The sequence below is a fragment of the Pseudomonas sp. P135 genome (assembly GCF_020312125.1).
GTDB classification, from domain to species: Bacteria; Pseudomonadota; Gammaproteobacteria; order Pseudomonadales; family Pseudomonadaceae; genus Aquipseudomonas; species Aquipseudomonas fragariae.
Map to the genome: position 1 here is coordinate 1 of NZ_JAGPYR010000001.1, position 230,686 is coordinate 230,686.

The 230,686-nt window shown below is 59.8% G+C and carries 178 protein-coding genes, 3 tRNA genes and 2 pseudogenes (1 of these 183 cut by a window edge); 78 read left to right on the forward strand and 105 right to left on the reverse strand.

The genetic code is table 11. The features are described 5' to 3' along the window. Positions 1–154 precede the first annotated feature (154 nt). Both KBY08_RS00005 and uraH read right to left on the reverse strand, forming a co-directional pair. Positions 155–904, reverse strand: a complete 750-nt coding sequence (locus KBY08_RS00005; protein ID WP_103378869.1) for a GntR family transcriptional regulator — start codon at positions 902–904, stop codon at positions 155–157. A gap of 111 nt (positions 905–1,015) precedes the next feature. Further along, a complete protein-coding gene (uraH, locus tag KBY08_RS00010; RefSeq protein WP_003415819.1) occupies positions 1,016–1,369 on the reverse strand; it encodes a hydroxyisourate hydrolase in 354 nt (117 codons plus the stop codon). A gap of 398 nt (positions 1,370–1,767) precedes the next feature. Here uraH and puuE point away from each other — a divergent pair, with 398 nt between their 5' ends. From puuE to KBY08_RS00040, 6 genes are all read left to right on the forward strand, one after another. Then, entirely contained in the window at positions 1,768–2,697 is a 930-nt protein-coding gene (gene puuE / locus KBY08_RS00015; protein ID WP_003404359.1) for an allantoinase PuuE, read from the forward strand. Further along, the gene (gene uraD, locus KBY08_RS00020; protein WP_003404361.1) at positions 2,694–3,209 is read left to right on the forward strand and encodes a 2-oxo-4-hydroxy-4-carboxy-5-ureidoimidazoline decarboxylase; all 516 of its coding nucleotides are present in this window, start codon (positions 2,694–2,696) and stop codon (positions 3,207–3,209) included. Before puuE ends, uraD begins: the two co-directional genes overlap by 4 nt. 41 nt (positions 3,210–3,250) lie before the next feature. Further along, positions 3,251–4,246 (forward strand): allantoicase, encoded by a 996-nt coding sequence (alc, locus tag KBY08_RS00025; RefSeq protein ID WP_024660120.1) that lies wholly within the window; start codon positions 3,251–3,253, stop codon positions 4,244–4,246. 87 nt (positions 4,247–4,333) lie between these two features. Next, on the forward strand, positions 4,334–4,846 hold the full coding sequence (locus KBY08_RS00030; RefSeq protein WP_003371439.1) for an ureidoglycolate lyase: 513 nt from the start codon (positions 4,334–4,336) through the stop codon (positions 4,844–4,846). A 5-nt stretch (positions 4,847–4,851) separates the two neighbouring features. Beyond that, the gene (locus KBY08_RS00035) at positions 4,852–6,144 is read left to right on the forward strand and encodes a urate hydroxylase PuuD (protein WP_024660121.1); all 1,293 of its coding nucleotides are present in this window, start codon (positions 4,852–4,854) and stop codon (positions 6,142–6,144) included. A gap of 365 nt (positions 6,145–6,509) precedes the next feature. Further along, entirely contained in the window at positions 6,510–7,295 is a 786-nt protein-coding gene (locus KBY08_RS00040; RefSeq protein WP_003423373.1) for an outer membrane protein OmpK, read from the forward strand. Between the two features lie 174 nt (positions 7,296–7,469). Here KBY08_RS00040 and KBY08_RS00045 read toward each other — a convergent pair whose 3' ends face one another. Both KBY08_RS00045 and KBY08_RS00050 read right to left on the reverse strand, forming a co-directional pair. After that, positions 7,470–8,378, reverse strand: a complete 909-nt coding sequence (locus KBY08_RS00045; protein WP_024660992.1) for a DUF808 domain-containing protein — start codon at positions 8,376–8,378, stop codon at positions 7,470–7,472. Between the two features lie 147 nt (positions 8,379–8,525). After that, positions 8,526–9,032 (reverse strand): Lrp/AsnC family transcriptional regulator, encoded by a 507-nt coding sequence (locus KBY08_RS00050; RefSeq protein ID WP_024660991.1) that lies wholly within the window; start codon positions 9,030–9,032, stop codon positions 8,526–8,528. 186 nt (positions 9,033–9,218) lie between these two features. Here KBY08_RS00050 and KBY08_RS00055 point away from each other — a divergent pair, with 186 nt between their 5' ends. Continuing rightward, positions 9,219–10,235: a 1-aminocyclopropane-1-carboxylate deaminase gene (locus tag KBY08_RS00055; RefSeq protein WP_003415810.1), complete on the forward strand. Its 1,017-nt coding sequence runs from the start codon at positions 9,219–9,221 to the stop codon at positions 10,233–10,235. A 51-nt stretch (positions 10,236–10,286) separates the two neighbouring features. Here KBY08_RS00055 and KBY08_RS00060 read toward each other — a convergent pair whose 3' ends face one another. Continuing rightward, complete coding sequence (locus KBY08_RS00060) at positions 10,287–11,141, reverse strand: LysR family transcriptional regulator (RefSeq protein ID WP_111522423.1); 855 nt, start codon at positions 11,139–11,141, stop codon at positions 10,287–10,289. A 74-nt stretch (positions 11,142–11,215) separates the two neighbouring features. Here KBY08_RS00060 and KBY08_RS00065 point away from each other — a divergent pair, with 74 nt between their 5' ends. Beyond that, positions 11,216–12,148, forward strand: a complete 933-nt coding sequence (locus tag KBY08_RS00065; protein WP_024660989.1) for a DMT family transporter — start codon at positions 11,216–11,218, stop codon at positions 12,146–12,148. A gap of 33 nt (positions 12,149–12,181) precedes the next feature. Here the strand turns inward: KBY08_RS00065 and KBY08_RS26615 are convergent, their stop codons facing one another. The 3 genes and pseudogenes from KBY08_RS26615 to KBY08_RS00075 form a co-directional block, all read right to left on the reverse strand. After that, a complete protein-coding gene (locus KBY08_RS26615; RefSeq protein ID WP_370661170.1) occupies positions 12,182–13,054 on the reverse strand; it encodes a methyl-accepting chemotaxis protein in 873 nt (290 codons plus the stop codon). 33 nt (positions 13,055–13,087) lie between these two features. Beyond that, positions 13,088–14,227, reverse strand: a pseudogene (locus KBY08_RS26620) (methyl-accepting chemotaxis protein); the annotation flags it as partial. Between the two features lie 151 nt (positions 14,228–14,378). Next, a complete protein-coding gene (locus KBY08_RS00075) occupies positions 14,379–15,506 on the reverse strand; it encodes a saccharopine dehydrogenase NADP-binding domain-containing protein (RefSeq protein ID WP_111522426.1) in 1,128 nt (375 codons plus the stop codon). A gap of 154 nt (positions 15,507–15,660) precedes the next feature. Here KBY08_RS00075 and KBY08_RS00080 point away from each other — a divergent pair, with 154 nt between their 5' ends. Beyond that, on the forward strand, positions 15,661–16,176 hold the full coding sequence (locus tag KBY08_RS00080; RefSeq protein ID WP_003404381.1) for a GNAT family N-acetyltransferase: 516 nt from the start codon (positions 15,661–15,663) through the stop codon (positions 16,174–16,176). 43 nt (positions 16,177–16,219) lie between these two features. On the opposite strand, the gene KBY08_RS00085 is transcribed toward KBY08_RS00080, so the two are convergent. From KBY08_RS00085 to KBY08_RS00105, 5 genes are all read right to left on the reverse strand, one after another. Beyond that, complete coding sequence (locus KBY08_RS00085; RefSeq protein WP_003404383.1) at positions 16,220–17,089, reverse strand: TauD/TfdA dioxygenase family protein; 870 nt, start codon at positions 17,087–17,089, stop codon at positions 16,220–16,222. A gap of 95 nt (positions 17,090–17,184) precedes the next feature. Continuing rightward, positions 17,185–26,379: a hybrid non-ribosomal peptide synthetase/type I polyketide synthase gene (locus KBY08_RS00090; RefSeq protein ID WP_111522421.1), complete on the reverse strand. Its 9,195-nt coding sequence runs from the start codon at positions 26,377–26,379 to the stop codon at positions 17,185–17,187. Beyond that, positions 26,376–30,488 (reverse strand): non-ribosomal peptide synthetase, encoded by a 4,113-nt coding sequence (locus KBY08_RS00095; protein WP_111522420.1) that lies wholly within the window; start codon positions 30,486–30,488, stop codon positions 26,376–26,378. Before KBY08_RS00095 ends, KBY08_RS00090 begins: the two co-directional genes overlap by 4 nt. Continuing rightward, positions 30,485–39,550, reverse strand: a complete 9,066-nt coding sequence (locus KBY08_RS00100) for a non-ribosomal peptide synthetase (protein ID WP_225651016.1) — start codon at positions 39,548–39,550, stop codon at positions 30,485–30,487. The genes KBY08_RS00095 and KBY08_RS00100 overlap by 4 nt, the downstream gene beginning before the upstream one ends. A 614-nt stretch (positions 39,551–40,164) precedes the next feature. Continuing rightward, a complete protein-coding gene (locus KBY08_RS00105; RefSeq protein ID WP_024660277.1) occupies positions 40,165–40,887 on the reverse strand; it encodes a haloacid dehalogenase type II in 723 nt (240 codons plus the stop codon). Positions 40,888–41,042: 155 nt separating this feature from the next. Here KBY08_RS00105 and KBY08_RS00110 point away from each other — a divergent pair, with 155 nt between their 5' ends. Both KBY08_RS00110 and KBY08_RS00115 read left to right on the forward strand, forming a co-directional pair. Next, complete coding sequence (locus KBY08_RS00110; RefSeq protein ID WP_024641998.1) at positions 41,043–42,038, forward strand: aldo/keto reductase; 996 nt, start codon at positions 41,043–41,045, stop codon at positions 42,036–42,038. 266 nt (positions 42,039–42,304) lie between these two features. Then, complete coding sequence (locus KBY08_RS00115) at positions 42,305–43,945, forward strand: methyl-accepting chemotaxis protein (protein ID WP_111522418.1); 1,641 nt, start codon at positions 42,305–42,307, stop codon at positions 43,943–43,945. Between the two features lie 73 nt (positions 43,946–44,018). On the opposite strand, the gene KBY08_RS00120 is transcribed toward KBY08_RS00115, so the two are convergent. The 5 genes from KBY08_RS00120 to KBY08_RS00140 all read right to left on the reverse strand — a co-directional run bounded on the left by KBY08_RS00120 (position 44,019) and on the right by KBY08_RS00140 (position 49,111). Next, a complete protein-coding gene (locus KBY08_RS00120) occupies positions 44,019–45,218 on the reverse strand; it encodes an MFS transporter (protein WP_024660452.1) in 1,200 nt (399 codons plus the stop codon). Positions 45,219–45,547: 329 nt separating this feature from the next. Further along, positions 45,548–46,840 carry a PQQ-dependent sugar dehydrogenase gene (locus tag KBY08_RS00125; RefSeq protein ID WP_024639214.1) on the reverse strand — a complete coding sequence of 431 codons (1,293 nt, stop codon included), beginning with the start codon at positions 46,838–46,840 and terminating at the stop codon, positions 45,548–45,550. After that, positions 46,837–47,265 carry a DUF2231 domain-containing protein gene (locus KBY08_RS00130; RefSeq protein WP_024659604.1) on the reverse strand — a complete coding sequence of 143 codons (429 nt, stop codon included), beginning with the start codon at positions 47,263–47,265 and terminating at the stop codon, positions 46,837–46,839. The genes KBY08_RS00125 and KBY08_RS00130 overlap by 4 nt, the downstream gene beginning before the upstream one ends. 146 nt (positions 47,266–47,411) lie before the next feature. Continuing rightward, entirely contained in the window at positions 47,412–47,555 is a 144-nt protein-coding gene (locus KBY08_RS00135; protein ID WP_080267559.1) for a DUF2256 domain-containing protein, read from the reverse strand. Further along, on the reverse strand, positions 47,552–49,111 hold the full coding sequence (locus KBY08_RS00140) for a cryptochrome/photolyase family protein (protein WP_011267236.1): 1,560 nt from the start codon (positions 49,109–49,111) through the stop codon (positions 47,552–47,554). Before KBY08_RS00140 ends, KBY08_RS00135 begins: the two co-directional genes overlap by 4 nt. A gap of 233 nt (positions 49,112–49,344) precedes the next feature. On the opposite strand from KBY08_RS00140, the gene KBY08_RS00145 reads away from it, so the two are divergent. After that, positions 49,345–51,498, forward strand: a complete 2,154-nt coding sequence (locus tag KBY08_RS00145; RefSeq protein WP_024659602.1) for a TonB-dependent siderophore receptor — start codon at positions 49,345–49,347, stop codon at positions 51,496–51,498. A gap of 55 nt (positions 51,499–51,553) precedes the next feature. Here KBY08_RS00145 and KBY08_RS00150 read toward each other — a convergent pair. Next, a pseudogene (locus KBY08_RS00150) lies at positions 51,554–51,724 on the reverse strand (ArsR family transcriptional regulator); the annotation flags it as partial. 426 nt (positions 51,725–52,150) lie between these two features. On the opposite strand from KBY08_RS00150, the gene KBY08_RS00155 reads away from it, so the two are divergent. Both KBY08_RS00155 and KBY08_RS00160 read left to right on the forward strand, forming a co-directional pair. Continuing rightward, positions 52,151–52,399 carry a hypothetical protein gene (locus KBY08_RS00155; protein WP_024639210.1) on the forward strand — a complete coding sequence of 83 codons (249 nt, stop codon included), beginning with the start codon at positions 52,151–52,153 and terminating at the stop codon, positions 52,397–52,399. A 59-nt stretch (positions 52,400–52,458) separates the two neighbouring features. Beyond that, positions 52,459–55,149 (forward strand): beta-glucosidase, encoded by a 2,691-nt coding sequence (locus KBY08_RS00160; protein WP_164990174.1) that lies wholly within the window; start codon positions 52,459–52,461, stop codon positions 55,147–55,149. Between the two features lie 58 nt (positions 55,150–55,207). Here the strand turns inward: KBY08_RS00160 and KBY08_RS00165 are convergent, their stop codons facing one another. After that, positions 55,208–55,846 (reverse strand): TetR/AcrR family transcriptional regulator, encoded by a 639-nt coding sequence (locus tag KBY08_RS00165; protein ID WP_103359765.1) that lies wholly within the window; start codon positions 55,844–55,846, stop codon positions 55,208–55,210. A 512-nt stretch (positions 55,847–56,358) separates the two neighbouring features. On the opposite strand from KBY08_RS00165, the gene KBY08_RS00170 reads away from it, so the two are divergent. From KBY08_RS00170 to KBY08_RS00195, 6 genes are all read left to right on the forward strand, one after another. Continuing rightward, the gene (locus KBY08_RS00170; RefSeq protein ID WP_111522416.1) at positions 56,359–59,229 is read left to right on the forward strand and encodes a PAS domain-containing protein; all 2,871 of its coding nucleotides are present in this window, start codon (positions 56,359–56,361) and stop codon (positions 59,227–59,229) included. Between the two features lie 105 nt (positions 59,230–59,334). Next, positions 59,335–59,943: a TetR/AcrR family transcriptional regulator gene (locus tag KBY08_RS00175; protein ID WP_010429686.1), complete on the forward strand. Its 609-nt coding sequence runs from the start codon at positions 59,335–59,337 to the stop codon at positions 59,941–59,943. A gap of 354 nt (positions 59,944–60,297) precedes the next feature. Then, positions 60,298–61,929 (forward strand): methyl-accepting chemotaxis protein, encoded by a 1,632-nt coding sequence (locus KBY08_RS00180; RefSeq protein ID WP_024651275.1) that lies wholly within the window; start codon positions 60,298–60,300, stop codon positions 61,927–61,929. A 105-nt stretch (positions 61,930–62,034) separates the two neighbouring features. Beyond that, positions 62,035–62,856 (forward strand): aldo/keto reductase, encoded by an 822-nt coding sequence (locus KBY08_RS00185; protein WP_003315245.1) that lies wholly within the window; start codon positions 62,035–62,037, stop codon positions 62,854–62,856. A gap of 172 nt (positions 62,857–63,028) precedes the next feature. Continuing rightward, positions 63,029–64,048: a transporter gene (locus tag KBY08_RS00190; RefSeq protein ID WP_024659363.1), complete on the forward strand. Its 1,020-nt coding sequence runs from the start codon at positions 63,029–63,031 to the stop codon at positions 64,046–64,048. A 125-nt stretch (positions 64,049–64,173) separates the two neighbouring features. Next, positions 64,174–65,790 (forward strand): inorganic phosphate transporter, encoded by a 1,617-nt coding sequence (locus KBY08_RS00195; protein WP_003415783.1) that lies wholly within the window; start codon positions 64,174–64,176, stop codon positions 65,788–65,790. 765 nt (positions 65,791–66,555) lie between these two features. Here the strand turns inward: KBY08_RS00195 and KBY08_RS00200 are convergent. Beyond that, positions 66,556–67,713 carry an HlyD family secretion protein gene (locus KBY08_RS00200; RefSeq protein WP_032657490.1) on the reverse strand — a complete coding sequence of 386 codons (1,158 nt, stop codon included), beginning with the start codon at positions 67,711–67,713 and terminating at the stop codon, positions 66,556–66,558. After that, positions 67,710–69,389, reverse strand: a complete 1,680-nt coding sequence (locus KBY08_RS00205; protein ID WP_111522415.1) for an MFS transporter — start codon at positions 69,387–69,389, stop codon at positions 67,710–67,712. Before KBY08_RS00205 ends, KBY08_RS00200 begins: the two co-directional genes overlap by 4 nt. Positions 69,390–69,665: 276 nt before the next feature. Between KBY08_RS00205 and KBY08_RS00210 the strand changes: the two genes are divergently transcribed. Then, a complete protein-coding gene (locus KBY08_RS00210; RefSeq protein WP_003404441.1) occupies positions 69,666–70,763 on the forward strand; it encodes an enoyl-CoA hydratase/isomerase family protein in 1,098 nt (365 codons plus the stop codon). Positions 70,764–70,766: 3 nt separating this feature from the next. After that, a complete protein-coding gene (locus tag KBY08_RS00215) occupies positions 70,767–71,918 on the forward strand; it encodes an acyl-CoA dehydrogenase family protein (protein WP_011267227.1) in 1,152 nt (383 codons plus the stop codon). A 43-nt stretch (positions 71,919–71,961) separates the two neighbouring features. On the opposite strand, the gene KBY08_RS00220 is transcribed toward KBY08_RS00215, so the two are convergent. Together KBY08_RS00220 and KBY08_RS00225 are read right to left on the reverse strand one after the other, a co-directional pair. Then, the gene (locus KBY08_RS00220) at positions 71,962–77,190 is read right to left on the reverse strand and encodes a dermonecrotic toxin domain-containing protein (protein ID WP_111522414.1); all 5,229 of its coding nucleotides are present in this window, start codon (positions 77,188–77,190) and stop codon (positions 71,962–71,964) included. A gap of 146 nt (positions 77,191–77,336) precedes the next feature. After that, entirely contained in the window at positions 77,337–77,906 is a 570-nt protein-coding gene (locus KBY08_RS00225; RefSeq protein ID WP_024650809.1) for an NADPH-dependent FMN reductase, read from the reverse strand. A gap of 210 nt (positions 77,907–78,116) precedes the next feature. Between KBY08_RS00225 and KBY08_RS00230 the strand changes: the two genes are divergently transcribed. Next, positions 78,117–78,332, forward strand: coding sequence for a hypothetical protein (locus KBY08_RS00230; RefSeq protein ID WP_003404447.1), 216 nt, complete (start codon positions 78,117–78,119; stop codon positions 78,330–78,332). Positions 78,333–78,377: 45 nt separating this feature from the next. Here KBY08_RS00230 and KBY08_RS00235 read toward each other — a convergent pair whose 3' ends face one another. The 4 genes from KBY08_RS00235 to KBY08_RS00250 all read right to left on the reverse strand — a co-directional run bounded on the left by KBY08_RS00235 (position 78,378) and on the right by KBY08_RS00250 (position 81,058). Then, positions 78,378–78,932 (reverse strand): GNAT family N-acetyltransferase, encoded by a 555-nt coding sequence (locus KBY08_RS00235; protein WP_058399096.1) that lies wholly within the window; start codon positions 78,930–78,932, stop codon positions 78,378–78,380. A gap of 20 nt (positions 78,933–78,952) precedes the next feature. Beyond that, positions 78,953–79,732 (reverse strand): DNA polymerase III subunit epsilon, encoded by a 780-nt coding sequence (dnaQ, locus tag KBY08_RS00240; RefSeq protein WP_003368580.1) that lies wholly within the window; start codon positions 79,730–79,732, stop codon positions 78,953–78,955. A gap of 65 nt (positions 79,733–79,797) precedes the next feature. Next, the gene (rnhA, locus tag KBY08_RS00245; protein ID WP_003368579.1) at positions 79,798–80,250 is read right to left on the reverse strand and encodes a ribonuclease HI; all 453 of its coding nucleotides are present in this window, start codon (positions 80,248–80,250) and stop codon (positions 79,798–79,800) included. Between the two features lie 46 nt (positions 80,251–80,296). Beyond that, a complete protein-coding gene (locus tag KBY08_RS00250) occupies positions 80,297–81,058 on the reverse strand; it encodes a methyltransferase domain-containing protein (RefSeq protein ID WP_003404449.1) in 762 nt (253 codons plus the stop codon). An 81-nt stretch (positions 81,059–81,139) separates the two neighbouring features. Between KBY08_RS00250 and gloB the strand changes: the two genes are divergently transcribed. From gloB to fabI, 8 genes are all read left to right on the forward strand, one after another. Beyond that, the gene (gene gloB, locus KBY08_RS00255) at positions 81,140–81,919 is read left to right on the forward strand and encodes a hydroxyacylglutathione hydrolase (protein ID WP_060409191.1); all 780 of its coding nucleotides are present in this window, start codon (positions 81,140–81,142) and stop codon (positions 81,917–81,919) included. A gap of 99 nt (positions 81,920–82,018) precedes the next feature. After that, a complete protein-coding gene (locus tag KBY08_RS00260) occupies positions 82,019–83,623 on the forward strand; it encodes a lytic transglycosylase domain-containing protein (RefSeq protein ID WP_011267223.1) in 1,605 nt (534 codons plus the stop codon). A gap of 137 nt (positions 83,624–83,760) precedes the next feature. Then, the gene (locus KBY08_RS00265; protein ID WP_003404454.1) at positions 83,761–85,590 is read left to right on the forward strand and encodes an extracellular solute-binding protein; all 1,830 of its coding nucleotides are present in this window, start codon (positions 83,761–83,763) and stop codon (positions 85,588–85,590) included. Continuing rightward, complete coding sequence (locus KBY08_RS00270) at positions 85,587–87,443, forward strand: extracellular solute-binding protein (protein ID WP_111522413.1); 1,857 nt, start codon at positions 85,587–85,589, stop codon at positions 87,441–87,443. Before KBY08_RS00265 ends, KBY08_RS00270 begins: the two co-directional genes overlap by 4 nt. A 2-nt stretch (positions 87,444–87,445) precedes the next feature. After that, positions 87,446–88,519 carry a microcin C ABC transporter permease YejB gene (locus KBY08_RS00275; RefSeq protein ID WP_002552742.1) on the forward strand — a complete coding sequence of 358 codons (1,074 nt, stop codon included), beginning with the start codon at positions 87,446–87,448 and terminating at the stop codon, positions 88,517–88,519. Between the two features lies 1 nt (position 88,520). Then, a complete protein-coding gene (locus KBY08_RS00280) occupies positions 88,521–89,540 on the forward strand; it encodes an ABC transporter permease (protein WP_003315267.1) in 1,020 nt (339 codons plus the stop codon). A 1-nt stretch (position 89,541) separates the two neighbouring features. Next, the gene (locus tag KBY08_RS00285; RefSeq protein WP_103753939.1) at positions 89,542–91,152 is read left to right on the forward strand and encodes an ABC transporter ATP-binding protein; all 1,611 of its coding nucleotides are present in this window, start codon (positions 89,542–89,544) and stop codon (positions 91,150–91,152) included. 18 nt (positions 91,153–91,170) lie between these two features. Continuing rightward, the gene (gene fabI / locus KBY08_RS00290; RefSeq protein WP_003368564.1) at positions 91,171–91,965 is read left to right on the forward strand and encodes an enoyl-ACP reductase FabI; all 795 of its coding nucleotides are present in this window, start codon (positions 91,171–91,173) and stop codon (positions 91,963–91,965) included. A 205-nt stretch (positions 91,966–92,170) separates the two neighbouring features. On the opposite strand, the gene KBY08_RS00295 is transcribed toward fabI, so the two are convergent. Further along, positions 92,171–92,497 carry a nuclear transport factor 2 family protein gene (locus tag KBY08_RS00295; RefSeq protein ID WP_011267219.1) on the reverse strand — a complete coding sequence of 109 codons (327 nt, stop codon included), beginning with the start codon at positions 92,495–92,497 and terminating at the stop codon, positions 92,171–92,173. A gap of 89 nt (positions 92,498–92,586) precedes the next feature. Between KBY08_RS00295 and KBY08_RS00300 the strand changes: the two genes are divergently transcribed. Next, entirely contained in the window at positions 92,587–92,916 is a 330-nt protein-coding gene (locus KBY08_RS00300; RefSeq protein ID WP_024639684.1) for a winged helix-turn-helix transcriptional regulator, read from the forward strand. Positions 92,917–93,019: 103 nt separating this feature from the next. Here KBY08_RS00300 and KBY08_RS00305 read toward each other — a convergent pair whose 3' ends face one another. Continuing rightward, positions 93,020–94,903, reverse strand: coding sequence for a SurA N-terminal domain-containing protein (locus KBY08_RS00305; RefSeq protein WP_024639685.1), 1,884 nt, complete (start codon positions 94,901–94,903; stop codon positions 93,020–93,022). A gap of 81 nt (positions 94,904–94,984) precedes the next feature. Between KBY08_RS00305 and KBY08_RS26365 the strand changes: the two genes are divergently transcribed. Continuing rightward, positions 94,985–95,116 carry a hypothetical protein gene (locus KBY08_RS26365; protein ID WP_257207138.1) on the forward strand — a complete coding sequence of 44 codons (132 nt, stop codon included), beginning with the start codon at positions 94,985–94,987 and terminating at the stop codon, positions 95,114–95,116. Here the strand turns inward: KBY08_RS26365 and KBY08_RS00310 are convergent. The 5 genes from KBY08_RS00310 to tig all read right to left on the reverse strand — a co-directional run bounded on the left by KBY08_RS00310 (position 95,109) and on the right by tig (position 101,565). Further along, entirely contained in the window at positions 95,109–95,381 is a 273-nt protein-coding gene (locus tag KBY08_RS00310) for an HU family DNA-binding protein (protein ID WP_002552737.1), read from the reverse strand. The genes KBY08_RS26365 and KBY08_RS00310 overlap by 8 nt on opposite strands. A gap of 146 nt (positions 95,382–95,527) precedes the next feature. Then, positions 95,528–97,924, reverse strand: a complete 2,397-nt coding sequence (gene lon, locus KBY08_RS00315) for an endopeptidase La (protein ID WP_011267216.1) — start codon at positions 97,922–97,924, stop codon at positions 95,528–95,530. A gap of 207 nt (positions 97,925–98,131) precedes the next feature. Further along, on the reverse strand, positions 98,132–99,415 hold the full coding sequence (gene clpX, locus KBY08_RS00320) for an ATP-dependent Clp protease ATP-binding subunit ClpX (RefSeq protein ID WP_002552735.1): 1,284 nt from the start codon (positions 99,413–99,415) through the stop codon (positions 98,132–98,134). A gap of 106 nt (positions 99,416–99,521) precedes the next feature. After that, entirely contained in the window at positions 99,522–100,163 is a 642-nt protein-coding gene (clpP, locus tag KBY08_RS00325; RefSeq protein WP_002552734.1) for an ATP-dependent Clp endopeptidase proteolytic subunit ClpP, read from the reverse strand. Positions 100,164–100,254: 91 nt separating this feature from the next. Beyond that, positions 100,255–101,565, reverse strand: coding sequence for a trigger factor (tig, locus tag KBY08_RS00330; RefSeq protein ID WP_011267215.1), 1,311 nt, complete (start codon positions 101,563–101,565; stop codon positions 100,255–100,257). A gap of 755 nt (positions 101,566–102,320) precedes the next feature. On the opposite strand from tig, the gene KBY08_RS00335 reads away from it, so the two are divergent. Then, positions 102,321–102,959: a hypothetical protein gene (locus KBY08_RS00335; protein WP_412548555.1), complete on the forward strand. Its 639-nt coding sequence runs from the start codon at positions 102,321–102,323 to the stop codon at positions 102,957–102,959. A gap of 21 nt (positions 102,960–102,980) precedes the next feature. On the opposite strand, the gene KBY08_RS00340 is transcribed toward KBY08_RS00335, so the two are convergent. From KBY08_RS00340 to KBY08_RS00475, 28 genes are all read right to left on the reverse strand, one after another. Beyond that, entirely contained in the window at positions 102,981–104,225 is a 1,245-nt protein-coding gene (locus KBY08_RS00340; RefSeq protein WP_225651019.1) for an SGNH/GDSL hydrolase family protein, read from the reverse strand. Further along, the gene (locus KBY08_RS00345; RefSeq protein WP_225651020.1) at positions 104,222–104,434 is read right to left on the reverse strand and encodes a hypothetical protein; all 213 of its coding nucleotides are present in this window, start codon (positions 104,432–104,434) and stop codon (positions 104,222–104,224) included. Before KBY08_RS00345 ends, KBY08_RS00340 begins: the two co-directional genes overlap by 4 nt. A 12-nt stretch (positions 104,435–104,446) precedes the next feature. After that, a complete protein-coding gene (locus KBY08_RS00350) occupies positions 104,447–104,962 on the reverse strand; it encodes a DUF2514 domain-containing protein (RefSeq protein ID WP_225651022.1) in 516 nt (171 codons plus the stop codon). After that, positions 104,959–105,492 carry a glycoside hydrolase family 19 protein gene (locus tag KBY08_RS00355; protein ID WP_225651024.1) on the reverse strand — a complete coding sequence of 178 codons (534 nt, stop codon included), beginning with the start codon at positions 105,490–105,492 and terminating at the stop codon, positions 104,959–104,961. Before KBY08_RS00355 ends, KBY08_RS00350 begins: the two co-directional genes overlap by 4 nt. Positions 105,493–105,551: 59 nt before the next feature. Then, positions 105,552–105,782, reverse strand: a complete 231-nt coding sequence (locus tag KBY08_RS00360) for a hypothetical protein (protein WP_046235158.1) — start codon at positions 105,780–105,782, stop codon at positions 105,552–105,554. 35 nt (positions 105,783–105,817) lie between these two features. After that, positions 105,818–106,498: a hypothetical protein gene (locus KBY08_RS00365; protein WP_225651025.1), complete on the reverse strand. Its 681-nt coding sequence runs from the start codon at positions 106,496–106,498 to the stop codon at positions 105,818–105,820. After that, positions 106,495–106,839, reverse strand: coding sequence for a hypothetical protein (locus KBY08_RS00370; protein ID WP_074953431.1), 345 nt, complete (start codon positions 106,837–106,839; stop codon positions 106,495–106,497). The genes KBY08_RS00365 and KBY08_RS00370 overlap by 4 nt, the downstream gene beginning before the upstream one ends. Then, positions 106,839–111,647, reverse strand: a complete 4,809-nt coding sequence (locus KBY08_RS00375; RefSeq protein WP_225651026.1) for a DUF1983 domain-containing protein — start codon at positions 111,645–111,647, stop codon at positions 106,839–106,841. The genes KBY08_RS00370 and KBY08_RS00375 overlap by 1 nt, the downstream gene beginning before the upstream one ends. Continuing rightward, positions 111,647–112,045 (reverse strand): DUF6950 family protein, encoded by a 399-nt coding sequence (locus tag KBY08_RS00380; protein ID WP_060402459.1) that lies wholly within the window; start codon positions 112,043–112,045, stop codon positions 111,647–111,649. The genes KBY08_RS00375 and KBY08_RS00380 overlap by 1 nt, the downstream gene beginning before the upstream one ends. A 2-nt stretch (positions 112,046–112,047) precedes the next feature. Then, positions 112,048–112,650: a hypothetical protein gene (locus KBY08_RS00385; RefSeq protein ID WP_225651027.1), complete on the reverse strand. Its 603-nt coding sequence runs from the start codon at positions 112,648–112,650 to the stop codon at positions 112,048–112,050. Next, positions 112,650–113,234 carry a hypothetical protein gene (locus KBY08_RS00390; RefSeq protein ID WP_225651028.1) on the reverse strand — a complete coding sequence of 195 codons (585 nt, stop codon included), beginning with the start codon at positions 113,232–113,234 and terminating at the stop codon, positions 112,650–112,652. Before KBY08_RS00390 ends, KBY08_RS00385 begins: the two co-directional genes overlap by 1 nt. A 17-nt stretch (positions 113,235–113,251) precedes the next feature. After that, complete coding sequence (locus tag KBY08_RS00395; RefSeq protein ID WP_225651029.1) at positions 113,252–117,277, reverse strand: phage tail tape measure protein; 4,026 nt, start codon at positions 117,275–117,277, stop codon at positions 113,252–113,254. A gap of 57 nt (positions 117,278–117,334) precedes the next feature. Next, on the reverse strand, positions 117,335–117,715 hold the full coding sequence (locus tag KBY08_RS00400) for a hypothetical protein (protein ID WP_225651030.1): 381 nt from the start codon (positions 117,713–117,715) through the stop codon (positions 117,335–117,337). Positions 117,716–117,775: 60 nt separating this feature from the next. Then, positions 117,776–118,027: a hypothetical protein gene (locus KBY08_RS00405; protein WP_225651031.1), complete on the reverse strand. Its 252-nt coding sequence runs from the start codon at positions 118,025–118,027 to the stop codon at positions 117,776–117,778. A 17-nt stretch (positions 118,028–118,044) separates the two neighbouring features. Next, positions 118,045–118,518 (reverse strand): hypothetical protein, encoded by a 474-nt coding sequence (locus tag KBY08_RS00410; RefSeq protein WP_225651032.1) that lies wholly within the window; start codon positions 118,516–118,518, stop codon positions 118,045–118,047. Between the two features lie 71 nt (positions 118,519–118,589). Continuing rightward, a complete protein-coding gene (locus KBY08_RS00415) occupies positions 118,590–119,510 on the reverse strand; it encodes a phage tail tube protein (protein WP_225651033.1) in 921 nt (306 codons plus the stop codon). A gap of 65 nt (positions 119,511–119,575) precedes the next feature. Next, a complete protein-coding gene (locus tag KBY08_RS00420; protein WP_225651034.1) occupies positions 119,576–120,373 on the reverse strand; it encodes a hypothetical protein in 798 nt (265 codons plus the stop codon). Positions 120,374–120,381: 8 nt separating this feature from the next. Further along, the gene (locus tag KBY08_RS00425) at positions 120,382–120,804 is read right to left on the reverse strand and encodes a phage tail terminator-like protein (RefSeq protein WP_225651035.1); all 423 of its coding nucleotides are present in this window, start codon (positions 120,802–120,804) and stop codon (positions 120,382–120,384) included. Beyond that, positions 120,801–121,181, reverse strand: a complete 381-nt coding sequence (locus tag KBY08_RS00430; protein ID WP_225651036.1) for an HK97 gp10 family phage protein — start codon at positions 121,179–121,181, stop codon at positions 120,801–120,803. The genes KBY08_RS00425 and KBY08_RS00430 overlap by 4 nt, the downstream gene beginning before the upstream one ends. Further along, positions 121,181–121,540 (reverse strand): hypothetical protein, encoded by a 360-nt coding sequence (locus KBY08_RS00435; RefSeq protein WP_225651037.1) that lies wholly within the window; start codon positions 121,538–121,540, stop codon positions 121,181–121,183. Before KBY08_RS00435 ends, KBY08_RS00430 begins: the two co-directional genes overlap by 1 nt. 3 nt (positions 121,541–121,543) lie before the next feature. Beyond that, entirely contained in the window at positions 121,544–121,933 is a 390-nt protein-coding gene (locus KBY08_RS00440) for a protein singed (protein ID WP_225651038.1), read from the reverse strand. A 50-nt stretch (positions 121,934–121,983) separates the two neighbouring features. After that, positions 121,984–122,523 (reverse strand): hypothetical protein, encoded by a 540-nt coding sequence (locus KBY08_RS00445; RefSeq protein WP_225651039.1) that lies wholly within the window; start codon positions 122,521–122,523, stop codon positions 121,984–121,986. Positions 122,524–122,570: 47 nt separating this feature from the next. Beyond that, entirely contained in the window at positions 122,571–123,602 is a 1,032-nt protein-coding gene (locus KBY08_RS00450) for a coat protein (protein WP_225651040.1), read from the reverse strand. Positions 123,603–123,617: 15 nt separating this feature from the next. Then, entirely contained in the window at positions 123,618–124,313 is a 696-nt protein-coding gene (locus KBY08_RS00455) for a hypothetical protein (RefSeq protein WP_225651041.1), read from the reverse strand. Positions 124,314–124,382: 69 nt separating this feature from the next. Further along, complete coding sequence (locus tag KBY08_RS00460; protein WP_225651042.1) at positions 124,383–125,429, reverse strand: minor capsid protein; 1,047 nt, start codon at positions 125,427–125,429, stop codon at positions 124,383–124,385. Continuing rightward, positions 125,419–126,876: a DUF4055 domain-containing protein gene (locus tag KBY08_RS00465; RefSeq protein ID WP_225651043.1), complete on the reverse strand. Its 1,458-nt coding sequence runs from the start codon at positions 126,874–126,876 to the stop codon at positions 125,419–125,421. Before KBY08_RS00465 ends, KBY08_RS00460 begins: the two co-directional genes overlap by 11 nt. An 11-nt stretch (positions 126,877–126,887) precedes the next feature. Next, positions 126,888–128,375, reverse strand: coding sequence for a terminase (locus KBY08_RS00470; RefSeq protein WP_225651044.1), 1,488 nt, complete (start codon positions 128,373–128,375; stop codon positions 126,888–126,890). A gap of 1 nt (position 128,376) precedes the next feature. After that, complete coding sequence (locus KBY08_RS00475; protein WP_225651045.1) at positions 128,377–128,985, reverse strand: hypothetical protein; 609 nt, start codon at positions 128,983–128,985, stop codon at positions 128,377–128,379. Between the two features lie 102 nt (positions 128,986–129,087). Between KBY08_RS00475 and KBY08_RS00480 the strand changes: the two genes are divergently transcribed. Further along, a complete protein-coding gene (locus KBY08_RS00480) occupies positions 129,088–129,429 on the forward strand; it encodes a hypothetical protein (RefSeq protein ID WP_225651046.1) in 342 nt (113 codons plus the stop codon). 147 nt (positions 129,430–129,576) lie between these two features. Continuing rightward, positions 129,577–129,798 carry a hypothetical protein gene (locus KBY08_RS00485; RefSeq protein WP_225651047.1) on the forward strand — a complete coding sequence of 74 codons (222 nt, stop codon included), beginning with the start codon at positions 129,577–129,579 and terminating at the stop codon, positions 129,796–129,798. Positions 129,799–129,846: 48 nt separating this feature from the next. Here the strand turns inward: KBY08_RS00485 and KBY08_RS00490 are convergent, their stop codons facing one another. The 9 genes from KBY08_RS00490 to KBY08_RS00525 form a co-directional block, all read right to left on the reverse strand. After that, positions 129,847–130,185, reverse strand: coding sequence for a hypothetical protein (locus KBY08_RS00490; protein ID WP_057458379.1), 339 nt, complete (start codon positions 130,183–130,185; stop codon positions 129,847–129,849). Beyond that, positions 130,185–130,556, reverse strand: coding sequence for a chemotaxis protein (locus KBY08_RS00495; protein ID WP_122408972.1), 372 nt, complete (start codon positions 130,554–130,556; stop codon positions 130,185–130,187). The genes KBY08_RS00490 and KBY08_RS00495 overlap by 1 nt, the downstream gene beginning before the upstream one ends. A 216-nt stretch (positions 130,557–130,772) precedes the next feature. Then, entirely contained in the window at positions 130,773–131,318 is a 546-nt protein-coding gene (locus tag KBY08_RS00500; protein WP_225651048.1) for a hypothetical protein, read from the reverse strand. Further along, positions 131,315–131,446: a hypothetical protein gene (locus KBY08_RS26370; protein ID WP_263870032.1), complete on the reverse strand. Its 132-nt coding sequence runs from the start codon at positions 131,444–131,446 to the stop codon at positions 131,315–131,317. Before KBY08_RS26370 ends, KBY08_RS00500 begins: the two co-directional genes overlap by 4 nt. Positions 131,447–131,749: 303 nt before the next feature. Next, positions 131,750–132,193: a RusA family crossover junction endodeoxyribonuclease gene (locus KBY08_RS00505; protein WP_225651049.1), complete on the reverse strand. Its 444-nt coding sequence runs from the start codon at positions 132,191–132,193 to the stop codon at positions 131,750–131,752. Then, positions 132,186–132,761 carry a hypothetical protein gene (locus KBY08_RS00510; RefSeq protein ID WP_225651050.1) on the reverse strand — a complete coding sequence of 192 codons (576 nt, stop codon included), beginning with the start codon at positions 132,759–132,761 and terminating at the stop codon, positions 132,186–132,188. The genes KBY08_RS00505 and KBY08_RS00510 overlap by 8 nt, the downstream gene beginning before the upstream one ends. Continuing rightward, positions 132,754–133,650, reverse strand: coding sequence for a DUF1376 domain-containing protein (locus tag KBY08_RS00515; protein WP_225651051.1), 897 nt, complete (start codon positions 133,648–133,650; stop codon positions 132,754–132,756). The genes KBY08_RS00510 and KBY08_RS00515 overlap by 8 nt, the downstream gene beginning before the upstream one ends. Positions 133,651–133,652: 2 nt before the next feature. After that, positions 133,653–133,964, reverse strand: coding sequence for a CII family transcriptional regulator (locus tag KBY08_RS00520; protein ID WP_057458385.1), 312 nt, complete (start codon positions 133,962–133,964; stop codon positions 133,653–133,655). Between the two features lie 2 nt (positions 133,965–133,966). Beyond that, a complete protein-coding gene (locus KBY08_RS00525; protein ID WP_057458386.1) occupies positions 133,967–134,155 on the reverse strand; it encodes a Cro/CI family transcriptional regulator in 189 nt (62 codons plus the stop codon). An 89-nt stretch (positions 134,156–134,244) separates the two neighbouring features. Here KBY08_RS00525 and KBY08_RS00530 point away from each other — a divergent pair, with 89 nt between their 5' ends. The 19 genes from KBY08_RS00530 to KBY08_RS00620 all read left to right on the forward strand — a co-directional run bounded on the left by KBY08_RS00530 (position 134,245) and on the right by KBY08_RS00620 (position 147,980). Continuing rightward, entirely contained in the window at positions 134,245–134,961 is a 717-nt protein-coding gene (locus KBY08_RS00530) for an XRE family transcriptional regulator (protein ID WP_225651052.1), read from the forward strand. Further along, positions 134,961–135,434: a hypothetical protein gene (locus KBY08_RS00535; protein ID WP_225651053.1), complete on the forward strand. Its 474-nt coding sequence runs from the start codon at positions 134,961–134,963 to the stop codon at positions 135,432–135,434. Before KBY08_RS00530 ends, KBY08_RS00535 begins: the two co-directional genes overlap by 1 nt. Positions 135,435–135,767: 333 nt before the next feature. Further along, a complete protein-coding gene (locus KBY08_RS00540) occupies positions 135,768–136,067 on the forward strand; it encodes a hypothetical protein (protein ID WP_225651054.1) in 300 nt (99 codons plus the stop codon). Continuing rightward, complete coding sequence (locus tag KBY08_RS00545) at positions 136,064–136,321, forward strand: hypothetical protein (protein ID WP_225651055.1); 258 nt, start codon at positions 136,064–136,066, stop codon at positions 136,319–136,321. The genes KBY08_RS00540 and KBY08_RS00545 overlap by 4 nt, the downstream gene beginning before the upstream one ends. Positions 136,322–136,451: 130 nt before the next feature. Then, the gene (locus tag KBY08_RS00550; protein ID WP_225651056.1) at positions 136,452–136,868 is read left to right on the forward strand and encodes a hypothetical protein; all 417 of its coding nucleotides are present in this window, start codon (positions 136,452–136,454) and stop codon (positions 136,866–136,868) included. Positions 136,869–136,992: 124 nt separating this feature from the next. Then, positions 136,993–137,514: a zinc-finger-containing protein gene (locus KBY08_RS00555; protein ID WP_225651057.1), complete on the forward strand. Its 522-nt coding sequence runs from the start codon at positions 136,993–136,995 to the stop codon at positions 137,512–137,514. Continuing rightward, entirely contained in the window at positions 137,511–138,317 is an 807-nt protein-coding gene (locus KBY08_RS00560) for a PD-(D/E)XK nuclease family protein (protein WP_225651058.1), read from the forward strand. The genes KBY08_RS00555 and KBY08_RS00560 overlap by 4 nt, the downstream gene beginning before the upstream one ends. A gap of 8 nt (positions 138,318–138,325) precedes the next feature. Beyond that, positions 138,326–139,273, forward strand: coding sequence for a hypothetical protein (locus KBY08_RS00565; RefSeq protein WP_225651059.1), 948 nt, complete (start codon positions 138,326–138,328; stop codon positions 139,271–139,273). Between the two features lie 6 nt (positions 139,274–139,279). After that, positions 139,280–139,480, forward strand: coding sequence for a hypothetical protein (locus KBY08_RS00570; protein WP_057458394.1), 201 nt, complete (start codon positions 139,280–139,282; stop codon positions 139,478–139,480). Positions 139,481–139,489: 9 nt separating this feature from the next. Next, positions 139,490–140,542 (forward strand): DNA translocase FtsK, encoded by a 1,053-nt coding sequence (locus KBY08_RS00575; protein ID WP_225651060.1) that lies wholly within the window; start codon positions 139,490–139,492, stop codon positions 140,540–140,542. Between the two features lie 7 nt (positions 140,543–140,549). Then, on the forward strand, positions 140,550–142,304 hold the full coding sequence (locus KBY08_RS00580) for an ATP-binding protein (RefSeq protein WP_225651061.1): 1,755 nt from the start codon (positions 140,550–140,552) through the stop codon (positions 142,302–142,304). Positions 142,305–142,366: 62 nt separating this feature from the next. Then, positions 142,367–142,978 (forward strand): 3'-5' exonuclease, encoded by a 612-nt coding sequence (locus tag KBY08_RS00585; protein ID WP_225651062.1) that lies wholly within the window; start codon positions 142,367–142,369, stop codon positions 142,976–142,978. 50 nt (positions 142,979–143,028) lie between these two features. Next, complete coding sequence (locus KBY08_RS00590; protein ID WP_225651063.1) at positions 143,029–143,880, forward strand: DNA adenine methylase; 852 nt, start codon at positions 143,029–143,031, stop codon at positions 143,878–143,880. A gap of 46 nt (positions 143,881–143,926) precedes the next feature. After that, positions 143,927–144,241, forward strand: coding sequence for a hypothetical protein (locus tag KBY08_RS00595; RefSeq protein ID WP_225651064.1), 315 nt, complete (start codon positions 143,927–143,929; stop codon positions 144,239–144,241). After that, positions 144,238–144,879: a hypothetical protein gene (locus tag KBY08_RS00600; protein WP_225651065.1), complete on the forward strand. Its 642-nt coding sequence runs from the start codon at positions 144,238–144,240 to the stop codon at positions 144,877–144,879. Before KBY08_RS00595 ends, KBY08_RS00600 begins: the two co-directional genes overlap by 4 nt. Positions 144,880–144,924: 45 nt before the next feature. Further along, positions 144,925–147,252 carry a DNA cytosine methyltransferase gene (locus tag KBY08_RS00605; protein ID WP_225651066.1) on the forward strand — a complete coding sequence of 776 codons (2,328 nt, stop codon included), beginning with the start codon at positions 144,925–144,927 and terminating at the stop codon, positions 147,250–147,252. After that, on the forward strand, positions 147,249–147,416 hold the full coding sequence (locus KBY08_RS00610; RefSeq protein ID WP_225651067.1) for a hypothetical protein: 168 nt from the start codon (positions 147,249–147,251) through the stop codon (positions 147,414–147,416). The genes KBY08_RS00605 and KBY08_RS00610 overlap by 4 nt, the downstream gene beginning before the upstream one ends. Positions 147,417–147,471: 55 nt before the next feature. Further along, positions 147,472–147,747, forward strand: coding sequence for a hypothetical protein (locus tag KBY08_RS00615; protein WP_225651068.1), 276 nt, complete (start codon positions 147,472–147,474; stop codon positions 147,745–147,747). After that, a complete protein-coding gene (locus tag KBY08_RS00620; RefSeq protein WP_225651069.1) occupies positions 147,744–147,980 on the forward strand; it encodes a helix-turn-helix transcriptional regulator in 237 nt (78 codons plus the stop codon). Before KBY08_RS00615 ends, KBY08_RS00620 begins: the two co-directional genes overlap by 4 nt. Here the strand turns inward: KBY08_RS00620 and KBY08_RS00625 are convergent. The 4 genes from KBY08_RS00625 to KBY08_RS00640 form a co-directional block, all read right to left on the reverse strand. Beyond that, positions 147,953–149,176 carry a tyrosine-type recombinase/integrase gene (locus tag KBY08_RS00625; protein WP_225651070.1) on the reverse strand — a complete coding sequence of 408 codons (1,224 nt, stop codon included), beginning with the start codon at positions 149,174–149,176 and terminating at the stop codon, positions 147,953–147,955. The genes KBY08_RS00620 and KBY08_RS00625 overlap by 28 nt on opposite strands. Before the next feature lie 163 nt (positions 149,177–149,339). Then, a tRNA-Leu gene (locus tag KBY08_RS00630) sits at positions 149,340–149,424 on the reverse strand. A gap of 56 nt (positions 149,425–149,480) precedes the next feature. Continuing rightward, positions 149,481–149,556: transfer RNA gene (locus KBY08_RS00635), tRNA-His, on the reverse strand. A gap of 51 nt (positions 149,557–149,607) precedes the next feature. After that, positions 149,608–149,684, reverse strand: a tRNA-Arg gene (locus KBY08_RS00640). A gap of 295 nt (positions 149,685–149,979) precedes the next feature. Between KBY08_RS00640 and folD the strand changes: the two genes are divergently transcribed. Further along, the gene (gene folD / locus KBY08_RS00645; RefSeq protein ID WP_003404473.1) at positions 149,980–150,834 is read left to right on the forward strand and encodes a bifunctional methylenetetrahydrofolate dehydrogenase/methenyltetrahydrofolate cyclohydrolase FolD; all 855 of its coding nucleotides are present in this window, start codon (positions 149,980–149,982) and stop codon (positions 150,832–150,834) included. Positions 150,835–150,898: 64 nt separating this feature from the next. On the opposite strand, the gene KBY08_RS00650 is transcribed toward folD, so the two are convergent. From KBY08_RS00650 to KBY08_RS00675, 6 genes are all read right to left on the reverse strand, one after another. Beyond that, positions 150,899–152,704 (reverse strand): ABC transporter substrate-binding protein, encoded by a 1,806-nt coding sequence (locus KBY08_RS00650; protein WP_024639687.1) that lies wholly within the window; start codon positions 152,702–152,704, stop codon positions 150,899–150,901. An 84-nt stretch (positions 152,705–152,788) separates the two neighbouring features. Next, the gene (locus KBY08_RS00655) at positions 152,789–153,061 is read right to left on the reverse strand and encodes a DUF2160 domain-containing protein (protein ID WP_003404479.1); all 273 of its coding nucleotides are present in this window, start codon (positions 153,059–153,061) and stop codon (positions 152,789–152,791) included. A 12-nt stretch (positions 153,062–153,073) separates the two neighbouring features. After that, entirely contained in the window at positions 153,074–153,874 is an 801-nt protein-coding gene (locus KBY08_RS00660) for a carbohydrate ABC transporter permease (RefSeq protein WP_003315280.1), read from the reverse strand. 10 nt (positions 153,875–153,884) lie between these two features. Continuing rightward, positions 153,885–154,751 carry a carbohydrate ABC transporter permease gene (locus KBY08_RS00665; RefSeq protein WP_002552729.1) on the reverse strand — a complete coding sequence of 289 codons (867 nt, stop codon included), beginning with the start codon at positions 154,749–154,751 and terminating at the stop codon, positions 153,885–153,887. Further along, on the reverse strand, positions 154,744–155,859 hold the full coding sequence (locus KBY08_RS00670) for an ABC transporter ATP-binding protein (protein WP_024659846.1): 1,116 nt from the start codon (positions 155,857–155,859) through the stop codon (positions 154,744–154,746). Before KBY08_RS00670 ends, KBY08_RS00665 begins: the two co-directional genes overlap by 8 nt. Beyond that, positions 155,859–156,953: an ABC transporter ATP-binding protein gene (locus KBY08_RS00675; protein ID WP_003409725.1), complete on the reverse strand. Its 1,095-nt coding sequence runs from the start codon at positions 156,951–156,953 to the stop codon at positions 155,859–155,861. Before KBY08_RS00675 ends, KBY08_RS00670 begins: the two co-directional genes overlap by 1 nt. A 299-nt stretch (positions 156,954–157,252) precedes the next feature. Between KBY08_RS00675 and KBY08_RS00680 the strand changes: the two genes are divergently transcribed. Continuing rightward, entirely contained in the window at positions 157,253–159,109 is a 1,857-nt protein-coding gene (locus KBY08_RS00680; protein WP_032657463.1) for a sigma-54-dependent Fis family transcriptional regulator, read from the forward strand. A gap of 109 nt (positions 159,110–159,218) precedes the next feature. Here KBY08_RS00680 and cysS read toward each other — a convergent pair whose 3' ends face one another. Together cysS and KBY08_RS00690 are read right to left on the reverse strand one after the other, a co-directional pair. Beyond that, complete coding sequence (gene cysS, locus KBY08_RS00685) at positions 159,219–160,601, reverse strand: cysteine--tRNA ligase (protein ID WP_032657460.1); 1,383 nt, start codon at positions 160,599–160,601, stop codon at positions 159,219–159,221. Positions 160,602–160,625: 24 nt separating this feature from the next. Further along, positions 160,626–162,320: a glutamine--tRNA ligase/YqeY domain fusion protein gene (locus tag KBY08_RS00690; RefSeq protein WP_111522412.1), complete on the reverse strand. Its 1,695-nt coding sequence runs from the start codon at positions 162,318–162,320 to the stop codon at positions 160,626–160,628. Positions 162,321–162,527: 207 nt separating this feature from the next. Between KBY08_RS00690 and KBY08_RS00695 the strand changes: the two genes are divergently transcribed. After that, positions 162,528–163,031, forward strand: a complete 504-nt coding sequence (locus tag KBY08_RS00695; protein WP_003404493.1) for a peptidylprolyl isomerase — start codon at positions 162,528–162,530, stop codon at positions 163,029–163,031. Further along, positions 163,028–163,774, forward strand: a complete 747-nt coding sequence (gene lpxH, locus KBY08_RS00700; protein WP_011267205.1) for a UDP-2,3-diacylglucosamine diphosphatase — start codon at positions 163,028–163,030, stop codon at positions 163,772–163,774. The genes KBY08_RS00695 and lpxH overlap by 4 nt, the downstream gene beginning before the upstream one ends. Before the next feature lie 698 nt (positions 163,775–164,472). Here the strand turns inward: lpxH and KBY08_RS00705 are convergent. The 5 genes from KBY08_RS00705 to KBY08_RS00725 all read right to left on the reverse strand — a co-directional run bounded on the left by KBY08_RS00705 (position 164,473) and on the right by KBY08_RS00725 (position 169,161). Then, positions 164,473–166,032: a DHA2 family efflux MFS transporter permease subunit gene (locus KBY08_RS00705; RefSeq protein ID WP_225651077.1), complete on the reverse strand. Its 1,560-nt coding sequence runs from the start codon at positions 166,030–166,032 to the stop codon at positions 164,473–164,475. Between the two features lie 42 nt (positions 166,033–166,074). After that, a complete protein-coding gene (locus KBY08_RS00710) occupies positions 166,075–167,283 on the reverse strand; it encodes an HlyD family efflux transporter periplasmic adaptor subunit (protein WP_032657457.1) in 1,209 nt (402 codons plus the stop codon). Positions 167,284–167,355: 72 nt separating this feature from the next. Next, complete coding sequence (locus tag KBY08_RS00715; RefSeq protein ID WP_003404499.1) at positions 167,356–167,844, reverse strand: MarR family winged helix-turn-helix transcriptional regulator; 489 nt, start codon at positions 167,842–167,844, stop codon at positions 167,356–167,358. 150 nt (positions 167,845–167,994) lie between these two features. Further along, positions 167,995–168,606: a tRNA-(ms[2]io[6]A)-hydroxylase gene (locus tag KBY08_RS00720; protein WP_225651071.1), complete on the reverse strand. Its 612-nt coding sequence runs from the start codon at positions 168,604–168,606 to the stop codon at positions 167,995–167,997. Positions 168,607–168,690: 84 nt separating this feature from the next. Next, entirely contained in the window at positions 168,691–169,161 is a 471-nt protein-coding gene (locus KBY08_RS00725) for a DUF1289 domain-containing protein (RefSeq protein ID WP_024639103.1), read from the reverse strand. A 403-nt stretch (positions 169,162–169,564) separates the two neighbouring features. On the opposite strand from KBY08_RS00725, the gene acnB reads away from it, so the two are divergent. From acnB to KBY08_RS00755, 6 genes are all read left to right on the forward strand, one after another. Then, on the forward strand, positions 169,565–172,165 hold the full coding sequence (gene acnB / locus KBY08_RS00730; protein WP_003409708.1) for a bifunctional aconitate hydratase 2/2-methylisocitrate dehydratase: 2,601 nt from the start codon (positions 169,565–169,567) through the stop codon (positions 172,163–172,165). A gap of 278 nt (positions 172,166–172,443) precedes the next feature. Next, on the forward strand, positions 172,444–173,016 hold the full coding sequence (gene mntP / locus KBY08_RS00735) for a manganese efflux pump MntP (RefSeq protein WP_003409706.1): 573 nt from the start codon (positions 172,444–172,446) through the stop codon (positions 173,014–173,016). Between the two features lie 303 nt (positions 173,017–173,319). Beyond that, complete coding sequence (locus KBY08_RS00740; protein WP_024640806.1) at positions 173,320–174,483, forward strand: polymorphic toxin type 44 domain-containing protein; 1,164 nt, start codon at positions 173,320–173,322, stop codon at positions 174,481–174,483. Beyond that, positions 174,464–174,874: a hypothetical protein gene (locus KBY08_RS00745; protein ID WP_024640807.1), complete on the forward strand. Its 411-nt coding sequence runs from the start codon at positions 174,464–174,466 to the stop codon at positions 174,872–174,874. The genes KBY08_RS00740 and KBY08_RS00745 overlap by 20 nt, the downstream gene beginning before the upstream one ends. Positions 174,875–174,908: 34 nt before the next feature. Next, complete coding sequence (locus tag KBY08_RS00750) at positions 174,909–175,331, forward strand: hypothetical protein (protein WP_024640808.1); 423 nt, start codon at positions 174,909–174,911, stop codon at positions 175,329–175,331. Between the two features lie 185 nt (positions 175,332–175,516). Further along, positions 175,517–175,900, forward strand: coding sequence for a hypothetical protein (locus KBY08_RS00755; RefSeq protein ID WP_024640809.1), 384 nt, complete (start codon positions 175,517–175,519; stop codon positions 175,898–175,900). A gap of 777 nt (positions 175,901–176,677) precedes the next feature. Here KBY08_RS00755 and KBY08_RS00760 read toward each other — a convergent pair. Beyond that, positions 176,678–181,534, reverse strand: coding sequence for an NAD-glutamate dehydrogenase (locus KBY08_RS00760; protein ID WP_032657454.1), 4,857 nt, complete (start codon positions 181,532–181,534; stop codon positions 176,678–176,680). A 367-nt stretch (positions 181,535–181,901) separates the two neighbouring features. On the opposite strand from KBY08_RS00760, the gene KBY08_RS00765 reads away from it, so the two are divergent. The 10 genes from KBY08_RS00765 to KBY08_RS00810 all read left to right on the forward strand — a co-directional run bounded on the left by KBY08_RS00765 (position 181,902) and on the right by KBY08_RS00810 (position 195,014). After that, positions 181,902–182,261 carry a hypothetical protein gene (locus KBY08_RS00765; protein ID WP_003406543.1) on the forward strand — a complete coding sequence of 120 codons (360 nt, stop codon included), beginning with the start codon at positions 181,902–181,904 and terminating at the stop codon, positions 182,259–182,261. Positions 182,262–182,308: 47 nt separating this feature from the next. Beyond that, complete coding sequence (locus KBY08_RS00770; RefSeq protein ID WP_024661032.1) at positions 182,309–183,055, forward strand: amidohydrolase family protein; 747 nt, start codon at positions 182,309–182,311, stop codon at positions 183,053–183,055. A gap of 209 nt (positions 183,056–183,264) precedes the next feature. After that, complete coding sequence (locus tag KBY08_RS00775; RefSeq protein ID WP_003342804.1) at positions 183,265–184,224, forward strand: AAA family ATPase; 960 nt, start codon at positions 183,265–183,267, stop codon at positions 184,222–184,224. A 4-nt stretch (positions 184,225–184,228) separates the two neighbouring features. Further along, the gene (locus KBY08_RS00780; RefSeq protein WP_003318876.1) at positions 184,229–185,173 is read left to right on the forward strand and encodes a DUF58 domain-containing protein; all 945 of its coding nucleotides are present in this window, start codon (positions 184,229–184,231) and stop codon (positions 185,171–185,173) included. Beyond that, a complete protein-coding gene (locus tag KBY08_RS00785) occupies positions 185,170–185,664 on the forward strand; it encodes a DUF4381 domain-containing protein (protein ID WP_003406538.1) in 495 nt (164 codons plus the stop codon). The genes KBY08_RS00780 and KBY08_RS00785 overlap by 4 nt, the downstream gene beginning before the upstream one ends. After that, positions 185,657–186,715, forward strand: coding sequence for a vWA domain-containing protein (locus KBY08_RS00790; protein WP_011267199.1), 1,059 nt, complete (start codon positions 185,657–185,659; stop codon positions 186,713–186,715). Before KBY08_RS00785 ends, KBY08_RS00790 begins: the two co-directional genes overlap by 8 nt. Then, positions 186,712–188,430, forward strand: coding sequence for a VWA domain-containing protein (locus tag KBY08_RS00795; protein ID WP_011267198.1), 1,719 nt, complete (start codon positions 186,712–186,714; stop codon positions 188,428–188,430). Before KBY08_RS00790 ends, KBY08_RS00795 begins: the two co-directional genes overlap by 4 nt. Then, positions 188,427–190,085: a BatD family protein gene (locus KBY08_RS00800; protein ID WP_024650794.1), complete on the forward strand. Its 1,659-nt coding sequence runs from the start codon at positions 188,427–188,429 to the stop codon at positions 190,083–190,085. The genes KBY08_RS00795 and KBY08_RS00800 overlap by 4 nt, the downstream gene beginning before the upstream one ends. A 43-nt stretch (positions 190,086–190,128) precedes the next feature. Continuing rightward, complete coding sequence (locus KBY08_RS00805) at positions 190,129–191,373, forward strand: exonuclease SbcCD subunit D C-terminal domain-containing protein (protein WP_111522411.1); 1,245 nt, start codon at positions 190,129–190,131, stop codon at positions 191,371–191,373. After that, positions 191,370–195,014: an AAA family ATPase gene (locus KBY08_RS00810; protein WP_111522410.1), complete on the forward strand. Its 3,645-nt coding sequence runs from the start codon at positions 191,370–191,372 to the stop codon at positions 195,012–195,014. Before KBY08_RS00805 ends, KBY08_RS00810 begins: the two co-directional genes overlap by 4 nt. A gap of 439 nt (positions 195,015–195,453) precedes the next feature. Here KBY08_RS00810 and KBY08_RS00815 read toward each other — a convergent pair whose 3' ends face one another. From KBY08_RS00815 to KBY08_RS00835, 5 genes are all read right to left on the reverse strand, one after another. Continuing rightward, positions 195,454–195,636, reverse strand: a complete 183-nt coding sequence (locus tag KBY08_RS00815; RefSeq protein WP_003406532.1) for a hypothetical protein — start codon at positions 195,634–195,636, stop codon at positions 195,454–195,456. A 175-nt stretch (positions 195,637–195,811) separates the two neighbouring features. Beyond that, a complete protein-coding gene (locus KBY08_RS00820; RefSeq protein ID WP_024641947.1) occupies positions 195,812–196,984 on the reverse strand; it encodes a lactonase family protein in 1,173 nt (390 codons plus the stop codon). A 78-nt stretch (positions 196,985–197,062) separates the two neighbouring features. After that, positions 197,063–197,350: a DUF5629 family protein gene (locus KBY08_RS00825; protein WP_024641948.1), complete on the reverse strand. Its 288-nt coding sequence runs from the start codon at positions 197,348–197,350 to the stop codon at positions 197,063–197,065. 144 nt (positions 197,351–197,494) lie between these two features. Further along, the gene (gene araD1, locus KBY08_RS00830) at positions 197,495–198,487 is read right to left on the reverse strand and encodes an AraD1 family protein (RefSeq protein WP_024641949.1); all 993 of its coding nucleotides are present in this window, start codon (positions 198,485–198,487) and stop codon (positions 197,495–197,497) included. Positions 198,488–198,522: 35 nt separating this feature from the next. Next, positions 198,523–199,836, reverse strand: coding sequence for an MFS transporter (locus KBY08_RS00835; protein ID WP_225651072.1), 1,314 nt, complete (start codon positions 199,834–199,836; stop codon positions 198,523–198,525). 214 nt (positions 199,837–200,050) lie between these two features. Between KBY08_RS00835 and KBY08_RS00840 the strand changes: the two genes are divergently transcribed. Both KBY08_RS00840 and KBY08_RS00845 read left to right on the forward strand, forming a co-directional pair. After that, on the forward strand, positions 200,051–201,793 hold the full coding sequence (locus KBY08_RS00840; protein WP_003318618.1) for an IlvD/Edd family dehydratase: 1,743 nt from the start codon (positions 200,051–200,053) through the stop codon (positions 201,791–201,793). A gap of 95 nt (positions 201,794–201,888) precedes the next feature. Continuing rightward, the gene (locus tag KBY08_RS00845; protein WP_003368499.1) at positions 201,889–202,602 is read left to right on the forward strand and encodes a FadR/GntR family transcriptional regulator; all 714 of its coding nucleotides are present in this window, start codon (positions 201,889–201,891) and stop codon (positions 202,600–202,602) included. Between the two features lie 19 nt (positions 202,603–202,621). Here KBY08_RS00845 and KBY08_RS00850 read toward each other — a convergent pair whose 3' ends face one another. From KBY08_RS00850 to KBY08_RS00860, 3 genes are all read right to left on the reverse strand, one after another. Beyond that, on the reverse strand, positions 202,622–203,818 hold the full coding sequence (locus KBY08_RS00850; protein WP_177410943.1) for an MFS transporter: 1,197 nt from the start codon (positions 203,816–203,818) through the stop codon (positions 202,622–202,624). 111 nt (positions 203,819–203,929) lie between these two features. Continuing rightward, complete coding sequence (locus tag KBY08_RS00855; RefSeq protein ID WP_225651073.1) at positions 203,930–216,490, reverse strand: non-ribosomal peptide synthetase/type I polyketide synthase; 12,561 nt, start codon at positions 216,488–216,490, stop codon at positions 203,930–203,932. 116 nt (positions 216,491–216,606) lie between these two features. Next, on the reverse strand, positions 216,607–220,473 hold the full coding sequence (locus tag KBY08_RS00860; RefSeq protein ID WP_231992722.1) for a non-ribosomal peptide synthetase: 3,867 nt from the start codon (positions 220,471–220,473) through the stop codon (positions 216,607–216,609). Between the two features lie 323 nt (positions 220,474–220,796). Between KBY08_RS00860 and gntB the strand changes: the two genes are divergently transcribed. After that, positions 220,797–221,849, forward strand: coding sequence for a guanitoxin biosynthesis L-arginine gamma (S) hydroxylase (gene gntB / locus KBY08_RS00865; protein WP_024660149.1), 1,053 nt, complete (start codon positions 220,797–220,799; stop codon positions 221,847–221,849). Between the two features lie 151 nt (positions 221,850–222,000). On the opposite strand, the gene KBY08_RS00870 is transcribed toward gntB, so the two are convergent. The 7 genes from KBY08_RS00870 to KBY08_RS00900 all read right to left on the reverse strand — a co-directional run. After that, positions 222,001–222,714, reverse strand: coding sequence for a LuxR C-terminal-related transcriptional regulator (locus KBY08_RS00870; protein ID WP_032657434.1), 714 nt, complete (start codon positions 222,712–222,714; stop codon positions 222,001–222,003). 435 nt (positions 222,715–223,149) lie between these two features. Beyond that, positions 223,150–225,540 (reverse strand): efflux RND transporter permease subunit, encoded by a 2,391-nt coding sequence (locus KBY08_RS00875; RefSeq protein WP_032657431.1) that lies wholly within the window; start codon positions 225,538–225,540, stop codon positions 223,150–223,152. Between the two features lie 26 nt (positions 225,541–225,566). Further along, on the reverse strand, positions 225,567–226,613 hold the full coding sequence (locus KBY08_RS00880) for a YCF48-related protein (protein WP_162496828.1): 1,047 nt from the start codon (positions 226,611–226,613) through the stop codon (positions 225,567–225,569). 233 nt (positions 226,614–226,846) lie between these two features. Beyond that, positions 226,847–228,202 carry a DUF1329 domain-containing protein gene (locus KBY08_RS00885; protein WP_011267182.1) on the reverse strand — a complete coding sequence of 452 codons (1,356 nt, stop codon included), beginning with the start codon at positions 228,200–228,202 and terminating at the stop codon, positions 226,847–226,849. Positions 228,203–228,718: 516 nt separating this feature from the next. Continuing rightward, entirely contained in the window at positions 228,719–229,876 is a 1,158-nt protein-coding gene (locus KBY08_RS00890) for a glutathionylspermidine synthase family protein (RefSeq protein WP_003406507.1), read from the reverse strand. A gap of 11 nt (positions 229,877–229,887) precedes the next feature. Continuing rightward, a complete protein-coding gene (locus KBY08_RS00895) occupies positions 229,888–230,634 on the reverse strand; it encodes a DUF1190 domain-containing protein (protein ID WP_011267181.1) in 747 nt (248 codons plus the stop codon). 27 nt (positions 230,635–230,661) lie between these two features. Further along, positions 230,662–230,686: the 3' end of a DUF350 domain-containing protein gene (locus KBY08_RS00900; RefSeq protein WP_024660145.1), read on the reverse strand. Its footprint extends 401 nt past the window's final position; only the last 25 of its 426 coding nucleotides appear in the window; its start codon lies off the right edge, out of view — the gene reads right to left on this strand; the stop codon is at positions 230,662–230,664.

Here is a 230,686-nt window from a genome sequence, read left to right on the forward strand (position 1 = left end):
AGCTTAACGGCCTGAGTCCTGTGGAATACAGAATGCAGGCCGCCAAGGCAGCGTAGGTGGATAATTGTCCAACCTTCGGGGGTCACACCATCCAGCGTGGGAATGCAGTTCACGACGCTCTGCGTCGTCAAGAGATTGAATTATCCAGACACCCTCAACGCACCGGCTTTTTCCGGCCCATGACGTGCGAGAACACCGCATGCAAATCATCCGAGGCGCTGTCTTCGTCAAGGTTGAGCTTGCTGTCGATGTGGTCCATGTGATGCTTCATCAGTTCGACGGCCAGCGCTGCATTGCGGGCTTCGATGGCGTCGATCAGCTGGTTGTGCTCATCGTAGGAACAATGCGTGCGATTGCCGGTTTCGTACTGGGCAATGATCAGTGAGGTCTGCGACACCAGGCTGCGCTGGAAGCTGATCAGCGGCGCGTTCCTCGCGGCCACGGCCAACTGGAGGTGAAACTCGCCGGACAGACGAATACCGGCGCCCCGATCACCGCGAGCAAAGCTGTCGCGCTCGTCGCTGACCATCTGGCGCAGCTCGGCCAGTTGTTCGGCAGTGGCGTGCTCGACCGCCAGTTCAGTGATTGCTTTCTCGACCATGCGCCGCGCGAAAAACACCTGACGCGCCTCTTCGACGCTGGGGCTGGCGACCACCGCGCCACGATTGGGGCGCAACAGCACGACGCCCTCATGGCCCAACCGCGACAGGGCGCGACGAATGATGGTGCGGCTGACACCGAAAATCTCGCCCAGCGCCTCTTCACTCAGTTTGGTGCCCGGCGCCAGCCGCTGTTCCAGAATGGCATCGAAAACATGTTCGTAAACGACATCGTCCTGCGTGACGTTACGGCTTGAGCCAAGGCTGCGCGGCTGTTTCTTGAGAGGCAGGGACTGGTCGTTCATGGGCACTCGTGCGCAGGTGGATGGCGGCGTCGGGACTGGCGCATTGTACACAGGGCAAAAGCGCAGATACGCGCAAAAAAAAGCCCGCAGTGTGGGGCGGGCAAGAGGTATTCAGCTGCCCCTGTACGTCGAGTAGCTGTAGGGCGAGATTAACAGCGGCACATGAAAGTGTTCCTGACCTGCATCAATGCCGAAGCGCAGCACCACCTCATCGAGAAAGGCGGGCTCATTCAGGACCACGCCCCGCGCGCGGTAATAATCGCCAGCCTTGAAGTGCAATTGATAGACGCCGGATTGATAAGCCTCACCCTGCAACAGCGGCGCATCGCAGCGCCCATCGCTGTTGGTGAGCGCACTGACAATGTGCAGCAACTGCTGGTCTTCGACCCGGTACAACTCGATGCGGATGGCGCTGCCCGGGCAGCCGTGAGCGGCGTCCAGTACGTGTGTGGTCAATTTTCCCAAAACTTCACTCCTCACATCCGGCCATGGTGACGCAGTGCACCAATGAAGTGCTCTACATCGTGCGATTGCGACCGATTAAGACACTTTCGGGAAAACCTGTACACAATAAATTCCTGATCGACCGACAGCCCGTATTCAAGAGGGTGGCTGGGCACGGGATGGGCCGAACCTTGAGGAAGCAGAGGAAAAATATCAGGTTTTTTATGATTAGCTGACCAGTCAGGCAGGTTTCTTGCTTGTTTTACTCTTGCCGAGACGCTTCGGTGCAGAAACGTACAGGGTTACAAGCTGAAAATAAAATTGTATACAATCCTGATCCAGCAGTGCCTTGACCGCTCCTGGCATTGCACCTGGCTTAACGCATCCAACGCACCCCATGGACAAGAAGGAAGCTTGCAGTGAGCGCTGACTACCCACGCGACCTGATCGGTTACGGCAACAACCCGCCTCACCCACGCTGGCCGGGTAATGCGCGCATTGCCTTGTCTTTCGTGCTGAATTACGAGGAAGGTGGCGAGCGCAATATTCTGCATGGCGACAAGGAATCAGAAGCCTTTCTGTCCGAGATGGTTGCCGCGCAGCCACTCCAGGGCCAGCGCAACATGAGCATGGAGTCGCTGTACGAGTACGGCAGCCGCGCCGGTGTGTGGCGCATTCTCAAGCTGTTCAGGCAGTTCGATATCCCCCTGACCATTTTCGCCGTCGCCATGGCCGCGCAGCGTCACCCGGAGGTGATCCGCGCCATGGTCGCCGAAGGTCATGAAATCTGCAGCCACGGCTATCGCTGGATCGACTACCAGAACATGGACGAAGCCCAAGAGCGTGAGCACATGCGCCAGGCGATCCAGATCCTCACCGAAATCAGCGGCGAACGGCCGCTGGGCTGGTACACCGGGCGCACCGGCCCCAACACCCGGCGCCTGGTCATGGAGGAAGGCGGTTTTCTTTATGATTGCGACACCTACGACGACGACCTGCCGTACTGGGAGCCGAACAACCCGACCGGCAAGCCGCATCTGGTGATTCCGTACACCCTGGACACCAACGACATGCGTTTCACCCAGGTGCAGGGCTTCAACAACGGCGAGCAGTTCTTTCAGTACCTCAAGGATGCGTTCGACATGCTGTATGCCGAAGGCGAAGACGCGCCGAAGATGCTTTCCATCGGCCTGCATTGCCGCCTGATCGGCCGCCCCGCCCGCCTCGCCGCACTCAAGCGCTTCATCGAGTACGCCAAAGGCCATGAGCAGGTGTGGTTTGCACGTCGTGTCGATATCGCCCGGCACTGGCACACTGAGCATCCATTTACCGGCAAGGCCGAGCAATGAGCACGTTCAAGACACTGACACCTTCAAGCCTGGGCCGGGATGCGTTCATCGCGACCTTCGCCGATATCTACGAACACTCACCGTGGGTCGCGCAGCAAGCGTTCGACCAAAGCACAGGCGCGCAACTCGATCAGGTCGAGACCCTGCACGCTCGCATGAGCGAGATCCTGCTGGGTGCCACACACGAGCAACAACTGGCACTGATCAATGCCCACCCGGACCTGGCGGGCAAGGCTGCCGTTCGGGGCGAGCTGACTCAGGCCAGTACCGATGAACAGGCCGGCGCCGGTATCCACCACTGCACGCCTGAAGAGTTTCAGCGCTTTACCGAGTTGAACGAGGCTTACAAGGCCCGCTTCGGCTTTCCGTTCATCATGGCGGTCAAGGGCAGCGACAGGCATAAGATTCTGGCGGCGTTCGAGCAACGCATTCACCACTCGCCCGAGGCCGAGTTCGCTTGCGCCCTGGCCGAGATCAACAAGATCGCACTGTTTCGTCTACAGGCGCTTTGAGCGTCGCAGTCATAACCGTATTCAGAAGGCAGACAAAGAGCATGAAAGTTTACGCCGCACCGTTCGAGAAGTTCGTGAACCTGGCCGACGCGCGTCTGGGCACCAAGATCCTTTCGGTCACCGATGACTGGTTCGCCGACGCCAACCGGCTGTTCCAGCCGACCCCGGCCGTCTGGAAAGAAGGCGTGTTCGACGACAACGGCAAGTGGATGGACGGCTGGGAGTCACGCCGCAAGCGTTTCGAAGGGTACGACAGCGCGGTGATTCGCCTCGGTGTGGCGGGAACCATCAAGGGTGTGGACATCGACACCTCGTTTTTCACCGGTAACTTCCCGCCTTCCGCATCGCTGGAAGCGTGCTTCCTGGCGTCGGGCGAGCCCGATGAAAACACCGCCTGGACCGAAGTGCTGCCGTCTGTGGAGCTGCAAGGCAACAGCCATCATTACCACGAGATCAACAACGATCAGGCGTTCAGCCACCTGCGCTTCAACATCTACCCGGACGGCGGTGTCGCGCGTCTGCGCGTGTACGGCGTGCCGCATCGCGACTGGTCGAAAGTCAGCGCGGACGAGCAGATCGATCTGGTTGCAGCACTCAATGGCGGCCGATCGATTGCCTGCTCCGATGAACACTACGGCAGCATGAGCAACATCCTCAACCCTGGTCGCGGCGTGAACATGGGCGACGGCTGGGAAACCGCGCGGCGCCGCACGCCCGGCAACGACTGGGTGATCGTGGCGCTCGGGCACAAGGGCGAAGTCGAAAAAGTCATCGTCGATACCCTGCACTTCAAAGGTAACTACCCGGACAGTTGCTCGATCCAGGGCGCCCTGGTCAAGGGTGGCACCGACAGCCAGATCGAAACCCAGAGCCTGTTCTGGCGCGAGTTGCTGCCCAGCCAGAAGCTGACCATGCACGCCGAACACGAGTTCGCCGAGCAGATCAAGGCGATCGGCCCGATCACCCACATCCGCCTGAACGTATTCCCGGACGGTGGCGTGAGCCGCCTGCGAGTGCTGGGCAAGGTGGCCAGGTAACAACGCATAAACTCTCGTTCCTACGTTCGGCGCTCATCATATACATAAGTCCTGGAGCGCCCTGAAAACCATTGAAGAAGAACCCGCATGCGCAAACTGATAATCGAGCCACTGACCAAGGAAGCCTTTGCGCCTTTCGGTGATGTGATCGAAACCGACGGCAGCGATCACTTCATGATCAACAACGGCTCGACCATGCGCTTTCATCGTCTGGCTGACGTGCAGACCGCGCAGCCGGAAGACAAGGCGATCATCAGCATTTTCCGCGCCGAAGCGCTGCCGATGCCGTTGACCATCGGCATGCTGGAGCGTCATCCGCTGGGCAGTCAGGCGTTCGTGCCGCTGCTCGGCAACCCCTTTCTGATCGTGGTTGCGCCGGTTGGCGATGTGCCTGAATCAGAGCTGACCCGCGCCTTCGTGTCGAACGGCAGGCAGGGTGTCAATTACCATCGCGGCGTCTGGCACCATCCGGTGCTGACGATCGAAAAGCGGGATGACTTCCTGGTGGTTGATCGCAGTGGCGAAGGCAACAACTGCGACGAGCATTACTTTGCCGAGAGCCAGTTGCTGGTTCTCGATCCCCACCCACTGGAAGGGTAAACATCGTGCTGGCACATATGATGGAATGGCTGAATCTGGGCGTGCGCTGGATTCACATGATTGTCGGCGTCGCCTGGATCGGCGCATCGTTCTACTTCGTCTGGCTGGAGAACAACCTCAACCGCAGCAACCCGCGTGAAGGCCTGTCGGGTGATCTGTGGGCAATCCACGGTGGCGGCATCTACCATCTGGAGAAGTACAAGCTCGCACCACCGACCATGCCGGAGAATCTGCACTGGTTCAAATGGGAAGCCTATTCGACCTGGCTATCAGGGGTCGCGCTGTTGTGCGTGGTGTTCTACGCCAACCCGACGCTGTACCTGCTGGCCCCGGGCAGCAGCCTGAGTGGCGCCGAGGGTGTGCACATCGGCCTGGGTTCGTTGTTCGTCGGCTGGTTCATCTACAGCTTTCTGTGTGACTCGCCACTGGGCAAGCGCCCTGCCCTGTTGGGCGTGGTCCTGTTCGTGCTGCTGGTGGCGGCTGCGTACGGGTTCAGCAAAGTGTTCAGCGGTCGCGGTGCCTACCTGCATGTGGGCGCGATCATGGGCACCATCATGGTCGGCAACGTGTTCCGCATCATCATGCCGGCCCAGCGCGCGCTGGTGGCCGCCATTGCCGAGAACCGTACGCCGGACCCAAGCCTGCCGGCAAAAGGCCTGTTGCGTTCACGACACAACAACTACTTCACCCTGCCCGTGCTGTTCATCATGATCAGCAATCACTTTCCAAGCACCTACGGCAGTGAGTACAACTGGCTGATTCTCGCCGGCATCGCGCTGCTGGCCGTGCTGGTGCGCCATTACTTCAATACACGACACGACAGCCATCGATTCGCCTGGACCCTGCCGGTCGCGGCGCTGGGCATGCTGTGCCTGGCGTATGTCACCGGCCCTGCGCAACCGCCAGCCAAGATCGTCTATCAGCCACTGCCCGGTACGGCGGTCGGCGGTCATCGGGCTGATGAGCAACCTGCGCAACCCGCCGCTGCGCCTGCCCAGGCAGCGCCTGCTCCGCCCGAGCCTGCCAAGGTGGCAGGTGCAGACTTCAACAAGGTGCACGACGTCATCCGGCAACGTTGTTCGGTCTGTCACTCGGCCACGCCTACCAGCCAGTTGTTCAGCGTCGCTCCGGCCGGTGTGATGTTCGATACGCCTGAACAGATCCAGCAACAGGCGCCGCGCATCAAGGCGCAGGCAATCACCGCGCCGATCATGCCGCTGGGCAATATCACCCAGATGACCCAGCAGGAACGTGATCTGGTAGGCGCCTGGATCGATCAGGGCGCACACATCAACTGAGGCAACGGGCATTGCCCTGTTTTCGCTCCGGACGCCCTGCTCTGGAGCACTTGAGCACGGCGACGCGAGTCAGTATCCTCCGCCGCCGCTGCCAACCCGGCCCTCTCTCTGCCGATAGCTGAACCTGACCAGGCGGCCCGCTGGCTGAACGGCACTCAGAACGCTGCCCATCCGAAAAAATGACCTGAAATCGACACTTGGATATCGATTTGAAGGGTTACTTAAACTTTTTTTAACTGATTGGCGCAGCTCTTGCTAACAACACAAAGCTGACCAGACAGACAAATTATTGCAACCACCGACAAGGCGTCATGCATAGAACGCCAGTCCGAAAAAATCACGATCTACATCAAGGGGCTCATCGCATGAACCGTACGATTTCCAGTGCATTACTGGCCAGCAGTCTGCTGGCTGCTGCACCCGCCATGGCAGGGGATATTTTCCAGTGGCAGAGTAATAGCCTGACCTATCTCAATGGACGAGACTTTGCTGTCAACCCGGAAAATCAGCAGACCTTTACCTTTGAGCACGCGGACAGCTGGAAGTACGGCGACAACTTCTTCTTCGTCGACAAGATCTTCTACAACGGCAAGAAAGACGCCACCGCTGGCGATAACACCTATTACGGCGAGTTCTCGCCACGCCTGTCGCTGGGCAAGATCTTCGGCCAGAAGTTCGAGTTCGGGCCGATCAGCGATGTGTTGATTGCCGCAACTTACGAGTTCGGTGAGGGCGATAACGAGTCGTACCTGATCGGTCCGGCGTTCGACTTGAAGATTCCGGGTTTCGACTACTTCCAGCTCAACTTCTACCAGCGCCAGACCGAAGGCAATCGCCCGGGCGACGGCGTGTGGCAGATCACTCCGGTGTGGTCCTACACCATTCCGGTGGGCAAATCGGATGTGCTGATCGACGGTTTCATGGACTGGGTGGTCGACAACGACAAGACCTCGCGTGGCACTTACCACTCCAACCTGCACTTCAACCCGCAGATCAAGTATGACCTGGGCAAGGCATTGAATTACCCGGAGCGGCAGCTGTACGTGGGTATCGAATACGACTACTGGACCAACAAATACGGCATCAAGGACACCAGCTCCTTCGACACCGATCAGAACACCGCGAGTTTGCTGGTCAAGGTGTTCTTCTAAGCACGTTGTTTGACGGTGATGACGCTCACTCCGGAATTCTGTGGGAGCGAGCTTGCTCGCGAAGGCGGTGTTTCAGCCACCCTTGGTTGGCTGTACCAACCCCTTCGCGAGCAAGCGAAGCGTCGCCCGGCTCGCCTTCACGGCCTTGGATCAGAAGTGTGGATGACCGCCTCATCACTCCTTCGCAGCTTTCCAGACCTTGCCAATCAGCGTCACGACCAACACTAGCACGGCACCGGCAATGATCCCGGCGAGCGCATCGATCAGGGTCGGGACGATCATCGACAGACCGCCTACCGCCCCCGCTGCCGCTTCGGTCACGCCTTCGACCCAATGATGAGCGAACGGCAGGCCGTGGACCAGAATCCCGCCGCCGACCATGAACATCGCAGCCGTACCGACGATCGACAGCACTTTCATCAACACCGGTGCCAGCCACAACAGGCCGGCACCGATCTTTTGTGACGCCGAAGCTGCGCTTTTCTTCAGGTACAGGCCCAGGTCATCGAGTTTGACGATACCGGCCACCAGCCCGTAGACACCGACGGTGATCAGCACTGCAACGATGACCAGCACACCGACCTGATCCATGAAGGGTCTGGCCGAGACCACACCCAGTGCGAGCACGATGATTTCCGCAGAAAGAATGAAGTCCGTACGAATCGCGCCTTTTACGCGCTCCTTTTCGAACGCCACCATGTCCACGGACGCATCCGTCGACGCCTGCTTGCGCTGCTCATGCTCTTCGCCGGTTTCGGGATGCAGCCATTTATGGGCGATTTTCTCGAAGCCCTCGAAGCACAGAAACGCACCGCCGATCATCAGCAACGGCAGAATCGCCCAGGGTGCGAAAGCACTGATCAGCAACGCTGCCGGAACCAGAATGGCCTTGTTGAGCAGCGACCCCTTGGCCACGGCCCAGACAACCGGCAACTCGCGATCCGCCGAAACACCGGTGACCTGCTGGGCATTGAGCGCCAGATCATCACCCAGCACACCCGCTGTCTTCTTCGTGGCCAGCGCCACGTCATCGAGCAGCGTCGCAATATCGTCAAGCAGGGTAAGCAAGCTTCCAGCAGCCAAAATGAAAATCCTTGAGCAAGTAAAAAAAGGAAACGGCACTGATTGAATCATGCGCCAGAGTCAATCGTGTGGCAGTCAGTAACTCCGACCTTGGTCAGACGTGAACGTTTGACGCTGCATGCAGCAAACAGGCCACGCCGAAACCCGTCAGAGAGGTAACTGTGTCGTGGAAACGACCTGACGCAGCCCCATGAACGAACGAATCTGCCTGACACCGGGCAAGTACAGTAACTGTTCGGCGTGCAGGCGGTTGAAGCTCTGACTGTCCCGGGTGCGCAGCAACATGAAGTAGTCGAACTCGCCGGTGACGACATGAAACTCCATGCAGCCGGAAACCTTCTGCGCGGCGGCTTCAAACTGGGCAAATGAATCCGGTGTCGAGCGGTCCAGCACAACACCGATCAGCACCACCATGCCCGCGTCCAGAACATCGCCATTGAGCAGCGCCACCACGCCCTTGATCACGCCCGCCTCTTTCAGCCGCTCGACGCGCCGCAGGCACGCAGGCGGACTCAGTTTGACCTTCTCGGCAAGTGCCACATTGGAAATGGACGCGTCACGTTGCAGGGTCTTGAGGATGGCGCGGTCAATCCTGTCCAGCAGCGGCGTCATGTCAGCACCGGACTTTTTAGTGCGTTCATTTATTGCTTTCATAATGAAATTCACACAATAAAAGTCTGTTTAGTTGCATTCAGGCTAACGCTTATTTTGTAGATAGACAATTCTTTGCAACCACGATTATTCGCAGTTTTCCTATGATGGGAGCCATGCCGGGCCGCTCGATAAACACATCGAGCCCTACCTTCAATGCCCGGATCAACTTATCAACGGAGACCCGATATGAACCTGAGCAAGTTCAAGCGCTACCCTCTGACCTTCGGCCCCTCGCCCATTACCCCACTGAAACGCCTGAGTGAGCACCTGGGCGGCAAGGTCGAGTTGTATGCCAAGCGCGAGGATTGCAACAGCGGTCTGGCTTTCGGCGGCAACAAGACCCGCAAACTGGAATACCTGGTGCCGGAAGCCATCGACGGCGGCTACGACACACTGGTATCGATCGGTGGCATCCAGTCCAACCAGACCCGTCAGGTGGCAGCCGTAGCGGCGCATCTGGGCATGAAGTGCGTGCTGGTTCAGGAGAATTGGGTCAACTATTCCGACGCGTTGTACGACCGGGTCGGCAATATCGAGATGTCGCGCATCATGGGCGCCGATGTGCGCCTGGATTCGGCAGGCTTCGATATCGGCATTCGCCCGAGCTGGGAAAAGGCCATGGCCGACGTCGAGGAAGGCGGCGGCAAACCGTTCCCGATTCCAGCGGGCTGCTCGGAACACCCTTATGGCGGCCTGGGGTTCGTGCGTTTTGCCGATGAAGTGCGCCAGCAGGAAGAAGAGCTGGGCTTCAAATTCGACTACATCGTGGTCTGCTCGGTGACCGGCAGCACTCACGCAGGCATGCTGGTGGGCTTCGCTGCCGATGGCCGGGCACAGCGTGTGATCGGTATCGACGCGTCGGCCAAACCGGAAAAGACCCGCGCGCAGGTCCTGCGTATCGCTCAGAACACTGCAAAACTGGTGGAGCTGGGCCGCGAAATCACCGCCGAAGACGTGGTGCTCGACACCCGCTACGCCTACCCGGAATACGGCCTGCCGAACGATGGCACCCTCGAAGCCATCCGCCTCTGCGCCCGCCTGGAAGGCGTGTTGACCGACCCGGTCTACGAAGGCAAATCCATGCACGGCATGATCGACATGGTGCGCAATGGCGAATTCCCCGAAGGCTCGAAAGTGCTCTACGCCCACCTGGGCGGCGTGCCGGCGCTGAATGCCTACAGCTTTCTGTTCAAGGACGGTTGAGCCGAAAGCGTTCCTGCAGTCGATAACACACTTCGGCTGCAGTGTTCCCGGCTAAACCCGAAAATACTTCTGCAGGGCCTGCGCCAGCAGGCTCACCGCCTCGTCGTCCTGTGACGACGGCGAGCGCAGGAAGACGATTTCGTGCTCGGGTATTTCAGGCAGGTCATCGAGAATCTGCATGGCTTGCGTGACCCCGCTCCGATCGATGAGGCTGATCGCCAGGCCCGCTTCCACACAGGCCTTGATCGCCTGATTGGACGGGCTTTCGAGGACTACACGGATTTTGCGGCCATTGTCTTTGAGTGAGGCCAGCATGGCTTCACGATAGGGACATTGCGCTGCGTGAACGGCCAGCGGCACCGGGTCAGCGGATGCCAGTGCAACGCTGGCCGGCCCGACCCAGACCGGCTTGGTCGATACCAGAAACTGCGCATCAGCACTCAGCTGCCCTTTGGGTTGCGCGATCACTGCTGTCTGCAACTTGCCACGCGCAACCTGCTCGCGCAGGGCGTAGCTGGGTGCGGATTTCATTTCCAGCACGACATTGGGCCACGCGGCCGCGAACACTGGCAGGATGTCGCGAATGACATGCACGGCGTACTCATCCGGAACCCCCAGCGTGATGCGTCCGGCCAGATGAGTGCCTTGCAGATCCGCCAGCACCCGGTCGTGCGTGGACAGCAGCTCTGTCGTCGACAACAGCAGGCGCTTGCCCAGCGCCGTCAGCGACACTGCCTGGTTGTCCCGATTGAGCAAGCGCCCGCCTGCCACGGCCTCAAGGCGCTGGATATGCACACTCACCGCTGCCGGGCTTTTATGAAGTTGCTCGGCGGCTGCGGAAAACTTTCCTATCCGCGCCACCGCATGAAAGGTGCGCACCAGTTCGATGTCGAGAATGGCCGTCATGATTCAGAATTCCTGAATAACTCATGCAGTTAATTTTGATTTATTAGACTACGCCGGTTTCGTAACCTGTGTCCATGAACCCATACCTGTCGATTGCTCCGAGCGTCTCGCGGCCTGCCTGGCACCAGGCCATTCCTCTGCCCCTGCTGGAAGCTGCGCTGGTTCTGACCTGGAGTTCGGGCTTCGTCGGCGCACGCTTTTCCCTTGACCACGCGCCGCCGCTGCTGGTGGTGTTCTGGCGTTGTGTGGTGGTCACCCTGATCCTGCTGCCTTTTGTCGCCAGGCAACTGAGGTCGATCCCGGCTGCCACGCTGCTGAAAAACGCAGGTATCGGCCTGCTGGCCATGACCGGCTACGTCGCCGGGGTCACGCAGGGCATTGCGCTGGGTGTGCCTGCCGGCCTCGCTGCGCTGTTTGCCGATTTGTTGCCGATGGGCATGGCACTCCTGGCGGCAGTAGTGCTCGGACAACGGCTGGCCTGGCCAATCTGGGCGGGACTCTTTGTCGGGCTGATCGGTGTAGTGCTGGTGACCTACAGCGCGCTGGCGGTGGGTGAAGCACCGTTGTGGGCCTACGGCCTGCCGCTGCTGGGTATGTTTTCGCTGGCCATCGCGACGCTGTGGCAGAAACAATCCGGTACCGCGCAACCCATGGCACTGCTGCCCAACCTGTGGCTGCAGTGCGCTGTCTCCAGCGTCGCCTTCGCGATCATTCAAGGCACACAGGGCAGCCTGGCGCCTGTAGCCAGCACCGGCTTTGCGCTGAGCGTGCTATGGACCGTGGGGCTGGCAACCCTGGGCGGGTACGGACTGTATTGGGTGTGTCTGCGCCGCGCGTCAGCCACCCGCGTCGCCAGCGTGCTGTACCTCAGCCCACCGGTGACGATGCTCTGGGCCTGGGCGATGTTCGACGAACCGCTGTCCTGGCAGATGGCGTCAGGCATGGCGGTGTCAGGTATCGGCGTGTGGATGGTGGTGCGGGCGGAACAACGGCAGTCGGCCTCCTGATGGGGTCAGGAGGCCGACTAGGCCTGGCGCAGATTAAATCTTGAAACGCGCGACCATGCTCTGCAAATCGCTGCCCAGACGGGCCAGCTCGACGGTCGATGCTGCGCTTTGCTCGGTGGCCGAAGCGGACTGATCGGCAATGTCGCGAACACTGAGTACGCTGCGGTTGATTTCTTCGGTCACCGCGCTCTGTTGCTCGGCCGCGGCGGAAATCTGCTGACTCATCTGTTCAATGGTGCCAATGGACTGGTTGATTTCCACCAGCGCCTGTTCAGCCTGACGAGCGAGCACCACGGTGCCTTCAGTGCGCTGCAGGCTGGCGTCCATCAGGCCCGAGGCGGCGCCCGTACCTTTTTGCAACGCCTGGATCAGCGCTTCGATTTCGGTTGTGGAGTTCTGCGTACGCTGAGCCAGCGAGCGGACTTCGTCAGCCACCACGGCAAAACCGCGACCCTGCTCGCCTGCCCGTGCAGCCTCGATGGCTGCGTTGAGCGCCAGCAGGTTGGTCTGCTCGGCCACCGCCTTGATCACGTCAATCACGCTGCCGATCTTGCCGCTGTCTTCGGTCAGGCGCTGCATGGCTTCACCCAGTTGCTGCACTTCACCGGCCAATTGACCGATTTCGCGCGTGGCATGCTGCACCACACTGCTACCGTGCGCGGCGCGCTCGCTGGCCTGCTTGGCGGCTTGCGAAGCGTCTTCGGTGTTGCGCGCCACTTCCTGTACGGTGGAGGCCATTTCGTTCATGGCGGTGGCGACCTGATCGACTTCGTTTTTCTGCAGGGTGACACCCGCGCTGGTCTGCTCGCTGACCGCAGACAACTGCTCGGCCGCCGTGGCGATCTGCGTCACACCGTTGCCGATGCCACCGATCAGACCGCGCAGCGAAACGGTCATGTGTTGCATGGTGTTCTGCAGCAGGCCCAGTTCGTCCTGGCGGGTGGTGCTGCTGTCATGGGTTAGATCACCGTCGGCAATACGGCGCGCCGCAATCACGGTGCTGTTTAACGGCACGGTAATCTGACGCGTGATCAGGAACGCAGCAAAGATGCCGACCAGCAGCACGACCAGCGCTACGCTGAGCAATTGCACCACAGCGGTTTGTTGTTCTTTCTTGGCACTGATGACCTGCAGCGCCGCCAGATCATCGGCACGGGCTGCGGTCGCTACGGATTGCTGTTGCAGGTCGTTACGGATCTGCTCGGTCTGCTGAAGCATGTCCGAAATCGACGTCATCAGCACCTTGTACTGTTTCAAGGCGACCAGCGCAGCATCCACTGCGGCATTTGCCTCGACAGGCAACTGGCTGCGGGCGGCATCCACTTGCGCAATCAGGGCGTCGGCGGCCTTATAGGTGGCCTGACGGTTGTCGGCATTCGGCACGCTCAGGTAGCGGCGAAACACCAGACGGAAATTGGTCATGCCGTTACGCAGGTCGCCAGCGATCTTGACCTGCCTGATGCCGGTTTCATTCGGCGCGCGCAAGGTGTCGTCAATGGTCTTGTTCAGCAGATTCTCGAAGGTCGCGCTGACGTCATCGGACACCTTGATGATCGGTTTCAACGCTTCATCGACTTTCTGATTGATGCCGACCAGCTGGTCGAACGTCTGCTTCAGACCGCCCACCTGCTCCTTGATCTCGCGCAGCTTGGCCAGGTTGCTCGAGATCACGAACACCTGCAGGCCCTGATCGACACTGCGGCTCAAGGTATCCAGGGCGCTGGCGTAATTCTGCACACCTGCGGCGGTAGGGCCGGTCGCATAGGCTTGCGCAGCGATCCGGGCATTCAGAACGTCAGCCTTGATCTCGGCGACCTTGCTGCTTTTGCCCATGCGCTCGATCAGCAGGTTGGTGCTGGAGTAACCGATCACGGTAACGGTCAGTACCCCGAGCAAAATAGCGGCAAAGCCCAGCCCGAGCTTCTTGCTGACTTTCAGATTGTCCAACCATTTTGCGCTCATTACGTGTGTGCCTTTAATTTTTCCGGAATACCCGTGAGTCGGCGCTGAAAGAATTAACTTGATAGTTAATGTGTCTGGAATAACGGACCGGTCGAGAGAGAGGACCTCGCACCCCATGAATTACGGGCTCAGGGATCGATGATTAAGATTTATTTAAGTTGCATGAGCAGAATTTTCCGATGATTGGTGCTGTAGAAAACAGCAAGAAAGTGCCACTAAAAAGCCACATCAGCAGCCTGTACAGAGCCATCGGACATCTACAGCAGTGTCAGACGTTATGGTTCGTGAAATGAACATCCAGCCGGATGTTTTCCGGCTCATCGATCGCCGCCAGGTACTCGTCCACGGTGATTTCTCCGACGCAGGCCCGAGCGCCCGGCAGTGGACGATAGCCACCGGCCATTTTGCTGCTCAGCGCGACGGCGGCACTGCCGGGAATCTCCGGCCCCTTGTCGTTCAGTGCAGTCAATTGCGCACGCATGTGCAACGGCTGGCCGCCGAGGTCGAGGCCATCGACATCGATGTACATCGCGCTCTTTCGATCACCCCAGTGTTCAAAGCGCGCGCCCCAACGGTACAGGCGCTCGGCCCACGGCGCAGGATCGCGCAGCAGCCCGCAGCGAATCGCCAGCGCCAGCAGCCAGGTCGCGATGCCGCCGGCCTTGAGCGCGGAACCGGCCTTGAAGCTCAGGTTCTGCGCGGCGTAGCGTGTCGCGAATACATCCAGGTCCGGGACGTCGACATTGGCCACCAGCCGCGTGCCCATGCCGTGCATCCGGCGCAGGGTCAGGCCCATCCAGCCGTAAACGTCGTGGACCTTGCCGTTGCGCAGTTGCCTGATCGGTCGTCCGGCATTGGCCAGTACGCCGCGCACGGTCGACAGACCGGGCATTTTTGCTGCCGAGGAGATGCCATGCTCTATGGAATCGATGCGTAGAAAACGCTGCCGATGCTGATCGATGATGGCCGCCGAAAGCGTCGGCACCGAACTGCACCCGCTCAACACGCTGACACCTGCTTCGCGCGTCTGGGCATCTAGGGTGGCGATACCGGCGACAAACGCCCGGCAATCGGCCAGGTCGCAATAATTCACGCCCGCCTCGATGCAATGCCGGGCCACGGCATACGACTGCCCCTGAAAAGGCCCCGCGGTGTGAATAAGCAGATCAATGCCCAATTCACCCAGCTCAGTGCCCGCGCCGTCCTGCATGATGTCCACGCACCAGCTCTCGCAGAACCTGCCCCCCAGCGTTTGCAGTGCGGCGACCTTTTCCGCCAGCTTGCGCGGGTCACGACCGGAAATGACCAGATCGATGTGCGGCATCATCACCAGATGATTACAGATGAGGCTGCCGAAGTTACCGTAGCCACCGATGACCAATACGCGAAATGCCATTGACTCGTCCCTGACCTGCCGAAGGATATGACCCTGCCTGGTTGCGTCACGATTACCGTGAGCAATGGCGATGAAATGCGCGTGCATTATTGATCATTGACCGCGGGCCGAGTACAAAACCCTGTGCCTTTTTTGATTGTCCCGGGAGCAACGGATGCTGGAACTACACACCGAACGACTTTATCTGCGAACCCTGCTCGCCAGCGACTGGCCACTGTTTTTGAGGCTGCATTCCGAGCCCGAGACCATGCGCTACGTATTCGGAGAAATCGAAGAGGCGCAGATCCGTAAAGGCTTCGATCATCGCCTCCCCGAGTGGACGCCGGCGTCCGATCACTGGCTGTGCCTGGTGGTCACAGACACACAAAACGATGCAGAGCTGGGGGTCAGTGGCTTTCGCATCCTGTCGCCGGGTCATGCCGAAGTGGGCTGTCTGTTACTGCCGGAACATCAAGGCAAGGGCTTCGGCACCGAGTCACGCCGGGCAATCATCGACTACGCCGCTGCCATCGGCCTGGATTCACTGGAATCGACCGTGACCGACGGCAACATCGCCTCCTGCAAGGTCCTGGAGAAATGCGGCTTCACCTTCGAGCGCCGCGTCCCGCAGGCCTATCAGATCGGCGATCAGTGGTTCGACGACCTGATATACCACCTGCCACTGCGCTGATGAAGCAGCTGAACGGTGTTCGCCGGTCAATCCGCAAGTGCCTTCAGGCCTGAGGCCGCCCTCCGAGAATCGTCACCCGCTCGCCATAGCGCGAGTGCGGGAAGTAATCCCACACCGCGTGATGCTGGGTGCAACGGTTATCCCAGAACACCAGCGTGTTCGGTTCCCAGCGCACGCGACAACTGAGGCAAGGTTCGCGGGCGATCAGATCGAACAGCATACTCAGCACGGTGCGGCTCTCGCCGGGCGAGAGTTGCACGATATGCGAGGTGAACCCGGAATTGACGAACAGGCTGCGGCGTCCGGTTTCAGGGTGGCGAACCACCAGCGGATGCTCGCTTTTCGGGAGGCCGGGAGGTGGCTGATAGCCCTTCCACGGAATCTCGCCATCGTGAATGGCTGTCAGCCCGCCGAGAAACTGCTGCATCGCTGGCGAGAGCATTTCAATGGCCAGGTGCATGTTGGCAAACAGCGTGTCGCCGCCGGTGCCGATGGCGGGGGTTTCCTTGACGTACAGCATCGAGCCCATCGACGGCTCCAGATCAGCGGTGCCGTCGGTATGCCATAGCTCGCCCGCAGCGAAACGCGATTGGGCGTTGGCGCGCACCACGACCAGTTCCGGGTCATCGCCATCGATGCTGTCCACCGGCAAGGCGCGCAACGGACCAAACAGTCGGCCGAACGCCTTGTGCTGTTCGACCGTCAGGAGCTGATCGCGAAACACCAGCACGTGATTTTCCAGAAAGGCCCGGCGGATTTCCGTCAACTGCTCCGCGCTGAGTGGCTGCGACAGATCGACACCGCCGACCTCGGCACCGATGATCGGTGTCAGGCGGTTGACCGTGATGCTCTGATACGGCGCACGCACGGCGCCTGCGATGCCTTCTATGGCCTTGAGTGCCATTTGATCCATGATCCCTCACCTTCAGGTTGTTGGCATGGCCGATCACCATGCCCGTGGTTCGTCTGCGGGGACTTCAGCCCCGCCTGAAAAGCCTGCCGTTACGTTCAGCCCTGCGCCGCCGACAGGTCCGCATTGATCATCTCGGCAATCACCTGCGCCCAGGGCGCTGCGACAATGCCGTAGTGGTCGGTGTCCAGTGCTTGCCAGCTCGACATGTGCGGCAACAGCCTTTGCCAGGCGCGCTGCAGATCGGCGATCCGCCAGGCGCTGCCCATGCCGTAAGGATTGGGCTGCGTGGCAATGAACAGCCGCACTGGAGTGCGCGCCAGCGTCACGGGCTGGTGGCCCGCCATGCTCGCCATATTGTTCTGGCAGCAGACAATCAGGCTTTGCAGGTAACGCGGCGTGTCTTCGCTGGCCGCGCTGGTGGTCGTGTTGAGGCCGCGCCGTGCAGAAAACTCGCGCTGGAAGACCTGCTGAATCTGCGCTTCGCCGATCTGCGCCAGCTCGGTGCCCGCATCCGGCGCGGGGGGATCGATCAGGTACAACAATGGCTGCTCGCAATCCTCCTTTAACAGGCTGCACATCGCCTGCGTCACCCACGCGCCGAACGACCAGCCGGCCAGCCGCCATGCCGTGCCGTCGGGGTGATGGGCCTGCAACGCCTTGAGATACAGTTGCGCGCGCTCATCCACGCTGATGTTCGGCAGGTCGGGCAGGCGCAAGGCCGGATCGGCGATCACCCACACGCCCAGATCAGGGTGCAGCGCCGAGGCCAGCTCGCGGTACGCCTGCACGTCGCCACCCACCGGGTGAATCAGATACAGGCGCTCGCGGCCCGCGCCCGCCTGCCACTGATCGATCCTCACCGCATCGGCCCATTGGTCTTCGTCCGCAGCCGTTCCGGCCGCTGACGCCTGCACCAGCGCCAAGACCTCGGTCAGGCTGACCTTGTGGCTGAACTGCGACAACTGGAAGACCACGCCGGTCGCGGCCTGCAGTTCATCGATCAGGTCCAGCAGGGTCAGAGAATCGGCTCCCAGCTCATAGAGCGAGGCATCCGGCTGCAGAACATTCACACCAAGCCATTTGCACAGGCAGTCATTCAGATGCCCGGGCAGACGGTCCGGCGCTTCAGTGTCTGCCGCCAAGGCTGGCGCAGTATCAGCCAGCGTCGCCACTGCACTGTGGCGAACCGGGTAAAACTGTCGCGCCGTGTCTGGATCGGTGGTCGATATCAGCAGCTGCGGCAGTTGAGCCGTCATCGCCGCATCGAATATCCGGCAGCCCTCCTGCGCCGACATGCCGACCGCCAGATGCCGCTGGTGCGCGTCATCCCCGACGCCACTGGCAGCGGCCATGCCGACATCGCGCCAGATGTCCCAGTTGATGCCCAGACGCACACAGCCATTTTCGGCATGCGGCCGGTAGTGGGTAAAACCGTCAAGCATGGCACTGGCGGCGGCGTAGTCCAGGTGCCCGGCGCCACCGAACAGTGCCGACATCGAAGAGCAATACAGCACGAACCCCGGGTTCATCTGCTCGATCAACGCTTCGACCGCCAGCATGCCGCGGGTCTTGCTGGCCATCGCCTCAGACAGCACCTGAGCATCGCGCTGACGGATCAGGCTGCCCGCTCCGGTCCCGGCCGCGTGGATCACGCCGTCAAAGTGCCCATAACGCTCACGCAACTGTTCAAGCACCGTGGGCCAGCGCGCCAGGTCGGCGATATCCGCAGCGATGCTATCGATGCGCGAAGCGTAGGCGTCCAGTTGTTTCGGACACTCGCCACCTCGCGACAGCAGCACTATCCGCCGCTGGCTGGATTGCAGCAGGTGTTCACACAAGGTGCGCCCGATGCCGCCTGTACCGCCGAGCACCAGCAACGTGCCGTTCGCCGGCAGCAGATTCGAACCAGCCGTCGGAGTCGCCAGCGGACTGGGCAGCGGACTGGGCAGCAGCTGTGGCTGCCACAGATAACCGTCACGAATGGCCATGCGCCGCGGCAGCGACGCCGGTTCGGCCAGCAGCGCCGCGAGGTGCAGAGCCTGAACGCTCAACTGCGCCGTGGGCAGGTCCAGCCAGTGACAGCGTATCGGGTATTCCTGCGGCGCCACTTCGGTGATACCGGCCAGCGCCGCCAGTTCCGGACGCATGACCTGGCCGTTCACCGGGCACGCTTGCCAGGACAGCAGCCAGAGCCGCAGGGCGGTCTTCTGTACGTTCTGTCCCCAGGCCTGCAATAACGCGCTGAGCGTATCCAGACAGGCCCATTGCGCGGCCGCAAGGCTTTGCTCGTCAACCGACCCGCCCACCGACAGCGGCAAGGCATGCAGCCAGTCCAGTTCGCTCGCCGTCTGCCCATTCTGATCGAGCGTGGCGATCAATCGACCAAACGCCACAGGGTCCAGCGGGTCGAGCTCATAACGATTCGGGCCAAGCTGCTGGTAGCCATTGCCGGCCTGCACCTCGATGACATGCCGATAGACACCCTGCAGACTGCCAAGCGTGGTGGCATCCAGACGCTCATGGCTACACACCACCAGCACGTCACGACCCTCACCAGTCGGTTGTGTACGCAGACGGTTTACCCGCTGCCACTGACGCTGATAAAACCAGTCTGCCAGCGGCTGGCGCTCGACGGCTGACGACTTCTGCAGTTCGGTACGAACGGCCGGTTTGAAGCGGAAGGTCTGCAGATCGAATGCCGAGGGAGGCAAGTCCCAGGGTGGCGGCGTCGAACCGGTCGCCCCTTCGATGCTGGCCCCCGCATACCAGGCGTCCAGCAGGGCCTGGGGCGAATGCTCGCTGGCGTTCACTCGCACGTCCGAAAGCGTCACCTGCTTGATCGACGAGGCTTGCAGGCGCGGTGTCTGACCGGGCTGGCAGATCATCGCGAAGCGCCAGGGCAACGCGCGTCGACCGTTTTGCAGGTAACGCAGCAGCGCAGCCTGCTGCTCGGGAAAGGCGTTGAGCCAGGCTTCAATCGCCAGCATGTCCCGCTCCAGGGCAGTACGGCTGTGCGCCGACAGCAGCAGGCACGCCGGGCAATCCTCGACGCGGTCTGTCTGCTGCGGCGCGGCGCCGACAATCACATGCGCGTTGGTGCCACCGATGCCGAAACTGCTGACCCCGGCCAGACGCCGACGCCCCTCGGGCCAGGGCCGTGAGGTGGTGGGAATGTAGAACGGCGAGTGCTCTAGGTCGATTTGCGGATTGATCCGGGCAAAGCCCAGGTTGGGCGGGATCACCCCGTGAAACACGGCAAGCGTCGCGCGAATCAGCCCGACCACGCCGGCAGCCGCGCCCAGATGACCCACCTGGCTTTTCACTGAGGCCAGCGCGCAACGGGCGGCCGGCGCCGCGCCGAACGCCTTGGTCAAAGCAGCCACTTCGATCGGGTCGCCCAACAGCGTGCCGGTACCATGGGCCTCGATGTAGCCCATGTCGGCGCCATTGACCCCGGCCTTGCGCAGCGCCTCGCTGATCACCGCGCTCTGCCCCGCCACCGACGGCGCGGTGTAACTCATCTTGGCGCGGCCATCGTTGTTCAGCGCAGAGGCTTCGACCAGTGCGTAGATCCGGTCGCCGTCGGCCTGGGCGCGCTCCAGCGGCTTGAGTACCACCACCCCGTAACCGCTGGCACCGATGGTGCCGCTGGCGTCGTCACTGAACGGACGGCACAGCCCGTCGCGGGAAAAAATGTGCTGCGGGCGATAACGATAGCCATCGGTCAGAGTCGGGTCGATCAACACCCCGGCGGCCAGCATCACGTCACTGTCGCCCTGACGCAGCATCGCCGCCGCCAGGTGCACGGCAATCAGCGAGCTGCCACAAGCCGCCTGAACGCTGAGTGCCGGACCGCCGAGGTCGAGGTGGTAAGCCGCCTTGGTGGCCAGAAAGTCCTTGTCGTGGTGCAGCGCCATCTGAAAGCCGTCCGGCAGATCGCCCTCGGCGGTTTCGCGCAGCATTTGCTGGAAATACGTGGTTTCGCCGCAACTGGCGATCAGGCCGATGCGCGGCCCGTCGGCTTTAGGCCTGAGCCCAGCATGTTGCAGTGCCTGCACGCAGCCCATCAGCAGGTGCCGCTGCTGCGGGTCCATCAGCCGTGCTTCCTGCAGACTGATGCCGAAATAGTCGGGATCGAAATCCAGCAGGCCGCTCAGTTGACTGCGCGCACCGACCAGCCCATCGGCAGCGTCAAACCGCTCGATGCCCAAGCCGTTTCCTTGAACCATCGCCCAGAACTCGGCGAGGTTGCTCGCGCCGGCCACATTCACCGACATGCCGATGATCGCCATGGGTTGTTCGCCAGTCTTGGCGCCTCGCTCATTGCCCTTCCCTGCACCGGGCATTTGCCCTGTCGGTCCGGAGAGATGCTGCGCAAGACGGCGCACGCTGACATGCTCGAACAACGCGGCCATTGCCACTGGCTGCGCCAGTGCCTCGTTGTAGCGGGCATGCAGGCGCATCAGGCCGAGGCTGGTGGCGCCGGCTTCGAAGAAGGTCTGATCAGGCTCGATGTCGCGACCGATGACCGCCACGAACAATTCGCTCAGTTGCTGCTCAAGTGCGCTCAACGGTGCCGCAGGCAGCCCGGAGCGTTGCCGTTGCAGCACCTCGCCCAGATCTCCCAGCGCCCTGCGATCGATCTTGCCGCTCGGCGTGCGCGGCCAGGCGTCAACCCGCCGGTACTCGTCGATCCGCACATGCGCCGGCAGGTGCAGGCTGATCTGTCGGTCAAGCTGCTGTGCATCGGGCAGCGTACCCTCGCTGTGCAACCAGGCCACCAGCCGGGGCGGCTCGGCCTGCATGGCCACCACCGCGTTGCTCACCTGAGCGACCTGCATCAGCGCGGCCTCGATCTGCCCCAACTCAAGACGCTGGCCACTGATCTTGATCTGCTGATCGTCCCGGCCCAGGTAGTGCAGGCAGGCGTTTGCATCAGCCCGCGCCAGGTCGCCGGTGCGATAGAACAGGGTCAGGCCCTCAGGCTGCGGCAACTCGACAAAGCGCGCGGCATTCAGCGCCGGATCAGCGAGGTAGCAGCGCGAAATCATCGGCCCTGCCACCAGCAGATAGCCCTGGCTGCCACTCGGCACCGGTCGGTCGTGTTCGTCCACCAGCAGCAGGCGTGCATTGCTCACTGCGCGCCCGATCGGCGCGCGCAGTGGCCAGTCCTGAACCGCCGCAGGCAAACGCCAGGCGCTGACCACGTGAGTTTCGGTCGGGCCGTAATGATTGAACAGCCGTGCCTGCGGCATGCCGCCAAACCAGTTGCGCAATGCCTCGGTGCACAGCAGTTGCTCGCCCGCCGTGATCACCTCGCGCAACGCCTGCGGATACACACTCTGGCTGACAGCGGTCTGCGCCAGATGCTGCAAGGCCACGCACGGCAGGAACAGCCGTTCGATGCGCGTCTGTACCAGATAGCTCAGTAATGCCTGAGCATCCTGCCGCCAGCGCGGGTTGATCAGGTGGTAACAGCCTCCGCCGCAGAGGGTGCTGAAAATCTCCTGAAACGACACATCGAACGACAGCATGGAGAATTGCAGGGTCACTGACTTCGCGGGCAACTGCCCCTCGTTGCGCTGCCAGTGCAACAGATTGCAAAGGGTCCGGTCCGGCACCTGAACCCCTTTCGGCGTTCCCGTCGAGCCGGACGTGAACAGCGTGTACAACGGTCGTTCGCCCGCATGACGGCGACGTTCGAACGGCCGTGCGGCAGCGCTCAGGTCGACGCGATGACAGACTCGTGGGTCTGCGCTTAACTGCGCCAGTGCTGCCTCGGTGGCCGCGCTGTACAGCACACAGCCGGGCTGCGCCTGCTGCATGACCTGGCGCTGCACCGCCAGCGGATAGCCAGGGTCCAGAGGCACCGCCGTCAAATTCAGCCTGGCCAGCGCCAGCAAGGCCACGATGTGCTCGACCGACGCCTCGAGGTACAGGACCACTTGCAGCGGCGCACTATTTTCCTCCGGCAGCGGACACTGCTCGACCAGGGTGGCCGCCAGCGTATCGGCCAGTGCATCCAGTTCGGCGTAGCTGATGCACTGCTGATCATCGATCAGTGCCGGAGCATCCGGCGTGCAACTCACCTGATAGGCGAACCAGTCGGCCACGGTGTTGAACGGCGGCTCAGCGCTGTCGCCCTGACTGGCGGGCGGCAGGCTGAAGCGGTAAGGCGTGAGCAGCGCATCGAGGGTCGCCGACGGCTTCTCCAGCAGCAGATCAAGCCCCTGCTGCAAGAGCTGATTGACGGCGACCATTTGGCCCGCATCGAAATAACTGCACTGGTACTCCCACCAGCATTCCAGCTGTGACCCGGCATCGACCACCAGCAAGGTCAGCGGGCATTTGGCCTGCACGGTCTCGTTGAATTCCAGCGTGGCGCGCAGGCCGGTTTGGGCCAGCCTGGCGTAGTCGGTGTTTTCCAGCACAAACATGAAATCGAACAGCGCACTGCTCGACGACAGCCGCAGGTCTTCCACCAGGTCCGCTAGCGCGACGTCCTGCAAGGCCAGCACCTCACGCACCGTGGCGGTCTGCTGATGCAGCTGCTGGTCGAGCGCCTTGTCGCGGTCGAACGCCGTGGGGATCAGCACGGTGTTGGCGAACATCCCGATGGCGTCTTCGAATTCGCTCAGCGGACGGTTGGATACCGGGCTGGCGATGCGTGGCCGTTCACAGCCGGTCAGGGCGTAAATGCTCCAGGCATAGACGCTGAACAGCACCTCATAACGCGTGACGCGCTGGCGGCTGCAAAACCGATCCAATGCAGCACTGCGCGTGGCTCCCAGCGGCTGACGATAGAGCCGTGCCTGCGGTCCAGGCTCGCGAACCGGCAGCAGCGCGGGCGAAGACGCCGGGTGCTGACGGTGCAACCCGGCCAGCGCGCGACGCTGATCGCGGTAACGCGGGTCGACCCGCCATTGCCGTTGCCAGAGCGCAAACTCCAGCGTGCCCAGACCTGGCGAAGGCTCGGCACTCGGCCGCCCCTGCAGCGCATCGTCGTACAGTTGCACCAGGTCATCGAACAACAGGTTCATCGACCAGCCATCGATGGCCACGTGGTGCAGGTTCAGCAGCAAGCGACAGCTGCCATCGGCAAACGGCAACAGCCAGGCCTTGCACAGGGCCGATGTCGCCAGATCGAAAGGTGTGTCAAAGACCAGGGCTGCAAAGCTGCGCCAGGTCTGCTCACTGAAAGCCCCGGCGGCAAAGGTCTGGCACATCGCTTCCCGTTGGTGAACCTGCTGATGCAGCCCGTCGGCAGCGGACACGAACGCCGTGCGCAGCCCGCTGTGCCGAGTCAACAGACGCTGCACGGCGTCGACCAGTGCGGAAAGTTGAACACCCGCCGCCAGGTGCAGGATGAGCGGCACGTTGTAGGCGGTCGCCTGCGGCGTGCGCTGCTGCATCAGCCACAGGCGACTTTGCTCAGCCGTCGCTGGCGCACGCCCTGAACGGTTGACGGGCGGCGCAGGCGGATAGGCCGACGCCTCACCCTGCTCATCACCGAGTCGCTCGGCCAGTGCCGAAAACGATTCGCTCAGCACCGCACCCAGCGTGATTTCCCGCCGCCAGTGGGTGCGGATTGCAGAGCGCAAACGCATGGCCTTGAGCGAGTCGCCGCCGCTGCCCAGCCAGTCATCCTCGCCGTTCAGCTCAGGTTGCGCCAACAGCCTGCGGGCATGGCTCAGCAGCCAGTCCAACGCGGGCGAGTGTTGCTCGCCTGCGCGCGAACCCGCCTGCGGGCGCCACGGTTTCAAGGGCTGCTCCAGCAGCGCACGCTGATCGATCTTGCCATTGGCGGTCAACGGCAGGCGCTGCAGCACAAACAGCTGATGCGGGCGCATCCATACCGCCAGGTTGTCGCGCAGGTGCTGATCGAAATCGCGATAGTCCAGCGCCTCGCGCGGCACGATGAAGGCCAGCAACTGGTGGTCTTCAGCCGCCTGGCGACGGGTACAGACATGCACCTGCGCCACCTGCGGGTGCTCCAGAATACGCTGCTCGACCTCGCCAGGCTCGATGCGAAAACCGCGGACCTTCACCTGACGATCAATCCGCCCCAGGTACTCGATCAGCCCGTCGGCATTGACCCGCACCTGATCGCCGGTTCGGTAATGCAGCACGTCCCCGGCATCGGTTGTCGGCAGGCGCAGGAAACGCTGTGCGGTCTCTGCACAACGGTTACGGTAACCGCGTGCGACCCCGCTGCCGCTCAGGTAAAGCTCACCCGCCTCGCCGCTCGCAACCGGCCGCTGTTGCGGGTCAAGCACCTGCACGCCAGTGTCAGGCAATGGCCGACCAATCGGCACCGCGTCGCCGGCAAAATCGCGGGGGATCGGGTAGCACACGGCGAAGGTGGTGCATTCAGTAGGTCCGTAGGCGTTGAAAATCCGGCAGCGGCTGTCGGGATTGGCCTGATACCAGGCACGCACCGCTGCGGCGCTGACCTGCTCACCGCCGATCAGCACCTGGCGCAGGCTGGCGAAACAGGCGGGGTTATCTGCGCTCAAGGTGTTGAACAACGAAACGGTCATGAACAGGCTATCGACCTGCTGCGTTTCCAGAACCCTGGCCAGTTGCTGTGCGTCCTGCAGGTCTGCGTCGGCAATGATGACGCAACAACCGCCGTTGAGCAGCGGTGCCCACAGTTCGAAGTTACAGGCGTCGAACGCCGGGTTGGACAAACAGGCCACGCGCTCGCCTGCGCGAATATCCAGGCAGCCGTCGGTCCGGGCCAGACGCAACAGGCCACGCTCGCCCACGTCCACGGCTTTCGGGGTGCCGGTGGTACCCGAGGTGTAGAACAGGAAGCTCGACACGGCAAAATCCTCGGGCAGCCGCAGTGCAGGCTGATCGGGGAATTCCAGCAGGGCTTCGACGCTGACGTACCAGCCGTGTTGTGGCGCTGCCAAACTGTCCGCGTCTTCGCCGAGGGTCACCAGCCCGACGCAGCCTGCGTCGTCGAGCATCAATTGTCGACGCCGGGCCGGGCTGGCCCGATCCAGCGGCACCACCACAGCCCCGACTTTCAGCACGGCCAGTATCGTGGCGACCCATTGCCAGCAGCGCGGCATGCACAGGGCAATCGGCTCCGCAGGGCTTGCGCCTTGTGCCAGCAGCCCTTTGGCGATGCGTTCACTGGCGCTGGCCAGTTGCGCGTAGGTCAGCCGTACCTGTCGATCGACCACGGCCAGCGCCTGGGGATCACGGCGTACCTGCTCGGCAAAACGCGACAGCAGGGTCTGGGGGTTGCGGGCGATATTCTCCTCGTGCCGGTTCATCATTGCGCCTCCTGCGTGTCGAAACGTTGCAGCTCTTGCCTGAGCGTCTGCGAGACCCGATGCACCTCGGCGCTTTCCAGCATGTCCCAGTGCCCGCCATTTACCAGCCGGGCCTTGTAACCGTTACCCGCGCGACGACGCCAGAAGCTGCGCAGCTCATGCAACTGCGTGCGGGTAAAGCCTTCGCGAGCCTGAATCAGCACGATGCGCCCGGCTTGCGGCGCGCACTCGTACGCGGCCATGGCCAGACGGTTGTGGTTGTAAAGATGGAAATACCGCTCGACCTGCGCGTCTTCGATGCCGGGGTACATGCCGTTGAAACGCACCAGCTTGTCGCGAAACTCCGCCATGTCCACGGTCCCGATCTGTTGCCGAAACCCCGGGTCATCCGAGCCCTGGGTATCGAGCAGCACCACCGTCACCTGACGATGGCCGGCAGCCGTCAGGCGGCGGGCCATTTCGTACGCCACCAGGCCACCGAACGACAGCCCGGTGAGCACCAGCGGTTGTGAGGTCAACGCCGCGATCCGCCGCAAATAGGCGTCGGCCATCGCTTCGACGCTCGGCTCGGTGCTTTCTCCGGGGTTCAACCCTGGCGATTGCACACCGTACACACCGATGCTTTCCGGCAGTTCCTTGGCCAGTGACAGGTAGCAGAACGCCGTGCCCCCCGCCGGGTGAATGCACACCACGTTGCGCTGCCCGGCACCGCGCCGGAATTCGATCAGGTTGTCCTGTGCCGCGGCCAGGCTGGCCCCGCTACGCAGCCAGCCGCCCAGCGCCTCGATGGTCGGATGGCCGAGGATCACGCGCACAGGCACCTCGACGCTGAACGCCCGGCCAATTTCGTAGGCCATCTTGATCGCCGCAATCGATGTCCCGCCGACGTTGAAGAAGTTGTCGCGAATGCCGATCTGCGGCACCAGCAGCAGGTCTTTCCAGATCTGATACAGGGTCAGCTCGATATGGTCCCGGGGACTGCCGAGATTGACCTGCCGGTCGGCCAGATCCTGATCGGCCTGTGCCGCGAGCGCTGCACGGTCGACCTTGCCGTTGACCGTCAACGGCAAGGCGTCCAGCCACAGATAAGCGCTGGGCATGACGGCGCTGGACAGGGTCGTTGCCAGATGCGCACGCAGTGCGGATTCATCCACTGGGCTATCGGTGACGCAGCACGCCACCAGGCGCTGGTTCTGCGCAGTATCACCGACGATCAATGCCACACTGGTGCGAATACCGGGGAACAGGTCCAGCCGCGCTTCGATTTCACTCAGTTCCAGGCGAATGCCACGCAACTTGACCTGAAAGTCGTTGCGACCGATAAACTCCAACTGACCGTCCGGACGATAACGCGCCAGGTCGCCGCTGCGGTACAGCCGGTCACCGGCAACGAACGGGTTGTCGATAAACCGTTCGGCAGTCAGCTCGTCGAGCCCCAGATAACCCCGTGCAACGCCGGCACCACCAATGTGCAACTGACCGGTGACCCCGGCCGGCACCGGCGCATCACGCTCGTCGAGCACGTAAAAACGGGTGTTGGCGATGGGCCGTCCGATGGGCAATTGGCGCGGCGGGACGTCGGCACCGGGCTGCAGCGTCCAGACACTGCTGATCACTGTGGTTTCGGTCGGACCATAGACGTTGTGCAGGCGGGCATGCGGCAGACGCTGCTGAAACAGCCTGGCCACTGCGGGCGACAGCTCCCCGCCGCCACTGAACACATCCTTGAGGGTGTGACAGGCGCTGACCTCTTCGACCTCCAGAAACAGTTGCAACATGGCTGGCACGAACACCATCGCGGTAACGCTTTGTTCGCGCACCACCTGCGCCAGGTAACCGGGTTCGAAATGCCCGCCGGGACGGGCGATGACCAGCCTGCCACCGGTAAGCAACGGCCAGAAGATCTCCCAGGCCGAGGCGTCGAAACCGAATGGGATCTTGTGCAACATGCTTCCACATTCGCCGCAGAACTGCTGACACCACAACAGCAGGTTGCTCAGGCCGCGATGCGTGACCATCGCCCCCTTGGGCAGCCCCGTGGTGCCGGAGGTGTAAAGCACATACGCCAGGTGGTCGGCGTTCACACCGACACGCTGCGTCTGCGGATTGTCCGACGGGCACTCGGCCCAGAGCACGGCATCGGCCTGCACGTCGAGGATCGGCACTTCGCAGTCCGCTCCTTGTAAAGCTTCGCGCAGGATCTTGCGCGTCGGCCCTTGGGCAAGCAGCACCACGGGGGACGTGTCATCGAGAATATGCCGCAGGCGTCCCGATGGATAATCCGGGTCCAGCGGCACATAGGCGCCCCCGGCCTTGAGCACCGCCAGCAAGGCCACGGGCAGTTCCAGCGAGCGCTCGATACAGACCGCCACGCGCACATCCGGGCCGACGCCGAGGGTGAGCAAGTGATGCGCCAGGCGGTTGGCCTGAGTGTTGAGCTGGCTGTAGCTCAGCGATCGACCCTCGAAGATGACCGCACACTCGGCCTGCCGACGCGTGACCTGAGCTTCGATCAGGCGATGCACGCAGTCGACGGGCTGAGCCAGCGGTGCCGGGCTATTCCACTCATGCAGTATCTGTGCGCGTTCGGCATCGCTGATCAGCGTCAGTGCACCCACAGGCTGCTTGGGGTTCAGCGCCACCTGCTCCAGCAACTGACGATAGTGCCCGCTCAGGCGCTCGATGCTGGTCTGGTCAAACAGATCAGTGTTGTATTCCACCAGCAGGCTCAGCACACCGTCGCGCTCGACCCATTCGAACGCCAGGTCGAACTTGGCCGTGGCGCTCCCGGTGCCGTATGGGGTCATGCTCAGGCCCGGCATCTGTGCGGCGTTGCCCGGGGTGTTCTGCAACACCATCATCACCTGAAACAGAGGCGAATACGCGGTATCGCGCGGCGGGTTGACGGCCTCCACCACGCGGTCGAAAGGCACATCCTGATGCGCGTGAACATCCAGCAGAGTGGCGCGCACTTCGCGCAACAGCTCGGCAAAGGTCTGCTGCGGATCGAGACGCTGGCGAATCACCTGAGTGTTGACGAAATGGCCGATCAGCGGCTCGATTTCGGGACGGCTGCGGTTGGCGAACGGTGTACCTATGCACAGATCCCGCTGACCGCTGTGGCGCCAGAGCAGGACCGACAGCGCGCCGATCAGCACGTTGAACAGCGTGCCCTGGGTCTGTCTGGCCAGCGCGTTGAGCGCACGCAGGGTGGTGCCGTCGACCGTCGAGCTGAAGGTCGCCCCGACGTAGCGCTGCACGGTCGGACGTGGCCGGTCGGCAGGCATGTCGAGCAGCGGCGGCGCGTCGGCCAGCGTGCGCTTCCAGAAGTCCAGCTGCCCGGCCAGCGCCTCATCACCCAGACGCTGTTGCTGCCAGCAGGCGTAATCGGCGTACTGCACCGCCAGCGGCGCCAGACTGGACCCCCGACCGCACAGAAAATCGCCATACAAGGCGGTCACTTCCTGAAGGATCACGCCCATCGACCAGCCATCGGCAATGATGTGGTGCACGCTGTACAGCCAGAGATATTCCTCATCCGCCAAACGCAGCAGCGAGGCCCGCAGCAACGGGCCGCTGGCCAGGTCAAACGGCGCCTTGGCCTGCTGCTCCACCGCCATGCTGACGTGCGCTTGGCGCGCCGTCGGCGACAGGTCACGCAGGTCGACACCTGGCATCACCAGCGGCATCGCCGGGTGCACGATCTGCCGTGGCTCGCCATCCACGCTGGCAAAGGTGGTGCGCAATATTTCATGGCGCATGATCAATTCGTTCAGCGCCCGCTCCAGCGCCGACACATCCAGCACGCCTTTCAGCAGCACCGCAGTGGGCACGTTATAGAACGCATTGCCCGGTTCCATCTGATCGAGAAACCACAGCTGGCGTTGTGAAAACGACAGCGCAACAGCCGTTTGCCCGGCAGCACGCCGAGGGATCGCGGCCGGGTCGGTGCCGCTCAGCAAGGCAATCAGTTCTGCCTTGTGTTGCTTGAGCGCCTGCAGCATCTCGTCATTCAGAAACCCGCGCGGCGCCTTGCAGCGCAGTTTCTCGCCGTCCACTTCAAGCACCACAGCGTGACGACCGAACAACTCCAGCAATTGATAGGCATTCATATCTCTATCTCCTCCATGTCGCTGGCGTCGTCCGTTTGATCCGCAGCAGAAGCGAACGCCTCGACCTGCGCGCGGCGTTGTTCGTCGGCAGTGCGCAGGCCGCCCACCATCGAGTAGATCAACTGATGATTCGGTCCCAGGTCGAACAGGGCCGACAATTGCTGCTCTTCGAGCGAGCCCATGCCACACAGGCCAAGGCCCTGCTCCACCGCCGTCATGCTCAGCAATTGCGCCATGCCCCCGGCTTCGATATGACAGAAGTCGCGACTGCGCTCGCCATACAGCGGCCGGATCGCGGCCATGTCGGCGATGAAGAACAGCGAGAAGGCGGCGTCTTCATACACCGGGCGGTTGACGAAATAATCGTAGGTGTCGGGGTCGAGCGGATCGCTGTCGAGCATCAGCAGGCGGTGCTCAACCGGGTCGTAGTAATAGGCACCGGCAGCAACGCCGGTCACCCGCTGCGGTTTGACGTACAGGTAGCACTGGATCGGGTACAGGCCACCTGCGGACGGGAACTGATATTTGACCTCGCCGTGCAGTTGCCCCTGCGCCAGGCTGGCCAGTAACCCGGCAAACGCCTCGGTGGGAACGGGTCGGTCGGCGAATTGGCGTACCGAGCGATAGTCGCTGAAGCGCCGCGCGAACGCGGGGTCATCCGGACGCGCAAGGTCCAGCGCCACAACCTGCGGGGCGAAGGTCCGCCGCCCGCGCTGATCGGCCTTGAAGCGCGCCCGCTGCTGTGGATCTTCAATCACCTGCTCGGGCGAACCCGCGTGCTGACGAACGCTGTCGACCATGCTGCCATTGGCCAGATTCCGGCGGTACATGCCGAGCAGGTTGAGCAGCGTCGGTTGCGCCAGCAGTTGCGCAACGTTGGGACGAAATTGCAGTTCGCCGGACAGCGCATTGCTGATCCTGACAATGTCGATCGAGGTGGCGCCCAGGTTGAGCAAATTGGCGTCGGCAGCGATCGAAGCACGCTTGAGCACGTTCTGCACGATCATCACCAGTTGTTGCTCCTGTGGCCCCTGCACTTCCAGCGCGGGGCCGGCATCCTGAACCTGCGACGGCTCCGGCAGGCGCTTCTTGTCGACCTTGCCGTTGGCCGACAGTGGCCATTCCTGCACGAAGGTAAACGACGTCGGCACCATGTAGGCTGGCAGTTTGTCTGCCAGGTACTGGGCAAAATCACTGGCCTGCAACGAGGGATCGGCCTTGAGTACGTAGCCCGCAAGCCGCTTCTCGCCCAGCGCTTCGCCGAGCACCCGCACCACGACGCTCTGTACGCCGGGATGGCGATTGAGCGCCGCTTCGATCTCGCCCAGCTCGATACGGTGCCCCTGGACCTTGACCTGGGTGTCTTCCCGCCCGAGAAACTCGATATTGCCGTCGGGCAGCCAGCGCCCCAGGTCGCCGGTCCGATACAGACGTTCGCCGGTCAGCGGGTGAGCGAAGAAACTGCCGGCACTCAGGGCTTCATCACGCCAATAGCCCTTGGCCAGGCCGATACCGCCGATATACAACTGGCCAGCCACCCAGGTCGGGCGAACCTGCAAGGCGTCATCCAGCACATAGAAGCGCTGGTGATCCAGCGCCTTGCCGTAGGGAATACTGCGCCACGCGGGGTCGACCTGTTGCAGCGGATACTGGATCGACCAGATGGACGCTTCGGTCGCCCCGCCAAGGCTGATCAGTTGCAGCGCCGGCTGCAGCGCCCAGGCACTCTCGGGCAGCGTCAGGGGAATCCAGTCGCCTGACAGCATCGCCACGCGCAGGCACGACGGCAACACGCTGCGCTCGCTTTGCACATACTCCAGCAGCATGCCGAACAAGGCCGGCACCGAATTCCACAGGCTGACCTGATGCCGCTCGATCAGCGTCAGCCAGTGCGCCGGGTCGAGGGCCTGCTGCGGTTCGAGCAGCACCACTGCAGCGCCAGCGGCCAGCGTGCCGAAGAAGTCATAGACCGACAGGTCGAAACTCAGCGATGAAACCGCCAGCACCCGGTCCGCAGCGCCGACGGCAAAGCGCCGGTTGATGTCGAGCAGCGTATTCACCGCACCGCGATGATCGATGACCACGCCCTTGGGCATGCCGGTCGAGCCCGAGGTGTAGATCACATAGGCCAGATCGTCCGGGGTGAGATGCACGGCGTTTAATTCGGCCTGATCGGAACGGCCAGCATCGGCAATGATCGAGTCGCTCACGCTGATGACCTGGACCTGCGCGGGCCACTCGACACGTTGCAGCAGTGCCGGCTGGGTCAGCGCCAGGCTGGCTTCGGCACGTTGCAGAATATGCTCCAGGCGTTCGACCGGCAGTGCCGGGTCGAGCGGCAGGTAGGCCCCGCCGGCGTACTGGATCGCCAGCGTCGCGACGACCTGTTCCCAGCCACGTTCCATGACCACCGCGACCAGTTGATTGGGCACCACGCCGCGACGCTGAAGCAGCGCCGCCAGTTGCCGCGCTTCGGCTCGCAGCTGGCGATAACTCAACTGCCGCTGGGTGCCGATGACCGCCAGCGCATCCGGGGCAGCGAGTGCCTGGCGATCAAACAGTTCGTGCATCAGCGCCGAGTCAGCGGGGCTGGCCTCGGGCACCGGCAAGCGTGCCAGCGGTATCAGGTCCACCGTGCCGGCGTTCCAGGCATCGGCCTGCAGCAGGCGATCCAGCAGCGCGTTGTAGGCGACGAACATCTGCTCGATCAGGCCTTGCGGAAACAATTCGTCGATGCTGTCCCAGTTGAACAGCAGGCGCCCTTCCAGCTCCAGCAGCGTGTGGTCAAGCCAGACCTGCGGGGTCTGGGTGATGCTGTGCATGTGCTCGGCATTCAACGCGTCGGCAAGGTTGAATTCAGCCAGTTCCGGCGCAGCTTCCGACAGGGTGCTGTTGAACACGATCGGCATGGCGGTCTGCTGCACGCCTCGGGCCTGGGACAGTTCACGCAGCACTCGCACGCCGCTGACCACCGAATGGTCGATGTCTTGCCACAACCGTGCCTGCACGGCACGCGCCTTGTCGATGAAGCTCGCGGCCCCGTCCAGATTGACTTCAAGCAAGACCAGCGAAGTGAAGTCACCGATGATCTCATCGACATCCGGGTGCAGCGGCATGCGGTTGAACAGCGGCAGACTCAGCGTGAAGCGCGGCTGTCGACTCCACAGCGCCAGCACCTCGCTGAACGCGGTCAGCAGCATCACCGATGGCGTCACGGCAAATTGCCTGGCGAGTTCCTTGAGCCGTGACCACTGCAACGCTGAAAGCTCGCGGTCGCGGCGGGTAAAGTGCGGCTGGCTGATGCTTTCGGGCTGGCACACCAGCGGCAGGTCCGGCGCAGGTGCCAGCGTGGCAACCTTCTCGCGCCAGTAGTCCAGCGCCTGTGCGTAGCGGCTGTCATTGCGCAAGCGCTGCTCGGCCAGCACGTAATCGCGAAAGGTCAGCCCCGGTTCGGGCAGTTGCAACTGCGGGTCGGCATAAAAGGCCATCAGTTCGCGCGCCAGAATCTGCGTACTCGCGGCGTCGACGATCAGTGCGTCAAGGCTGATGTGCAGATGGCTGATGCCCTCATCGAGCAACGACAGACTGAACTCGAACAACGGCCAGCGACTGGCGTCCAGCACCTGATGGGATTGACGTTCGCGGGTGACTTGCAGGGCCTGCTGCGCAGCATCGGCAGACAGGCCGCGCAGATCGTTGCGGGGCATGTGGTAGGTCGGCACGCTGTCGAGGACCTGCTGCGTGCCATCGCCAAGGAACACCACGCGCAGCATGTCGTGCCGCAGGATCATGCGGTTCAGCGCCTGCTCGAAACGTGGCACGTCGAGGCCGGGGATGCGCAGTTCTTCATAGCCATGGGCACTGACCCCGCCGAGGCTGACCGACGCTTCGCGGCCAAACCAGTACGCCTGCTGGATATCGGTCAGCGGAAACGGCGCGTAACGTGCGCTGCGATCGGCTTCAATCGGGGCAAAGGGTGTGTCGAGCGAAGGCCCGTCACCCCGCCCGAGCCGCACCTGCTCGGCCAGGTCCATCAGCACCGGCGTCTTGAACAGGCTGCTAAGGGACAGCTGCGCGCCCATGCGCTGGTTGATCATGTAGATCATCCGCGTGGCCAGCAGCGAATGCCCGCCCAGTTCGAAAAAGTTGTCGTGGATGCCGACCTGCGGGCACTTGAGCACCTCGGCCCAGATGCGCACCATCTGCCGCTCGGTCTCGTCGCGCGGTGCCACGTAGGCACTGGCGGCCTGCCGCTCTGGTACCGGCAGCGCCTGACGGTCGAGCTTGCCGTTACGGGTCAGCGGCAACTGCGCCAGCGCCACCCAGGCCGTCGGCACCATGTGTTCCGGCAGGTGGCGGTGCAGCTCGGCACGCAATGTTTCGGCAGTTGCAGGCCCCACCACATAGGCCACCAGACGCTTGTCGCCCGGTACATCTTCGCGCAGCAGCACCACCGCTTCCCGCACACCGGGTTGCTGGTGCAGAAGGCTGTCGATCTCGCCCAGCTCGACGCGAAAACCGCGCAATTTGACCTGCTGGTCGATGCGACCCAGGTAGTGCACATTGCCGTCGGCCGCAAATCGCGCCAGATCACCGCTGCGGTACATGCGCGCACCGGACTGCGGGTTGAACGGGTCCGGCAGGAAGCGTTCGGCGCTCAGGTCCGGACGATTCAGATAACCCCGGGCCAGGCAGGCACCGGCGATATACAGCTCGCCTGCCACGCCGACCGGTACCGGGTTCAGGTCGCCGTCCAGCACATACAAACGCGCATTGGCGATAGGCCGGCCAATCGGCGGTGCGTCCGGCCACTGCCCGGCGTCGTCACAGTTCAGGCTGAACTGGCTGACCACGTGGGTTTCGGTCGGGCCGTACTGGTTGTGCAGTTGCGCACCGCCAAGGCCGCAGACAAAGGCACGCAGTTCATCATTGACGAGCAACGCCTCGCCAGCGGTGATGACTTCGCAGCCGCCCTTTGGCAAGGGCATCGGCACCGACGCGTCGGTTTCAGTGAAACTGGCCAGTTGCTGAAGCACGGCGAACGGCAGAAACGCCCGTTGTACGCCCTCGGCCACCAGCGTCGGACGCAGCGCGGCGAGGTCTTTGCGACCGGCTTCGCTCATCAGCACCAGGCTGCCGCCTTGGCACAACGTGCTGCAGATTTCCTGAAACGACACGTCGAAATTCAACGATGCGAATTGCAGCACGCGTTGTGAAACAGGCGTTTGCTCCAGTTGCCAGGCGATCAGGTTATCCAGCGCCGCACGACTGTGCGCCACGCCCTTGGGCCGCCCGGTCGAACCGGAGGTGTAGAGCACGTAAGCCAGGTTACCGGGGCTGACGGGTACTTGCGGGTTGGCCTCGGAATACCCAGACCAGCGCTGCGCCTGCACGTCGAGGCAGCAGATCGGCAGCGTGTCGGGCAACGGCGGCAGACCGGCACGCAGTGCAGTCTGGGTCAGCAGCAGGCTCGGTGCGGCATCCGCGAACATGAACGCCAGACGCTCTGCCGGGTATGCCGGATCGAACGGCACGTAAGCGGCGCCGGTCTTGAGGATGGCCAGCAGGCCGATGACCATCTGCGGCGAGCGCTCCAGGCACAGCCCCACGCACTGCTCAGGCCTCACGCCCTGCTCGATCAGGTAGTTCGCCAGGCGGTTGGCAGACTGATTGAGTTCGGCGTAAGTCAGCGCTCGCTCATCGGCCAGCAACGCCACAGCGTCAGGTGTGCGCTGCGCCACGGCCTCGAAGCGCTTGACGCAATCGGGCTGCGCCGAGGTATCGCGTTCGGTGCGGTTCCAGTCGTAGACGATCCGTCGGTGCTGCTCGGCGTTGAGCAGGTCGAGCGTCGCCAGCGGCTGTTCGCTGTCCTCGACCATCTGCGTGAGGATGCGGCGCAGGTATTCGCCCATCTGCACCACGGTCTCCGGCTCGAACAGCCCCGACGCGTATTCCAAGCCGCCGACGATTTGTCCGTCACGTTCGCTGAGTGCCAGTTGCAGGTCGAATTTAGCCACTGGCTGTACGCTTTGCAGCACGCTGACGTCGAGCCCGGACAATTCCAGATCCGAATCCTGATGCTGCTCCCAGGCGAACAGCACCTGAAACACCGGGCTGTAAGCCAGACTGCGCGGCGGATTGAGCAACTCCACCACTTGATCGAACGGCAAGTCCTGATGTTCCTGAGCGGCAAGCGCAACGCTGCGCGCCTGTTGCAGCCAACTGGCCACCGTCGGGCTGCCGGAGCGGGTCATGCGCAGCGCCAGGGTATTGACGAAGAACCCGATCAACCCTTCCAGCTCCTGCTGGCTGCGGTTCGCCGAGGGCACACCGATGACCACGTCATCCTGCCCCGACAGGCGCATCAACAGCAGCGACCAGGCCGCCAGAAGGTTCATGAACAACGTGGTGCCCTGCTGCGTAGCCAACACTCGGAGCCGTGCCGTCAGCGCACGGTCAAAGACCAGCGGCACGAAGCCGCCGCGGTAATCCTGGGCCGCCGGTCGTTTGTGATCGGTGGGCAACTCCAGCAGTAGCGGCGCACCGCTCAGGGTTTCACGCCAGTAGCGCCGCTGCGCATCCAGCACCTCGCCGCACAGCCACTGGCGTTGCCAGGCCGCGTAGTCCACATACTGAACGGCCAGCGGCGGCAGTGACAGGGACTGCCCGTGCGCGGCCGGTTGCTGAATAGCCGCCTCGTAGAGCAGCCCCAGCTCACGGGTCAGCACGCCCATCGACCAGCCATCCGAGACGATGTGGTGCTGGGTCAGCAGCAACACGTGATCGTCGTCGGCCAGCTTGACCAGGCTGACGCGCATCAACGGCCCCACCGCCAGATCGAACGGCTTGCTGCCCTCTGCGTCGATCAGCGCCAGCAGACGCGCCTGGGCATCGTGCTCGTCGCGCAGGTCAATGACTGGCAACGGCATGATCGCGCCCGCCGCCGCAACACGCTGCCGCCCCTCGCCCTCGACCGTGAAAAACGTGGTGCGCAGCGCCTCGTGGCGGGTCACCAGTTGATTGAAACTGCGCTCCAGCGCGGCCACCTGCAACGGCCCGCGCAGGCGCAGGTTCAAGGGCATGTGGTAAGCCGCATTGCCGCCTTCCATCTGCGCCAGAAACCACAGGCGTTGCTGGGCCGACGACAACGTGTGTGCCTCGCTACGCGCTACAGCCGTGATTGGTGGGCGGGGGCTGCCCTGCCGAGCGGTGCTCAGTCGTTCGGCGAACTGCTGCAGCACAGGGGCGGTAAACAGGGCTGAGGGTGACACCTCCAGATGCAGCGTCTGCCGAACCTTGGCCAGCACGCGCATCACCAGCAGCGAGTGGCCGCCGAGTGCAAAAAAGTGATCCTGGCGACCGACTCGCTCGACACCCAGCACCTCGGCCCAGATGGCCGCAAGTGAGACTTCCAGCGCGCCTTGCGCGGCTTCGAAGACATGCCGATCGAACGCGTCATCCCCCGGCTCGGGCAGCGCGATGCGGTCCAGCTTGCCATTGGCGGTCAGCGGCAGCGCGTCCATGCGCACGAACGCAGCAGGAATCATGTAGTCCGGCAGGCTGAGCTGCAGATGCTGGCGCAGGCCTTTGGGCGTCAGCGCTGCGCCGGTCTGTTCGCGAAAGTAGGCAATCAGCCTGGGCACGCCCGCGCCGTCCTCGCGCAGTACCACCACGTTGTCCCGCACACCGGCAACCTCGGCCAGGCGCGCCTCGATTTCCCCCAGTTCCAGGCGCAGGCCGCGCAGCTTGGCCTGCGAGTCGTTGCGCCCGAGAAACTCCAGATGGCCGTCAGCCCGATAGCGGGCCAGGTCGCCAGTACGGTACAACCGCTCACCGGCCACAAACGGGCTGTCAATGAAGCGCTCGCGGGTCAATTCCGGCAAATTCAGGTAGCCACGCGCAACCCCCGCGCCGCCGATGTACAGTTCGCCGGTCACGCCCTGGGGAACCCTATCGCCAGCAGCATCGAGCAGGTAAATCCGCGTATTGGCCAATGCCCGCCCGATGGGCAGCACCGCGTCGACATGGCTGTCGGGTTCGAACTCGAAACAGGTGCTGTCGATGCTCGCTTCGGTAACACCGTAGGCCTGGACGATCTGCGTCTGCTCGCCACACAACCCACGCAGTTGGCGCGCGCTGTGCGCCGTCCAGATGTCCGAGCCGCAAACCACCGTGCTCATGAACGACAGGTCGCGCCCCGCCTCCTGCGCCCAGACCAGCAACGGGTTGAGCACCGCAGGCACGAAGTCCGCAAAATCGATGCGCGCCTCGCTCAACAGGCGATACAGCGCAGGCGGGTCCATCAGCGTGTCACGCGGGCAGAGCACGAGCGTGCCGCCAAAACCCAGTGCGCGGATCAGGTCGGCGCTGAACACATCGAAGGAAAACCCGGCCATTTGCAGGTGATTGAGGGGGTTGTGCAGCGCGTACAACGGCTCCCAGGCAGCGCTCACCGCGATCAGCCCACGGTGCTCGACCATGACCCCCTTGGGCATACCGGTGGAGCCCGAGGTGTAGATCACGTAAGCCAGATGGCGGGACGTCAGACCGACCGCGTGCGGGTCAGGGTTGTGCGTCGGCTGCGCTGCCCACAGCCGGGTATCGGCCAGATCGAGCACCTGCGCTGCGACCTCACCTTGCTCCAGCGCCGCCAGCAACGCCGCGCGCGCCGGAGCGTGGCTCAGCAGCACACGTGGCGCGCTGTCTGCCAGCATGTGGGCCAGGCGGGCTTTCGGGTACGCGGGGTCCAGTGGCACGTAGGCACCGCCTGCCTTGAGTACCGCGAGCACACCGACCAGCATGTCCAGCGAGCGCTCCAGGCAAATCCCGACCCGCACATCCGGCCCGACACCAAGGCTGCGCAGGTAGTGGGCCAGGCGGTTGGCCTGGGTATTGAGCGTCGCATAGTCAAGCGTGTCCAGTTCGAAGCGTGCCGCTATGGCGTCAGGATTGCGCTGCGCCTGGGCTTCGAAAAGACCATGAACACATTGGTTTTGGTCAAAGGGTTGCTCTGTATCAGGATGAGCGAAGCCCGTCCCGCGCGAGGAAGATTTGTCGACCATCAGGAATCACCGTCCGTGAGCAGATTATTTTTTCATGAGCAGACGGGAGCGCAGAGCGGCAAGCCCGTCAGGCACGGCATAAGCAATGCCGGATGAACATCGAGACTCAGGGAGAAGGTGCGGCGCGGGCTCTCGGGCTCATGTCATGACCTGACATGCAAGCACTCGGGGGGATCGCAGAGGGATGACAGACGAACGCGGCACGGCGCGACTCGCCTACAGAAAGGGGGGTGGCTGGCTCGTTGACGAGACTGATCGCTCTGCCCTTGGAACTGACGTTTGCATACCGCGTGACCAATTGAAACCTCATCTTCCGTTCGAGGGTCAACGACGGGGAACGGCCTGCGCCGGGGTGTCAGCGCCAGGGTGGACCCGATCGGCTGTGACTGCGGAGTCTGTGAACCCGTGACAGTCATTGGCGCTGGGTTTTTGGCCCTGAGCGCCGGGGATAATAACCACGATTTTTGGCGGTGAGGCAAACAAAAAGTTACAAACCGCGAAAGTGTCCGTCAAACGGCACTGCTGTCGCGGCGGGAGAGCCGTTTGAAATTTCAGCGTCGGGCGGCGACTTTTCCCGGCACGCAAAGCGTTGGCGCAACGGCCTAACGGGCGCTTCAGCAATCGAGCGCGTCAGCCGCTTCGGTCAGGGAATCGACCATCACGTCCCAGTCCTGTTCGGCGCTTAGGTCAGACGTCTGGCCTGGCCCGTGCTCGGCGGGACGTCGGACTAAAACGGTCTTGAAGCCATTCGCACGAGCGGCAGTCAGGTCGGCGTTATGCGCAGCCACCATGGCGACGCAATGCGGCGCCAGGCCTACTGCTTTTGCAGACTTCAGGTAGGTCTGGGGCATCGGTTTATAGGTCCCGGCGATCTCCGCACCGACGATAACATCCCAGGGCAATCCGCCGAATTTCGCCAGGTTGAGCATTCCGGCGATGTGTCCGTTCGATAGCGTACCGATCGAGAACCTGCGCTTTAATCGGCTCAGGCCTGCGACCGAGTCAGGCCATGGATCGAGCCGCTCCCAGGCCTTGTTGAGCTCGACGAGCTCGGCGTCGGGGATGCTGCCGAAATCCACCTCATGGCGCGCCAGCACTGTTTCGAGACTCTCCCGGTTGAGCACGTCGAGTGTCACGTACGGGCGCTCACCCGCACGCACGCGCTGCATGGAAGGCTGATAAAGACCCCGCCACTGATCGGCAAAATCAAGGGGATCGACGTCCACGCCATGCCGCTGCAGAAATGGCGCAGCGGCCCGCGCCACGCCGTTTCGCCAGTCGACAACGGTGCCGAATACATCGAAACCGAGAAACCCTATCTGTTCCAGCCTGGCCATATTGCTCTCCCGAATCGTGCACAGTCGCTTATAGTTCTACAGATCTAGAACTATAGAACCAATCGCGTCAAAGCGAGTTGTTCCGGGCAGACGTTGCCCAACTGTAGACGCGAAACGGCTCGGCGGCTGCTCAATCAACGATAGACGGAGGATTCATGGACTACGTAAAGCTTGGCAACACAGGACTGGATATTTCCAGACTGTGCCTGGGATGCATGACATTCGGCGAGCCCGATGCCGGAACGCATCCCTGGACACTGGGCGAAGAAGCAAGCAGACCGATCATCAAACACGCCGTCGAGCAAGGCATCAATTTTTTTGACACGGCCAACAGCTACTCGGCAGGTACTTCGGAAACCATCGTCGGTAAATTGCTCAAAGAGTTCACACGTCGCGACGAGACCGTGATCGCAACGAAGGTGTTCTTTCCGGCAAACATGTGGGAAGGCTCGACCCGCCCCAACGAAAAGGGGCTCTCGCGCAAGGCCATCATGTCCAGTATCGACGCGAGCCTGACCCGGCTCGGCACTGACTATGTCGACCTGTACCAGATCCATCGCTGGGACTATGACACGCCCATCGAAGAAACCATGGAAGCCCTGCACGATGTGGTCAGGGCCGGCAAGGCCAGGTACATCGGCGCGTCTTCCATGTACGCATGGCAGTTCGCCAAGGCCCAGCAGGTCGCGACCGCGCATGGCTGGAGCAGATTCGTCTCGATGCAGAACTACCTGAACCTGGTCTATCGCGAAGAAGAGCGAGAGATGATCCCGCTGTGTATCGATCAGGGGGTCGGCCTGATGCCGTGGAGCCCGATGGCACGCGGCAGGCTGACCAGGCCCCATGGTCAACAGACCGAGCGGACCAGAACCGACGTATCCGGCCAGTCGTTTTACGAGGCGACGGAAAAGGAAGACGGTCGCGTGATCGATGCCGTGGAACAGCTGGCCGCAGAGCGCGGGGTGCCGATGGCGCAAATCGCACTGGCCTGGGTATTGGCCAAGCGCGGTGTATCCGCGCCCATCGTCGGCGCCTCCAAGGCGACGCAACTGGACGATGCCATCGCGGCACTGCAACTGGTGCTCAGTGATGAGGACATCAAACGCCTCGAGGCACCGTACGTGCCCCATGCAGTAACCGGATTCGTCTGACCGACGCAGCAACCCCCCCGTAACCGGCGAACGACATGAGCGTCGCCGGTTACCCGCGGCACAGAGCGACGACGAGGATCCTAAAGATCGCACCCCACGCTTTCGTAACTGTCATACAGTTCTGAAATAACACCTGTCTATGTCACCGTGCGCAAATATCTATTGGGCAGCGAGTCGACTGGACGGTATTGTCAGGCCATTCTGAATAAAGGCTCTTCGCCATTATTTCATCCGACTTCTTCTCTTGCCTCGCTCGGGTTCATTTCATGAAAAATCAGGTTTCTCTGGCTACGCGCATCGGCTTGGGATTCGCCGCTGTCGTCTCGCTGCTCATCTTGATCACAGCCGTTGGCATTCAGCGGGTCGGCTTCATCGACAGTACCCTGGAAGACGTAGGCGAAAATGCCGCCAAGGTGCAACGCTATGCGATCAACTTCCGGGGCAGCGTGCATAACCGTGCGATCGCTCTGCGCGACGCCGTGCTGGTCAACAACGACCAGGACATGGCGCTGCATCTGGCAGAGATGACCCGTCTTGAAAAGGACTATGTCGACTCGGCCGTACCGATGGAGCAGTTGTTCACCAAGCCCAACGTCAGTGCCGAAGAACGCCAGTTGCTGCGTGGCATCAAGGAAATCGAACAGCAAACGCTCAGCTCTACCAAGAGCGTGATTGCCTTGCGCCGTGCCGGAGACATCGCCGGTGCGCAGGCCCTGTTGCTGAGCCAGACCTCCGGTAACTACAGTGAATGGCTGAAGCGCATCAACGCGCTCATCGACCATGAGGAAGCCTCGATCAGGGTCCAGCTGGATAATGTGCAGGCGACCGCCAGCCAGTTCCGCGGCCTGATGCTGCTGGCCACGGCGTTCGCTGTGCTGCTGAGCATCGTACTGTCGGCGTTCATCATCCGCTTCGTGAAAAAGACTCTTGGCGCGGAGCCGGTCGACGTTGCCGAGGCCATTCGCCGACTGGCGGCGGGCGATCTGCAGCAAACCATCACCACGGCGTATCCCGACAGCGTCATGGGCGTGCTGAGAACAGCGCTGAACCGTCTTTCGGAAACCATCACCGACGTACGAATGGCCGCTCAGGAGGTCAGCCAGTCCTCCACCGTGCTGTCGGCGGCCTCCTCCGCCAACAATGCCCAGATCATGGTGCAGACCCGTGAAGCCGAACAGGTGGCCACCGCCATCAGCGAGATGGCCGCGACGGTCAGTGAAGTCTCGGGCTATGCCGCACAGGCCGCGGATGCCGCGCGCCTGGCTGACAGTGAGGTGGCGAGCGGCAACAGCCTCGTTGAAGGTACCACCACTGCCATCGAACAACTGGCGGCCACGCTGACTGAAACGACCAGCACCGTGGAGCAGGTCTCACGGCATGGCGAGGAGATCGAAAAGGTGATCGAGGTGATCAACTCGATTGCCTCACAAACCAACCTGCTGGCCCTCAACGCGGCCATTGAAGCCGCCCGCGCGGGCGAGCATGGCAGAGGTTTTGCGGTGGTCGCCGATGAGGTTCGTTCGCTGGCCAATCGCACCCAGCTGTCGACCCAGGAGATTCAGAACATGATCAGCACGCTGCAGGGTGGTACGGAAACTGCGGCACAGAACATGCGCGACAGCTGTGAACTGGTCAATCGTGCCGTGGAACAGACACGCAATGCCCAAAGCGCCTTGTCGAGAATCAATCAGGAAGTGAGTGCGATCAATCACATGAACGCGCAGATCGCCAGCGCGTCGGTTCAACAGAGTGCGGTGGCAGAAGACGTTGCGATGAACATCACCAGCATTCACGACTCGACACTCAAATCTGCCAATGGATCGCAGCAAGTGGCGACCGCCAGTGAGGAACTGGCGCAGCTCGCGGATCGCCTGACCCGCAAGGTCGCGTTTTTCAAGGCAGGCTGAGGGTGTGAAGAAGGTGTGATGAGGTATCGCGGCGATGGATTCAGCGTCGCCGCGGTCTCTCATTATTGGCAGATCAGTCGGTGCAACTGACCGGCTTTGAGTTGCGCATCGCCAGCATCACGGTGAGCATGGACAGCGCAGCACATACCGCACCGATCACGATGGCAGCGGTAAAGCCGGCCCGACCGGACACCACACCGCCAATGAACGCCCCGCCGCCAATCGACAGATTCACCACACAGACCAGCAACGCCTGAACGCCTTCGACCCGATCATTGGAGGCCTCGAAGCACCAGATCTGCGTGGTGATGGGGATCATCCCGAACGCGAACCCCCAGACCAGAATCACCGGCCAGAGCAGCCACGGGTTACCGACGAACATCAGCAGCGCGGTCAGCGAACCCAGCATCAGCAGGGTCATGATCAGCACCGAGGACGGTGCGCTCCTGGCCGCCAGAGCTCCACCGGCCAGATTACCTGCAACCGCCGCCAGGCCGAAGGCGAAGAGCAATGCGCCCAGGGCCTGACCCTGAATATGCGCGAATTCCTGCACGAAGGGCGCGAGGTAAGTGTAAGCCGCGAAGTGCCCCACATAGATCAACAGTGCGGCAGCGAACATGCGACGAATGCGCTGCTCGCCAGCCAGCGACAACATCTGGCTGATGCCGGCAGAGCGCTCGCCCGGCAACGCAGGCAGGAAGGTTGCAATCAACACCCCCACGGCAACCGTGACCACTGCCGCTGTTTCAAACGCAGCACGCCAGCCAAAGGCTTCACCGATCAACGTGCCGGCCGGAATCCCCGCGACAGTGCCGATCGAGACGCCCGCCAGCACATACGCGGTGGCCTTGACGCCCTCCTTGCCGGGCCTCAAACGCGGCCCGAGTGACCCGGCAATCGTCCAGAATCCCCCCAGCGCGAAGCCGAGCAGGACCCTGCCCGCCAAAGTCAGCCAGAAGTGCGTGGACAACGCGACGATCAGGTTGGAGGCCAGCAATATCGACAGCAGCCCGAGCAGCAGGCGCTTGCGGTCGACATGACTGAACAGGGCAATACAGGACGGCGCCGAGATGGCCGCAAGGATGCCGGGGACGGCCATCATCAAGCCTGTCTGGCTGATGCTGGTTCCCAGGTCGCGAGCGATATCGGGCAGCAGCCCGACCGGCAGAAATTCAGTGGTGACGGTGGCGAACGACCCAAGCGATACGCTGCCAACGGCCCACCATGAAGCGGGTTTTGTTCGTACGTTTCCAGCGGTTTCAAAGCGACTCACAGCGGTTCCAGAATTCAGGGATGTCAGCGACCGGCCGCTCAGGCCAGCGCGTGGAAGCGGCCAACCCTAACGTGTAAGCGCGCATCGAAGCCACCTTGCGAAAGAATTTTGTGTGGATAACGCGAGGTAGGTCCCGCGAAGACGGGCCATCAGGGTGATGCTCCGGGTCGAGGTGGCATCGGTGACGCGGAGCGTCACGAACGGCATTCCCACGCGGCGCATGGGAACGATCAATCACCGGCTATCGTGCCGACGCTCTGGGTCAAGAACGGCGTTCCCAAGCAGAGCTTGGGAACGATTACTCAACAACGACCTCAGGCCATCGTGACCTACTTGTTGCGGGTCACTCTCCAGACGGTGTTTGCCAGGTCGTCAGCGATGATGAGTGCGCCTTTCGGATCAACCGTCACGCCCACTGGCCGGCCGCGCGTCTTGCCGTCAGCTCCGCGGAAACCGGTTGCGAAGTCCACAGGCTCGCCCGCAGGACGCCCATTGCTGAACGGCACGAAGATCACCTTGTAGCCCACCGGGTTATCGCGGTTCCAACTGCCGTGCTCGCCAACGAACACGCCGTCGGCAAACTTGTCGCCCATGGCCGGGATCGAGAACGACACGCCCAGTGCGGCGACGTGCGAACCAAGGCTGTAATCAGGCTTGATCGCCGCAGCGACTTTGGCCGGATTCTGCGGCTGGGCACGCGTGTCGACATTCTGGCCCCAATAGCTGTAAGGCCAGCCGTAAAACGCCCCCTCCTTCACCGAGGTCAGGTAGTCCGGAACCAGATCAGGCCCGAGTTCGTCACGCTCGTTGACCACTGTCCACAGTTGCCCGGTGCCCGGCTGAATCGCCAGTGCCGTCGGGTTGCGCAGACCGGTCGCATAAGGCTTGTGGGCACCGGTGGCGGCGTCGATCTGCCAGACCATTGCCCGATCGATCTCGACCTCCATGCCGCGCTCGGTCACGTTACTGTTCGAGCCGATGCCCACGTACAGGAAACGGCCATCAGGGCTGACGGTCAGCGACTTGGTCCAGTGGTGGTTGATCGCTGCAGGCAAGTCGGTGACCTTGGTCGGTTCACCACTGGCCTTGGTCTGGCCTTCCTGATAATCGAAGCTGACCAGCGCATCCTGATTGGCCACGTACAGCTTGCCGTTCGCGAAGGCCAGGCCATAAGGCGCATTGAGGTTCTCGGCAAACACCGTCTTCAGCTCGTACTTGCCGTCGCCATCGGCGTCTCGCAACAGTGTCAGACGATTACCGCTTTTGACCTTGGTGTTGCCCTCGGCCTTGATGACGCTGGCAATCACGTCCTTGGGCTTGAGCTTGGCGGCGCTGCCGCCGCGCCCTTCGGCAACGATGATGTCGCCGTTGGGCAAAACGATGGACTGACGTGGAATATTCAGATCGCTGGCAATCGCCGTGATGCTGAAACCCTCAGGCACGGCAGGCTTTTGATCGCCCCATGCGGTGGGTTCTGCAATCTTCATGCTCGGCAACAGGCCGCGTTGCGGATCCGGCAGCTTCGGGTCCGGTCCGCGCGCCTGAGTGCTGTCGGCTTCACCACCGCAGGCGCTCAGCAGCAGCGCCATGCTCAATGCAGTCAATGCGTGGATATTTCTCATTCTGCACCTCCGGGACGCAGGCTGGTAAGCCCGGTCCACGTCGCAACGCAGGCCAGAACGGTGACGATGACCGACAGGATCAAGCCCGACGGCATGACCGCCCAAGCGTCTTTCGCATGCTCGAAGGCATTGACCAGACCCAGCACCCAGGTGACCAGCAACAACAGGAAGTACACCACGGGACGACCAGCCTTGTGATCGGCGCGAACCAGATTGACCAACGCGAACAGCAACGCCAGCCCGCAGAACAACAGGCCTCCGGCAATCAGCCAGGCGGCAAAGTTGCTCCACTGAACCTGAAAGGTCTGGTAATAGGCAATATCACTCAGCAAGCCGCCGAGAAACAAAGGCACGGTTCCGGCAAGCAAGGTCGCATGTAGCGGGCCTGGCGTGTAGCGGTAGACGGGATGGGTGGTTACGGTCATGACGGCTCCTTTTCGTTCGGCGACCCTGGATCAACACTCAGTGCGGATGCGCTGGCAGGTCGGGGTCGCGCTGAATGCGCATAAGGAAGGATCATGCTGAGCAAGCGATAGTTCAGCGCTTTTCATTTCGAAATATTTTGAAAACGCTACTGGCTTGCCGTGCGCTTGTTTCGCCGGCAACGCTCAGAGCAATAAAGCACCTCATCCCAGCAGCGCGCCCACTTCTTGCGCCAGGTGAACGGCAGCCCGCAGACCACACAGGTTCTGACTGGCAGCTCGGCCTTTTTCAAAGCGCCTCTCCGGCATCGAGCCTGGCCAGCAGATGCTCGCCACGCGCCCACAGCGCCTGCTGTTTGGGCTCAGCCATGCGATCAAGGTTTTTATAGATAATCGCCATGCGCTGATTGCGACGCAACAGGTCGCCATGGCGCATCAGGAAATGCCAGTACAGCGCATTGAACGGACAGGCATCCTCAGTGGTGCTTTCAGTGACCTTGTACGCACAGCCGCGGCAATAGTCAGACATGCGCTTGATGTACTGGCCGCTGGCGCAATAGGGTTTGGAGCCCAGATAGCCGCCATCGGCATGCATGACCATGCCCAGCGTATTGGGCAGCTCGACCCAGTCGAAGGCATCCATGTAGATCGCCAGGTACCACTCGCAGATCTGCTCCGGCACGATCCCGGCAAGCAGGGCAAAGTTGCCGGTGACCATCAGGCGCTGAATGTGGTGGGCGTAGGCATGCTTCAGGCTCTGGCCGATGGCCTGACTCATGCAGTTCATCTGCGTTTCGCCGGTCCAGTAAAACTCGGGCAGCGGCCGGCTGTTACCGAACAGATTGCCGCTCGCGTAATCAGGCATTTTCAGCCAATAGACGCCACGCACATACTCCCGCCAGCCGATCAGTTGGCGAATGAAACCTTCGGCGGCATTCAGCCCCACCCTGCCCGCCCAGTACGCGGACTCAACGTCACTGCACACCTGGCGTAAATCCAGCAGGCCGATGTTCAACGCAGCACTGATGCGCGCATGAAACAGAAAAGGCTCATCAGTGGCCATCGCGTCCTGATAATCGCCGAAACCGGCCAGGCCGTAATCCAGAAAGTACTCCCACAGCGCCTGGGCATCGGCATGCGTAACCGGATAGTCGAAATTATCCAGCGAGCCGTAATGGCTGGCAAAGCGCTCGCCTACCAGTTTCAGTACCTGGCGGGTAATGGTGTCGGCGGAAAAGCGCAGCGGATAAGGCGCTGCTACGCCCTTGGGCAGCGCCTTGCGGTTCTCGGCATCAAAGTTCCAGGCACCACCGACCGGCGTACCGTCGCCGTTCAACAGCAGCCTGCTTTTGCGGCGCATCTCCCGGTAAAAGAACTCCATGCGCAACTGCTTCTTGCCGTGCGCCCACGACGAGAACTCGTCACGGGAACAAAGAAAGCGTGTATCGGCGTGCCACTGGATGGGCAACCCGCAGTCCTTGATCGACTGTTCCAGACGCCAGTCGCCGCACTCGGTGATGTGCAACTCTTCTGCTCGCAACAGGGCCTGCCAGCGCTGTAACTCACCCGGCACCGACCCGGTGTTCTGCGGATCATCGAGCATGACGTACTGCACCCGAACACCACGCTCACGCAGCGCCTCGGCAAAATGACGCATGGCACTGAAGATCAGCACGATCTTCTGCGGATGATGCGGCACATGACTCGCCTCTTCCATGACCTCGACCATCAGGACCGTGTCGCGCTCGGGGATCAGACCCGCCAAGGATGCGAGATCGAAGGAAAGCTGATCGCCGAGGATCAGGTGGAGACGAGGGGCTTGGGTCAATGGAAGAGGCTCCGCAGCCATAAAAACTTGTACCAATGTAATTTCATGTACAAGATTTTCATAGCGCTTTTCGATGGGGTACCTATCAGACACCCAAAACGACGGCCCCCCGGCCTCAGCGTTGAATGTGAAAATTTTGTTAACTATTTGTTCGCAGTGTCTTTTTCTGTGCGAAACAACCTGTCACACTAATGCGAACCATTATCAACATTATTATCATCCTGCCATGGAGGGCATCAGGGAGTGTCGGGTTCATGTCGGGGCAACAATCGCAAAGCCGTAATCGTTTCACACCGGGTCTGCTGGCCATGGGCATCTGGGCTGCCACTACACAGGCAGCCCTTGGCGCTGAAGAACAGCCCGCCACGACCATGGAGCTGGGCGCCACGCAGATCAGCAGTGATCAACTTGGCTCCACAACCGAGGGCAGTCAGTCCTACACCACCGGCCCGATGCAGACCGCGACCAAGTTGCCGCTGACCATTCGTGAAACGCCGCAGGCCGTGACGGTCGTCACCCGCCAACGCATGGACGATCAGGCCATGACCAGCATCAATGACGTGGTCAGGTATACGCCGGGACTGTTTTTGGACCAGTCCAGCGGGCCGGGCCGGCAAACCTACACGTCGCGCGGTTTCGACATCGACAACATCATGTACGACGGCCTGCCCGCCTCCTACTCGGGCTACACGGCAGGCGTTCAACCCAATCTGGCCATGTTCGATCATGTCGAGGTGATCAGGGGCGCGACTGGCCTGGCGACAGGGTCTGGCAATCCTTCGGCAGCGATCAATATGGTGCGCAAACGCCCTACCGCCGTGCCACAGGTCACCCTCACCGGCACGGTCGGGAGCTGGGACGATTACCGTGGCGTCTTCGATGCGTCCGGCCCACTGAACGACAGCCGCACGGTTCGCGGCCGCATAGTCGGCTCCTACCAGGATGCCAACAGCTTCCGCGACAAGGAAAAGAGCGATCACGGCGTGTTCTACGGGGTGGTCGAAGCCGATCTGAGCGACGCGACGACCGCCACCCTGGGCCTCTCTCGTCAGGAAGACCAGACCAACTACTTCTGGGGCGGCCTGCCTCTGGGTGTCGATGGTCACCACCTGAACCTGCCGCGCTCCACCTATTCCGGCTCGGATTGGGAAAACAAGAAAATCCGGATAGACACCGTGTTCGGTGAGCTGGAGCACCGTTTCGACAACGAATGGAAACTGCGCGTAGCAGGCTCGAGCTCGTCGCTGGACGGCCTGTTTTCGGGGACCTACCTGTCTCGCTACAACGGCCCGCTGGAAACCACGGCCTACCAGTCGAGGCCGGAAGAGCAGCAGAGCGCCTTCGATGTCTACGCCAGTGGGCCGGTCGAAGCCTTCGGCCGCACTCATGAAGTGGTGGTCGGCACCAGCCGGCGCGTGTACGACCAGACCAGCAAGGAGTACAGCCCCTACGACACCGGTCTGCCCATTGCCGCGCCAAAGCCGGACTTCGTTCGCAATGGCAAGACGCACAGCATCGCCACCCAGGACGCGGTCTATCTCACCACACGCCTGAGCCTGGCCGATCCATTGACCCTGATCCTCGGCGGCCGTCTGGACTGGTACGACTACGATGACCGCGTCGGCGATGAAGACTACAAAGTCACCCGTAACCTGACGCGCTACGCAGGGCTGATCTATAAGCTGGATGAACACCACTCGCTGTACACCAGCTACACCGACGTCTTTCAGCCGCAGAGCGCACAGGACCTGTCCGGCAAGGTGCTCAAGCCGGTGGTCGGCGAAAACTATGAAGTCGGTATCAAGGGTGAATACTTCAACGGCGCCCTCAACACCTCCCTGGCGGTGTTCCAGATCGACCAGAAAAACCTCAAGACCCAGTCACCGACCCAGGCAGGCTGCGCGGTTCTGACCTGTTACGACGCTGCCGGTCTGGTACGCAGTCAGGGCATCGAGATGGAGCTGCAAGGCGCGTTGACCGAGAACTGGCAAGTCGGCGCCGGCTACACCTACGCCCGCACCCACTACCTCAAGGATGCCGATCCGGCGAACAAGAACCAGCAATTCAACACCGACACGCCCGAGCATCTGTTCAAGGTATCGACGGTCTATCGCCTGCAGGGTGCACTGGAGAAAATGCGCGTCGGCGGCAACGTCTACTGGCAAAGCCGCATGTACAACGACATCGCGCTCACCGATGGCAGCTATCGCCTGGAACAGGGCAGCTACGCCGTCGCCGACCTGATGGCGGGGTATCAGGTGAGCAAGAACCTCGACCTGCAACTGAACGCCAACAACATATTCGACCGCACCTACTACACGGCGATTGGCGCCAGCTCGGTCTGGGGCTCCACCGACGTCTACGGCAACCCGCGCAGTTATGCGTTGACGGCCAAGTACAGCTTCTGAACCTGAGCCACGCTGCTACCGGGCATACCCGATAGCGGCGTGGTTATCTGAGCGTTTACGCACCGCCTTCCAGACCAAACGCCTTCGCCATCCCGCCTGCCCCTTTGGGCGTCAGCTTCAACGCTCTGGAATCAAGATGTCGACTTACCCACCCACGCTTGAGCATCAGTTCCAGCAGCGCCGCCGATGTGAGGAGACACTCACTCCAGTCCAGACAGGCGTAGGCATTCTTCGGTGGCGTCCGGACTTTATTCGACGGGCCGGACAGCGACGTGATGATACTGACACTCACTGCCAGTATTCAGGCGTCAGCAATACTTGCGCTCATCAGCACGCGACCCCATGAAAACCATCTAAACCGCCAAAAACAGAGTGATCACTCTGCTTTTTAAAAAGAAGATTAATTTCTGTAAAAACACAAAAACCATAAAAATATTGCGTATTAAATTTATATTTTGAAATTAAAGTAATACTAAAACCAAATAGCTGCCATTGAATTTTACCCAACCTCAACTATATAAAATTACATTCGTGTATTTTACCTTTCAGCAATTTTCTGTTTGTCACGCACGCCTTGAATGAACTGTCAGCGGCCCTGAGCTGCTGACTTGCCTGTCTGCCTGTTTCATATTTCTGTTTGGAGATTCTCCCGATGGCCAGCCCCCTGCTGCCTGTTGTTGCCACTTTACTGATGTCCCTTGCCGCCCTCCCGGTGTCTGCCGCTGACGGGCAGAACCCGCTGCCATCCACGTCGAGCGAGCGCCGCGCAGAGGTCGACGCCCAGCGTGAGCAGATCACGGGTGCCGACGCTGCCGTACAGAAAACGCCCAACGGCGCGCAAACGGTGGTGGATGCACCGATCGACACTGCTGACGCCCCTGCCGGCAATGAAGACCACTGAGTGACCCACTGACTGCAACCGATCAATCAATGAATGACGTAAGGAATAACTCCGTGTCCATGATCAAACAAGGCCTGGGCCTGAGCCTGTTGGCGCTCGGTATCGCCCAGGCAGGCAGCGTATTCGCTGTCACGCCGATGACCGGCAATGAAGTGGAAGCGCGCGTAGGCGCGATGCTGGACAACATGACGCAATCGGAAAAAATCAATTTTTCGCGCGTTGACGACGGCCGCATGATTCCCAAGCTGGACAAGTTCAACCTGCAGGGTACGGTCGCCTATGACTCGGCGATGGGCGTACTGGTCGGCGGCAAGACGTTCGGTGCGCAGTACCCTTCCCCGTCAGCACTCGCGGCCACCTGGAGCATTAACCGGGCCAAGGAATTCGGTCTGGCCATTGGCTACGAAACCCGCATCGCAGGCGGTCAGCAGATGCTGTCGCCAGCCATCAACCTGTACCGCACGCCTTTCAACGGTCGGGCGGCTGAGTACATGAGCGGCGAAGATCCGTTTCTCGGCGCAGTACTGGCACCAGCCGTCACCAACGGTATCCAGGTTCAAGGCGTCCAGGCGGCCGCCAAGCATTACCTGATGAACGAGCAGGAAGCGAACCGTCATTATCTGGATGTGAAGATAGACGAACGAGCGATGCAGGAGCTGTACCTGCCGGGCTTCGAATCGCTGGTCAAGAACTCGAATATCGCCTCGATCATGTGCGGCTACAACAAGATCAACGGCGAATACGCGTGTGAAAACCATCACCTCATCACCGATATCCTCAAAGGCCAGTGGGGCTTTCAGGGTAACGTCATGAGCGATTTCAACTCGGTTCAGGACGCCTTCAAAGGCGCCTGGGCCGGCACCGATATCGACATGCCCAGCGGCCTTCAGTTTACCGAAGCCAAACTGCTGCCTTATGTCTGGAACGGTCAGCTGCACCAGAACGTAATCGACGACAAGGTGCGCAGGAACCTGAGAGCGCTGGTCAGCTACGGTTTTGACAAGGGGATCAACAAGGCGCAGCCACTGGAGCATCGTGAATACGGTCAACTGGCGGCCTTGAACGTGGCCAGAGAATCGATCGTCCTGCTGCGCAACGAGCCAGTGGACGGGCAGAAACCTCTACTGCCGTTGCCGAGAAACGCGAAGATCGCCGTCATTGGCGACATGGCCATGCAGCCGCCGACCGCGCCGTTCGGTACTGCCTATTCGGCGCCGGCCAGTTATGTCACCGAAGTGAGCGGACTCAAGCAACTGGCGTCTGACCCGTCCAACGTGGACTACCTGCCACAGATGAGCCTCAACCCTAAATCGTCGGTCTGGTATCAGCCAGGCAGTGACCAGCAGGCGATCAGCAATACCGGCGTAAAAGCCGAGTACTACGCCAACACCTCGCTGTCCGGCGACCCGGTGGCAACTCGCATCGAGCCGGGCGTCAACCTGGACTGGATTACCAACACCAACGTCACTGATTACGGCAGCAGCGCGGTCAACGGCTACAGCCCTTCAGCCGGTTCGTTCTCGGCCCGTTTCACTGGCAAGATCAAACCGACGATCACCGGGCCGCAGGTGTTCAAGGTCCGCGCGGACGGCGCCTATAAACTCTGGATCAACGATGAGCTGGTGCTTGAGGACGAGGGTTCGCAAGTCTCGTTCGACCTGATTCCAGTGGTTCCGCGGACGGTTAAAACCCTGAATCTCAAGGCTGGCAGCGAATACAACGTGCGCCTCGAATACCGCCGGCTCAAGGGCAACTTCACTCCGGTACTGGGCGGCATGAACGGCGTACAGATGAGCTGGGCAGCGTTGCGACCACCGAAGAATCTGGGGGATTACGACGCTGTCGTGGTAGCCGCCGGCAATAACTTCGAATACGAGGGTGAGTCACTCGATCGTCCGTTCGAACTGCCGCAATTCCAGTCCGAGCTGATCGGTTTCATTCAGAAAGCCAACCCGAAAACCATCGTGGTACTGCACGGTGGCGGTGGCATGGACATGCAGCCGTGGGCTGACAAGGTAGCCGCGTCTCTGCACGCCTGGTATCCAGGGCAACAGGGCGGTCAGGCACTGGCTGAAATACTGTTCGGCAAGGTCAATCCATCGGGCAAGCTGCCGATCACGCTGGACAAGAAGGCACAGGACAATCCGAGCTATGCGTCGTACTCGAACCCGGTGCCGTACTATTTCAGCAGCCCTAATCCGCCTGTCGAGATGAGCTACAGCGAAGGCCTGTACCTGGGCTATCGCGGTTACGACAAGAAGCACACCAAACCGCTCTACCCATTCGGTTTCGGGCTTTCGTATACCACCTATGCGTACAGCGATCTGAAGCTGTCGAGCAACGTGCTGGCACCGGGCGCGACCATTCAGGCGTCGTTCACGGTGACCAACACGGGTGACAAGGCCGGTTTTGAAGTGGCTCAGGTGTACGTGCAGCCTTCAAAGCCGCTGGTTGATCGTCCAGAGAAAGAGCTGAAGGGCTTTTCCAAGGTTTACCTGAAGCCTGGCGAAAGCAAGACCGTGACCATTGCGCTGGACTCGCGCTCGTTCGCGTACTACTCAACCAACTCGGTGAGCTGGAACGTTGACCCTGGCAAGTTCAAGGTGCTGGTGGGCAAGGACTCGGAAAACCTGGCGCTCGACCGCACGGTTGTAGCGCTGTACCCGGAGCAATTGACCACTCGCGACTCCAACCCGCTGCCGATCCCGCTGCGCAAGGCCGTACAGGTCAAGGCAGAACAGGCTTACTAAGCCAACGGCATCGGTGGTCGACAGGACCACCGATGCCTGTCTGGTAAATGCTCGCAGCTCAGCGTGCCGCCAGATCCCGCGCCAGTCGCTCGAGAAACCTGGCAAACCCCTCCTCTATCTGCACATCCCCTGGCGATCGAAGCCATTGAATCTGCATGCCATCCATCATGGCGGCTATCTCCAGGCTGATCTGCCTTGCGTCGATATCCGCCCGAATTTCGCCTGCCTCGACCAGCAACTTCAGATGCGCCTGAAGATGGCCGTGCACAATCGCAAAACGCTCGCTGAACCAGCGGTGTGCAGGATGCGTGACCGACAGACTTTCAGTGTTGATGATCATCAGCGCCTGGCTGACCGCGGCGTCTTCGATACTGAAACTCATGACCTGCTTCAGAAACGACAGGAACCCCTGCAGAGAAGCGACCTGATCGGCATCCTGCAGCCGGCCGGCAATGTACTGGTCGCGATGTTCGAGAACAGCTTGCAGCAGCACCAGTTTGGTCGGGAAATGGTGCAGCAGGCCGACCTGAGAGAGACCCGCTACCTTGGCAATGTTGGTCAGCGAGGCGCCGGCATAACCATCCCGAGCGAAAAGGGTCATGGCCGCCTTGATGATCTCGGCCTTGCGCACCTCGCCCTTGGGCAGGCGACGCTTGGTGGGTGCAGGAGTAGCGGGACTGTTTACATCGATGGACATACGAAGGGCACGTTTCGCATAACGAAAGGGTAAATCCTAGCACGCGTTCCGAAAAACCCCGAAAAAAGGCTGACTCGAAAGCCCCACCCGCATCAGGTAATGAGCAATGTGTGCAGCCTGCAAACAAAGTTGTTACCCAGGCCTGACATTCTCTAAAGAAAGCCGCCCCCAGGCCGATGAATACCCGGGAAAATCGCTGCGCCTTTGAACATGTCCCCGGAACCAGCGCAGGACACAATGGCTGTTTTAAATTCTGATCCTTCGAAACCCGATTCGTCGGCAGGTGTCCACTGACGCAGCCACTGCGCTGCAGTCACGGCAGGACGTGAGCTCAGGCGCGGCAATGACTGTATGGTGGTCGCCATAGAAAGACGCCCATCAGGCACTGCCTGCCGAGGGAAAGCAGACCGTGCAAAGCAGGCCATCGGCAAGTTTCCGCCCATGCCAAACATAACGTGTGAGCGGGAGGCGCTCTGAAAGACCTGACAAGAGAAGAGCTGGAGGCGCAGATCGTGGACCTGCGCAGAACGCTTGAAGAAGCCGGCATCGACGCCGCAACAAATACCTGTCGGCCCTCAGCCGTCGCCCGGGCGGCACGCCAGCGCGCAGTCTTTGACAGCGCGATGGATTTCGCCATGATCCTGACCGATGGCAACGGCATCATCACCGACTGGAACCCTGGCGCAGAGCAGGTTCTGGGCTGGACCCAGGAAGAGATGGTCGGTCAGAGCGCCAAGCGTTTCTTTACGCCCGAAGACCTGGCCAGCAACCGGGTCGAACATGAAATGCAGCTTGCGCTGAGCGTAGGCCGGGCGTCGGACGAGCGCTGGCACCTGCGCAAGGACGGTGAGCTGTTCTGGGCATCAGGCGAGATGATGCCGCTCTACGATGAGAACAATACCCACCTCGGTTTCGTGAAAATCCTGCGCGACCGTACCCGCGAGCATCTGGCCGGCCGCGCGACCGAAGAAGCCCAGGAACGTTACCGGCTGGCCGCCAAGGCGACCAATGACTCGATCTGGGACTGGGACTTTGCAACCAATCTGGTGCTCTGGAACGACGCGCTGGAAGAGGCTTACGGCCACCCGCTGGCAACCCTGGACAAGTCCGGTGACTGGTGGATGGGCCAGATCCATCCCGACGACCGCACCCGCGTATACAACTCCATTCATGCCGTGATCGACGGCAATGGCACTGCCTGGACAGACGAATACCGCTTTCGTCGTCTGGACGGGTCCTATGCCGACGTACTGGACCGCGGTCATGTGATACGCGATATCGACGGCCAGGCGGTGCGCATGATCGGCGCAATGCTCGACATGTCGCAGATGCGCAAGGCCGAGACCGCGCTGCGCCAGAGCGAAGAGCGCTCGAGGGCCATGCTGGAGACCATCGAAGCCGCATTCGCCATCATTCAGGTCAGGTTCGATGCCGATGACAGCCCGGTGGACTACCGCTTCATCGAGGCCAACCCTGCCTTTGAACGTCAGGCCGGTGTCGATTTGCGCGGCAAGTGGGTGACCGAGTTCGCGCCGGACCTGGAGCGGTTCTGGTTCGAAGCCTATGGCAACGTCGCCAAAACCGGCGAGCCTGCCAGCTTCGAGAACTATGCCAAGGCGTTCGAGCGCTGGTTCGAAGTCAAGGCGGTGCGTGTCGGTGAACCGGCTGATCGGCAGATTGCGGTGATCTTCAGCGATGTGACGGCGCGACGCGATGCCGAGGAGCGCTTGCGCACCAGCGAGGCCGTCGCACGCGAAAACATCGACCGCGTTCAGCTCGCCCTGGCCGCCGGTGCAATCATCGGCACCTGGCACTGGGACTTGCCGACCGATCGCTTTACCGTCGACGAAGCCTTCGCCAAGGCCTTCGGTCTGGACCCCGCGCTGGGCCGTGAAGGCCTGAGTCTGGAGCAAGTCATTGCCACTGTTCACCCGGAAGACAAGCAAGGCCTGATCACTGCGATCAATGCGGTCATCACCAACGGGCGTGTTTACGCCCACCAGTACCGCGTTCGTCGTACTGATGGCATCTACTACTGGATCGAAGCCAACGGCCGGGTCGATCGGGCCGAGGATGGCACACCATTGAGCTTTCCCGGCGTGCTCATCAACGTTGACGAACGACGCGCCGTGGCGGCAGAACGCGACCGTGCCACTGCCGCGCTGCGTGCCCTCAACGACACGCTTGAGCAACGCGTGGCAGCGCGCACCACCGAGCTCATGCAGGCCGAAGAGAAGCTGCGCCAGTCGCAGAAAATGGAAGCGGTCGGGCAACTGACCGGTGGCCTCGCCCACGACTTCAACAACCTGCTGGCAGGCATTTCCGGGGCTCTGGAACTGATGGGCACCCGGATCGAGCAAGGGCGCTGGGGCGAGGTCGACAAGTACATCGTGACGGCCCAGGGCGCGGCCAAACGTGCCGCGGCTCTGACGCACCGGCTGCTGGCCTTCTCTCGACGCCAGACCCTGGACCCGCAGCCGACTGACGTGAACAGGCTGATGAAAGGCATGACCGACCTGATCCAGCGCACCGTCGGCCCCAGCATCGTGGTCGAGACCCTGGGTGCCACGGGGCTGTGGCCGACACTGGTCGACGCCAGCCAGCTGGAAAACGCGCTGCTGAACCTGTGCATCAACGCCCGCGATGCCATGCCGGACGGCGGACGCATCACCATCGAGGCGAGCAACCGCTGGATAGACGGCGATGTGGCACGCGCACACGATATGCCTGAGGGCCATTATCTGTCGCTGTGCGTCACCGATACCGGTACCGGCATGACGCCTGATGTCATCGCCAAGGCATTCGACCCGTTCTTCACCACCAAACCCATTGGCCAGGGCACCGGGCTGGGTCTGTCGATGATTTACGGGTTCGCCAATCAGTCTGGCGGACGGGTGCGTATTCAGTCAGAGGTCGGCAAGGGAACCGCGATATCCCTGTACCTGCCCCGCTACGACGGCACTGCGGCCAGAGACGAAGGCGATGTGCACAAGACACCGTTCGAGTTCACCCAGTCCGGGGAAACCATCCTGATCGTGGACGACGAACCCACGGTGCGCATGCTGCTCACCGACGCCCTCGGCGACCTGGGCTATACGCTGATCGAAGCCGCCGACAGCCTGGCTGGCCTGAAGCTGCTGCGTTCGGATGTGCATATCGACCTGCTTATCACTGACGTGGGCTTGCCGGGCGGCATGAACGGACGACAAATGGCCGATGCCGGACGCGAGGTCCGCCCGCATCTGAAGACCCTGTTCATCACCGGCTACGCGGAAAACGCTGCCATCGGTGACGAACAGCTCGGTCCAGGAATGCGCGTACTGACCAAGCCGTTTGCGATTGAAGCGTTGGCAGCCAGAGTCCAGGAACTGATGGGTGCCTGAGTAAACGGCCCGGTGCAACCCTGCCCCGGGCCGTCAACATTGAGCGCTGCGCAAACCCGGTGCTAACATGCGCGACCGCCATGCAGGCAAGGGAACAACCGGGTCATGAGCAGTATCCGCGAGCGCAACAAAGAACTCATCCTGCGCGCTGCCAGCGAGGAATTCGCCGACAAGGGCTTCGCCGCCAGCAAGACCAGCGATATCGCGGCCAAAGCCGGTGTCCCCAAGCCCAACGTCTATTACTACTTCAAATCCAAGGAAAACCTCTATCGCGAGGTGCTGGAAAGCATCATCGAGCCCATTCTGCGTGCGTCGACGCCCTTCAACCCCGAAGGCGTGCCTGCCGAAGTCCTCAGCCGCTATATCCGTTCGAAAATCCAGATTTCCCGTGATCTGCCCTTCGCCTCGAAAGTGTTCGCCAGCGAGATCATGCATGGCGCCCCGCACCTGACAGCGCAGCAGATCGAACAGCTCAATGGCCAGGCACGGCACAACATCGAATGCATCCAGGCCTGGATCGACAGCGGACAGATCGCCCCGCTCGATCCTCATCACCTGATGTTCACCATCTGGGCCGCGACCCAGACCTACGCCGATTTCGACTGGCAGATCGCAACGGTCACCGGCAAGGCAAAACTGCAGGATGCCGATTACGAGGCGGCCACCCGGACCATCCTCAGGCTGGTGCTCAAAGGCTGCGAGCCGGACCGCTGAACCCACCCTGCTTTCCTGCAGACGCAAAAAACCCGCCGAAGCGGGTGGTTTTGCAACATGACCATTCCGACATCCTGTCAGTAGCCTCCTGGCAATGGTCGATCCTCCCTGATCACTGCGGCGTTCCTTCGCTGCAGCTGTTGAATTGGATCCTACATTCACTGAGGGTCAGTCGATAGAGCCAATCGCGTCTGTTGCTGTAAGCCTTTCGCCATACCCGTGTACGCCGCTAAAAAGTGTGACCGACCGCTCATGTTTGGTCATTACGCGCCGAGATGCTTGAAAGGCCCTGAATCGCGCGCTGCGCGGATCAGAGTCATCAGAAGAAAAAAAATAATGCATGGGATGCCGATCATGAGTATGCGCAGTTTGTCCATCAGCCGCCGTCTGTGGCTGATTCTTGTCGTTTCAGTACTGATGCTCTTCGTCCTTTCGGCGACGCTGCTCAGGCAACTGCATAATGACCTGTATCAGGCCAAGGCCGAGAAAACCATGCATGTGGTGCAGACGGCCAGCGGCATCCTCTCCTTCTATCAAGGGCTTGAAGCGGCGGGCGGCATGACCCGCGAGGCTGCGCAACAGCAAGCCTTGAAAGAGATAAAGAGCCTGCGTTACAGCCAGAGCGACTACTTCTGGATCAACGACCTGCGCCCGGTGATGATCATGCACCCCACCAACGCCAAGCTCGAAGGCCAGGATCTATCGACCATCAAGGACCCGGACGGCTTTGCGGTGTTCAATGAAATGGTCACGCTGGTCAAAGCCCAGGGTGCCGGGATGGTCAATTATCGCTGGCCCAAGCCCGGTGCCAGCGAGCCGGTGAAAAAGACCTCCTACGTGCAGCTGTTTCAGCCATGGGGCTGGATTCTGGGGTCCGGCGTTTACGTGGATGACGTAGCGGCAGAGTTCAAGACCCAACTGTGGAACGCCGGGATGTTCATCGCCGGCATCGTGCTGATCATGGTGTTGCTGCTGGTCACGATCGTGCGCAGCATTGTGCGCCCTCTCAGAGCGGCGGTCGGTGCGATGGCCAGCATTGCCAGTGGCGAGAGCGATCTGACCCGCACGCTGGAAACCCACGGCAAGGATGAAATAACCGAGCTGGGTACGCACTTCAATGCCTTTGTCGCCAAGCTGCGCAATGTCGTCGGTCAGTTGCAGCACTCGGCTGTGGCGCTGGGCCAGGCCTCGACCGATCTGGGCAGCGACGCCGAACAGGCGCAGAGCCGCAGCGAGCAACAATCGCAACAGATGGACCTGGTTGCCACTGCGGTCAACGAAGTGACCTACGGCGTGCAGGACGTGGCCAAGAACGCTGAACATGCCGCCAGCGAAATGCGCGATGCCGAGTCACAGGCACAGCAGGGTCAAATCAATATCGATAACAGCCTGCGCCAGATCGAACACCTCTCCAGCACCATCGGTCAGGCCGTGCAAGTGATGCAGAGCCTGGCCAGCGAGAGCACGCAGATCGGCAGCGTACTGGAAGTGATCAGTTCGATTGCCGAGCAGACCAACCTGCTGGCGCTGAACGCCGCCATCGAGGCAGCGCGTGCCGGCGAACAGGGCCGCGGCTTTGCCGTAGTGGCCGACGAAGTGCGTCTGCTGGCCCAGCGCACGCAGAAATCGACCGCAGAAATCCAGTCAATGATCGAACGCCTGCAAAAGCATTCCGATGCAGCGGTCAAGGTGATCGGTGACAGCAGCCGCTCTTCGCAGTTGACCATCGAGCAGGCCAATCAGGCCGGCCAGAGCCTGACCTCCATCAGTCAGGCGCTGCGCAACCTCAACAGCCTGAATGCATCGATCGCCAGCGCCACCCTGCAGCAGACGCACGTGGTGGATGACATCAACCAGAACGTCACCCAGGCCGCGCAACTGTCCCAGAGCACCGCACTGGCCGCCGAACAATCGACTTCGGCCAGTCTGCACCTGCGCGGGTTGAGCGAAGAGTTGAACACCTTGCTGAAGCAGTTCCGGGTTTAAATCTGCATTGTCATTGGGGTGTCACGGAACCTCGTGCGCCTCTTGTTGCCTGAGACCTGCTTATTCAACCGCTCATTAGCTGCTTATTTAATTGCAGGGGGTCACATGCGCACACTGGAACTGGCAGGCAGAACCGTACCAGTGCTGGGTCAGGGCACCTGGCACATGGGTGAAAAAGGGCATCAGCGCTCGGCAGAAATCGCCGGCCTGTGCCTTGGTATCGAACAGGGCCTGACCCTGATCGACACCGCCGAGATGTACGCCGATGGCGCTGCCGAGGAAATCGTCGGGCAAGCCATTGCCGGACAGCGGGACAAGGTATTCGTGGTCAGCAAGGTCTACCCGCACAACGCCAGCCGCGCCGGTATTCCAACCGCGTGCGAGGCCAGCCTGCGGCGCATGAACACCGACTACATCGATCTGTACTTGCTGCACTGGCCAGGCCAGTACCCGCTGACCGAGACGGTCGAGGCATTCGAGCGTCTGCGTGAAGCGGGCAAAATCGGTGCCTGGGGGGTGTCCAACTTTGATGTGCCGGACATGATCGAGCTCAACAACCCGCGTTGTGCCACCAATCAGGTGCTCTACAACCCGGAGCAGCGCGGCATCGAGTTCGACCTGATGCTGTGGAGCGCAGACCGTCATCTGCCCTTGATGGCTTACTGCCCGATCGGCCAGGCTGGCGATCTGCTCTACCACCCTGCCCTGCACGAAATCGCCAAACGCCACGATGCAACACCGGCGCAGATTTCCCTGGCGTGGGTGCTTCGCCAGGACAACATGATCGCCATTCCCAAGGCGACCAACCCGGAACACATTCGTCTGAACATCGCTGCCGAGCAGATTCGTCTGACCGAGCGCGATCTGGCCGATATCGATCTGGCATGGCCTGCGCCGACTCGCAAGGTGCCGTTGGCGATGGTCTGACCGCTGTCGAGGCGGTAGCGAGCTGTCGATTGACTGAACGGCTGCCCATGCAGTCGTTTCTCGATCTGGCGGATGTCACACCCGGCAACAAGCTGTCACAAATATGAAATAACGCCTTGTCATCATGCGGCCTTCGCCTCCCCTGCCCGGGCCAGGCCGCGCGTGGACAGCCATGAACCACAGTATCGCTCACCACCATCAGGACTCCGACCTTTTCGGTCTGCTCTACGGCTTCCGTTTTCGCCATGGTGAAAGTGGCCAGGAAATCGGTTCGGCCGCCGCGCTGGATTACCTGCAAAACCCTCCCGAAGAAAACGGCTTCATCTGGCTGCACCTGAACCTCTCGCACGCGGCCTGCGAACGCTGGATGAAAGCGCAGCTGGACCTTCCGGAAGAGTTTTTCGAAGCATTGCACGAGGGCTCGAGTTCGACGCGGATCGAGCACGTGGATACCACGCTGCTGGCGGTCGTCAACGATGTGGTGTTCGACTTCAACAGGCTCTCGACGGATATTTCCACCCTGTGGGTCTGTGCCCGCCAGCGTTTGCTGATCACCGCCCGGCTGCAGCCGCTGCGTTCGGTGGACAAGCTGCGCTCGGCGGTCAAGCGCGGCGAACAATTCGACTCACCGCTGGAGCTCCTCGCCCACCTGCTGAGCGATCAGGGCGAAGTACTGACGCAGTTCCTGCGCAAGACCAGCGTCAACGTCGACCGCATCGAAGACCAGTTGCTTTCGCAGCGACTGAGCAACAATCGCTCCGAACTCGGCGCCATGCGCCGGGTGCTGGTCCGTCTGCAACGCCTGCTGGCGCTGGAGCCCGGCTCGTTGATGCGCCTGTTGCACAAACCTCCGCAATGGCTGCGCGAACAGGATGTTCAGGCGTTGCGTCAGTCCATCGAAGAGTCCTCACTGGTGATCAACGACCTTACGGCGCTGGGCGAGCGCATCAAACTGTTGCAGGAAGAAATTGCCGCCAACCTCAACGAACAGAGCAGCAGAACCCTGTTTACCCTGACCGTGGTGACTGTTCTGGCCTTGCCGATCAACATCGTCGCCGGCTTTTTCGGCATGAACGTGGGCGGCGTACCGCTGGCCTCTGACCCTGAGGGCTTCTGGATTCTGGTAGCGCTGGTCGCGACCTTCACGCTGGTCGCCGGGCGCTGGGCATTCCGCAAACGCGGCGATTACTGAATAAGCACCCGCACCCGCCGGTTGTCAGAAAACCGGCGCAAAAGCGCAATCAATTGTTACATGTCTCACCGCTGTCACATTTTGCAATGACCATGTCAATATTCTTTCAATCCAGGATTGCGAACATGGCTACAAACGCACTGTCTCCAGACGCTCTCGGCAAGGCGAGCCTGTCAGCGAGTCAATTCGGTCGCAAGCCCAGCCGAATGACCATGATACTTTTCTTCACGATACTCATCGCAGGCTTGCTGTTCACCGGCTACAGCCTCAAACAGGACGTTGACGACATGGGCACGGTGGTCACCACCTGGACCCCGTTCGTGCTGTTGGGTGTAGCGTTGTTGATCGCCTTGGGCTTCGAATTCGTCAACGGCTTTCATGACACGGCCAACGCCGTCGCCACCGTGATCTACACCCACTCCCTGCCGCCCGGCTTTGCAGTGGTCTGGTCAGGCTTCTTCAATTTTCTCGGCGTGATGTTTTCCAGCGGCGCGGTGGCATTCGGCATCATTGCCCTGCTGCCGGTGGAACTGATCCTGCAAACCGGCTCATCGGCGGGCTTCGCGATGATCTTCGCGCTGTTGATCGCGGCGATCATCTGGAACCTCGGCACCTGGTGGCTGGGTCTGCCGGCGTCCTCGTCACACACGCTGATCGGTTCGATCATCGGGGTCGGCATCGCCAACGCCCTGATGCACGGGCGAGACGGCACCAGCGGCGTGGACTGGTCGCAGGCCACCAAGATCGGTTACTCACTGTTGCTCTCGCCCCTGGTGGGTTTCGGCTGTGCGGCGTTGCTGTTGCTGGCCATGCGCATGTTCATCAAGAACCGCGCGCTGTACAAGGCTCCGGAAGGCAACGCGCCGCCACCGTTGTGGATTCGCGCCATGCTGATCGTGACCTGCACGGGCGTGTCGTTCGCGCATGGCTCCAACGATGGGCAGAAAGGCATGGGCCTGATCATGCTGATTCTGGTCGGCACACTGCCGATGGCTTATGCGCTGAACCGCACCATGCCCGCCGAACAGGCTACCCAGTTCGCTGCTGTGGCTGAAGTAACCCAGCAGGCGTTGATCCGCAGCGTCCCTCAACCGGCCCCGGGAGATGCGCGCAAGACGCTGTCGGATTACCTGGTCAGCAAGGAAGCGAGCCCTGAACTGATCCCTGCGCTGGCGGTGATGGCTGGCAAGATCGGCGATCAGGTCGCCAGTTATGGCTCGCTGTCGAAGGTGCCTGCCGAAGCCGTGACCAACGTCCGTAACGACATGTACCTGACCTCGGAAACCATCCGCCTGATGGAGAAAAACAAGGTCGGCGATTTCGACGCGAACACCAAGACCAAGCTTGAGGCGTTCAAGGGGCAGATCGACAGTGCCACGCGGTTCATTCCGACCTGGGTCAAGATTGTCGTGGCCATCGCCCTGGGGCTGGGCACGATGGTCGGCTGGAAGCGTATCGTGGTGACGGTGGGCGAGCGCATCGGCAAGACGCACATGACTTACGCCCAGGGCGCGTCGGCAGAGGTTGTGGCGATGTTCACGATCGGCGCGGCGGACATGTATGGGCTGCCGGTATCCACTACGCATGTGCTGTCGTCCGGCGTGGCCGGTTCAATGGTCGCCAATGGCTCGGGGCTGCAAATGCGTACCCTGCGTAATCTGGCCACTGCCTGGGTGCTGACCCTGCCGGCGGCGATCCTCTTGTCAGGTTCGTTGTATTGGGTGTTCAGCAAGCTGTTCTGATGCCTGCTGCGTCCGCCCCCGCTTTGACTATCGTGCCGACGCTCTGCGTCGGCATGCAGTTCGTGACGCTCTGCGTCACACAGCGGATCTGTGACATCAGGTGGATTAGAGTTCGACTCAAGTCACCTTTTCGCCCCTCGGCGACTCACTTTGAGGGACCAAAGTGAGCAAAGTCCTTCGCTCCTGTTTCCGGCCCGACTTCGTCGGGTTCCTTCGCGGTTGAAAAGCACTTTAGAGTAGTCGGGCTAGAGGCACGGCCCGGAACCTGATGACTATCGTTCCTCACGCTCCGCGTGGGAATGCAGTTCGTGACGCTCCGCGTCACACAGCGGTTCTGCGACATCAGCTGGATTGACGTTCGGCTCAGGTCACCTTTTCGCCCCTCGGCGACCTACTTTGATGGGGCCAAAGTAGGCAAACCCCCTCGCTCCGGTTTCCGGCCCGACTTCGTCGGGTTCCTTCGCCCTGTCACTGATCCGGGGGTCGCCGCAACGGACCATCCATGGTCCGGTGCGGCTAGCCTGGCGTCCTGCCAGGCTACCCCCGGATCAGCGCCAGGACTCAGCCGTCACTAACGTCGCACTCTGCGTCGTCTGTGCCATCGCGGTTGAAAAGCACTGCGTTGGCAGCGTCTGCGAGTAAGGCATGACGTTGTTTCGCATCAGAGGTGGATGACGCAGAGCGTCATGAACTGCATGCCGACGCGGAGCGTCGGCACGATATTCAAAGTGAACAACGTTACAGCTGTCAGGCTCATCCAGAGGCTCAGCGCACCGCCGGATCAGGCGGCACATCGCCGTCCGCGCTGGTGTCGATGCTCACGACCACCGACATCCCTGGCCGCAAGTGCTCAAGCATGGGCTGATCGTAATCAACCACGATGCGTACCGGGATACGCTGGGAAATCTTCACGAAGTTGCCGGTGGCGTTGTCGGCGGGCAGCAGGCTGAATTCAGAGCCGGCAGCGGGCGAAATTCTTTGTACGTGGCCGTGCATCTCGTGGCCATCGAGCGCATCGACGGTAAAGCTCACCGGCTGGCCCAGGCGCACGTTGGCCATCTGGGTTTCTTTCATGTTCGCCACGATCCAGCGCTGCTCGGGCACCAACGCCATCAATTGCGCGCCCGAATTGACATAGGCCCCCAGACGCACGCCAATCTGCCCCAACTGCCCGTCCCGCGGGGCAACGATACGGGTGTTGTCCAGGTCTATGCGCGCCAGCTCGATCGCCGCCTGCGCATTGGCGACCGAGGCTTCCAGTGAGCCACGGTTGACGATGACGGTCTGCAGGTCCTCACGGGCGATCTGCAAGACTGCCCTGGCTTCGGCAACGGCGGCGTTTGCCTGTGCATCGGCGGCACGCGTGACATCCAGCTCGCTTTTCGAAACCGAACCGTCGGTCACCAGCGCCTGATTGCGCCGCAGATCGGCGGCGCTCTTGCGGCTCTGGGCGATGCTGTTCTGCAGTTCGGCCTGACGCTGGCCGATGGTGGCTTCGGCACTGCGCCGTTGTTGCAGATTATTGGCCAGCGAAGCCTTCTGCACAGCCAGTTGTGCAATGGCCTGATCCAGGCGCTGACGATAGATACGGTCATCCAGACGCACCAGCAAATCACCGGCCTTGACGAACTGGAAGTCCTGCACCGGCACCTCGTAGACATAGCCGCTCAGTTGCGGCCCGATCAGCGTGGTCTGGCCCTTGACCTGCGCGTTCTCGGTGCTCTCGATCGGGCTGGCAAACGGGGGCAGTTGCCAGGCGTACAGCACCACCAGCACCCCGGCCAGGGCGACGGCGCCGAAAATCACGGAAGACACGACACGCTTGCGGGTCGAGCGCGGCTTGCTGGTCACCGGGGACGTCAACGGTGCCGGTGGCGGCGAGTTGCGCGGAGCTTCGGTATCTGGGGTCTTGGATTCGGTCATGAAGATTTAACGCCGGAGTTGGATACGGAGGGCGAAGCAGCAGGTGCAACGGGTGCCAGCGCCAGAGGTTGAGTGGTCATTTTCAGCCACAGGACCCGGGCTGAAATCCAGATCATGGTCAGCACCGCAATCAGCGCGATCAGCATGAACACATCGTTGTAGGCCAGCACATTGGCCTCCCGGGTCGCGGCCGTGGCCATCGCGCGGATGCCCTGACTGTTGCGCAATGACGGGTCGGCGAGCACCGAGCTGTAACTGGCGCTGTAGCTCTGCAGTCGCGCCTGAACCAGCGGATCGATGAGGGTCAGGTGTTCAACGATGTAACTGGAATGAAATTTCTCGCGCACCACCTGAAAGGTGCCCAATGCAGCAGACCCGATCAGCCCGCCAATGTTCTGGGTGATCCCGAACAACACCGAAAAGCTGACCATGTTGCGCGGGTTCGCCAACACCCCGCTGATCCCCAGCACCAAGGTGGGCCCGAGGAAAAACGTGCCGCCGAACGCCAACAGAAACTGGCTGAGGTACATGTTCGATTGGCGGGTCAGGTTGGTGGAATGACTGTCCATCCAGGCCCCCACTGCCATCATCGCCAGAGAGATCAGCAAGGGTTTGATCAGATGCGCCGGGTTGATGGTCAGCGCACTGACCGCCAGACCCGAAACACTGCCGAGCAACATCACCAGATACAAGGTGTGCAGCTGCTGACTGCCCATGTTCAGCGCTTGAAGAAAACCGACAGCACCGACCGACTGTTCGGACAGCACCACGCGAAACAGGATAACCGCCAGGCCCAGACGCAGGATCGCCCCACTGCCCAGCCAGCGCGTGATCAGCAACGGATTGCTGCGGTTATGCTCGATAGCCAGTCCGGTGCAGATCAGCGCAATCGATGCCGCTGAGCCGATACCCAGCCACTGCGCTTCCAGCCACCACTCTATACGCCCCAGCGACAGCACCGCACAGAACAGCGCAAAGCCGCTGGCCAGCAGGCCGAAGGTCAGGAAATCGAGCTTCTCGAACGCCTTGAAGCGATCACCCGGCGGCAGTTTGAGCAGCAGCACGCAGCCCAGCGAGAGCAGCGCCATGCCCAGTTCGAACAGATACAGGCCACGCCATTGGGCAATCTGCAGCAAGTCTTCCGACACCAGCCGGGCCAGTGGCGTTGCCAACTGAGCGGTGCCAATCCCCAACACCAGCGCCTTGAGCCGCCACTTCTGCGGGAAAGCCTGAATCATGTAATACAGCCCGAGAGTGCTCAGCGCAGCGCCGACCATACCGTGTGCCGCACGTACAGCGATGGCCGAATCGATGTCGTTGACGAACAGATGCGCCAGCGTCACCAGCGCATACAGCACCAGAAACAGCTCGGTGAACGCGCGCAGGCCGAATTGCTGGCGGAACTTCACCAGCAGCAGATTCATCGACACGTTAGTCATGATGTAGGCCGCCGGCAGCCAGGCGATGTCCTGCGATGTCGCCCCCAGCGCGCCCTGCAAATACGGCAGGTTGGCGACTACCAGCGCATTACCGAGGCCGCCGGTCAGCGCGACGATAACCCCCACGACGGCAAACGCCCAACGCCGCGCAGTCGAATGCAGTGGCGTCGACGGCGAGCCGGGCATGGTCGGACGCTCGTGGGCGGCCCACTCGCGCGGGGCATACTTATCGCTCATAAACGACTGGCACGGGGACTTTCATGGGGTACACCTGAGGAATTCCCTTTTGTGACATTAATGACACTCATAATACTCATCCGCCAGGCAATGATTCGTATCGGTCAGTCCAATACCGCAACGCTCAGGCACTTGCGAAGGCGTTAAACAGTGGCTATCTGAAACTTCAGACTATGCTTAAACGCAGTTTTGCTTTGCACATTTGCGCTGCTACGATCTTCTGCGACGCTCGAATGCTCGAATAAGAAAAAAGCGCAACCGAACAAGGAGTTCAGAATGAGTTCACAGGTTTCATCCGCCCGCCCGGTTCGACCTTCCGCCAGCCGGGATTCGATCGTTATCGACGTGCGTAACCACATCGGACACTTGACCCTCAATCGTCCGGAAGGCCTGAACGCAATCGATCTGGACATGGTCCGCACACTTCGCCAGCAACTTGAGCGCTGGGCCGACGACCCCTCGGTTCATGCCGTGGTCCTGCGCGGCGCAGGCGGCAAGGCGTTCTGCGCCGGTGGCGATATCCGTTCGCTGTATGAAAGCCACCAGAGCGGTCAGGATCTGCACCACACGTTTTTTGCCGAAGAGTACGAGCTGGACCTGGCCATTCACCGCTACCGCAAGCCGGTACTGGCCCTGATGGATGGCCTGGTGCTGGGCGGCGGCATGGGGCTGGTCCAGGGAGCCGACCTGCGCGTGGTCACCGAACGCAGCCGCCTCGGCATGCCGGAGGTCGCCATCGGTTATTTCCCTGATGTCGGCGGCAGTTATTTTCTCTCGCGGCTGCCCGGCGAACTCGGGACCTGGCTGGGCGTGACCGGGTCGCAGATCGGTGCTGCCGACGCGTTGTACTGCGGCCTTGCCAACTGGTCCATGAACAGCGAACTGCTGCCGCGCCTCGACCACATGCTCGATCATCTGAAATGGAAGTCGACCCCGCTCAAGGACCTGCAGGGTGCGCTGGCCAAGCTGGCGACCCAGCGTCTGCCCTCCCCTCCGCTGGAATCCCTGCGCCACGCCATCGACCACTTTTTCGGGCTGCCGGATGTTCCCAGCATGCTTGAGCAACTGCAACAGGTGGTCATCGGCGACACCCGCGAGTGGGCGCTGGATACCGTAGCCCGAATGAAAGCTCACTCACCGCTGGGCATGGCGGTGACCCTGGAAATGCTGCGCCGTGGCCGTCATCTGTCGCTGCCGGCCTGCTTCGCCATGGAGTTGCACCTGGACCGCCAATGGTTCGAACGCGGTGACCTGATCGAGGGCATACGTGCGCTGATCATCGATAAAGACAAGAAGCCGCAATGGAAACACGCCAGCGCGCAGGACGTCAGTGCCGCGCAGGTGCAGAGTTTCTTCAGCGGTCTGGAGAATTGAGCCGTGCACGACCTTGAATTGAGTGAAGAGCAGGTAATGATTCGCGACATGGCGCGCGACTTTGCGCGTAATGAAATCGCGCCGTATGCCCAGGCCTGGGAAAAGGCCGGCTGGATCGATGACGCACTGGTTGCCAAGCTCGGCGAACTGGGCCTGCTGGGCATGGTGGTGCCGGAGCAATGGGGTGGCACCTACATCGATTACGTCGCCTACGCCCTGGCGGTTGAGGAAATCTCCGCTGCCGACGCGGCCACCGGCACATTGATGAGCGTTCACAGCTCGGTGGGCTGCGGGCCGGTTCTCAACTACGGCACCGACGAGCAGAAACATGCCTGGCTGGAAAAACTGGCCACGGGCCGGGCCATCGGCTGTTTCTGCCTGACCGAACCACATGCAGGCTCTGAAGCCCACAACCTGCGGACTCGTGCCGAGTTACAGGGCGATGAGTGGGTGATCAACGGCGCCAAGCAGTTCGTCAGCAACGGCAAGCGGGCACAACTGGCTATCGTGTTTGCGGTGACCGATCCGGCGCTTGGCAAAAAGGGCCTGTCAGCCTTTCTGGTGCCGACCGAAAACCCCGGTTTCGTGGTGGATCGCAGCGAACACAAGATGGGCATCCGCGCATCGGACACCTGCGCGGTCACCTTGAACAACTGCCGCATCCCGGCTGCCAACCTGCTGGGTGAGCGCGGCAAGGGCTTGTCGATCGCCCTCTCCAACCTGGAAGGCGGCCGCATCGGCATCGCCGCGCAGGCGCTGGGTATCGCCCGCGCCGCCTTCGAAGCTGCGCTGGCGTATGCGCGGGAACGTGTGCAGTTCGACAAACCGATCATCGAACATCAAAGCATTGCCAATCTGCTGGCCGACATGCACACCCGCATCAATGCCGCCCGCCTGCTGACCCTGCACGCCGCGCGGCTGCGCAGCGCCGGGCAAGCGTGCCTGTCGGAAGCCTCTCAGGCCAAGCTGTTCGCGTCGGAAATGGCCGAGTGGGTGTGCTCCAAGGCGATCCAGATTCATGGTGGCTATGGCTATCTGGAGGACTACCCGGTCGAGCGTTACTACCGGGACGCGCGCATCACCCAGATATACGAAGGCTCCAGCGAGATCCAGCGCCTGTTGATCGCCCGTGAATTGCGCCATTATCTGGTCTGACAGGCACGAATGCCCCGGTGACGTCGGTCGCCGGAGCATGCCCTCAGCGCCTCACAAAGCGCTCGCGCCCCAGCAATGTCACCAGCAACGCCACGGAATCCGCATTTTTGAGCATGACGTCGGTACGTTTGTGGACGTCCTGGTAAAACACATCACGCGCTTCTTCGAGGGTCTTCTTGCCGCAGATACGCAGAATCGTCTGCTTGCCGTTACCGTCCATTCGCCGCAAATCGCGCCACGTTTCTTCATCCAGTTGTTTGAACAGCTTGTCGCGGTCAGTCTGGTAGGACAGGGTTTTCTGCTGCTGGGTAATCAGTTCATTCCTGATGCGCAATCGATACGTCGGGGTATCCTCGATCAGGTCAACGAACGGGGCCTGAGAGTCGACATAGGCAATGTCGTCGGTCTTGAGCACCATATGCGATAACTCGTGAATCAGAATGGCAGCGCGATAATGCGGAGCATGCTTGAATTCACCTGAGCGAATGGCGCTGAGCTTGAAACGGTAAGTAGGTACACGAAAGAACTGTTCAGTCAGGAACACCCGCCTCAACGGATCCGCCTCGAAGATGAATGCGCTGGAGGCCTCATTGCCCATCCGGTTGATACCCACCACATAACGCTGAGAGTCGATGGGCGACATCGAAGGGTTCATCAATTCCTGATAAATATCGGTAATTGTCTTTTTAGTGACGTCGTACAATCGGTCGTCCGGATTCTTCTGACCAAAGAAATCGGCGATGATTTTTTCCGTGCGTGGTTCGACTGCTTTGGCGGATACGGGTATCGCCAGGTTGGCCAGGCTGTTTTCCAGATAGTACTGCGCCTGCTTGTGCGCGTCCTCGATGGCCAGGGCCATTTCCCGGTATGAGTGGCGGATCTCGGACATCCCCCGGGCGTTTACAACCATTATGTCGTCAACCAGGTCGTCGACAAGGCTGCCCTCCATACGCGTCAGCGCGCCCCCTCCGCCCCTCAGCCCGCCCTGGATATCAAGCTTCCATTGCTGGTCCGCATCAAGACTGACCGGGGGCCCTACCATGGTTCCCGAGACGATGAACCAGCCGTTAGCATCAGACTTCAATTCGTAGATCTTGCCACCAATGGCTGCATACTCTCTATTTGGGAGCGGATCGTGGTAGGTACTCAACAACTCATCTCTTTGCAGCGTGTTCAAGGCAACATCATGCACTTCGAATTGGCGCAGCCGCTCTCGTATCTGCTGGGTCAGTGAGCTGTTGCTCCAGGAAAACTCGGGCACATCGGCGTCGTCATCCAGCTGTACAAGCGGGTCAGACAGGACAGCTTCCTCCGCTGTCATGTTGACCTCGTCAACCGCCCGTGACGGGAATGCCGAGGGCGCCTGTCCAGAAGAAATCATCACACTCAGAGCAGCCATGAACTCCGAAAAAGCCTTGCCCCAGCTCTGATCCCCGGCCGAGATGACCGACATATTCAGCAGCGTCTGCCCCTGGATAATGCCGATCAACGCACCCACCCTCCCCGGCATGAGCGCCATGACTTGCTCGGCGCCCAGCGTGAACAGGTAGCGGGACGTAGCACGGTGCTGTTCGGCATTGGTAACGCTGTGCTGTTGCACCTGTAATTTCAGGATATCGAGGGCGCCCCTGAACATCAGCAGCAGACAGTTTCCCTCATACGGGTCGATTTGCAGGGTGACCGGTGCAGGTGTTTCAAAAGGAAAATCAAACGAAGACTCTGCACTGAAAGGCAGGTGCGGCTCCATAAAGCCACCGTTGTCGTAGAGCTTGCGCACATCGGGATCAACACGATCCAGAATGTATTGTTGAAGAAACGCAGAGGTGTGTATGTCATGCAACAGCGCGGCCCGATCCGGGTATTCCTTGAAAACGAAATCTTCATGCAGCGGCGCGTAAAGCACCCACGGTCCCGGCTGGTTGTCCATCGGCCCCATCAGATACGTATTCAGTACGACAGTCGGCTCCCAGCCCTCTTTGGCAGGGAGCAATTGCAAGGGGCTCAGCACCACTTTGCAGCCGTTGACAGGAAGTCGCGCGAGGGCATCAGGCATGCTCAGCACATTTTCAATCACTTGGTAGGCTTGCTCGCTGAGCTCATTTTTAAGCCGGAGCGCAAACGCTTGCAGAATATCGAGAGAGGGGACCTGTTCGACGAACAGCCTGCGTCGCTCCGGATAATCCGCAGCCGTCACGGCCAGCCGCGAGTCCAGCAGGCTCCGGTAACCTGCGGCAATGTCCAGCGACTTCACCAGCTCACGCACATAAGCCGGCGTCAGCGACGCGTTCAGCGGCTGATCATCTCGTGAGGAGAGAAGAATGACGCCGTCCTGCCTGGACAGGAAACGGTTGATGGCAAACTCCGCCAGGTTTTCACTGACTGCGTCCGTGGCCGCCGGTATCGATTGAGGCGTCTGCCCCGGCGCGACTGGAGCGGGAACAAAATGCTCCAGGGTAACCCGGATGTTTTCAGGATCCGGACGAGGCTCGGTGAAATCGGTCTGGAACCTGAGCCTCAGTTGTTCACAGGAGTATTCGTAGAGGCTGGGAATATCAAATAGAAAGTCCTTCTTTCCAGCACAGGTCACATAGAAACGCCGTAGGGCATCAATCAGCATAACCTGATCGGCCCTGGACGCTTCGCGGACCCATGAGGGCACGATGGCTTTGTAGATGATGAACTGAATGGCGACCCCCAGATGGCTGAGATTCTGGCGATTTCGGTCATCCCGCTCCCCTGCCCCCAACAGGTTGACAAACAGTTCTGACGGCACCCGCCAGGTCACGGCCTGCTGATAAAGTTCTGCCATCGTGCGCCGCTGACGCTCTATCTCGTCGTGTTGCAAGGCCTCGATGAAATGCCCTTCGATGCGCTGCAATACGACCTTGAGGGTGAGAGCACCCTTCCGGGCACGATAGTCGAGCAACGTCTGCCGGTCAGGCTCGGCAAGAACGCCGGGCAAGTGCGATCCCAGTTCTTTGCCGGTAAACCGCTCAGCAACATACTGTTCCAGTACCTGCAGGGTTTCGAAACATATGAGCCCCTTGTTCACTATCCACAGAGCGGGCTTGTTGCCGGGCAACCTGTTATTGATCACGAATGCATTGGGCACTTTGATCGCGGCTGATTGCGGGTCGTACTCGACCGAGACGGTAAAAGCATCGACACGCGCCTCGCCCAGCGCAGCCCTGAGCGCTGGTAACGGTCTGTCCAGTACTTGCTGGACGTTCGCGATGACCGAATCAGGAAGCGTAGCGATGCGTTTTTCAACCAGCAGTTCCAGACGCAGCGAGTACTCCCGAATCAGACCGCACATCACGTCGGGCCGTAATCGGGTATCCAGATGACGTATCGAGCGTGAATAGAATTCGCTTATCTGCTCGTTGAAGCGGCGAGGGAAATCCACCTGGACGCAGGACAGAATCTGCTCGATCAATGCCAAGGGCAAACGCTGCACCGGTTGATCCATAACCGGCTTCAGCAGCCCGGCTAGAACCACGCCGCCTGACAGCGGTGCCGGTGCATAACCGCAAACGCGGTCAAGCGCCAACGAAAGCAGGCGCACGGGCGGCGCATCGATGGCATCCGGTAACACCCAGAGCATCCATGCATCAAGATGCGGGCCGCCAATCACTGCCAGATAGCGGTTCAGCGCAAGACGCATGCAGCTGTCCACGCCCGTATGCAGGGCATCAACGCGCTCAAGCATCCAGTCGAGCTTTTTCAGTTTGCTGACCCAGTTATAGGACGGCTCGGGAATGAGGCTCGGCTGCACACTGGTGGTCTGCACAGAGGCACCCCAGGCCTGATCAAAGGTCAGACGTTCCGAGCGCCAGCGTCCTGAGTCGTGCAGATTCAGCAATCGGCCGTCCAGCAGCCCCCGAATATCCAGCGCATCATCAACCCGGACGGGAATTTTTGCCGCATCGATCGCCGGCAACGCCAGCGCGTAACGCAGATTGCGCTTTTGCAGGGCGATGAGCGACCCGACGAAATCACTGAAAAACTCTGTGGCGAGCGTATCCTGACGCACCTCCACGGGTCCTTGCATCCGAATGGAAACATGATCGTCCAGCGAAGAATAAAACAGCATTCCGTTACGTGAAGGGTCGCTCAGGACGTGCTCGATGGCGTTGGCCGAATCGCTGAAGCGCAGCAAACCCGATAACGAGGAATAAAGGTATACACCCGCCAGTTCGTCCGCCGGGAACTCGATCAGGGCCACACCGACCAGCTTGACCGGCTCCTGCCCCGCCACAGACACCGACAACCGTCGGACCCTGATCGATTGTGCATCGATCGCTTCAGGGGATGAAGGCAACAGGGTGAGCAAATGGCGATACTCCGCGTCCGTCATCGCGCCATGTGCCCGGCTCGACAGCAGGTGCTGACGAAAGCACTCTGCCAAGGCGCGAGTGGCGAAGTCCTTCACGGTCCGGCCGTCGGGCCTTAGGGACGTCCAGTAGTCAACCAGCAATTGCTCGTAGGCAGCGCTGACTGCGGAAACCGAGTCAGACAATGCTTGCTCGAAGAGCGTTGACTGGGCCTGGGACAGGATATCCCCCCTGGCATCCAGAAACTGCCGCGTCAGACCTGTCGGAATCAACTCGCCGATGAAGACCTGCACAGCGGCATCGATCAGGTATTGGGTGCCCACGACCGATGGCAGTCCCGGATCGGCAGCAGGGGACATTTCCAGGATCTGCACGATCTGAGTGAAGACGTCGATGCCGTCTCCCAACCCACGCGCCAACAGAACCGCCTGCAAAGCCTTGCCACAGGCTGAATACAGATCAGGCAAGTCCTGTAACAGTGTCCACAGGTCTTCCAGGTACCGGGCTTGCTGGCGTATCACCGCGAGACTGCGCGCTTCGAACAACGCATCTTCGACACGATCGGCTTCGACAATCGACATGTCGCTGACCTCGGCCAACCGCTGCTGCAATCCGGCGAGTAGCAAACTACGGCTCGCAAATCGCTCGATCCCGAACGCCAATGTACTCAGAAAAACAGGAGCGTCAGCGTTATCGGGATCACTGATGAACAATGCTCCGGCCAGCTCGGCATTGCCTGCGGAGCCGTCTTCAATTGTCAGCCTGTCGACTCTCGGGAAGGTCGTGCCGGAATCTGCTGAAGTGTCTGTAGCGACCAGTGACCTTAGCCACCGTCCTTCGTCGCTGGTAATTCGAGCCTCATCCGTTGCGTACTGGATGTCCTGTGTAAATCTGCTCCGCAGAGCCTCACTGAAGAAATACGGCAGTGCTGCTGGCATGTACTGTTTCCCTTGGATAACTCCTCGTAGCGCATTGCGCGTGAGCGCATGGCAGAGGAAAAAAGGAAACAGCTTATTGAGGTAGCGCGAAGCGCCTGCGTTAGATAAAGCAATTTATCCGCAGACGCGCTTCGTCAGCGTCAGCGTCAGTTGGCGGAGACTTTGCCGTTCTTTTCGACCCAGGCGGCAAAGGCATCGATGAACTTCTGCAGGAAAGGCCTGGTTTTATCGGACAATGCGCCGGACTCGTCGAAAAAGCTCCCGGCACCGCCCAGGTAGGCTTCGGGCTGCTGGAGACACAGCACGTCCAGAAATACCAGCGACTGGCGCAGGTGATGGTTGGCACCAAAGCCACCGACAGCACCCGGCGAGGCACTGATCACTGCGCCCGGCTTGCCGCTGAAGGCACTTTTGCCATAGGGACGCGAGCCCACATCAATGGCGTTCTTCAGGGCACCGGGCACCGAGCGGTTGTATTCCGGGGTGACAAACAGCACGCCGTCGGCAGCACCCAGCTGCTCGCGAAAGGTGGTGTATGCAGGCGGCGGTGAATCGCCGTCGATGTCCTCGTTGTACAACGGCAAGTCACCGATCTCGACGAGATTCAGTTTCAGACTGGCAGGTGCCAGTTCTGCCAGAGCAAGAGCGATCTTGCGGTTGATGGAGTCTTTTCGCAGACTGCCGACCAATACGGCAATGGTATGAACCTGGCTCATGAAAATATCCGTCATCTGATTCAAGGGAAGGTTAGGTATAGAACAGAAGCCCGGTTTAGACGACCTTTGCGCCGGTCAATTCCCTACGCGCTGGAACAGCAGGGATTATTTTTTCCCCCAAAGGCAAACTCACCTATAGATCAGTGGTCTACTAGCCTCGATGGATTCGTAAACCAGCAGTTATATTCAGTTTCAGAGGTTACAGAGCAAATGGCTTCAGTTCTCGTCGGACAATTTCATGCCAGGGACGCCGAAGGTCGCGTTTATCCGGTTCATGAGTTCCAGGAATCGCAGCCGGATGAGGCGCAGAGCGGGCAACCGGTGATCACCTACAGGCTGGCAATCGGCGACCGGGTCAAGCATCTGGGTGGTGAGGACTTCGAGCTGGTGCAATCGGGCATAAAAATTACCCGCACCCCCACGTAATACCGGCAGCATTCCCGCTTTGGCTGCACGGCCAGCGGGAAGCTGTTAATCCGAAAAGATCAGATACCAGAAAATCGCCGTTTCACGAGTGCTCGGATCGATGCCGCGATAGCGCATGTGATCCACCCCGCCGACCACGTACCCGCAACTCTCGTACAGCCTGCAGGCTCCCAGATTATTGTTCTGGGTTTCCAGAACGATGCCCGGCAGATCGCGCTTGCGAGTCCAGAATTGTGCGGCGTCGAGCAATGAACGTGCGACGCCATGACGGCGCGCCGACTCGTCTACCGCCAGTTCATCGATGTAGGCGAAGCCGCTCCAGTGAGTGCTCATCACGATATGGCCGACGGGGTGGTCATCCAGCCAGGCAACCATCACCGAACTGGTGGCGGCGTCACGATGATCGGCGAACTCCTGAGAGTCGATGCCGTAATTCTTGCTGTGCGGCTCGACCAACTCGACCGGCCATGAATCCACGGGCTCGCCGATGCGCGGTTGGGCGTAGCCAAGCACTGTAAACGTGAATTCGCTATTGAGGATGTAGTCCTCGAAGCATTCGTCTGCAACCCGAATGCTCAAAGCAGGATGTGCCACGTTCAGTCCACCTTTGCCGCTTGCTGTCAGGAAGATGCCTGCGCTCCGGCTTCCAGCATCTGTACCCAGAGCGGAGGAGCACCGCAAGCCTTGGCGATGGTGCTCATACGCACTTCGTGCTCGGCCAGTTCACTTTCAGAAGCGCGAATGATGCGGCAAGGCTTGCGATCGGCCGGCAGGCGGCGAATTTCGCTGCCACGGTTGCCGGAGCCTTCGCCCGAACCATTGCCATCGGAAGCATTGCCGGCCAGCGACAGGCTGGTCTGCCCGCCGGTCATCGCCAGGTAGACGTCAGCCAGAATCTCGGAGTCGAGCAATGCGCCGTGCAACTCACGGCCCGAGTTGTCGACGCCATAGCGCTTGCACAGTGCATCCAGGCTGTTGCGCTGACCCGGGTGGCGCTCTCGCGCCATCATCAGGGTATCGAGAATCGAACAGTGCTGGGTGATATCAGCCCTGTCCTGCGAACCCATCAAGGCAAATTCGTTGTTGATGAAGCCAACGTCGAACGCTGCGTTGTGAATGATCAGCTGCGCGCCCTTGATGAACTCGAAGAATTCATCGGCGACTTCGGCAAACCGCGGCTTGCCGACCAGAAATTCGTTGGTGATACCGTGAACACCGATCGCGCCTTCGTCACTTTCGCGATCGGGTTGCAGGTAAACGTGAAAATGCCGCCCGGTCAGGCGGCGACCGATCAACTCGACACAACCGATCTCGATGATGCGGTGACCATCCGTCACCGGCATACCGGTGGTTTCGGTATCGAGGACGATCGATCTGTTATCCAGGTTTTGCAATGCCATTGACTGTTGCCTCATGTACAGGCCGCGATTCTAGCACGCAGCGGCCGTTGCGAGCCCGTGCGCGTCTAGCCGTGCCGGATGCCGCGCACTTCGTCGACGCCACGGTTGGCGAGCTGGTCGGCACGCTCGTTGCCAGGGTGGCCGATGTGCCCACGCACCCACTGCCATTTCACCGTGTGGCGACTGACCTGTTCATCCAGAAGCTGCCACAGGTCGGCATTTTTGACCGGCTCCTTGGCAGCGGTTTTCCAGCCGCGCTTCTTCCAGTTGACCATCCACTCGGTAATGCCTTTCATCACGTACTGAGAGTCGGTCACCAGCGTCACTTCGCAGGGGCGCTTGAGTTCTTCAAGCCCGCGAATCGCACCGGTCAGTTCCATCCGGTTGTTGGTGGTATTGGCTTCGCCACCCCACAACTCTTTTTCGACGCCCTTGCACACCAGCAGGGCTCCCCACCCGCCCGGGCCAGGATTACCCTTGCAGGCACCGTCGGTGAAGAGTTCAACGCTATCGCTCATTACGACCTTTCCAGAATGATGGGCTTCATTTGCGGCATGGCATTGCTCAAGCCTGATCCTGAGTATTGCGGCTGACCTTGGCCATCGGCATGGGAATCAGCTTGCCGATCGGGTCACGGCGCACTTGGCGCAAAGGCCTGAGGCCTACCACCAGTTTGCGCGCCACCAGTACATAGAAGCCGCCACCGGGGCTCTGACGTCCCTCGCCAAGGCGTTCAAGCCCTGCAAGACGCGACTGCCATGCTGCTGAAGCAAGGGGCGGACGATAGCATCCGAAGCGTCGTTTCTCCAGCGCGAAGCCCAGCAGATTCAGCCAGTCAGCGACCCGCGAGGATGAAATGCAGCGTGCCTTGCGCAGCGCATCCCGGGCGAATACATGGCGTATGCCCCAGGTGCTCCAGGGGTTGATACCGATAATCAGCAAGTGCCCGCCCGGTCGCACGCTGCTGGCCGCTTCGCGCAGCAGGCCGTGGGGCGACAGGCAGAAATCCAGGCCGTGTTGCAGTACCACGACATCGGCCGCGTGCTCACTCAATGGCCACGCCTGTTCTTCACAGACGATCTCGACACCCGGCAATGGCGCACCAAGGCGTACATTGCGCTGCACCTGGGGAGCCACCGGAGGGCTTTGCGCCGACGGGCCGTAATGCACCAGATAGCCACCGAAATACCGCCCCAGTTCCTCGTCGAGAATGCGCCGCTCCTCTTCGAGCAGAAGCTGCCCGAGCGGCCCGGAAAGCCATTCGCGGGCAGCGCGGATCAATGCAAGCCACTCAGGATCAGCCTGAGCGAACGCTTCATCGGTCATGAGTTCTCCTCCAGAGGTGCTCGCATACAGCGGCAACAGACTCTAAGATGCACCATTGTCCGCCGCTATGCGAACTGCGCCATGATACAGATCCACGCCCTTCCTGCTTTCAATGACAACTACATATGGTTGTTACAAGACCTTTCGAGCCAGCAGTGCGCTGTCGTCGATCCGGGCGACGCAAAGCCGGTGCTGGGCTGGCTGGCGCAGAATCCCGACTACCGGCTGACCGATATCCTGATCACGCACCACCACAATGATCATGTGGGCGGTGTTGCGGAACTCAAGCAGTCGACCGCGGCGCGGGTGCTGGGCCCAGCGGCCGAGACCATACCGGCGCGCGATATCGCGCTGGTCGACAATGACCGGCTGACCGTGCTGGGCCTGGAATTTGTGGTGCATGCGGTTCCAGGCCACACGCTGGGGCATATCGCGTTTTATCATGAGGACGCCACGACGCCCCTGCTGTTCAGCGGCGACACGCTGTTTGCCGCCGGCTGTGGACGGCTGTTCGAGGGCACGCCACAACAGATGCACGATTCTCTCGGCCGCCTGGCCGAACTGCCGGACAGCACACTGATCTACTGCGCTCACGAATACACGCTGAGCAACCTGCGCTTTGCCCAGGCCGTCGAGCCCGCCAATGTCGATATTGCCGAACGCCTGGCCGAAGTGACGCGCTGGCGCAGCGAAAATCGCATCAGTCTTCCGTCGAATATGGCACTGGAAAAACGCACCAACCCCTTCCTGCGTACCGGGGAAACATCCGTTAAAGAAAAAGCGGACGAACGGAGCGGCGCGCAAAACACCTCGCAGAGTGCGGTCTTTGCAAGCCTGAGGGCATGGAAAGATAAGTTCTGACCCGACCCTAAAACCGCAATAAAATTCTGAAAGGTTGACCGACGGCAGGCCGCTTCCTAGAATCGCCCGACATTTTCGTCTGGATGTACCCCCCGAACAATGTCGTCATCTACCAGCAAGCCTTCACATTCGGACGCATTGACTCGGTTGGCTCAGGCCATGGCCGTCACCGCGAGTGCCCTTCTGGCCGGTTGCCAGAGCACCGCCAGCGTCGACCCGGCCAGTAATCATCGCGCGCCTAACCTGGCCGCCGGAATCAAGCAAAAACCGATTTTTCTGTCACACAAGCCTGCCACCCCTCTCGCACCTCCACAGGATGTCTGGGAGCGCATGCGTCAGGGCTTTCAACTGCAACAAGGCAACGATCAGAACCCCCGCATCGATCAACAGCGCCTGTGGTTCGCCAACAACCCTTCCTTTCTGGAAAACGCTGGCGAGCGCGGCAGCCTGTACATGCACTACATCGTCGAGCGCCTTGAAGAACGCAACATGCCGCTGGAACTGGCCCTGCTTCCGGTTATCGAAAGCGCCTACAACCCGATGGCCGTTTCACGCAGCCAGGCGGTCGGCCTCTGGCAGTTCATCCCGTCGACCGGGCGTTACTTCAACCTGCGCCAGACCAGCTTTTATGACGGACGTCGCGACATCCAGGCCTCGACTGTTGCGGCACTGGATTACCTGACCCGCCTGCACGACATGTTCAACGGTGACTGGCTGCTGGCCCTGGCTGCCTACAATGCCGGCGAAGGCACGGTGAGCCGCGCCATCGAGCGCAATGACAAGCTCAACCTGCCGACCGACTACTGGAACCTGCCGCTGCCGCAGGAAACCCGCGATTACGTGCCCAAGCTGCTGGCCCTGTCCCAGGTTGTATTGTCGCCGGAAGCTTATGGCGTCAATCTGAACCCGATCGCCAACCAGCCCTATTTCGAAGTCGTCGAGCTGAACAAGCGTGTCGACCTGTCCAAAGTGGCCAGCGCCGCCGACATCGACGAAGACGAACTTATCCAGCTCAACCCCGCCTACAAGAAGCGCCTGACCGTCGATGGCCCCCAGCACCTGCTGGTGCCCACCTCCAAGGCGCAACTGCTGACGGCCAGCCTGCTGACCATGAAACAGGAAGAACTCGTCGCCTGGCAGCCTTACCGGGTGCGCAAGGGCGACACTCTGGAAAGCCTGGCCAGTCGTTATCAGGTCACGGTCAGCTCGCTCAAGGGCAATAACAAGCTGTCCGGCAATCGCCTGAAGGTCGGTCAGTCGCTGAGCATACCGGTCAAGCCGGGCATGCAGAATTCACAGCCTGTGTTCGAAGCGCTGGCCAGCAACGACAAGCCGTCACGTACCCGCAGCTACAAAGTGCGCAGCGGTGACAACCTGACCAACATCGCGCAAGCCAACAAGGTTGACGTCGAAGACCTGCAACGCTGGAACAAGCTGACCGGCAAGAAGCTCAAGGTCGGCCAGACGCTGGTTATGCAGGACACCAGCAAACCTGCCGGTAAAGCCGCCAGCAAGGCGGTCGCCAGCACCAGCGCCAAGGATGGCGAAAAGAAATCCATGCAGTACAAGATCCAGAAAGGCGACTCGATGTACCTGGTCGCCAAGCGCTTCAACGTCGAGATGCAACATCTCAAGCGCTGGAATCCACGTAGCGGGCAGGCCCTCAAACCCGGCCAGACCCTGACCGTTTACCTGCCACATTGATGAGCTCGGCCACTTGCCCTTCGATAACCTTGGGGCGGGTGGCCGATGCAGCACCGGCGACGCCATCACCTGCAGTCTTTTTCCAGCTGGAACAAGCTGTTACTGTTAGCGACCCGAAAGCCCAAGCCGCCTGGATCGTGATACGTCCCTTCCTGCTAACCCTCAGCCTGGCCTTGAGCTTCTGCGCCAACGCAGCCATCACTGAAAGTCATGGTTACGCGCAGTTTGGTGTTCTCAAGTACCCGGCCAGCTTCACTCATTTCGACTGGGTCAATCCCGAGGCGCCGAAAGGTGGCACCCTGAGAATGATGGCCTTCGGCACGTTCGACACGCTCAACCCCTACACATTCAAGGGCATCAGCCCGGTCTCGACCGGCAACTTCCTGCAATATGGCGTCAACGAGCTGAATGAACCGCTGATGGTCGGCACGGGCCAGTACGACCCGTCCGGCGATGAACCGACCTCCAGTTACGGGCTGATCGCCCAGTCCGTGGAATACAGCGAGGACCGCAGCTGGGTGGTGTTCAACCTGCGCCCACAGGCGCGCTTCCATGACGGCAAGCCCATCACCGCCTACGACGTGGCGTTTTCCTACCGGACACTGCTCAAGGACGGTCACCCTCAATACCGCACCGCCCTGCAGGAAGTGCAGCGCGTCGACATCCTCAATCGTCATCGCATCCGCTTTGTCTTCAAGCGCTCCGGCAACCCGTTGCTGATCCTGCGCCTGGGCGAACTGCCGGTGTTGCCGCAGCATTACTGGAAAGACAGGGATTTCAAGGCGACCACCTTCGAGCCGCCGCTTGGCAGTGGTCCCTACCGCATCACCCGCGTGCAGCCGGGTCGGCAACTGGTGTTCGAGCGGGTCAAGGATTACTGGGGCAAGGACTTGCCGGTCAACCGCGGCAAATACAATTTCGACCGGGTCGAGGTCGAGTTCTACCGCGACAGCGACGTGGCGTTCGAAGCGTTCAAGGCGGGTGAATTCGACATCTACATCGAGCATCAGGCCAAGAACTGGGCCAATGGCTATGACTTCCCTGCAGTCGCCAACGGTCAGGTGATCAAGGCGCAGATTCCGCACCGCATACCGACCCAGACCCAGGGCCTGTTCATGAACACGCGGCGCGCCGCCTTCGCCGACATCCGCGTGCGCGAAGCCCTGGGGCTGCTGTTCAATTTCGAATGGACCAACCGCACGCTGTTCAGCGACGCCTATGACCGCTCGACCAGTTACTACCCCAACAGCGAATTTTCCGCGACGGGCCTGCCGACCGGGGCTGAATGGCTGCTCCTGGCGCCCTACCGTGATCAGTTGCCTGCCAGCCTGTTCACCCAGCCGTTCGCCCCGTCGAAAACCGATGGCGGCGGGATCCCGCGCGAGACCTTGCGCAAGGCCCTGAAGCTGCTTGCCGAGGCAGGCTGGACGCTCTCGGACAAGGGTTTGCTCAATGCCGACAAGCAACCGTTGCGCTTCGAGATTCTGCTGGTCAACCCCAACCTTGAACGCATTCTGCAACCCTACATCGAAGACCTGCGCCGCCTGGGAATCAATGCAGGACTGCGTACCGTCGACCGCGCCCAATACAAGCAACGCCTGGACCGTTTCGATTTCGACATGATTCTGATGACCCTGCAACAGACCCTGAGCCCCGGTCTGGAGCAGTGGCAATACTTCCATTCCAGTCAGGCCGCGATCAACGGCAGCAAGAACTACGCGGGTATCGCCAACCCCGTGGTCGATGCCCTGCTGAACAAACTGCTGGCCGCGCAGACCCGCGACGATCAGGTCGCCGCGGCGCGGGCGCTGGACCGCGTACTGCTGTCTCAGCACTACAGCATTCCCAACTGGTATCTGAACAATCATCGGCTTGCCTATCGCAACCGATTCGCCATGGTCACTACCCCGCCCTATACCCTGGGGCTGCGTGCGTGGTGGCTCAAGACTCTGGAGAAGCCCCGATGAACCCTCTGCACTCCCTGCGCTCGCAGGCAGCCGGCCTGCTGCTGGCCAGCCTCGCCTGCACGGTACAGGCTGCGCCTCAGCATGGCGTGACGCTGTACGACGAAGCGCCGAAATACCCGGCTGATTTCAAGCATTTCGACTACGTGAACCCGGATGCCCCCAAGGGCGGCACGCTGCGCCAGGCAGGCTTCGGCGGTTTCGACAGTCTCAACCCGTTCATCAACAAGGGCGTACCGGCAGACGACATTGGTCTGATCTACGACACCCTGGCCCGCGCTAGCCTGGACGAACCCTTCAGTGAATACGGGCTGGTTGCCGGCAAAATCGAGAAAGCGCCGGACAACAGCTGGGTGCGCTTCTACCTGCGGCCTGAAGCACGCTTCCATGACGGCCACCCGATCCGCGCCGAAGATGTGGAATTCAGCTTCAAGACCCTGATGGAACACGGCTCGCCCATGTACAAGGGCTACTACGCCGACGTCGATCAGGTCGTCGTCGAAGACCCGCTGCGGGTGCTGTTCAAATTCAAGCACAAGGGCAGCCGCGAAATGCCGCTGATTCTTGGCCAGTTGCCCGTGCTGCCCAAGCACTTCTGGGCCGACCGCGACTTCAGCAAAAGCAACCTGGACTTCCCGCTGGGCAGCGGGCCGTACAAGGTGGTCGATGTAAAAGCCGGGCGCTCGGTGAGTTATGAGCGGGTCAAGGATTACTGGGCAAAGGATTTGCCGATCAACAAGGGTTTCTACAACTTCGATGTACTGACCACCGACTACTACCGCGACAACACAGTAGCGCTGGAGGCCGGCAAGGCCGGGCAGTTCGACTACTGGATAGAGACCAGCGCCAAGAACTGGGCGACCGCCTACAACACCCCGGCAGTTCGCGATGGCAGGCTGGTCAAGGAAGAGCTGCCCAACGGTAACCCGACCGGTATGCAGGGGTTCGTTTTCAACTTGCGCAAACCGGTATTCCAGGACGCGCGGGTGCGCGAAGCGCTGACCTTGCTGCTGGATTTCGAGTGGACCAACAAACAGCTTTTCAACGGTGCCTACAGCCGTACCAAAAGTTATTTCGACAACTCGGAAATGGCCTCAAGCGGCCTGCCCTCTGCCGAGGAACTGAAAATCCTCGAACCGCTGCGCGGCAAGATTCCGGATCGGGTATTCACCGAGGCTTTTCAGTTACCGGTTAACGACGGCAGCGGCATGATTCGCCCACAACAACGTCGGGCATTCCAGCTGTTGCAGGAAGCGGGCTGGAAGATCGTCGACGACAAGATGGTCGACGCGCAGGGCAACCCGGTAAAACTGGAGTTTCTGATCGCCCAGACCGAGTTCGAGCGCATTCTGCTGCCTTACAAGCGCAACCTGAGTGACCTGGGTATTGAACTGGTGATCCGCCGGGCCGACGTGTCGCAATACATCAACCGCCTGCGCTCGCGGGACTACGACATGATCGTCACGGGCTATCCGCAGTCCAGCTCGCCCGGTAACGAACAGCGCGTGTACTTCGACTCCTCCAGCGCCGACAACCCGGGCAGCCGCAACTTCATGGGCCTCAAGGACCCTGCGGTGGACTCTCTCGTCAACGGCCTGATCAACGCCGACTCACGGCAAAGCCTGATCACCCATACCAAGGCGCTGGACCGCGTGCTGCTGTGGGGCTTTTACGTCGTCCCGAACTGGCACATCAAGACCTGGCGGGTGGCTTACTGGAATCACCTCGACCATCCCAAGGCCGAAGCGCTTTCCGATATCGGCCTGATGACCTGGTGGGCCAAGCCGGATGTCAAACCGGTGACCGCGACCCCGTCAGCCCCTGATCAGGCCAAGCCTGCGAACGCGGAGCAATAAACATGCTGGCTTATATTCTGCGACGGCTGCTGCTGATCATCCCTACCCTGCTGGGCATCCTGATCATCAACTTCGTCATCATTCAGGCCGCCCCCGGTGGCCCGGTCGAACAGATGATCGCCAAGATCGAAGGCTTCGATGGCGCCACCAGCCGGATTGCCGGAGGCGGCGCCGAAGTATCGGTGGCAGGCTCCAACTACCGCGGCGCGCAAGGCCTGGACCCGGCACTGATCAAGGAAATCGAACGCATGTACGGTTTCGACAAGTCGGCGCCGGAACGTCTGTGGATCATGATCAAGAACTACGCCACGCTGGATTTCGGCGACAGCTTCTTTCGTGATGCCAAGGTCATCGACCTGATTGTCGAGAAGATGCCGGTGTCCATTTCCCTCGGGTTGTGGAGCACCCTGATCATGTACCTGGTGTCGATCCCGCTGGGGATTGCCAAGGCCACCCGCCACGGCAGCCAGTTCGACGTATGGACCAGTTCGGCGATCATTGTCGGCTATGCCATCCCGGCGTTCCTGTTCGCCATTCTGCTGATCGTGGTGTTTGCCGGGGGCAGTTACTTCAACTGGTTCCCGCTGCGTGGGCTGACCTCCAACAACTACGACGAACTGAGCACGCTGGGCAAGGTATTCGATTACTTCTGGCATCTGGTATTGCCGGTCACCGCGCTGGTGATCGGCAACTTTGCCACCATGACGCTGCTGACCAAGAACAGCTTTCTCGACGAAATCAGCAAGCAATACGTGACCACGGCCAAAGCCAAGGGTCTGAGCAACCACAAGGTGCTCTACGGCCATGTGTTTCGCAACGCCATGCTGCTGGTCATCGCTGGCTTCCCGTCGGCGTTCATCGGCATCTTCTTCACCGGCTCGCTGCTGGTGGAAGTGATCTTTTCGCTGGACGGCCTGGGCCTGATGAGCTTTGAAGCCGCGATCAACCGCGACTATCCGGTGGTGTTCGGCACGCTGTTCATCTTCACCCTGCTGGGGCTGGTGGTGAAGCTGATCGGCGATATCACCTACACCCTCGTAGACCCGCGCATCGACTTCGAAAGCAGGAAGCATTGATATGAAGCTGTCTCCTCTCAATCGCCGTCGCTTCGAACGCTTCAAGGCCAACAGGCGTGGCTGGTGGTCATTGTGGCTGTTCCTGATTCTGTTCGGTCTGAGCCTGGGCGCCGAACTGATCGCCAACGACAAACCACTGGCCGTGCGTTATGACGGCAGCTGGTACTTCCCGGTATTCGAGCGTTACCCGGAAACCACCTTCGGTGGCGAATTCCCGCTGGAGGCCAACTACAAGAGCCCGTACATCAAGGAACTGCTCGCCGCGAAGGATGGCTGGACCCTGTGGGCGCCCATCCCGTTCAGCTACCAGAGCATCAACTACGACCTGAAAGTCCCTGCACCGGCGCCACCCTCCCGGGAAAACCTGCTGGGTACCGATGACCAGGGCCGTGACGTGCTGGCACGGGTGATCTACGGTTTCAGGATTTCGGTACTGTTCGCCCTGACCCTGACCATCCTCAGCTCGATCATCGGCGTCATCGCCGGTGCCTTGCAGGGCTTCTATGGCGGCTGGGTCGACCTGCTGGGCCAGCGCTTCCTCGAGGTCTGGTCGGGCCTGCCGGTACTGTATCTGCTGATCATCCTCGCCAGCTTCGTACAACCCAACTTCTGGTGGTTGCTGGGCATCATGCTGCTGTTTTCCTGGATGAGCCTGGTGGACGTGGTACGCGCCGAGTTCCTGCGTGGCCGCAATCTGGAATACGTAAGGGCCGCGCGGGCGCTGGGCATGGAGAACGGCGCGATCATGTTCCGCCATATCCTGCCCAACGCCATGGTGTCGACCATGACCTTCCTGCCGTTCATTCTCACCGGGGCCATCGGCACCCTGACGGCGCTGGACTTTCTGGGCTTCGGCCTGCCCGCCGGCTCACCGTCACTGGGCGAGCTGGTAGCGCAGGGCAAATCCAACCTGCAGGCACCCTGGCTGGGCATCAGCGCCTTCGCTGTGCTGGCCATCATGCTGAGCCTGCTGGTGTTCATCGGCGAATCCGCCCGCGATGCTTTCGACCCAAGGAAATAAGATGAACAATGACAATCTGATCGAAATCCGCGATCTGGCGGTCGAGTTCGTGACGGGCGACTCGCGGCAACGCGTGGTCGAGAACATCAGCTTCGATATTCGCCGCGGTGAAACGCTTGCGCTGGTCGGCGAAAGCGGTTCGGGCAAATCAGTCACCGCGCACTCGATCCTGCGCCTGCTGCCCTACCCTATCGCCGGCCACCCGAGCGGCACCATCCGCTATGCCGGTGAAGACCTGCTGAAGGTCGAAGAGAAAAAACTGCGTTCGATCCGTGGCAACCGCATCGCCATGATCTTCCAGGAACCGATGACCTCGCTCAATCCGCTGCATTCGGTGGAAAAACAGATCAACGAGGTACTGGGCCTGCACAAGGGCCTGACCGGCAAGGCGGCCACCGAGCGCACGCTGGAGCTGCTTGAACTGGTTGGCATCCCTGAGCCACACAAGCGCCTCAAAGCGCTGCCACACGAGCTGTCAGGTGGCCAGCGTCAGCGCGTGATGATCGCCATGGCCCTGGCCAACGAACCCGAGCTGCTGATTGCCGATGAACCGACCACCGCGCTGGATGTGACGGTACAGTTGAAGATCCTCGAATTGCTCAAGCAGTTGCAGGCTCGCCTGGGTATGGCACTGCTGCTTATCAGCCACGATCTGAACGTCGTAAGGCAAATAGCCAATCGAGTATGTGTCATGCAGCGCGGTTGCATCGTCGAACAGGCATCGTGCGAAGAATTGTTCCGTTCGCCGCAACACCCTTACACCAAAGTGTTGCTCAGCGCCGAGCCCAGCGGCGGTCCTTCGACCAACCCCGCAGGTGCTCCGCTGCTTGAAATCGAGGACCTGAAAGTCTGGTTCCCGATCAAAAAAGGCCTGCTCAAGCGCACGGTCGACCACGTCAAGGCGGTGGACGGCATACGTTTCAGCCTGCCGGAAGGGCAAACACTGGGTATTGTGGGTGAAAGCGGGTCGGGCAAATCGACGCTGGGCCTGGCGATTCTTCGACTGATCGGCAGTCAGGGCACCATACGGTTCAAGGGCAACGCGCTAGAATCCCTGTCGCAACAGCAGATCCGTCCGCTGCGCAGGCAGATGCAAGTGGTTTTCCAGGACCCGTTTGGCAGTTTGAGCCCGCGCATGTCAGTGGCTGAAATCGTTGGCGAAGGCTTGCGAATCCACGGCATGGGTACGCCCGCCGAACAGCAGACGGCGATCATCGAAGCACTCAGGGAGGTTGGTCTGGACCCGGATACCCGGCACCGCTACCCTCACGAGTTCTCCGGTGGCCAACGCCAGCGGATCGCCATTGCACGTGCGCTGGTCTTGAAGCCGGCGCTGATTTTGCTGGACGAGCCGACCTCGGCCCTCGACCGGACCGTACAGCGTCAGGTCGTCGAGCTGCTTCGCTCACTGCAAACCAAGTACAACCTGACGTATTTGTTCATCAGCCATGACCTGGCTGTCGTCAAAGCGCTGAGCCACCAGTTGATGGTGGTCAAGCAAGGCCAAGTGGTCGAACAGGGTGCAGCGCAGGATATCTTCGCCGCACCGCAACATCCTTATACACAGCAGCTGCTGGAGGCCGCCTTCTTGGCGCCGGTAGCTGTCGATTAACCTGAAGAGGAACAACACATGGGTTTTCTCGCCGGTAAGCGCGTCCTGATCGTCGGTGTCGCCAGTAAACTGTCCATCGCATCCGGTATTGCCGCCGCCATGCATCGTGAAGGCGCAGAGCTTGCCTTCACCTACCAGAACGACAAACTCAAGGGTCGTGTCGAAGAGTTCGCCGCAGGCTGGGGCTCGGGCCCTGAGCTGTGCTTCCCTTGCGACGTGGCCAGCGACGAAGAGATCAACAAGGTCTTCGAAGAGCTGAGCAAGAAGTGGGACGGCCTGGACGTGATCGTTCACTCGGTGGGCTTCGCGCCTGGCGACCAGCTCGATGGCGACTTCACCGAAGCCACCACGCGCGAAGGTTTCCGCATCGCTCATGACATCAGCGCCTACAGCTTCGTGGCCCTGGCCAAGGCCGGTCGCGAGATGATGAAAGGCCGTAACGGCAGCCTGCTGACCCTGTCGTACCTGGGCGCAGAGCGCACCATGCCCAACTACAACGTCATGGGCATGGCCAAGGCCAGCCTGGAAGCCGGCGTTCGTTACCTGGCCGGCAGCCTCGGCCCGGAAGGTACTCGCGTCAATGCTGTATCGGCCGGCCCGATCCGCACTCTGGCCGCGTCAGGCATCAAGAACTTCCGCAAGATGCTGGCTGCCAACGAAGCGCAGACCCCTCTGCGCCGCAACGTCACCATCGACGAAGTCGGCAACGCCGGCGCGTTCCTGTGCTCCGACCTGGCGTCGGGCATCAGCGGTGAAATCATGTACGTCGACGGCGGCTTCAACACCACCGCGATGGGCAGCATGGACGAGTAATACGGTAAACGCCGCTCCTCGCGAGCGGCACTTTCCCGGACTTAAAAAGAAGGCCGCTCAATGAGCGGCCTTTTTGTTGTCCTGAATTATCCGACTGCTTCGCCTTGCCCTTTCACGCTTTGGCAAAAATGGATGAAACTCCACATCAGCTATGAAAATGCCCTTTCGCTGATCCGCGATATCGCTGGAACCTCTGCTGTGATCATTAACCGATTTCCAGTGCACTGATCAGTCCGTCAGTCACTGCGAAGCTGAACCTCACCACGGCAGGGCTTCCAGGAAATGTTCCGCTAAGCCTTACCTTCACGATAACCAGTCCATCGCTTTCCAGGCTCTCGACAGGCTCGACGGTATATTGATATTTGTGTTTCGCCGCTCGCTTCCACGCCTTGATCGCTTCAATCCCGCAGACCGTCACTCCCTCATCAGTGACGCGGGCGTCATGGGTGAACAGGTCCTCCAGCACGTCCACGGCTGTGCCTGCTTCGCTGGCAAAATATGCTTCAATGACCGGGTACCGAGTGATATTCATCGAGATGCCTCATTATCAAATGACGAGACACTCATGATCATCGCCAAGGGGTAACCCCACAAGAACGCACGAAAAAGTAAGTGACAGCAATGAGCCATCGAACGTTGTATACACCGGACTCTGCTGCCGAAGACGTCAACAGCGTACTCGCGCTGTTGCGCGGCAGGTGGAAACTGGTGATTTTGTTCCACCTGTTCGACGGGAAGATTCAGCGCTTTTCAGATCTCGAACGCCGAGTGACAGGCATATCGCAAAAAATGCTCGCTCAACAATTACGTAGCCTGGAAAGCGATGGGTTGGTCATTCGAACCCTCCACGACTTCAAACCCCCTCAGGTTGATTATCGCCTTACGCCATGGGGACAACGGCTTTGTCCAGTGCTGGACAGCATGCTTGGATGGTCAGAGTCTCGTGAGTGAATACGAGTCATGACTTACCCTGACGCAGGTACGTAACTGGCCCACCGCCATCCAAAAAAAAGGCCGCTCAATGAGCGGCCTTCTTTGTTTGCGCGTTTCGAGATTAGAACTTCTCGATCTTCGCCTTGCTTTCCAACTGTGCACGGTACGCCGCGAAATCCTGTTGCCCCTCGCGGGAGGAGAGGAAGCGACGGTATTGCGCCTTCTCGGCGTCAGTCGGTGCAGCCGCCTGATTGACGCCATTGAGACGGACGATCACGAAGCTGCCATCCGAAGCAGTGATGCTGGCGAATTCCGGCTTGTCCTTACCTGTCGGCTTGGGCATGCGGAACAGCGTCTGCAGCACTTGAGGGTCAACCCCTTCCTGACTGCGCGTGACCGCTTCCATCACCTTCCAGTCACGACCTTCCTGCTTGGCAGCCAACGGGATCTTGCCGTCACGCAGACCGGCCAGCAGCGCCTCGCCCTTGGCCTTGGCAGCGGCCGAAGCATGTTCCTTGACCAGTTGAGCGCGAATCGAGCTGGCAACGCTCTCAAGTGGCAACTGCTGCGGCTGCAGGTGCTCTTTGGAGCGCACCACCACAACGGTTTCCGGATCCAGCTCCAGCGTATTGCTGTTGGCGCCCTCTTCCAACACTTCAGGGCTGAATGCCGCCTGGATGACCGCACGGTTGGCCGTCAGGCCTTCGCCGCCTTCACGACCGAACGGTGCAGTGGTCTGAACCTTCAGGCCCAGGTCCTGTGCCGGCTGGGACAGGTCGGACGATTCGAACGCCGAGTCTTCCAGTTGCTTGGTCACTTCGACAAACTTCTGCTCGACCAGCTGCGATTTCAAATCGTTGGTCAGCTTGCCTTTCAGACTGGCAAAGCTCGGCACCGAAGGTGCTTCAACGCCCAGCAGCTTGATCAGGTGCCAGCCGAAGTCGGTGCGCACCGGCTGCGAAACCTGGTCCTTGTTCAAGGCATACAGCGCCTCTTCGAAAGCCGGGTCATAGACACCCTTGCCTGCGTAGCCCAGATCACCGCCCTTGTTCGACGAACCAGGGTCCTGCGAGTATTCCTTGGCCAGTGCCGCGAAATCCTCACCCTTGGCCAGACGCTGTTGAATTTCTTCAATCTTCGCCTTGGCCTGCTCGTCATTCAGCTTGTCGTTCACTTCGATCAGGATGTGTGCCGCACGACGCTGTTCGGACAGATTGGCGATTTCCTTCTGATAAGCCGCCTGCAAGTCCTCGTCCTTGACCTGCACCTTGTCGAAGAAGGACGACTTCTTCAATTCGATGTAGTCGAGTACGACCTGCTCAGGGCTCATGAACTCCTTGGCATGCTCGTCATAGTGAGCCTTGACTTCGTCATCGGTCACTTTGACCGCCGAGGTATCGGCAGGCAGGGTCAGCGAAGCGAAATCACGGGTCTGCTTTTCGAGGCGTGCAAAGGCTTCAACCTGTGCGTCGGTTACAAAGGCGCTGCCGGCAACACCAGCACGCACCTGACCGATGAGCATTTCCTGACCCAGCATCTGGCGGAACTGCAGACGGCTGTAGCCTAGCTGGCGAATCACCTGATCGAAACGGTCTGCGTTGAATTTGCCATCCACCTGAAACTCAGGCGTCTGCAAAAGCTGCTGATCCAGTGCCGCGTCGGAAAACGAGAACTTGGCATCCGCCGCGCCTTGCAGCAGCAGCTTGCGGTCGATCAGGCCTTTGAGGGCTGATTCGCGCAACAGTTTCTCATCCAGCATGGCCGGATCGAAATCCTTGCCCAGCTGTTGCGAGAGCTGTTGAGCCAACTGACGGCGCTGCATGTCCACGGCCTGGCTCAACTCATTCTGAGAGATGTCCTCGCCGTTGACTTCAGCTGCGTTCTGTTTGTTGCTGGTAGCGGTAAACATCGCTTCGATGCCGGTGAAGGCCATCAAGGCGATGATGAGTCCGATAATTGTCTTGGCAATCCAGCCTTGTGAATTGTCCCTGATGTTCTGCAGCATTGCGTCCCCCAAAACGGTTGTACTGACTAACCAACCGCGGAGCGTGGGTAGAAAGCGGATAGAAGAAAGGCGCATCCGAGGATGCGCCTTCTCGTAACTGACGAAGCGGTAGGGCTCGAACCCCTCGGTGTCGCAACCGAATGCACCACCGCTCCGCTACTGGATCAGGACAGGCCCGATCCAGCGGGCAAAGGCATCGAGAGGCTTAGTTGACAGCTTCTTTAAGGGCTTTACCGGCTTTGAAACCTGGTTTCTTGGCAGCAGCGATTTCCAGCGTCTTGCCAGTCTGAGGGTTGCGACCGATGCGAGCGGGACGATCAGTCACGGAGAACGTACCAAAGCCAACCAAAACAACCGAGTCGCCAGCCTTCAGAGCGCCAGTGACGGATTCGATCACTGCGTCCAGCGCACGGCCAGCAGCAGCTTTCGGGATATCAGCAGATGCAGCGATAGCATCAATCAGTTCCGACTTGTTCACTCTAAGTCCCCTTATCTCTATATTGAGTATGTTTCTAAGTTTTAGGTGTTAAGCAAAACGAGCGCTGGAAGGCTTGCCGGTGATTGCTTTAAAGAGCCGCTTTATAACAAGGGCTCCAAAAAGCTGTCAAGGAAGCCTGCCCAGACTTAATGCGTGCTAATTCTGTCCTTAGAGTCAGACTCGCGCTTTTCTTCCTTGGCGACCAGATCTGTAGCCACGTCCGGCAAAGGCTCCGGCGCGTATTGCAGCGCAATTTGCAGGACTTCGTCAATCCATTTAACGGGCTTGATCTGCAGATCCTGCTTGATATTGTCAGGAATCTCCTTCAAATCACGCACGTTTTCTTCTGGAATGATCACCGTCTTGATTCCACCACGGTGTGCGGCCAGAAGTTTTTCCTTCAAACCACCAATCGCCAGCACTTGACCACGCAGGGTAATTTCGCCCGTCATTGCCACATCTGCCCGCACCGGAATCTGTGTAAGCGCCGAGACAAGTGCAGTGCACATGCCCACGCCAGCACTCGGCCCATCCTTCGGCGTAGCACCTTCCGGCATGTGGATATGCGTGTCGTGCTTCTCGTGGAAATCAGCTGGAATGCCCAGGCTGCGCGCACGGCTGCGAACCACGGTCTGGGCTGCGGTAATGGATTCGACCATCACATCACCCAGCGAACCGGTCTTGATCAACTGGCCCTTACCCGATACGACAGCCGCTTCGATGGTCAGCAATTCACCGCCCACCTGGGTCCACGCCAGACCGGTCACCTGACCAATCTGATCCTGCTGCTCTGCCAGCCCGTAGCGGAACTTGCGCACGCCCAGGAAGTGCTCGAGCATGTCGGCCGTGACCTGCACCGCAAAACGTTTTTCCATCGCGTGCTCTTTGACCGCCTTGCGGCAGACCTTGGCAATCTGACGCTCAAGCCCGCGCACGCCCGCTTCACGGGTGTAGTAACGAATGATGTCGCGGATCGCTTCCTCGTCAAAGCTGATCTCGCCTTTCTTCAAGCCATTGGCCTGAATCTGCTTGGGCGAGAGGTATTTGACCGCGATGTTGATCTTTTCGTCTTCGGTGTAGCCCGGCAGGCGAATGACTTCCATCCGGTCCAGCAACGCTGGCGGAATGTTCATCGAGTTCGACGTGCAGAGGAACATCACGTCCGAAAGATCGTAGTCGACCTCAAGGTAGTGATCGTTGAAATTGTGGTTCTGCTCGGGATCAAGCACCTCGAGCAACGCCGACGCCGGGTCGCCACGCATGTCGCTGCCCATCTTGTCGATTTCGTCAAGCAGGAACAGCGGGTTGCGAACGCCCACCTTTGTCATCTTTTGTATCAATCTTCCTGGCATCGAACCGATGTAAGTCCGGCGGTGACCACGAATTTCAGCCTCGTCACGCACGCCACCGAGTGCCATACGCACGAATTTGCGATTGGTCGCGTTGGCGATGGACTCGGCCAGGGAGGTTTTACCCACCCCCGGCGGACCTACCAGACACAGCACAGGGCCGCGAATCTTCTTCACGCGCTTCTGCACGGCGAGGTATTCGAGGATGCGTTCCTTGACCTCGTCCAGACCATAGTGGTCGGCATCGAGAATCGCTTCGGCACGCGCAAGGTCCAGACGTACTTTGCTCTGCGCCTTCCACGGCACCTGAACCAGCCAGTCGATGTAGGAGCGCACCACGGTCGCTTCAGCCGACATCGGCGACATTTGCTTGAGCTTGTTCAGCTCGGCATTCGCCTTGGTCAGAGCATCCTTGGGCAGGCCCGCAGCGTCGATACGCTTTTTCAGCTCTTCGATTTCGTTGTGGCCTTCGTCGCCATCGCCGAGCTCCTTCTGAATGGCCTTCATCTGCTCATTCAGGTAGTACTCGCGCTGGCTGCGCTCCATTTGCTTTTTCACACGACCGCGAATGCGCTTTTCGACCTGCAGCAGGTCGATTTCGGCATCCAGCAAGGCCAGCACGTGCTCGACACGGGCTGACAGGTCGATAATCTCGAGGATTTCCTGCTTCTGCTCGATTTTGAGCGCCATGTGCGCAGCCATGGTGTCAACCAGGCGACCCGGCTCATCGATGCTGTTAAGCGACGACAGGACCTCTGCGGGGACTTTCTTGCCCAGTTGCACGTACTGCTCGAACTGAGCCAGCAGGCTGCGCACGAAGACTTCGGATTCACGGTCCGGCGCATCGATTTCTTCGATCAGCGCGACGTCTGCGCGGTAGTGGCCATCGACTTCGATGAAACGCTCTACCGAACCGCGCTGCTCGCCTTCGACCAGCACCTTGACGGTGCCATCGGGCAGCTTGAGCAATTGCAATACGGTGGCGATGGTGCCGACGCTGTACAGAGCCTTTTCATCAGGATCGTCGTCAGCCGGGTTTCTTTGCGCGAGCAGCAGGATCTGCTTGTCGCCTGTCATTGCCGCTTCAAGGGCTTCGATAGACTTCTCGCGCCCCACGAACAGCGGGATCACCATGTGCGGATAAACCACGACATCACGCAATGGCAAGAGAGGCAATTCAATAGTGGTCTTCATGATTTCGCCTCTACGGCGGCCAATTGGCCGGGACAGATGGAATTAGCTTGAAGCCAAGATGGGGGTAGCGTCCAAAAAAAACAAGCTCTAGAGGCGCGACCCGCCAAGATCAGTTTCTTCATACCAAACGAATGAACGGCTTAAAAATGCAAAAGGGGACCAAAAAGGCCCCCTTCAGTATTACTTCACACGTATATGAACATGCGTTTACGCGTCGGGAGCAACCTTGGCAGGCGGCTCGCTGTTTTCGTATATCAACAGCGGCTTGGACGTGCCATCGATGACGCTTTCGTCGATCACCACCTTGCTCACATCGCTCTGCGACGGGATTTCATACATGGTGTCGAGCAGCACGCCTTCCAGAATCGAACGCAAGCCACGGGCACCGGTCTTGCGCTCCAGCGCGCGACGGGCGACCGATTTCAGCGCATCGGTCCGGAACTCGAGGTCCACACCTTCCATCTCGAACAGCTTGGCATACTGCTTGGTCAGTGCGTTCTTCGGCTCGGTGAGGATCTGAATCAAAGCAGCCTCATCCAGCTCGTCCAGCGTTGCCAGCACCGGCAGACGGCCCACGAACTCGGGGATCAGACCGAACTTGACCAGATCGTCAGGCTCGACTTCACGCAGCGACTCGCCAACCTTCTTGCCCTCCTCCTTGCTGCGAACCTCGGCGTTGAAGCCGATGCCGCCACGGGTGGAACGGTTCTGAATGACCTTTTCCAGGCCCGAGAAGGCGCCACCGCAGATAAAGAGGATATTACGCGTGTCCACCTGCAGGAATTCCTGCTGCGGGTGCTTGCGACCACCTTGCGGCGGAACGGAAGCCACGGTGCCCTCGATCAGTTTCAGCAAGGCTTGCTGCACGCCTTCACCGGACACGTCACGAGTGATCGAAGGGTTGTCGGATTTGCGCGAGATCTTGTCGATTTCGTCGATGTAGACAATACCCATCTGGGCCTTCTCTACATCGTAATCACATTTCTGCAACAGCTTCTGGATAATGTTTTCGACGTCCTCACCCACATAACCGGCTTCGGTCAGGGTGGTGGCGTCAGCGATGGTGAACGGTACGTTGAGCAGGCGGGCCAGTGTTTCGGCCAGCAGCGTCTTGCCGGAGCCCGTAGGGCCGATCAGCAGGATGTTGCTCTTGCCCAACTCCACATCGTCGTTCTTCTTGTCACGCTGGTTCAGACGCTTGTAGTGGTTGTACACCGCTACTGCGAGAACCTTCTTGGCACGTTCCTGACCGATTACGTACTGGTCAAGGATGCCGCTGATTTCTTTGGGCGAAGGCAATTTATGCGCGCTGCTTTCGGCCTGGGCTTCCTGCACCTCCTCACGGATGATGTCATTGCACAGGTCGACGCACTCGTCGCAGATAAAGACCGAGGGGCCGGCAATCAATTTGCGCACTTCATGCTGGCTTTTGCCACAGAAGGAGCAATAGAGCAATTTGCCGTTGTCCTCGCCGTTGCGGGTGTCAGTCATTCGATCGATCCAATCCGGTAGGCTTGCAACACAAGATGAAGGCTATTGCGGGCTTTTTCAAGTCCGCAGGCGGTCAGTTGTGCCGACCCCCTACATTTTGAGCCGCTTAGGCAGGCATTTGACGCTTGTTGATCACCGAGTCGATCAGGCCGTATTCGGCTGCACGCTCTGCGCTCATGAAGTTGTCACGCTCGGTATCGCGCTCGATGGTTTCGAGGCTCTGGCCGGTGTGATGCGCCAGCAGCGAGTTGAGGCGATGACGAATGTGCAGGATTTCCTTGGCATGGATGTCGATGTCCGACGCCTGACCCTGGAAACCGCCCAACGGCTGGTGAATCATCATCCGCGAGTTGGGCAGGCAATGACGCTTGCCTTCTGCACCGCCGGCCAGCAGGAATGCACCCATGCTGCAGGCCTGACCGATACAGATGGTCGAAACGTCCGGCTTGATGAACTGCATGGTGTCGTAGATCGACATGCCAGCAGTCACCGAACCGCCCGGCGAGTTGATGTAGAGATGGATATCCTTGTCCGGGTTTTCCGCTTCAAGGAAAAGCAGTTGCGCCGCGATAAGGTTGGCCATGTAGTCCTCTACCGGACCAACCATAAAGATGACTCGCTCCTTGAGAAGGCGCGAATAGATGTCATAGGCGCGTTCGCCACGGGCGGACTGCTCGATAACCATCGGGACCAGGCCGCCAGCGGCCTGGATGTCAGAGTTCTGCTGAATATAAGAATTGCGGGACATGTCCTGCATTCACTCCCAAATAGTCGAGTCTTGAATACGCACAAGCCAGCGCGAAGGCTGGCTTGTGGGTGTTTTCGCACGAAAAGAGAAATCAGTCGGCTTTTGGAGCTTCCACCGGCTTGACAGCTTCTTCGTAGGAGACCGATTTGTCGGTCACGCTAGCTTTCTGCAAAACAGTATCTACAACTTGCTCTTCAAGCACAACAGAACGTACCTCGTTCATTTGCTGCTCGTTCTTGTAGTACCAGGCTACGACCTGCTCAGGCTCCTGATAGGCGGAGGCCATTTCCTGAATCATTTCGCGAACGCGAGCATCATCAGGCTTGAGGTCGAACTGCTTGACGACCTCGGCAACGATCAGACCCAGCTCGACGCGACGCTTGGCCTGCTCTTCGAACAGCTCTGCCGGCAGCTGGTCAGGCTTGATGTTGCCGCCGAACTGCTGAACGGCCTGCACACGCAGACGGTTGACTTCGTTTTCCAGCAGCGCTTTAGGCACTTCGATCGGGTTGGCGGCCAGCAGACCGTCCATGACCTGATTCTTGACCTTGGACTTGATCGCCTGACGCAGCTCGCGCTCCATGTTCTTGCGAACTTCGGTGCGGAAGCCTTCGATACCGGTTTCCTTGATACCGAACTGCTTGAAGAACTCTTCATTCAGCTCAGGCAGCTTTGGTTCGGACACGGTGTTGACGGTCACGGTGAACTCGGCAGCCTTGCCGGCCAACTCGAGGTTCTGATAGTCCTCAGGGAAGGTCACGTTCAGAACGCGCTCTTCACCGGCCTTGGCGCCAACCAGACCGTCTTCGAAACCAGGGATCATGCGGCCGGAACCCAGAACCAGCTGAGTGCCGGTAGCGGAACCGCCAGCGAACACTTCACCGTCGACCTTGCCGACGAAATCGATGTTCAGCTGGTCTTCGTTCTGGGCAGCACGATCAGTCACTTCGAAACGAACGTTCTGCTTGCGCAGCACTTCAAGCATGTTGTCCAGATCGCTGTCGGCCACATCGGCAGACAGGCGCTCTACGGAGATGCTATCGAAGCCGGCAACGGTGAATTCCGGGAATACTTCGAACGTAGCCACGTATTCCAGATCTTTGCCTTTTTCGAACGACTTGGGCTCTACAGCAGGAGCACCGGCCGGGTTCAGCTTCTGCTCAACCACAGCTTCATAGAAAGTAGCCTGAATCAGATCGCCCAGTGCTTCCTGACGTGCGCCGTCCTCGTAACGCTGACGAATCACGCTCATCGGCACCTTGCCAGGGCGGAAGCCCGGGATCTTGGCTTTGCGCGCGGTCTGTTGCAGACGCTTGTTGACTTCAGTCTCGATGCGCTCGGCAGGTACGCCAATGGTCATGCGGCGCTCAAGAGCGGAAGTGTTTTCAACAGAAACTTGCATGGATATTCCTCGTTGCACAGACGTTAGCCGGCCGTTTCCGACCCCAGAATCAAGGGCATGCATTCTAGTGGGTCAAACTCAAGAAGTCACCCTACTGAAAAAGGGCGGGTTAACAAGAAGGAATCGGCCTACAGCCGGAGGAGAAAGGAAAACACCTCGCATCACTCGCGACGTGTCTGGCACGGCCCCTATATAAGGAAGCATCTGCACCGGACGATGACCGAATCCATCTGCATAGCACGCCTCACTCGACCGGCGGCAACAAGGTCGCCGGACCCGCGAGGCGATGGAACGAATACGCCAAAACAGAAAAAGCCGCACTAGGCGGCTTTCTTTTGTAGCTTTTTGCAACCGAAGCATTGATAGTCGGCTACATTTATCCTGGTGCGGACGGAGAGAACCAAATTTAGGCCCCAACTGCCCGCCCCACTGGGCCAAAATCGTTCAGCCCGGAATCAGTGTACTTTTTGATGTACTGATTTGATAACGCTGGGCCATGTCCAGCCTGACTTGACCCGGCGCGCATCGTACACAACGAAGGCATGCCACGCCACCGCTGGTTCCCTGAGGCGTCCTGCCGACGAACACCACTCCCCAAATCTGAAAGACTCAACTACTGTATGCACATACAGCAATTGAGAATCACCCCCATGAACGAGAGCAACAGCTCGGAAGCCTTGGCCGAATGGCACAAGAGGCTCAACGACAGGAGGCAATGGACGAACCCTCCAGTCACCTATCGGTTTCTGGCCCGCATGGCCGAAGACATGCAGGCCGGTGGCCTGGTTGATCCATTGGAGCGCTTTGAGCTCTTCGAACTAGCCAGCGCCGCTTTCTGCCACTTCACCGAGGAAGGCAACCATGAATGGCGTCATCAGGCGTCGGACTATCTGGCCTACAACAAGGGCGGAATAATAGTCGGCAGCCTGCTGAACTCCCGATACGTGCTTCATGAGGCCGACCAGTCGCCCTATCACGCCGCCCACTTCGCCTTTCTCAACGAGAAAAACGAACTCATCATGAGGGACTACAAGAAGTACGGCGTGCTCGAAGGTCGCTACATCTATACCGAAACCGGCCAGACGCTGACGCTGGTTGAGCAATCCAGGCAGATCAACGGTGTGAGCTATAAACGCCTGAGCGATGAAGACCAGTATCGAGCGCTCATTGACGCCTCGGCGGTAGCTCTCGACCAAGGCGACTTCAAAGGCTACGTGGCGCTATGGGAACGTCATAGCTACTCGATTTTTATCAGATGCCTTAACTGCCTGGATGGATTCGCAGTGCGTGACGATTGCACGCACTGCGACGGGCGAGGCTTTATAGAAGACCCGCAGTGCCCGAACAAGCTGCCGCCTTCGCTCATCAGCCAACGACGCGTACCGAAAGAATAGCGTTGCGCCCTGCTCGCCCATTTATACCTTGCGAATTCCGAACTGCGATACCTTGGCTGTCGAGCTCTGTGCTACTCCAGCGGCCAGGTACAGACCCATGCGCGAGGTGATTACCGTCTCGGTCAGATCGACGGTACCGCGCTGCGTTTCAAGCTGGCCAATGAAGCTTGCGGGAAGCGTGAACGGTTCCTGGTACTTGTCCATTGATCGATAGTAGATCGTGGTGGACGTTCCGCTGACAGGCTTGGTGAATGTCAGCTCTGCTTCCCAGCCAAGTATGCCGCGCGACGACCCCATGATTTCCACCGCCGACACCATTTCGATAACGTCGCCGGCCGCCAGGTTGGTCTGTACCACGTTGGCCGTCGGTTGCATATAGATGTAGCCGCCCGCCGCAGCCATATTGCCACGCAGCTCAATGCACTGCGCCTCACCATAGTCGGCAGGCTCCTTGTACCACCGCGTGGTGATCCCGGCCAGACCAGAGCCCACAGCCTTGTAGCCGTCCGCCAGAACCGATCCCGCAACCGCATTCACTCCAGCCGGAAGCGTGCCGCCAGTACCGGCCAGCAGCGGGTTTGCATTTAGGCAGCCGAACGGGCGAATGGCCGAGTAGATATCGCCAGCGTCCGTCGGCAGCGGAATGCCGGGAAACTCGAAGTTGGCGTTGATGATCGGAACAGTCCGAGAGCTGATGAAGTCGGCGCCCAGAATGTTGGGATGCAGCCCCTCAACCGTCATTGCCTCGGTAAAGCCGTCCCAGATGTTCACGATCGGCACGAACTGGCTGACGTAGCTGATAACCCAATCTTTATAGGCAATCGCGTCAGCCAGTGCCTGGCCATTCAGCGCCTTGCTACCGAAACGCGGCGTGCCGGTGCCGACGATCAGGTACTTGCCGGGCGTGTTCAGGAACGCAGTGACGATCTTCATCACGTTGGCCTTTGTGTCCGCCAGGCTCATTCCGGCCGTGGTGCTGTCGTTGGTCCGCGATAGCAGCATCCAAAGGTCCGCGGTGGACGACGCAATGCAGGCCGGAAGCCTGGCCAGAAACTGACCAGTGTGGTCACCGACCTTGCCCTGGTTGTCGACGTAGCTGGGAAACAGACCGGTGCGAGCCGCAATCATGGCCGCATAGCCGTAGGCCTCGGTGCCGAACGCCGTCGCCGCGATCGTGTGGCAGTTGCCCGAGAAGCTATCACCGAGCAGGCCCATGCCCCTGCGAATCGGTTGGCGGCGCGGAGCTTGATTGACTAAAAGGCTCATCGCGTCACCTCAAAATAAGCGCCGGCAATCGGGGTGATCCTAGTATAGGAACTGCCCAGCTCCAGAAGATAACCGCCGTCTTTGGCGAACGTATCGGTCACCACCCAGCTGTCGCCGGCTTTTTTTTCGACCGTCACAGTGCCACCGTTCGCTTTGACGATCAGCATCGTCCGCCCCATGTCTCTTTGAATCAGCTGCGTCGTGGCCATTTTGTTTTTCCGTTACTCAGGGGTAATCAGGGAGTTGTAAGAGCGCTCACATGCCTGCCCGGCTATTTTGGATTGGTCATAAGCCTTAGCCAGCTCTCGCGCTCGCGCGTCAGCCCTGCCGAGCAAGTCGGAGAGCACCATGGCGGCGCGGGTGGCTGTCTTGCCTCGATCGGAAGCTCCGGTACCGCTGGGCACGCAACTTGCGGTGGCTGCCATCTTTCCGGCTTCGATGCGCATGAGCTCACCAGAAGCATCATCGACAGAGCCATCAGTAAGCGCAGCGGTCTGGTTTTGTCTTGCATCGTTTGCCACCTGGTTGGCCGCTTTCTGGCGGCGTTGCTCTTCGGTTCGGTACTCGGTGGTCGTGGTGGCCACCGCGTCGGATTGGGCGCTGACTTCCTCGGCCCACTTCGCCTTCCAGGCCAGATCGGTGACGGACACGCCGTGCCGGTATGTCCCGTACAACGCACCCGCCAGCGCCAGCAGGATCAGCAGCAGGCCGACTGCCTTCCACGGCAGGACCTTCACGCCAGCACCTCAAGCGCCCGAGCGTAAAGCGCCTGCCGATCTGCCAAGCCGTTCGTGCCGCCGTTGATACGCTTGGTGATGGTCACGAACTCGCGCTTGTCGGCCAGCGTATTGAGCGCGGCCCGGTGCCAGAACCACGCCGCCGACATCGCGGCGTGCTGCGCCAGCTCGAGCAATTCGGGATGGTTGATCAGATCCAGGCCCAGCGCTTCGGCGCACTCGGCATAGTTTGCCCGCCCGGTGATCTGGATCAGGCCGCGCCCACGGTATTTGGAGCCATCGCCCGGCACGGTATTGCCCAGGTCTTTGCGCCCTTCGTACCCCAGCTGCTGCGTAGTCGGCCCCCAGATCTCGCGCACGTAACGCAGCTGACCGGACTCATGGCCGACCTGGGCAATGAATGCCGCAATGCGCAGCGGTGTAACGATCTGGTACTTGCTCATAGCGGTGTTCAGGACAGGTGCGAAAACGCCGGCTCTCTGGCCGGCGTTCGGGAGTATCTGCAGCAACTGCTGCGCTGTGATGGACATTCGTTTTTCTCCGGGCAACAAAAAGCCCGCACTGGGCGGGCCGGGATCTTGCGGTGCGGTTACGCCGACGCTGTATCCGCGCTTGCTTCGCTGACCGGGTCAGCAGATGCCTTGGCGGTCACGGTGACTTTGGCGCTGTAGTCCTTGAGCAACTGAGCGGTGAACACCTGGGCGGTGGGGAACTGGTTCAGAATCTCGCGCGCACGGCTGTCAGCCTCGGCCTCGGTCGCGTATCGGGTATTGTTGGCCATGTCGAAACCGTTGCTGCTATTGACTGCGATGAAAGGCATGGTGAATCTCCGCATTGGATTAGGTTTGTAAAAAGTTAGGCCTGCATCTTGGCGAACAGCGCCGGAAGATAAAAGGCAAAAGGGTTGCTGGAGCCAGTTGTCAATGCATAAAGCTTGCGTGCAGAGAAATCCCACATACAGCTGAGCACCCGCCCTGGCGTGTTTGCAGCCACCATGTTCATAGAGAAGCTGTTGATCATGATGTATTCATTTTCTGGAAAGTCGAACGGAACTGAATAGAAGTTCGTAGAGCCAATCGTAAGCTGCTGATTGAACTCATAGGTCCAGTTTTGAAACGACCTTGTGAACTGGGCGCATGGCACCCCTGTATCAAATATCAGTCCTCCCTGCGCATTAAAAAGTCGCATCCCAAATTTTGCAACAGGCGTCGACTTGAACACGCCAGCAAACCAACGTCCGTTGGGCTGTAAAAACTCCGTGCTTCGAGTTCGAATCTGAAAGCCTGTCCAGTTACCCGGAGAGCCGTAGATGATCACTGACGAGATTACGGCCCGGCCAGATGCCGAAGTATTTGGACGGGCAAAAATCAAAGGTGGCTCTTGTGTCGTGATTGCTGCCGGAAACGTGATGATGGACGTAAGTCCGTTTTCAGCGTTAGGTGAGTAGGTGCCGGACGCAGCAACAGCAAGCCTTGCGAACTCGCTGTCCAGTGTCACGACGTTGCTGTCATTCACAAATCGAAGACCGAAGCTCATGCAAACCTCACGACAAGAAGGCGCATGCTTGTAGCGCTTGACACCACCTTGCCAGCTGGAAACCCTCGGTTATAGTTATAGACTCGCACCACTCCATTAAGCATCTCTGTCTCATACTGAGTTGTGATGTCATTAAATGAGCCAATCGGTATCAGACAGGCTGTGCAGTTATTGGCGTTGCCATCCGCCGCCCACTGCTTGTAGCCTGAGCCGGTAAAAGTTCCGTCAGCTGTCCAGCCTGAGTTATCCACTACCGTGGTAAACACGACGCGCATCGTGAATGATTTCTCATTTATCTGGAGGGCGCCATCGGCACCGAATGTTCTAAGTCCGAATGCCATTATCCTAGATTCCCAAGCTGAACACGAAGCACGTTATTTTCGTCGTATATGTAAACCCCATTCCCATTAATGAGGACCCTGCCCGCTCCTGGTATCGTGCTGTTAATCTCGAAAACTCCATCCTTCTTAAGAAGCCAGCCCGCCCGTTGAGGCTGATAGTTACTGGAAAATATCTGATCTCCGATCTTGGCGTTATCAATCGACCCATTTTTGATAAATGCTTCGTTAATGAACACCTGACCGTTATTAACAGCGAAGGGCGAAAACACTGCTCCGTTATTGGGGTTGGCATTCAAGATGGCGAACGAGTCAGCGCTCACTACAAATCTTGACTGAGTAGTCCCAGAAGAGTTGTCGAGCCCCAGCCCAAAGCCTGATGCGTACTGAATTCCGTTTGCCGTAACTCCCAGTTTTACGGTGTAGGACCCTGACACTTTTCCATCTACGGATGCCGCAGTGTTGATCGCCTGCTGTGCGTAAGCATTGGCGTTGCCCGCCGTCGCTTGCACATCGTCAACGCGCCTAGAAAGAGCGCCAGTCTCAGTCGCCCTGGTGCTCGACTCACTTTGAAGGGCCGCATTTACATTGCCCACCGTTGAGTTGAGCCCATCAATTCTGGACGCTAGAACGCTGTTCACGTTCGCCAGTGCTTGATTGACGCTACTGACATTCGCGTTCGTGTCGCCCAGGCTCGCGTTCAGTCCTTGAATTTGAGTTGACTGCGCGGTAAGCGTTTGCCCTTGCTGGCTTACAGTTGACTGAGTCGAACTCAACGCTGACGCAGAGGCTTTGGTCGCCAGCCCGTTGGTTGTGCTGTTGATGGTGTTTTCAAGGCTGGTCGTGCGCCCGCTCACACTGCTGATCGAGTTGGCCTGTTGTGTCACCGTGGAGCTAAGCCCCGATACCGCGACAGAGGTCGCCGACTGCTCTGACGCGAGCACAGCCGTGTTGTCCCTCCAGCCGGTGACTGTGGTGCCCACCTCGAGCTGCGCCCGTGTGTACTCAGCAAAACCGGAGCCAACCGTGTCCGACCCGTACAGACGGAAATAGGCCTGCACAGAGGCTGTTCCGGCCGGCAGGTTCGGGTAGTCGTAGACGATTCGCTGAGTGCCACCAGTGGCCACAATTAGAGGACCCGAAACGGTCACAGCGTCGGTGCCAGCGGCGTTCACGCCCTGAATGAATATCTTGAACACCAACCCTGCAGTGGCGCGCACGTAGCACGACGCAACCACTGAGTTACCTGCCATGACTTTTGGCCGGTAGTTCGCAGGGGATACCCGGATGCCTCGATAACTGTTTGATAGGTTCAGGCCAGTAACATCAAGGCGCTGGGCTTTCTCGGAACTGACCAACCAAGACGGCACGATCGAAGGCACACTGGTGCCACCTGACGCACCTGAATCAGTGATCCAACCCTCGGCAGTGCCGGCGGACGCGCTTTCCTTGCTGAACGTCGGGTTGAAGAACAGATTCTGCCCGCCCGATGTGCCCACGCTGTTGCTCAGCGAAAACAGCTGGCTGCTGGCGCTGGTAATGCTCGTCTCATTCTGCGTAACGCGGGCGGTGAGCGCGCTGGTGGCCTCGGCTTGTCCGGCAAGATCAGTCTTGACCGTATCGGCATTGTCCTGCCAACCACTGACCACAACGGCCAACTGCGCCTGCACCCGATCAACCTCAAGGAAGCCGGCAGTAGCCGAGTTCACTGTGACTAGCCTGGTGATGCAGTGGACGGTTGCGGTATTGGCTGGCAGCGACGGGATGGTCAGCGTGTGGCGCTGCCATTCCCCGGTAGCAATCAGGGTGCTGGAATTCACCGTCACAACTACCGCACTGGCAGAGTTGAGCGGCTGCAGAAATATCTGAATGCCCAGTCCCGGCGTCGCCCGCACGTAGCAGGAGAAAGTGAACGGCTGACCCGGCCCGGCAGATGGTCGCTTTTCAGGCGCTGGAACCACATCAATGTAGCGCGACGGGTTCAGATTCGTCACGTCGGCCCGCTGCGCTATGCCTTTCGAATCGATGCCCGATTGAACATAGCTGGTGCTGGTAAGGGTGGCTGGTCCACCGATCTGCCAGCCGTCACCGATAAGACCTGCACCGATGGTGCCGCGCTTCTCGAACGACGGGTTGTAGATCAGATTCTGCCCGCCCACTGTAGAAATTGACGCCGCGATGTTGGTCAGCGACTGGCCTTGCGCGGTGATCGCGCCTCCCTGCTGGTTCACCGTGTTGGTCAGTGCATCGACGGTCGCAACGTTGGCCTTTCCTGGTAAAGCATTGGTTAGTCCGGTGATGGCCGAGCTCTGGCTGGTGAGTTTCCCCTCAGCGTCGGTTACCCGGTTGCCGATGGACTGCACGCTGCTGGCCGAGGCCTTACCATCCAGAGACGTCTGCAGGCCGGTGAGCTGTTGTGCCTGCGCAGTGTTGACGCCCTCTATGGACGTGACCTTTGTTTCTACGGTCTGCACCCGAGACGCCAACCCCACAGCCGTGGCCACCGCCTGGCCAACGTTCAGCCAGTAGGTGGTGTTCGGCGGCGGAGTATTGACCGGTACGTTCTGCGTAGCCTGGTAGATAATACCGTCCGTGCCCAGCACCCCCTGCCCTGCCGCGTACGTCTCACCTGGCTTGTAGGGCATGGAATCAGCAAGGTCGGCGATGCTGTCGATCTGCTGCTGCAACTCGGCTTTGACATCCGCCAGCGCACCGTCAACGTCAGCGATCTGCTCGTTCAGCGCTGCTCTGACTATCGCCAAGCGGGCATTGACCGAATCTGGACCGTTTCCGTCGATCTTCTCAAGTTTTGAAAGCAAATCCTTGCCAAACTGGCTTGCGGTTAGCTGGCCAGTCAGCGCCTCCAGGTATGCGGTCACATCGTTCGATGTCGCTGCAGGCACGTACAGGAACGGGCTCTTGCCGTAAGCGTTGGTCGAGCGAACGTAGTAGTAATAGTTTTTGTAGAACCCCAGTCCTGTGTGGGTAAAGCTCAGGCCCTGGCCGATATAGGTGGCATCTGCAACCGGAGCCTGCGGATTTGTGGTGAAGAAATACTCATACGTCCCGCCGTTCAAAGACTGAATGACGTTTTTTGGAATCAGTGTGATGGAGTCCAGCGAAGACTGAACAACGCACGATTCGGGCATAGGCGGGCCGCCAACGTTTACGCTGAGCGTGGCCTCTCCAGACCGTGCCATTGGGCCGATCGCTGCGACGCTCATGGTGTAGGTGCCAGAAACCAACCCACTCAAATTGCACTGGCTGGCGCTCGCAGGAAGCGTCTGAGCCTGGATGGCCTTGCCCGCTTGCCGCACAACAACCGCGTAAGACGTGACGATGCCAGAGGGCGGAACCCAGGAAAGCACGCCCTGAACAACTTCGGCCGTATCGTCTGGCGTCCATTTCAGACCAGTAGGCGATCCAAGCCCGCCGCTGGGCAGGTTGATGAAGCCCAGCGGGTTGTAAGCCTGGCCCACGGCATCATCAAAGATTGCCGCTTCATACTGCTTGACCTGCACCGTGCAGCCTTCGCTGTCGCCCATGGACCAGTCAGAGACGATGAACTCGCCAAGGATGTTCAGGGATGGCAGGTTCACGCGAACGACACGGCCAGGCCGACAGTTGTAGCCCCAGAAGTTCATCGGCAGGCTGATCGCACCGCCAGCCCGGCGTTGGCGCATAGCGATGTTCGCCAGGCGCTGAGGCTGATACGCGTCGGTCACATAAGAGAACGTCATCGTCTCTGCAGCTTCGCCGCCGTCCTCAAGAATCCATTCGGAAACGCTGACCTCTGGGTAATCCGTCTCGGTCCAGGACTGTTCAGGATCGATGAACGTGCCGCGCACCGTGTTAATGGCAGAATCGTTGGTCGACTCGGTGCTGCCGGACACGGTGCCGATGATCATGTCTTCGGTGATCTCGAAGTCATAAGGACCGTAATAGGCACCAGCCTGGAGCATCCAGCGGCCGCCGACGCGAATCAGCTTGCCGGCGCACGACGCTTCCAGCTTCTGCAGTACGCCCGGGCGCTGCTCGTCGGCACCTATCACGCAGGAGGTACGATAGCGCTGGCTGACTGAGCCATCGGCATTGGTAACGGCCTCGTCGCTCACATTGGCGGCACTGGCGAAAGTTTCAAACACAATCTCATCATCTGGCACGTTGCAGCGGTTACGCAGGTACCAGAGGATGTGCAGCGCCGTGTTCTCGGTGTAGGCATTGTTCCCAGTGCGCGGGTCATAAATGTCGTTTCGACCTCGTACTACAGCGCGCATTTCGGGAATTCCCGACGGGAATTTCTCAGCGCTGTACTTCAGAGTGATTCGCAGGAACGACAGGCCGCGCCCGATCTGGCTATCTTTCCAGTCGGGACAGTTGGCCTTCAGAAACGGGTTAACTTCTGTCGGATTGACGATCAGCTCATAACTGGCGAACTCACCGAACGAACCAATCTCTTCCTCTCCCAGGTAAATATTCTCCAGGCCGTCGATCGCGCCTTCACACAGCACGTAGACCAGGTGCAGCTGCTCGCCCTCGGTTGCGGTGCCAGACTGCTCCTGCGCCCAGACCAGCACGCCACCAGTCGACACCCGACCGAGGATGTAACGAACGGGGGCTTTCGACGAGCGTACGGTCTGAGCGGAGGGCTCGTTGTCGCGCAGCGGTGACTTTGTGTTGAGCTTTTCCTGCTGGGATGCCGCGTAAAACGCCAGGCCAGCGCCGATAGCAGCGCCCACCGGGCCGCCTTGCACGAAACCAATCACAGCGCCAACGGCGACCTGGGCAATCTTTTTAACGCCACTGGGCATTATTCAACCCTCCACGCCGCGAGCGGCTCACACACAACTCGGGCAACGCCGTCATCGGTCGTTGCCCAGTAATCACCCGCCCAGAACACGGCCATGCTGCGACCTGCCGGTGCTTCGTACATCACGACGTCGCCGCGCTGGATGAACGGGACTGCCACCCTTGCAAAGCACGCATCCCATGCAGCTTCCAGGCTGCCGTGACGTTTCTTCAGCGCACGCTTGGCGCCCGCCTCGGTCTTGTAGGTGCCTCGGTATTGCTCAGCAGGATCGACACCGCACACGGCGCTCGAGCAGTCGGCGGCGAACAGGCAACAGTCAAATTCGCCCCACAAAAAAGGCCGCCCTTGGGCAGCCTTGATTACTTCGTGCAGACGCGTGGTCCAGTCTCGATGGCGCATAGCTAATTTCCGTAGGTGAAGGTCGGCGCATCCTTGGCAGACCCCCAGTAGATGGGCCATTCGGACATTTGCGCGATTGCGTAGAAGAATCGGTCGCCCTGGTGCCGGGCGCGGTGGTTTTCGTCCGTCCAGCGCTCGGTGCCGGTTCGGCTCCACTCGGCCATGCGGTCAATGACCGGCACGGTGATGGTGTTGCCGTCCTGGCCATTGCCCGCGAACGAGAACTTGGGGGCGTCCATGCGCCCGGAAAACAGGATGTCGGCGGCGTAGTTGCCAGCCTCGTCGAACACCACGAAGATGATCTTGGCCATTCGGCCCCGGCAACCGCGCAAGTTGGTTTCGGACAGGATGTAGGAGTCCAACCCGCTCAACGTCAGGTCGACCGACATTGGCGAACCTGAGTTGTCGCTTTCCTGCGACTGGCTGACCTGGCCAAAATTGCCCACACCTTCATAAGTGATGCCGTCGACAACCAGCTCACCGGTTCCCGTGTGCGCGAAAACCATGCCGTCGGCGAAGTCGAGCTGCACGGCGTACACCGGCATGAATTTGCCAGTGGCGATGATATCCACCACCTTCTGGCTGAAAGGGAAAGCTGAGGGCATCAGAATGCCTCCCTGAATGAGTAACTGCCATTGGCGACCACTGGCCGGCGCGTCATCGACCATGTGTCTGAGGTCATGCGCATTTCCGAGTAGGGGTTCAGGTATTCAACCGCCGCCCCTGGCGTGAGCGTTTTCCGGATACGCTTGTTGAGCGGCACAGTGACCTGGCCCTGAGCGTTCGACGAAACCGGGTCGGTCACTTCAAACATCTCGCCTGCGATGGTGATGTAGTCACCGACGCTGAAGACCGGCGAGCTTGCCGATGCGCCCGCAATGATCATGCTGCGCGCCTGGGCAAAGCCGCTGACCACGCTGAGCGCACCGACACTCACCTCCCGGTATCGGGTGAAGTCCGGCAGGTTGAACGTCCCGAACATCCCGTCCAGCTTGCCGAGGAACGATGAAAGCTCGCGCTCCTGAGCCCGCGTGAGCAGCCCAAAGGTCAGCGTGCACTGCCAGTAAGCGCCGGGGTAGCCAACGATCTGTTGGGCGTTCGAAAGCGACGACGTGAACGCCCGGCTGTTGTTGACGATGCCCCAGCTCATTTCTGACGGGCGCAGCGAAGCAGGCCACGTGAGAGCCATGCGTTACTCCTTATTGATTAGCGCCTGGCTGCGAGCTGGCGGATGGGTCCGTTTATTTTGAAATCGCGCATCACCATCTCGTAGCCGCCCTTCGCGCCCTGGTACGCAGCTTCCTTGACCATGCTGAGGGTCGATTCGTCTGGAGTGCCTTGGAACTGGAACGACTGGTGAATGGGTGGGCCGCTGGCGCCCGGTGATACCGTTTGCTGAGGACTGCTGGACGCTGCTGTCGTAGCAGCCTTGCCGACATAACCGCCGTCGGCGTAGCCCTTCTTGTTGGAGTTCATGCGCTCCAGGAACTGACGATTGCCAGGCTGACTGACCACTTCTTTCTTGATGACAAACTCGCCGCCGTGAACTACGCCTTTTTCGTCGTACTTGCCACCGATGCCAGTAAAGCCGCCACCAGAGAATCCAGTCTGCGAGATCGTCTGGCTTGACCCCGTCATGGTGCCCTGGCCAAGCGCCGCACTACCGCCACTCAGGAAGCTGAACGCTGTGCTCAGAAAACCTGCTGCGGCCTGCCTGAGCTGAATCCTGATCAAGTCAGAAACCACCCCGTCAGCAAAATCCTTGAATGAGGCCTTCCCGGTTTTTACGAAGTTGAGGACAGCATCCTCCATGTTGCTGAAACCGTTGGTGAACAGCTGCTTGGTCTGCCCGGCCACGTCGCGCGACTGCTCGAGGTAGCTCTCAAGCGCCGAACTGGCGCCCAGCGTCCAATCGGACTGGGCTTTGTCGACGTCCGAGTAATACTTCTGCTGCATAGACAGCCGGCTTTGCAGTGCGGCATTCAGCGCATTCGTTTCCTTGCTGTATAGATCCTGGGTGATCTTCCCTTCGTTGCGCTGCTGCAACAGATTGTCCAGCTGGGACTGGTACTGCTCCTGGATGCTGAACTGCTCCTGCAACCGTGCTTTGGCCTGATCGCCCATACCCAAACCGGCCAAGTTATTGCTGAGACCGGTCTGATCCTTGACGAGCTGGCTGCTCAGATTCGCCTGGAAGGCCGCAAGCTTCTGCGTTTCCTCGTAAGCGGTCTTGCGAAGTTCAGTCTCCTTTTCCAGTGCGGCGTTTTGCTTCTGCTGCGCAATGTTCAGTTCGGCCATGGCCAAAACCTGCTTTTGCGCGGTAGTGAGCGTCTTCTTTTCCTTGAACTGGGCGATCTCTGCTTCCAGTTCGACCAATTTCTTTTGCTCGGCACCGATGGACTTGATCGTCCCGTCCTGGTTGATAAGTTCCTTGCTCTGCTGCTGCAGGACCGCGTAACGCTGGCGCGCATCATCCAGCAGCTTTACACCTGCGTCCTCCTGAAATGCTTTCTGCTTTCCAGCATTTTTGTTGACCTTCGTGCCTTCGGTGATCTGGCTCAGCTGCTTGTCTGCGAGCTGTGCCGGCGTCAGTCGGGTAGGCGCAAGCGGTGCAGCGCCGTTGGTCAGTAGATCGTAGCCGGTACGCTTCTTTTGAATGCCAAGGTCAATTTGCGGGCCGCCCTGAATCTTGAGCGCAGCGTTGATAACCCGCTGCATTTCGGCGATCTGCTTATTGGCGCTTTCCTCGGCCGCCTTCGCCGCGTCTTCGTGGCTTTTCTTGACCGCGGCGGTTGCGTCCTCAGCAGCCTGCTGCTGGGTGTAAAGGGCAATCAACTGCGATCTGAGCGCGGTTTGTTGAGCTTTATCAGCCTCCTTTACCGCGTCCTCGTACTTCTTTAGCAGGTCGGTCTGACTGGCAACGATATCGGCCTGGGCGGCCTGTTCCTTGGTCAGGCCCATTTTCCCGGCCCGGTAAGCAGCCTCAGCCTTTTCGTTCGCTCCAACCAGATCGCGCGCTTCGGTCAGCTTCGCGATGTACTTCTGCCACTCCGCGAGCTGGGCTTTCGTTTGGCTGCTTGAACCGGCCTGAGCAGCACTTAGGCCTGACGTGCTGGTGGTAACAGCCTTGTTTGCTGCGTCTACGCCAGCAAGCTTTGCTGCAAAATCTGCCGAGTTTCTGCTGCTGGTCTGCTGTGTTACGGCCAGCTCAGAAAGTGATTTTATGAACGCTGGAGTAGCGTTGCTGTTCTCCTGAATCCACTTGGTCACATCGTCCAAGGGACGTTTACCAGCTTTGACCTCGTCGATCATGGTGCGGAACTGTGCGGCAAAAGGTCCGAGCACGATCCCGGTTTGTATCTTGTAGGTGAAATCATCAAGAGCCGATTCGGCGGTTTTCAACTCTTTGGCTTGCTGCTCGGCCCAGGTTATTTTTTGCAGCCGCTGCTGCTCTGCGGATAGAGCCTTGTACTTCTCTATTGACTCAGCAACGGTTGCGTTATGGCTGACAAGCGATGCCGACGCGTCTTTGGCGCTGTCGCCCACGCTCAGAAATGAGTATGCGACTGCGCCGGTCAAAGCGATAAGGCCAACAGGGCCGGTCAGTAATGCGAGCAACCCACGACCTGCTGCAGCCGTAAGAAGCATTGCCTTGCTGGCGGTGGACGTTGCCGCTGTTGCCATCTCCGACGCTCTGACGGCTGCATTAAGCGCCAAAGTTGTCTCAGCGTAAGATGCAGCAGCAGCCGTCCGGCCCGCGTAAGCCGACTGGATCTGTGCGGAAGTAGCAATGGTTGTTGCTGCGAGAGCGGCCTCGGCTGCCTGTATCTGCCGAATGATGGCCACCTCATCAAGTCGAGCCAGCGCCATGCGGTTCCTGGCTGCAGCACGCCCCTGCTCGCTGATCTGCGCCGCTAACCGCTGCTCTTCTAATACTCGCTCTGCTGCGAGAGTTGTCTGAACAGCCTTTAGGTTGTTGATTTCCGACTGCTGACGAACTCGGTCGGCTGCCACTTTCTGCTCGGCGAGGCCCAGTTCGGCGTTTGCCCTGGCAAGCATGGCAGTAGCATCTGCCTGCTTGGACTGCGCATTTAGCAACGACTGCTTTGCAGCCGCCGCCTCTGCAGCAGCGTTTTTGATGCTCATCGTAGTGGAGTAAGCAAGCGCGCCAGCCTGTGCCAATGATGCTTTCGTGGCAACCACCAAGCTTACTGCGGCCTGGCCTGCCGCGATCGCTAAGCGCCCACCAAGAACATAGGCAAGCGTCTCGGCGACATTGGAAATTCTTGAGAGCAACAGATAGGTCGATGACGAGTCTTTTGTCAGGTCGTCCATCGACTTTGAAACAGAAACCAAGGCGTGCGATATCGAAGCGCTGACGCCGCTGGCCTGGTCCATTTTGCCGACCAGCTGAGTGAACGAGTTGTCCAGCGCGGTGACGCTGTTGCCGATCGTCACGGCAGTCCTGGCGAAAAGCTGGTCGACTGCCTGCTGCTGAGATTGCAGCGCCTTGACTACGGCATCGGCAGTCAGAAGGCCGGCAGCGCCAAGCGTACGGAGCTCTCCAACTGTTTTGCCCATACCTGCTGCGATTGCTTGCGCCAGCGCCGGAGCCTGTTCCATCACGCTGTTCAGCTCTTCGCCGCGCAGTACGCCAGAAGCGAATGCCTGGCCAAGCTGAATCAGGGCTGCGTTGGCAGATGCCGCAGAAGCGCCGGAAATTGCCAACGTCTTGCTGATCGTACCGACGACACCGGCCACACCCTCACCGGTAAGCTTCAGCTCTTTCTGATTGGTCGCAATCCGCTGGTAAAGCTCTGCTGTAGCGTTCAGTGGCTGGTATGAGCTCTGAGATATTGCGAAAACTGCCTTTTGGGCAGCAGCAAGCTCTCCAGCACCGTCAGTTACAAGCTTCATTCGGTTCGTAAGAGTGCTGTAGGCCTCGGCCGCATCGTAAAACGCCTTTACACTGAACGCGCCCGCAAGAGGTCCAGCTATGCCTGCGGCAACGCTACCGAGTGACTTTACCTGCCTCTCAAGGCTCTGAACTTGAGCGGTTGCCGACCTTGCGTTTTGCCCAGCGCCATTGATGGCATTTCCAGCGCCAGAAAAAATCGGCCCCGTCCTCAAGCCTGCGTCGTTCAGCGCCTGTAGGCCTCGGCGAAGATCGTCCACTTTCTGCTCGGCACTACGACTATCGACCTCGATAACTAGGCGTGAGGTAAGGGCCATACTTTTCTCCGGGCATAAAAAAACCCGCCGAAGCGGGTTTTCTATTTGGCAAGTTGTCTATGAGGAAATTTTGTAGAGGATGAGCATGACCAAAACAACGAATCCGAGGATGACAAAGATTCCTTTGCTTGACGTAGGCTCTATCTGCACATTTGAAGGCTGGGGACTGACGTCGACCGTCTCAAGCTGAGGGCTTTCAATTTTGCTTATGTCTTCCCGAAGCTTTGCTGTGCTGGCATTCACTTCTTCCGTGTAGATTTTGTTGAACCTGTCCCGCTGTTCAATGCTCAGGCCTTCCAGAAGCCCCTCAACCACATCCTGCTGATCAAGAATCATCTGATGTATGTTCCCCCCCGCGCGACCAAACGCAGCCAGGGCCTCGCCGTCGATTCGCACGTATTCTCTGATTTCTGATCTGGATGCTGTTGCCGGGTTCATATGGCGCTCCCTGAGTAATGGCAGCAATCTACCATCATCGGGCGCACCAAAAAACGACCATTAATCCTCTTCTTCCGAGTCGTCCTGATCCATGAACAGGCGATCCAGTTCGAAAATCACGTCGTCGACTTCCTCCCTGGGGATTGGTGATGGTCGTGCGTCGAGCCAGTCGGATATTTCACGCGCGGAAAGCGGCATTGGGAATACGCCGCCCATGCCTGAGATGTAGCGCCGCCCACGACACACGCCCCTGAACGTGTTCAACAGGTATGCAGTGATTGGATCTTGCGACGGCTCATCCGGAACGGCCATGCCGAGCTGTCTGAATATCAGTTGGCGCTTCTCTGCCTGCGGGCCGGCCCACTCGCTTTCCCACTGGAAGCGGGCGATGGCTTTTCCAGTGTTTCAGCCTGCTCCACCTTCTTCGAGGCAGCCAGCTCGCCGCTGCGCTCCAACACAAACAAAAACAGGTCGACGTTATCCTCGAGCATCTGAGCACCGACCTGCTCGGTGTATTTGAGTTCGTTGCCATCGCCATCCACTGCGCCGGCCCAGTCCTTCAAGAGAAATGAAGCGATCGCCAAGCAGTGATTGACGTATTCGGTCTTTTCGCCAGCGATCACGCCGATATCGCCTTCCTGGAACTGGGCGTCGTTGCGAGCGACACGGCGGCGCATGCGCTCCATGGCGATCTGGTATTCGGTGTTGTCCAGCGAAACCAACTGGACTTTGGTATCCGCATCGAAATCGAACCACTTCGCAGCGGTATCGACCACTTCTTTGTTCTTCAGCTTGAGAGCCATGATGCAACCTCAACGCCACGCCATAAAAGGACCGCCCCGGTAGGCGTTATCACCGGAGCGGTCAAAAGGATTTACGGTGCTGGGTCAGCAGCGTCACGGGTGATGGTCGGGCTCTGCTTGGCCACGGTGTAGTTCAGCTCGACCTCGATCAAGTCGCGCTTTCCACCGTTCGGCAGTTCGCCATCCACTTCCACGGCCGGAAAGTTGAACGTGTACTTGTTGCCCAGAGAGTCGGTGATGGGGAATTCGACCGCGATCGGCAGCCGGGTGAACGTGTTCTTCCAGATTTGCCAAGCGCGCTTAGACCATGCCAGCGTGATGCTGCCGGTGATGGCCGCTTCGGTCGCGATGTGGGCACCTGGGCCGAGTCGATCCGAACCCAGGCAGCGCTGAGTCTGCAGGCTGTTGTCCAGGTTGATGGTCATGGCCGAGACGCAGGCCACGCCTTCCAACGATTCGCCATTTACCAGAATCGTGCCCACGTTGTTGTTCGACAGGAACGGCGTGGTGGTAGGCGCGTTCGGGGTGACGACAATCGATGCCTCGGAGTCGACGTAATCCAGGCACGCCATATTGAACGTGGCCGTCACCTTACCTTCCGACGGAATCTCCAGTGCGAAGGTGGACACGTGAGCGCCCTTGAAAACGCCGTATACGCCGATATCGGTGAAACCCTTGGCGATGCTGAAGGTGTTGCGAGTATCGCCCACACGCAGCACGTCGTTCGTCCAGACGCCGTAGAAAGCGGCTTCCAGAAGCTGATCGAACGAGCCAAACGAGAATTCGGCCGACAGATCGCCGCCGATATCGATGCTGGTCAGCACCGAGCCCTGGCTCAGCCGGGTGTCGGTGATCTCGTCGCTTACTTCGGTATTGGGTGTCGGGGTCAGCGCGTTACCGGTCAGGCGCAGCGTGTCCCAGGTGCCGTTGGGGGTAACGCCGGGCGTCACCTCTTTGATGATGTGTGAAACGACTTTTGCGCCGGAACTCATGTGAGTCTCCTTTCTGCGGGCATAAAAAACCCGCTCGGGGCGGGGTTGGCGATATTGCTTGGCTGTTACTTGAGCGGCGTGATAGCGGAACCTTGCTGAGTGATACGGGATTCTTCAGCATTGATTCGAGCTTCGAGCGCGCCGATGCGGGCAGAAAGCTGAGTGTCGGCGCTGGCTCGGGTCGTAACCTCATGCTTGATATCGGTCTTAAGGCCTTCGACCCCCAGGCCGATACACCCAGCGAAATAGTGACCCTGTTGGGTGCCTCTCATCTTGATGGAGATTTTTGGCACCACTGAATCACTGAATCCAGGACGCGGGGCCATCTTGTCGGTGATCATGCCGTCCGCTATTAGGAACTCATTGATAAAGACCTGATCACCTTCCACAACGAAAGGCGTATCGGGCTTTTCGGTTGCCTTATCGAGGTCGCCCAAAACGATGTGGGGCACGCCATTATGGAAAAAGGTGAATTTGTCACCTTCTTTTTTGATGGAGCAGCCCGAGCTTCTAGACGCCTTAATGCGCGCCGCCATCTCTTCAGCGGTTTCGGGCCGCTGGTACGTCAGCTTCGTGCGGATGTCCACGAAACCCGGCTCATAAGAATCATCAAAAGTGCCGATCTCGGCACTGGCTCGATACTCGCCTGGGATTTTTGATATTTCCGAACCGATGAAGGCGTAATGCTCGATCGCGCTTTCTGGAAGATCTTGCGCAGCCCATTCGCCAGCGGTAACGGTAATCATCTGAGGCTGCTCAGACAGGCCTCCGACAGAAATCTTGGCCGAGTTGATTTCAAACTCACCGGTTACTTTGTCAAGCTTCCAGCCAGATATATTTGGCACGTAGTTGTGACTCTGCATAAATCCTCTCAACCGGCGCGGAACCGGATATTCACGTTGATCTGATAGAAGCCTTCGTACTCACCTGCGTCGACCTGGCTGGCCTCGATGCACTCAAGGTCGCCTTCAGTCCAGTAGGCAAAGTGCGCCTCCAGTGCGTCGGCCAGTTCGTTCAGGCCGCGCATGCCGGTGCGAAGCCGGGCAAAGCACTGCACGACGATGATGCCGGGCTTGCGGGTGTAGGGCTGGTCCGCCATCCCCGCCATGAACGCGGTGGCGTGCTGGATGGTCAGGCGGCACCAGAGGCCGTCGGCGGGAGGCTTGAATACGCCAGAGCTGTCTTGGTTCTGCGCCGGGTACTGAGCGTTTGGGTAGAAGATTCGCTCCTGCTCAATACCGGTGAAGGCCACCATGCGCGCCGTGATGGCTCTGCGTATTTGCTCATAGGTCATGATGCATACGCCGCTGCGACACCAGCGAAGGCGAGCCCAAAGACGCCGGACGGCGCGTGCTTGGAGTGACCGTTCTCCAGTTTCTCCGCATACGGCAGATTGTTCTGGATGTAAATGATCGAAAAAGGCTTGAGGCCAGCCAGAACCGAAGCACCCTTGCTGATCGTGGCCGCTCCGGTCGGGTCCAGGGTCTGGCTGTTCGAGAATACGGGCGAGCCAATCGTGACCGTTGTGTTCCCGCGGAACCTTCCGGTGTCCACCGGGGAGCGGCTGACGATCTCACCCAGGAGCGCCATTGCGATGATTCGCAGCTGCTTGGTCATATCGCCTTCAATCTGGGCGATGAATGCTGTGGGGGGCGTGCTCCATCCGGCCATCAGATTTGCCTCAGTTGGATTTGATAGATGCAGTCAGCCGGGTCCGTCTGGACGTTGATCACGTCGAAACCGTTGATCTTGTGGCCGGCCTGCGGGACGCCGCCAATCACCTCATTTGTGAGGGCAATCAACTGCTGGTCGGTGGCCTTGATGCTTTCACCATCGATCAGGTCGATTCGGTAGTCGGCGAAAACCCCTCGCCCGCTGTACGCAACCACTACGCCCGGAGTAGAAGCCTCTGTGACTGGATCAACCGTTCCGGGCAGCGTGATCCCGCCGCTAAACGTCTTTACCGCATCTGCCAAGTCAGTGTCGAAGGCCTCAGCCATATCAGCCTGGATTTCATCTCGAATGCCCATGGCTCACCTGTAGACGTTGAAGCTGAATGCGCTGGATTGCCACGGGGCCAGCAGCGCCAGAGCGAACTGCAGGCCATCCGGAAGCGAAGTGGATTTGCTGGTATCGATGGATGCAAATGTTTTGCTGGTGGTCACCGGACCAGCCTTGACCGTTTTGGATGCTAACGCGCCCTCAGTCTGCTGCTGATAAAGCTTCCCAGAAGCAGCGACCTGGGCAAGCTCTACGCCGGCCTGCACAACCTCTTCAGGGATCGCTTTCATATCGACGCCTGCAAGGCTCAGAGATGTCATATAGGCATTGGCCTGCATGACTGCTCGGGCCTTTTGGCTCTCGGGGGCCCAACTGGCACCCAGCGCGGCGTCAACGTCTGCCACGGTGATGTAGGTAGCCATCTGGCCTCCGAATGAATGAGTGGGGCCGAAGCCCCGGTGATGCTTTTGCGTTACGCCTTGCTCAACTCGTCGACCTGCTTTTGCAGCGACTCTTTCGAGGCGTTGGAGCGATAGGTGACGCTGGCCGCGTCCAGCTTGGCCTTGAGTTCGGCAATTACCTTTGCCTCTGCGTCCGCCTGACGCGCTTGCTCAGCTTGGGCCAGCAGATCGTCGACCTGCTTTTGCAACTGGTCGGCTTTATCGACCGCCTCGTCGCGGCTTTGGGCCAGGCGCTGAGTGCTTTGCTGAATTCCCGTCAGGGCTGCGTGCAGCCGAGCGGCAGCGCCATCGCCTTCAACTGGATTCAGCACGCCGGATTCCAGACCGGCGGCCAGACGGTTTACAGCGTCGAGCTCCAGCGTCTGGCGAGTCGCTTCGGCACCACCGCCATTGCCATTCGCGCCACCAGGCTCGTTACGGGTACGGGCATGGTCAACGCCGCCCGTCTCGCCCACAGTTTCTGGGCCTACGGTGATTTTCCCTGCTTCACCACCGAAGCCCCAGCGCGCTTTCAGCTCGGGATCGATGTGATTGTCTTTTTTTACAGTCATGATTTTCTCCATCGGATGTGCCGGCCCCATACAGAGCCGGCTTTAGGTCAGCTGCCCAGCTTGGAGGTCACGAAGGCGATCGGCACCTGCTTGCGGCTGAACTTGCGTTCCCAGTTGAGCGCCAAGGCCAGGTCGGACCAGTTGGCAGAGATCGGTCGAGTCGTGGATGGCGTGCCGGTGATGGTGGTGCTGTTGAACGAGTAGCCAAGTGGATGCACAACGAAGTTGCGACGAGTCCACAAGGTTTCTGCACCACCGCCGTTGCCGCGATCCGGCGTACGGTCGTACTCGACGTCGTCCTCACCCTGCTCCTCGGCATAACCGATAGCGCCAGGGCCGAAGATGATCGACAGGTATTTGGCATCAGCACCGGTGCCGATGACTGGCAAGCCGTCGTCCAGCACCACCAGCATGTTCTGGAAGCGACCGAATTCAGGGGTTTGATCGGCGACCGGTGTGAAGTCGATCAGATTGAGGATCGAGAGCTCGGTGTGAACCGCCGAGTGCATGGCGATCACGCTGAGTGCCTTGGTGCCTGATGGCGTGATGATCTGAGGGCTGTAGTCGCCCATAGTCGCTCGGGCGCGGATGATTGCCGCTGCGCTGATGACCCCGCCAGCATCAACGACCATGTCACCGCCATTGCTGGCCACGTTGTCGTTGTACACGCCGACCACCGTAGCAATCGCACGGCGCTGGGCTTGACGCTCCCAGTAGTTGGCCAAGCGGCCGGCAACGAACTCCAGCGGGTCCTGTTTGGTGATGTTCTTCACCAAGTTCATGCAGTTCCAGCCCTCGTTGAGGTACGCGGCGCGTGCCTGCATGGAAGCACTGGTGACGGACAGTGGTACCGCGATGTCGGTGTATACGTCGTTCGAGTAGTTCGGCTCGATGGACGCATCCAAGTCGACCCACCACGGGATGGTGAAGGTGTTGGAGGGGCTGGACAGCAGCGTCGACATGTCGCTGTTGTTGGTCAGGATGCCCGACTGAAAGAACGCGGTGCGCTCGACCGTGTTTACGGTCATGTAGTCGCGCAGCTCGTCGCGGAAGACTACGTCGGCGAGAATGGTTGGCATTGCTTAATTTCCTTTTTACTTGGCCTCAGCAGCGGCTTTCATGCGCGCATGCTCGGCGGGGTTGGTTCGGCGAAGCTCTACGCGCTCCATACCGGTCATTTGGTCCCACGTTTTGGTGGCCCCGCCACCCTTACCCCCGGTAGCCCCGCCACCGTTCGCTTGCGTGCCGCGCACCAGTGATGCGTAGCGTGGTGTTTGTTCGAACTCTTTCGCCAGGTCCTCCAGAGTGGCGATGGTCAGACTGCCCTGGGCATCCGTGACCTTGACCTGGCCTTCAACGACTTTCAGCCGGCGCTGGATGAACTCGGCCAGGATCTCGGCGTTTTCACCATCAGCTATGACGGTTGCAACCTTCGATGCTGCTGAGGACAGATCGCGGCGCTCGATGGTGCTGGTCAGTTCGGCCAGCTTGGCGCGCTCAGCTGCCAGTGCTTGTTCGCTGCTGGTGAACAGCTGCTCGAAGTCACCGCGGGCCTTTGCTGCTTCCTGCTCGCGCAGTTGCTGGGCCTGCTCGGCATCTCGGGCGCGCTGCTTGGCAGCCTTGGCCTCGTCCAGCAGGGTCTGGTTCTGGCGCTTCAGGCCTTCCAGGTCCTCGCCACCGCTGGGGAGGCCTTCAATTGCCAAGACGTAATCCTCGCCCTGCGCCCTGTAGAACGCCTGCATGGATGGCTCGAGCGCGTCATATGCTGTTTTGTCGATCTTGTACTTCATGTCATCCCCCGGATGATTTGCCGTTGGCACAGCCTCGGGCGTAAAAAAACCGGCTCATGGCCGGTCGGTTCAAAGTCCTGCGCGCTCGAAGGCTGCAGGCTGTTTGGCTTTCAGTTGGTCAAGGGTCAGTGTTCGCCCGTTGTCGTCGACGAATCGGTCGAGGGTCAGTTCGCCCTTTGAGAACAAGGCATAACGGCTCGGGCCGAGAACATCCTTCTGAAACGCGGCGGGCTGGCGCTCCAGCCATGACTGGTACGTGACCTTGCTCGATACTGGCTCTGTTCCGTCAGAGCCTTTTGAGGGCCTCGTCGAGCCTGGTATTTCGCGAGCATATTGGTCTTTCAGCACCGGCAGAGCGCTTGACCTGCAATTCCAGTGGCCGGGCGGTCTGGGGTCATCCCATCCGTACAGCTGCTGATCACGGGCCTGGCACATATGCGAGGTGCGGCTATCAAGGGTTGATATCCACCGCCAGCCCTTGAGGATGTCGTCGTTCGCCTTGAGCGTCTCCATGCGTGCCGTGCTGGCCACATGGTTTGTCACGGTGCGAACAAGTGAGGTCGCCTGATCACGCTGGAGCATTTCCAGACCACTGATGCGCCTGGCAATGGCCTGCGTAGGCTCACCCAGCGCAGCACCGATCTGGATCTCGCTGATGATCTCGGCGGCCTTCTTGCTGCCGAACTGATCAAGCGCGCCACTGATGCTGATTTTCTGGACGCCCTTCTTTCGGGCTTCCAGCGCCATAGGCCTTGTCAGTGCGGACGAAACGACCATCTGAGCCGACGGCGTGCTGACCTGAACGCCGACACTTACCGTCGCACCGAGCATTGCTGCACTGAAAGCAGACTCATGAACCGCAAAGTCGCTCAGGTCGGCTTGCGCACGCCCTTTCATCTCAGCGTAGATGCCCCGCAAATCACTTTGCAGCACTTCTATCTGCTTCTCGTACCGCTTGGTGCCGTAGACACTCAATCCAGCTGATACGCGCTCCTTGGCGGTCGCAATGGCAAGCGTGATGAACTTCGCCACCTCCTTGAGATTGCTACCCGCGTGCCGCTGGACGTAGATCTGATGTCGGGTCGTGGCGTCGATCAGATAGCCTTCACTGCTCATTGCCTTCACCGGTCATTGGTGGCTCATCCGGCTCACTGCCCAGTACAGGCGCTTCAGACTCGCGGTCCTCGTCGATATCGTCGTCGGTGCGGTCCGACTCCAGCACGCCGGCTTGACGCAGGTTGGTGCGCAAGTCCTTCTTCGCGATGATCCCCTGCTGCCAGAGCTGCATCTGAGCCAGGATCGCCTGCGCGTCCATGACCTGATCGAAGAATTCCTGATTGAGCCAGAACACCGTTCCCTTGATGTCCGCGGCATCCATCATGAAGCGCTGGGCGTCGAACAGGGCCAACTTGATAGCCTCGGACACGTTGCCAGCAATCGTGCCCAGAACTGAGTTGTCAGAGCTGTAACGGATGCGAACAGCTTCTGCCGTCTCGGCACCATTGCCCTGCTGGACGATCCGAGCACCGATCATAAGCATCTGCTCTTCCTTGTCCTTCATCAGCTCCCGCGCCAGCTGGGTTTCCTTGGCCTGCAGCATGATTGCCGAACCAGACTTACCCAGGTTGTGCCCTCGCCTCGACCCGATGTGCATACCGTTCGGGTTCAGCTTGATGAACTCGTCAGGCTGAATGTCCGTGGTGATGAACAGGGTTGGCTGAGAAGCGATGAATCCAGCCTCTTCCACCGTGGCGCTGTTGCCATAGTGAAGGATGTTCACGTCGGCAAGGTCTTCAAGCGGGGCCTTGTCGATGCTAGCGTCATTGTTCTGAGCGCCGAAGAAATGGAACGGAATGTGATCGAAGGGCTTGCCGGTCTTGTCGGTGGGCTCGCTCTCATCACCTTCGGGGTTGTCCGATGTGTGGACGCTCTGTACGTATTTGCCGTCCTTGAGCATCAGCGCGCGATATTGATCCTTGGCTGTGAACTCGAAGCCGTCGAGCGATCGCTCGTTGATTTTCTCATGCAGCACGACCAGAACCAGACGCTTAACGCCGTTGATTACGTCCTCGAGCCAGTTGATGATCGACTCAGCCGGGTAGAAGTGGATGAACGCTTGAGCCCCTACCGCCTGGGCCTTGGTGAGCGACTTCTGCCCCTCTGGCAGCTCAACCTTCGGGAAGTCCACCAGAAAGCCTCCACGGCCCGTGTCCATGCACTCGCCTACCGATTCCTTGCTCAGCTGCTCAAGGCTTGCACCGTCGCCGCTGGCGTTCTCCAGCAGGTACTGGATAGGTGCTGGCAGCTCAACCTCAGCAGTCTTGCGGAATACTGCACCCAACAGGCCGGTGCGCGTCCGCCCAACCACGTTCAGGAACATGGCGCGCTTCTTGAGTTGCTGATACCGGGCCTTGTTCTCTTCCGACTGGTTGAGCGGGTCCGGCATAGGAAGGTACTCGTCGTACTTGCGGACCTCGCGCGGGCCAGCTACGCAGCGCTTGACCAGCTGCCAACCGGGCAAGGCATCGCTGTACTCCTGCCGTTTGGCGCTGTAGTTGGGCATTGCGTATAGCCTCAGAAGGTAAATGTGACTGGGATGTGGGTCATGGTTGCGCGCTTGGTCTTGGCTACAGCGAAGTAGCGGAATGCGTCAGCAGCGTGGGATGACCAGTCGTGAAGTGGCCGGTCTTTCCAGCAACCCTTTTTGTCGTCCCATTCCTTGCGGTAGTTTTCCAGGCAGGTGATGCCCTCTTCGCACTTGGCCTCGTCGAACGCACAGTGCGGCAGTATCTCGCGCACCTGGTCGATGCCGTCGTCCACGCCGATCTTTGGCACAACCTGGAAGGTCATCCGATAGTGCTGTCCGTCGATCTCGTAGCCCTCACGCGCCATTTCGCGCCGGGTCTTGGCATCGCTGCTGAATTCCCGGTTATCGATGTCGTGTGGCCCCCAGTGCTCGCCGTAGACGTAGCCGCGATCTTTCAGGACCTTCATGTAATGGCGTAGGCCTTCACCGCTGTTCTGGTAGAAGTCGATGACGTGGTATTCCTCGCCCACCATCCGGACGAACCAGATTGAGGTCGAGTCGCCCACGCCGATATCCCAGAACGTGTGAACTGGCTGATGGCTATTGTCGGGCAGCACGCCGATGCGCTGGGCGCCGTAGAGCTTGGTGAATTGCTTGGCGTAGTACGCGCCTTCAATCGACTGCTGGAAGGCTTCGGCGGGTATCGACGGATATTCCCGCTTCATGTCGTCGCCGAGCGTCTTCTCCTTGGCTGAGTACCACGCTCGCTGGCCTGGGTTCGTCGCGATCCCGTGCTTGGCCTGCAGCTCGTTGAAGTAGTTGGTCAGCCGGTCAGGAATGATGACGTCGGTCGGGTCCAGCCAGTACAGCGGGTTGCGCCACCAGCTGAAGAAGAAGAATTTCCAGTCCAGCTTGCCCAGCGGCACGCCGGACAGTTGCTGTTTCTCAGCGCTCTGCGAGTAATCGAAGAAGTACCCCGCCCGCCCCTCTGCCGTCGACTCGATGGTAACGAAGCAATCGGCGGCGACCGCCTCGAATGCCCCGGTGACGATCTCTCTGGCCTTGTGGGGAAACTTGGCACAGATCTTCCCGAACTCGGATACGTGCAGATACCGTAGAGTCCCGCCCCGGAAGGATGTGGACACGTAGAGCGATCCGCCCTTGCTGAACACAAGCTCACCAGCAGCATCGTTAGAAGCAGGGTTTGCAGCGCGTATCTCCTTGGGAAGGTTGTCATACGCATACTTGATCTTCTCGCGGAACAGGCGCTTGGCGTCGTTCAGGGTGTGGGCGATCAGCGCGCACTTGGCGGACTCGAACAGAGCCGCGTCGAGCTGGACAATGCAGACCAGCGTCGTGAAGCCCAGCTGACGCGCCTTCAGGATGATGTTGCGGGTGTGCATGCCTTGGAAGTAGTCGATCTGCTCCTGCGTCATGCGGAAGCGGACTTTCTTCCCGTTCTTGTCAGTGATGAAGTACAGGTTATTCAGTCGCCAGAACCGATCCCTGAGCAGCTTCATGTGCTCGGGCTTCATGTCAGGCGTCCTTCGATAACTCGTCCATCAGCTTGGAAAGTTCGTCGGCGTCGTTGCCGCCCTGCTTGCTGTCGAGGTCGTAAGCCTGTCGCTCAAGGCTGATCAAGGTCTTCAGCGTTTCCGCCATTTCCTTCATCGTCTTGGAGCGGCCCGGAAGGTCAATGATCTTCTGGTACAGGTCGTTACGCTTGTCCTGCCCGTTGTCGTCCTCGGAGCGCATTAACTCGCCCAACTCTTCGAACAGTTGGCGGTTGTCAGTCAGCCCTTCCAGTTCATCCAGCAGCTTGTTGGTCAGCCGCCGGCCGCGAGATATATCACCTCGGTGAGCCATGCGGATGCTGGCAATGACCTCAGCGTTTACCTCGATAATCTCTCTTTCGGTATCCGCCTGTTTGGTGGATACCAGAGTGGATACCGTGCGTTTGGATACCAGCGCATCAGCCTTGGCCTGAATCTTTGCCTTGAGGTTTCGCTCCCAGCCATCCCGCTTGGCGCGCTTATTGATTGCGCCGTGAGTAATTCCCTGGGTCGATGCGATCTCTCGGATGGAAAGCAATCCGGCCCGGTAGGCACGTTCAATCGCCTCCCAGTCGGGTTGCTTGGTTGTCATAGCTAAATCTCAGGAAACGAAGGTGGTATTGAATTAGTGCTTGGTTGCCGGTATTGGTGGACTTCAATTGAGCAGATGCGCGGCGGCGGGAATATGAGACAGATGTTCAATCTATGTATCGGAGCAGCATCAATTTTGTTAATGGCCGGCTGCGATGGGGATAGTGTTAAAGATACAAGCGTCAACGAGAGAATGACTAGGGAATCTCTTTGTGTGGTTGCCTCTGAGCGTTTCGCACTCTACAAAGAGGCCGAGCGCCATATAAAACATGGGCTTGAGGCGGCGAAAGACGGCTTTGAACAGACAGGCAAGGAATTTCAATTTCTCCCAAGGCTGAATACATCTAGAGCACTTCTGGTCGGTGAGCCTAACGACTTTGTCGCACGATTTCTTGCGGATAAATGCGATACCTACCCGACCGTCGGGCAGGTGCAAGATTTCTAGAGCAGTGACTCCTATGGTTTAAAGAGAGTCATAGACAGCCACGCCAACCCCGTAAGCAATAGTCGTCACATGAGATCTCGGATGCTGGCTTGCATAGGTAGCTTGTTACAGGTATGGATAGGGGAATAAATTCTTAGGGCACTGCTAATGGATATCGTCTACATCGTTCAGCAAAAACAACGCGCAAGGGTTGTAGTGCAGGGAAAACGCTTAGGGCAACCCGTGGACCCTCTTCCTCTACCGACTTACTGCTTCAAGGCGGTGCACACCATAACTGGCGACTATGTCGCTGAGTATGAGGATGAAGCATCGGCACAAGAGCTTTGCGACAAGCTGAATTCACAGTTACCTCAGAATCAGAACAAGTAGCTGTGCATCGTCGCGCCACAAAATGGCAGTGCTTGATTTTGTGGCGCGCTAAGGCGTCTGCCGCTCTACCGCCTCGTTGACCTTGTCGGCTGCCTTGCTGGCTGCCTCAGCCGCTTCGGTGGCCTTGCCGGCTGCGCCCTCAACCTTTACAGCTGCGTCGGTCGCGGTCTTGGCCAGCTTGTTCAGTCGCATGTCGCGCTGCACTGTGGCCTCGTCATAACCCCGGCGCACTTCGGCGACCTGGGCGCTGTACCAGCTTGCAAGCGACCACTGAGAAGCACCGAAGCCCAGCGCGAACGAGCCGGTAACCAGCAGCGAGGCAATCACCCACACTTCCAGCCGACGCCACCAGCGCCGGGCGATGAAGTCTCTTACGCATCTTTCCATCAGTTGATACCTCCGAGGCGCGAACGCAGCCGAGCGATCTCGTCACTCTGCGTGGTCACCTTGTCAGTAAGCTGGGCTACCTGGCTGGTCAGGGCTTCAATTTTCCCTTCCATTCGGCCGACAGCGGCAGCGAGCTCGTTACGTTCTTTGGCGAACTGATCGGCGCGGGCCTCCGCTTCTTTGCGGGCCACACGTTCAGAGTCGAGCAGTTCGTTCAGCCTGCGGACGGTGCCGATATCGGCGTTGTCCATGGCGCGGTCGGTCGCGTCCCTGGAGAGGAATTTCCTCAACCACAGGAAGCCACCCAGCAGGATTGTGCCCGTACCGCCCAGCCAGGTAGCTGTGCCTGGGCCGAGGTCGGTTGGGTCCATCTTTACTCCGGAATAAAAAGGGCCGTCAGGGCGGCCAATGAGGAACGAGGTACGAATGAGCCCTCGCTGAACTTGGCGGTCAGAGGTTCCGAAGGCGTTGGGCGAATCGCAGGCACAAAAAAAGCCCGACCGTTAAGCCGGGCTTTTGTGGTCAATCCCCTATGTGCGCAGGAATGACAGGATGGGGTGGATAATGGCTCACTGGCTCAGTCGCCGTCAAACGCAATCTGCAATCAAAATGCCTTCAGCCTCCAAAATGTGCTGAGCTTCGGTCAGGGCCACGTCTACCGCGCGCTCAAGCCCCTTGCGAATGTCACGCCTCCAACGCTCCTGCGTTTTGATGGGATGCGGGTCCTCGCTCCAGTTGTCCATCTCGTACCAGGCGGCTGGAAGAACATTTGTACTGCGCTTGCCATCAACGCCAGGCAGCTTTGGCATGGCCCAGGTGACGATGGCGCAATGACGAAACCGCTCTGGCGCCGGAGACCGGTACTGCTTGGTGATTTCCGTGATCGCCGCGTGCTTGCGATCTGTGTGCGTGGAGAACTTCGCCACCAGCGCGCGCCAGTGCTCTGGGCTCAGCGCCTTGTGCAGGCGGCCGAAAACCCAGCAGTCGGTCAGGAAAGCCGCCTCTTTGCCGACGATCTCACCCTTCTGCTTGGCGCATTGAACCTTCTGATCAAAGTCACAGCCACCGGCCGAGTTTATGGTTTCCGCAGCAAGTGCCCGGACCACTGCTGCTACAACGTTCCGATACATCATGCCGCTTCTCCCTTCTTCAATTCTTTGTTCAGTACCGGGCACTTGCCCGTGATTTGCTTGATTTCTTCCGCGGTGCTTGTGTGCGCCTCGTCCGGTCCGCCGATCTGAGTCACTGCATCGATGCTCATGACGGCAACCCCTTGTGGCACGCTAAACATGTCATCAAGCACAAAGACCACGACGGCGCGGCAAGCCATGGTCTATCGCACTTCGCCCCGCTGCCCCCCACATAATCGCGTTAGTCATTTCAGCGATGACATGCGTAAACGCTATAACTGGTTCGCTGGCCTCGTCGAATTGGAACGGGTGTACGGCGCGCTTAACACCGAGCGTTGTCGCAGGCTCTCCTGAATGCTCGAAGTTGGCGTCGACACACACCTGCACCCAGCCATAGGCGAGGCTTTTCGTGGTCCATATCAGTTTGGGGATTGTCATGATGGCAACGCCTCGAGGGGAACAACACGCACGTACACGCCGGGCGATGAGCTGAAACGCTTGCTCAGGGAGACGTTCACAACCTGCACGTCGTCCTTGAACACGATGCCGTTGATACCGTCGCATATGGCTTTCAGGACGTTGTCAGCGTCGGGCTTCTTGGTGGGCATGACCTGGCCTGCAAGCGCCTGGGCGGTTTTCTTCTTCGACCATGACGCGGCGATAGGAACCATGATGCGCAGTTCCATCAAGACCGGTCCGGCCAGCAGCTCGCGTTCGGCCATGACCTCATGTGCCGCGATGGCAATGCGGGATTCGTAGTCGGCGGTCTTGGTCGGCGTGAACGAGCGCGCGTGGCCGTTGATGGTGGTCATACGCGGCCTACCCTTGCCGATCGGCTCACCGGGAACGAGGAAGGTAACGGGCTTCTGGTCAGACATTCGCGTTTCTCCGGATGCCGAGCTTCGCCAGCAGCATGGCGCGGCAGACCTTGGGGTCTTTGGGGATTTCAAGGACATCGAGGATGCGGTCGGCTTCCTTTCGGGAATGCTCGAGCTGGACCTGTCGCGGGTCGCGCATGCTGTCGTGGCCGACGCCGTGGGCAATCCGCCCTTCCAGCGGTTGGCCTGTCTGTGCCCGGCGCATGACGATGGCGTAGTTGCGTTCGAAGCGTTGGCGCAGCGCCTTGTCGTTGCTGTCTGATCCGTGCAAGTCAAACGTGCTGGTGGCTTCTGCAGCAATTCGAACGGCTTCGTGGGTGTACGCTCCTGACCTGGCTTCGTCCCATGCCTGCGCCTCACTCGGCAAGCCCTTGACCTGCACACACATCGCCCGAAACACGTTTACTGGTGGCGGCCAGTCGAATTCATCACCGCGCTCCATCAAGGCGTGCATACCGTTGGCGATCTGGTCCCCAGTGATGCCTGTCAAAGCCCTGGCCCATGTGTGCCCTGGCTCAGCGATCACGCCAAAGTTCGACGTCCAGCGGTGACCGTAGAATTCAGCCATCTTGATCCAAAGCTTGTCGAGCAGCGTTCTCGAGAGCATTGCGCTCTGCGATTGCGGCTCGGACACGGTCTGGAGCAGAGAGGGGGCCCTGTCGAGCAGGTCGTGGGTTGCGATCTTGGGGACCACGGCCTTGATGGCCTTGGGGATTTCCCGATAGTTCGGCGTTTTGGTTTCCATCGGTAGATCTCCCGTTGGCCTGCTGGTGGCGAAGGTCACGTTTCAAATGCTGGGCAAGTGCGTGTTCCCACTTGGCCTGGGTGCGGTGTTCGTCAGGGGATGCGATCCAGAACGACTTGAATTCGAGCAATTGCTCTTCGTCGAACTGTTGGTTGGCCATGCCGTTCATGGTCAGCATGGCGGCGAATGTCTTTTCGCAAGGGAGCCAATCCGAGTGCATGCTGAACTTGGCCCGAGATTCGAAAACGTCCTGCGCGTAGAGTGGTGGTGTATCTCTTATCTCTTCTCTTCTCTTCTCTTCTATATTCGTTGAGTTTTCGTTCAACGAGATTTCAACGGGCGTTGAACGGGCGTTCGCAGCCTTTGGTTTACGTGGCTTCGCGGCCTGCTTGCGAGCCTCTGCCGAAGCTTTTCCGGCTGCAATTCGCTGCTCTTGAACTGCTCGGAGCGCATCAAGATCTCGCTCAATTCGGTCGTGGAACCATTCGTTATCACGCTCGTTGAAAAACTCGTTCAACGACCGTTCAACGTCCGTCCAACGCTCGTTGGAAAGTCGTGCGATACGGGCAAGTCGAGACACTGGTATGGGCTTGCCGGTCTGCCAGTAGTTGAAGATCAGCAACAGGTACGCGCCATGCTCTTCGGTGGTCAGATGCATGGTGTCAGCGAGGTAGTCAGCGACGTAGAGCTGCATGTACGGGAGGGCGGCCATGATCAATCCCACCCGAGCGGGCCCGGCCGCTTTTTCTCAGCCTTCAACCCGATCTCTGCCAGAGTTTCCAGCGAGTGCAGATAGGCAGGCGTGACGAGCATCGCGGACTGAGGAACGACGCGCAGGCCGAGGAACGAAAGAACCTTGGCCCATCTTGCATACTCTCCCTCGTTCCACCTCGAAACCGTTGACTCACTCAACCCGGTTTCACGGGCTATCTCTTTCTGACCCACGGACAAAACCCGCTGCAAGATCAGGGTTTCTGTCTCCCGTGCGGTTTCGTCGCCTTCTTGGCTTAATGAGTTCGTAGACATGGTCAGGCCGCCGACTGCGATGCGCTATCCGCACCTGCTTTCAGCTTCCCGTTGGTGAGTTTTTCCAGCTGGTACTGGCGTAACTCCGGAATCTCCTCCCCCCACTGCCGCACGGCCTCATAAGTGATCTTGAGGGCCTTGGCGAGGGCGGGGATGGAGCCATAAAAATCGATAGCTTCTTGACGTTTCATAGGCACCTCCAATGCTCGTGCGTCAAATTCAAGCATGCTTGTACTTAATAAGCAAGCATGCTTGGCAAGCTAACTTGTAGATTGGCCTCATGAACATCACTGATCGAATGACAAAGCTTGTCCTGTCCCGAAAGCCTGAAACCGGCGTGCGTGGCGTTAAGAGGCTGATATCCAACTCATGTGGAGTCAGTTACGAAGCCGTGCGCCAGTGGTTCGCGGGAGACACAGGAAACATCAAGAACGAAAACTTGCTCGCCATCGCTCGCGGCCTGGACACGACTGTCGATTGGCTCCTGGATGGCACAGGTGAGCCACCGAGGCGGAATGCCATGGATAACGTCGTGCAGGGTGACTTCAAACGTCACCGAAGAGACGATGAAATTGATATCCCTCAGTACGACGTCGTTGCGTCAATGGGCCCAGGCCAGGTGCGACCGAAGGAATACATCGAGACGGTACGCAACATCACGGTGCGAACTGAGTACCTGAGAGAACAAGGGATCACGTACACGACCGGCGACAACCTTTCAGTTATCACCGGGTTCGGCGAAAGCATGGGCGCCACGTTTTCCAGCGGTGACCCGCTGATCGTTGATCAAGGTGTCAACGAAGTGGTCGTCGATGGCGTGTATGTATTCACTCTCGACGGGATGCTCTACATCAAACGCCTGCAGCGCCTGCCCAAGATGCTCCGCATGATCTCCGACAACGAAACGTTCCCGCCGTATGACATCAAAGGCGTGGAGCTGGAAACCCTCGTCATCCATGCCAGGGTGTTGCTGGCCTGGAACGCGAAGAAGCTGTGATGGGACTCATATCGAGGTGGTTTTCGCGAATAATTGTTTCAACACAGAAGAAGGAAATTCAGGCATTTATCGACGGTTTGTCGAGCATGGACAGTCAAGAGATAGGGTTTTTGCTCGCAGTAGCAACGCATCAAAGGAACATACTCGAAGAGGAAGGATTCAGGCTGATGGATCCGCTGGTTGACTACCCTAGCAATCCAACAATCGTAATTCGGTTGAGGGGCTTCATCCGAGCGTATCAGAAAGCCAGCCAGCCTACAGATGCGGCTGGAACAATGGTTTGGTTGCATACCATGCGCGTAGGCGGCCAGCACGAACTGCGAGCACTTGCTCGAAATATGTGGCGTGAGTTAGCACGTGGCATGCCTCACGTTGAGTACGCGGCCACCCAGATTTATTTGATTACGAGAAATTATCCCATCACAGCCGGTTATGAAGACTTCCCGAAAGGCCTAACCCCGGACCCCTGTTAACCCCCCCAGAGAATGCCCGCCATTGAGCGGGTTTTTTTTCGTCCCGAGGAAATAAATACAAGGATACTTGCACATGAACCACAAGCATGCTTTTATATATGCAAGTCCGCTTGCATTAGCGGAATCCGGCGAAAGCCAGCGCTCTTTAAAAACCAAACGATTCACCGCTGATGGCTTGGAAAGGCTTTGACGCGCTGGGCGTGGGCGATACCCACACTGGCTGCGCCGTATAGACCTCGGGGCCGTTGGCAATAAACGAATGCATCACCTCTGCCCGTTCGATGTTGAGCGGGTTTTGGGATGCAAACAAACGCCACATTGGAGGGCGAACACATGATCCATGAAGTGATTGTTGAGGGGTTTGTCCTTCAAGTGGACGTAACCCATTGCGAGAACAGCCCGCCCCAGCCGAACAACCGCGACAGCGACAGCGACAGCGATTGGGACTGCATGGGCACCCGAGAACTTGAATACAAGCTGCTGTCCGGCATCACCTATGACAGCAACGGTGTACGCATTGACTGCTCTGGCTGGGATTTGCGCGAGGCCGCACGGCTGCACGATGCACAGATCAGCACCGCGCTTTGGTATGAGATTGACGTCGGCGTGTTCCGGCAGCGGTGGGCAGCATGAGCCGCCAAGCCGATGCGGTGGTGATGATCGAGCGCCAGATAGCGCAGATCGGCACCTCGCAGTACCCCGATGCCGAGTTCGCCAAGGGGATGATTCAAGCCAACTACGCCCACGGCTTCATCGATGAGCGCCAGTTGGTGGATTTTGAAGACCGGGCAAACGAGGCCGCATCAAGGCGCCGCCTGGCGCTGCGCCGCGAAAGCATGGGTCGCCGACTCGGTGCCCTCAACTTGTTACACGGGGGTGCGCAGTGACGATCGTTGCCAGAGACATGAAAGGAATCATCCAAGCCCTGCATCGTCGGGGCATTTTTTTGGTCGCTGATTTGCCTGGGCCTATGCGGCTCAAGCTGAGCAAGCGCGGGATGCTTATTGCGAGGTGTGTATGAATTTCGAACGGAAAATTGTCATCACTCTTGCTGCACACGAAACCGCGCTGCAGCAGATCAAGGCGCAAACGACAGAGATTGGCGTCCACATCAATCTTTGCGAGAACGGCTACGACAAGATCGGCCCGAACGGAATCGAAGAACACTCGAAAGATCTGTCGGACGAAAAAGGCAATCGGAAAACCCATATCTGGGAAGCTTTCCAGCATCGTGAGGCTTCCAGCTGCGGCTACGGAATGGTCGGTTTGCACGTAGAAGAAATCGCCGACTTCCTTGCTGATGAGGGCTGCATCCACTGCATTAGGGCCTGGAACATCATTCTGGAGCGCAAGAAGGTAAAGCAGGAACTTCGTGGTTTCCGGCTTTCGCTTCGGGCGCTAGGAAAATCAGCAATTAAGGCCCTGATGCCATGACCCGCCACCAGCGCATCACCCGCCGCCGTATCTGGTGGGTGTCGGCTCTGACTGGCGCCCTCTTCTGCGCAATCACCCTCTTCGGCCCCGCAATCGGCGGCCTGATCACTCAATAGGTAAACCCATGCCAATCGATCGTCGGGCAAACGCCCCCGAGCGTATTGCTGCACCTGCGCCACTGCCTCACGTCAGTCGCCGTGCACTTAAACGCGTAAAAAACCCTCTTCCAGCGCCTACCCAGTGCCGCTACTGCGGCGGCGACGTGTCGCTGGTGTGCAACAGCGAAATCTATAACGGGCGCTCATACGGGGAATGGCCTTACGCCTATCTCTGCACTGATTGCAAAGCCTACGTCGGCCTGCATCCCTCGACGGATATTCCGCTGGGCACGCTGGCTACCGCCCAGCTTCGCAAGGACCGCAACACCAGCAAGGATCTGTTCCACAAGTTCAAGGAAGCCCGTGGGTTCACGCGCACGCTGGCTTATGAGTGGCTGGCGAAGGAAATGGGAATACCCGTTGACCAATGCCATTTCGGATGGTTTGAGCAAGATGACTGCGCCAACGCGGTAAGGGTTTGTGTCGATGCTCTGCCCTCTACATCTGCCATGCGTCAGGCGTTCGCGAAAGCGAGGTCCAGAGCATGAACAGAGTAACCACCGTCCGAGCCTCGTCGTGGGGCTCGTTGTTCGACTGCGCCTACAAATGGGAAGGCGTTCACCTGCTTGGCATCAAAAGCCCGAGCAGCCCACGCGCCCACCTGGGAACGTCGATCCACGCCAGCACCGCGGCGTTCGACGTGTCCCGCATGAACGGCAGCAACCTGAGCGCTTACGACACCGCCGAGCTGCTCATCCACACGCTGCGCAACCCTGACCGTGAAGTCGATTGGAAGGCCGACAAGCTGACCATTCAGGAGGCCGAGCGCATCGCCCTGCCCTTGCACACGAAGTACTGCAACGAGGTCAGCCCGCGCTACGAATACCTAGCAGTCGAGCGCACAGCCACGCCGCTGGAGATTGATTGCGGCGGTGGCCAGATCATCCGCCTGACCGGCCAACTTGACCGGGCGCGAATCTGCAAGACCGGCGACGGCAAGGGCATCGCTGACGTGAAGACGGGCGGCGCCGCCGTCAGTGAGGGTGTGGCGAAGACGAAAGGCCACGCCGCGCAGATCGGCACCTACGAAATTCTTGAAGAACACACGACCGGCGAACCCTGCACCGCACCGGCCCACATCATCGGGCTGAAAACGAAGGGCAAACCGGAAGTCGGCATCGGCGAGATTCGTAGCGCCAAGCAAATGATGGTCGGCAACGAAGACTTTCCCGGCCTGATCCAGATCGGCGCCGAAATGTTCCGCACCGGCCTGTTCCCACCCAACCCCCAGAGTTTCCTATGCAGCGCGAAGTATTGCCCGCGCTGGTCAACCTGCCCCTACCACGAATGAGGTCCACCATGACGCAACCCACCCAACTGGCGCAGATGCAGACCAGCGCTGTCGCCGCGCCAAAGAATGATGCCCCGATGTCGCTGCTGACCGGCTCCGGCTTCGAACAACTGCAGCGTGTTGCCAAAGCGCTCGCCGGTTCCACGTTGGTGCCAGTCCAGTACCGCGCCTTTGCCGAAACAAAGGAATACGGCCGCGTCACTGGCCATGTGCCGAACCCTGCTGGCCTGCCCAATTGCGTGGTAGCGCTGAACATGGCGTTGCGCATGGGCGCTGACCCGCTGATGGTCATGCAGAACCTTTACGTGATCGAGGGCCGGCCGTCTTGGTCAAGCCAGTTCATCATCGCGATGCTCAACAGCTGCGGTCGTTTCAGCCCGCTGCGCTTTGACCTGAGCGAACCAGGAAAGGCTGAGGAGCTGACCTACAGCGCCACGTTCTGGAAAGAAGGCAAGAAGGTCACAGAGCAGCGCAAGGCGAAGATCAAGCACCAGACCTGCACCGCCTGGGTGATCGAAAAGGAAACCGGCGACCGGCTCAACGGCCCGACCATTTCCATGCAGATGGCCATTGATGAAGGCTGGCTGACCAAGAACGGCAGCAAGTGGCTGACGATGCCGGAAGTGATGTTGCGCTACCGGGCAGCAAGCATGCTGGGTCGGCTCTACGCGCCCGAGCTGCTGATGGGCCTGCAGTCGCGCGAAGAGGTCGAGGACTTCATCGACGCCACTGCAGATGGATCTGGCACCTACTCGGTGGACATGAACGACCTGCGCAACAAAGAGCCCGAAGCGCCTTCGATCGTTGAAGAGGACGGCGAATCGGTTGACAGAGAAACCGGCGAAATCGTTACAGACGCGGCGGAAAACGCGACAGAAACCGCTGATCCTGCAACAGAAACCGCCGAAACCGCGACATCCGAGCCTGCCGACACTGACGGCCTGGCTTTCGAGTAACCCGCCATGGCCGCCCTATCCGTCGAAGAACAATACGACCGGGTTGAGGAATTCGCCGTGCTGTTGGCCGCCGCCGAATTGCTGGCGGCCAATGACTGGGAAGTGACCTTTACCGACGACATTCGGGCCGGCTTCAAGCGCCACGGCCCGCGCACCCACCTGAGCCCAGCACAGCGCCAGACGCTGGAGCGCATCGCCAATAACTGAGGAACACCCATGAAGATGGAACACAAAGACATCATCGATCGCGCCCGCATGCACGGAGTAATGCCGTCTATGTTGGCGCACGAACTGTTGGTGCACGACCTGGTCAACGCGGCCATGTTCGAACTGACCAACATTCACTCCCCTTACAGCAAGCTGAATCAGGGTCAGCAGCAGGAAGTGATCGACCGCATCACCGACAAGGCCAAAGAGGCCGCGCACACGGCGGTGGCAATTATCGCCTCGCGTAACGTCATCACCATCCCCTGCAAGATGAAGCAGATTCAGGTTACTGAAAAGACCCTGACAGTTACGTCGCTGGTTGATGCCAAAGACCCCGCCCGCCACGGGCTGACTGACAGCGCCGGGCACCTGTGCCTACTGGTGCTGGCCCCCGACGATTATGAGGAAGGACTCGACTTCATCAACCCGGATCGCGATCAGAGCGAACTGCCGCTGCATGCCAGCGACTTGACGGGCAACCTGTTTGATCGCGGTACCGGGCCTGATGAAGGCGCAAAAACGGACTACACGCCGCTGGCTGATCCGTTCTATGACAAGGCGGTGACCTTTGTTCTGTCCACCCGCCGCGCAACAGCATCGTCTATCCAGCGCGCGCTGGATATTGGCTTTACCCGTGCCGCCGCGCTGCTGGACAAGATGGAACAGGCTGGTGTCGTCAGCCCTATCGATCACACCGGCGACCGGGTCGTGCTGCTGAACCCCGCGGGAGAGCAGAAGCTCAGCGTTGTTGATGCCGATCTGCCCGACGACGTTGTAGACGCCTCGTTCGATCAGAACAGCCAGGCAAGCAAGTTCGCAGAGGTCGGCAAGGAGTTCGGCGATTACACCTACGAAGACGCCAGCCAGCTGGTTGTGCTGCACGCCACTACCGTGGACGTGGCATGGCTGCAGCGTCGTCTGGCCATTGATAGCGATCAAGCCACCACCCTGCTGCTGCGCCTCGTCGACAACCAAGTCATCGAGCTGGAAACCGAAGCCGAGCAGTCCATTGATAACACCTACAAGGTCATTGCCGAACTCGGCAGCCTTTGCGTGGAGTAACGCCAGCATGAAAATCGAATCGATCTACATCGAGAACTTCCAAGGTCTGAGCAACGCCAATCTGGAGCTGACTGCGCCCATCACCATGGTGTGCGGTCATAACGGTGCTGGTAAATCCAGCCTGAAAGAGGCCATCGGCCTGGCACTTGGCGAAGCCGCGCGCGTCGCCAAGAAGGGCGACTACAAGATGCTGATCACCGAGGGCCAGAAGAAAGGCCAGATCATCATCGGGCACGACGGCGCGGCCAGCACCATCACCCTGCCCACCGGCAAGGGCGAGCGCACCGACGTGGATGGCCAGGAGTATCTGCCCTTCGTGCTGAACCCGGACGCATTCGCCAAGTTGGACGACAAAGCCAAGCGTTCGCTGTTGTTCGCGCTGACCAAATCCAGCGCCAAACCTGCGGTCGTGGCCGAGAAGCTGCTGGCCAAGGGTGCCGACGCGAAGAAGGTCGAAGCCATCAAGCCGTTGCTGTTGAGCGGCTTTGCTGCTGCTCAGGAACAGGCCAAATCGAACACCAGCGAAAGCCGGGGCGCGTGGAAAGCCATCACCGGCGAGGCTTACGGCACTGAAAAGGCTGAATGCTGGGCTGTCTTCATCGACGAAATGCCAGAGGGCGTGGCTGAGGTGACTCAAGCGGACCTTGAAGCGGCGCAGGCAGAACAGGGCAAGGCCGCGATAGAGATCGACAAAGGCAACCAGTACCTGGGCGAGCTCAAGGCGAACCTGAATGCCAGTGCCAACTGGGCTACGCGTAAAACAGACCTTGAAGAGAAAGCGAAACTGCTGGACCGAGAGCGCGCGAAGCTGATCGCAACCGAGGAATCACTGGCAGAGTGGCAGCCAAAGCTCAAGCAATGGCAGGACGCTGTCCAGGCGTACAACGGCGAATCACCGTGTGAGTGCCCGAGCTGTCACGTCAAGTTGAAGGTCGTGGGCCAGCAAGTTGAAGTGTTCAAGGGCAAAACTGCCGACGCCAAAAAGCTGACCGAGGCTCAGGCGGAAGTGAAAAAGGCCGCCGAGGCCGTTAGGCTTCTTGAAAGCACGCGTAACAATGACCGGCTGCGCATCGACGCCGCCCTTGCCGCTCAGCGAGACTTGGCGGCTCACATCGCGATCACGCCGCAAAGCTCCAGCGAAGCCGATATTACTCGTTGCGAAAAAGCCATTCAGGCGCAGCGCGATGTCCGAACCCGCGCCGAAGCAAAAGCGACTATGGTCCGGGATCGCCTGAACACCATCGCCAACGCGAGCAAAATTGCTGCTGATGCTGCCAGGCACCATAAAGACGTGCTGGACTGGATTCTGATCGAGAAGGCCCTTGCGCCTGACGGCATCCCCGGTGAAATCCTTGCCGGTGCGCTGCAGCCGATCAACAACAGCCTGAAACGTCTGTCCACGCTCGCTGGCTGGCCGGTCACTGCTATCGGCGGCGACATGGCAATCACTGCAGGTGGCCGCGCTTACGTGCTGCTTTCCGAGTCTGAGCGCTGGCGGTGTGATGCGCTTATCGGCACGGCCATCACCATCGCGTGCGGCCTCAAGCTGATCGTGCTGGACCGCTTCGACGTACTGCTGCCAACCGTTCGCGGCCAGCTGTTCGGCATGCTCATGTCCCTGGCTAAGTCCGGCGATATCGAAACCGCCATCGTTTGCGGCTCGCTCAAAGAGAAACCCGCCAAGCTGCCCGCGGAAATCAACGCGGTATGGATCGAAGGCGGCGTTGCCGGCGGCGACATCCAGTTGCAGCAAGCCAGCTAATCCAACCCACGCAACACCACAGAGCGCCTACGGGCGCTTTCTTTTCGCCTGGAGAAAATTAAATGTCCCAACTGATCGCTTTTTACGACACCGAAACCACCGGCCTGCCGCTCTTCAAAAACCCAAGCGATGATCCGCGCCAGCCGCACCTGGTCGACATCTGCATCCTGCTCTACACCCCTCAAGGCGAACTGGTTGACTCGTTTGAAACGATGATCAAGCCGGAGGGCTGGGTGATCCCCGACGAAGTGGCCGCGATCCACGGCATCACCACGGAAATGGCGCTCGAGCATGGCATCCCTGAACAGGAAGCGCTTGGCGGTTTTCTGCGCGTCTACGAACAGGCCGGACTACGGGTCGCGCACAACGTCAGCTTCGATGACCGAATCATGCGGATCGCCATCAAGCGGTTCATCGGCGAGCAGGCAGCGGACGAGTTCAAGGCCCTGCCGAACTACTGCACCTGTCAGTCGAGCAAGAACATCGTCAAGTGCCCGCCCACCGCCAAGATGATCCGTGCAGGCTTCGACAAACAGTTCAAGGTTCCGACCGTGGCCGAGGCCCTGCGCCACTTCACCGGCGAAGAACTGGTCGGTGGCCACCGCGCGCGCCCGGACACCGAGGCCTGTGCCCGCATCTACTTCGCAATGAACCCGCCTGCGCAGGTGGCTTGACCTGAAAGCAGTGCGCTGGCCGCGCCAGCGCACAGTCGATCGAGAAGAAAATGACAATCACCGCCCCGGTAATGCGCTACCACGGTGCCAAGTTCCGGTTGGCGTCGTGGGTCATCAAGCACTTTCCGCCCCACACTTGTTACGTCGAATCGTTTGGCGGCGCCGCTGGAGTGCTTATTCAAAAGCCTCGAGCCTACGCCGAGGTTTACAACGACCTCGATGGAGACGTGGTCAATCTATTCAGGGTCCTGCAGAACCCCATTACCCGCGCCGAGCTGCATGAACAGTTGGTTCTTACACCATATGCCAGGGCCGAGCTTGAACAGGCATGGCTGCCTACTGATAACCCGATCGAACGAGCGCGCCGAGTAGTTATCCGCGCAGAAATGGGATTTGGATCAGCAGGCGCCACGAAAGGCCATACCGGTTTTCGTGTCGACACCAAACGAAAATACGGAACCGCCCAGGCTCTATGGGCAAGTTATCCGGAACGAATCGCCGCGATCGGTGAGCGTTTGACAGGCGTCCTCATTGAGAATCGCCCTGCCGCTGAGGTGATGCAGGCTCACGACGGCGTAAAGACTCTTCACTTTGTTGACCCGCCATACCTGCATGAGACACGCCATATCGGCGCGAACTACGGCAGGGCCTACCGCCACGAAATGGACAATGACCAGCACGTCGAGCTGCTGGCCACCGTCCGCGACTTGAAAGGGATGGTTGCTCTGTCCGGATATTCAAGCGAGATCTACAACGACACGCTGGAAGGCTGGACTTGCCATAGCACCTCATCGCGCATCAGTTCTGGTCGAGGGTCCGCTGTTCGACAGGAATGTATTTGGCTCAACCCCTCCTGCTCCCGATCAATCAGCCAGCCAGGACTGTTTGGCGAACTCGCATAACCATTGAGGCAACCCCATGAACCCCATCGCACGACAGGCCCTATCCATGGCCCTACACCACCTTGCGCCTGCGAGTAAGCCAGCGCCGAAGCCCGCCCCCGTGGAAGCGGTACGCGCAGAAATAACCACGCTTGCAGTACCGGGCCGCCCTGCTGTGAGCCAGCCGCCAGACCGATTCGGCTTTGTCGAGGGCAGGCAGTACGCCATCGAAACAATCAACACAATGCCCGCGATGGCTCGATCAGTGCGCGGGCGCAACGACCTTATCCAGACACTCAAACGCTCGGCGGCCGGCAAGCCGGTCAGTCAGGCGCTGGGCATCTGGTCAGTTATCGACGTGATAGAGGAAGCGCAGCAATGAAACAGTCCAAAGCAGATCTGGACGCCGTACTTTTCTGGCGTCGTAAAGCAGTGGCACAGGCGTCTAGCCTTCGTCCAGCGATCGAGCTGCTCAACCTTGCCGACGACGCACTTGCGGAAAACTCCCTGAACAACGTCGGCGCGGTGGTCGAGCACACCCAAGATCGTCGCGATCATCTTCGTGTGCAGATTCAGGCATTCTTGCGCGGAACGGAAATGCCGTCAGCGCTCAAAGAGTGCGGCGCATGCAGCGGCTGTGAAGGCGAGTGCCGCCTGGATGCGGATAGCCCGCCAGCGCTTGGCGGGGAACCGGTGCATATCGAAGCGGTGGCAGTAACACGCGAAGACAAAGACGGGCAGCTGTATCTGGATTGGCTGATAGAGGGTGGTATTTGCGCTCTTGAATCCGCAGGCCAAGTTTTGCTCGTAGCGGGCTCAGCCATCACCGACGACGAAGGCAGTGGCGAGGTATACCGCCACGCTCAGCCCGCCAAAGCGAAGGTGGTGCTGCCTGAGCGCCTTGACCTACCGCATCGTGACGAGTTTGAGAGCGCTGACCAGCATGCAGCGGCGGTTGGCGAGGCAAAGAATTGGAACGCCTGCCTTGATGAAGTCGCCAAGCTGAACACCCCGCAGTAACCCCCCTACTTTCAACGACTCACGGCGCACAGCCGAGGATGAACTATGTCCGCTCACCAGAAGAAACACCCCTTCGATTTCAAAACCCAGTACGGCCTTGGCTTCAATCCGCAAGACGATGAGATCGTTGTGGACTTCTTCTGCGGTGGCGGCGGCGCCGGTACCGGGCTGGAAATGGGCCTTGGGCGCACCGTCAGCGTGGCCAAGAACCACAGCCCGGCTGCAATCAGCATGCACACCGTGAATCACCCGGGTGCGACTCACTTCACGACCGATGTTTTCGACGGCGATCCGGATACCGAATGCGGTGGCAAGGCCGTGGGCTGGTTCCACATGAGCCCGGATTGCACCCACCACAGCCAGGCCGCTGGCGGGCAGCCGCGCAAGCGCGAGATCCGCAACCTGTCGTGGATCGGCTTGAAGTGGGCAGGCAAGAAGAAACCCCGCGTCATCAGCCTGGAGAACGTAAAGCAGATCCTGCAATGGGGGCCGCTGGTGGCCAAGCGCGATAAAGCGACCGGAAGGATCATCAAGCTGGTGCCAGGCGTGAACAAAAAGGGCAAAGAAGTGCTGGTGAAGGTGGTTGCCTCACCCGGCGAAATAGTTCCTGTCGGTGAGCAGTACCTCGTCCCAAACCCCGAGCGCAAAGGCAGCACCTGGAAACGTTTTGTGGCGCTCCTAGAGCAGCACGGTTACGTGGTCGAATGGCGAGTGATTAAGGCGTGCGACTTCGGCGCGCCTACCAGCCGGGAACGCCTGTTCATGATTGCCCGCTGCGACGGACAGCCGATCGTGTGGCCAGAGCCGACGCACGCCAAGCGCCCCGCCAAAGGCCAGAAGCCTTGGAGGACAGCCGCCGAATGCATCGACTTCACCGACCTGGGCAAAAGCATATTCGGACGCAAGAAAGACCTGGCGCCGGCCACACTGCGCCGGGTCGCCAAGGGCATGAAGAAGTTCGTCATCGTCAACCCGGACCCCTTCATCGTCCCGATCGCGAACTGGTCGGGCGAGACGGTGCAATCGGCCAACGAGCCGCTGCGCACGGTGACTTCATATCCCAAAGGCGGCGCTTTCTCGGTCGTCAGCCCAGTCATTGCGCCAGCGACCCACCAAGGCAGCGATCGCATCAACGATCCACTTGAGCCGCTGCCAACGGTGACGTGCGCCAACCGCGGCGAACTGACACTGATCAGCCCTACCCTGATCCAGTCTGGCTACGGTGAGCGCGAAGGCCAACAGCCTCGCGTGCCGGGTATCGATCAGCCATTAGGGACGGTCGTTGCCGGTGGCGTTAAGCATGCGCTCACAAGCTCGATTCTGGTGGGTGCTGGCGGGCCAGTTTATGCAGGCAAGCCAGTAGCAGCAGATCAGCCGGTTGGCACGTTGATGACTCAGAACCACCGAGCACTCGCTTCAGCATGCATCGTCCAGGCAGGTCACGGCGAAGGATCCGGCGCAACGAAACGCCGCTCCCATGGTGTGAACGATATTCTTGGACCGGTCGGCACGGTAACAGCCAGCGGTGGCGGTCAGTCAATCGCTTCGGCGCACTTGGTGAAGTTCCGGTTTGATGATGCGGGCAAAGCGCTCGATGAGCCTCTGCCAACTATCACCGGCGGCGGCAACTACCAGCGGCCTGCAGGTGCTGCCCACGCGATGGGAGTGTCTACGGTGTTCATGGCTCAGATGAACGGCGGCTTCAACACGACGCACGCCAAGGGCGTCGACGAGCCAATGACGACGGTCACCAACACCGGAAGCCAGCAGCAACTGGTGGCCGCAAGCCTGGTTCACCTACGCGGCAACTGTGACGCGCGGGACCCTGCCGATCCGCTGCACACCATCAGCGCTGGCGGCCAGCACCACGGACTGGTCACCGCGTTCATGGAAAGGCAGTTCGGCGCCAGTGTCGGTCAGCCTCTGGATGAACCTGCGCCTACCGTTACGGCAGGTGGCGGCGGTAAAAGCTCTGTCGTATCTCTCAGGCTATCGCCAGAGCATGAGGAAGGTGCACTGCGGGTCGCCGCGTTCCTGATCAGCTATTACGGGACTGAGAACGTCAGCGGTGCAGGCGAACCGGCCCCAACCATCACGACCAAGGATCGCTTGGCGCTGGTCACCGTCATGGTCAAGGGCACGCCCTACGTGATCGTCGACATCTGCCTGCGGATGCTCAAGCCGTCCGAGCTGTACAAGGCCCAGGGCTTCCCAGCCGACTACGTCATCACCCACGGCGCCGACGGCAAGCCATTTACCAAAACCCAGCAGGTTCACATGTGCGGCAACAGCGTTAGCCCGCCCCCTATGGCAGCTCTCGCTCGAGCGAACGATCCGTGGCGAGTCAAGGCAGATCGGGCGGTAGCAGCATGACCAAGCTACGCCGCACCGCCAAACCCAAAATCCTCCCAACACCCTGGCTGGCACGCGATGGTCTTTGCGATATCTGCAACGGCTACCGCGCCCGAGGAAACCACAAGGCCTGCTCCAGAGAGCGTCAGGCCCGTTATGCGAACAGCGCGAAGGAATCGAAATAATGAGCGACAAACCGAACAGCGCCGCCTACGACGGCTTTGATAACGGGGTGGACTGATGGCCCAACTACGTCGAACCCTGCATGGGCTCAAAAGCAAAGGCACGCTGCAAAAGTGGCGGGCCGAACAAGGCCATCGACCTGTACGAATTTGGTCAGGCGAATGGCAGTGTTACTGGCGTGCGGATGGGTGTGGTTACACGACGGTGAAGTCAGAAGCGGGAATTTACACTTTTGATGACGCTGTGAAGCATTCCGGACATTGCAGTCACGAAAAACAAATCTCCTACCTCTTCCTGCCAGAGACAGAACAACCAAACGAGGATCAACCATGAACACCGCACGCAACGACGAAACAGTTGAATTCATCCGCCTGCCGGAAGTAATCAAACTGGTCGGCTACAAGACCAGCAAAATCTATGAAATGGCAAAGACCGGCGAGTTTCCCAAACAGGTCAGACTGGGCGGGCGCTCGGTGGCCTGGGTCAAATCCGAGGTCATCGCCTGGAACAGGGCGCAGGTCGAGGCCGCCAGAGCTGATCAGGAAGCCTCGACCGAATCCAAGTAATCAGCCCAGTCCTGCATCATCCCCCGCCGCTGCTCCACGTATGCGGCATGGTTGTAAGCCCTGCGCACCTTGTTCTCCCCCGCATGTGATAGCTGCGCTTCGATCCAATCGGGGTTGTAGCCCATCTCGTTCAAGGCAGTCGACAGCGTGGCCCTCAGGCCGTGACCAGTCAGCTTGCCCTTGTATCCCATCCTGCTTATTGCGTCGTTGACCGTGTTTTCGCTCATTGGAGTGTTGGGGTTATTGCGCCCCGGTATGAGTAGCTTGCACTGCCCGGTCATCGACATAAGCTGGCGCGCAACATCAACCGCCTGCCGCGACAGTGGCACCAGATAGGGCGGTATATCCCCTGATCCATCCTTCACCTTCAATGCAAGTTGCTTCACGTTCTCCGGTGGGATCGTCCACAAGGCAGCGTCCAGGTCAAACTGACCCGGCGTTGCCGCCCTCACCTCACCAGTTCGAACACCGGTAAGCATCAGCAGCCGGATGGCCAGCAGCGTGAAGACAGAACCGTCGTACTCACGAAGTTTCAGCAAGAAGGGTTTCAGCTCTTCCCGCTTGAGGTACGGGTTATGCCTGACTGGCGGCTGAACAGCAGCGACGATATCCATGTCTGCAGCGGGATTCGTCTCAATCACGCCCTCGGCAATGGCAAAGCGGAATATCTGGTTGAGCCAGGTTCTGCACTTCTCGGCAACGTTCAGCGCCCCGCGTTTTTCAACACGACGTACAGCGGCTAGTACATCGGCGCGGCGAATGTCAGCAATAGGCAGCTTGCCTAGGGCGGGCAACAGATCCTTGTCGAGGTACAGCCGTGATTGGTGGCGTCCGCCCTTAGCCGCGCTGCTCAGGCGTGGCGAACGGAACGCATACCAGCGTTCGGCGACAGCTTCAAAGGTGTTTTGCTGGGACGCTGCGCTCGCCTGCTGTGCCTGCCGACGCTCTGACCTTGGGTCAATGCCTCGAGCAACCATCGTGCGAGCCTGGTCGCGTAACTCGCGGGCATCGCGCAGACCAATCTCTGGGTATGTTCCGAGGGAAATACGCGGCTGCTTGCCGTGCCAGGAGTAACGGAAGTGCCAAGACTTCGTGCCGTTGGCAGACACGAACAGTGCAAGCCCATCACCATCGGTGACGCTGTAATCTTTTTCCTTGGCCTTTGCTTGCCGGACAGCGGTATCAGTCAGGGGCATTAGTACATCACCAGTCAGCTCGAATTCACGATGGACTGACTAATGTACTAAAAATGTGCGGAAGACGCTGGAGTCTTGCGGAACTCTACGCAATAAAAAGCCCGCGCTAGGCGGGCTTCTCTAGACTTTCGCGGTTCTCAGTGGAACCCGGCGAAAGTACAAATGGTGCGGACGGAGAGACTCGAACTCTCACACCTTGCGGCGCTGGAACCTAAATCCAGTGTGTCTACCAATTCCACCACATCCGCATTTCAGACTTTTAAAGCAAAGGCGCCAGACTATGAATCTGGCGCCCTTCTTAATATGGGGTGGACGATGGGGTTCGAACCCACGACCGCAGGAGTCACAATCCTGTGCTCTACCAACTGAGCTACGCCCACCATATTGCGCGTGACGATGCAACTTACTTGCTGTGCCAAAGCTGCCTTGAATGGCGCACCCGGCAGGACTCGAACCTGCGACCATCCGCTTAGAAGGCGGATGCTCTATCCAGCTGAGCTACGGGCACTTATATAATTTGTACTCTTGCGATAACAAACTAAAAGGCTTTCAATCGATCACACCGAGCTGATTTGCAACTCTGCCTGACCGAATCAACCAGTGCTAGCTTAACCAGTGCTGGGCTCTGCCCGGCAAGTGCGACGAATCTTATAGACGCCCCCTGGGGTCGTCAACCTTTTTTTGAAAAAAATTCAGCTAGATAAAGGAGTTAGCTGAATATGCAAAGCAATCGCCTTTGCCCTCGCGCCATGTCATGAGAGAATGCGCGCTCATTTTTTCCTCTCGATGGTTAATCACGCGTCATGACTGCAAAACTAATCGACGGCAAGGCGATCGCCGCCAGCCTGCGCCAGCAGATCGCCAAACGTGTCGCCGAACGTAGCCAGCAAGGTCTGCGTACGCCGGGCCTCGCGGTGATTCTGGTCGGCAGCGACCCCGCCTCCCAAGTCTATGTCTCTCACAAGCGCAAGGACTGCGAGGAAGTCGGCTTTATCTCGCAGGCTTATGACTTGCCCGCTGATACCACTCAGGCAGCACTGACCGATCTGATCGACCGTCTCAATGAAGATGCCGCTGTCGACGGCGTCCTGCTGCAACTGCCCTTGCCCGCGCACCTCGACGCTTCGCTGCTGCTGGAGCGCATTCGCCCGGACAAGGACGTGGACGGCTTCCATCCTTATAACGTGGGTCGCCTCGCTCAACGCATTCCGCTGCTGCGCCCGTGCACTCCCAAAGGCATCATGACCCTGCTGGAAAGCACCGGTGTCGACCTGTACGGCCTGGATGCCGTCGTCGTCGGCGCATCCAACATCGTCGGCCGCCCGATGGCAATGGAACTGCTGCTGGCGGGCTGCACCGTCACGGTGACCCATCGTTTCACCAGGGATCTGGCAGGCCACGTGGGTCGTGCCGATCTGGTGGTGGTTGCCGCCGGCAAGCCGGGCCTTGTCAAAGGCGAATGGATCAAGCCGGGCGCGATCGTCATCGACGTCGGCATCAACCGCCAGGAAGACGGCAAGCTGGTAGGCGATGTGGTTTACGAGACCGCCCTGCCCCGCGCTGGCTGGATCACTCCGGTTCCGGGCGGCGTCGGCCCCATGACCCGCGCCTGCCTGCTGGAAAACACGCTGTACGCGGCAGAAACCCTGCACGACTGATCAGGCTGTTCTGCTCCCATAAAAAACGGCACCTGAGGTGCCGTTTTTTCATTCCCGAAAAAACTTACTTCCTGGCTGCTTCCCAGCTTTTCAGCAAGTCCGCATAGGCGATGGTTTCACCCTTGGGTTTCTCGTTGGCCAGCTTGCGCTGTGGCGCGAGGAACTCGCCGTTGCTCTCTTCGGCCTTCTTGTACCAGACTTCCGCAGTGGTTTCCTTATTCATCTTCGGTGCACATTTGCTGGGTTCCTGCACCTCAGAACGCTGGATGCGCATCATGATCGCATCCTGGTCCTTGGCCAGACCGTCGAGGGCCTCCTGCGCAGTCTTCTCGCCAGTGACCGCCTCGGCCACATGGCTCCACCACAGCTGTGCCAGCTTCGGATAGTCAGGCACGTTGGTGCCGGTAGGCGACCATTGCACGCGGGCCGGGCTGCGATAGAACTCCACCAGACCACCCAGCTTCGGCGCCAGCGCGGTCATTTCCTTGGAGTTGATGTCCGACTCGCGAATCGGCGTCAGGCCGACGATGGTTTTCTTCAGTGAAACGCTCTTCGAGGTCACGAATTGCGCATACAGCCAGGCCGCCAAACGTTTTTTCTCGTCGGACGACTTCAGGAAGGTCCACGAACCGACGTCCTGATAGCCGAGCTTCATGCCTTCTTTCCAGTAAGGGCCTTTTGGCGACGGTGCCATGCGCCACTTCGGCGTGCCGTCAGCATTCATCACCGGCAGGCCTGGCTTGGTCATGTCGGCGGTAAAGGCGGTGTACCAGAAGATCTGTTGCGCGACGTTACCCTGCGAAGGCACCGGACCGGATTCGGAGAAGGTCATGCCCGCCGCTTCCGGCGGTGCATAGGCTTTCAGCCAGTCGATGTATTTCTGCGTGGCGAAGACTGCCGCTGGCCCGTTGGTGTCGCCACCGCGGGTGATGCTGGAACCGACCGGATGGCAATCCTCGACGCGGATGCCCCACTCGTCCACCGGCAGACCGTTAGGCAGGCCCTTGTCGCCGCTGCCCGCCATGGAGAACCAGGCATCGGTGAAACGCCAGCCCAGTGACGGGTCTTTCTTGCCATAGTCCATGTGCCCGAAGACTTTCTTGCCGTCGATCTCCTTGACGTCCTCGCTGAAGAATTTGGCGATGTCTTCATAAGCCGACCAGTTGACCGGAACACCCAGCTCGTAACCGTATTTGTCCTTGAATTTCTTTTTCAGATCAGGACGCTCGAACCAGTCGGCACGGAACCAGTACAGGTTGGCGAACTGCTGATCGGGCAATTGGTACAGCTTCGATTCGACAATGACTTTACCCGAAGCGTTCTTGACTTCGGGAGAGGTGGTAAACGAAGTGCCGATGAAGTCTTTCAGGTCCAGCGTCGGCGAGGTGACTTTACTGCCTTCCGGACTGGCCATCAGGTCGGTCAGAGACAGGGCCTTGCCGTAGCGGAAGTGCGTACCGATCAGGTCCGAGTCGTTGACCCAGCCGTCGTAGATGCTTTTGTCAGACTGCATGGCGGTCTGCAGCTTCTCGATGACATCACCTTCCTGCAGCAAGTCATGGGTGACTTTGATACCGGTGATTTCGGTGAACGCCTTGGCCAGGGTCTTGGACTCGTATTCATGAGTGGTCAGAGTTTCCGACACCACCTTGATGTCCATGCCACGAAACGGCTTGGCCGCTTCGATGAACCACTCCAGCTCTTTCAACTGCTCGGCATCGGAGAGCGTGCTCGGCTTGAACTCGCTCGCCGCCCACTTCTTCGCCGCATCTTCGTACTGATCCGCCCATGCCGACACACTCAACCCGCTGAGCATGATCATGGTTGCCAGCGTCACGCTATGTTGCAGCTTGTTTTTCTTATTGAACATAGTCATCTCCAGGTTGCTTTCATGTAGTCCCGCTTTTTCAATACTGCCGACCGGATCACCCCGGCAACCACGCCCGGCCGCTCTCTACCCCCAACGCATCACCACCAACAGCCACACCAGGGAAGCCCCCGAAGCGATCCAGATGCTCCAGTCCGTCGCGCCGATCACCAGCAGATGCAGATAAGCGCTGCCTAGAAGCCCGATGAAAAGACGGTCGCCACGCGTGGTGGCAATCGGCAGAAAACCGCGACGCTCGATGCTCGCCGAGCGCAATTCCCATACCGTCATACCCACCAGCAACAACCCGATACTGATGAAGAACGCCGCAGTGGGCAGTGTCCAGGACATCCACTCCATTTTTTCGACTCCTCAGACACGACCAAGAGCAAAGCCCTTGACCACATGGTTGCGAACGAACCAGATCACCAGCATGCCCGGCAGAATGGTCAACACCCCTGCCGCCGCCAGCACCCCCCAATCGATACCCGATGCCGACACGGTGCGGGTCATCACCGCAGCGATCGGCTTGGCGTTCACCGAAGTCAGGGTGCGCGCCAGCAACAGCTCGACCCAGGAGAACATGAAGCAGAAAAAGGCGGTGACACCGATACCCGAGCCAATCAGTGGAATGAAAATCTTCACGAAAAACTTGGGAAAGCTGTAACCGTCGATGTAGGCCGTTTCATCGATCTCCTTCGGAACGCCGGACATGAAGCCCTCCAGAATCCATACGGCCAGCGGAACGTTGAACAGACAGTGCGCCAGTGCCACGGCGATGTGCGTGTCAAACAGGCCGATGGACGAATACAGCTGGAAAAACGGCAGCAGGAATACTGCCGGTGGCGCCATGCGGTTGGTCAGCAGCCAGAAGAACAGGTGCTTGTCGCCGAGAAAACGATAGCGTGAAAACGCGTAGGCTGCCGGCAGTGCGACGCTCAGCGATATCACGGTATTGAGGCACACGTAATACAACGAGTTGAGGTAGCCGCTGTACCAGCTTTCGTCGGTGAAGATCACCTTGTAATTGGCCAGGGTGAAATCCTGCGGCCACAGGGTCAGACCACCGAGGATCTCGGTATTGGTCTTGAACGACATGTTGATCAGCCAGTAGATCGGCACCAGCAGAAACAACAGGTAAATCCACAGCGGTATGATTTTGCGCAGACTCATGACCAGCCCCTCAATTCTTTTCGCTGTGAGTCATGGCGGTGTAGAACACCCATGACACCAACAGAATGATCAGGAAATACACCAGCGAGAACGCCGCCGCAGGCCCCAGGTCGAACTGCCCGAGCGCCATGGTGGTCAGGGTCTGACTGAGGAAGGTGGTGGAGTTGCCCGGCCCGCCACCGGTCAGTACGAACGGCTCGGTGTAGATCATGAAGCTGTCCATGAAGCGCAACATCACCGCAATCAGCAGCACGCTTTTCATCTTCGGCAACTGGATATGCCGGAAGATCGCCCAGCCGGACGCCCGATCGATGCGTGCCGCCTGGTAATACACATCCGGAATCGCCCGCAGCCCTGAATAGCAAAGCAGAGCCACCAGCGAGGTCCAGTGCCAGACGTCGATGACCAGCACCGTCACCCAGGCGTCCGAGGCATTGGCGGCGTAGTTGTAGTTGATGCCCAGCACGTTGTTCAGCGTGTAACCCAGCAAGCCGATATCACCACGGCCGAAGATCTGCCAGATCGTGCCGACCACGTTCCACGGGATCAGCAGTGGAATGGTCATCACGATCAGGCACAGCGACGACCAGCGGCCCTTGGTCGGCATGGTCAGGGCAATCGCGATACCCAGCGGGATCTCGATCAGCAGTACACAGCCCGAATAAATGAACTGACGCAGCAGCGAGTCGTGCAGACGCGGGTCCTGCAGGACCTGCCGGAACCAGTCGGTGCCGACGAAATAGCGACTGGACTGGTCGAAGATGTCCTGCACCGAATAGTTGACCACGGTCATCATCGGGATAATCGCGCTGAATGCCACCAGCAGAAACACCGGCATCACCAGCCACCAGGCCTTGTTGTTCTGAACCTTACGCATGGGACACCTCACTGGCAGGGCCGGCTTCGAGCAGGTAATCATCTGCATAGAGCATCAGCCATTGCCCCGGAAAGCTGATCCAGGCCTGGCCTTGCGGTACCGGTTTGTCTTCCTGCAGACGCACCTTCAGCAGTTGTCCGGCCAGTTTCAGAGTGATGATCTTGTAGGTGCCGAGGTCTTCCACATAGGTCACGTCGGCGCACATCGCATCGTCGTAAGGTCCGTCCCAGACATGCACGAACTCAGGACGAATACCCACTTTCAGAGTTTTCCACGGCGTATTGGCCAGTTTTTGCTGCAACGACTCAGGCAACGGCAGGTGAATATCGGAAAAACCGACACCGCCCGGCTGCGGCGTAACGTCAATCAGATTCATCCCCGGGCTGCCGATGAAATAGCCGACAAAAGTGTGCGACGGCTTTTCGAACAGCTCCCGCGGCGTGCCGAACTGGACGATCTGTCCGCCATACATCACGGCGATCTTGTCGGCGAAGGTCGACGCCTCCAGTTGATCGTGGGTGACGTAAACCATGGTGATATTGAACTGCTCGTGGATCTGCTTGAGCTTGCGCCGCAGTTTCCACTTCAGGTGCGGATCGATCACGGTCAGCGGCTCGTCGAAGAGGATCGCCGACACGTCATCGCGCACCAGCCCGCGACCCATGGAGACTTTCTGCTTTTCATCCGCGCTGAGGTTGCGCGCCTTCTTTTTCAGCAGCGGCTGCAGGTCCAGGACATCGGCAATTTCGTTGACCTTGATGAGAATCCGCGCCTCGTCCATGCCCTGATTGCGCAGCGGAAAGGCCAGATTGTCGAACACGGTCATGGTGTCGTAGATCACCGGAAACTGGAAAACCTGAGCGATGTTACGGCGTTCCGGGGGCAGCTCATTGACGACTTTCGAGTCGAACAGCACCTGGCCCTGCGACGGACTGAGCAGACCGGAAATGATGTTGAGCAGGGTTGACTTGCCACACCCGGAAGGCCCGAGCAGCGCGTAAGCACCACCCTGCTCCCAGACGTGGCTCATCTCGCGAATTGCATAGTCGTCAGGACCAGGCTTGGTACTGTAGCTGTGCGCAAGGTTCTGCAAGCGGATCTCGGCCATCAGGCAACCCTCGCCATACGCAGGCCCGGCGCCTGAATCAGGCCGCCCTGCTGATCGAATACAAACAATTTGTGGGTCGGGATGTACACCCGAATCGCCGCATCGACGTCATAGGCATGCACGCCTGGCAGATGCAGGACCAGCGAGAACAGCTCGTTGCGCACATGCAGGAAGGTTTCCGAGCCGCTGATTTCCGCCAGTTCGACAGTAACCGCCAGTTCCAGGTCGTCATCGTTGGACGGCACCAGGCTCAAATGGCTGGGGCGCACGCCGAAACGATACTCGCCATCGCCGACGGCCCGCAGGTCGACGTTGAGCGGGAAATGCACGAAGTTGGCGAAGCTGACTTCATTGCCTTCTATACGGCCCGGCATGAGGTTGATCGGCGGTTCGGAGAACAACTCGGCGGCCAGCACAGTCGCGGGTCGATGATAAACCTCGGGGGTCTTGCCGCTCTGCACCACCCGCCCTTCATGCAGGATGGTGGTGGTGCCGCCCAGCGCCAGCGCTTCATTGGGCTCGGTAGTCGCGTAGATAGCGATGGTATGGCGCGCGGCAAACAGCTCGCGCATTTCCTGGCGCAGCTCTTCGCGCAGCTTGTAATCGAGGTTGACCAACGGTTCGTCGAAGAGGATCAGTTCGGCGTCCTTGACCAGCGCCCTGGCCATCGCGGTGCGCTGCTGCTGCCCGCCGGACAGTTCGAGGGGGTGGCGTTGCAGGAATTTTTCGATGCGCAGCATCTTCGCGGTTTCCTGCACCCGGCTGTGGATCACGTCTTTGGAAAGACCCGCCTGACGCAGCGGCGAAGCGATGTTTTCGAACACCGTCATGCTCGGGTAATTGATGAACTGCTGATAAACCATCGAGACGTTGCGCAGGCGAACCGGACGATGGGTGACATCGACCCCGTTCATCAGCACTCGCCCGCTGTCCGGCTTGTCCAGCCCGGCCATCAGGCGCATCAGGCTGGTTTTGCCGGACAGGGTGCGCCCCAGCAGAACGTTGAATGATCCCGGCTCAAAGCTCAGGGAAGCGTCGTCGATCCAGACCTGGCCATCGACGGCGCGACTGACATGCTCCAGCGTGAGTGACATGGCGTGCCCTTTGTTGTTTTTTTCTTAAGGGTGAATGCGTGACTGTTTGCAGATAGCGACATTCGTGCCAGCTCAGCCAGCTTGCCGGTGAAGCCCGGGACAGAGCGTTCGCCCGTATTCAGGGGACGAAACGCCTTTCACAGCTGAACAATAATGAACAGAAAATACTGAACACTTGAACAAAATGAACATTGACTTTGAACACAACTGAACGACACTGGACTGACGTTGCGGGCAAGGATGGTCACGCCGACGGGACCTAAAAACAAAAACAATACGTCACATTCGCAGGCATCCTCATGTCTCAAACCAGCGCTTCGCTTGCTCACGACATCATCATTCAGGATTCATGGACCCGCTGCCGGGACTTCGGCCTCAATCATCAGACGCGCCCCTCATTCGGCCAATTGCCGGGGACGGAGGTTTCCAGGCTGCTGGAGCGCCATCACGGACTGGTACAGACCACCCATCAGGAGGTCCTGCCGGTCTACGAAAACATTCTCAGCAACTCCAGCTGTCTGATTCTGCTGGCCGACCCTCAAGGTCAGTTGCTCAAGTCATGGGGTGCACAACGCTTCGTCGAATCGTCCCAGGCTCAAGGCTTCATGCCAGGTGCCAGCTGGAACGAACGCGGCACGGGCACCAACGCCATCGGCACGGCGCTGGCCTGCGAAGAGGCCATCCATATTGAACCGGACGAGCATTTCCTCAAGGCCAACCGTTTCATGACCGGTTCGGCCTCACCGATCTTCGACGCAGACAGGCGCATCATCGCCGTGCTGGATGTGTCCAGCGACAGCTTCCTGCCACCCTCGCACACGCTGGGCATGGTCAAAATGATGAGCCAGTCGGTGGAAAACCGCCTGATCCTCGACCAGTTTCGCGATTCCCACTTCCAGCTGATCTTCAATACCGGCCTGAACAACCTCGACAGCCAATGGGCTGGCCTGCTGATTTTTGACGAAAGCGGCCAGATCCTGTGCGCCAATCGGCGTGCCGACGCCTTGCTGGGGACGACTCCGGCCGGTGCCAGCATCGAGACGCTGTTCAAGTGTCCGATCCTGCAACTGCTCAGCGAGACCGAAGCGCGTCCGTTTGCGCTGCATGCATTTGGCAACAATCGCTTTCAGTGCCTGCTCAAACGCCCGACTCGCAAACCATTGAAGCTGCATTGCGTCCAGGCTGCGCAGGTGCCTGCAGCACCATCACGAAACCTTGACCTGCAGGCCATCAGCATGGGCGATGCGAAAGTCGAGAAGGCTGTGCGTCAGGCCCAACGGCTGCTGGAAAAAGACATCCCGCTGCTCATTCATGGTGAAACCGGGGTCGGCAAGGAAGTGTTTGTCAAAGCCCTGCATCAGGCCAGTGTGCGCGCCAGCCAGCCGCTGATCGCGGTCAACTGTGCAGCGATCCCGGCCGACCTGGTCGAGGCCGAGCTGTTTGGCTATGAAAGAGGCGCCTTCACCGGGGCCAACCAGAAAGGCAGCATCGGCCTGATCCGCAAGGCCGACAAAGGCACGCTGTTTCTCGACGAAGTGGGCGACATGCCGATGCCGGTACAGGCGCGACTGCTGCGTGTGCTGCAAGAGCGCTGCGTTCAGCCATTGGGCAGCAGCGAGCTGTATCCGGTCGATATACGGCTGATTTCAGCCACCAACCGGGGCCTGCGCGATCAGGTCCAGGCGGGGCTTTTTCGCCAGGATCTTTATTATCGGATCAGCGGCCTGAGCATCGAACTCCCGCCCCTGCGCGAGCGGACTGACAAACATGCGCTGATCCAGCGAATCTGGGAGCGGCACCGTGATGCTCACCAGCGCGCGGGCTTTTCCAGAGAAGTGCTTGAATTATTCGAGCATCACCCCTGGCCGGGCAACCTGCGCCAGCTCAACAGTGTGATTCAGGTAGCGCTGGCACTGGCCGACGAACAGCCGATCGGCACTGACCATCTGCCCGAGGACTTTCTGCTCGACGCTCACGCGGATGAGGAATGCCGTGCCCCGGTCAGGACTCAGGAGTCGGCCACGCGCCTTCACTCGAGCGAAGACCTCGGCCAATTGTTTCAAGCGGCAGGCGGGAATATTTCACAGCTGGCCAAACGTCTGGGCGTCAGCCGCAACACGCTGTACAAGCGGTTGCGGGAGCAGCGGATCGTTTAGTGTTTGACGCTCGGCAGGCAGCACATCATCGAGGACAGGACGCGGAGCGTCCAGAACAGCATGCCCATGCGGAGCATGGGCACGATAGTATTTCAGGGATAGTCCTTGATCAGTCCGCCAGACGCCAGGTCGTGCCGCCCTTGCCGTCCTCCAGCAGCACGCCCATGGCGGTGATCCGGTCGCGGATACGGTCGGACTCGGCCCAGTCTTTCGCGGCACGCGCCGCCAGACGCGCCTGAATCAGCGCCTCCACTTCAGCCGCATCGACCCGTCCTTCCGCGCCAGCGCGCAAAAAGTCGTCGGCTTCGAGCTGCAGAACACCCAGCACGCTGGCCAGTTGCTTCAAACGTGCCGCCAGACCCGCCGCCGCTGCCACATCGGATTCGCGCAGACGATTGATCTCGCGGACCATCTCGAACAGCACCGCACAGGCTTCAGGCGTACCGAAGTCATCGTTCATCGCCGTGCTGAAACGCTCGACGAACGCCTCGCCACCCGCAGGTTCGGCGACCGGCAGGCCCTTGAGCGCGTGATAGAACCGCTCCAGTGCCGCCTTCGACTCACGCAGGCTGTCTTCGGAATAGTTGATCGCGCTGCGGTAGTGGCTCGACACCAGCAGGTAACGCACCACTTCAGGGTGGTATTTCTCCAGCACGTCGCGAATAGTGAAGAAGTTGTTCAGGGACTTGGACATCTTCTCGCCATTGATACGAATCATGCCGCAGTGCAACCAGGCATTGGCGTAGGTCTTGCCGGTGGCCGCTTCGCTCTGGGCGATTTCGTTTTCATGGTGCGGAAACTCAAGGTCGCTGCCGCCGCCATGAATATCGAAGGTCTCGCCCAGGCAGCAGGTCGACATCACCGAGCACTCGATATGCCAGCCGGGGCGTCCTGCACCCCAAGGCGATTCCCAGCTTGGCTCGCCCGGCTTGACGCCTTTCCAGAGCACGAAGTCCAGCGGATCTTCCTTGGACTCGTCCACTTCGATGCGTGCGCCGATGCGCAGGTCTTCGATCTTCTTGCGCGACAGCTTGCCGTAACCCTGAAACTTGCCGACCCGATAATACACATCGCCATTACCCGGCGCGTAGGCATAGCCCTTGTCGATAAGGGTCTGGATCATGGCGTGCATGCCAGGGATATGATCGGTGGCACGCGGCTCCATGTCCGGCTTGAGGATGTTGAGGCGCGCCTCGTCCTCGTGCATGGCCTCGATCATGCGCGCGGTCAGTGCGTCGAACGACTCACCGTTTTCCCGCGCCCGGTTGATGATCTTGTCGTCGATATCGGTAATGTTGCGCACATAGGTCAGTTCATAACCGCTGAAGCGCAACCAGCGCGTCACCAGATCGAACGCAACCATGCTGCGGCCATGGCCCAGGTGGCAGTAGTCGTACACGGTCATCCCGCAGACGTACATGCGCACCTTGTTGCCATCCAGCGGCTTGAAAACTTCTTTGCTCTTGGTGAGCGTGTTGTAGATAGAAAGCACGTGCTCCCCCTCAAACGTACAGCATCAGGTCCAGGAATCCCGCAACGTCACGGTGCGGTTGAAGACAGGTCGACCGGGTCTGGAGTCCTTGATGTCCGCGCAGAAATAACCTTCGCGTTCGAACTGGAAACGGTCTTCCGGTTGCGCTTGTGCCAATGAAGGCTCGGCGCGACAACCGGTCAGTACTTGCAGGGAGTCCGGGTTGATGTTGTCCAGAAAGCTTGCGCCCTCTTCGGCTTTTTCAGGGTTCGGCGAACGGAACAGACGATCGTACAAACGCACTTCGCACTCTACGCTCTCGGCTGCCGGCACCCAGTGCACGACGCCCTTGACCTTGCGGCCTTCAGGGTTCTTGCCCAACGTTTCCGGGTCGTAGGAGCAACGCAGCTCGATGATGTTGCCGTCGGCATCCTTGATCGCCTCATCGGCACGGATCACATAGCTGCCGCGCAAACGCACTTCACCATTGGGCTCAAGACGCTTGTAGCCCTTCGGCGGCTCTTCCATGTAATCGTCGCGATCGATGTAAAGCTCCCGCGAGAACGGCAGCTCGCGCATGCCCAGGTCTTCTTTCGGGTGGCGCGGCAGCTCCAGCTTCTCGACCTGGCCTTCCGGGTAGTTGGTGATGACCACTTTCAGCGGGCGCAGCACGCACATGGCGCGCGGCGCGCTGTGGTCCAGGTCGTCGCGGATGCTGAATTCGAGCATGCCGAAATCGACAACGCCGTCAGAGCGGTTGGTGCCGATCATTTCGCAGAAATTGCGAATCGATTTCGGCGTGTAGCCACGGCGACGGAAGCCCGACAGCGTCGACATGCGCGGGTCATCCCAGCCATTGACGTGTTTCTCGTCAACCAGTTGCTTGAGCTTGCGCTTGCTGGTGATGGTGTAGTTCAGGTTCAGGCGCGAAAACTCATACTGACGCGGCTTGCACGGCACCGGCAGGTTGTCGAGAAACCAGTCGTACAGCGGACGATGGCTTTCGAACTCCAGGGTGCAGATCGAGTGGGTGATGCCTTCGAGGGCATCCGACTGACCGTGGGTGAAGTCATAGATCGGATAGATGCACCACTTGTCGCCGGTCTGATGGTGATGCGCATGGCGAATGCGGTAGATGATCGGGTCACGCAGGTTCATGTTCGGCGAGGCCATGTCGATTTTGGCGCGCAGTACGCGAGCGCCATCCTCGAACTCACCGGCTTTCATGCGCGCGAACAGGTCGAGGTTTTCCTCGACGCCACGCTCGCGGAACGGACTGTTCTTGCCCGGCTCGGTCAGGGTGCCGCGATATTCGCGCGCCTGCTCAGGGGTCAGATCGTCCACATAAGCCTTGCCTGCCTTGATCAGCTCGACCGCCCAGTCGTGCAACTGGTCGAAATACTGCGAGGCGTAGCGCACTTCGCCCGCCCACTCGAAGCCCAGCCACTTGACGTCACTCATGATGGCGTCGATGTATTCCTGGTCTTCCTTGGCCGGGTTGGTGTCATCGAAACGCAGGTGCGTATCGCCACCGAACTCCTGGGCCAGACCGAAGTTCACGCAGATCGACTTGGCGTGACCGATGTGCAGGTAGCCGTTGGGCTCCGGCGGAAAGCGGGTCACGATTTTGCTGTGCTTGCCCGAGTCCAGGTCTGCCTGCACGATAGGACGCAGGAAATTGGTCGGTACGGCTGGACCTGCCTTTGAATGGGCAGCGGGTTCTGGAGTGGGCTTGCTCATAGGATCCTTGGACATACGTGCGCGGCCAGGGTAGGCCGACTAAATCAAAGCGCTTATCATAGCCGAAGCTGTCAAGTCCCTGACAACAGACTGCGTATTTGAAGGCATAAAAGCTGCAAAAGCGCTGAAAAATGTAACCTCGTCTGTAAACTGCGCGTCAGGGTCATAATCCGCCCATTCATGCATGACTAGAGAGCGACTTCCCAAATGCCTAATGTAAAGCTGACTACCAACCACGGCGACATCGTGCTGCAACTGAACGAAGAAAAAGCGCCGCTGACCGTTGCCAACTTCATCGAATACGTTAAAGCCGGCCACTACGAAAACACGGTTTTCCACCGTGTGATCGGCAATTTCATGGTTCAGGGCGGCGGTTTCGAGCCTGGCATGAAAGAAAAGAAAGACAAGCGCCCGAGCATCCAGAACGAAGCCGACAACGGTCTGCCGAACAAGAAGTACAGCGTCGCCATGGCCCGTACCATGGAACCGCATTCGGCCTCTGCGCAGTTCTTCATCAACGTCGCTGACAACGCCTTTCTGAACCACAGCGCCAAGACCGTTCAGGGCTGGGGTTACGCTGTGTTCGGTGAAGTGATCGAAGGCACCGACGTGGTCGACAAGATCAAAGGCGTGGCGACTTCCAGCAAGGCCGGCCATCAGGACGTCCCGGTAGAAGACGTGATCATCGAGAAAGCCGAGATCGTTGAGTGATACTGCTGATCTCCGATCTGCATCTTGAACAGGAGCGCCCGGACATTACCCGGGCGTTTCTGGATCTGCTCGCAGGACGCGCTCGCGAAGCCGAGTCGCTGTATATCCTCGGGGATTTCTTTGAAGTCTGGATCGGTGACGACGCGATGTCGCCGTTCCAGCTTTCGATCTGCAAGGCCCTGCGCGAATTGAGCGACAGCGGCACACGAATTTTTCTGATGCACGGCAACCGTGATTTCATGCTCGGCAAGGGCTTCTGCAAGGCAGCGGGCTGCACGCTGCTGAGCGACCCGAGCGTTGTGCAACTGAACGGTGAGCCGGTGCTGCTGATGCACGGCGACAGTCTGTGCACCCGCGATGAAGGCTATATCCGGATGCGTCGCTATCTGCGCCATCCGCTGACGCTGTTTATTTTGCGCCATTTGCCGCTGGGCACTCGGCACAAGTTGGCGCGCAAGTTGCGTAATGAGAGCCGTGCGCAAACCCGTATGAAGGCCAATGATATTGTCGATGTGACGCCGGACGAGGTGCCGCGAATCATGCAGCAGTTCGGTGTGCGTACGTTGGTCCACGGCCACACTCATCGTCCGGCTATTCATAAATTGCAGATTGGCGATCAGGCGGCCAGGCGCATTGTGCTGGGTGACTGGGATCGTCAGGGCTGGGTGTTGCAGGTGGATGAGCAGGGTTTCAATCTGAGTTCGTTCGACTTTGTGCCCGAGACGGTTGCGCTGTTGAATTGATGGTGCGGGATCGCGTGAACTGACCCCGAAAAGCTGGACGGTTGACTATCGTTCCCATGCTCCGCGTGGGAATGCAGTTCGTGACGCTCTGCGTCACACAGCGGTTCTGCGATGTCAGGTGGATTGGGGTTCGGCTCAGGTCACCTTTGGATTGGGGCTCGACACAGACTCTCGTTCCCACGCTCCGCGTGGTAATGCCTTTCGTGACGCTCTGCGTCACACGGCGGTTCTGCGATATCAGGTAGATTGGCAGTAGGCTCAGGTCACCTTTTCGCCCCTCGGCGACTCACTTTGAGGGACCAAAGTGAGCAAAGTCCCCGCTCCTGTTTCCGGCCCGACTTCGTCGGGTTCCTTCGTCCTGACACTGATCCGGGGGTCGCTGCAACGGGCCATCCCTGGCCCGGTGCAGCTAACTCGGCATCCTTGCCGAGTTTCCCCCGGATCAATGTCAGGACTCAGCCGTCACTTACGTCGCAATCTGTGTCGTCAGTGCCATCGTGGTTGAAAAACACTTTTGCGGCAGTGGCTGCGGGTAAGGCATGAGATTGTTTTGAATATCGTTCCCATGCTCCGCGTGGGAATGCAGTTCGTGACGCTCTGCGTCACACAGCGGTTCTGCGTCGTCTGTGCCATCGTGGTTGAAAAAGCACTTTAGAGCAGTTTGGCCATAGACACGGTTCAGATAGGCGCACAAGAAACTAGTGCCCGCCGCCTGCCGCAGGCCCGGCCTTGGCGGCGAATGGGGGTTTGGCCAGCCAGACGAGCAGGATCAGTCCGGCGAATATCCAGCCCAGCAGGTAGAAGTAATCCACGGTGGACATCATGTAGGCCTGTGCGTTGAGGGTCTGCTCCAGTTGCGCGTAGGCTTGCGGGCTGGCGCCGCCCAGGCTGTCGAGGGCGTGGCGGGTGGCGGGGTCGAAGGTGCTGATGTTTTCGCTCAGGTAGGCATGATGCTGGTTGGCGCGGCGGATCCAGATCCAGGTGGTCAGCGATGCTGCGAAGCTGCCGCCCAGGGTGCGCAGGAAGGTTGCCAGTCCGGAGCCATCGGCGATCTGATCAGGCGGCAGGTCGGACAGCAGAATGCTCAGGGTCGGCATGAAGAACAGTGCCACGCCGATGCCCATGAACAACTGCACCATCGCCACGTGTTCGAAATCCACGTCGGTGTTGAAGCCTGCACGCATGAAGCAGCTCAGCCCCATCGCCAGGAACGCCAGCCCGGCCAGCAGACGCAGGTCGAACTTGTGCGCGTACTTGCCGACAAAGGGCGACATCAGTACCGGCAGGATGCCAATCGGCGCGACAGCCAGCCCCGCCCAGGTCGCGGTATAGCCCATCTGGGTCTGCAACCACTGCGGCAATATCAGGTTGATGCCGAAGAAGCCGGAATAGCCGCCGATCATGACCAGCGTGCCGATGCGGAAATTGCGGTAGGCAAACAGGCGCAGGTTGACGATCGGGTGCTTGTCGGTCATTTCCCAGATGACGAAGAAAACCAGCGCCACCAGCGAAATCAGCGAGCCGAAGATGATGAAATTCGACTCGAACCAGTCCAGATCATTACCCTTGTCGAGCACTACCTGCAGCGCGCCCACACCGACGATCAGCGCCAGCAGGCCAATGTAGTCCAGCGGTTGGCGAGCCGTACTGACCGGTCTCTTGGCCAGCTGCGTACGCACTACCAGCACAGCGAACAGACCGATGGGAATGTTGATGAAGAAGATCCACGGCCAGCTGTAACTGTCGGTAATCCAGCCACCGAGGATCGGCCCGGCAATGGGCGCCACCACCGTCACCATCGCCAGCAACGCCAGGGCCATGCCCCTTTTGGCGGGCGGGTACACCGCAATCAGCAGGGTCTGACTCATCGGATACAGCGGCCCGGCGACCATCCCCTGCAGCGCGCGGAAGCCCACCAGCTCCGGCATGGACTGGGAAATGCCGCACAGAAACGAAGCCATGACGAACAGAATGGTGGCCCACAGGAACAGCTTGACCTCACCGAAGCGGCGACTGAGCCAGCCGGTCAGTGGCAAGGCAATCGCGTTGCTGACCGCAAACGAGGTGATCACCCAGGTGCTCTGCTCTGAACTGACTCCCAGGTTGCCGGCGATGGTCGGCAGCGCCACGTTGGCAATCGTGGTATCGAGCACCTGCATGAAGGTTGCCAGCGACAGACCGATGGTGCACAGCAACAGGCTTGGCGGGGTAAAAGAAGCGGGGGCGTTGTTGCTCATCGCGAATCCCTGAAGACGAATGCGACACCCCGGCCAGCAGGCCGGGGCTCACGGATTAGCGGTTCAGCGCTGAACGGCAGTCTTGCCACCGGGCGCACTGTTCTCATGAATCAGGCGGGCGATCAGCGCGTCGGCGTCAGCCAGCTGCTCGGTGTACACCTGAGTGCTGAAAGCGGCCTGCTTGCGCGGCTGTTGCGCCAGGACCGGACCGCTCTGGTCATGCAGGTTGACTTCAACCGTGGTCGACAGGCCGATACGCAATGGGTACTTCGCCAGTTCTTCAGGGTTGATATGCACCCGCACCGGCACGCGCTGGACGATCTTGATCCAGTTGCCGGTGGCGTTCTGCGCAGGCAGCAACGCAAAGGCACTGCCGGTACCGGCCCCCAGGCTGTCGATGGTGCCGCTGTACTTCACATCGCTGCCATACAGGTCGGAGCTGATCTCCACCGGCTGACCGATGCGCATCTTGCCCAACTGGGTCTCCTTGAAGTTGGCATCGATCCACAACTGATCCAGCGGGATGACCGCCATGGTAGCGGTGCCCGGCTGAATGCGTTGCCCCAGTTGCACGGTGCGCTTGGCCACGTAGCCGGTGACCGGTGCCACGAGTGTTGAACGTGCGTTGGTCAGGTAGGCCTGACGCAACTGCGCAGCCGCTGCCTTGACGTCCGGGTGCGAGGACACCACGGTGTCATCGACCAGCGCCACGCTGGTGCTCAATTGCTGCTGAATATTGTTCAGGGCGCTCTGCGCGCTGGTCAGGCTGTCCCTGGCGTGCGACAGCTCTTCCTGGGAAATCGCCCCGCCGGCTGCGAGGCTGCGACGGCGGTTATAGTTGTCCTGAGCGGTCTGCACGGCAGCACGCTGCGCGGCCAGTTGCGCCCTCATGCCATCGACATTGCTATAGAGGCCACGTACCTGGCGCACGACCTTGCCCAGATTGGCCTCGGCGCTTTGCAGCGAGACTTCGGCATCGCTCGGGTCGAACTTGAGCAGAACCTGCCCTTCGTGCACCAGATCACCATCGTCCGCACCAATACTGATGACGGTTCCGGTGACCAGCGGGGTGATTTCGACCACGTTGCCATTCACATAGGCGTCGTCGGTCTCTTCGCTCCATTGGCCGTAGATCTCGTACCAGGCCCAGATGCCCAGTGCGAGGATCACCACGACAATGGCAAGCCCGATCAGCATGAACGTGCGCTTGCCGGACTTCGGCTCCTGTTCAGGAGCCGGGGCAGATGTGTTTTCAGCGGCAGCAGTGGCCATGGCAGTTACCTTTAATCAGCGAAGCGACGGAACGACGGCGATCAGGCTCACGCCTGCCAACACGTCGGCCGCTCAGCGTTTAGCTTTGGGGTTGAAGCTCAAACGAGTCAGAGTGATGTGGTCATCAGCAGCCACCAGCACTTTGGTGAGAATTCTTTTCAGGCTCTCGACCTCTTCACTGTCGAGCGCCGCGAACGTGTCGTTCATCGCGTCCGCGCCAATCTGCGGCAGCAGATCGGAGAGCGCCTGCCCCTGCTCGGTCAGCGCCAGACGCACCTGACGGCGATCGGTCGCGGAGCGCTGGCGCACCACCAGCCCCTTCTGTTCCAGGCGATCGAGCATGCGGGTCATCGAACCACTGTCCAGCGACAGGTGCCGACACAATTCCACGGGGGTATCGGTAGAAAACTGGGCAATGATGATCAGCACCTTGAACTGCGCGAACGTTACGTCATAGGGCAGCAGGTACTTGTCGAGCATGCGGTCTTTGAGCGCATTGGTACGACCGACCAGCAGCCCGATGAGGCTGGATTCGAAATTGTCGGGGCTGAAATGTTTCATGGATTGACCCAGATAGCTGCCTAGGCAGTGATTGCAAAATATTACTGCCTAGGCAGCCGTTGTCAAAGCATTTATTAGCTTGCTTACTAAATCCCCATAAAAAAACGACCGCTGGCAAGGCGGTCGTTTTTGAAGGGAACGCGAGAGCAATCAGGCGGCGACAGGTACGCCACTGTGAAAGCGGAACTCTTCGTCAGGGCTTTCGATCAGCTCACGCTCGGCCAGACGGACCTCCTCGATCTTGGCATCGACATCAGCCTTGTCGCCGTAGCTGTAAGCCAGCTTGAGGTAGTCCTGAAAGTGCCGCGCTTCGGACTTCAGCAGGCCGCCATAGAACTTGGCCAGCTCTTCGTCCAGATGCGGCACCAGCACGGCGAAGCGTTCGCAGGAACGCGCCTCGACGATGGCACCGACGATCAGCGCATCGGTCAGCCGGTACGGGTTGTGATTGCGCACCAGCTTGCGCAGCGCTCCGGCATAACGGGCCGAGCTGATATTGGCCATGGGGATCTGGCGCTTTCTGATGATGCTGATGACTTGCTCGAAATGGCGCAGTTCTTCCCGGGCCAGACGTGACATCTTGCTCAACAGGTCGAACTTGTCGTTGTACTGAAACATGAACTGGAACGCGGCCCCGGCGGCCTTCTTCTCGTTGTTCGCATGATCGATCAGCAGGATGTCCAGATTGCGCAGCGCGGCCTGGACCCAGCTGTCGGGGGTGCGGCAAAGCAGGAAGGCTTCGATTTCAGGGATCGGGTACATAGGCTCACAGGATGACGGAGAGGCACGGCCGGGCATTATACGAGGAGCCACGATGCCCCGCGACACAAAAGCATGCCGGGTTTGTCAGGCGCCGAAGGCGTCGCGCAAAAAGCCTGGCGCGATGTAACGCTGATAGTGCGCCTCGGACAGCAGGAAAAACTCGCGGTCGATCGCATCGCGCAGTTCCGGCAGCGTCCAGTCGCGGAACTCCGGCAACAGCACAAAACCATAGGCCTCGACCTGGCTGATGACCCGGGCACCACGGGCGATCAACTGGTAAGCCCAGCAATATTCGGACTGGTGCGGCACAAAGCGGATCTTGCGCTGGGTGAGCTGCGCACGCAGCCTGTCGGCATCGAAGACTTCGAGCTTGGCAGTCATCACCTGGACCAGCAGTTGCTCCAGACGCAGCCAGACGGCTCTTTTTTCGTCTTCGTTATAGCCGTTCCAGTGGATGACCTCGTGGTGGAACCGCTTGCAGCCACGGCACACCAGATCCCCGTAAACAGTGGAGCAGAGGCCGACGCAGGGAGTTTTGATAATGTAATCGGGCATGTCAGGCAGAACTGCGGAAGGCGAAACAGGGACTCATGTTAGCCCTTTGTCTAAGCAAGTTCACCCCCGAAGATGTAGGGGCTAACTTACCTTTGGCAAAGTTTTGGCGTAGAATCAGCGAGCCTTTTAAGGCGCCAATGTCCGTTGGAAGCTGTTTTCAAAGCGTCACGAGCACAGTCAAGTTAATCCCGCAGTGCGGCGTCGACAGGCCATTCCCTCATCACGAATGGCCGTGTCGACCGCCACACCCCCCCGCCCTGCAGGCGTAAAACTTTGAAAACAGCTTCTGTTAGGAATCACCGATACCCTGCCAACAAGGCTCAATAAGCCTTGCGTGGGTACGGGCGATTTCTGGATGAGCGTCCCGGACACCCATTTGGGACCACTGATGAGGGTTAATACTGTGCTTGAAGCCTACCGTAAACATATCGAAGAGCGTGCCGCCCAGGGCATCGTGCCCCAGCCGCTTAACGCCGAACAAACTGCAGGCCTGGTCGAGCTGCTGAAGAATCCCCCGGCTGGCGAAGAAGCTTTCCTTGTCGATCTGATCACCAATCGCGTTCCGCCAGGCGTTGACGAAGCTGCCTACGTCAAGGCCGGTTTCCTGTCTGCCCTGGCCAAGGGCGAAGCCACTTCTCCCCTGATCGACAAAAAACGCGCTACCGAACTGCTCGGCACCATGCAAGGTGGCTACAACATCGTCACCCTGGTTGAACTGCTCGACGACGCCACCCTCGCGCCAGTCGCTGCCGAACAACTCAAGCACACCCTGCTGATGTTCGACGCCTTCCACGACGTGGCCGAAAAAGCCAAGAACGGCAATGCCCACGCCAAGGCTGTGCTGCAGTCCTGGGCTGACGGCGAGTGGTTCAAGAAGCGCCCGACGCTGGCCGACAAGATCAGCCTGCGCGTCTTCAAGGTCACCGGCGAAACCAACACCGACGACCTGTCCCCTGCCCCTGATGCCTGGTCGCGTCCGGACATCCCGCTGCACGCCCTGGCCATGCTGAAAATGGCCCGTGACGGCATCGTCCCTGACGTTCAGGGCGCCATCGGCCCGATGAAGCAGATCGAAGAAATGCGCGGTCAGGGCTTCCCGATTGCCTACGTCGGTGACGTGGTCGGTACCGGTTCCTCGCGTAAATCGGCAACCAACTCGGTACTCTGGTTCTTCGGCGACGACGTCCCTTACGTCCCGAACAAGCGTGCCGGCGGTTTCTGCTTCGGCAGCAAAATTGCTCCGATCTTCTACAACACCATGGAAGATGCCGGCGCTCTGCCAATCGAATTCGATGTCTCGAACATCAACATGGGTGACGTGATCGACGTCTACCCCTACGCCGGCAAGGTCTGCAAGCACGACAGCGACGAAGTCATCACCACCTTCGAAATGAAGACCCCGGTGCTGCTCGACGAAGTCCGCGCTGGCGGCCGTATTCCGCTGATCATCGGTCGTGGCCTGACCAGCAAGGCGCGCGCCGAACTGGGCCTGCCGGAGTTCGACCTGTTCAAGACCCCTGACCAGCCAGCCGAAAGCACCAAGGGTTACACCCTGGCGCAGAAGATGGTCGGCAAGGCATGCGGCGTAGCGGGCGTTCGTCCGGGCACCTACTGCGAACCGAAGATGACCACCGTCGGCTCCCAGGACACCACTGGCCCGATGACCCGCGACGAACTGAAAGACCTGGCGTGCCTGGGCTTCTCGACCGATCTGGTCATGCAGTCGTTCTGCCACACCGCGGCCTATCCGAAGCCGATCGACGTCAAGACGCACCACACGCTGCCTGACTTCATCATGACCCGCGGTGGCGTTTCCCTGCGTCCGGGCGACGGCATCATCCACAGCTGGCTGAACCGCATGCTGCTGCCGGACACCGTCGGCACCGGTGGCGACTCGCACACCCGCTTCCCGATCGGTATCTCCTTCCCGGCCGGTTCCGGCCTGGTGGCGTTCGCTGCTGCAACGGGCGTCATGCCGCTGGACATGCCTGAATCGATCCTGGTTCGCTTCAAGGGCAAGATGCAACCTGGCATCACCCTGCGCGACCTGGTTCACGCCATTCCTTACTACGCGATTCAGGCTGGCCTGCTGACCGTAGAGAAGAAAGGCAAGAAGAACGCATTCTCCGGTCGCATCCTGGAGATCGAAGGCCTCGACAACCTGAGCATCGAACAGGCTTTCGAGCTGTCCGACGCCTCTGCCGAGCGTTCGGCTGCCGGTTGCACCATCAAGCTGGCCAAAGAGCCAATCATCGAATACCTGAATTCGAACATCACCCTGCTGCGCTGGATGATCGAACAGGGTTACGGTGATCCTCGCACCCTGGAGCGTCGTGCTCAGGCGATGGAAGCCTGGGTTGCCAACCCGGAGCTGCTGGAAGCCGACAAGGACGCCGAGTACGCCGAAATCATCGAAATCGATCTGGCCGACGTCAAGGAGCCTGTGCTCTGCGCGCCGAACGACCCGGACGATGCCCGCCTGCTGTCTTCGGTACAGGGCGAGAAGATCGACGAAGTGTTCATCGGTTCCTGCATGACCAACATCGGCCACTTCCGCGCTGCGGGCAAGTTGCTGGATCAGGTCAAGGGCCAGCTGCCAACGCGTCTGTGGCTGTCGCCACCGACCAAGATGGATGCTCACCAACTGACCGAAGAAGGCTACTACGGCATCTATGGCAAGGCTGGCGCACGCATGGAAATGCCGGGCTGCTCGCTGTGCATGGGTAACCAGGCACGCGTTGAACCGAACGCGACCGTGGTGTCGACCTCGACCCGTAACTTCCCGAACCGTCTGGGTGACGGCGCGAACGTCTACCTGGCCTCGGCCGAGCTGGCGTCCGTTGCCTCGATTCTGGGTCGTCTGCCGACGGTCGAAGAGTACATGGGCTACGCCAACCAGATCGACACCATGGCAGCGGACGTGTACCGCTACCTGAGCTTCGATCAAATCGCCGAGTTCCGTGAAGCCGCAGCGAACGCCAACATCCCGGCCGTTCAAGTGTAAGCACGAAAGCAGGCATCAGAAGAACCCCATCCTCGTGATGGGGTTTTTTTGCTTTCGAGCATGCCCGTACATATATTTTTCACATTCACATGGCTATAGTGGCGGCCCTTGTTGGGGAGTAGCCTGCTCGTGACTCCGGTCACAGAGCGTTCGTATCAACATTCTCGGCAGCATGCCGTGGTGCGAACACCTTCTGGTTGGCGAGACCAACGATGCATCCATGCCTAAAGTCGGGCGTGTGGTTGCGTCGTTGACTCATAGCCCGACTGGATATAACCGTGAACCCGATTTCCCTCCTCTTTCTCGCGCTTGCCATGTCCACGGACGCCTTTGCTGCGGCCCTTGGTAAAGGAGCAAGCCTGCATAAACCGCGCTTTCTCGAAGCGTTGCGCACGGGCCTCATATTCGGCGCCATCGAAACCATCACGCCGGTCATCGGCTGGGGCATTGGCCAGGTGGCTGCGCGCTTCGCCGAGAGCTGGGATCACTGGATCGCCTTCACCCTGTTGCTGGTGCTAGGCCTGCACATGATCTACAACGGCATCAAGCACGACGATGACGAAGAGCAGGAAAAGCCGGGGCAGCATTCTTTCTGGATTCTCGCCGTCACCGCATTCGCCACCAGTATCGATGCACTGGCGGTCGGCGTAGGCCTGGCGTTTGTCGACGTCAATATCGTGGTTGCCGCCCTGGCCATCGGCCTGGCGACCACGGTCATGGTCACCATCGGCGTGATGCTGGGCCGGGTGCTGGGCACCATGGTCGGCAAACGCGCTGAAATCATTGGCGGTATCGTGTTGATCGTGGTGGGTGCGACGATTCTTTATGAGCACCTGTCTGCGGCGGCCTGATTGACGGCCCGAGACCTATAAACGCAGAATCGAGTAGGGGGCGGGTTCACACCCGCCGTCCTCTCACACCACCTTCCCCCCCACGGCCAGCCAGACTCTTTCAGGCACTAAGATTTGCTACCACTACGACGATGTCACCCACCACAGCCAGAAATATAGATGAGATCCCGATCAGATTCTCAGGGCACCACGCGAAAATTAAGACTTCTCCTACAGACCGCCTTTCACGTCTCCGATAGCCTCCCATCCGTCAATTAAACGCTGATTATTGTCAACGGATCAAAGACACAAGGACGGCCTGCAATGATTTCTTCAGCTCGATTGGGCGACAAGCACGCCTGCCCATTGCCGGGTCACGGTACAACGCCGATCGCTTCTGCATCCGGTGACGTCAACATCAACGGCATGGGCGCGGCACGCGTGGGTGATACCTGTGGGTGCGGGGCGGTCATCACTTCAGGTTTCCCATCTATTCAGGTGAATGGCCGTCCTATGGCCCACTTGGGAAGCCCAACCAGTCACGGCGGGACAATCATCACGGGCTCCAGTAATGTCGGTGGCGGCTTCGTCATGGGTGACCCTGGTGGCGCGACCATTATTAACTTCATGGCGCTGGGGGCCTTCCGGCCAGACGGTTCCGTGGACGACGAGAAGATGGCGACCTTGTTGGCTGACCCGAAGCTCACGGAGAAAGCCTTGGCGGCAAACGCTTTGGTAAATCCAAATGCGGCCCGTGAGAAACCTGAAGAGGAAGCTGTACCAAATGATGGACCTGAAGGCTGTACGCATCCGAACATGATGGAGAAGCTGGCGACCTACATCGCAGACGAGATGAACAACAATATCCACCACTCCTCCGTCTTGAAGATGAATGAGCTGCTCAGCTATGACGTTGCGGAAGAGACTCGTAAAAAAATGGACCTGCCTTGGTACGCCCAAATAGGGAACACCAGCCCTCAAGCTATCGGCGCTTCAAACATGGCGGCAGCCATGATCCTTTGGACTGAGCGAGTAGGCCAGGGTCGTGATTGGGACCACAAACCAAAGATCCACGCGAAGTTTGGCAGGTATCGCCATAGGCAAGGCAAGTACGACTACTACTACGATATTTGGTCCAACATTCATTACGGCTATGTGGGCATGGCCGGAGGACTCAGTGAGAGCGTCCTTTTAGACGGCGCGGGTGTCGAGCAGATTGTTTCAGATCAATTACGACGGTGGGGAGAGCAGATATTCGAAGCCAAAGAAGATCAGAGACTCAAAGGACCTCATGCCACTGAGGGCGTGGAAGGGATGCGCGCATGGGATGACGTCCCGGATCGGATTTCTATTAGCATTGGCGTTAAACTCTTCTATGAGAATCCAAACGGAGGCGTCACGGCAAGAATGATCATGGACAAAGTACTCGCGGTCACACCGTCAGAATGGGGAGATGGCGCCAGTGTCCATGTCTGTGAAAAATATTAAGGCCCGGTATCTTATTGGGGCATTCATAATTCTTCCAGCGCTGTTCTGGTACGTGGCGACCCCTATCGTTCGTGTCCATTATTCTAAAGAAGCTACAGACGAGCTTCGTGTGATCTGGAACACCCAGCACAACACTCATAAAGAAGGAATGCTTCCGGGTCAAGGCACATACGATATCGGGCATATCTTCCCCAATGAGAAGTTTTTTATGAACTTTGATTGGTGGAATGAAAAGAGTCTGCGGAGGTGTATAGCAATTACGCCAAAATGGGGCAGCGTGATAGACATCTACCTCGATGACAGAGGCCGCATCGAAACTGCTAAAACTGGCCCTGACGTTATTGCTCGCTTGAAGAGATGTGAGGGTGACGCTGATCCTTTCCGGCCTTAAGGTGCCCAACCAGCCGCTCAAGAATAGGTAGCACATGTTATTGAGCACAAATGCAAAGAAAATTAAGGCCCGTTACTTGTTCCTTTTCCTATTGATAGCTCCGCTGGTGGCTTGGTACCTTGCTGCTCCAGGCGTAATTGTCCACTACCCTAAAGAAGCCACGGACGAACTGCGCTTAATTTGGAACACTCACGACCAGATTACACGGCAGCGAATGCTACCGGGGGAAGCGACATCGGAGTTTGGTCATGTATTCCCTGATGAGAACTTCTTCATGGTGTTCTTTTGGTGGACCGACAGAGGTTTACGAAAATGCATGGACATCACACCTAAGCGCTGGGCAACGATAGACATCTACCTTGATAGGGCTGGTAGGGTCGATATCGAAAAAACATCCCCTAAGGTTATTGCCCGGTTGAAGCAATGCGTGGGTGAATCTGCCCCCTTTCGGTCCTAAAGCGCCCTGCCAGCAACACAAAAAAGACAATCAGCACGGCCACCATGCAGACCGAGACGACTTACTTACGGAAACATTACGCACGACGGCAACAAGTGAGTTTCTTGCAATAACGCGAGGAGAATGGGGGGAAAGGCACCAGTGAAAAAAAGGCGAATAACGCTAAGTTCAGATATGGCCGATGGGTGCTTGGCGCCTTATTAGTCTGCCCAATTGCATTTTGGTACTTGGCATCTCCAGTCGTAGCTGTCAATTTTTCACATGAAGGAAAGGAAGAATTTCGGTACATCTGGAACACGCAGCATCGAATCTATAAGGGTGACATGCCCAAAGGGGGCGGTTCAGCCGTTGAGTTCAGCTACATATTCCCTGACAAGGACTTTTTCATGATGTTCGATTGGTGGACCGACAAGGGTTTTCAGAGGTGCATCGACATCACGCCTGAATGGGGAAGTACGATAGACATCTATCTTGATGATATCGGCAGGATCGACACAGCCAAAACAGCGCCTGACGTCATTGCTCGTCTGAAACAGTGTGTGGGGCGACCAGCCCCCTTCCGACCTTAACCGGCACTCCAGAACCGCAAGTGTCAAACGTTATGGTCCCCGAGGCGTGCCCATAGCCCCGAATTCACTGGGTTAGCCTGCGTCTTCCACAAGTATCCGGACACCGATTCCACGGCCATCCGGACGCTTTCAGGCAGGCAGCAACGCAGGATTATTCATTACCATCGACCTCTTTTATAGCCGGCAGCCACCAAGTAGCACGCAGACCACATCCTAAAGGAAGCGTCACGGCCAAGATGATCATGGACGAAGTGCTTACAGTACCGCCCCAGACATGGGGTGAAGGCCTACTGGCGGCATAACCTGTTCAGCCCTTGATGACGGGGTTATTCGTCACTTAATAGGCTTCAGCTGACTCCTGCACGCTCATCCCGTCGCCTCTCGACGCTCGGTAGCACAATGGCAAGCGTGCAGATCTCCCAAGGTAATTCGCGCGACCTTTCTGCTTGTGCCTGTCGGAGTCACAGCGTCCGTGCAAGTATCGGGCTTTGACGATTGTGGCCGCCTTACCCCGCTGTGCCGCCCCATCCGCCTCCTGTTCATCAGGCCAGCATTTTGCCTCGGGCTTCCTTCAGATTCGCAGTCACCCGCGACACCCTTGCCTCCGACTAACACTTCCCCTTGCCGGGTGTGTAGAGAACTTGCACCTTAAAGTCACCAGCGTGGTCACCACAGCCAAGCTGGTTGCGCTTAGGCGCAACGCGCCATGCTTGGCGCACCACAAAAAAACCGCATCTCTCGATGCGGTTTTTTATGGATCAACCTGTTACAAGCGGATCAGACCGTGATGCCCTGCCCGCTCATAGCCAGGTCCAGCAGTTCGCGGTTGGCAACGGCGTACATGGCGTAATCCGTGCCGCTTGCCGCACGCAGCTCGACCAGCATGGCACGCCAGCGCTCGACCATCAGTGTGTGCTGCTCCAGCCACAGAGCCAGACGCGCATCGATTTCCGAAGGACCGTCGGCCATCTGCAGAACCGACACGGTGATTGCCCGCTGTTGCCAGTCGACATCGTCACGGAACGCTTCACGCGCAAGCGCCTGCCAGTTGTTTTCCACCGGCAGACTGCTGATCTGCTGCAAGTACCAGGTAATGTCCAGTGCGCTGCCGACGGCGAAGTACGCCTTGGCCACGTCCGCAGCGTTCTGCCCGGTCACGTCGGAGGCTTCGATGATCGGCAACAGCGTATACAGGTGCGTCGTACCGGCGACCATGCGCGCCAGCAGTTCCGGCACACCGGCTTCGACATAGGCCTGATAACGGGTCTGCCAGATCTCGCGGGTCGGGCCTTCCAGCAGTTCGTCAAGCTTGAGACCCAGTGCAGCGAGGTGCGGACCGAAGTGCGCTACGTCACGGCCGGCGTCCAGCTCGTTGCGACGGCTGCGCAGGAACCAGCGTGTGGCACGACGCCCCAGGCGCATCAGCTCATCCATCAACGCCAGCTGGATTTCGGCCGAAACCTTGTAGTCCAGCGCCTCGATCTGACGGAACCAGTGCGGCAGGTGGAAGATGTCACGCACGATCACGTAGGCACCGGCCACCGCAGCAGCGCTCATGCCGGTCGACTCCTTGAGCCGCTGCACGAAGGTAATGCCCATGTGGTTGACCAGATCGTTGGCGATCTGCGTGCTGACGATCTCGCGTTTCAGGCGATGGCCGCGCATGGCCGTGGAAAACTTGGCGCCCAGCGAAGGCGGGAACGCGGTTTCCATGTCTCGCGCCAGATAATCGTCATCCGGCACACGGGATTCCAGCAACGCTTCCTTGAGGTCTATCTTGCTGTACGAGATCAACACCGACAGCTCGGCACGACTCAAGCCCTGCTTGGCCGCAATCCGCTCGGCAATCTGCTCTTCAGCAGGCAGGAACTCAATGGCACGATCAAGCTTGCCACGTGCCTCCAGGTCACTCATCAGGCGCTTGTATTCGGCAATCCGCTCGTAAGCACGACGGGCTGCCAGCGACAACGCCTGGGTCTGTTTGTAGTTGTTGCCCAGCACCAGGTGGCCGACCTCGTCGGTCATACTTTCGAGCAGCTGATTGCGCTGCTTCTCGGTCATGTCACCGGCCTGCACCACTTCGTTGAGCAGGATCTTGATGTTCACTTCGTGGTCGGAACAGTCCACACCGCCCGCGTTGTCGATGAAGTCGGTGTTGGTCGCGCCGCCATTGAGGCCGAACTCGACACGGCCCAGTTGGGTCATGCCCAGGTTGCCGCCCTCACCCACTACCTTGCAGCGCAGCTCGTTGCCGTCGACGCGCAGCGCATCGTTGGCCTTGTCGCCCACATCGGCGTGCGACTCTTCGCTGGACTTCACGTAGGTGCCGATACCGCCGTTCCACAACAGATCGACCGGTGCCTTGAGCAGCGCATGCAGCAGTTCGGTCGGGGTCAGCTTGTCGGCCTTGATGTCGAAGCGCGCCTTCATCTGTTCGGTGATGGCGATACTCTTCAGGCTGCGCGGGAAGATCCCGCCGCCGGCGGACATTATGCTGGTGTCGTAGTCGGTCCAGGACGAGCGCGGCAGATTGAACAGGCGCTGACGCTCTGCAAAGCTGCTGGCCGGGTCCGGATTCGGATCGATAAAGATGTGCAGGTGGTTGAACGCTGCGACCAGCTGCAGCTTGTCAGACATCAACAGGCCGTTGCCGAACACGTCACCGGCCATGTCGCCGATACCGATCACGCTGATGCTGTCCTGCTGCACATTGATGTCGCGTTCACGGAAGTGACGCTGCACGCCCACCCATGCGCCCTTGGCGGTGATGCCCATCTTCTTGTGATCGTAACCGGCAGAACCACCGGAAGCGAAGGCGTCACCCAGCCAGAAACCGTAGTCGATGGCAATGCCGTTGGCGATGTCGGAGAACGTCGCCGTGCCCTTGTCGGCTGCCACCACCAGATACGGGTCATCGTCGTCATGACGCACAACGTTGACCGGCGGCACCAGCGCGCCTTCCTTGAGGTTGTCGGTGATGTCCAGCAGCCCGGAGATGAAGATGCGGTAGCAGGCGATTGCCTCGGCCTGCACTTCGTCGCGGTTGCCGGTGGTCGGCAGGCGACGCGGCACGAAGCCGCCCTTGGCACCTACCGGCACAATCACCGAGTTCTTCACCTGCTGGGCTTTTACCAGGCCCAGCACTTCGGTACGGAAGTCTTCCTCGCGGTCCGACCAGCGCAGGCCGCCACGCGCCACGTTGCCGAAGCGCAGATGCACACCTTCGACACGCGGCGAATAGACGAAGATTTCAAACTTGGGCACCGGCTTGGGCAGTTCGGGAATCAGGCGCGGGTTGAACTTGAAACTGAAGTAGCTCTTGCTCTGCCCGTTGGCATCGGACTGATAGAAGTTGGTCCGCAGCGTGGCTTTGATCAGGTCCAGATAGCGACGCAGGATGCGGTCTTCGTTGAGCACCTGCACGTCATCCAGCGCAGTCAGAATCGCCTGCTCCAGACGCAATTGCTTGTCGTCGAGATCGTCGGAACCGAGCTTGCGCGCCAGATAGAACCGGGTCTTGAACAGACGCGTCAGCTCGCGGGCAATGTCAGTGTGGTTGTTCAGTGTGGTGGCGATGTAGCCCAGATCGAAGCCCAGACGAATCTGCTTCAGATAACGCGCATAAGCCCGCAGCAGCGCCACGTCGCGCCACGGCAGGCCGGCGGTGAGTACCAGACGGTTGAACGCATCGTTTTCGGCATCACCGCGCACGATGTGTACGAACGCGTCCTGCAGGGTGTCGTTGAGCTGCTGGATATCGAGGCTCAGGCCTTCGCCGTAGGTGAAGGCGAAATCGTGAATCCAGAACTCGCGACCATTGGCATGGTGCAAGCGGTACGGGAACTCGCCCAGCACGCGCAGGCCGAGGTTTTCCAGAATCGGCAACACGTCGGACAGGGCCAGCGGTGTATCGGCGTGATACAGCTTGCAATGCAATTGCTGGCGGCCACCGGCCAGTGGCTGGTAGAAGCTCATCACCAGCGGATTGGCTTCGCTGAGGCTCAGCACGTGCTGCATGTCGACGACTGCAGAATGCGCCGCAAAGCGCTCGCGGTAACCGGCCGGGAAACCTTTCGGGAAGTCGGCCAGCACGTTGGTGCCGTGCGCTTCACCGAAGCTTTCGACGACCAGACTGGCGTAGTCGTCCTTCCACGAACGGCACGCCTGAATGACTTCGTTTTCCAGCTGGGCGACGTCGATGTCCAGATTGATCTTCGGGTCCACGCGCAGAATCAGCTGCACCCGCGCCAGCACCGATTCGGAGAAGAACGTCCAGAACTCGCAATCGCTGGCCTTGAGGCGGTCCATCAGGACCTGCTGAATCTTCTGGCGTACTTCGGTGGAATATACGTCGCGTGGCACATAGGCCAGGCAGTAGCAGAACCGGCCGTACGGGTCCTTGCGCAGGAACACGCGAATCTTGTTGCGCTCCTGAATCTGCACGATGGACATGACCGTGGTGAACAATTCGTCCACCGGCGTCTGGAACAGGTCGTCACGTGGCAGCACTTCGACCACCTGCGCCAGCTCCTTGCCCAGGTGCGCCTTGGCGTCGAAGCCGGAGCGACGCTCGACCTCGGCGACCTTGCGACGGATGTACGGAATCTGCCGCACGCTCTCGCCATACACCGACGAGGTGTACAGGCCCATGAAGCGACATTCCTTGATGACCTTGCCCGACGCGTCGATCTGCCGGATCGAAACGTAATCCGGATAAGCCGGGCGGTGCACGCGGCTTGGATGCGCCGCCTTGGCAAACGAAAGCAGCACCGGTTCCTGCAGGTATTTCACCGCGTAGTCTTCGATGTGCAGTTCTTCGCGGGTAAGGCCGGGGCGCAGCAGTCGGGTCAGCCCCAGGAAAGACGACTCGTCGTAGACCAGCTGGCCGCCTTCGGCGTCGTTGCGCACTTCGAACTCTTCGTAGCCGAGGAAGGTGAAGTGGTTGTCTACCAGCCATTGCAGGAAGACCTTGATCTCGGCCTTTTCCTCGACATCGGTGTTCGACTCGTTGGCATCGATACTGGCCAGCAGTTCGTGCAGACGCGCTTTCATCGGCCCGAAATCTTCGACGACGGCGCGTACTTCGCCAAGCACCTGCTCCAGCTCGCGCGCCAGCACGTTCAACTCGCTGACATTGGCGCAGCGGTCGATCTCCAGGTACATCAGCGATTCCTGCAGCACGTCTTCGCCGGTGGTGCCTTTGGGCAGCAGCTCGAGCAATTCGCCAGCAGCGCCGCGACGCACGCTCAGCACGGTGGTCTGCAGGGTGTGGATGCTGTAGCCGCGGCGGTTCAGCTCGGTACGTACGGAGTCGACCAGAAACGGCAGGTCATGATGCAGCACTTCAACGGCAGTATGAGTCGATTGCCAGCCGTGGCGCTCGTAATCGGGGTTGTAGACACGGACCTGCGGGTGAGCATGTTCGAAACGCTCCAGCAGGCGCCACGCGGACAAGGTGCAGCCTGCCAGGTCGGAAAGCCGCCGCTGGGTGAGTTCGTCGAGAGAAATGATGCCGAAGAATTGCTCGGCAAACAGCGCCACTTGTGGCAGTGCCTGTTCGCTGATGTGCTGAGCCAGTGCCGCTTGCAGTTGATGCTGGAAGTCGGCCTTGCTGGCTGCGGTGAAGAACGCCATCTGTGGTACTCCGCTTTGGCTTTTATTGGGGAGGCTTGAAGAAGGTGTTGAAACCGGTGTGCCCTTGCAGTCAATCGCGTGGGCATCACCTGATCGAGTGTAAAGCTAAAGTAGTAACGCGCGCTGTGTCAGGGTAGTCACATTTGTATATCGCGGTGAAAAAACGCTACGCGCACCCGACACCGTACACCACTCGTCTGTCATGCAGCTTAACGAGAGCTGAGCGCACACTGCTTACGAGGCTGCGACATATTCGGTCATCAGGTCGCGATACACTGCGTACGATGGTGCCAATATCGCCCGACATAATTTGCCCGGGACTGGCAAAATCCCCTCACGCCTTACCTGGACAGACCCGGAGCCCCCCATGCAAATCAAGACCGCCAGCCTCATCGCCAACCCGTGCGACGACGAATACGACGATATGGCACTGCTCTGCTGCCACGCAGAAAACGGCATGCTGTTTTCCCTGACCCGTTTCCCGGACGAGAACGAAGTGGAAATCACCGTCAGCGACGACAAGTCACTGAACGTGTCCAGCCTGAAGGTCACCTTCAGTGCCGAGCGCCTGCTGGTGGAAATCGAACCGCAGGACGCCAAGCAGCTCGATGGCCACCATCAGTACGAAATTCTCCATGCCACCGACGCAGGCGAGTTGCAGGACGTTCACCAGACGTTACAGATCATTCTCGAAAACGTCGGTGAGTACACCAGCACAATCAGCTGATGGGCAAAAAGCGCTAAAGTGAGCACTTCGCCAAACAGGAGTGTGTCATGAACCGCATTTTCGACGCCCACTGCCACATCATCGATCCTGGTTTCCCGCTGATCGCCAATAACGGTTATCTGCCGGAGCCGTTCGCTGTCAGTGACTACCTTGCGACGGTCCAGCCGCTGGGCGTTCAGGGCGGCGCGGTGGTATCGGGCTCCTTTCAGGGTTTTGATCAGGGCTATCTGCTTCAGGCGCTGCGTCTGCTGGGACCGGGCTTCGTCGGTGTCACGCAACTGCCCGCCAGCGTCACCGATGCGGAACTGGACACCCTGAATGCCGCAGGCGTGCGCGCCTTGCGCTTCAACCTCAAGCGCGGCGGCTCGGAGCAGCTCGACCAGCTGGAGGCACTGGCCGTGCGTGTCCATGAGCACGCAGGCTGGCACTCCGAGCTGTACATCGACTCGCGGGAACTGGCGCCCATCGAAACACGCCTGCGCAAACTCCCGGCCATCAGTATCGATCATCTGGGGCTGAGTGCCGAAGGGCTGCCCGTGGTCCTGCGCCTTGCCGAGCACGGCGTACGAGTCAAGGCCTGTGGTTTCGGGCGTGTGGACTTTCCGGTGCGCGAGGCCCTCAGGGATATCCACGCCGCCAACCCGAATGCCCTGATGTTCGGCACCGACCTCCCGTCGACCCGCGCACCCCGCCCCTTCCGGCCCGACGATATCGACCTGTTGATCGACGCACTGGGCGAAAGCGGCGCTCGTCAGGCGCTGTGGGATAACGCGGCGAGCTTCTATCGACTCTGACGCCGCGGCTCCGGGAGCCCGAGCCAGTCGTCCTACATGGACACCCATGGATCATGTAGGACAATACCTGCATAAATGACAGGCACTTCTCTAAATGCAATAAAAAACGCGGGAGTCGTTAGTCGATACCTGCCTGGATGGATTAAAGTATCGCCCCCAGCTCAGCAGTCATCAGACACCGCTGTTCGCCCTGCCAGGAACCGTCACCGATGGAACATCGTGAAGCGCTGATTGCGCTGCGAACTTTTCTTTCAACGCAGATCCTTGGCCAGGAAAAGCTGATCGAACGCCTGCTCATCGCCCTGCTTGCCGACGGCCACATGCTGGTCGAAGGCGCTCCCGGCCTGGCCAAGACCAAGGCCATCAAGGAGCTGGCAGAAGGCATCGAAGCCCAGTTCCACCGCATTCAATTCACCCCCGACCTGCTGCCTGCCGACATCACCGGTACGGAAATCTATCGCCCGGAAACCGGCAGCTTCGTGTTCCAGCAAGGGCCGATCTTCCACAACCTGGTGCTGGCCGACGAAATCAACCGTGCGCCGGCCAAGGTCCAGTCGGCGCTGCTCGAGGCCATGGCCGAACGGCAGGTCAGTGTCGGGCGCAGCACCTACGACCTGTCGCCGCTGTTTCTGGTCATGGCGACCCAGAACCCTATCGAGCAGGAAGGCACCTACCCGCTGCCCGAAGCCCAGCTCGACCGTTTTCTGATGCACGTCAAGATCGGCTTCCCGGATGCCGCCGTCGAACGCAAGATCCTTCAACAGGCGCGTGGCGAAGCCTTGAATGGCGAAACCAAGCCGGAGCGCCGCGTCAGCCAGCAGGCGATCTTCGCCGCACGCAAGGAAATCCTTGGCCTGTACATGGCCGATGCGGTCGAGGAATACCTGGTGCAACTGGTCATGGCCACCCGCACCCCGGCCAAGTTCGACCCGGAACTGGCCGAATGGATTGCCTACGGTGCCAGCCCGCGGGGTTCCATCTCGCTGGACCGCTGCGCCCGTGCGCATGCCTGGCTGGCCGGACGTGACTTCGTCAGCCCTGAAGACATTCAGGCGGTGCTGTTCGATGTCTTGCGCCACCGGGTCATCCTGTCGTTCGAGGCCGAAGCTGCGGGTATCGATCAGGATCGCGTGATTCAGCGCATCCTCGACGTCGTGGCCGTCGCCTGAGCCCATGCAACCCTACCTGATCCCCCAGCCGGGCATCCGCGTCAGCCTCAGCGAGCTGATCGAGATGCGTCATCGGGTGCGGGAAGTGCAGCTGTTTTCCACCCCGAGCCAGCGCAGCCCGCTGATCGGCCTGCACCATTCCAAGCTGCGCGGGCGTGGCGTGGATTTCGATCAGGTGCGGGTCTATCAGGCCGGTGACGACGTGCGCAGCATCGACTGGCGCGTGACGGCACGTACGCAGGAGCCGCACACCAAGCTGTTTCATGAGGAACGCGAACGGCCCATTTTTATCCTGGTGGAACAGAGCCGACGGCTGTTCTTCGGCTCCGGCCTGATGTTCAAGTCGGTACTCGCCGCTCAAGCGGCGGCGCTGATCGGCTGGGCGGCGCTGGAACACAATGACCGGGTCGGCGGGTTAGTGTTCGGCGATAACGAACACTACGAGATCAAGCCCCGGCGCAGCAAACAAAGCCTGCTGCAACTGCTCAACCGGCTGGTGCGGGTCAATCAGTCGTTGCATACCGAGATTCCGCCAGACCGCGATGCGTTCGGCACTGCGCTGCGTCGTGCCCGGGAAGTGCTGCGCCCCGGCAGTCTGGTCATCGTCCTGTGCGACGAGCGCGCCCTGTCCGATGCCGCCGAACAACAACTGAGCCTGCTGTCTCGCCACAGCGACCTGCTGTTGCTGCCGCTGTCCGACCCACTGGACCGCGCCCTGCCCGCTGCCGGTCTGCTGCGCTTTGCCGAGCGCGGCGCGCAACTGGAGATCGATACGCTCAACCCCGAGCTGCGCCGCGCCTATCGGCAACAGGGCGAGGAGCGCACGGCGCGTTGGGAGTTGCTGGCGCAGAAGCTGCGGGTATTGCTCATGCCATTGAGCACTCAGGCGGAGCTCGTCGAACAACTGCGCGAATACCTCAATGCGCGTCGTCCGGTGAAGCGCAAATGAATCCCCTCGATCAGCTGGAGCCACTGATTGCGCCCGAAGCCGTCGGCTTCTGGCCGCTTGCGCCGGGCTGGTGGCTGCTGCTGTTGCTGATCCCCGTGGCGGGCTGGGGCCTGTGGCGCTTGCGCAAACTGCTGCCGGCCAAGGCCCGCAAGGTGCGTAGCGAACAGCCGTTGGACCCGGTTCGCCTCGCCGCGCTGGCAGAACTGGCGAGCCTGCCGAAACCCTACGACGGCGCGCCGGCCGGTGCCTGGCTGCAGCAGATCAACGGCCTGCTCAAGCGCCTGTGCCGTAACCACTACCCGCACAGCCAGAGCCATACCCTCAACGGCCGTAAATGGCTGGCGTTCCTCGACAACCGCTGCCCGGCTGCCGGTCTGACGCGCTGGATGATCCTGGTCGAAGGCGCTTACAAGCCCGAGTGCAAACTGGACGACAAGGCCATCACCGGCTTGACTCAGGCGGTCGATACCTGGATCCGCAAACATGTTTGAGTTCGCCTGGCCGTGGGCTTTCGTGCTGCTGCCATTGCCGTGGCTGATGCGCGCCCTGCTGCCCATGGCCGACAGCGGCGAGCCGGCGCTCAAGGTCAGCTTTCTCAGTGAACTCGAAGGCCTGAGCGGTCGCCGCGCCAAAGCCAATCTGCCGGTCTGGAGACAGCGTGCGCCGTTTCTGTTGATCTGGCTGTTGCTGCTGATCACCACAGCGCGACCGCAGTGGCTGGGCGAGCCACTGCCGGTCGCCGCCAGTGGCCGCGACCTGCTGGTGGCGGTCGACGTGTCCGGGTCGATGGACTACCCGGACATGCAATGGAAAAGCGATGAAGTCAGCCGACTGGTGCTGGTGCAACAACTGCTCGGTGACTTTCTCGAGGGCCGCAAGGGCGACAGGGTCGGCCTGATCCTGTTCGGCACCCAGGCGTTTGTCCAGGCGCCACTCACCTATGACCGCCGCACCGTGCGGGTCTGGCTCGACGAGGCGAGGATAGGCATTGCCGGCAAGAACACTGCGCTGGGCGATGCGATCGGCCTGGCCCTGAAACGTCTGCGTATGCGTCCGGCCACCAGTCGTGCGCTGGTGCTGGTCACCGACGGCGCCAACAACGCCGGTCAGATCGATCCGGTCACCGCTGCACGACTGGCTGCCGAAGAAGGCGTAAAAATCTACGCCATCGGCATCGGCTCGGACCCGGACAAAGACGCGCTGCAAAGCGTGCTGGGCCTCAACCCCAGCCTTGATCTGGACGAACCGACGCTCAAGGAAATCGCCAGCCTCAGCGGTGGCCAGTACTTCCGCGCGCGCGATGGCGACCAGCTGGAAAAGATCCGCGCCACCCTCGATGCCTTGGAGCCGGTTGCACAGCAGCCCACCCAGGCGCGCCCGGCGCAAGCGCTTTATCAATGGCCACTGGCGACAGCCCTGTTGTTGAGTGTGCTGCTGGTGCTGCGCGAGTTATGGCCGAACAACGCACTGCAACGCCTGCTGGCGGTGGTGCGTTCCATCAACTGGCGCGAGCGCTGCAAAAGCCTGTGGAGGTCGCGATGATCAGCGGACTCTGGCCGCACTGGTTTCGCCCGGAATGGCTGCTGATCACGCCCTTGCTGGCGCTGCTGATCTGGCGACTCTGGCACCGGCAGAAACGCGCCGGACGCTGGCAAATGCTGCTGCCCACTCACTTTCATGAGGTGTTGCTCAACGGCGGGCGCGGCAGCAACAGCAAACTGCCATGGATCGCGCTGGGGCTCGCCTGGTTGCTGGCCCTTTTCGCCTTGCTGGGCCCCAGTTGGCAGCGCGTCGAACAGATCAGCCAGAAACCGGTCGATCCGTTGGTGGTGATTCTCGAGCTCACCCCGCAGATGCTCGCCACCGACACGCCGCCTACCCGCCTGGAACAGGCCAGACGCAAGCTGCTGGACCTGTTGCAAAAACGCAGCGATGCACAGACCGCCATCGTCGTCTACGCAGGCAGCGCACACACCCTGGTGCCGCTGTCCGATGATCTGGTCACCAGCCACAACCTGCTGGAAGCCATCAGACCGTCGATCATGCCGGTGACCGGCCAGCGCGCCGATCTGGCCGTGCAGAAAGCGCTGCACCTGCTCAAACAGGGCGCATTGGGTCAGGGGCGGATTCTGCTGATCACCTCGTCGCTGAGCGAACAGGAACGTCAGGGCATCCGCGCCGCGTTGCGCGGGCAATCGCCGCCGCTGTTGATTCTCGGGGTCGGCACAGCGGAAGGCGCACCGGTCACGCAGGAAAACGGCAGCCTGCTCAAGGATGATCAAGGTGCGATTCTGGTGCCGCGTCTGGACAGTACCAGCCTCAACGACTTCGCCGATCAGGTGGGTGGCAGCTATCGTCAGGCACGCGGCGATGAAGAAGACTTGCGCAGCCTCGGTCTGCTGGCCAGCCCCCGACACATGACCCGCGACGGTCAGGTCGTGCAGCTCGACACTTGGGCTGACCAGGGCCACTGGTTGCTGCTGCCGCTGTTGCTGATCGCGGCACTGGCCGGCCGGCGCGGCTGGCTGTTCTGCCTGCCGCTGCTGTTCATGTTTCCGCAGAACAGCCAGGCGTTCGAGTTTCAGGACCTGTGGCTGCGTCCCGACCAACAGGGCCAGCGCCTGCTGGAACAGCATCGGCCGGCCGAGGCCGCGCAGCGCTTCGAAGACTCGCGCTGGAAAGGCGTGGCGTTGTACCAGGCGCAAGACTACGCCAGCGCCGCCCGGCAGTTTGCCGAAGGCAATAGCGCCGCCGACCACTACAATCGTGGCAATGCCCTGGCCCGCAGCGGTGAGCTGGCAGCGGCACTGGATGCCTACGAGCAGGCCCTGGACCGACAACCCGACTTCCCTGCGGCGCAAACCAATCGGGCACTGGTGCAAGGCCTGCTGGATCAGGCCGATGAGCAGAAGCCTGCCCAGGATGAACAGAACAAGGCCGATCAGGGCGAAGAAGGTCAACAGGCGTCGCAAGACCCCAACAGCAGCGCATCACCCGCCGAGCAGAACCCGTCCCGATCGGATCAACCCGGCACCAGCGAAAGCCTGCCGCCAGACACCAGTGGTAAGGCCACCTCGGGCGAGTCGACCGACGACGAACAGACCACCCGCCCGCCGCTACAGTCCGCCGACAGCCCCATGACCGGCGAGCGGCGTCAGGAACTGGAGCAGTGGCTGAGGCAGATTCCGGATGATCCGGGCGAACTGTTGCGGCGCAAATTTCGCTACGAACAGCAACATCAGGAAAAGACCCGATGAGTCGCGTGTACACCTTATTGATCAGCCTGCTGCTGAGCCTGGTCACCTTGTCGCTGCAGGCTGCGCAACTGACCGCCAGCGTTGACCGCACGCGCCTCAACGCCGGGGAAACCGTCGAACTGACGCTGGAAACAGACGATGTGACGCAGTTCGGCAAACCGGACATGAGCGCGCTGGAAAGCAGTTTCGAGGTGCGTGACACGCGTCAGCTCAACAGCCTGAAAACCCTGGATGGCAGCAGCCAGGCCACGACGCGCTGGATCGTCACTCTGCTGCCCCGCGAGACCGGAAGCGTGTTGATTCCGTCGCTGCAACTGGGCGAACTGAAAAGCCAGCCGCTGACCCTGCAGGTCCTGCAGAGCGAACCCCAGGAGCCAGGCAACCATCTGGCATCGATCTTCATCGAAGCGAGCCTGGATCAGGACAGCGTGTATGTTCAGGCCCAGGCCGTGCTGACCCTGCGCGTCTACCACTCGGTGTCACTGTTCGACGACAGCAGCCTGAGCCCTCTGCAAGTGCCGGACGCACGGGTCGAAAAACTGGGTGATTCGCGCACCTACGAAAAGCTGATCAACGGTGTGCGCCATGGGGTGATCGAGACACGCTACGCGATCTACCCGCAGCAGAGCGGCGTACTGAAGATACCGGCGCAAGTGTTCAGTGCCACGCTGGTGCAGACGCCTGCCGAGGGTTCGCAAGCCCAGGACGCCAATCCGTTCGGCCCGCAGCCGGGCCGGTCGGTGCGGGTCAAATCCGCCGAAGTGCCGTTGACCGTCAAGCCCAAGCCTGCCGACTACCCGGCCGATGTCGCCTGGCTGCCGGCACGCAGTATCAATCTGGAAGAAAACTGGAGCCCGGAGCCCGGTACTACGCAGGTCGGCGATTCGCTGACCCGCACCCTGACGCTCAAGGCCGAAGGGCTGGCCGGCGCGCAACTGCCGCCCCTGCCGCCCACGGAAGTACCCGGCCTGCGGCGTTACCCGGATCAGCCACAACTGCGCAACCTGCCCAGCGAACGCGGCCTGATCGGCACGCGCGAAGAACGCGAGGCCCTGGTGCCCGCCCGCGCCGGCGCAATCGACCTTCCTGCGGTTGAAGTGACCTGGTGGAACACCCGCGAAGATCATCTGGAGCACAGCAGCCTGCCCGCGCGCACCCTGCAGATCAGCAGCAACCCCGGTCTGGCGGTGGACACACCGGTGAACAACGACATGAGCGGTGTGACCGTGATCGGCCCGCCAGTCTGGCCGTGGCAGATGAGCACATTGCTGCTGGCCTGCACCACCCTGCTCGGTTTCGGCCTGTGGTGGCGCGCCCGTGGACAGCCGGCAATCGCCCGGGCCGTGCAGACCGGGCCCAGCCCGCGTACCGTACTCGATGACCTCAAACGCGCCTGCCTGGCCAACGACCCGCAGGGCACCCGTCAGGCGCTCGACGCCTGGGCACGTCAGCAGCCGGAAACCCTGGCCGAAATGGCCGCGCGTTTCGTGCCGCTGTCCGATGCTCTGGACGGTCTCAACGGTGCGCTGTACAGCGAAACCGGCAAGCTGTGGCTGGGCGAGGACCTCTGGCGCGCGGTGCGCAAACTGCCCGCCGCCGAACATATTCAGGACCCGGCAGGTGATGCCGGGTTGCCGCCGCTGTATCCCAAATAAGGATGCAGCTCAGGCAACACCCCCTATACGACAAGGTAAACCAATGCGTCTGTTTCACACCTCTGACTGGCACCTGGGTCAGAACCTGCACGGCCAGGAGCGGGATTTCGAACACGCCTGCTTCCTGACCTGGCTGCTGGCCCGTCTGGCCGACCGTAAACCGGATGTACTGTTGATCGCAGGCGACATCTTCGACACCGTCAACCCGCCGGTCAAAGCGCAGGAGCGCCTGTACGACTTCATCGTCAACGCCCACGAAAAGCAACCCTTGCTGACCATCGTGATGATCGCCGGCAACCACGACTCCGGCTCGCGTATCGAACTTCCCGCCCCGCTGATGCGCCGCTTGCGCACTCACGCGCTGGGCAGGGTGATGTGGCTGGACGACGGCGTGCTGGATGCCGAACGTCTGCTGTTGCCGTTACCAGACGCCAATGGCGACATCAAGGCCTGGTGCCTGGCGCTGCCCTTTCTGCGTCCCGCCGAAGTCACCGGCCCGACCCTGGGCGATGACTATCTGCGAGGCATCGGCCGGGTGCATGAGCTGCTGATCGCGGCGGCTGACCTCAAGCGCCAGCCCGGTCAGGCATTGATCGCCATCAGTCACGCCCATATGGCAGGCGGCTCGGTCTCGGAAGACTCCGAGCGCAGCCTGATCATCGGCAACGCCGAAGCCCTGCCGGCCAGCCTGTTCGGGCCGAGCATCACCTATGTTGCGCTGGGCCACCTGCACAAACCGCAGCGGGTCAACGGCGAAGAGCGCATTCGCTACAGCGGCTCGCCGATCCCGCTGTCCTTTTCGGAAATCAGCTATCAGCACCAGATTCTGGAGATCAATTGCGACGGCGAGACGCTGACCAGTGTCGAGCCGTTGCTGATCCCTCGCGCCGTCAACCTGCAACGCCTCGGGCCTGCACCATTGGCCGACCTGCTGGTGCAGCTCAAAGCATTGCCCGACATCGACCTGCTTGCCGACCCGGACCGCCAGCCGTGGCTGGAAGTGCGCGTGCGTCTGGATGAACCCCAGCCGGACCTGCGCAACCAGATCGAAAACGCCCTACAGGGCAAGGCCGTGCGGCTGGTGCGCATCGGTGCCGAATACGCCGGCAAAGGCAGCGCGGACGGCAGCGAGGGTGACGCCACGCTGATCGAACTGGACCAGCTCACGCCTCAGGAACTGTTCAGCCGTGCCTGGCAGGACAACTTCGGCAGCGAGGTCGACGAACAGACGCTGACCGATTTCGCCACGCTGCTGCGTGAAGTCCAGCAGGAGAGCGAGCAGCCATGAAAATTCTCGCCATTCGCCTGAAAAACCTCGCCTCGCTGGCCGGCCCCTTTGAAATCGATTTTACTGCAGAGCCGCTGGCCAGCGCCGGACTGTTTGCCATCACCGGCCCGACTGGCGCGGGCAAAAGCACGCTGCTCGATGCCCTGTGCCTGGCGCTGTTCGGGGCGATTCCGCGGCTGAGTAATATCGGTCAGTCAAAGGTCCCGGACATCGACGGCGACATCACCACCAGCGACCCACGTACCCTGCTGCGCCGCGGCACGGGCAGCGGTTACGCCGAGGTGGACTTCATCGGCATTGATCAGCGGCGTTATCGCGCGCGCTGGGAAACCAATCGCGCGCGCGACAATGCGACTAAAAAGCTGCAGGCCAGCCGCCAGACCCTCACCGATCTGGACAGCGAGCAAATCCTCAGTAACCAGAGCAAACGCGAATTCGAGCAACTGATCGAAAACCGCCTGGGCCTGAACTTCGAGCAGTTCACCCGTGCCGTAATGCTTGCCCAGAGTGAATTCAGCGCATTCCTCAAGGCGGATGACAAGGAACGCAGCGAACTGCTGGAAAAGCTCACCAACACCGCGATCTACAGCCAGCTCGGTCGACGCGCCTACAGTAAAAGCAAGGAAGCCGAAGACGCCCTGAAAACCCTGACCGCGCAGGCCAGCAACATCATCCCGCTGGCCCCGGAACTGCTGGCGGAACTGGAGCAGCGCCTGAGCGACGCGCAGCAACAGCTCAAGGCCCATCAGACACAGCAACGACAACTGGAAATCAAACAGCAGTGGCTGACCGAGCTGCACCGCCTGCGTGACGAACAGCTCGCTGCCCAGGAAGCCCTGAACAGTGCGCAACAGGCCTGGGACGAGCACAGCGGTGCACGCCAGACCCTCGGCCAGCTGGAACGCCTGGGCCCGCAGCGCCATCGCTTCGCGCGTCGGGTCACACTGAACGCTCAGCTTGATCCGCTGGCTGAACAGATTCGCCAGCATCAGCAACAGCAGGCCTCGCTGCACGACCAGCAGCAACAGCTGGAAAGCCGCCGTACTCAGGCGCAGACCAGTCTGCTGGAAGCACAGCAAGCGCACAGCAGCGCCAAACCGCTGTTGCTGCAGGCTTTCGAAGCACAGAACACTCTGAACCACCTGGCCCAGGAACTGGCCAAGGCGTCCGACCTGCACCAGCAGAGCGAGCAGCTCTGCATCCAGGGCCAGACCAGCCTGCAAACCCTGCTCGATCAGCAACAGCAGGTGGCTCAACGTCTGGAGCGTATTGCCGGGCAACTGCAGCACAGCAGCGAACTGGCACCGCTGGCTCAGGCCTGGAACGCGTGGCGTGACCGGCTGAAATCCCTCACGCTGATCGCCAATCGTCTCAAGCACGGCCACAGTGAGCTGCCGGCGCTGCAGCAGCGTGCCAGCACTGCCGATCAGCAGTTGACCGAGCAACGCAGCGCGCTGGAGTTGCTGTACCGCGAAGCCGATTGCGAAGTAGAGGCAGTGGCCGAGCAGGTGCAGATTCTCGGCAGCCTGCTGCAGGACAACCGCAAACAGCAACGTGCATTCGAGGAGCTGGCCCGTCTATGGGCCAGTCAGCAAGACGTCGACCGCCAGCTTGCCGACCTCTCCCAGCAACAGCAGAGCGCCCAGCAGCAACGCGAACAGCTCAACAGCGAAGGCCTTCGCGTTCGTGATGAACTGACCGTCGCCGAACAGACCCTGACCGTCACCCGGCAACTGCTGGAGCGCCAACGGCTGGCCCGCAGCGCCAGTGTCGAAGAGTTGCGCGTGCAGTTGCAGGACGACCAGCCCTGCCCGGTCTGTGGCAGCATTGAACACCCCTGGCATCAGCCGGAGGCGCTGCTCGAAAGCCTCACGCAACACGACGACAACGAGCAGGCCAGCGCGCAGAAAGCCGTGGACCTGCTGACCGAGCAACGCAATCAGTTGCGTGAACAGGTCGGCGGCGTAATCGCCCGGCAGAAAGAGCTGCTGCGCCAGCATGAGCAGCTCACCGTGCGCCATCAGGCTTTGGCACCGGACCTGGAGTCACACCCCCTCGCCGCCCAATTGCTCGACCGCGACGCCGACAAGCGCGACGCCTGGTTGAGCCAGCAATTGAGTCAACTGAGCGAAGTCATCATCCGTGACGAGCAACGTCAGCAAGCCTTGTTGACCCTGCAAAAAGACGCCGCCCGCCTGCAGCAGCAGCTTCAGGCGGCGACCGAAGCCAGCCAGACCGCTGCGGGTCATGTTGCCGAGCAGCTCAAACAACTGGAGGCCGACGGGCAGCGACTGGAAGAAGAACTGACGGCATTCACGCCGCTGGTATCACCGCAGGTGCTTGAAGGGCTGCGCAGTGATGCATCGGCGACCGTGCTGCAGCTCGAACAGCAGGTGACCCAGCGTCTCGATCAGCTGGAGCAGCAACACGAAGAGCAGCAAGAGCAAACCGAGCGTCAGCAGAAGATCGAGAAGCAGCAGGTCGAGCAGCAGACTCGTCTGCACCGCCAGACCGAACTGGCGCAGGAACTCACCCGGCTCGGCGAGCAACAGCAGACCAGTCAGCAGACGCTTGCCGGTCTGCTGGGCGACCACGCCAGCGCAGAGCAATGGCAGCAGGCGCTGGAGCAGACCATCGAGCAGGCCAGGCAGGCGGAAAGTCTGGCGGCGCAGGCGCTGCAGGACATCCACAATCAGCTGATTCAACTGGCTGCCGAACTCAAGTCCGGACAGCAACAACAGCAGTCCCTGCAACAGGAACTGGCTGAACTTGATGTGCAGATCAGCGAATGGCGCGCTCAGCATCCTCAGCTGGACGATAGCGCGCTGGACACCTTGCTGACCTACGACGATGCGCATGTCGAGCAACTGCGTGTGCAATTGAATAGCACCGACAAGGCGCTGGAACAGGCAAAAGTGTTGCTGCAGGAACGCGATCAGCGTCTGCAACAGCATCAGGCGCAACACAGTGACCTGACCGACAGTGCGCAACTGGCGACAGCGCTGCAACAGGTCCTTGAACAGTCGGCGCTCAGCGAGCAGCACTGCGCCGACCTGCGGGCCGAGCTCAGTGAAGATCAGCGCCGCCGCAATGCCAACAGCGAACTGCAGGCGCGCATCGCCGACGCCAACAGCGAATACCTGCGCTGGGCACGTCTGGCGTCTTTAATCGGCTCGGCAGAAGGCGACAGGTTTCGCAAAATCGCCCAGGCCTATAACCTCGACTTGCTGGTCCATCACGCCAATGCGCAGCTCAGGCAACTGGTGCGCCGCTACCGCCTGAAACGCGGCGGCAGCATGCTCGGTCTACTGGTCATGGACACGGAAATGGGCGACGAACTGCGCTCGGTTCACTCGCTGTCCGGCGGGGAAACCTTCCTTGTCTCGCTGGCACTGGCGCTGGGCCTCGCTTCCATGGCATCCAGCACCTTGCGCATCGAGTCACTGTTCATCGACGAAGGTTTCGGCAGCCTCGACCCGGAGTCGCTGCAACTGGCGATGGACGCTCTCGACGGCTTGCAGGCACAGGGTCGCAAGGTCGGCGTGATCTCCCACGTCCAGGAAATGCACGAACGAATCCCGGTGCAGATCAAGGTGCGTCGTCAGGGCAATGGATTGAGCACCATCGAGGTGGGGCACTGAGAGACCTGTGACGCGGAACGTGAGGCACGGCAGTTGACTATCGTTCCTCACGCTCCGCGTGGGAATGCCGTTCTGGACGCTCTGCGTCCGCTCTTGAATGTTGTGCCATCAGCGCTTTCGCGAACAGGCTCGCCTGACAGTCTTCAGCTTTTGATTCTGCCCGGGAGGGCGTAGGAGTGGACCGGGCGACGCTTCGCTTGTTCGCGAAAGGGACGTTAAATTCAGAGAAAATGTAGCGCCCGAAGTACCGCCTTCGCGAACAAGTTCGCTCCTACGCCCGCTGGGCAGAAGCCTTGTTTCCAGGCGCGGATGTGCCGCCACCAGCGCTTTCGCGAACAGGCTCGCCTGACATTCCGTGCCTGGTCTGCCGCGCATTGGGCAGTAAGTCGCAGGGACCTGTGTGGGCGAACATGCTCGCGAAAGCGTGACGGCTGATCAATCATTGAGCGGATTTGTGGTCCAGCGCTGCGTAGAAATTAGCGCTCTGTTGCAGGTATTTGGTGGTGTAGGTCTGAGTCGAGTGGGCTTTCTTGTCGTTCACTTCGACGCTGGCGCTGGCCGGGAGAGCGACGCTTGCCGAGATAGCAGATGCAGCGATGATGGAGAAAAGATTGAAATTCATGTCGGTCACCCCTCTTGTCTGTCTGTACGCTGGTTTGAAGTCCTGACCGTTATGGCCGTGACTCAAACTTACGCCCGAGGGTGGTTCAGCAGAAATCTTTTGTAGCACTAACCCATATCATCAAGAATGATAACGGCCCCAGCCCTTGTATCGTGCGGGCTGGAGCCGAAGCGGATTACTTGTCGGTCAGAAAACGCAGGTAAGAAGGTGCATCTGCATCGAATTTCTGTACCGTTTCACCGATCTTGCCGCTCTGCGGATCACGGCGTACGGTCACGATCTGGTTGCTCTTCTGATTGGCGAACAGCATGAACTGGCCAGTCGGATCGAAAGCGAACTCGCGGGGCTCCTTGCCTTCCAGGGAACGACGCTGAATTTCTTCAAGCTTGCCGCTGGCCTGATCGATGCGGAACACCACGACCTGATTCGCATCACCCCGATTGGTCACGTACAGAAATTTGCCATCCGGTGAAGTGTGCAAGGCGCCACCACCGTTTTTCTCGTCCACGCCCTTGTTCTTCATGTCGACCAGTTGGGTCTGCTTGAAGACGCCGTCGTGGTAGTCGAACACCGCGACCTGAGCCGTCATTTCCAGCACCAGCCAGGCATGCTTGCCATCAGCGCTGAAGAGCGTATGACGGGGTCCGGAGCCGCCCGGCAACTGCACGAACGGCACCTTGGCTGGCTGCAATGGCTTGGCCTGGCTCGCGTCGTAGTGATAAACGAACAGCTTGTCAGCGCCCAGGTCGGCAGTCACTACGTACTTGTCATCCGGCGTCGGCACGGCCAGGTGCACATGTGAGGACATCTGCCGCTCACTGTTGACCTTGCTTCCAGGCCCCAGCGGCAGGACCTGAACGGCTTCGCTCAAGGTGCCGTCCTTGCCTACCGGCACCACGGTCAGCGCGCCGCCCGGGTCAGGGTTTACTGCGTAGTTGGCCACGAACAGGTAGCGGCCGTCGTAGCTCAGGCTGGAGTGCGTCGGTTCTTCACCGCGGCTTTGAACCTGATTGATCGGCGTGATCTGACGGGTTTTCGGGTCGATCGCAAAGCTGCTGACCTTACCGACCACGTCTTTCTGTCCGGGGCCGTTTTCATTGACTGCGAACAGATAGCGCTGGTCTCTGGAGACGGTCAGCCACGACGGGTTTTCGGCTTTGACCACTTGCAGCGGCTTGGCGCCGATCATTCCGGTTTCGCTGTCGAAGGCAAAACGATAGATCCCTTCACTCTTGCCTTGCGTGTAGGAACCGATCAGCAATTCAGTATCTGGCATGGCTTGGGCCTGCAGGGTAAATGTGCTCATGGCACTGGCAATCGCCAGCCACGGCAGAAATTTATGGGGCATGGGGGCATCCATCTTGTTGAGGTTATTGATGCCTGTTACGGCACGGTCGGGTCTATGACAGCGCCAGCCCGCATTTACTCAATCCTGCGCGGAATCATCTTCATCGGAGGGGGTAAAGGCATCCAGGCAGCAGATGATCCGGTGATCGGCGTTGCCGTCATTGATCACCCAGCTTTGCAGGGATTCATCGAAGGTCGCAGCGTCGATTTGCGCCGTGGTGAAACGCCATACCTTGCGCTCGCGGCCGTCCATGCATTCGACGTTCAGTTCCTCGCCCAGAGAGAAGTCCCAGGCGTGCAGGCCGTCGATTTCCAGCATGGTGGTGGCTTTGAGCGCGGCAAACAGTGTGGTGGGCGTGGTAGTCATGAAATTCATCCGGCCAGCAAAAGCGCGAATGATAGGGCAAAACGCGGGCACAGATACACTGGTGATCGCCGTCACACAGTCAGGAGAGGACGCAGAGCCGTACCAACGCCGAGCGCTGGCACGGTGAGCAATCCGCGTCTGCGCTTACAGCTTGCCGATGCCGCCCGGCTGAAACACCGGCTCGCTCGGTGCCAGGCCGTTGACCAGCGGCTGACCGAACTCGGCCTGACTGATCTCGAAACGATCGCCCGGCTGGGTGCGCACGCCATCGGCGAACGACAGGGTGGCGGTGCCGAAGAAATGCACATGCACGTCACCCGGCCTGAGGAATTGCGCGTACTTGAAGTGGTGGTATTCAAGGTTTTCCAGACTGTGGCACATGTTCGCTTCGCCACTGAGGAACTCTTTCTCCCACAGTACCTTGCCATCGCGCCAGACCCGACTGGTGCCCGACAGGCTTTGCGGCAAGTCGCCCACGCGCAACTCCGGCCCGAACGAACAGGCGCGCAGTTTCGAATGCGCCAGATACAGGTAGTTACGACGCTCCATGACGTGATCGGAGTATTCATTACCGATGGCGAAGCCCAGGCGATAAGGCTTGCGGTCATGACCGATCACATACAGGCCGCTCAGCTCGGGCTCTTCCCCGCCGTCTTCGGCAAAGGGCGGCAGCGAAAACGAATGTCCGGGACGCACGACAATGCTGCCGTCACCCTTGTAGAACCACTCGGGCTGAACACCGGCCTGCCCCGCCGTCGGCTTGCCGCCTTCGACGCCCCATTTGAAGATACGCATGGTGTCGGTCATCGTGGCTTCGTCGCCGGACTGCTGGTGCATCTTGTCGCGTGCCGACGCACTGCCCAGATGTGTCAGCCCGGTGCCGCTGACCAGCAGGTGCGCCGGATCAGGATGGTCGAGCGGCGGCAGGATCCGCAACTCCTCAAGCAACTGCAAATAGTCGTGCGTCTCGCCAACGCCACGCTGCTCGACCTGATGCGCCAGAGCCGACCCTGCCTCGATAGCCACCAGCGCCAGCTCGCGAACACTTTCGACACCCTGGACCTCACGCACCTGATCACCATCGACCAGCCCGACCCGGCGCTGACCGTCGCTCAATTCAAACTGTACTAACCGCATGAAATTCTCCTTCCAGATAATGGGCCGCTGAAAACCTATCTCGCCCTGGCACTCGCCGCGAAGTCGGACGCTGGCAGCGCATGCTTGCGCTCCAGCACGTGATAAACGATGCCGGTCAGCAGCAGCCCGAAGACCATGACGCCCGACAGGAAATAGAGTCCCGATGCCAGGCTGCCGGTGATTTCCTTCAACGCGCCGATCACGAACGGACCGATGTAGCCGCCCAGGTTGCCGACCGAGTTGATCAGCGCGATACCGGCTGCGGCACTGGCACCGGCGAAGAACCGCCCCGGCAAGGTCCAGAACACCGCCGTGCAGGAAAACAGCGCGAACGCCACGACGCACAATGCAGCCAGCTGCGCCACCGGCATGGTCAGCCAGGCACTGCAGAACAGGCCGATGGCACCCAGCACATAGAGCACGGCCAGATGCCCGTAACGATCGTTGAGGCGATCGGAACTGCGCGGCACGATCAGCAGGCCGATGATGCCGAAAATGTAAGGCACCGATGACACGAAGCCGGTGGTCAGGTCACTGCCGCCAAACTGTTTGATCAGCGTCGGCAGCCACAGGCCCAGACCGTAGATGCTCAAGGTCACCGGCAGGTAGAACAGCGTCAGCAACAGCACGCGTTTGTCTTTCAAGGCATGCAACGGATTGCCGTGGCGAGTCTGGCCGTACTCTTCAAGGTCCTTTTTCAGCTCACCGGTCAGCCAGTCCTTCTCGGCCTGGTCCATCCATTTGACCTGCTGCGGACCATCCGGCAACCAGCGCAGCACCGGCCAGGTCAGCAGAATCGCCGGCGTGCCGATGACGATGAACAGCCATTGCCAGCCATGCAGGCCGAGTATGCCGTCCATGCCCAGCAAACCGCCGGACACGGGCCCGGTGATCATCATGGCGATGGGTTGCGAGAGGATGAAAAGGCCAAGGATCTTGCCGCGATGGCGCACCGGAAACCACTGGGTGATGTAGTACAGCACACCGGGAAAGAAGCCCGCCTCGGCAGCGCCCAGCAAAAACCTCATCACATAGAAGCTGTGCGGCCCCTGGACGAAGGCCATGCCGATGGTGATCGCGCCCCAGGTGATCATGATCCGCGCGAACCAGCGACGTGCGCCGAAACGCTCGAGCATCAGGTTGCTGGGGATCTCCAGCAGGAAGTAACCGATAAAGAACAGCCCGGCACCCAGCCCGTAGGCGGCGTCGCCGATACCGATGTCCGCGCCCATGTGCAGCTTGGCAAAGCCCACGGCAGAGCGGTCTACATAAGCGATCAGGTACAGCAGGATGAGGAAAGGAATCAGTTTGAACGTGATGCGGCGTATAAGCCGCAGTTCCTGGCTCATGTAGGCGGTCTCCCATTGTTTTTGTTATGGAACCTGCGGGGATCGCCTCTGTGCCTGGGGGCTGAATAACACTGCACATGCGCCAGGATGATCCCTCGTCTACGACCGACTATATAGTAATACTATTTAAACTGACAACTCTTCCAATACGCGTTTTTTAGGCTTACCTTAGCCAGCAGTATCGCCATTAAGTCTTACAATAAGAGAGCCGATCATGTCTGACTCCGATAAAAAACCGACCCTCCGTTCTGCCCAGTGGTTTGGCACTGCCGACAAGAATGGCTTCATGTACCGCAGCTGGATGAAGAATCAGGGTATTGCCGACCACCAGTTTCAGGGCAAGCCGATCATCGGCATCTGCAATACCTGGTCGGAGTTGACCCCCTGCAACGCGCATTTCCGGCAGATCGCCGAGCATGTCAAACGTGGCGTGATCGAAGCAGGCGGCTGGCCGGTCGAGTTTCCGGTGTTTTCCAACGGCGAATCCAACCTGCGCCCTACCGCTATGTTCACCCGCAACCTGGCGAGCATGGACGTTGAAGAAGCGATTCGCGGCAACCCCATCGATGGCGTCGTGCTGTTGACCGGCTGTGACAAGACCACCCCTGCCCTGTTGATGGGGGCTGCCAGCTGTGACATCCCCGCCATCGTCGTCACCGGCGGACCGATGCTCAACGGCAAGCATGAAGGCAAGGACATCGGCGCCGGCACCATCGTCTGGCAGATGCACGAGTCCTACAAGGCCGGGACCATCAGCCTGGATGAATTCCTCTCCGCCGAAGCAGGCATGTCGCGCTCGGCAGGCACCTGCAACACCATGGGCACGGCCTCGACCATGGCCTGCATGGCCGAAGCGCTGGGCACTTCGCTGCCGCACAACGCGGCCATTCCGGCGGTGGATTCGCGGCGTTACGTGCTGGCGCACATGTCCGGCATGCGCGCCGTCGATATGGTCCGTGAAGACCTGCGCCTGTCGAAGATTCTCACCAAGGCCGCATTCGAAAACGCCATCAGGGTCAACGCGGCCATCGGTGGCTCGACCAACGCCGTGATTCACCTGAAGGCCATCGCCGGACGCATCGGCGTCGATCTGGACCTGGATGACTGGTCACGCATGGGCCGGGGCATGCCGACGATTGTCGACCTGCAACCGTCGGGGCGCTTCCTGATGGAAGAGTTCTATTACGCCGGCGGCCTGCCCGCCGTGCTGCGCCGTATGAACGAAGCCAGGCTGCTGCCCAACCCGGATGCCTTGACCGTCAATGGCAAGAGCATCGGCGAAAACACCTGCAACTCACCGATCTATGGTGAAGATCAGGTAATCCGCGCGCTGGACAACCCGATCCGCGCCGACGGCGGGATTTGCGTGCTGCGCGGCAACCTCGCGCCGCTGGGTGCCGTGCTCAAGCCCTCGGCCGCGACGCCGGCGCTGATGCAGCACCGTGGCCGCGCAGTGGTGTTCGAGAATTTCGAGATGTACAAGTCACGGATCAACGACCCGGATCTGGACATCGATGCCAACTCGGTCATGGTGCTGAAGAACTGCGGCCCCAAGGGTTATCCGGGCATGGCCGAGGTCGGCAACATGGGCTTGCCAGCCAAGCTGCTGGCGCAGGGCGTGACTGACATGGTGCGCATTTCCGATGCGCGCATGAGCGGCACAGCTTACGGCACCGTGGTTCTGCATGTGGCGCCGGAAGCCGCAGCGGGCGGCCCGCTGGCGGTGGTCAAGGAAGGCGACTGGATCGAGCTCGACTGCGCTGGCGGGCGTCTGCATCTGGACATCCCGGAAGCCGAACTGGCGGCGCGCCTCGCCGACTGGCAGGCTCCGCCTCAATTGCTGTTGGGTGGCTATCGTCAGCTGTACGTAGACCGGGTGATGCAGGCAGACCAGGGCTGTGATTTCGACTTCCTGGTCGGTTGCAGAGGTTCCGAAGTGCCCCGCCACTCGCACTGACCAAAGCGGCGGTTTACCTGACGCAGGCAGCCGCCGCAAGTGTTACGCAATGGTATGATGCCCAGCAATTACCGCCAGGACCGACCAGCGTTCCCATGGATTATCGAAAGCCTTCCGACCGAAAAAGCATGCACGCCCGTATTGTCCAGGAACTGGGCATGCAAATCGTGTCCGGCCGTTTCAAGCCTGACGAAAAGCTGCCTGCCGAAGCGTTGCTCTGCGAAGAGTATGCCGTCAGCCGCCCGGTCCTGCGTGAAGCCACGCGGGTTCTGGTGGCCAAGGGTCTGGTTTATTCGCGGCCGCGTGTCGGCACGGTGGTCAAGGCGCGTCGCGAATGGCATCTGCTGGACCCGGACGTACTGCACTGGGTCATGCAAAGCTCGCCGCAGAATGATTTCTTCAATCTGCTGACCAGCGTACGCGCTGTCATCGAACCAGCAGTTGCAGCACTGGCCGCGCAGCATGCCACCGACGCAGAGATCGAGTCGATCCACGAAGCCTACCTGCGCATGGAAGCCGCACCGACGCCGGAAGACCTGTTGCAACCCGATCTCGACTTCCACAGCCGCATCGCCGACGCCACCCACAACGACTTGCTGGCTCACCTGTGCAACATGCTGTCACTGGCGTTGCGCGAAGCGCTCAAATACTCCAACAAGCGTCCCAACCTGCACGAACTGGCCATGCCGCGTCACAAGGCGATCCTCACCGCCATCCAGAACCGCGACGCGCTGGGCGCACGCCACGCCTCGCTGGTGCAACTGGACGATGCACGCAACGCGCTGAGTGTGGTGCTCGGCGGAGGCTGATGGGTTACCAGCGCGAGGATCAACCGTTACAGGCGGCTGAAGTTCTCCCCCTCTGGATGCAGCCTATCGCCAGCACGTACATCAACAGGCTGACCAGAAAGGGAGCGCCCAGCCACAGGACATGCTGGCCTGAGCCAACGTTACCCGCAAATATCAGGGCGCCAATCACTGGCGCTACACCGCCCACCAGACTCAACAGGGATGTCAGCCCGCCCTGCAACTCGCCCTGATGCCCTGCACTGGCATGACGCGAGAGCTCACTGCGCAATGCCGGCTCGGCGATCAGTCCGACAGCATGGAAACACATGCCCACCACCGTCAGCCAGACGCTTGCAGCAGCCGTATAGAAACCATAACCCAGCAGGCAACAGGCATAACCTGTAACGATGATCCGCTGGTTGGACATGATTGGCGTCAGCTTGCGTACCAGTACGCGCTGCGCGAACGCCATGCCCAGAGCGAGTACCGCCAATGCGTACGACACTTCAAGCATGCTCCAGCCATAACGCATCTGATTGGCCAGCACAAAGCAGCTTTGAAATATCCCGTAGGCGAACCAGGAGCACGTCGCAGCCAGCAGATACGGCCGCAGGCCTTGCGTACTCCAGAGTCCTCGCAGGCTGCCAAACGGGTTGGTTCGCCGCCATTCGAAGGCACGCCGATGCTCGGCCGCAAGGCTTTCCGGCAACCTCATGTAGCCATACAGCAGGTTGATTGCCGCCAGGCCGCCAGCGACCAGAAAGGGCAAGTGCGGTCCGTAAGACGCAAGTCCCCCGCCTATGACCGGGCCGAAAACAAGCGCTATGGCGATGACACTGCCCGCTGCACCGTAGAAATGCGTGCGCTGCTCACCCTCACTGATGTCCGCAATATAGGCCATCGCAGTGGCGATATTGGCGGCAGTGATTCCTGCGATGGCACGGCCTATCAGCAAGACCGTCAGGCTGCCGGCGAAGCCAGCCATCAGATTGCCCAGGCACATGCCGGCCAGCGCCAGAAGCAATATCGGTCGACGCCCATGGCAGTCGCTCAGCGCCCCCAGCAGCGGCGCACACAGAAACTGCATCGCTGAATAAAGTGTCAACGCCACACCCAGCGCCAACGAGACATGCTCGGTAGACGATGGCCAGATAGTCGCGATCAGCGTCGGCATGACAGGGATCGCCAGACCGATGCCAAGCACATCGAGCCCCAATATCAGAAGAATGAAGCGCATGGGTGGACGGGTGTCACCTTTTGAGTAACCTCCAGACATATGTAGACCTCAGACTGATTAATGTAGGCGAGCAGGCGCTGAGCCTGCTCGCCATGTTCCGCAAAGAACGGGTTATCGATCACACTCGGCGAGTTGCTCGATCAATACATCGGCAATTTGCCGGGCGTGGACGGACAGGCAGGTAAAGTGGTCTCCCGAGACATCGACCGTTCTTACCTTCGCCGCACTGAACGACTCCCAGCCCCAGGCATCCGTGTCGCGGATCTCGGGCAGGTTGATGCCGGAGGGCATCGAGTCGACCGCGCGAAACAGCACCAGCGAGGCATCAAGCGCAACTTTGGGCGGGTCATAGCGCATACCGAATGCGGCAGCAGCCTTGTACACGTTGAACAGCCCCCGGATGCTTCCCTCATCGCCACGCGCATCCAGCAACCCGTGACTTTCCAGTGTGTCTTTCAGGTAGCGGATCTTTTCCTCATCATCCAGATGCTCGAGCGCCTGCAACTCCTCGCGGCTAAGCTTGATCGGCTTGTCGAAGTAATGCCCGAAGATACTCAGCAGCGAACCCAGTACCTGAGCATCAGTGGGCACCTGCATTTGCGTATAGGGAGGTGCCGCCGAGTCGAACAGCGCCAGCAAGCCCACCTGGTCGCCACGCGCTTCGAGACGCCTGGCGATTTCATACGCTACTTTTCCGCCAAGTGAATGCCCGCCCAACAGATACGGCCCGTGCGCCTGAACCGATTTCATGCAGCGAATATAGTGTTCGGCCATATCCTCGACGCTGAGGTGAGGCTCAGCCTTGCCATCGAGCCCAAGGCATTGCAGACCGTAAAAAGGCCGCTGCGTACCCATGGCCTTGGCCAACCCAAGCACTTGATTGACGTTGCCCCCCATGCCCGGCAGACAGAAGAATGGTCTCCCCTCGCCGTTTCGCTGCACCGGCACCAGACAGTAGCGGACGGCGGCTTCATCGGCATCGATGGGCGTATCGTCGGCGCCACTGCCCAATGAACGGGCGATTCGCTCGATGGTCGGCTCATCGAGAAACTCGGCCAACGTCAGGCACTGCTGAAAGCGCGAACGAATTCGCGAAATCAGCTGTGAGCCCAACAGCGAGTGCCCGCCCAGATCGAAGAAGTTATCCAGCACACCCGGCATATCGCCGCCTAGCAGCTCTTGCCACAACTGCGCGACTTCCTGTTCCACCGCATTGCGTGGCGCAACACGCTCGGCCCCGGAGTCGAACAGCGGTGTTGCACGGCCAGCCGATGTCGCACCGCCGCGCTGCAGTTGCTCGATCAGTTGTTGCAGATCCTGCGCCTTGCTCACGATGACCTGAGCCGTGTTCTGCGCCAGGGCCAGCTCGAACAGCTGGCAACCTTCTGCGTTGGTCAGCCCGCGCACATTATCAATCGGCGCCTGCTCGGGGTGTGCCCTGTCATAGGCAACACGCATACCTGCCTGCGCCCATGCATCCCAGTTGAGCGAAACCACAGGTATGCCCTCCTGACGACACGCCTGCGCCCGAGCATCCAGGTAAGCGTTGGCGGCGGCGTAATCCGCCTGGCCCAGACCACCCAGCACCGACGCCAACGACGAACACAGGAATATGAAATCGACAGGTTCCTGGCGCAAAACCTCTATCAGCACATCGGTGCCGACTACCTTGCTGCCCATGACCTGTGCCCATGCAGTTGCCTGGCTCAGTTGAATGAGACCGCTGGCTTGCACGCCTGCCGCGTGTATGGCTCCAGAGATACGTCCATGCTGAAGTCTGACCTGGTGCAGCGCTGCAGTGAAAGCCTCGCGATCAGCGCAATCGACCGCCATGTGTTGAATCCGCGCGCCCTGCTGTTCCAACGCCTGCAGCGCTTGCCCGACCTCATCCGTGACTGTCGCAGAACGGGACATCAGGACTAACGTGACGGCTTTTGCCTTCGCAGCCAGATGACTGGCCAGCGCAAGCCCCATGCCGCCCAGACCACCGGTAACCACGTAGGTCCCGCCCTCCTCGAACGGCTGCGAAGGTGGCGAGACTTGCAGCGCTCGCAGGCAAGGCTCATGGAACGTCTGTTTGCGCAACGCCAGGGTCGAAGCAAGCGGAGATGCCTGGTCTGGATCGATGTGCTGGAGTGCCTGAAGCAGCAGCGTCTCGTTCTCCGCCGCATTGGCAAGCGGCAGATCGAAATGACGGCACTGAATCTGTGGCAGCTCCCACGCAAGTGTGCGAACCACACCAGACAAGGTCGCTACACAGCTGTTGACCGGCTCATCGTCATCCACCTGGCAGGCACCTTCGGTCACCAGTGACAACACAGTGGTGTTTGCGGCATGAGGGATGTACGCCTGTACCAGCGACATAAGATCGGTAAACAGCCTGATGGCAGCGTGTTCGCCGTGCGTCGGTTGCGCCTGACCAGCCATGTAAATGATCTGACTCGGCAAGGCATCTTGCGCCGCCAGTGTATTGAACAGTTGCTCATACGCCTGAGCATCGCCGCGAGCAATTGTCGCGACCGCAGTGCCGGAATCACCGGCATCTGCTATGCAGACACTGTCCGGCGGCAGCGAGAAAAGCATGCTGTTATCGGCTGCAACGCCGCGCATCACAACCAGCCAGGGCCCTTGTAATGGCGAGTCGCTCCTCGGCGGCAATGCCGGGCGCCATGCAGGCGCCTGGCACCAGTCCAGGGGCTCAGTGCGCTGTGCTTCCGATGCCACTCGCTCCTCGCGCAAAGTGAAGCCTGTCACCTCGGCCAGCAGCGCCCCGACTCCGCCGTCGCTGTCGACTTCGAACATCTGCACATCATAAACATTACTGCGAACCCGCCGTGCATGGCTGTAAAGCCGGGAGCGCAGTGGTGCATGAATAGTCAGGCGCTGGTAATGGAACGGCAATCTGCGGGCGCGGTTTTCCATGATCGAGAGAAAACCAGTCGCCATGTCGAGCAACGCCGGATGCAGCGCAAAGTGCTCAACATCAGCGGCAAACGCCTGATCGAGTTCCAGGAGCGCCAACCCCTCATCCTCACTAAGCCAGATAGAACGAAAGCACTTCCAGCGAGGCCCGAACAAGCCGAGACGCGTGTTCAATGCCGCATGTTCGACTTCATCGGCAAGACAGTCAGCATGGTCGGCCTGAAGCTGCATCAACGCTGTGGGTACGGAACGCTCCCGGTCGTGGCGCTTGATGAAGCCCTGGGCATGCAGCATCGTGCGCTGCTGCGGACCGTTACCCTCGTCCGATACCGACTCGAGGAAAAACTCGGTGCTCTCGGCGTGATCCTTGAACGTAATCAGCACGCGTTGCGAGGCCTGCTCATCTTCCAGAACCAGAGGGGTCGGGAAGTAAACATCACTCAGCTCGATCGACTCGACACCTTCCATACGCGCATAGGCATTGCGTACCAGTTCGACGCATCCGGTGCCGGAAAGCACTGGCCTTCCTTCGAAAACCCGGTGTTCGTCCACCAGCCAGAGTTGTGGCGAAAGGCTCAACCGGAACTGCCGGCGATTACCATGCATACGCTGCCAATGCAGGAACAACGGTGCCTCGTGCTGCGCTGAAGAAGCCGTCCCGGCAGCCTCGATCCAGTGGCTGTCCCGCGCGAACGGATAGGTCGGCAGCGGCACGCGTGCGCCGTCTGTACACCCTGTGGCCTGCGCCCAACCGAAACGTGCCCCCTGCCTCCACAATGACGCGATGCCTTGCGCCAATGCCGCCTCGTCCGACCGGCTGTCCCGTGCATGCCGAGTGCAACCAAGCACGCACAAGGGATCAGCATAGGATTTCAATGCACTCTGAAGAGCACGGCCCGGGCCGACTTCGAGAAAAATCGGCTCTTCCAGTTCGTCGGCAAGCAGCGCGATACCGTCAGAAAAGCGCACGGTTTCCAGTAGATGAGACGCCCAGTAATCACTCTGGCTGCTCGAATCGATCGAGAACCAACCACCGTTGTGGTTGGACACGAGCGCGATAGTCGGGGGCTGAACAGAGAACCCGTTAACAACGGCCTTCAACGCGTGCGCAGCCGGAGCCATCATGCGGGAATGAAAAGCGTGCGAGGTATCCAGTACACGCCCTACGAGCCCTTCCTCGGCCAGTTGTCGCTCGACCCGCGCAATAGCTTCAAAATCACCCGCCAGGACACATTGCAGCGGCCCATTGACGGCAGCCAGTTCCACGCCGGGCTCCAGAAAACGCGCGCAGTCTGCTTCCGAGAGGCCAACGGCAAGCATCGCACCGGGCGCTTGACGTTGCATCAGGCGGCCCCGCTCGACAACCAGTTTCAAGCTGTCTTCAACACTGTAGACCCCGGCAAAACAGGCAGCCACCAGCTCCCCAAGGCTATGGCCTATGAGCGCCTGCGGGTGGATACCGCGGCTTTGCAACAACAGGGCGCACGCGTACTCGACCACAAAAAGTGCCGGCTGCGCGATCTCCGTCCGGCTCAGGGCGTCGCCTGTTTTGCTACCCGCTGGCGGGTACAGACAGGCCAGAATGTCGACGCCATAACGCTGCAATATGACTGCACAGCGGTCAACTGTCTGCCGAAATACTGCCTCACTGTCGTAGAGGCCCTTGAACATTCCCGCGTACTGGCTGCCCTGCCCGGAGAACATGAACACGATCGGACGGTCCTGCCTGCGTTCCATTAGCGCTGTGGACGAAGGCGCCTGCAGCGCGTGCAAGGCTCCGGCAATACTCTGGCTGACGACGCTGTCCCTGAAGGCAAAACGTGTACGACCCTCTCCCAGCGTGAAGGCGATATCGCGTAGATCGGCTGCGGGATTCTGCAGACAGGTGATCAGTTGCCGACGCTGATGATCCAGCGCTGCTGCGGAGCGTGCAGAGAACGGCAGTATGTACCAGCGTTCGCTATCGTCATGCGGGCGTACCGACGGTTGAGGAGGTTCCTCGACAATGACATGCGCATTGGTCCCGCCGATGCCGAAGGAGCTGACGCCTGCCCGACGTGGCGAGGCCGCTGCCGGCCACGGCCTGGAGGTCGTGTTGACATAAAACGGGCTGTCGCTGAAATCGATTTCGGGATTGGCCCGCGTGAAGTTCAGGCTTGCAGGCAGCACGTTGTGTTGCACGGCAAGTATGGCTTTGACCAGCCCGGCGATGCCTGAGGCCGCATCAAGATGACCGATGTTGCTCTTCAACGAACCAAGGGCACAAAAGCCCGGCGTGAAATGTGGCAAAGCGCTGGTATAGGCCTGCGTCAGCGCACGGACTTCTACCGGGTCACCCAGACGAGTGCCGGTGCCATGCGCCTCGACGTAACCAATGGAATCTGCGCTGATATTCGCTGCATCGAGTGCAGCGCTCACCACCTGGGCCTGCCCATGAACACTGGGCGCGGTGTAACTGACCTTACTGGAGCCATCGTTATTGATCGCCCCGCCCTTGATCAAGGCATGAATATGGTCGCGATCTTCGATTGCCCTGTCAGCCAGTTTGAGGACCAACACTGCACAACCGCTGCCGCCAGTGGTGCCACTGGCCTGGGCATCGAACGGCCGGCAATGGCCATCGACGGAAATGATGCTGCCCGGTGCCGCCTGGTAACCGTAGTATTGAGCTTCGACCGAAGCACCGCCGACGATCACCATATCCGACTCGCCTCGCAGCAAGCTTTCGCAGGCCATCTGGACCGCCACCAGTGACGAGGAGCAAGCCGTTTCGACGGTAATCGCAGGTCCCGCGAGATTGAGTTTGTAAGCCACACGCGAAGCCATGAAATCGCGGCCATTACCCAACAACCACTGGATGTTCTCCAGTTGCAGCTCCTGGCGCCTCGGGTAAACGTGATCGAGCAGGTAATGGCTGGTGCTCGCGCTTGCAAATACGCCCACACGCAAATCGTTCAGAGCGCCGCCGTAACCGGCGGCTTCCATCGCGGCCCACGCGCATTGAAGAAAGATGCGCTGCTGAGGATCCATCAGCTGTGCTTCACGCGGTGAAAAGCCGAAGAACTCGGCATCGAACTTGTCGACGTCCTCGAGACGATTGCCACACTTGACGAAATCGGCACGCTCCAGCAGATCAGGGTTTACGCCATGCGCGAGCATGACCTCATCACTGAAGTAAAGAGTCGACTCCACCCCTTCGGTGATGTTCTGCCAGAACTCGCTCAGGTCAGCGGCGCCCGGAAAGCGCCCGGCCATGCCGACGACCGCCAGCGTGCGATTCCCTGGATCAATGGCAGGTGATGCCTCGCTGGCTTGGCGAACCTCCGGCAGCGGCCCATGCAAGCGTTCCAGGTGAGCGACCAGACCACGCAGCGTCGGGTATTCGAAAAGGTCTGTCATGGCCACGGGCGCCTGCAAAAGCTCGCTCAAACGTTTTTGCGTCTCGACGATGCGTAACGAGTGGCCACCGAGATCGAAAAAATTGTCGTCCGAATCGATTTCCTGGCAATCGAGCACTTCCTGCCAGATCGTTCTGACCGTGTTGTGCAGACGTTTTCCAGCAGGCCTGACGGCTGCAGGAAGGGTCGCCGGCGTCCCGACCGCAGTGCCTTCCTGAGCGCGCTGATCAACGCGATTTTCGAGCGACTTGCGATCGACTTTGCCAGTACGGCTAAGCGGCAGCTCGGGCAAGCAGACAAGACGCTCCGGCACACTATGTGCCGGCAGCACCCTGGCCAGCTCTGCACGTACCTGTGCCACGCTCGGTTTGCCGACGTAATACCCCACCAGAGCCTTGTGCCCCTGGTCATCCTGTTTGACCACCACGACCGCCTGCTCCAGCCCGGCTATCGCGTTCAAGCGCGTTTCGACGTCGCCCAGCTCAATGCGAAAACCGCGAATCTTGACCTGATTATCGATACGCCCGACATAGCTCAGGCTTCCGTTGAACTGACGCACGACAAAGTCGCCAGTGCGGTACAGCCGCGCCTCGGGCGAAACGCCGTATGGGTCGGGAAGAAACGCTTGCGCGGTGCGCTCATCCAGATTCAGATAACCCTGTGCCACCCCGCTCCCGCCAATGTAAAGCTCGCCGGGTACACCGCAGGGAAGAGGGTTCAGATACCGGTCAAGGACATACATTCTGACGTTGTCCAGAGGCCGCAATACCAAGGCACCTCGTTCATCCCAGTAATCCCGGGCAGATGCATACACCGTGGTTTCGGTCGGACCGTAACCATTGAGGAAACGTCTGCCGGCTGCCCAGGTCTGGGCGACATTGGCCGGACAGGCTTCACCGGCGCTGATGATGACTTTCAGTTCGGCAAGCTCGGCATGGGGGAGCAAGCGCAGGGCCGTCGGCGTGATCTGCAGATGGGTGATACGTTGCTCGCGCAGAAGCGTCACCAGATCCGGCCCCGGGAGCAGCTGTTCAGAGGCTGCAAATACCAGTGTGGCGCCGCTGATCAGTACCGGAAACACCTCGCCACAAACCCCGTCGAAGACTGGCGAAAAGTACTGCAGCTGGCGCGACTGACCAGTCAGTTCCAGTGTTCGCGCAAATGCATTCGCAGTGTTATCGATATTGCGCTGCGAAACCATTACCCCCTTGGGCTGCCCGGTCGAGCCAGAGGTGTAAAGAATATAGGCCAGATCCTGAGGCTCACGCTGGCAGGCCGGAGCAGACCATTCGCCCTGGTCACCTTCGAAGTCGTCGACCAGCAACGTCTCCAGCCCCAGAGCGGCAAGCTCGTGTGCCAAGCCTCGATGACCCACCACGCGGTGCAATGCTGCGTCTTTGATCATGTAGCCCAGCGCACCTTCCATCGAATCCTGCGGATTCAAGGGGACAAAGGCACAGCGCGCCTTGAGGATGCCAAGCATGCCTGCCACCAGATAGGGATGCCGTCCAGTGAACAGGCCGATGTGCTCACCGGCTTGCACACCCTTCTTTATCAACGCGTGGGCGATGCCGTTGGCTAACCGGTCCAGTTCGGCGTATGTCCAGCAGCGTTGTTGCAACTGAAGGGCCATAGCCTGGGGAGTCTGACGTACACGCTGTTCAAAACGGCTGACGACATCGCCATCGCCAAAGTCGCGCGCCGTATCGTTGAACTGGCTGATCAGCCTCTGCTGTTCGGTTGCAGACAGCATCTTCACCTGCGCGACGGTCTGCTCGTCATTAGCCAGCATATTTTCCAGCAGACACTGGAAATGCCCTGCCATGCCCGAGATAACAGAACGCTCGAACAGCGACGTGCGATATTTGAATACCCCACTCACCCCTTCGCCTTTGACAGCACGCAACTCCAGCATCAGGTCCAGCTTCACCTCAGTGGAGGCCAAGGAGATTTCTTCCGATTTCACGTGCGGCAAGCTAAGCGGTACGGCCGTCGTACTCTGCACCACCAGGCCTGCCTGGAAAAAAGGATGCTTGCCCGGCAGCCGCTGCGGGTTGAGCACTTGCGCCAGGTAATCGATCGGCACCGACTGATTTGCCTCGGCGGCAAGCAGGGCCTGACGACTCTGTTCGATAACCTGCGCCACACGCAGAGGGCCTCGCAAACGCAGCCGTAACGGAAGCAGGTTAACGAAAAACCCGATCAGGTTCGTACTTTCATCATGGTCCCTTCCCGAGAATGGCATGCCGATCAAAATGTCGTCCTGCCCGGTGTAGCGATGCAATAGCAGCGCGAACGCGGCGTGCATGACCATGGCCGGCGTGCATTGCAGACGCAGGCAAAGCTGATCGAGCCTTGCCGAGCAGTCGCCAGGCAGAGTCAGCGCAACGTAGTCGCCAGCCAACGGATTTCCTTCTCGCGGACTGGAACGTACAGGCAGTACCAGAGGCGGCGGCAAGTCCTGCAGCGATGCCTTCCAGGCATCGATTTGAGTCGTGAAGGCCCCGGTTTCGAGTTGATTTCGTTGCCAGGCCGCATAGTCCTGATACTGAGCCTCCAGTGGGCTCAGTGTGATGCGCTCACCTTGCGTCAAGTGCCGATAGAACACTGCCAGCTCCTGACGAAGCAAGGCACTCGACCAGCCGTCGTAGGCGATGTGATGCAGCGTCAGGCACAGAACATGCTCATCCGACGCCGTCTGCAGAAGCAACGCGCGTATCGGCAGTTCCTTGTCCAGCACGAACGGCGTGTGCACCTCCACCTCCAGCGCAGCCGTGAGCGCTTCGCGAGCGATGGTTTGCAGCCTGAACGGTACACGTGCGCTGTCAGCGTGGCTTGTCACAACCAACGGCTCTTTCTGCGTGACGCCCTGCGTGTCTACAAACGTTTCAAGCTCACGGGTGAAATGCGTGCGCAAGACTTCATGGCGCTCAAGCAGCAGATTCAATGCACCTTCCAGCGCAGGAATATCCAGTTGCCCGGTCAGCCGGCATATTTCCGGCATGTTGTAGGCAGTGCCCGGTTCACTGTGCTGGGTCAACCACAGTCGGCGTTGGGCAAACGACAGACGTTGACGCTCGATACCGCTGCTGCGACCGATCGCGGCCGGCCTGGAAGCGACACTGGCCCCTTGGGAGATCTGGATCATACTCAGCATAATCTTTTCGGCGACCTGGGCGACGGTAGGCCCTTCGAACAGGTTGGCAATGCTGAGCGCCACACCAAAGCGTTTTTTGATCTGCGCAATGACCTGGGTGACCAGCAGAGAATGCCCGCCACTCTCGAAAAAATTGTCGTCAATGCCCACACGCGGCACGTTGAGCAGGTGTTGCCAGTCTTCGACAAGCTGCTCTTCCAGACTGTTACGCGGTGCGGCATAGGCGCGTGAGTCCTGCGTCCAATCGGGCTCCGGCAGGCTCTTGCGATCGATCTTGCCGTTTGCGGTCAAGGGCAGTGCCGCCAGGACCACCAACAGGCGCGGCACCATGTGGCCCGGCAGGCGCTCGCCAAGGTAGGCATTGAGTTGCTGCGCTGTAGCGCGGGTTTGTACATAACCGATCAGCTCGGCCTCAGCGCCTGGTGACTGGCGGGTCACCACCGCGCATTCATTCACGTCCGGATGGTCGGCAAGTACGCTCTCGACTTCCCCCAACTCGATGCGGAAGCCACGAATCTTGACCTGGTTGTCACTGCGGCCCAGAAACTCGATGGTGCCGTCGCGCATGTGCCGACACAGATCGCCGGTGCGATAGAACCGCTGCTCGCCGACGCCAGGTAAAAACCGTCCGCTGGCCGAGAACGAACCTGTCAGGAAGCTTTTCTCGTTCAGTTCAGGGCGATTCATGTAACCGGACGCCACTGCGCCGCCACCAATCAACAATTCGCCGGGGACAGTGCGCGGTACCAGATTCAGCGTTGCGTCGACCAGGTACAGGGACGTGTTCGGCAACGGACCGCCGATTGGCAAGCTGCGCTCAGGGTCATACCACCCCGCATCGGGCTCGAACGTAGCGCTTTCGCAGGTTGCCTCGGTGACTCCGTAAACACTGACAACCCTGGTCTGCGGTCCACACAGCGTCTGCATTTTCCGATACTCGTGGACGAACCAGACATCCGCGCCACAGGTCAGCGTACGCAGGGTATCCAGACGCCGTCCCGTCTCTTCCAGGTAACGTATCATCTGCCGCAGGACCGCCGGCACGAACTCGAGCAACGTCACCCGTTCAGCCGTGATCAGCTCATAGAGTTGTTCAGGGTCAGCCAGACTCTGCCGCGGGCACATTATCAACCGTGCGCCAACCGCCAGCGCGCGGACCACATCGCTCATGAATACGTCAAACGTGAAATTGGCCATCTGCAAAATGCCGGTGACACCTGGCTCGGTCTGACCGTAAGTCTGCTCCAGCGCCTGGAGCAGACTTACCCAACTGCCGTGGGAGACACTGACGCCCTTGGGACGCCCGGTAGAACCGGAGGTAAAAATAATGTAGGCGATGTCTTCCGGCTGTGTGTTGCGCCCCTCGAATTCGTTCTCGTGCAGTGTGCCGGTGGCCTGCGGCAAATCATCCTGCACAAGGCATGGATAACCCCTCAGTTGCTCCTGACAGGCGCTCAGTGTGAGCACCAGTCTGGGCTCGATGTCCTTGAGCAGATCAGCATGACGGGCATCGTCGATCGCCAGCGGCACATAAATGCCCCCGACCTGATGCACCGCCAGTAACGCGATGATGACCTCTGGCCCATAGCGTTGCACCACTGCAACCCGGTCACCACGCCGAACGCCGGCAGCATGCAGGTGGCCCGCCAGTACCCGGGCCTCTGCATCCAGTTGCGCATAGCTGTAACGACGGTTTTCATAGACCAGCGCATCCGCCTCGCCCCATTGCGCGGCACTGCGTTTGAACCATTGATGAAAAGGTGCAAAGGGCGCCTGCGGCGCTGCGGGCTGATGATTGGCCAGGCGCAACGCCTGCTCCACAGCTTCGCACGACAATAGCGAAAAATCGTCAATGGCCCCGTCAGGGTTGCGCGACACCTGCTCCATGATGATCAGCAGGCTATCGATCATCCCCTGCACTGCGCGCTCATCCAGCAATGCGGTGTCATACTCGATTGCGCCGCTCATGCCGTGCGCAGTCAGTGCCAGGGTAAGACTCAGGTCATATTTGGCGGTACAGGAGTCGAGCGTATAAACACGAGTGCGCAGGTTTTCCAGCTCGACCGAAAAATCTTCGTTGGCCATATCGAACAGCACCTGAAACACCGGCGCATGGCTCAGGGAACGTGGGGGCTGAATGGCCTCGACAATCTGATCGAAGGGCACATGGGCATGCTCGAACGTATCGAGCACCGAGGCACGAACTCTTTTTAGCAACTCGACGAAAGAAGGAGAACCCGATGCATCGATCCGGTTTGGCAGCGTATTGACGAAGAAACCGATCACGCCTTCCAGGTCAGAGGACTGCCGATTCGACATCGGCGATCCGATGACCAGATCCGCCTCTTGCGTATAGCGATACAGCAGCACGGAAAAGGCCGCGAGCCCTACCATATAGGGCGTGACGCGACACTCCCTTGCCAGGTTTTTCAGCGCGTCCGAGACGGCTTCAGGCACTTGAAAATGACAACGCTGGCCTGCGTAACGCTGAACGGCCGGACGCTTGTTATCCAGCGGTAATGGCAATACCGGCGGCGCACCGACCAATCGCCGCTGCCAGTGGTCGATATCGGGAGCCCGTTCAGCGTTCGATGGGCTCAGACTCAAATAATCGCCAAAGTCGAAGTTCAACGGCTCCGCGTTTACCTCGCTGCCCCGCACCAGCGCCGAATAGGCTGAGGCCACTTCGGAGAGGAAGATCTGCATCGACCAACCGTCGAAAACGATGTGATGAACATTGATCAACAGAACATGCTCGTCGGTCGCACAGTGCAGCAACGTCGCGCGCAGAAGCGCTTCATGCTCAAGATCGAAAACATAACGCGCTTCGCTTTGCTCGAACGCTTTCAGCGCGGCTTCGCTGTCCGGTTCGGCTCGCAGGTCAACCTTGCGAATCAGCAGTTGCTCATCGACAAGGCGAATCACCGGCTGCCCATCGATACAGGGAAAACGATAGCGCAGTGCACTCTGGCGCTGATAGACACTGTCCACTGCCCGCTCGAGGGCCGCGCGATCCAGTGCCCCGTCAATACGCAGCGCAAAAGGCACATTGTACGTGGCGCTGGCATCTTCCATCTGGTGCATGAACCAGAGGCTTTTTTGCGCAGGCGATAAATTCAGGAAACCTCCGGCTGCCGGGGTCGGCATCCTGACAGCGGACTCGGTGGTTGAAGTGACCGGCTTTTTTTGAGACATGACCATCTCCACCTCGACAGCGACCGATGTCGCTGCGAGGAAGGTAAATTGGGAGGCTTAGAGGTGAGAAAGCGCGTGGGGGTGCTGTTGCTACCCACCACGCGCCTGAAAAACGGTCAGGCCGTCAACGGCTCGGCCGAGCGTTCGATAGCACCTGCAAGCGTCTCGACGCTGGGATACTCGAAGAGCAGATTCAGCGACAGACGAGTGCCAAATTGCTTGCTCAGCCTCGACATGATCCGCATACCGGCCAACGAGTGTCCGCCGATGGAGAAGAAGTCTTCATTTCTACCCACGTCCGGCACGTTGAGGATGTGCGCCCAGACCTCGGCAATGGATTTTTCCAGAGCCGTCGACGGTCGCTCGCTGGTAACCCTTGCACGGCCGTTTTGAGTCGCCAGTTCAAGCAAGGCACGCTTGTCGACCTTGCCGCTCGCATTGACCGGCAGTTGCTCGATCACATGCACTTCGGCAGGCACCATGTAGTCGGGCAGGCATTCTCTCAACGCCACACGAATCTGTTGCTCATCCAGTGCAACGCTTCCGTCCAGACTGACGAAGGCGACCAGCTGTTTGTCCAGGTTCAATGTGCGCAGAATCAGTGAGCACGCTGTGACACCCGGCAATTGACGTATCGCCTGCTCGACCTCACCCGGTTCTATACGCAAGCCACGGATCTTTATCTGACTGTCACTGCGTCCAAGGAACTCGATACCGCGGCCCGGGGTCCAGCGCGCCAGATCACCGGTGCGGAAGAGTGTTTTGCCGGGGAACCGCTCCAGCGTCACAAACCGCTCCTGGCTCAGTTCCGGACGCTTGAGGTAGGCACCGGTGATCCCTGTGCCGCCGATGAATAACTCCCCTGGAACACCGGGCTCGGCAAGCTGCCCGAAAACATCCACGATGTAGGCATCGGCCTGTGCAATCGGCCATCCGATCAAGGGTTTGTCAGTCACTTGTTCGACCTTGTCCATGCTGTAGGCCGTGGTAAAGACCGTGCCTTCAGTCGGGCCGTAACAGATGGTGAGCGTCCCGGTGGAGCGTGCCAGCAAACTGCGCATGCTTTGCGGCGAAACAACGTCACCGCCGGTCAGTATATGCCTGACGCCAGCCATCGCCTGAGGATATTGATCGACCATCTCCTGGAACAATGCGGACGTCAGCCAGAGCACACTGACCTGCTGATTTTCCAGTGTGTGTGCCAGGTCATCCAGTCCGCCGGCTTCGCCAGGCTGAACCACCAACTGCGCGCCGTTCAGCAAGGCGCCCCAGATTTCAAAGGTCGACGCATCGAACGCGAGGGGCGCGAAAAACAGGAAGCGGTCGTCACCCTTGATATCGATATAGTCCGTACCCTTGACCAGACTCACCACCGCGCGGTGGGTACTGGCCGTGGCCTTCGGAGTGCCCGTGGAACCCGATGTAAACATGTAATAGCAGCGAGCATCCGCGCTGATGACAGGTTTGGCCAGCGGCGACACGCGTGGGTCGTCCTGCTCATTCACCAACTGCCCTATCAACAGTGTTGAGGTTGCATCACGTAAAGCCGGAGCACTCTCATCGATCAGTGCCCACTTGACGTCCGCCTCCTCCAGAAGCCAATTACGACGCTCTGCAGGCAATGCACAGTCGATCGAGAGGTAGCATGCACCGGCCTTGAGCACGCCCAACAGCGCCGCAACCAGCAATTCGGAGCGCATCATGCAGATGCCCACGACGTCACCCGGCTGCACGCCCTTGCGAAGCAATGTGTCGGCAACTTTGTCGGCGGATTCATTGAGCTGAGCGTACGTCAGCACTGCATCGCCGCACCGCACAGCGATGGCCTCGGGCTGTGTGGCCGCAAAGGCCTCGACGATGGCGTGCAGGGACGTTTCAGGATAGCTCGAGTCAAGCCCTTCACACTGTGTCTGAATGGCAGCCTGGTGCTCGGCCGATAGACTTTGCGCCAGCGTTTCGTCCAGTGATTCGCTGGCCTTTTCCAGCAACTGGACGTAATGCCCGGCCATTGAAGTGGCTGTTTCCTGAGCGAACAGATCAGCAGCATAGCCGAGTGACAACGAGGCCTTTGTGCTGGAACGGTCCAGGACGAATTCGAGAGGCGAGTGCAGACTGCCCGACGCGCCTCCCTGCTCTGCACGCGCGGAAACACCGTCGCAGAATACCGACTGTATCAATGACTGCGGCGCTCTTCCCGAGGCCGCAACACTGTCATCAAGCGCTTGTTCCAGACCCTGGGCAGAAGATGCGTGCCAGTGACGAGCCTGATCGCAGTGCTGTTGTGCGCGCAGGAAGACATCGGCAAACGTGTCATGCGCAGCGAGCGTCAACTTGAGTGGCAACGGTATGGCCAGACGCTGTCCATCGGCAGCAGTACCCAGACCGGCCACTACGGTTTGATGCCCGCCATAACGAGCCATGGTCACGGCATAGAGAGAAAAAAGCGCTGCTTCAGGTTCAATGTTGCGCTGCTCACACGCTTGAAACAGGCGCGCAAGGCTTTCATCCGGAAGAGGGATTTCATGACGCGCAAGCGGCCCGCTGACTGCGCGATTAAGCGCATGGTCAGGCAGAAGCCCCGAAGCTTCGAGGTCGAGTGATTGTTTCCAGAATTCCACACCAGGATTGACAGAAGAACTGCCTGACGGCGCGGCCAGCACAGCAGCCTTGCGTACATTGGCGAGACTTTCTGCAGGTTGCTCGAGCCAGGCGCCAGCCAGGTGAAGAAAATCGGCCATCAGCGCTCTGACATCTGCCTCTTTGGCGACAGCGGTGGAGTACTCAAGCATGAAGCGACCACCAGCGGCCGGGTTCACTTCGTCATCGAAAACGCAAATGACGTTGAGGTCGAATTTCGCAGAACCGTTTGCCAGCCCTTCCACCACCTCGACATCAATGTCCGCAAAGTCCAGGGTGCGGGACATGGAGTTATGAAAGCTGAAAGCAACCTGGATGTACGGCAATTGCTGAGTGACACGATCCGGACTCAGATCGGCAACCATTGTTGAAAACGGTACATGCGACTGCAGGCAAGCCGTGCGGATTTCTTCTTTCACGGCTGCCAGTAGAGGCGCCCAGGACGTATTCGCATCAATGTCGATGCGCAGCGGCAACATGTTGACCAGCATACCGATGGTGTTTTCGATGCCCGGCAAGTCACGGTTGGCGACGGCGGTGCCTATCAGCTGTTGCGTCTGACCCGAACGCGCCGCTACCACGCAGGCAAACAGCGAAAACATGGTCTCGAACAGGGTGGATTTATTTTCCGACCCATACGCCTGCAGTGCGCTGATCAACTTACCCGGCAGCGGCACCGACACCGAACTTCCGACAAAATCCAATGCGGCTTGCGCGTCCTTCTCTGCCGGAAACGGCGAATGCGTGTAGGCCGGCCAGGTTTCAAGACGTCCGTACCAGAAGTCTCGGCCTTGACGGCCTTCAGCCGAATCCAGCCAGTCGCGCTCCCATTGGCAGTAATCGATGAACTGGATCACCGGCTCAAGGGGCTCCTGATTCACGCGGCCCTTTTCTTCATTGTAAAAATGATTCAGCTCTTTGAGAAACAGCCGGAATGACCAGCCGTCATGAATGAGGTGGTGTTCGATATGCAGCAATACGTGGAACTGATCGCTGAATTTGAACAGTACCCAGCGAATCAGCGGAAGTTTCGCCACTTCGATCTTCTGGGCAATTTCAGCTTTCACAATAGAATTCATGTAGGTCTGCCGTACCGCTTCACTGCTGGCAGACAGGTCAACGATCGGAATGTTCACGGACCAGGCATCCTGGATAGTTTGCCGTGGTTCTCCGTCAACCTCATCAAAAACAGTGGACAGTGACTGATGGCGTTCAACCACCCTGCTCAGCGCACGTTCAAGCACGTTGATATCAAGGTTGCCGCGAATGTTCAGCATGGCCTGAAAGTTATAAGCAATACTCTCGGGTACTAACGTCTCAAGAAACCAGGCTTGCTCCTGAGACATGGAGAGTGGCCCTTCAGTACCGGTTATATGCTGTGCGCCGGCCCGCATAGCGAGATCTTGAGAGCGTGACGGTGCGGTATTATTTTTCTCAAAACTGTTCATGACGGCCTCGGATAACATATTGATCAGGTGACATCAACCTCGTAAAAAAACCGGTGTATCCGTTTTTGTTAGCGGTGATTGACTTCTTTAAAAAGACCACACGCCACCGCCAACTGTCTACCTGTAAAAAATAGCAGCTTACGCGGCTCCCCGCCCCTCTCTAGTCTATATAACGCCCTAATTACCAACGCATTGCAGAGCACAACCTGTCGAGGTAAACGATGCAGACCGTCCAACGATTTCACTGTACAAATGCACTAAAACTTGAACTGACGTGTCTTTATAAAAAGAATAACTGGCGATGGCTATTGGGGTGGTCGGGGGATGTTCTTGTCATTGCTTCCGCTGTCGCACTCACCCAATGGTCATTGTATGCTTACCCCCTCAGTGTGCTGATTATCGGTTCACGGCAACGCGCCCTTGCCTCTCTCGTTCATGAAGCAGCCCATTTAACCCTGACCCAAAGCCGCCGCCTCAATTATGCCATTGGCCACTACCTGACCGGATTACCCATCTTTCAGGATTACGAGGCTTATCGACATTCGCATGTGCACATGCATCACCATCATCTCGGTGACGCCGACAAGGACCCGGACTATCGTTACTATATTGAATCCGGGCTGCAGGCGACCGAAGATCGATTCGACTTCATGTTCAACCACCTGCTTAGAACCGTGCTGTTTCTGAATATATTCAGCTACCTGCGCTACCTCGTCATTCATCGGTTGGGCGCACTGTTGAAATCCCCTCGCAAAGCCCTGACACTGATCGCGGTACACGCTGTTTTATTCTCGCTTTTCTATGCCACCACGGGCGTGTACGGTTACTTGATGTTCTGGCTCGTTCCTTATCTGACGGCCTTTCAGGTCATCGGCTGGCTGTCGGAAGTTTCTGAACATTTTGGATTATTCGGCAGGGAGCAGGAGGCCTTGCGTATCACCCGCAACCGTTTTCCCTCCTGGTGGGAGAGGCTGTTTATCGGCATGCACGGGGACAACCTGCACCTGACCCATCACCTGTTCGCAGGCATCCCCTACTGGAACCTGCACAAGGCACACTCCATTCTCCTGCAAGACCCTGACTATGCCGAAGCCAATCTGGCCAAGGGTGGCATCATCTCGGGTCGTCGCGATACGCAATCGGTCATGCGCCAGATACTGAGTATTTATCGCCTGCAAAACAGACGTCATTCGCCATACGGCACTGCACCGCAGACACTGTGCGAACAGTCGGCACGAGAAGGTACGCAGACCACGAATGGCGATGACCGATAGCCATCGCGCGGGCATCCAGATGGGGTCAATGAGCATTCCGATCGGCCTCGCGCTGTGTCGGAATCGCACAAGAAGAATCCAGGCTCACTCAACGCGTTGACTGCCTTGGCGCCCGCCACTCAACCCAGTCGTCATGGGTTCCAAAAACCCCTTACAAAATTCCCATCTTGGTCAGTTGTATGCAGGCCTGGAGTTTGGTTCTGACACCCAACTTCGAGATGACATTGGAAATATGAAAATCTACCGTTCTTTTGGATATATTTAGAATGACGGCAATTTCATTACAGGTCTTGCCGATGGCTGTCCATATGTACACCTCCTTTTCACGGTCCGTAATAGTGAAGGTTTCGTCCGACTCATTTACGCCCATGACCAGGCCCGTCAACTTATGATGAAACTCACGAACCAGCGACTTCACCTCTGCCGCAAGACTGTACTCGCCTTGCGTACTTCCTGTTCCGGTTTCTTTATTTGCAAACCGCAGTAAACTGAATGCCTTCTCTTCGCCGAGGTAGAACGCCGTCATCCCGTCAGAGGTGGTACCGGCGTCGATCATTTCGCCGCGGTCATTTGATGATGTCGGCCTGTTCAGTAAACCGGTAAATAGTGGCTCAGAGCAAGCAACGTCCCAAATCGCATCCGCGACGTCCTGCCGCTCTGCGCAATGACTATTATTTTTCCCTGCCTCCGGACCGCTGACCAGAACAAAGCCATGTTGCCGTAACGCTGGCGCGTGATGATAAAAAAAATAGGTATAGTGATGAACACCCCGCTCACTTGCACTCTGTTCGAACTCCCATTCCAGCTTTTGTCTGCCGGTGCTTTTTTCATGGCCAACCGTATCACCGCGCAATGAAAGTGCCATCACTCTACTCCATGAACTACTTGAAATGGCTAACTCTCAAGTGAGAAGCCCATGCAAATTATGATAACTATGCACCACCCTTCACGCAACTTAAGTAACTCTCAGACTTTAAATACCGGCACATTGCCCCACACTATCACTCGCTTTGCGCGATTATAGTATTTCTTACGACATGTTATTAAGCCGCACACTAATAGCCCCGCCCGACAGAACAATATCTTGATGTTTCTGATAGGCGTCTCATAAAAACCTTAACTCTATCACCCTAAAAACTCTATTTTTCGCCCTTTTTTTCACCCCCTTGTCCCCCTTTTCCAGTGCAAGGCAACCTTGACCCGACACAAGCCGTTCAGCAAAGCAACCGCGCGCTGCGAAACGTTCAGCACAGAGCGAAGACACGTCACCAAGAAGAGGATGGATAACCTCATGTGTGTCTCAATGTGAAAACAACGAATTCCCCACCTTCCCCGCCATCTTCTCCGGCCTGATCAGAAACCGCGCCAGCGCAGGCAGCAGCCACAGTGCGCCGAACATGTTCCACAGCAGCATGAAGGTCAGCATCAGGCCCATGTCGGCCTGGAACTTGATCGCCGAGAAGATCCAGGTGCACACACCGATGGCCAGACACAGGCCAGTGAACAGCACGGCCTTGCCGGTGGATTTGAGGGTTTCGTAATAGGCTTCCTGCAATGGCAGTCCGGCGCGCAGGAAACTCTCGAGACGGCTGTAAATGTAGATGCCGTAATCGACGCCGATGCCAACGCCCAGCGCCACCACCGGCAGGGTCGCGACCTTGACGCCGATGCCCATGAAGGCCATCAGGGCGTTGCCCAGCACCGAGGTCAGCACCAGCGGCAGGACGATGCACAGCGTGGCGGCCCATGAGCGGAAGGTGATCATGCACATCGCGGCCACGCAGAGGTAGACCAGCAGCAGAATCACCCACTCGGACTGCCTGATCACTTCGTTGGTCGCGGCCTCGATGCCGGCATTGCCGGCGGCCAGCAGAAATTGCCGGTCCGGCGTATCGTTCTGTCTGGCGAAGTCCTGCACTGCATGCACCGCCCGGTCGAGGGTTTCGGCTTTATGGTCGTTGAGGAACACCAGCAGCGGCGCCAGCGAACAATCGGTGTTGTACAGGCCGTCGGCGCGGGCGATGGAGTTGTTCAGCACGTCTTTGTTACGCGACAGACTCTCCCATTTCAGGTTGCCCTCGTTCATGCCCTTGATCATCTGTCTCGACACCGTGACCAGGGAAATGGCCGACTGCACGCCCTGGGTGTTCTCCATCTTCCAGGCCAGCTCGTTGATCGCTGACATTGTCGAATACGCCGAGCAACCCTCGGGGCCTGTCTTGACCATGACCACCAGCACATCGGAACTGGTCGAGTAATGGTTGATGATGAACGCGTTGTCCCTGTTGTAACGCGAGTCGGGGCGCAGTTCGGGCGCGCCCTGATCCAGGTCGCCGATCTTCAGGTTCTGGCTATACCAAAGCCCCCCTCCGAAGGCCAGCAGCGCCAGCACAATCGACACCGGCGCGACTCTGGCGCTGGCAAAGTTCGCCAGCAATCGCCAGAAAGGATGCTCGGAGACCGCATCCTGCTTGCTGCGGCTCACTGCCTTTTTGCTGATGCCCACGTAGGAAATCGCCACCGGCAGCAGGATCAGGTTGGTGAACACGATCACCGCCACACCAATGGAAGCGCCGATGGCCAGCTCGCGGATCACCCCGATGTCGATAATCAGCAGCGTGATAAAGCCCACCGCATCGGCCAGAATCGCAATCATGCCGGGCAGAAACAGCTGACGAAACGTCCGCCGCGCAGCGGTCAGGGCGTTGTCGGCCTCGCTGGATTGCAGGGCAATACCGTTGATTTTCTGCACACCGTGAGAGATGCCGATGGCGAAAATCAGAAACGGCACCAGCATCGAATACGGGTCGATACCGAAGCCGACCACATGCATCAGCCCCAATTGCCAGATCACCGCGATCAGCGTGGTGCTCAGTACTGCCACCGTGCTGCGGATACACCGGGTGAACCAGATCAGCAGCACCAGCGTGATCAGAAAGGCGATGCCAAAGAACATCACCACCATGAACAGACCGTCGATCAGGTCGCCGACCTTCTTGGCGAAGCCGACGATGTGAATCCTGATGTCGGGGTTTTGCGCCTGATACTTGTCGCGGATCTTTTCTTCGAGCTGGTGGGAGAATTGCTGATAGTCCAGCGCCAGTAATTTGCCCTGGTCTGCCGGGTCCGGGTAGGACTCCTGCAGCGGAACATCAATGATGCTCGACCTGAAATCATTGGCGACCAGGCGCCCGACCTGTCCGGACTTGAGCACGTTGTTGCGCAACTGGTCCAGACTGGCCTCCGAGCCGTCGTAGCTCTGCGGGATCACCTCGCCTCCCGCAAAGCCCTCTTCCGTCACTTCGGTCCAGCGCACGCTGGGGCTCCACAGCGACTTGAGCCCGGAGCGGTCCACGCCGGGGATGTAAAACACTTCGTCGCTGATCTGGCGCAGGGTCTCCATGTACTCCTTGGAGAAGATGTCGCCGTCCACCGCTTCGACCGATATGCGCACCGTGTTACCAAGGTTCGCCAGATCGTTACGATGCTTGAGCATGTTCTGAACGAACGGATGAGACAGCGGGATCATCTTCTCGAAACTGGTGGAAGGCCGCACCTGCGTGGCCTGCCAGAACAGAAACAGGCTGGCCAGCAGGCAGAGGAGAATCACTGCCGGGCGATGGTTGAAAATCAGGCGTTCAAGGAAGGTTGCCTTTTCATCCGGATCTTGCGCGTGCTGGTGCGTGCTCATGCCTGAATATCCCGCCCTGAAAGGTCTTATTGTTGGGTCGTATCGGCGCCCGTCGACGAGGTGAGGCGAACGCCGCCCTGTCCTACCAGAATCAGATTGCCCTGAGAATTGCCGGTAACCCCGGCCAGCGAGATGCGATCAGGTCGATTGAAGACCGCGAATGTTTCCCCGTCATCGGTGCTGCGCATGACACTGCCGCCATTGCCGACCAGCACCAGCGAGCCATCGGCCAGCAGCGTAGCGCTGGCCAGGCCGAACTCGAGCGGCCCGCGCGCGCCCTTCAGTTCGATCGGCTGCCAGCTGTCACCAAAATCGCTGGAGCGAAACAGATTGCCGCGCAGACCATAGGCCAGCAACGTGGACGGCTGAGCCGTGCCGATCACGCCGAATAACGAGCCTTGATACGGGCCGGCGATTTTTTCCCAGGTCTGCCCCTCGTCGCGGGAGCGAAACATGCTGCCTGCTTCGCCGACAATAAACAGGCCGGCGTCCTTGACCTGAGCGATGCCGTTCAGGTGGTATTGGTCTTCGTTGTCCAGCCGGTCGCTGACATCTTCCCAGTGCTGCCCGCCATCGGCCGTGCTCAGCAGCAGGCCGTAGGCACCGATGGCCAGGCCGTTGTCGAGGTCCTTGAACCAGACATCCAGCAGCGGAGCCTCGCGCTTCAAGTCCTCGAACTGCTTGTTCCAGCTCTTGCCCCCATCGCTGCTGGCCAGTACCTGCGCGTCGTGACCGACCGCCCAGCCATGCTGTTCATCCACAAAAAATACGGCCGTCAACAACTGCCGGGTAGGCACGCGGGCCTGACTCCAGGTCTTGCCCTGATCATCGGAAAGCAGAATATGCCCATGGTCACCCACCACGACCAGCCGCGCCCCCGCATGGGCGACGTCCAGCAACAACGTGCGAGAGGCTTTGGCCGACTCGATGGCGTAAACAGGCGTATCTGCAGCGGCGGCAGGGGCTGGCGCCTCGGAACCGGCCATGGCTGGCAGCGCAAACACGGATGACGCAACGGCAGCCAGAAACATGCCCGCGCATAACCGGGTGCGACGATGGAAAGACTCACGCATGGACTTTTCCGCTCTTATTATTATCAGGTGGCTGTTATCGGGTGCGGGTGCCGGATAACTCATATCGATGTCGACGCCCGCAGCGCTATGGCGTTACCTGTCTGGAAGCTCGGCCATCCTAGGCAGCTTTGCAAATGCCTGACAATCGACATGTCGTTATCTTTTGTTAAGCGTGCTGAATGTGATTGATGAAACATAACGACGGTTGATCGGACAGATTGACCAGACGCCGGTCAGCGAATGCTCCTGCGCCGCAAGGCCGCTGGTTTGAAGGCGTTCACGCTGGGTACCGGCTGAGAGAAGTCACTGGTGCCAGGCTCCTGATTGTCGAGGTTCTGCACGTGATAACGCCGCGCCTGCAAGTCATGGAAAACGTCCAGTGCGGACCAGGTGGTCGGCAGTTCGTAATAGTTCTTCAGGTACGCCATGGAGACGCGCCACAACTGCCCCCGAGCGTCGTACTGATCGACGATTGCAGCCTGCCAACTGTCCTCGTCCAGGTACAGCGTGCGTCTTGAATAGACATGACGCGCGGTCGGTTTGAGCGTGCCCTCCACCACCCATACGCGATGCAGCTCATGGCGCGTATAGGCCGGGTTAAGATGCCCTACCTGCAATAATTGGCGATAGGTAATGTCAGGACTGGAAATCCGGTAGTTGTTGTAGGGAATATAGACCTCGCGTTTGCCCAGTAACCTCCAGTCGTAACGATCCGGCGAGCCATTGAACATGTCGGTGTCGTCGGCCGTGCGCAAGCCTTCAGAGGCCGGGATCGGCATGTCGTAAGCCAGACTCGGCGCGCGGCGTACCCGACGCTGCCGCGCACTGTAGGTCCACGCCTGCCGCGGCTCCTGGATCTGGTCCAGTGTTTCGTGGACCAGCACGGCAGAACCGGCCATGCGCGTCGGGCACTGGATAAACGACAGGTAATAGAACAGCACGTTATCCAGACTGGCAAAGCTGCCCGCAGGATCATAGAAACGAAACAGCACTTCCTGACGCGAAGTGTTCAGTTTGAAACTGCCGTCGCGCTGTATGGCAACTTCCGAAGTACGTCGCACCGCATAATGGCCGCGATACCGTGCAATGTGGTTCCACACGGCCTGAATGCCCTTTTCCGGAAGCGGAAATGGAATGCCGCCGTAGGCATCGACAAAACCGTTGCCGCCGCCGATCAACCGGGCTTTCTGCGCATTGCGGCGGGTGTTGTCGTAGACCCATTGCGGCGCCGATCCGGAACGTCGCGTGGGGTATACCGGCATCCGGTAGCTGTCGGGGTAGGTGTCGAACATCGCTACCTGCCCAGGCGTCAGGCGCGTGCGGTAGTGCTGCATATTGGCGTGAGTAATGGTGAACAGGGGTTTGTCAGCGGAATACGGATCGACATGCCGAGTGCCCGAGCCTTTGTACCCGGGCGGGGGCCGGGTGATTCCGCCTGTCCAGGGTGGAATGGTCCCCGTGGCATTACCTGCCATCTCGCCTCCCAGTGGGGTCAAACGACTCCCGAGCAACGTGGCATCCACTGCCTGGCAGGTGTCGATCGCGAACAGCAGCGTCAGCGCGCCGCCCAGCCGAAGTTTCATGAGCATGTGGGCTCTCCTTGCATGGCCACGTCGGGACGCGTGTCTGGCGTCCAGGCCGGGAATAGTTCCGTGTAAACGGCAGGTTGTAAGGGCGACACGGTTATTGACGTTCGGCCAATAACCGTTTGTTTAACAGGCAAACCGAATTGCCCACGTATTCTTACCGCGAACAGGTTATCTATCGGGAATATGTCTGTAGGAAACTTCACAGAACAAGAAGAATCGACAACGCGCTGTTAAACACCAATGAAGCAGGCACCCGGAATAGCCCACAGTAATGCAACGTGAATGCCAACAGGCGATAAAGAACAGATCACACCTTATATAAGGTACAGATCTGAAACGTCGTGCCCCCGCGTTATGACCAGGATTAAAAACAACAACATCGTCTGTTTGATTGTCAGACAGCACACTCATAAAACCACTTATTATCGCTGCTTGATGGCGGGTATATGAACGTGTGGTAACAACAAGAGTGTTACTTGCTTCAAGCCAGTAACACCGGGTGATGACAGGCAGGGCTCAGTCGATGACGACGTGTGGCAGGAAGCGGCTGGTGTCCTTGGTGATCAGGCTGTCGTCTTCACGAATGCCGATCCCGGACGCAAGATCGCCGATGACCCAGGAGCCGATCAGCGTGTAGCTGTCGCCGAATCGCGGAAGCGGCGAGTACGCCTGCAGAATGTAGGGCGCATCGGTGTAGGGCCCATCGACCGAGATCACCTGATCGCCAGGCGTGCGCATTTCGATATTGGCGCCCTCACGGGAAAAGTACGGTTTGCGTACCCAGCCTTTGGGGACCGCTTTGTTCGCGTCCTGGTCGACATGCGCGGGCAGCAGGTTCGGATGGCCTTCGTTGAACTGCCACAACAACGGCAGAATACCCTTGTTGCTGAGAATCGCCTTCCACGCCGGTTCGACAAACTGAGTGCCGCTCGCTGACACGTGCTGACCGAATTCCTCGTGAAAGATATGCTCCCACGCGTGCAGCTTGAACAAGCGCTCGATCCAGCGCCCGTCCAGATCGACAAAACGCCCGTCAGCGCCGAGCCCGATGTCTTCGATATCGATATGCCTCGCATCGATGCCGACGTGTGCCGCCATACGCCGCAGAAAATCGGTGGTGCCCCGGTCTTCGATGGAACCGGACATCGCCGAGAAGTAGAACGGAGTCGTACCGGGAAACTCGGCAAAGGCCCGAACCAGATCCTCGGCAATCGAGTTGAACTGGGTGGCATGCGCAGGCAGCACGCCGCGCGCCATCTGCTCTTCCAGCCAGAGCAGTTGCACCGCCCCGGCTTCCATCAGACTGGTCGGCGTATCGGCATTGATTTCGTACATCTTTGCCGGGCCCGTGCCGTCGTAGGCAAAATCGAAGCGTCCGTACAGATGCGGATGTCCCTCCTTCCATGAGCTCTGGATCAGGTCGAAGAACGCTTCCGGGATCGCCAGTTGATGGAGCAGCGCTTCGCTGTCCACCACTCGCGCCACGGCATCCATGCACATCTGGTGAAGCTCCTGGGTGGGCGCTTCAAGATCGCGGGTAATCTGCTGTTCGCTGAACAGGTAATACCCGCGCTCGTCCCAGTAACGCTCGCCATCGATGGTGTGAAAGTTGAACCCTTCACGCTCGGCGGTGGTGCGCCAGTCCGGACGTTCCTCGATGCTGATCTTTTTCATGCCGCGAACCGTCAGCCTCCGAAACTGCTGCTGCCACTGCTGCTCTTGCCGCCCCAGCCACTGCGTGCCGAGGCCTGGCTGCCGAAGCCGCCGCGCGAGATGGTCGATGACACCGAAGACGAGCCGGAACCCGAGCTGCCCAGGTTGCGCCCCAGGGTGCTCTTGCCGTAGCTGCGATCCGGGCTGGATTGCGCCTGGGTCGAGCGCCCGAAGGTCTTGCCGCGATCGATCTGACTCGGCAGGGACGAGCTGTAATAACCGCCCCGGTCATCGCGCGTCTGGTAAATGGGCTGCGAGTAATAGCGGTTATTGCCGAAGCCGTTGCTGAGCAGATTGCCGATCAGCAGGCCGGCCATCAGCCCGGTGGTGCCGCTCATGCCCGACGGAGCAGACTGGGTGACTTCCTGATTGGCGCGGTCCAGCGCCTCTTTCGGCACTTGCCCGGAAAAGCCCAGTTCGAAGCCGCCGAGTTTAGGCATGTACTTGCCGTCAGAGGTGACCTGGCAATAATCCGGGACGAAGTCCGCGTCGCAGGACGCCTTGTCATCATAGGTCGGCGCAATGCGGCGATGGTCGGACAGCGCCTGCATGTAGGCATCCGAACAGATATTTACCGGCACCTTGGCATCGACGCATTCCTGCACCGAACTGAAATTGGCCTTGGCGTTGACGGTGTCCTTTTTCTCGGACGGACCGCAACCGGCAAGGGCCAGCGGCAGCGCACCGGCGAGTACCAGTTTTACTGAACTACGTCTCATCGTGAGTCTCCTTGTTCAAGGCTGCCGTCAGACCGACGGGGTCATGCAGGCC

Coding starts and splice junctions, on each gene's coding strand:
- KBY08_RS00355 (WP_225651024.1), bottom strand. CDS start 105,492: ATGTCCATCACAGCGCAGCAGTTGCTGCAGATACTCCCGAACGCCGGC.
- KBY08_RS00825 (WP_024641948.1), bottom strand. CDS start 197,350: ATGACTACCACGCCCACCACACTGTTTGCCGCGCTCAAAGCCACCACC.
- KBY08_RS00520 (WP_057458385.1), bottom strand. CDS start 133,964: ATGTCTACGAACTCATTAAGCCAAGAAGGCGACGAAACCGCACGGGAG.
- KBY08_RS00400 (WP_225651030.1), bottom strand. CDS start 117,715: ATGAACCCGGCAACAGCATCCAGATCAGAAATCAGAGAATACGTGCGA.
- KBY08_RS00775 (WP_003342804.1), top strand. CDS start 183,265: ATGGAACATCGTGAAGCGCTGATTGCGCTGCGAACTTTTCTTTCAACG.
- KBY08_RS00895 (WP_011267181.1), bottom strand. CDS start 230,634: ATGAGACGTAGTTCAGTAAAACTGGTACTCGCCGGTGCGCTGCCGCTG.
- gloB (WP_060409191.1), top strand. CDS start 81,140: ATGATACAGATCCACGCCCTTCCTGCTTTCAATGACAACTACATATGG.
- KBY08_RS00675 (WP_003409725.1), bottom strand. CDS start 156,953: ATGTCACTCACGCTGGAGCATGTCAGTCGCGCCGTCGATGGCCAGGTC.
- clpP (WP_002552734.1), bottom strand. CDS start 100,163: ATGTCCCGCAATTCTTATATTCAGCAGAACTCTGACATCCAGGCCGCT.
- KBY08_RS00085 (WP_003404383.1), bottom strand. CDS start 17,089: ATGGATCAAATGGCACTCAAGGCCATAGAAGGCATCGCAGGCGCCGTG.
- KBY08_RS00820 (WP_024641947.1), bottom strand. CDS start 196,984: ATGCCCCATAAATTTCTGCCGTGGCTGGCGATTGCCAGTGCCATGAGC.
- KBY08_RS00790 (WP_011267199.1), top strand. CDS start 185,657: ATGTTTGAGTTCGCCTGGCCGTGGGCTTTCGTGCTGCTGCCATTGCCG.
- KBY08_RS00500 (WP_225651048.1), bottom strand. CDS start 131,318: ATGATGTATCGGAACGTTGTAGCAGCAGTGGTCCGGGCACTTGCTGCG.
- KBY08_RS00525 (WP_057458386.1), bottom strand. CDS start 134,155: ATGAAACGTCAAGAAGCTATCGATTTTTATGGCTCCATCCCCGCCCTC.
- KBY08_RS00050 (WP_024660991.1), bottom strand. CDS start 9,032: ATGAAAGCAATAAATGAACGCACTAAAAAGTCCGGTGCTGACATGACG.
- KBY08_RS00285 (WP_103753939.1), top strand. CDS start 89,542: ATGAACAATGACAATCTGATCGAAATCCGCGATCTGGCGGTCGAGTTC.
- KBY08_RS00040 (WP_003423373.1), top strand. CDS start 6,510: ATGAACCGTACGATTTCCAGTGCATTACTGGCCAGCAGTCTGCTGGCT.
- KBY08_RS00160 (WP_164990174.1), top strand. CDS start 52,459: ATGATCAAACAAGGCCTGGGCCTGAGCCTGTTGGCGCTCGGTATCGCC.
- KBY08_RS00450 (WP_225651040.1), bottom strand. CDS start 123,602: ATGCCAACCATTCTCGCCGACGTAGTCTTCCGCGACGAGCTGCGCGAC.
- KBY08_RS00600 (WP_225651065.1), top strand. CDS start 144,238: ATGAAACAGTCCAAAGCAGATCTGGACGCCGTACTTTTCTGGCGTCGT.
- KBY08_RS00505 (WP_225651049.1), bottom strand. CDS start 132,193: ATGTCTGACCAGAAGCCCGTTACCTTCCTCGTTCCCGGTGAGCCGATC.
- KBY08_RS00550 (WP_225651056.1), top strand. CDS start 136,452: ATGAATTTCGAACGGAAAATTGTCATCACTCTTGCTGCACACGAAACC.
- KBY08_RS00345 (WP_225651020.1), bottom strand. CDS start 104,434: ATGGCCACGACGCAGCTGATTCAAAGAGACATGGGGCGGACGATGCTG.
- rnhA (WP_003368579.1), bottom strand. CDS start 80,250: ATGAGCGATAGCGTTGAACTCTTCACCGACGGTGCCTGCAAGGGTAAT.
- KBY08_RS00490 (WP_057458379.1), bottom strand. CDS start 130,185: ATGGAAAGATGCGTAAGAGACTTCATCGCCCGGCGCTGGTGGCGTCGG.
- KBY08_RS00275 (WP_002552742.1), top strand. CDS start 87,446: ATGCTGGCTTATATTCTGCGACGGCTGCTGCTGATCATCCCTACCCTG.
- KBY08_RS00030 (WP_003371439.1), top strand. CDS start 4,334: ATGCGCAAACTGATAATCGAGCCACTGACCAAGGAAGCCTTTGCGCCT.
- KBY08_RS00185 (WP_003315245.1), top strand. CDS start 62,035: ATGCGCACACTGGAACTGGCAGGCAGAACCGTACCAGTGCTGGGTCAG.
- KBY08_RS00560 (WP_225651058.1), top strand. CDS start 137,511: ATGAACAGAGTAACCACCGTCCGAGCCTCGTCGTGGGGCTCGTTGTTC.
- KBY08_RS26370 (WP_263870032.1), bottom strand. CDS start 131,446: ATGAGCATCGATGCAGTGACTCAGATCGGCGGACCGGACGAGGCGCAC.
- KBY08_RS00855 (WP_225651073.1), bottom strand. CDS start 216,490: ATGTCTCAAAAAAAGCCGGTCACTTCAACCACCGAGTCCGCTGTCAGG.
- KBY08_RS00140 (WP_011267236.1), bottom strand. CDS start 49,111: ATGGCTGCGGAGCCTCTTCCATTGACCCAAGCCCCTCGTCTCCACCTG.
- KBY08_RS00335 (WP_412548555.1), top strand. CDS start 102,321: ATGGCCGAAGACATGCAGGCCGGTGGCCTGGTTGATCCATTGGAGCGC.
- KBY08_RS00720 (WP_225651071.1), bottom strand. CDS start 168,606: ATGTACCCGATCCCTGAAATCGAAGCCTTCCTGCTTTGCCGCACCCCC.
- KBY08_RS00875 (WP_032657431.1), bottom strand. CDS start 225,540: ATGAGCACGCACCAGCACGCGCAAGATCCGGATGAAAAGGCAACCTTC.
- KBY08_RS00605 (WP_225651066.1), top strand. CDS start 144,925: ATGTCCGCTCACCAGAAGAAACACCCCTTCGATTTCAAAACCCAGTAC.
- KBY08_RS00460 (WP_225651042.1), bottom strand. CDS start 125,429: ATGAGCAGTGAAGGCTATCTGATCGACGCCACGACCCGACATCAGATC.
- KBY08_RS00225 (WP_024650809.1), bottom strand. CDS start 77,906: ATGAGCCAGGTTCATACCATTGCCGTATTGGTCGGCAGTCTGCGAAAA.
- lon (WP_011267216.1), bottom strand. CDS start 97,924: ATGAAGACCACTATTGAATTGCCTCTCTTGCCATTGCGTGATGTCGTG.
- KBY08_RS00680 (WP_032657463.1), top strand. CDS start 157,253: ATGTCTCAAACCAGCGCTTCGCTTGCTCACGACATCATCATTCAGGAT.
- KBY08_RS00580 (WP_225651061.1), top strand. CDS start 140,550: ATGAAAATCGAATCGATCTACATCGAGAACTTCCAAGGTCTGAGCAAC.
- KBY08_RS00370 (WP_074953431.1), bottom strand. CDS start 106,839: ATGGCATTCGGACTTAGAACATTCGGTGCCGATGGCGCCCTCCAGATA.
- KBY08_RS00815 (WP_003406532.1), bottom strand. CDS start 195,636: ATGAATTTCAATCTTTTCTCCATCATCGCTGCATCTGCTATCTCGGCA.
- fabI (WP_003368564.1), top strand. CDS start 91,171: ATGGGTTTTCTCGCCGGTAAGCGCGTCCTGATCGTCGGTGTCGCCAGT.
- KBY08_RS00420 (WP_225651034.1), bottom strand. CDS start 120,373: ATGCAGAGTCACAACTACGTGCCAAATATATCTGGCTGGAAGCTTGAC.
- KBY08_RS00805 (WP_111522411.1), top strand. CDS start 190,129: ATGCGTCTGTTTCACACCTCTGACTGGCACCTGGGTCAGAACCTGCAC.
- KBY08_RS00590 (WP_225651063.1), top strand. CDS start 143,029: ATGACAATCACCGCCCCGGTAATGCGCTACCACGGTGCCAAGTTCCGG.
- KBY08_RS00005 (WP_103378869.1), bottom strand. CDS start 904: ATGAACGACCAGTCCCTGCCTCTCAAGAAACAGCCGCGCAGCCTTGGC.
- KBY08_RS00620 (WP_225651069.1), top strand. CDS start 147,744: ATGAACACCGCACGCAACGACGAAACAGTTGAATTCATCCGCCTGCCG.
- KBY08_RS00190 (WP_024659363.1), top strand. CDS start 63,029: ATGAACCACAGTATCGCTCACCACCATCAGGACTCCGACCTTTTCGGT.
- folD (WP_003404473.1), top strand. CDS start 149,980: ATGACTGCAAAACTAATCGACGGCAAGGCGATCGCCGCCAGCCTGCGC.
- KBY08_RS26365 (WP_257207138.1), top strand. CDS start 94,985: ATGCGCCTTCTCGTAACTGACGAAGCGGTAGGGCTCGAACCCCTCGGT.
- KBY08_RS00410 (WP_225651032.1), bottom strand. CDS start 118,518: ATGGCTCTCAAGCTGAAGAACAAAGAAGTGGTCGATACCGCTGCGAAG.
- KBY08_RS00465 (WP_225651043.1), bottom strand. CDS start 126,876: ATGCCCAACTACAGCGCCAAACGGCAGGAGTACAGCGATGCCTTGCCC.
- KBY08_RS00810 (WP_111522410.1), top strand. CDS start 191,370: ATGAAAATTCTCGCCATTCGCCTGAAAAACCTCGCCTCGCTGGCCGGC.
- KBY08_RS00615 (WP_225651068.1), top strand. CDS start 147,472: ATGGCCCAACTACGTCGAACCCTGCATGGGCTCAAAAGCAAAGGCACG.
- KBY08_RS00440 (WP_225651038.1), bottom strand. CDS start 121,933: ATGGCTACCTACATCACCGTGGCAGACGTTGACGCCGCGCTGGGTGCC.
- KBY08_RS00200 (WP_032657490.1), bottom strand. CDS start 67,713: ATGACCGAATCCAAGACCCCAGATACCGAAGCTCCGCGCAACTCGCCG.
- KBY08_RS00570 (WP_057458394.1), top strand. CDS start 139,280: ATGGCCGCCCTATCCGTCGAAGAACAATACGACCGGGTTGAGGAATTC.
- KBY08_RS00445 (WP_225651039.1), bottom strand. CDS start 122,523: ATGACTGTAAAAAAAGACAATCACATCGATCCCGAGCTGAAAGCGCGC.
- KBY08_RS00305 (WP_024639685.1), bottom strand. CDS start 94,903: ATGCTGCAGAACATCAGGGACAATTCACAAGGCTGGATTGCCAAGACA.
- KBY08_RS00670 (WP_024659846.1), bottom strand. CDS start 155,859: ATGGCCGAGATCCGCTTGCAGAACCTTGCGCACAGCTACAGTACCAAG.
- KBY08_RS00095 (WP_111522420.1), bottom strand. CDS start 30,488: ATGAATGCCTATCAATTGCTGGAGTTGTTCGGTCGTCACGCTGTGGTG.
- KBY08_RS00475 (WP_225651045.1), bottom strand. CDS start 128,985: ATGACAACCAAGCAACCCGACTGGGAGGCGATTGAACGTGCCTACCGG.
- alc (WP_024660120.1), top strand. CDS start 3,251: ATGAAAGTTTACGCCGCACCGTTCGAGAAGTTCGTGAACCTGGCCGAC.
- KBY08_RS00750 (WP_024640808.1), top strand. CDS start 174,909: ATGTTATTGAGCACAAATGCAAAGAAAATTAAGGCCCGTTACTTGTTC.
- KBY08_RS00405 (WP_225651031.1), bottom strand. CDS start 118,027: ATGGCCGTTCCGGATGAGCCGTCGCAAGATCCAATCACTGCATACCTG.
- KBY08_RS00695 (WP_003404493.1), top strand. CDS start 162,528: ATGCCTAATGTAAAGCTGACTACCAACCACGGCGACATCGTGCTGCAA.
- KBY08_RS00230 (WP_003404447.1), top strand. CDS start 78,117: ATGGCTTCAGTTCTCGTCGGACAATTTCATGCCAGGGACGCCGAAGGT.
- KBY08_RS00480 (WP_225651046.1), top strand. CDS start 129,088: ATGTTCAATCTATGTATCGGAGCAGCATCAATTTTGTTAATGGCCGGC.
- KBY08_RS00115 (WP_111522418.1), top strand. CDS start 42,305: ATGAAAAATCAGGTTTCTCTGGCTACGCGCATCGGCTTGGGATTCGCC.
- gntB (WP_024660149.1), top strand. CDS start 220,797: ATGCAGACCGTCCAACGATTTCACTGTACAAATGCACTAAAACTTGAA.
- KBY08_RS00760 (WP_032657454.1), bottom strand. CDS start 181,534: ATGGCGTTCTTCACCGCAGCCAGCAAGGCCGACTTCCAGCATCAACTG.
- KBY08_RS00780 (WP_003318876.1), top strand. CDS start 184,229: ATGCAACCCTACCTGATCCCCCAGCCGGGCATCCGCGTCAGCCTCAGC.
- KBY08_RS00175 (WP_010429686.1), top strand. CDS start 59,335: ATGAGCAGTATCCGCGAGCGCAACAAAGAACTCATCCTGCGCGCTGCC.
- KBY08_RS00340 (WP_225651019.1), bottom strand. CDS start 104,225: ATGAGCCTTTTAGTCAATCAAGCTCCGCGCCGCCAACCGATTCGCAGG.
- KBY08_RS00880 (WP_162496828.1), bottom strand. CDS start 226,613: ATGCGTGAGTCTTTCCATCGTCGCACCCGGTTATGCGCGGGCATGTTT.
- KBY08_RS00180 (WP_024651275.1), top strand. CDS start 60,298: ATGAGTATGCGCAGTTTGTCCATCAGCCGCCGTCTGTGGCTGATTCTT.
- KBY08_RS00715 (WP_003404499.1), bottom strand. CDS start 167,844: ATGAAACATTTCAGCCCCGACAATTTCGAATCCAGCCTCATCGGGCTG.
- KBY08_RS00055 (WP_003415810.1), top strand. CDS start 9,219: ATGAACCTGAGCAAGTTCAAGCGCTACCCTCTGACCTTCGGCCCCTCG.
- KBY08_RS00655 (WP_003404479.1), bottom strand. CDS start 153,061: ATGGAGTGGATGTCCTGGACACTGCCCACTGCGGCGTTCTTCATCAGT.
- KBY08_RS00530 (WP_225651052.1), top strand. CDS start 134,245: ATGAACATCACTGATCGAATGACAAAGCTTGTCCTGTCCCGAAAGCCT.
- KBY08_RS00660 (WP_003315280.1), bottom strand. CDS start 153,874: ATGAGTCTGCGCAAAATCATACCGCTGTGGATTTACCTGTTGTTTCTG.
- KBY08_RS00890 (WP_003406507.1), bottom strand. CDS start 229,876: ATGAAAAAGATCAGCATCGAGGAACGTCCGGACTGGCGCACCACCGCC.
- KBY08_RS00065 (WP_024660989.1), top strand. CDS start 11,216: ATGAACCCATACCTGTCGATTGCTCCGAGCGTCTCGCGGCCTGCCTGG.
- KBY08_RS00390 (WP_225651028.1), bottom strand. CDS start 113,234: ATGGCTCTCACGTGGCCTGCTTCGCTGCGCCCGTCAGAAATGAGCTGG.
- KBY08_RS00385 (WP_225651027.1), bottom strand. CDS start 112,650: ATGCCCTCAGCTTTCCCTTTCAGCCAGAAGGTGGTGGATATCATCGCC.
- KBY08_RS00195 (WP_003415783.1), top strand. CDS start 64,174: ATGGCTACAAACGCACTGTCTCCAGACGCTCTCGGCAAGGCGAGCCTG.
- KBY08_RS00365 (WP_225651025.1), bottom strand. CDS start 106,498: ATGAGCTTCGGTCTTCGATTTGTGAATGACAGCAACGTCGTGACACTG.
- KBY08_RS00885 (WP_011267182.1), bottom strand. CDS start 228,202: ATGCTCATGAAACTTCGGCTGGGCGGCGCGCTGACGCTGCTGTTCGCG.
- KBY08_RS00080 (WP_003404381.1), top strand. CDS start 15,661: ATGCTGGAACTACACACCGAACGACTTTATCTGCGAACCCTGCTCGCC.
- KBY08_RS00850 (WP_177410943.1), bottom strand. CDS start 203,818: ATGCGCTTCATTCTTCTGATATTGGGGCTCGATGTGCTTGGCATCGGT.
- KBY08_RS00665 (WP_002552729.1), bottom strand. CDS start 154,751: ATGCGTAAGGTTCAGAACAACAAGGCCTGGTGGCTGGTGATGCCGGTG.
- KBY08_RS00860 (WP_231992722.1), bottom strand. CDS start 220,473: ATGTCTCAGGAGCAAGCCTGGTTTCTTGAGACGTTAGTACCCGAGAGT.
- KBY08_RS00250 (WP_003404449.1), bottom strand. CDS start 81,058: ATGACCGATGAAGCGTTCGCTCAGGCTGATCCTGAGTGGCTTGCATTG.
- KBY08_RS00625 (WP_225651070.1), bottom strand. CDS start 149,176: ATGCCCCTGACTGATACCGCTGTCCGGCAAGCAAAGGCCAAGGAAAAA.
- KBY08_RS00270 (WP_111522413.1), top strand. CDS start 85,587: ATGAACCCTCTGCACTCCCTGCGCTCGCAGGCAGCCGGCCTGCTGCTG.
- KBY08_RS00075 (WP_111522426.1), bottom strand. CDS start 15,506: ATGGCATTTCGCGTATTGGTCATCGGTGGCTACGGTAACTTCGGCAGC.
- KBY08_RS00165 (WP_103359765.1), bottom strand. CDS start 55,846: ATGTCCATCGATGTAAACAGTCCCGCTACTCCTGCACCCACCAAGCGT.
- KBY08_RS00470 (WP_225651044.1), bottom strand. CDS start 128,375: ATGAAGCCCGAGCACATGAAGCTGCTCAGGGATCGGTTCTGGCGACTG.
- KBY08_RS00835 (WP_225651072.1), bottom strand. CDS start 199,836: ATGAGCCAGGAACTGCGGCTTATACGCCGCATCACGTTCAAACTGATT.
- KBY08_RS00130 (WP_024659604.1), bottom strand. CDS start 47,265: ATGACCGTAACCACCCATCCCGTCTACCGCTACACGCCAGGCCCGCTA.
- KBY08_RS00610 (WP_225651067.1), top strand. CDS start 147,249: ATGACCAAGCTACGCCGCACCGCCAAACCCAAAATCCTCCCAACACCC.
- KBY08_RS00415 (WP_225651033.1), bottom strand. CDS start 119,510: ATGAGTTCCGGCGCAAAAGTCGTTTCACACATCATCAAAGAGGTGACG.
- KBY08_RS00800 (WP_024650794.1), top strand. CDS start 188,427: ATGAGTCGCGTGTACACCTTATTGATCAGCCTGCTGCTGAGCCTGGTC.
- KBY08_RS00105 (WP_024660277.1), bottom strand. CDS start 40,887: ATGGCCAGGCTGGAACAGATAGGGTTTCTCGGTTTCGATGTATTCGGC.
- KBY08_RS00725 (WP_024639103.1), bottom strand. CDS start 169,161: ATGCCCGATTACATTATCAAAACTCCCTGCGTCGGCCTCTGCTCCACT.
- KBY08_RS00110 (WP_024641998.1), top strand. CDS start 41,043: ATGGACTACGTAAAGCTTGGCAACACAGGACTGGATATTTCCAGACTG.
- KBY08_RS00435 (WP_225651037.1), bottom strand. CDS start 121,540: ATGGGCATTCGAGATGAAATCCAGGCTGATATGGCTGAGGCCTTCGAC.
- KBY08_RS00395 (WP_225651029.1), bottom strand. CDS start 117,277: ATGGCCCTTACCTCACGCCTAGTTATCGAGGTCGATAGTCGTAGTGCC.
- KBY08_RS00125 (WP_024639214.1), bottom strand. CDS start 46,840: ATGAGAAATATCCACGCATTGACTGCATTGAGCATGGCGCTGCTGCTG.
- KBY08_RS00710 (WP_032657457.1), bottom strand. CDS start 167,283: ATGGCCACTGCTGCCGCTGAAAACACATCTGCCCCGGCTCCTGAACAG.
- KBY08_RS00650 (WP_024639687.1), bottom strand. CDS start 152,704: ATGTTCAATAAGAAAAACAAGCTGCAACATAGCGTGACGCTGGCAACC.
- uraD (WP_003404361.1), top strand. CDS start 2,694: ATGAGCACGTTCAAGACACTGACACCTTCAAGCCTGGGCCGGGATGCG.
- KBY08_RS00690 (WP_111522412.1), bottom strand. CDS start 162,320: ATGAGCAAGCCCACTCCAGAACCCGCTGCCCATTCAAAGGCAGGTCCA.
- KBY08_RS00535 (WP_225651053.1), top strand. CDS start 134,961: ATGGGACTCATATCGAGGTGGTTTTCGCGAATAATTGTTTCAACACAG.
- KBY08_RS00765 (WP_003406543.1), top strand. CDS start 181,902: ATGCAAATCAAGACCGCCAGCCTCATCGCCAACCCGTGCGACGACGAA.
- KBY08_RS00745 (WP_024640807.1), top strand. CDS start 174,464: ATGTCTGTGAAAAATATTAAGGCCCGGTATCTTATTGGGGCATTCATA.
- KBY08_RS00260 (WP_011267223.1), top strand. CDS start 82,019: ATGTCGTCATCTACCAGCAAGCCTTCACATTCGGACGCATTGACTCGG.
- KBY08_RS00565 (WP_225651059.1), top strand. CDS start 138,326: ATGACGCAACCCACCCAACTGGCGCAGATGCAGACCAGCGCTGTCGCC.
- KBY08_RS00585 (WP_225651062.1), top strand. CDS start 142,367: ATGTCCCAACTGATCGCTTTTTACGACACCGAAACCACCGGCCTGCCG.
- KBY08_RS00770 (WP_024661032.1), top strand. CDS start 182,309: ATGAACCGCATTTTCGACGCCCACTGCCACATCATCGATCCTGGTTTC.
- KBY08_RS00515 (WP_225651051.1), bottom strand. CDS start 133,650: ATGGCCGCCCTCCCGTACATGCAGCTCTACGTCGCTGACTACCTCGCT.
- KBY08_RS00510 (WP_225651050.1), bottom strand. CDS start 132,761: ATGGCTGAATTCTACGGTCACCGCTGGACGTCGAACTTTGGCGTGATC.
- KBY08_RS00295 (WP_011267219.1), bottom strand. CDS start 92,497: ATGAATATCACTCGGTACCCGGTCATTGAAGCATATTTTGCCAGCGAA.
- KBY08_RS00205 (WP_111522415.1), bottom strand. CDS start 69,389: ATGAGCGATAAGTATGCCCCGCGCGAGTGGGCCGCCCACGAGCGTCCG.
- KBY08_RS00785 (WP_003406538.1), top strand. CDS start 185,170: ATGAATCCCCTCGATCAGCTGGAGCCACTGATTGCGCCCGAAGCCGTC.
- KBY08_RS00155 (WP_024639210.1), top strand. CDS start 52,151: ATGGCCAGCCCCCTGCTGCCTGTTGTTGCCACTTTACTGATGTCCCTT.
- KBY08_RS00540 (WP_225651054.1), top strand. CDS start 135,768: ATGATCCATGAAGTGATTGTTGAGGGGTTTGTCCTTCAAGTGGACGTA.
- KBY08_RS00455 (WP_225651041.1), bottom strand. CDS start 124,313: ATGAAGTACAAGATCGACAAAACAGCATATGACGCGCTCGAGCCATCC.
- tig (WP_011267215.1), bottom strand. CDS start 101,565: ATGCAAGTTTCTGTTGAAAACACTTCCGCTCTTGAGCGCCGCATGACC.
- KBY08_RS00360 (WP_046235158.1), bottom strand. CDS start 105,782: ATGCCTTTCATCGCAGTCAATAGCAGCAACGGTTTCGACATGGCCAAC.
- KBY08_RS00840 (WP_003318618.1), top strand. CDS start 200,051: ATGTCTGACTCCGATAAAAAACCGACCCTCCGTTCTGCCCAGTGGTTT.
- KBY08_RS00485 (WP_225651047.1), top strand. CDS start 129,577: ATGGATATCGTCTACATCGTTCAGCAAAAACAACGCGCAAGGGTTGTA.
- KBY08_RS00740 (WP_024640806.1), top strand. CDS start 173,320: ATGATTTCTTCAGCTCGATTGGGCGACAAGCACGCCTGCCCATTGCCG.
- KBY08_RS00870 (WP_032657434.1), bottom strand. CDS start 222,714: ATGGCACTTTCATTGCGCGGTGATACGGTTGGCCATGAAAAAAGCACC.
- clpX (WP_002552735.1), bottom strand. CDS start 99,415: ATGACTGACACCCGCAACGGCGAGGACAACGGCAAATTGCTCTATTGC.
- KBY08_RS00595 (WP_225651064.1), top strand. CDS start 143,927: ATGGCCCTACACCACCTTGCGCCTGCGAGTAAGCCAGCGCCGAAGCCC.
- KBY08_RS00545 (WP_225651055.1), top strand. CDS start 136,064: ATGAGCCGCCAAGCCGATGCGGTGGTGATGATCGAGCGCCAGATAGCG.
- araD1 (WP_024641949.1), bottom strand. CDS start 198,487: ATGCGGTTAGTACAGTTTGAATTGAGCGACGGTCAGCGCCGGGTCGGG.
- KBY08_RS00220 (WP_111522414.1), bottom strand. CDS start 77,190: ATGCCAGCAGCACTGCCGTATTTCTTCAGTGAGGCTCTGCGGAGCAGA.
- KBY08_RS00100 (WP_225651016.1), bottom strand. CDS start 39,550: ATGGTCGACAAATCTTCCTCGCGCGGGACGGGCTTCGCTCATCCTGAT.
- KBY08_RS00380 (WP_060402459.1), bottom strand. CDS start 112,045: ATGCGCCATCGAGACTGGACCACGCGTCTGCACGAAGTAATCAAGGCT.
- KBY08_RS00575 (WP_225651060.1), top strand. CDS start 139,490: ATGAAGATGGAACACAAAGACATCATCGATCGCGCCCGCATGCACGGA.
- KBY08_RS00280 (WP_003315267.1), top strand. CDS start 88,521: ATGAAGCTGTCTCCTCTCAATCGCCGTCGCTTCGAACGCTTCAAGGCC.
- KBY08_RS00495 (WP_122408972.1), bottom strand. CDS start 130,556: ATGGACCCAACCGACCTCGGCCCAGGCACAGCTACCTGGCTGGGCGGT.
- KBY08_RS00425 (WP_225651035.1), bottom strand. CDS start 120,804: ATGACCTATGAGCAAATACGCAGAGCCATCACGGCGCGCATGGTGGCC.
- KBY08_RS00300 (WP_024639684.1), top strand. CDS start 92,587: ATGAGCCATCGAACGTTGTATACACCGGACTCTGCTGCCGAAGACGTC.
- dnaQ (WP_003368580.1), bottom strand. CDS start 79,732: ATGGCATTGCAAAACCTGGATAACAGATCGATCGTCCTCGATACCGAA.
- KBY08_RS00375 (WP_225651026.1), bottom strand. CDS start 111,647: ATGCCCAGTGGCGTTAAAAAGATTGCCCAGGTCGCCGTTGGCGCTGTG.
- KBY08_RS00555 (WP_225651057.1), top strand. CDS start 136,993: ATGCCAATCGATCGTCGGGCAAACGCCCCCGAGCGTATTGCTGCACCT.
- KBY08_RS00430 (WP_225651036.1), bottom strand. CDS start 121,181: ATGGCCGGATGGAGCACGCCCCCCACAGCATTCATCGCCCAGATTGAA.
- KBY08_RS00795 (WP_011267198.1), top strand. CDS start 186,712: ATGATCAGCGGACTCTGGCCGCACTGGTTTCGCCCGGAATGGCTGCTG.
- KBY08_RS00090 (WP_111522421.1), bottom strand. CDS start 26,379: ATGATGAACCGGCACGAGGAGAATATCGCCCGCAACCCCCAGACCCTG.
- KBY08_RS00210 (WP_003404441.1), top strand. CDS start 69,666: ATGAGTTCACAGGTTTCATCCGCCCGCCCGGTTCGACCTTCCGCCAGC.
- KBY08_RS00145 (WP_024659602.1), top strand. CDS start 49,345: ATGTCGGGGCAACAATCGCAAAGCCGTAATCGTTTCACACCGGGTCTG.
- KBY08_RS00060 (WP_111522423.1), bottom strand. CDS start 11,141: ATGACGGCCATTCTCGACATCGAACTGGTGCGCACCTTTCATGCGGTG.
- KBY08_RS26615 (WP_370661170.1), bottom strand. CDS start 13,054: ATGCAACACATGACCGTTTCGCTGCGCGGTCTGATCGGTGGCATCGGC.
- KBY08_RS00845 (WP_003368499.1), top strand. CDS start 201,889: ATGGATTATCGAAAGCCTTCCGACCGAAAAAGCATGCACGCCCGTATT.